Origin of the sequence: Ensifer sp. LC384, from assembly GCF_001695865.1 — a bacterium.
Lineage (GTDB): Bacteria > Pseudomonadota > Alphaproteobacteria > Rhizobiales > Rhizobiaceae > Ensifer.
On the sequence record NZ_MBST01000001.1, the window covers coordinates 392,685 to 614,839 of the forward strand.

The 222,155-nt window shown below is 62.2% G+C and carries 244 protein-coding genes, 1 tRNA gene and 3 pseudogenes (1 of these 248 only partly in view); 172 read left to right on the top strand and 76 right to left on the bottom strand.

Translation table 11 applies throughout. The features are described from left to right. Positions 1-221 precede the first annotated feature (221 nt). Positions 222-1,019 (top strand): CbtA family protein, encoded by a 798-nt coding sequence (locus BC363_RS01875; protein WP_065786565.1) that lies wholly within the window; start codon positions 222-224, stop codon positions 1,017-1,019. Between the two features lie 196 nt (positions 1,020-1,215). Here the strand turns inward: BC363_RS01875 and BC363_RS01880 are convergent, their stop codons facing one another. Both BC363_RS01880 and BC363_RS01885 read right to left on the bottom strand, forming a co-directional pair. Next, positions 1,216-2,088, bottom strand: coding sequence for a (2Fe-2S)-binding protein (locus BC363_RS01880; RefSeq protein WP_083223726.1), 873 nt, complete (start codon positions 2,086-2,088; stop codon positions 1,216-1,218). Then, the gene (locus BC363_RS01885; RefSeq protein WP_065786563.1) at positions 2,085-3,395 is read right to left on the bottom strand and encodes a glucoamylase family protein; all 1,311 of its coding nucleotides are present in this window, start codon (positions 3,393-3,395) and stop codon (positions 2,085-2,087) included. The genes BC363_RS01880 and BC363_RS01885 overlap by 4 nt, the downstream gene beginning before the upstream one ends. Positions 3,396-3,555: 160 nt before the next feature. Between BC363_RS01885 and BC363_RS01890 the strand changes: the two genes are divergently transcribed. From BC363_RS01890 to BC363_RS01900, 3 genes are all read left to right on the top strand, one after another. Further along, the gene (locus BC363_RS01890; RefSeq protein ID WP_065786561.1) at positions 3,556-4,350 is read left to right on the top strand and encodes a DUF1194 domain-containing protein; all 795 of its coding nucleotides are present in this window, start codon (positions 3,556-3,558) and stop codon (positions 4,348-4,350) included. Positions 4,351-4,470: 120 nt separating this feature from the next. After that, on the top strand, positions 4,471-5,181 hold the full coding sequence (locus tag BC363_RS01895) for a GntR family transcriptional regulator (RefSeq protein WP_065786559.1): 711 nt from the start codon (positions 4,471-4,473) through the stop codon (positions 5,179-5,181). A gap of 234 nt (positions 5,182-5,415) precedes the next feature. Next, positions 5,416-5,655 (top strand): DUF982 domain-containing protein, encoded by a 240-nt coding sequence (locus tag BC363_RS01900; RefSeq protein ID WP_065787010.1) that lies wholly within the window; start codon positions 5,416-5,418, stop codon positions 5,653-5,655. Between the two features lie 285 nt (positions 5,656-5,940). Here BC363_RS01900 and BC363_RS01905 read toward each other — a convergent pair whose 3' ends face one another. The 5 genes from BC363_RS01905 to gcvA form a co-directional block, all read right to left on the bottom strand. Continuing rightward, the gene (locus tag BC363_RS01905) at positions 5,941-6,963 is read right to left on the bottom strand and encodes a glycosyl hydrolase (protein WP_141690202.1); all 1,023 of its coding nucleotides are present in this window, start codon (positions 6,961-6,963) and stop codon (positions 5,941-5,943) included. 175 nt (positions 6,964-7,138) lie between these two features. After that, positions 7,139-7,486, bottom strand: coding sequence for a hypothetical protein (locus BC363_RS35270; RefSeq protein ID WP_065786558.1), 348 nt, complete (start codon positions 7,484-7,486; stop codon positions 7,139-7,141). Positions 7,487-7,576: 90 nt separating this feature from the next. Then, entirely contained in the window at positions 7,577-8,020 is a 444-nt protein-coding gene (locus tag BC363_RS35690) for a hypothetical protein (RefSeq protein ID WP_141690203.1), read from the bottom strand. Positions 8,021-8,378: 358 nt separating this feature from the next. Further along, positions 8,379-10,163: an adenylate/guanylate cyclase domain-containing protein gene (locus BC363_RS01915; RefSeq protein WP_065786554.1), complete on the bottom strand. Its 1,785-nt coding sequence runs from the start codon at positions 10,161-10,163 to the stop codon at positions 8,379-8,381. A gap of 396 nt (positions 10,164-10,559) precedes the next feature. Continuing rightward, the gene (gene gcvA, locus BC363_RS01920; RefSeq protein ID WP_065786552.1) at positions 10,560-11,468 is read right to left on the bottom strand and encodes a transcriptional regulator GcvA; all 909 of its coding nucleotides are present in this window, start codon (positions 11,466-11,468) and stop codon (positions 10,560-10,562) included. A gap of 203 nt (positions 11,469-11,671) precedes the next feature. Between gcvA and BC363_RS01925 the strand changes: the two genes are divergently transcribed. After that, positions 11,672-12,526: an EamA family transporter gene (locus BC363_RS01925; RefSeq protein ID WP_065787008.1), complete on the top strand. Its 855-nt coding sequence runs from the start codon at positions 11,672-11,674 to the stop codon at positions 12,524-12,526. Between the two features lie 1,126 nt (positions 12,527-13,652). Here BC363_RS01925 and BC363_RS35745 read toward each other — a convergent pair. Then, positions 13,653-13,940 carry a hypothetical protein gene (locus BC363_RS35745; RefSeq protein WP_244519792.1) on the bottom strand — a complete coding sequence of 96 codons (288 nt, stop codon included), beginning with the start codon at positions 13,938-13,940 and terminating at the stop codon, positions 13,653-13,655. Positions 13,941-13,970: 30 nt separating this feature from the next. Continuing rightward, a pseudogene (locus tag BC363_RS35750) lies at positions 13,971-14,174 on the bottom strand (helix-turn-helix transcriptional regulator); the annotation flags it as partial. 129 nt (positions 14,175-14,303) lie between these two features. Here BC363_RS35750 and BC363_RS01935 point away from each other — a divergent pair. Continuing rightward, positions 14,304-14,627 carry a helix-turn-helix domain-containing protein gene (locus BC363_RS01935; RefSeq protein WP_065786548.1) on the top strand — a complete coding sequence of 108 codons (324 nt, stop codon included), beginning with the start codon at positions 14,304-14,306 and terminating at the stop codon, positions 14,625-14,627. 63 nt (positions 14,628-14,690) lie between these two features. Here the strand turns inward: BC363_RS01935 and BC363_RS01940 are convergent, their stop codons facing one another. Beyond that, complete coding sequence (locus BC363_RS01940) at positions 14,691-15,065, bottom strand: hypothetical protein (RefSeq protein WP_065786538.1); 375 nt, start codon at positions 15,063-15,065, stop codon at positions 14,691-14,693. Positions 15,066-15,275: 210 nt separating this feature from the next. On the opposite strand from BC363_RS01940, the gene BC363_RS01945 reads away from it, so the two are divergent. From BC363_RS01945 to BC363_RS34105, 18 genes are all read left to right on the top strand, one after another. After that, positions 15,276-15,632, top strand: a complete 357-nt coding sequence (locus BC363_RS01945) for a hypothetical protein (RefSeq protein WP_065786536.1) — start codon at positions 15,276-15,278, stop codon at positions 15,630-15,632. A 3-nt stretch (positions 15,633-15,635) separates the two neighbouring features. Further along, positions 15,636-16,472 (top strand): ParB N-terminal domain-containing protein, encoded by an 837-nt coding sequence (locus BC363_RS01950; RefSeq protein WP_065786535.1) that lies wholly within the window; start codon positions 15,636-15,638, stop codon positions 16,470-16,472. Next, positions 16,469-16,927 (top strand): hypothetical protein, encoded by a 459-nt coding sequence (locus BC363_RS01955; protein WP_065786534.1) that lies wholly within the window; start codon positions 16,469-16,471, stop codon positions 16,925-16,927. The genes BC363_RS01950 and BC363_RS01955 overlap by 4 nt, the downstream gene beginning before the upstream one ends. Then, positions 16,927-18,960, top strand: a complete 2,034-nt coding sequence (locus BC363_RS01960; RefSeq protein ID WP_083223724.1) for a transposase domain-containing protein — start codon at positions 16,927-16,929, stop codon at positions 18,958-18,960. Before BC363_RS01955 ends, BC363_RS01960 begins: the two co-directional genes overlap by 1 nt. 77 nt (positions 18,961-19,037) lie before the next feature. Beyond that, a complete protein-coding gene (locus BC363_RS01965; RefSeq protein ID WP_065786531.1) occupies positions 19,038-20,060 on the top strand; it encodes an AAA family ATPase in 1,023 nt (340 codons plus the stop codon). Then, complete coding sequence (locus tag BC363_RS01970) at positions 20,060-20,359, top strand: hypothetical protein (RefSeq protein ID WP_065786524.1); 300 nt, start codon at positions 20,060-20,062, stop codon at positions 20,357-20,359. The genes BC363_RS01965 and BC363_RS01970 overlap by 1 nt, the downstream gene beginning before the upstream one ends. Then, positions 20,359-20,598, top strand: a complete 240-nt coding sequence (locus BC363_RS01975) for a hypothetical protein (protein ID WP_065786522.1) — start codon at positions 20,359-20,361, stop codon at positions 20,596-20,598. The genes BC363_RS01970 and BC363_RS01975 overlap by 1 nt, the downstream gene beginning before the upstream one ends. A 27-nt stretch (positions 20,599-20,625) precedes the next feature. Continuing rightward, complete coding sequence (locus tag BC363_RS01980) at positions 20,626-21,294, top strand: DUF3164 family protein (RefSeq protein WP_065786521.1); 669 nt, start codon at positions 20,626-20,628, stop codon at positions 21,292-21,294. Continuing rightward, positions 21,291-21,905, top strand: a complete 615-nt coding sequence (locus tag BC363_RS33165) for a dATP/dGTP pyrophosphohydrolase domain-containing protein (protein WP_244519782.1) — start codon at positions 21,291-21,293, stop codon at positions 21,903-21,905. Before BC363_RS01980 ends, BC363_RS33165 begins: the two co-directional genes overlap by 4 nt. Beyond that, the gene (locus BC363_RS01990; protein WP_065786519.1) at positions 21,902-22,102 is read left to right on the top strand and encodes a hypothetical protein; all 201 of its coding nucleotides are present in this window, start codon (positions 21,902-21,904) and stop codon (positions 22,100-22,102) included. The genes BC363_RS33165 and BC363_RS01990 overlap by 4 nt, the downstream gene beginning before the upstream one ends. Then, the gene (locus BC363_RS01995; RefSeq protein ID WP_065786517.1) at positions 22,099-22,371 is read left to right on the top strand and encodes a hypothetical protein; all 273 of its coding nucleotides are present in this window, start codon (positions 22,099-22,101) and stop codon (positions 22,369-22,371) included. Before BC363_RS01990 ends, BC363_RS01995 begins: the two co-directional genes overlap by 4 nt. Continuing rightward, positions 22,368-22,607: a hypothetical protein gene (locus BC363_RS02000; protein WP_065786513.1), complete on the top strand. Its 240-nt coding sequence runs from the start codon at positions 22,368-22,370 to the stop codon at positions 22,605-22,607. The genes BC363_RS01995 and BC363_RS02000 overlap by 4 nt, the downstream gene beginning before the upstream one ends. A gap of 12 nt (positions 22,608-22,619) precedes the next feature. Then, entirely contained in the window at positions 22,620-23,270 is a 651-nt protein-coding gene (locus BC363_RS02005; RefSeq protein WP_065786511.1) for a regulatory protein GemA, read from the top strand. Continuing rightward, entirely contained in the window at positions 23,267-23,503 is a 237-nt protein-coding gene (locus BC363_RS02010) for a hypothetical protein (RefSeq protein WP_065786510.1), read from the top strand. The genes BC363_RS02005 and BC363_RS02010 overlap by 4 nt, the downstream gene beginning before the upstream one ends. Positions 23,504-23,687: 184 nt before the next feature. Further along, positions 23,688-24,083: a hypothetical protein gene (locus BC363_RS02020; protein WP_065786507.1), complete on the top strand. Its 396-nt coding sequence runs from the start codon at positions 23,688-23,690 to the stop codon at positions 24,081-24,083. A gap of 97 nt (positions 24,084-24,180) precedes the next feature. Continuing rightward, complete coding sequence (locus BC363_RS02025; RefSeq protein WP_065787006.1) at positions 24,181-24,912, top strand: TIGR02594 family protein; 732 nt, start codon at positions 24,181-24,183, stop codon at positions 24,910-24,912. Position 24,913: 1 nt separating this feature from the next. Further along, a complete protein-coding gene (locus BC363_RS02030) occupies positions 24,914-25,180 on the top strand; it encodes an NAD(P)+ transhydrogenase beta chain (RefSeq protein WP_065786505.1) in 267 nt (88 codons plus the stop codon). Then, entirely contained in the window at positions 25,177-25,539 is a 363-nt protein-coding gene (locus BC363_RS34105) for a hypothetical protein (RefSeq protein WP_065786504.1), read from the top strand. Before BC363_RS02030 ends, BC363_RS34105 begins: the two co-directional genes overlap by 4 nt. Before the next feature lie 45 nt (positions 25,540-25,584). Here the strand turns inward: BC363_RS34105 and BC363_RS35275 are convergent, their stop codons facing one another. Continuing rightward, complete coding sequence (locus BC363_RS35275; RefSeq protein WP_065786502.1) at positions 25,585-25,854, bottom strand: hypothetical protein; 270 nt, start codon at positions 25,852-25,854, stop codon at positions 25,585-25,587. A 21-nt stretch (positions 25,855-25,875) separates the two neighbouring features. Between BC363_RS35275 and BC363_RS35755 the strand changes: the two genes are divergently transcribed. The 7 genes from BC363_RS35755 to BC363_RS02070 are packed head-to-tail and all read left to right on the top strand — an operon-like array spanning position 25,876 to position 31,722. Then, positions 25,876-25,968, top strand: coding sequence for a TraR/DksA C4-type zinc finger protein (locus BC363_RS35755; RefSeq protein WP_244519791.1), 93 nt, complete (start codon positions 25,876-25,878; stop codon positions 25,966-25,968). Next, complete coding sequence (locus tag BC363_RS02045; protein ID WP_065786500.1) at positions 25,968-26,327, top strand: DUF2730 family protein; 360 nt, start codon at positions 25,968-25,970, stop codon at positions 26,325-26,327. Before BC363_RS35755 ends, BC363_RS02045 begins: the two co-directional genes overlap by 1 nt. After that, positions 26,324-26,638 (top strand): hypothetical protein, encoded by a 315-nt coding sequence (locus BC363_RS02050; protein WP_065786498.1) that lies wholly within the window; start codon positions 26,324-26,326, stop codon positions 26,636-26,638. Before BC363_RS02045 ends, BC363_RS02050 begins: the two co-directional genes overlap by 4 nt. A gap of 2 nt (positions 26,639-26,640) precedes the next feature. Next, positions 26,641-27,222 (top strand): DUF3486 family protein, encoded by a 582-nt coding sequence (locus BC363_RS02055; RefSeq protein WP_065786496.1) that lies wholly within the window; start codon positions 26,641-26,643, stop codon positions 27,220-27,222. Then, the gene (locus BC363_RS02060) at positions 27,219-28,859 is read left to right on the top strand and encodes a hypothetical protein (protein ID WP_065786494.1); all 1,641 of its coding nucleotides are present in this window, start codon (positions 27,219-27,221) and stop codon (positions 28,857-28,859) included. The genes BC363_RS02055 and BC363_RS02060 overlap by 4 nt, the downstream gene beginning before the upstream one ends. Then, positions 28,853-30,496, top strand: a complete 1,644-nt coding sequence (locus BC363_RS02065; RefSeq protein ID WP_065786492.1) for a DUF935 domain-containing protein — start codon at positions 28,853-28,855, stop codon at positions 30,494-30,496. The genes BC363_RS02060 and BC363_RS02065 overlap by 7 nt, the downstream gene beginning before the upstream one ends. A gap of 2 nt (positions 30,497-30,498) precedes the next feature. Further along, the gene (locus BC363_RS02070; protein ID WP_065786490.1) at positions 30,499-31,722 is read left to right on the top strand and encodes a phage minor head protein; all 1,224 of its coding nucleotides are present in this window, start codon (positions 30,499-30,501) and stop codon (positions 31,720-31,722) included. A 109-nt stretch (positions 31,723-31,831) separates the two neighbouring features. Here the strand turns inward: BC363_RS02070 and BC363_RS02075 are convergent, their stop codons facing one another. Next, positions 31,832-32,275 carry a hypothetical protein gene (locus tag BC363_RS02075; protein ID WP_065787005.1) on the bottom strand — a complete coding sequence of 148 codons (444 nt, stop codon included), beginning with the start codon at positions 32,273-32,275 and terminating at the stop codon, positions 31,832-31,834. Between the two features lie 258 nt (positions 32,276-32,533). Here BC363_RS02075 and BC363_RS02080 point away from each other — a divergent pair, with 258 nt between their 5' ends. The 27 genes from BC363_RS02080 to BC363_RS02200 all read left to right on the top strand — a co-directional run bounded on the left by BC363_RS02080 (position 32,534) and on the right by BC363_RS02200 (position 54,021). Then, on the top strand, positions 32,534-33,532 hold the full coding sequence (locus tag BC363_RS02080; RefSeq protein ID WP_065786488.1) for a phage protease: 999 nt from the start codon (positions 32,534-32,536) through the stop codon (positions 33,530-33,532). Between the two features lie 30 nt (positions 33,533-33,562). Next, positions 33,563-33,967 (top strand): hypothetical protein, encoded by a 405-nt coding sequence (locus BC363_RS02085; RefSeq protein WP_065786486.1) that lies wholly within the window; start codon positions 33,563-33,565, stop codon positions 33,965-33,967. Between the two features lie 27 nt (positions 33,968-33,994). Next, entirely contained in the window at positions 33,995-34,891 is an 897-nt protein-coding gene (locus BC363_RS02090; RefSeq protein ID WP_065786484.1) for a Mu-like prophage major head subunit gpT family protein, read from the top strand. Positions 34,892-34,956: 65 nt separating this feature from the next. After that, positions 34,957-35,178: a hypothetical protein gene (locus BC363_RS02095; RefSeq protein ID WP_065786482.1), complete on the top strand. Its 222-nt coding sequence runs from the start codon at positions 34,957-34,959 to the stop codon at positions 35,176-35,178. A 128-nt stretch (positions 35,179-35,306) separates the two neighbouring features. Then, positions 35,307-35,567, top strand: coding sequence for a hypothetical protein (locus tag BC363_RS02100; protein WP_065786480.1), 261 nt, complete (start codon positions 35,307-35,309; stop codon positions 35,565-35,567). Positions 35,568-35,633: 66 nt separating this feature from the next. Continuing rightward, complete coding sequence (locus BC363_RS02105) at positions 35,634-36,098, top strand: phage protein Gp36 family protein (RefSeq protein ID WP_065786478.1); 465 nt, start codon at positions 35,634-35,636, stop codon at positions 36,096-36,098. Then, positions 36,098-36,577 carry a phage virion morphogenesis protein gene (locus BC363_RS02110; protein WP_065786476.1) on the top strand — a complete coding sequence of 160 codons (480 nt, stop codon included), beginning with the start codon at positions 36,098-36,100 and terminating at the stop codon, positions 36,575-36,577. The genes BC363_RS02105 and BC363_RS02110 overlap by 1 nt, the downstream gene beginning before the upstream one ends. Beyond that, positions 36,574-37,200 (top strand): hypothetical protein, encoded by a 627-nt coding sequence (locus BC363_RS02115; RefSeq protein ID WP_065786474.1) that lies wholly within the window; start codon positions 36,574-36,576, stop codon positions 37,198-37,200. The genes BC363_RS02110 and BC363_RS02115 overlap by 4 nt, the downstream gene beginning before the upstream one ends. Continuing rightward, entirely contained in the window at positions 37,193-37,714 is a 522-nt protein-coding gene (locus BC363_RS02120) for a phage baseplate assembly protein V (protein ID WP_065786472.1), read from the top strand. The genes BC363_RS02115 and BC363_RS02120 overlap by 8 nt, the downstream gene beginning before the upstream one ends. Positions 37,715-37,724: 10 nt before the next feature. Then, positions 37,725-37,943 carry a hypothetical protein gene (locus BC363_RS02125; protein ID WP_065786470.1) on the top strand — a complete coding sequence of 73 codons (219 nt, stop codon included), beginning with the start codon at positions 37,725-37,727 and terminating at the stop codon, positions 37,941-37,943. Positions 37,944-37,967: 24 nt separating this feature from the next. Further along, positions 37,968-38,366: a GPW/gp25 family protein gene (locus tag BC363_RS02130; RefSeq protein ID WP_065786468.1), complete on the top strand. Its 399-nt coding sequence runs from the start codon at positions 37,968-37,970 to the stop codon at positions 38,364-38,366. Next, positions 38,366-39,250, top strand: a complete 885-nt coding sequence (locus BC363_RS02135) for a baseplate J/gp47 family protein (protein ID WP_065786467.1) — start codon at positions 38,366-38,368, stop codon at positions 39,248-39,250. The genes BC363_RS02130 and BC363_RS02135 overlap by 1 nt, the downstream gene beginning before the upstream one ends. Beyond that, on the top strand, positions 39,250-40,368 hold the full coding sequence (locus BC363_RS02140; RefSeq protein ID WP_065786466.1) for a phage tail protein: 1,119 nt from the start codon (positions 39,250-39,252) through the stop codon (positions 40,366-40,368). Before BC363_RS02135 ends, BC363_RS02140 begins: the two co-directional genes overlap by 1 nt. Then, positions 40,368-43,586: a DUF4815 domain-containing protein gene (locus BC363_RS02145; RefSeq protein WP_065786465.1), complete on the top strand. Its 3,219-nt coding sequence runs from the start codon at positions 40,368-40,370 to the stop codon at positions 43,584-43,586. The genes BC363_RS02140 and BC363_RS02145 overlap by 1 nt, the downstream gene beginning before the upstream one ends. A gap of 10 nt (positions 43,587-43,596) precedes the next feature. After that, positions 43,597-45,000, top strand: a complete 1,404-nt coding sequence (locus tag BC363_RS02150; protein WP_065786464.1) for a tail fiber protein — start codon at positions 43,597-43,599, stop codon at positions 44,998-45,000. Positions 45,001-45,160: 160 nt separating this feature from the next. After that, positions 45,161-45,631: a DUF4376 domain-containing protein gene (locus tag BC363_RS33180; RefSeq protein WP_210183660.1), complete on the top strand. Its 471-nt coding sequence runs from the start codon at positions 45,161-45,163 to the stop codon at positions 45,629-45,631. A gap of 163 nt (positions 45,632-45,794) precedes the next feature. Next, positions 45,795-47,051 (top strand): phage tail sheath family protein, encoded by a 1,257-nt coding sequence (locus tag BC363_RS02160; RefSeq protein ID WP_065786462.1) that lies wholly within the window; start codon positions 45,795-45,797, stop codon positions 47,049-47,051. Positions 47,052-47,063: 12 nt separating this feature from the next. Beyond that, positions 47,064-47,609, top strand: coding sequence for a phage major tail tube protein (locus BC363_RS02165; RefSeq protein WP_065786461.1), 546 nt, complete (start codon positions 47,064-47,066; stop codon positions 47,607-47,609). Positions 47,610-47,708: 99 nt separating this feature from the next. Continuing rightward, positions 47,709-48,194, top strand: coding sequence for a hypothetical protein (locus BC363_RS02170; protein ID WP_065786460.1), 486 nt, complete (start codon positions 47,709-47,711; stop codon positions 48,192-48,194). Between the two features lie 17 nt (positions 48,195-48,211). Next, a complete protein-coding gene (locus BC363_RS35280) occupies positions 48,212-48,358 on the top strand; it encodes a hypothetical protein (RefSeq protein WP_202618516.1) in 147 nt (48 codons plus the stop codon). A gap of 1 nt (position 48,359) precedes the next feature. After that, positions 48,360-50,444 (top strand): phage tail tape measure protein, encoded by a 2,085-nt coding sequence (locus BC363_RS02175; RefSeq protein WP_065786459.1) that lies wholly within the window; start codon positions 48,360-48,362, stop codon positions 50,442-50,444. Next, positions 50,441-50,905, top strand: a complete 465-nt coding sequence (locus BC363_RS02180) for a phage tail protein (RefSeq protein WP_065786458.1) — start codon at positions 50,441-50,443, stop codon at positions 50,903-50,905. Before BC363_RS02175 ends, BC363_RS02180 begins: the two co-directional genes overlap by 4 nt. Further along, positions 50,902-51,123 carry a tail protein X gene (locus BC363_RS02185; RefSeq protein WP_065786457.1) on the top strand — a complete coding sequence of 74 codons (222 nt, stop codon included), beginning with the start codon at positions 50,902-50,904 and terminating at the stop codon, positions 51,121-51,123. The genes BC363_RS02180 and BC363_RS02185 overlap by 4 nt, the downstream gene beginning before the upstream one ends. A 3-nt stretch (positions 51,124-51,126) precedes the next feature. Beyond that, entirely contained in the window at positions 51,127-52,143 is a 1,017-nt protein-coding gene (locus tag BC363_RS02190) for a hypothetical protein (protein ID WP_065786456.1), read from the top strand. A gap of 154 nt (positions 52,144-52,297) precedes the next feature. After that, a complete protein-coding gene (locus BC363_RS02195) occupies positions 52,298-53,107 on the top strand; it encodes a DNA adenine methylase (RefSeq protein ID WP_065786455.1) in 810 nt (269 codons plus the stop codon). Beyond that, positions 53,107-53,280 carry a hypothetical protein gene (locus BC363_RS35005; protein WP_161952425.1) on the top strand — a complete coding sequence of 58 codons (174 nt, stop codon included), beginning with the start codon at positions 53,107-53,109 and terminating at the stop codon, positions 53,278-53,280. The genes BC363_RS02195 and BC363_RS35005 overlap by 1 nt, the downstream gene beginning before the upstream one ends. Before the next feature lie 90 nt (positions 53,281-53,370). Beyond that, entirely contained in the window at positions 53,371-54,021 is a 651-nt protein-coding gene (locus BC363_RS02200; RefSeq protein ID WP_065786454.1) for a hypothetical protein, read from the top strand. 205 nt (positions 54,022-54,226) lie between these two features. Here BC363_RS02200 and BC363_RS02205 read toward each other — a convergent pair. Then, positions 54,227-54,302, bottom strand: a tRNA-Ile gene (locus BC363_RS02205). Between the two features lie 160 nt (positions 54,303-54,462). Here BC363_RS02205 and BC363_RS02210 point away from each other — a divergent pair. Continuing rightward, complete coding sequence (locus BC363_RS02210) at positions 54,463-55,212, top strand: SIMPL domain-containing protein (RefSeq protein WP_065786453.1); 750 nt, start codon at positions 54,463-54,465, stop codon at positions 55,210-55,212. A gap of 495 nt (positions 55,213-55,707) precedes the next feature. On the opposite strand, the gene BC363_RS02215 is transcribed toward BC363_RS02210, so the two are convergent. The 4 genes from BC363_RS02215 to BC363_RS02230 form a co-directional block, all read right to left on the bottom strand. Beyond that, positions 55,708-56,115, bottom strand: coding sequence for a hypothetical protein (locus tag BC363_RS02215; RefSeq protein ID WP_065786452.1), 408 nt, complete (start codon positions 56,113-56,115; stop codon positions 55,708-55,710). A 439-nt stretch (positions 56,116-56,554) separates the two neighbouring features. Then, on the bottom strand, positions 56,555-56,959 hold the full coding sequence (locus BC363_RS02220) for a ketosteroid isomerase-related protein (RefSeq protein ID WP_065786451.1): 405 nt from the start codon (positions 56,957-56,959) through the stop codon (positions 56,555-56,557). Between the two features lie 149 nt (positions 56,960-57,108). Then, positions 57,109-57,531, bottom strand: coding sequence for a secondary thiamine-phosphate synthase enzyme YjbQ (locus BC363_RS02225; RefSeq protein ID WP_065786450.1), 423 nt, complete (start codon positions 57,529-57,531; stop codon positions 57,109-57,111). 110 nt (positions 57,532-57,641) lie between these two features. Beyond that, on the bottom strand, positions 57,642-57,995 hold the full coding sequence (locus BC363_RS02230) for a DUF1428 family protein (protein WP_065787004.1): 354 nt from the start codon (positions 57,993-57,995) through the stop codon (positions 57,642-57,644). Between the two features lie 241 nt (positions 57,996-58,236). Here BC363_RS02230 and BC363_RS02235 point away from each other — a divergent pair, with 241 nt between their 5' ends. Beyond that, on the top strand, positions 58,237-58,689 hold the full coding sequence (locus tag BC363_RS02235) for a VOC family protein (protein WP_065786449.1): 453 nt from the start codon (positions 58,237-58,239) through the stop codon (positions 58,687-58,689). A gap of 18 nt (positions 58,690-58,707) precedes the next feature. Here BC363_RS02235 and BC363_RS02240 read toward each other — a convergent pair whose 3' ends face one another. After that, a complete protein-coding gene (locus BC363_RS02240; protein WP_065786448.1) occupies positions 58,708-59,277 on the bottom strand; it encodes a transglycosylase SLT domain-containing protein in 570 nt (189 codons plus the stop codon). Between the two features lie 246 nt (positions 59,278-59,523). Here BC363_RS02240 and BC363_RS02245 point away from each other — a divergent pair, with 246 nt between their 5' ends. Then, the gene (locus tag BC363_RS02245) at positions 59,524-59,937 is read left to right on the top strand and encodes a lysozyme inhibitor LprI family protein (protein WP_065786447.1); all 414 of its coding nucleotides are present in this window, start codon (positions 59,524-59,526) and stop codon (positions 59,935-59,937) included. 203 nt (positions 59,938-60,140) lie between these two features. On the opposite strand, the gene BC363_RS02250 is transcribed toward BC363_RS02245, so the two are convergent. The 3 genes from BC363_RS02250 to BC363_RS02260 all read right to left on the bottom strand — a co-directional run bounded on the left by BC363_RS02250 (position 60,141) and on the right by BC363_RS02260 (position 63,488). Beyond that, positions 60,141-60,434: a GYD domain-containing protein gene (locus BC363_RS02250; protein ID WP_065775058.1), complete on the bottom strand. Its 294-nt coding sequence runs from the start codon at positions 60,432-60,434 to the stop codon at positions 60,141-60,143. Between the two features lie 192 nt (positions 60,435-60,626). After that, positions 60,627-62,684: an RNA polymerase sigma factor RpoD gene (rpoD, locus tag BC363_RS02255; protein WP_053248270.1), complete on the bottom strand. Its 2,058-nt coding sequence runs from the start codon at positions 62,682-62,684 to the stop codon at positions 60,627-60,629. Between the two features lie 459 nt (positions 62,685-63,143). Next, positions 63,144-63,488, bottom strand: coding sequence for a GFA family protein (locus BC363_RS02260; RefSeq protein ID WP_065786446.1), 345 nt, complete (start codon positions 63,486-63,488; stop codon positions 63,144-63,146). Positions 63,489-63,715: 227 nt separating this feature from the next. Between BC363_RS02260 and BC363_RS02265 the strand changes: the two genes are divergently transcribed. Next, positions 63,716-64,174, top strand: coding sequence for a GyrI-like domain-containing protein (locus BC363_RS02265; protein WP_065786445.1), 459 nt, complete (start codon positions 63,716-63,718; stop codon positions 64,172-64,174). 68 nt (positions 64,175-64,242) lie between these two features. Here the strand turns inward: BC363_RS02265 and tdh are convergent, their stop codons facing one another. The 5 genes from tdh to BC363_RS35285 all read right to left on the bottom strand — a co-directional run bounded on the left by tdh (position 64,243) and on the right by BC363_RS35285 (position 68,814). Beyond that, positions 64,243-65,277 (bottom strand): L-threonine 3-dehydrogenase, encoded by a 1,035-nt coding sequence (tdh, locus tag BC363_RS02270; protein WP_065786444.1) that lies wholly within the window; start codon positions 65,275-65,277, stop codon positions 64,243-64,245. An 11-nt stretch (positions 65,278-65,288) separates the two neighbouring features. Next, on the bottom strand, positions 65,289-66,476 hold the full coding sequence (locus BC363_RS02275) for a glycine C-acetyltransferase (protein WP_065786443.1): 1,188 nt from the start codon (positions 66,474-66,476) through the stop codon (positions 65,289-65,291). Between the two features lie 509 nt (positions 66,477-66,985). Beyond that, a complete protein-coding gene (locus tag BC363_RS02280) occupies positions 66,986-67,813 on the bottom strand; it encodes a hypothetical protein (RefSeq protein WP_065786442.1) in 828 nt (275 codons plus the stop codon). A gap of 93 nt (positions 67,814-67,906) precedes the next feature. Next, positions 67,907-68,149, bottom strand: coding sequence for a hypothetical protein (locus BC363_RS02285; protein ID WP_065793270.1), 243 nt, complete (start codon positions 68,147-68,149; stop codon positions 67,907-67,909). Between the two features lie 134 nt (positions 68,150-68,283). Continuing rightward, positions 68,284-68,814: a helix-turn-helix transcriptional regulator gene (locus BC363_RS35285; RefSeq protein ID WP_065786441.1), complete on the bottom strand. Its 531-nt coding sequence runs from the start codon at positions 68,812-68,814 to the stop codon at positions 68,284-68,286. A gap of 147 nt (positions 68,815-68,961) precedes the next feature. On the opposite strand from BC363_RS35285, the gene BC363_RS02295 reads away from it, so the two are divergent. From BC363_RS02295 to ligD, 47 genes are all read left to right on the top strand, one after another. Next, a complete protein-coding gene (locus BC363_RS02295; protein WP_065786440.1) occupies positions 68,962-69,255 on the top strand; it encodes a helix-turn-helix domain-containing protein in 294 nt (97 codons plus the stop codon). A gap of 8 nt (positions 69,256-69,263) precedes the next feature. After that, entirely contained in the window at positions 69,264-69,491 is a 228-nt protein-coding gene (locus BC363_RS02300; RefSeq protein ID WP_065786439.1) for a hypothetical protein, read from the top strand. A gap of 127 nt (positions 69,492-69,618) precedes the next feature. Next, entirely contained in the window at positions 69,619-70,608 is a 990-nt protein-coding gene (locus tag BC363_RS02305) for a ParB N-terminal domain-containing protein (RefSeq protein ID WP_065786438.1), read from the top strand. Between the two features lies 1 nt (position 70,609). Beyond that, positions 70,610-71,068 carry a hypothetical protein gene (locus BC363_RS02310; protein WP_065786437.1) on the top strand — a complete coding sequence of 153 codons (459 nt, stop codon included), beginning with the start codon at positions 70,610-70,612 and terminating at the stop codon, positions 71,066-71,068. Then, the gene (locus BC363_RS02315; RefSeq protein ID WP_065786436.1) at positions 71,065-71,286 is read left to right on the top strand and encodes a hypothetical protein; all 222 of its coding nucleotides are present in this window, start codon (positions 71,065-71,067) and stop codon (positions 71,284-71,286) included. The genes BC363_RS02310 and BC363_RS02315 overlap by 4 nt, the downstream gene beginning before the upstream one ends. Further along, positions 71,283-73,418: a Mu transposase C-terminal domain-containing protein gene (locus tag BC363_RS02320; protein WP_065786435.1), complete on the top strand. Its 2,136-nt coding sequence runs from the start codon at positions 71,283-71,285 to the stop codon at positions 73,416-73,418. Before BC363_RS02315 ends, BC363_RS02320 begins: the two co-directional genes overlap by 4 nt. A 26-nt stretch (positions 73,419-73,444) precedes the next feature. Next, positions 73,445-74,212 carry an ATP-binding protein gene (locus tag BC363_RS02325; protein WP_065786434.1) on the top strand — a complete coding sequence of 256 codons (768 nt, stop codon included), beginning with the start codon at positions 73,445-73,447 and terminating at the stop codon, positions 74,210-74,212. Then, complete coding sequence (locus tag BC363_RS02330; RefSeq protein WP_083223718.1) at positions 74,212-74,808, top strand: hypothetical protein; 597 nt, start codon at positions 74,212-74,214, stop codon at positions 74,806-74,808. Before BC363_RS02325 ends, BC363_RS02330 begins: the two co-directional genes overlap by 1 nt. Then, positions 74,790-75,173 (top strand): helix-turn-helix transcriptional regulator, encoded by a 384-nt coding sequence (locus BC363_RS02335; protein ID WP_065786433.1) that lies wholly within the window; start codon positions 74,790-74,792, stop codon positions 75,171-75,173. The genes BC363_RS02330 and BC363_RS02335 overlap by 19 nt, the downstream gene beginning before the upstream one ends. After that, positions 75,163-75,369: a hypothetical protein gene (locus BC363_RS02340; protein ID WP_065786432.1), complete on the top strand. Its 207-nt coding sequence runs from the start codon at positions 75,163-75,165 to the stop codon at positions 75,367-75,369. Before BC363_RS02335 ends, BC363_RS02340 begins: the two co-directional genes overlap by 11 nt. 92 nt (positions 75,370-75,461) lie before the next feature. Beyond that, a complete protein-coding gene (locus tag BC363_RS35010) occupies positions 75,462-75,635 on the top strand; it encodes a hypothetical protein (protein ID WP_161952426.1) in 174 nt (57 codons plus the stop codon). A 25-nt stretch (positions 75,636-75,660) separates the two neighbouring features. Next, on the top strand, positions 75,661-76,191 hold the full coding sequence (locus BC363_RS02350) for a host-nuclease inhibitor Gam family protein (protein ID WP_065786430.1): 531 nt from the start codon (positions 75,661-75,663) through the stop codon (positions 76,189-76,191). A gap of 7 nt (positions 76,192-76,198) precedes the next feature. After that, complete coding sequence (locus BC363_RS02355) at positions 76,199-76,438, top strand: hypothetical protein (RefSeq protein ID WP_065786429.1); 240 nt, start codon at positions 76,199-76,201, stop codon at positions 76,436-76,438. Between the two features lie 640 nt (positions 76,439-77,078). Next, positions 77,079-77,510, top strand: a complete 432-nt coding sequence (locus BC363_RS02370; protein ID WP_065787002.1) for a regulatory protein GemA — start codon at positions 77,079-77,081, stop codon at positions 77,508-77,510. Beyond that, a complete protein-coding gene (locus tag BC363_RS02375) occupies positions 77,476-77,694 on the top strand; it encodes a hypothetical protein (RefSeq protein WP_065793273.1) in 219 nt (72 codons plus the stop codon). The genes BC363_RS02370 and BC363_RS02375 overlap by 35 nt, the downstream gene beginning before the upstream one ends. Then, positions 77,691-78,092, top strand: a complete 402-nt coding sequence (locus BC363_RS02380; protein ID WP_202618517.1) for a helix-turn-helix domain-containing protein — start codon at positions 77,691-77,693, stop codon at positions 78,090-78,092. Before BC363_RS02375 ends, BC363_RS02380 begins: the two co-directional genes overlap by 4 nt. A 99-nt stretch (positions 78,093-78,191) precedes the next feature. Then, a complete protein-coding gene (locus tag BC363_RS02385) occupies positions 78,192-79,232 on the top strand; it encodes a peptidoglycan-binding domain-containing protein (RefSeq protein ID WP_065786426.1) in 1,041 nt (346 codons plus the stop codon). Beyond that, positions 79,229-79,573: a hypothetical protein gene (locus BC363_RS02390; RefSeq protein WP_065786425.1), complete on the top strand. Its 345-nt coding sequence runs from the start codon at positions 79,229-79,231 to the stop codon at positions 79,571-79,573. Before BC363_RS02385 ends, BC363_RS02390 begins: the two co-directional genes overlap by 4 nt. Before the next feature lie 204 nt (positions 79,574-79,777). After that, positions 79,778-80,110 (top strand): hypothetical protein, encoded by a 333-nt coding sequence (locus BC363_RS02395; RefSeq protein ID WP_065786424.1) that lies wholly within the window; start codon positions 79,778-79,780, stop codon positions 80,108-80,110. Beyond that, positions 80,110-80,607: a DUF1804 family protein gene (locus BC363_RS02400; RefSeq protein ID WP_065786423.1), complete on the top strand. Its 498-nt coding sequence runs from the start codon at positions 80,110-80,112 to the stop codon at positions 80,605-80,607. Before BC363_RS02395 ends, BC363_RS02400 begins: the two co-directional genes overlap by 1 nt. A gap of 398 nt (positions 80,608-81,005) precedes the next feature. Further along, complete coding sequence (terL, locus tag BC363_RS02405) at positions 81,006-82,259, top strand: phage terminase large subunit (protein ID WP_244519784.1); 1,254 nt, start codon at positions 81,006-81,008, stop codon at positions 82,257-82,259. Beyond that, positions 82,256-83,644, top strand: a complete 1,389-nt coding sequence (locus BC363_RS02410; RefSeq protein ID WP_065786421.1) for a DUF935 family protein — start codon at positions 82,256-82,258, stop codon at positions 83,642-83,644. The genes terL and BC363_RS02410 overlap by 4 nt, the downstream gene beginning before the upstream one ends. Next, the gene (locus tag BC363_RS02415) at positions 83,641-85,188 is read left to right on the top strand and encodes a PBECR2 nuclease fold domain-containing protein (RefSeq protein ID WP_244519785.1); all 1,548 of its coding nucleotides are present in this window, start codon (positions 83,641-83,643) and stop codon (positions 85,186-85,188) included. Before BC363_RS02410 ends, BC363_RS02415 begins: the two co-directional genes overlap by 4 nt. A gap of 102 nt (positions 85,189-85,290) precedes the next feature. Beyond that, positions 85,291-85,878, top strand: coding sequence for a phage virion morphogenesis protein (locus BC363_RS02420; RefSeq protein ID WP_065786420.1), 588 nt, complete (start codon positions 85,291-85,293; stop codon positions 85,876-85,878). Positions 85,879-86,142: 264 nt separating this feature from the next. Further along, on the top strand, positions 86,143-87,249 hold the full coding sequence (locus tag BC363_RS02425) for a hypothetical protein (RefSeq protein ID WP_065786419.1): 1,107 nt from the start codon (positions 86,143-86,145) through the stop codon (positions 87,247-87,249). A gap of 14 nt (positions 87,250-87,263) precedes the next feature. Beyond that, a complete protein-coding gene (locus tag BC363_RS02430; RefSeq protein ID WP_065786418.1) occupies positions 87,264-87,602 on the top strand; it encodes a capsid cement protein in 339 nt (112 codons plus the stop codon). A 13-nt stretch (positions 87,603-87,615) separates the two neighbouring features. Continuing rightward, positions 87,616-88,569: a major capsid protein gene (locus BC363_RS02435; RefSeq protein ID WP_065786417.1), complete on the top strand. Its 954-nt coding sequence runs from the start codon at positions 87,616-87,618 to the stop codon at positions 88,567-88,569. Positions 88,570-88,581: 12 nt separating this feature from the next. Continuing rightward, a complete protein-coding gene (locus BC363_RS02440; RefSeq protein ID WP_065786416.1) occupies positions 88,582-89,058 on the top strand; it encodes a hypothetical protein in 477 nt (158 codons plus the stop codon). 101 nt (positions 89,059-89,159) lie between these two features. Next, positions 89,160-89,579 carry a DUF1320 domain-containing protein gene (locus tag BC363_RS02445; RefSeq protein ID WP_065786415.1) on the top strand — a complete coding sequence of 140 codons (420 nt, stop codon included), beginning with the start codon at positions 89,160-89,162 and terminating at the stop codon, positions 89,577-89,579. Beyond that, positions 89,579-89,995, top strand: a complete 417-nt coding sequence (locus BC363_RS02450) for a hypothetical protein (protein ID WP_065786414.1) — start codon at positions 89,579-89,581, stop codon at positions 89,993-89,995. The genes BC363_RS02445 and BC363_RS02450 overlap by 1 nt, the downstream gene beginning before the upstream one ends. Positions 89,996-89,998: 3 nt before the next feature. After that, entirely contained in the window at positions 89,999-90,145 is a 147-nt protein-coding gene (locus BC363_RS35015) for a hypothetical protein (RefSeq protein ID WP_161952427.1), read from the top strand. 3 nt (positions 90,146-90,148) lie between these two features. Continuing rightward, complete coding sequence (locus BC363_RS02455; RefSeq protein ID WP_065786413.1) at positions 90,149-91,078, top strand: phage tail tube protein; 930 nt, start codon at positions 90,149-90,151, stop codon at positions 91,076-91,078. A 43-nt stretch (positions 91,079-91,121) separates the two neighbouring features. Then, complete coding sequence (locus BC363_RS02460; RefSeq protein ID WP_065786412.1) at positions 91,122-91,493, top strand: hypothetical protein; 372 nt, start codon at positions 91,122-91,124, stop codon at positions 91,491-91,493. 98 nt (positions 91,494-91,591) lie between these two features. Then, a complete protein-coding gene (locus BC363_RS02465; protein ID WP_065786411.1) occupies positions 91,592-91,864 on the top strand; it encodes a DUF1799 domain-containing protein in 273 nt (90 codons plus the stop codon). Next, entirely contained in the window at positions 91,861-95,679 is a 3,819-nt protein-coding gene (locus tag BC363_RS02470; RefSeq protein WP_065786410.1) for a phage tail length tape measure family protein, read from the top strand. The genes BC363_RS02465 and BC363_RS02470 overlap by 4 nt, the downstream gene beginning before the upstream one ends. Continuing rightward, complete coding sequence (locus tag BC363_RS02475) at positions 95,670-96,311, top strand: hypothetical protein (protein WP_083223717.1); 642 nt, start codon at positions 95,670-95,672, stop codon at positions 96,309-96,311. Before BC363_RS02470 ends, BC363_RS02475 begins: the two co-directional genes overlap by 10 nt. Then, positions 96,311-96,937 (top strand): hypothetical protein, encoded by a 627-nt coding sequence (locus tag BC363_RS02480; RefSeq protein ID WP_065786409.1) that lies wholly within the window; start codon positions 96,311-96,313, stop codon positions 96,935-96,937. Before BC363_RS02475 ends, BC363_RS02480 begins: the two co-directional genes overlap by 1 nt. Further along, complete coding sequence (locus BC363_RS02485; RefSeq protein ID WP_065786408.1) at positions 96,937-97,365, top strand: hypothetical protein; 429 nt, start codon at positions 96,937-96,939, stop codon at positions 97,363-97,365. The genes BC363_RS02480 and BC363_RS02485 overlap by 1 nt, the downstream gene beginning before the upstream one ends. Next, positions 97,365-100,235, top strand: a complete 2,871-nt coding sequence (locus BC363_RS02490; RefSeq protein ID WP_065786407.1) for a phage tail protein — start codon at positions 97,365-97,367, stop codon at positions 100,233-100,235. The genes BC363_RS02485 and BC363_RS02490 overlap by 1 nt, the downstream gene beginning before the upstream one ends. An 8-nt stretch (positions 100,236-100,243) precedes the next feature. Then, complete coding sequence (locus BC363_RS02495) at positions 100,244-101,794, top strand: hypothetical protein (RefSeq protein WP_244519786.1); 1,551 nt, start codon at positions 100,244-100,246, stop codon at positions 101,792-101,794. A gap of 8 nt (positions 101,795-101,802) precedes the next feature. Beyond that, positions 101,803-103,155 carry a hypothetical protein gene (locus BC363_RS02500; protein WP_065786405.1) on the top strand — a complete coding sequence of 451 codons (1,353 nt, stop codon included), beginning with the start codon at positions 101,803-101,805 and terminating at the stop codon, positions 103,153-103,155. Positions 103,156-103,173: 18 nt separating this feature from the next. After that, positions 103,174-103,707, top strand: coding sequence for a hypothetical protein (locus BC363_RS02505; protein WP_065786404.1), 534 nt, complete (start codon positions 103,174-103,176; stop codon positions 103,705-103,707). Beyond that, positions 103,707-103,874, top strand: a complete 168-nt coding sequence (locus tag BC363_RS35020) for a hypothetical protein (RefSeq protein WP_161952428.1) — start codon at positions 103,707-103,709, stop codon at positions 103,872-103,874. Before BC363_RS02505 ends, BC363_RS35020 begins: the two co-directional genes overlap by 1 nt. A 330-nt stretch (positions 103,875-104,204) precedes the next feature. Then, complete coding sequence (locus tag BC363_RS35025; RefSeq protein WP_161952429.1) at positions 104,205-104,381, top strand: hypothetical protein; 177 nt, start codon at positions 104,205-104,207, stop codon at positions 104,379-104,381. Further along, positions 104,378-105,481, top strand: coding sequence for a GNAT family N-acetyltransferase (locus BC363_RS02510; protein WP_065786403.1), 1,104 nt, complete (start codon positions 104,378-104,380; stop codon positions 105,479-105,481). Before BC363_RS35025 ends, BC363_RS02510 begins: the two co-directional genes overlap by 4 nt. Then, a complete protein-coding gene (locus tag BC363_RS02515; protein WP_065786402.1) occupies positions 105,478-106,032 on the top strand; it encodes a formyltransferase family protein in 555 nt (184 codons plus the stop codon). Before BC363_RS02510 ends, BC363_RS02515 begins: the two co-directional genes overlap by 4 nt. Before the next feature lie 62 nt (positions 106,033-106,094). Continuing rightward, complete coding sequence (ligD, locus tag BC363_RS02520) at positions 106,095-107,066, top strand: non-homologous end-joining DNA ligase (protein ID WP_083223714.1); 972 nt, start codon at positions 106,095-106,097, stop codon at positions 107,064-107,066. Here the strand turns inward: ligD and BC363_RS02525 are convergent. Both BC363_RS02525 and recQ read right to left on the bottom strand, forming a co-directional pair. Continuing rightward, the gene (locus tag BC363_RS02525; protein ID WP_065786400.1) at positions 107,063-107,653 is read right to left on the bottom strand and encodes a hypothetical protein; all 591 of its coding nucleotides are present in this window, start codon (positions 107,651-107,653) and stop codon (positions 107,063-107,065) included. The two genes, ligD and BC363_RS02525, sit on opposite strands and share 4 nt — an antisense overlap. A 414-nt stretch (positions 107,654-108,067) precedes the next feature. Continuing rightward, entirely contained in the window at positions 108,068-109,945 is a 1,878-nt protein-coding gene (recQ, locus tag BC363_RS02530) for a DNA helicase RecQ (protein WP_065786399.1), read from the bottom strand. Positions 109,946-110,142: 197 nt separating this feature from the next. Between recQ and BC363_RS02535 the strand changes: the two genes are divergently transcribed. Further along, entirely contained in the window at positions 110,143-110,985 is an 843-nt protein-coding gene (locus BC363_RS02535) for a glycosyl transferase (protein WP_065786398.1), read from the top strand. A gap of 57 nt (positions 110,986-111,042) precedes the next feature. Here BC363_RS02535 and dnaG read toward each other — a convergent pair whose 3' ends face one another. Both dnaG and BC363_RS02545 read right to left on the bottom strand, forming a co-directional pair. Then, entirely contained in the window at positions 111,043-113,061 is a 2,019-nt protein-coding gene (dnaG, locus tag BC363_RS02540; protein ID WP_065786397.1) for a DNA primase, read from the bottom strand. Positions 113,062-113,434: 373 nt separating this feature from the next. Next, positions 113,435-113,884: a GatB/YqeY domain-containing protein gene (locus BC363_RS02545; protein ID WP_065786396.1), complete on the bottom strand. Its 450-nt coding sequence runs from the start codon at positions 113,882-113,884 to the stop codon at positions 113,435-113,437. 326 nt (positions 113,885-114,210) lie between these two features. On the opposite strand from BC363_RS02545, the gene carA reads away from it, so the two are divergent. Beyond that, positions 114,211-115,416, top strand: a complete 1,206-nt coding sequence (gene carA / locus BC363_RS02550; RefSeq protein ID WP_065786395.1) for a glutamine-hydrolyzing carbamoyl-phosphate synthase small subunit — start codon at positions 114,211-114,213, stop codon at positions 115,414-115,416. Positions 115,417-115,596: 180 nt separating this feature from the next. Here carA and BC363_RS02555 read toward each other — a convergent pair whose 3' ends face one another. Both BC363_RS02555 and BC363_RS02560 read right to left on the bottom strand, forming a co-directional pair. Then, positions 115,597-115,836, bottom strand: a complete 240-nt coding sequence (locus tag BC363_RS02555) for a hypothetical protein (protein WP_139109885.1) — start codon at positions 115,834-115,836, stop codon at positions 115,597-115,599. A 205-nt stretch (positions 115,837-116,041) separates the two neighbouring features. Further along, the gene (locus BC363_RS02560; RefSeq protein ID WP_065786393.1) at positions 116,042-116,932 is read right to left on the bottom strand and encodes a LysR substrate-binding domain-containing protein; all 891 of its coding nucleotides are present in this window, start codon (positions 116,930-116,932) and stop codon (positions 116,042-116,044) included. 115 nt (positions 116,933-117,047) lie between these two features. Here BC363_RS02560 and BC363_RS02565 point away from each other — a divergent pair, with 115 nt between their 5' ends. The 3 genes from BC363_RS02565 (at position 117,048) to BC363_RS02575 (ending at position 119,181) form a co-directional block, all read left to right on the top strand. Then, positions 117,048-117,809, top strand: a complete 762-nt coding sequence (locus BC363_RS02565; protein WP_065786392.1) for an SDR family oxidoreductase — start codon at positions 117,048-117,050, stop codon at positions 117,807-117,809. 24 nt (positions 117,810-117,833) lie between these two features. Continuing rightward, positions 117,834-118,700: an NAD(P)-binding domain-containing protein gene (locus BC363_RS02570; RefSeq protein WP_065786391.1), complete on the top strand. Its 867-nt coding sequence runs from the start codon at positions 117,834-117,836 to the stop codon at positions 118,698-118,700. 175 nt (positions 118,701-118,875) lie between these two features. Further along, a complete protein-coding gene (locus BC363_RS02575; protein ID WP_202618519.1) occupies positions 118,876-119,181 on the top strand; it encodes an XRE family transcriptional regulator in 306 nt (101 codons plus the stop codon). A gap of 127 nt (positions 119,182-119,308) precedes the next feature. Here BC363_RS02575 and BC363_RS02580 read toward each other — a convergent pair whose 3' ends face one another. Continuing rightward, positions 119,309-120,511, bottom strand: coding sequence for a pyridoxal phosphate-dependent aminotransferase (locus BC363_RS02580; protein ID WP_065786389.1), 1,203 nt, complete (start codon positions 120,509-120,511; stop codon positions 119,309-119,311). Between the two features lie 479 nt (positions 120,512-120,990). Here BC363_RS02580 and BC363_RS02585 point away from each other — a divergent pair, with 479 nt between their 5' ends. From BC363_RS02585 to BC363_RS02595, 3 genes are all read left to right on the top strand, one after another. Further along, positions 120,991-123,336, top strand: coding sequence for a marine proteobacterial sortase target protein (locus BC363_RS02585; RefSeq protein WP_065786388.1), 2,346 nt, complete (start codon positions 120,991-120,993; stop codon positions 123,334-123,336). Then, a complete protein-coding gene (locus tag BC363_RS02590; protein WP_065786387.1) occupies positions 123,326-123,994 on the top strand; it encodes a class GN sortase in 669 nt (222 codons plus the stop codon). Before BC363_RS02585 ends, BC363_RS02590 begins: the two co-directional genes overlap by 11 nt. A gap of 86 nt (positions 123,995-124,080) precedes the next feature. Next, complete coding sequence (locus tag BC363_RS02595) at positions 124,081-125,268, top strand: PQQ-dependent sugar dehydrogenase (protein WP_065786386.1); 1,188 nt, start codon at positions 124,081-124,083, stop codon at positions 125,266-125,268. A 40-nt stretch (positions 125,269-125,308) separates the two neighbouring features. On the opposite strand, the gene BC363_RS02600 is transcribed toward BC363_RS02595, so the two are convergent. Then, positions 125,309-125,737: a hypothetical protein gene (locus tag BC363_RS02600; protein ID WP_065786385.1), complete on the bottom strand. Its 429-nt coding sequence runs from the start codon at positions 125,735-125,737 to the stop codon at positions 125,309-125,311. Between the two features lie 129 nt (positions 125,738-125,866). Here BC363_RS02600 and BC363_RS02605 point away from each other — a divergent pair, with 129 nt between their 5' ends. From BC363_RS02605 to BC363_RS02615, 3 genes are all read left to right on the top strand, one after another. Continuing rightward, positions 125,867-126,763: a DMT family transporter gene (locus BC363_RS02605; RefSeq protein WP_065786998.1), complete on the top strand. Its 897-nt coding sequence runs from the start codon at positions 125,867-125,869 to the stop codon at positions 126,761-126,763. 705 nt (positions 126,764-127,468) lie between these two features. Further along, positions 127,469-127,684 (top strand): cold-shock protein, encoded by a 216-nt coding sequence (locus BC363_RS02610; RefSeq protein ID WP_025427905.1) that lies wholly within the window; start codon positions 127,469-127,471, stop codon positions 127,682-127,684. Positions 127,685-127,828: 144 nt separating this feature from the next. Further along, positions 127,829-128,260, top strand: coding sequence for a BA14K family protein (locus tag BC363_RS02615; protein WP_065786384.1), 432 nt, complete (start codon positions 127,829-127,831; stop codon positions 128,258-128,260). A gap of 210 nt (positions 128,261-128,470) precedes the next feature. Here BC363_RS02615 and BC363_RS02620 read toward each other — a convergent pair whose 3' ends face one another. After that, the gene (locus BC363_RS02620; RefSeq protein WP_065786383.1) at positions 128,471-129,112 is read right to left on the bottom strand and encodes an MBL fold metallo-hydrolase; all 642 of its coding nucleotides are present in this window, start codon (positions 129,110-129,112) and stop codon (positions 128,471-128,473) included. Positions 129,113-129,181: 69 nt separating this feature from the next. After that, entirely contained in the window at positions 129,182-129,346 is a 165-nt protein-coding gene (locus BC363_RS35290) for a hypothetical protein (protein WP_202618520.1), read from the bottom strand. Positions 129,347-129,591: 245 nt separating this feature from the next. On the opposite strand from BC363_RS35290, the gene BC363_RS02625 reads away from it, so the two are divergent. Both BC363_RS02625 and BC363_RS02630 read left to right on the top strand, forming a co-directional pair. After that, positions 129,592-130,215 carry a DUF1236 domain-containing protein gene (locus tag BC363_RS02625; protein ID WP_065786382.1) on the top strand — a complete coding sequence of 208 codons (624 nt, stop codon included), beginning with the start codon at positions 129,592-129,594 and terminating at the stop codon, positions 130,213-130,215. A gap of 336 nt (positions 130,216-130,551) precedes the next feature. Further along, positions 130,552-130,818 (top strand): hypothetical protein, encoded by a 267-nt coding sequence (locus tag BC363_RS02630; RefSeq protein ID WP_065786381.1) that lies wholly within the window; start codon positions 130,552-130,554, stop codon positions 130,816-130,818. Positions 130,819-130,959: 141 nt separating this feature from the next. Here BC363_RS02630 and BC363_RS02635 read toward each other — a convergent pair whose 3' ends face one another. Then, on the bottom strand, positions 130,960-131,850 hold the full coding sequence (locus tag BC363_RS02635; protein WP_065786380.1) for a branched-chain amino acid aminotransferase: 891 nt from the start codon (positions 131,848-131,850) through the stop codon (positions 130,960-130,962). Between the two features lie 271 nt (positions 131,851-132,121). Here BC363_RS02635 and BC363_RS02640 point away from each other — a divergent pair, with 271 nt between their 5' ends. The 5 genes from BC363_RS02640 to BC363_RS02655 are packed head-to-tail and all read left to right on the top strand — an operon-like array spanning position 132,122 to position 135,420. Then, a complete protein-coding gene (locus BC363_RS02640; protein ID WP_065786379.1) occupies positions 132,122-132,604 on the top strand; it encodes a MarR family transcriptional regulator in 483 nt (160 codons plus the stop codon). Positions 132,605-132,649: 45 nt separating this feature from the next. Then, positions 132,650-133,351 carry a response regulator transcription factor gene (locus BC363_RS02645; RefSeq protein ID WP_065786378.1) on the top strand — a complete coding sequence of 234 codons (702 nt, stop codon included), beginning with the start codon at positions 132,650-132,652 and terminating at the stop codon, positions 133,349-133,351. Positions 133,352-133,354: 3 nt separating this feature from the next. Then, positions 133,355-133,504, top strand: coding sequence for a hypothetical protein (locus BC363_RS35295; RefSeq protein WP_161491354.1), 150 nt, complete (start codon positions 133,355-133,357; stop codon positions 133,502-133,504). Further along, positions 133,491-134,873 (top strand): ATP-binding protein, encoded by a 1,383-nt coding sequence (locus BC363_RS02650; protein ID WP_065786377.1) that lies wholly within the window; start codon positions 133,491-133,493, stop codon positions 134,871-134,873. Before BC363_RS35295 ends, BC363_RS02650 begins: the two co-directional genes overlap by 14 nt. Before the next feature lie 43 nt (positions 134,874-134,916). Further along, positions 134,917-135,420 (top strand): tetratricopeptide repeat protein, encoded by a 504-nt coding sequence (locus BC363_RS02655; RefSeq protein ID WP_065786376.1) that lies wholly within the window; start codon positions 134,917-134,919, stop codon positions 135,418-135,420. Positions 135,421-135,476: 56 nt separating this feature from the next. Here BC363_RS02655 and BC363_RS02660 read toward each other — a convergent pair whose 3' ends face one another. From BC363_RS02660 to BC363_RS02680, 5 genes are all read right to left on the bottom strand, one after another. Next, positions 135,477-136,040 (bottom strand): dual specificity protein phosphatase family protein, encoded by a 564-nt coding sequence (locus BC363_RS02660; protein ID WP_065786375.1) that lies wholly within the window; start codon positions 136,038-136,040, stop codon positions 135,477-135,479. Positions 136,041-136,044: 4 nt separating this feature from the next. Then, complete coding sequence (locus BC363_RS02665) at positions 136,045-136,386, bottom strand: tRNA-binding protein (protein WP_065786374.1); 342 nt, start codon at positions 136,384-136,386, stop codon at positions 136,045-136,047. Positions 136,387-136,401: 15 nt separating this feature from the next. After that, on the bottom strand, positions 136,402-137,220 hold the full coding sequence (gene proC / locus BC363_RS02670) for a pyrroline-5-carboxylate reductase (RefSeq protein ID WP_065786373.1): 819 nt from the start codon (positions 137,218-137,220) through the stop codon (positions 136,402-136,404). 1 nt (position 137,221) lies between these two features. Then, entirely contained in the window at positions 137,222-137,722 is a 501-nt protein-coding gene (locus BC363_RS02675; RefSeq protein WP_025427918.1) for a YbjN domain-containing protein, read from the bottom strand. Positions 137,723-138,169: 447 nt separating this feature from the next. Next, positions 138,170-138,430, bottom strand: coding sequence for an accessory factor UbiK family protein (locus BC363_RS02680; protein ID WP_065786372.1), 261 nt, complete (start codon positions 138,428-138,430; stop codon positions 138,170-138,172). Between the two features lie 191 nt (positions 138,431-138,621). On the opposite strand from BC363_RS02680, the gene lgt reads away from it, so the two are divergent. From lgt to BC363_RS02720, 8 genes are all read left to right on the top strand, one after another. Then, on the top strand, positions 138,622-139,467 hold the full coding sequence (lgt, locus tag BC363_RS02685) for a prolipoprotein diacylglyceryl transferase (protein ID WP_065786371.1): 846 nt from the start codon (positions 138,622-138,624) through the stop codon (positions 139,465-139,467). A gap of 12 nt (positions 139,468-139,479) precedes the next feature. After that, a complete protein-coding gene (locus tag BC363_RS02690; protein ID WP_065786370.1) occupies positions 139,480-140,583 on the top strand; it encodes a class I SAM-dependent methyltransferase in 1,104 nt (367 codons plus the stop codon). 253 nt (positions 140,584-140,836) lie between these two features. Beyond that, on the top strand, positions 140,837-141,631 hold the full coding sequence (gene pgeF / locus BC363_RS02695) for a peptidoglycan editing factor PgeF (RefSeq protein ID WP_065786369.1): 795 nt from the start codon (positions 140,837-140,839) through the stop codon (positions 141,629-141,631). Position 141,632: 1 nt separating this feature from the next. Continuing rightward, a complete protein-coding gene (locus tag BC363_RS02700) occupies positions 141,633-142,784 on the top strand; it encodes a Xaa-Pro peptidase family protein (protein ID WP_065786368.1) in 1,152 nt (383 codons plus the stop codon). Between the two features lie 89 nt (positions 142,785-142,873). After that, a complete protein-coding gene (locus BC363_RS02705) occupies positions 142,874-143,686 on the top strand; it encodes a hypothetical protein (RefSeq protein WP_065786367.1) in 813 nt (270 codons plus the stop codon). A 206-nt stretch (positions 143,687-143,892) separates the two neighbouring features. Beyond that, on the top strand, positions 143,893-144,825 hold the full coding sequence (locus BC363_RS02710) for a ribose-phosphate pyrophosphokinase (protein WP_065786366.1): 933 nt from the start codon (positions 143,893-143,895) through the stop codon (positions 144,823-144,825). A 513-nt stretch (positions 144,826-145,338) separates the two neighbouring features. Continuing rightward, positions 145,339-145,578, top strand: coding sequence for a hypothetical protein (locus BC363_RS02715; protein ID WP_065786365.1), 240 nt, complete (start codon positions 145,339-145,341; stop codon positions 145,576-145,578). 17 nt (positions 145,579-145,595) lie between these two features. Continuing rightward, on the top strand, positions 145,596-145,949 hold the full coding sequence (locus BC363_RS02720; RefSeq protein ID WP_065786997.1) for a hypothetical protein: 354 nt from the start codon (positions 145,596-145,598) through the stop codon (positions 145,947-145,949). Between the two features lie 85 nt (positions 145,950-146,034). Here BC363_RS02720 and BC363_RS02725 read toward each other — a convergent pair whose 3' ends face one another. The 3 genes from BC363_RS02725 to BC363_RS02735 form a co-directional block, all read right to left on the bottom strand. Then, on the bottom strand, positions 146,035-146,427 hold the full coding sequence (locus tag BC363_RS02725; protein WP_141690208.1) for a DUF779 domain-containing protein: 393 nt from the start codon (positions 146,425-146,427) through the stop codon (positions 146,035-146,037). 131 nt (positions 146,428-146,558) lie between these two features. Next, complete coding sequence (adh, locus tag BC363_RS02730; protein ID WP_065786363.1) at positions 146,559-148,067, bottom strand: aldehyde dehydrogenase; 1,509 nt, start codon at positions 148,065-148,067, stop codon at positions 146,559-146,561. 360 nt (positions 148,068-148,427) lie between these two features. Then, entirely contained in the window at positions 148,428-149,384 is a 957-nt protein-coding gene (locus tag BC363_RS02735) for a helix-turn-helix domain-containing protein (RefSeq protein WP_065786362.1), read from the bottom strand. A 351-nt stretch (positions 149,385-149,735) separates the two neighbouring features. On the opposite strand from BC363_RS02735, the gene BC363_RS02740 reads away from it, so the two are divergent. The 6 genes from BC363_RS02740 to BC363_RS02765 all read left to right on the top strand — a co-directional run bounded on the left by BC363_RS02740 (position 149,736) and on the right by BC363_RS02765 (position 156,425). Further along, positions 149,736-150,917 carry a benzoate/H(+) symporter BenE family transporter gene (locus BC363_RS02740; RefSeq protein WP_065786996.1) on the top strand — a complete coding sequence of 394 codons (1,182 nt, stop codon included), beginning with the start codon at positions 149,736-149,738 and terminating at the stop codon, positions 150,915-150,917. A 246-nt stretch (positions 150,918-151,163) separates the two neighbouring features. Continuing rightward, on the top strand, positions 151,164-151,772 hold the full coding sequence (locus BC363_RS02745; RefSeq protein WP_065786361.1) for a 50S ribosomal protein L25/general stress protein Ctc: 609 nt from the start codon (positions 151,164-151,166) through the stop codon (positions 151,770-151,772). Positions 151,773-152,049: 277 nt separating this feature from the next. Next, the gene (locus BC363_RS02750) at positions 152,050-154,422 is read left to right on the top strand and encodes an EAL domain-containing protein (RefSeq protein WP_065786360.1); all 2,373 of its coding nucleotides are present in this window, start codon (positions 152,050-152,052) and stop codon (positions 154,420-154,422) included. A 30-nt stretch (positions 154,423-154,452) separates the two neighbouring features. Beyond that, positions 154,453-155,187, top strand: coding sequence for a transporter substrate-binding domain-containing protein (locus BC363_RS02755; protein ID WP_065786359.1), 735 nt, complete (start codon positions 154,453-154,455; stop codon positions 155,185-155,187). Between the two features lie 62 nt (positions 155,188-155,249). Further along, positions 155,250-155,969 carry an aminoacyl-tRNA hydrolase gene (gene pth, locus BC363_RS02760; protein ID WP_065786358.1) on the top strand — a complete coding sequence of 240 codons (720 nt, stop codon included), beginning with the start codon at positions 155,250-155,252 and terminating at the stop codon, positions 155,967-155,969. Between the two features lie 3 nt (positions 155,970-155,972). After that, positions 155,973-156,425 carry a GNAT family N-acetyltransferase gene (locus tag BC363_RS02765; RefSeq protein ID WP_065786357.1) on the top strand — a complete coding sequence of 151 codons (453 nt, stop codon included), beginning with the start codon at positions 155,973-155,975 and terminating at the stop codon, positions 156,423-156,425. Positions 156,426-156,428: 3 nt separating this feature from the next. Here the strand turns inward: BC363_RS02765 and clpS are convergent, their stop codons facing one another. Continuing rightward, complete coding sequence (gene clpS / locus BC363_RS02770; RefSeq protein ID WP_065786356.1) at positions 156,429-156,740, bottom strand: ATP-dependent Clp protease adapter ClpS; 312 nt, start codon at positions 156,738-156,740, stop codon at positions 156,429-156,431. A 186-nt stretch (positions 156,741-156,926) separates the two neighbouring features. After that, the gene (locus BC363_RS02775) at positions 156,927-157,493 is read right to left on the bottom strand and encodes a hypothetical protein (RefSeq protein WP_065786995.1); all 567 of its coding nucleotides are present in this window, start codon (positions 157,491-157,493) and stop codon (positions 156,927-156,929) included. A gap of 195 nt (positions 157,494-157,688) precedes the next feature. Here BC363_RS02775 and ychF point away from each other — a divergent pair, with 195 nt between their 5' ends. Further along, complete coding sequence (gene ychF / locus BC363_RS02780; RefSeq protein WP_065786355.1) at positions 157,689-158,792, top strand: redox-regulated ATPase YchF; 1,104 nt, start codon at positions 157,689-157,691, stop codon at positions 158,790-158,792. Between the two features lie 9 nt (positions 158,793-158,801). On the opposite strand, the gene BC363_RS02785 is transcribed toward ychF, so the two are convergent. Continuing rightward, positions 158,802-159,905: a hypothetical protein gene (locus BC363_RS02785; protein ID WP_065786994.1), complete on the bottom strand. Its 1,104-nt coding sequence runs from the start codon at positions 159,903-159,905 to the stop codon at positions 158,802-158,804. Positions 159,906-160,155: 250 nt separating this feature from the next. Between BC363_RS02785 and BC363_RS02790 the strand changes: the two genes are divergently transcribed. The 3 genes from BC363_RS02790 to BC363_RS02800 all read left to right on the top strand — a co-directional run bounded on the left by BC363_RS02790 (position 160,156) and on the right by BC363_RS02800 (position 161,556). Beyond that, a complete protein-coding gene (locus BC363_RS02790; protein WP_065786354.1) occupies positions 160,156-160,608 on the top strand; it encodes a MaoC family dehydratase in 453 nt (150 codons plus the stop codon). Further along, positions 160,608-161,078, top strand: coding sequence for a MaoC family dehydratase (locus tag BC363_RS02795; protein WP_083222398.1), 471 nt, complete (start codon positions 160,608-160,610; stop codon positions 161,076-161,078). The genes BC363_RS02790 and BC363_RS02795 overlap by 1 nt, the downstream gene beginning before the upstream one ends. 265 nt (positions 161,079-161,343) lie before the next feature. Beyond that, on the top strand, positions 161,344-161,556 hold the full coding sequence (locus BC363_RS02800) for a hypothetical protein (RefSeq protein WP_065786353.1): 213 nt from the start codon (positions 161,344-161,346) through the stop codon (positions 161,554-161,556). Between the two features lie 4 nt (positions 161,557-161,560). Here the strand turns inward: BC363_RS02800 and BC363_RS02805 are convergent, their stop codons facing one another. Continuing rightward, positions 161,561-162,106: an adenine phosphoribosyltransferase gene (locus BC363_RS02805; RefSeq protein ID WP_065786352.1), complete on the bottom strand. Its 546-nt coding sequence runs from the start codon at positions 162,104-162,106 to the stop codon at positions 161,561-161,563. Between the two features lie 307 nt (positions 162,107-162,413). On the opposite strand from BC363_RS02805, the gene BC363_RS02810 reads away from it, so the two are divergent. Continuing rightward, entirely contained in the window at positions 162,414-162,599 is a 186-nt protein-coding gene (locus BC363_RS02810) for a DUF1059 domain-containing protein (protein WP_065793274.1), read from the top strand. A gap of 496 nt (positions 162,600-163,095) precedes the next feature. Then, the gene (locus BC363_RS02815; RefSeq protein ID WP_065786350.1) at positions 163,096-163,401 is read left to right on the top strand and encodes a hypothetical protein; all 306 of its coding nucleotides are present in this window, start codon (positions 163,096-163,098) and stop codon (positions 163,399-163,401) included. 158 nt (positions 163,402-163,559) lie between these two features. Here BC363_RS02815 and BC363_RS02820 read toward each other — a convergent pair whose 3' ends face one another. Genes BC363_RS02820 through BC363_RS02830 form a run of 3 tightly spaced genes read right to left on the bottom strand, consistent with a single transcriptional unit; the run spans position 163,560 to position 166,068 of the window. After that, entirely contained in the window at positions 163,560-164,819 is a 1,260-nt protein-coding gene (locus BC363_RS02820) for a CCA tRNA nucleotidyltransferase (protein ID WP_065786349.1), read from the bottom strand. Beyond that, on the bottom strand, positions 164,816-165,448 hold the full coding sequence (locus tag BC363_RS02825) for a CoA pyrophosphatase (RefSeq protein ID WP_065786348.1): 633 nt from the start codon (positions 165,446-165,448) through the stop codon (positions 164,816-164,818). Before BC363_RS02825 ends, BC363_RS02820 begins: the two co-directional genes overlap by 4 nt. Next, positions 165,445-166,068, bottom strand: coding sequence for a DUF1285 domain-containing protein (locus tag BC363_RS02830; RefSeq protein WP_065786347.1), 624 nt, complete (start codon positions 166,066-166,068; stop codon positions 165,445-165,447). Before BC363_RS02830 ends, BC363_RS02825 begins: the two co-directional genes overlap by 4 nt. Before the next feature lie 194 nt (positions 166,069-166,262). Between BC363_RS02830 and BC363_RS02835 the strand changes: the two genes are divergently transcribed. From BC363_RS02835 to BC363_RS35760, 7 genes and pseudogenes are all read left to right on the top strand, one after another. Next, positions 166,263-167,276: a MoxR family ATPase gene (locus BC363_RS02835; protein ID WP_065786346.1), complete on the top strand. Its 1,014-nt coding sequence runs from the start codon at positions 166,263-166,265 to the stop codon at positions 167,274-167,276. 3 nt (positions 167,277-167,279) lie between these two features. Continuing rightward, positions 167,280-168,200, top strand: coding sequence for a DUF58 domain-containing protein (locus BC363_RS02840; protein WP_065786345.1), 921 nt, complete (start codon positions 167,280-167,282; stop codon positions 168,198-168,200). After that, positions 168,197-171,004 carry a DUF4159 domain-containing protein gene (locus BC363_RS02845; RefSeq protein ID WP_065786344.1) on the top strand — a complete coding sequence of 936 codons (2,808 nt, stop codon included), beginning with the start codon at positions 168,197-168,199 and terminating at the stop codon, positions 171,002-171,004. The genes BC363_RS02840 and BC363_RS02845 overlap by 4 nt, the downstream gene beginning before the upstream one ends. A gap of 10 nt (positions 171,005-171,014) precedes the next feature. Then, positions 171,015-173,084 carry a hypothetical protein gene (locus tag BC363_RS02850; RefSeq protein WP_065786343.1) on the top strand — a complete coding sequence of 690 codons (2,070 nt, stop codon included), beginning with the start codon at positions 171,015-171,017 and terminating at the stop codon, positions 173,082-173,084. Then, the gene (locus BC363_RS02855) at positions 173,081-173,569 is read left to right on the top strand and encodes a GNAT family N-acetyltransferase (RefSeq protein ID WP_065786342.1); all 489 of its coding nucleotides are present in this window, start codon (positions 173,081-173,083) and stop codon (positions 173,567-173,569) included. Before BC363_RS02850 ends, BC363_RS02855 begins: the two co-directional genes overlap by 4 nt. A 38-nt stretch (positions 173,570-173,607) precedes the next feature. Next, a complete protein-coding gene (locus tag BC363_RS02860; RefSeq protein ID WP_065786341.1) occupies positions 173,608-174,801 on the top strand; it encodes a cellulase family glycosylhydrolase in 1,194 nt (397 codons plus the stop codon). A gap of 11 nt (positions 174,802-174,812) precedes the next feature. Beyond that, positions 174,813-175,014: pseudogene (locus tag BC363_RS35760) on the top strand (GNAT family N-acetyltransferase); the annotation flags it as partial. A gap of 124 nt (positions 175,015-175,138) precedes the next feature. Here the strand turns inward: BC363_RS35760 and BC363_RS02865 are convergent. Then, the gene (locus BC363_RS02865) at positions 175,139-175,699 is read right to left on the bottom strand and encodes an N-acetyltransferase (protein WP_065786340.1); all 561 of its coding nucleotides are present in this window, start codon (positions 175,697-175,699) and stop codon (positions 175,139-175,141) included. A gap of 257 nt (positions 175,700-175,956) precedes the next feature. On the opposite strand from BC363_RS02865, the gene BC363_RS02870 reads away from it, so the two are divergent. Next, positions 175,957-176,934 (top strand): glutathione S-transferase family protein, encoded by a 978-nt coding sequence (locus BC363_RS02870; protein WP_065786339.1) that lies wholly within the window; start codon positions 175,957-175,959, stop codon positions 176,932-176,934. A gap of 57 nt (positions 176,935-176,991) precedes the next feature. On the opposite strand, the gene BC363_RS02875 is transcribed toward BC363_RS02870, so the two are convergent. After that, positions 176,992-177,501, bottom strand: a complete 510-nt coding sequence (locus tag BC363_RS02875; RefSeq protein WP_065786338.1) for an NUDIX domain-containing protein — start codon at positions 177,499-177,501, stop codon at positions 176,992-176,994. Positions 177,502-177,569: 68 nt separating this feature from the next. On the opposite strand from BC363_RS02875, the gene BC363_RS02880 reads away from it, so the two are divergent. Both BC363_RS02880 and BC363_RS02885 read left to right on the top strand, forming a co-directional pair. Continuing rightward, the gene (locus tag BC363_RS02880; RefSeq protein ID WP_065786992.1) at positions 177,570-178,472 is read left to right on the top strand and encodes a metallophosphoesterase; all 903 of its coding nucleotides are present in this window, start codon (positions 177,570-177,572) and stop codon (positions 178,470-178,472) included. Positions 178,473-178,767: 295 nt separating this feature from the next. Continuing rightward, a complete protein-coding gene (locus BC363_RS02885) occupies positions 178,768-179,316 on the top strand; it encodes a tetratricopeptide repeat protein (protein ID WP_083223713.1) in 549 nt (182 codons plus the stop codon). A 64-nt stretch (positions 179,317-179,380) separates the two neighbouring features. Here BC363_RS02885 and BC363_RS02890 read toward each other — a convergent pair whose 3' ends face one another. Continuing rightward, the gene (locus BC363_RS02890; protein ID WP_083223712.1) at positions 179,381-180,280 is read right to left on the bottom strand and encodes a DUF3313 domain-containing protein; all 900 of its coding nucleotides are present in this window, start codon (positions 180,278-180,280) and stop codon (positions 179,381-179,383) included. Between the two features lie 290 nt (positions 180,281-180,570). Here BC363_RS02890 and BC363_RS02895 point away from each other — a divergent pair, with 290 nt between their 5' ends. The 3 genes and pseudogenes from BC363_RS02895 to BC363_RS35765 form a co-directional block, all read left to right on the top strand. Then, complete coding sequence (locus tag BC363_RS02895) at positions 180,571-181,089, top strand: RNA polymerase sigma factor (protein WP_053248203.1); 519 nt, start codon at positions 180,571-180,573, stop codon at positions 181,087-181,089. A gap of 3 nt (positions 181,090-181,092) precedes the next feature. After that, positions 181,093-181,920, top strand: coding sequence for an anti-sigma factor (locus BC363_RS02900; RefSeq protein ID WP_065786336.1), 828 nt, complete (start codon positions 181,093-181,095; stop codon positions 181,918-181,920). Between the two features lie 59 nt (positions 181,921-181,979). Beyond that, positions 181,980-182,225: pseudogene (locus BC363_RS35765) on the top strand (hypothetical protein); the annotation flags it as partial. Between the two features lie 127 nt (positions 182,226-182,352). On the opposite strand, the gene leuA reads toward BC363_RS35765, so the two are convergent. Together leuA and BC363_RS02915 are read right to left on the bottom strand one after the other, a co-directional pair. Beyond that, positions 182,353-184,062, bottom strand: a complete 1,710-nt coding sequence (gene leuA, locus BC363_RS02905; RefSeq protein WP_065786335.1) for a 2-isopropylmalate synthase — start codon at positions 184,060-184,062, stop codon at positions 182,353-182,355. Positions 184,063-184,517: 455 nt separating this feature from the next. Then, positions 184,518-185,102, bottom strand: a complete 585-nt coding sequence (locus BC363_RS02915; RefSeq protein WP_065786333.1) for an ATP-dependent Clp protease proteolytic subunit — start codon at positions 185,100-185,102, stop codon at positions 184,518-184,520. A 241-nt stretch (positions 185,103-185,343) separates the two neighbouring features. Here BC363_RS02915 and BC363_RS02920 point away from each other — a divergent pair, with 241 nt between their 5' ends. After that, positions 185,344-185,922, top strand: a complete 579-nt coding sequence (locus BC363_RS02920; RefSeq protein ID WP_065786332.1) for a HupE/UreJ family protein — start codon at positions 185,344-185,346, stop codon at positions 185,920-185,922. A gap of 150 nt (positions 185,923-186,072) precedes the next feature. On the opposite strand, the gene queF is transcribed toward BC363_RS02920, so the two are convergent. The 5 genes from queF to BC363_RS02940 form a co-directional block, all read right to left on the bottom strand. Next, complete coding sequence (gene queF, locus BC363_RS02925) at positions 186,073-186,537, bottom strand: preQ(1) synthase (protein WP_065786331.1); 465 nt, start codon at positions 186,535-186,537, stop codon at positions 186,073-186,075. Further along, positions 186,534-187,454: a cation diffusion facilitator family transporter gene (locus BC363_RS02930; RefSeq protein WP_065786990.1), complete on the bottom strand. Its 921-nt coding sequence runs from the start codon at positions 187,452-187,454 to the stop codon at positions 186,534-186,536. The genes queF and BC363_RS02930 overlap by 4 nt, the downstream gene beginning before the upstream one ends. A gap of 260 nt (positions 187,455-187,714) precedes the next feature. After that, on the bottom strand, positions 187,715-189,904 hold the full coding sequence (locus tag BC363_RS02935) for an anthranilate synthase (protein WP_065786330.1): 2,190 nt from the start codon (positions 189,902-189,904) through the stop codon (positions 187,715-187,717). A 113-nt stretch (positions 189,905-190,017) separates the two neighbouring features. Then, entirely contained in the window at positions 190,018-190,062 is a 45-nt protein-coding gene (trpLE, locus tag BC363_RS35300; RefSeq protein ID WP_202618528.1) for a trpE operon leader peptide TrpLE, read from the bottom strand. A gap of 118 nt (positions 190,063-190,180) precedes the next feature. Continuing rightward, on the bottom strand, positions 190,181-192,286 hold the full coding sequence (locus tag BC363_RS02940) for a TonB-dependent receptor (protein WP_065786989.1): 2,106 nt from the start codon (positions 192,284-192,286) through the stop codon (positions 190,181-190,183). A 293-nt stretch (positions 192,287-192,579) separates the two neighbouring features. Between BC363_RS02940 and BC363_RS33210 the strand changes: the two genes are divergently transcribed. After that, positions 192,580-193,524: an extensin family protein gene (locus tag BC363_RS33210; RefSeq protein WP_083223711.1), complete on the top strand. Its 945-nt coding sequence runs from the start codon at positions 192,580-192,582 to the stop codon at positions 193,522-193,524. Positions 193,525-193,624: 100 nt separating this feature from the next. Here the strand turns inward: BC363_RS33210 and BC363_RS02950 are convergent, their stop codons facing one another. Continuing rightward, positions 193,625-194,077, bottom strand: coding sequence for a thioesterase domain-containing protein (locus tag BC363_RS02950; RefSeq protein WP_065786329.1), 453 nt, complete (start codon positions 194,075-194,077; stop codon positions 193,625-193,627). 230 nt (positions 194,078-194,307) lie between these two features. On the opposite strand from BC363_RS02950, the gene BC363_RS02955 reads away from it, so the two are divergent. Further along, positions 194,308-194,814 carry a DUF1993 domain-containing protein gene (locus BC363_RS02955; protein WP_065786328.1) on the top strand — a complete coding sequence of 169 codons (507 nt, stop codon included), beginning with the start codon at positions 194,308-194,310 and terminating at the stop codon, positions 194,812-194,814. Positions 194,815-194,910: 96 nt separating this feature from the next. Here the strand turns inward: BC363_RS02955 and BC363_RS02960 are convergent, their stop codons facing one another. The 8 genes from BC363_RS02960 to BC363_RS02995 all read right to left on the bottom strand — a co-directional run bounded on the left by BC363_RS02960 (position 194,911) and on the right by BC363_RS02995 (position 204,767). Continuing rightward, positions 194,911-196,590, bottom strand: a complete 1,680-nt coding sequence (locus BC363_RS02960; protein WP_065786327.1) for a formate--tetrahydrofolate ligase — start codon at positions 196,588-196,590, stop codon at positions 194,911-194,913. 122 nt (positions 196,591-196,712) lie between these two features. Then, a complete protein-coding gene (locus BC363_RS02965; protein WP_065786326.1) occupies positions 196,713-197,936 on the bottom strand; it encodes a DUF2333 family protein in 1,224 nt (407 codons plus the stop codon). Between the two features lie 3 nt (positions 197,937-197,939). Beyond that, positions 197,940-199,229, bottom strand: a complete 1,290-nt coding sequence (locus tag BC363_RS02970) for a DUF6638 family protein (protein ID WP_065786325.1) — start codon at positions 199,227-199,229, stop codon at positions 197,940-197,942. A 19-nt stretch (positions 199,230-199,248) separates the two neighbouring features. Further along, complete coding sequence (locus BC363_RS02975) at positions 199,249-201,165, bottom strand: AAA family ATPase (protein WP_065786324.1); 1,917 nt, start codon at positions 201,163-201,165, stop codon at positions 199,249-199,251. 2 nt (positions 201,166-201,167) lie between these two features. Continuing rightward, positions 201,168-202,316 carry a hypothetical protein gene (locus BC363_RS02980; protein WP_065786323.1) on the bottom strand — a complete coding sequence of 383 codons (1,149 nt, stop codon included), beginning with the start codon at positions 202,314-202,316 and terminating at the stop codon, positions 201,168-201,170. 60 nt (positions 202,317-202,376) lie between these two features. Beyond that, positions 202,377-203,465 (bottom strand): hypothetical protein, encoded by a 1,089-nt coding sequence (locus BC363_RS02985; protein ID WP_053248181.1) that lies wholly within the window; start codon positions 203,463-203,465, stop codon positions 202,377-202,379. 165 nt (positions 203,466-203,630) lie between these two features. Further along, positions 203,631-204,017 (bottom strand): cytochrome c family protein, encoded by a 387-nt coding sequence (locus BC363_RS02990; RefSeq protein ID WP_065786322.1) that lies wholly within the window; start codon positions 204,015-204,017, stop codon positions 203,631-203,633. Positions 204,018-204,173: 156 nt separating this feature from the next. Continuing rightward, complete coding sequence (locus tag BC363_RS02995) at positions 204,174-204,767, bottom strand: thymidine kinase (protein WP_065786321.1); 594 nt, start codon at positions 204,765-204,767, stop codon at positions 204,174-204,176. Between the two features lie 271 nt (positions 204,768-205,038). Between BC363_RS02995 and BC363_RS03000 the strand changes: the two genes are divergently transcribed. The 6 genes from BC363_RS03000 to BC363_RS03025 all read left to right on the top strand — a co-directional run bounded on the left by BC363_RS03000 (position 205,039) and on the right by BC363_RS03025 (position 210,658). After that, positions 205,039-205,995 carry a choline ABC transporter substrate-binding protein gene (locus BC363_RS03000; protein ID WP_065786320.1) on the top strand — a complete coding sequence of 319 codons (957 nt, stop codon included), beginning with the start codon at positions 205,039-205,041 and terminating at the stop codon, positions 205,993-205,995. A gap of 82 nt (positions 205,996-206,077) precedes the next feature. Beyond that, complete coding sequence (gene choW / locus BC363_RS03005) at positions 206,078-206,923, top strand: choline ABC transporter permease subunit (protein WP_065786319.1); 846 nt, start codon at positions 206,078-206,080, stop codon at positions 206,921-206,923. Further along, complete coding sequence (gene choV, locus BC363_RS03010; RefSeq protein WP_065786318.1) at positions 206,920-207,969, top strand: choline ABC transporter ATP-binding protein; 1,050 nt, start codon at positions 206,920-206,922, stop codon at positions 207,967-207,969. The genes choW and choV overlap by 4 nt, the downstream gene beginning before the upstream one ends. A gap of 89 nt (positions 207,970-208,058) precedes the next feature. Then, entirely contained in the window at positions 208,059-208,802 is a 744-nt protein-coding gene (locus BC363_RS03015) for a HugZ family protein (protein ID WP_065786317.1), read from the top strand. Positions 208,803-208,921: 119 nt separating this feature from the next. Next, positions 208,922-209,266 carry a metalloregulator ArsR/SmtB family transcription factor gene (locus BC363_RS03020; protein ID WP_053248174.1) on the top strand — a complete coding sequence of 115 codons (345 nt, stop codon included), beginning with the start codon at positions 208,922-208,924 and terminating at the stop codon, positions 209,264-209,266. Between the two features lie 345 nt (positions 209,267-209,611). After that, entirely contained in the window at positions 209,612-210,658 is a 1,047-nt protein-coding gene (locus tag BC363_RS03025; RefSeq protein WP_065786316.1) for a Gfo/Idh/MocA family oxidoreductase, read from the top strand. On the opposite strand, the gene BC363_RS03030 is transcribed toward BC363_RS03025, so the two are convergent. Continuing rightward, positions 210,653-211,789: a Gfo/Idh/MocA family oxidoreductase gene (locus BC363_RS03030; RefSeq protein WP_065786315.1), complete on the bottom strand. Its 1,137-nt coding sequence runs from the start codon at positions 211,787-211,789 to the stop codon at positions 210,653-210,655. The genes BC363_RS03025 and BC363_RS03030 overlap by 6 nt on opposite strands. 12 nt (positions 211,790-211,801) lie before the next feature. Further along, positions 211,802-214,087, bottom strand: a complete 2,286-nt coding sequence (locus tag BC363_RS03035) for a glycoside hydrolase family 9 protein (protein WP_065786314.1) — start codon at positions 214,085-214,087, stop codon at positions 211,802-211,804. Positions 214,088-214,404: 317 nt separating this feature from the next. Between BC363_RS03035 and BC363_RS03040 the strand changes: the two genes are divergently transcribed. Beyond that, entirely contained in the window at positions 214,405-215,733 is a 1,329-nt protein-coding gene (locus BC363_RS03040) for an aspartate aminotransferase family protein (RefSeq protein ID WP_065786313.1), read from the top strand. A 193-nt stretch (positions 215,734-215,926) separates the two neighbouring features. Continuing rightward, a complete protein-coding gene (gene ade, locus BC363_RS03045) occupies positions 215,927-217,624 on the top strand; it encodes an adenine deaminase (protein WP_065786312.1) in 1,698 nt (565 codons plus the stop codon). A 15-nt stretch (positions 217,625-217,639) separates the two neighbouring features. Here ade and aac(6') read toward each other — a convergent pair whose 3' ends face one another. Both aac(6') and BC363_RS03055 read right to left on the bottom strand, forming a co-directional pair. After that, entirely contained in the window at positions 217,640-218,104 is a 465-nt protein-coding gene (gene aac(6'), locus BC363_RS03050) for an aminoglycoside 6'-N-acetyltransferase (protein ID WP_065786311.1), read from the bottom strand. Then, entirely contained in the window at positions 218,104-219,741 is a 1,638-nt protein-coding gene (locus BC363_RS03055; RefSeq protein ID WP_065786310.1) for an alpha-glucosidase family protein, read from the bottom strand. Before BC363_RS03055 ends, aac(6') begins: the two co-directional genes overlap by 1 nt. Before the next feature lie 180 nt (positions 219,742-219,921). Between BC363_RS03055 and BC363_RS03060 the strand changes: the two genes are divergently transcribed. After that, positions 219,922-220,836, top strand: a complete 915-nt coding sequence (locus BC363_RS03060; RefSeq protein WP_065786309.1) for a sugar kinase — start codon at positions 219,922-219,924, stop codon at positions 220,834-220,836. Positions 220,837-220,884: 48 nt separating this feature from the next. Here the strand turns inward: BC363_RS03060 and der are convergent, their stop codons facing one another. Further along, positions 220,885-222,155: the 3' portion of a ribosome biogenesis GTPase Der gene (der, locus tag BC363_RS03065; protein WP_065786308.1), read on the bottom strand. Its footprint extends 160 nt past the window's final position; only the last 1,271 of its 1,431 coding nucleotides appear in the window; the start codon falls outside the window, past its right edge; the stop codon is at positions 220,885-220,887.

A 222,155-nucleotide genomic window follows, 5' to 3' on the forward strand; every position in this document is an offset into this window, starting at 1 on the left:
ATGTTCAGGGACGCGACATGCGTTCCGCATCGACATAGCTGCGGACAAAAACGCTTCCGGCTGCTGCATAATTCCTTCAATCGGAATCGCAGCGCCGGACGCGTTTATCTGCGTCTGATGCAGATTGAAGGTCTGCCGGGCAGAGCCGTTCGCATATTTGCCAAGGGGACACGGCGCTGCCTGCCAAGTGCATGGCGCGCCGCTATCGAGGGATATCGAAAATGATTGTCAGAACGCTTCTGGCCGCGATCGTGGCTGGATTGATTGCCGGTGTCTTCATGACCGGCGCCCAGGAACTGCGCGTCGTGCCGCTGATCCTGCATGCGGAAGAATTCGAAGGTGAGGCACCGGCCGCCGGTGAGCAGCCCGCCGCCGCACAGCCGGGAACGGCCGAGCCGGCAGCTGCCGGCCACGACCAGCATTCGTCGCTGAAGGCGGTTTCGCCGCTTGGTGCGCTGCTCGACGCATTGTCGCCGATCACGCCCGCCTACGCCCATGAGGGCGAACACGAGGAAGGCGGCATCATGTTCGGCATGAGCCGCTTCTCCGGCACGCTGATCGCCAATCTGGTGACCGGCTCCGGCTTCGCGCTGCTGCTCGCCGGCGTCAGCCTCGTCATCGGTTACCCGATCACGCTCAGGAACGGCGCACTCTGGGGCGCCTGCGGCTGGCTAGCCGTACACATGCTGCCGGCAATCGGCCTGCCGCCGGAACTGCCGGGCTTCCCGGCCGCCGAACTAGGAGACCGTCAGGTCTGGTGGGGTGCGACCGTGCTGCTGTCGGCAGCCGGCCTCTATCTGCTGGTGCTGCGGCAAGAGATCGTCGCCAAGATCATCGGCCTCGTGCTGGTCGCGGCACCGCATGTCTATGGCGCGCCGCAACCGTCGGACATCTCCAGCAATGTGCCGGCCGTGCTCGGCGCCGAATTCGCCGTGGCGGCCCTTGCCACCACGCTTGCCTTCTGGATCGTTCTCGGCGTCGTGTCGGGCTTCATCAACGATCGTTTCGCCAAGGCGTAACAGACAAGCCCTGCCGGCCAAAGGTTGGCAGGACCTACAGCGCCGCGCGTCTATTTAGACGCGCAAAGGTCGCTGTAACACTTTGAGTTGCGCATAATTTTGTCCTTAAATCGATTCCGATTTAAGGAATTATGCAGTAGCGTCGAGAACAGAGCCCCTGATATCATCGATGTCAGGGGCTCTGTCGTTGAACGCCTCAGCGGAGCTGCGATGCCAGCAGATGCGCTTGCAATCGCGCGCGGCGGTCGTCCGGCGCCAGCAGCACGCAACTGTCGCAGAAGCTGCCGCCTTCGGTTCGATAATAGAGACAACAGCCGCCGCGCAGGCGATAGATGCGCGACAGCGCTCGATGGGCGGCACTCTCGCCGATCTCGACCGCGATGTTCTCGTAACAGAGCTTGTCGGAAAACAGCGGCGTGCCTTCACGCTTGACGATCGCCAGCGCCCTGGACATCGCGGTCACCTCGTCGCCGAGCGCGCGGCCGATCTCCAGGAAACCGCCCGCAAGCGAATCCGCTGCAAGTCGCCATTGCGCGCCCGAGGACAGGCCCGTGCGACGCTTCAGCGTGGCGATGATCGGCGCCACATGCGCAGCAAAGGTTTCACCGAAGACGTCCGCATTCGCTAGGGCGTGCTCCCCGGCTGCGGGCAAGGCAAGGCTGAAATGAAATCGCTTGGCCGCCACGACGCGTTCGCCGTAGGAGCGCGAAAACGCTTCGAAGCGAAGGCCCTGAACCGCTACCACGATGCCCGCACCGAGATAGAGGCTGCCAAGCGCCAGGGCGAGCTGGTTGCCGTAAAAGGCGATCAGATGGGCGGCGCGGATCTTGTCGTCCATGCCCTCGGCAAAGCGGTCCTGATAGGCAAGGCCGGCTTCGAGCCCGACGCCCTGCTCCGACCAGAACCGCGCCTCGGCAAGAAAGTCGTCGCCGGCCGCCTCGAGCGAAAAGCCCACTTCGGGAAAGGAAGGCTGCAGGCGCGCGATGGCGCCAAGGGCACTTCGGCGCAGCGCCTTGCCCGCCTCGTCCTCCGCCAGGCGCTCTTCCTGTCGCTCGTAGCCCAAGCTCATGCCGTCTCCATGGTCGCAAGCCAGCCGCCGCGAAAATCCGCCCGCTGCAATCCACGCCGAAAGGCCGGAATGCCGCGCGTCAATTCCCAGACGAAACCGTTTCTGGCATTCTCGATCATCATCACGACAAGTCCCTGGTCAAGCCCGACGACGCGGTCGTCGACCCAGCCCTCGGGGCCCGCACCGCGCAGGCTCGGGTTGAACCCGCCGGGAAGCCGGCCCTCGCACAGCAGGTCGGGATAACGGCTCTCTAGCGCGACCAACGCCGACCGCGACGCATCGGCGGCGAAAGGCAGGCAGGCGATCGGCGCCCAGGGCACCAGCGTGCCATCGTCAGGACCACCGGGAGCGCCACGTGCCGCATAGCCGAGCATCCGCCGCCATCGCCCATCGACAAGCCGCTGCCGCCCCGTCGGTCCACCACAGGCGCTGAGGCCCCACATATCCCTGCCGTAGCCGGCGAAGCCGCCGGGATTGTCTTCGGCATGCCGGCGCTGCAGCGCGATCGCCCGGCCGGTATTGTCGAAATAGTCGGTCGCCTTGTCGCGCATCGGCGCATCGCGGAGAGCGCGAAGGTCGATCCAGGCCTGCGGAAAAAGATGGATGAACAGCGGACCGGCCTGCAGGTGCGGCGCGCCATCGACCGTGGTCCAGTCATAGGCGGTGGTGAAGGCGCGGTAGTGCTCCGGGCCGATCGCGTGACGCGGCGCGCCGAGCGCCAGCACATAGAGAAGCAGTGCCTCGCTATAGCCCTGCCAGCGATATTTCAGAAACCGCCCCGGCGGCCGCCAGCCCATCGTCAGCGTCTCGCCACGGGCAAGCGCCCAGTGCCAGTCCACGCGGGCATAGAGCTTTTCCGCCAGCGCGCGGATCTCCCGCTCCGCCGCGCTCTCGCCGGTGAAATAGGCCGCTGCGGTCAGCGCGCCGGCAACCAGCAGCGCGGTATCGATGGTGGAAAGCTCGCACTGCCACACCCGCTCGCCGGTCTTCACGTGAAGAAAATGATAGTAGAAGCCGCGATAGCCGGTGGCCAGCGCATCGCTCCCCTGCCGGCTTTGCGCCAGAAACCGCAACGTGGTCAGCACCCGGCCGGCCGCTTCGCCGCGCCCGATCCAGCCGCGTTCGACGCCGATCGGGTAGCAGGAAAGCCCGAAACCGGTCGCAGCGATGCTCGAAGGCGCGTCGGGAAGCGACGTATCGGCGACAAGCCCGGTGCCAGGGTCGCTATAACCCAGGAAATAGTCGAAGGCGGCGGACTGCAGCCTATCGACCTGAAAACATTGCGTATTCCGTGTCAGCTGAAGCATATCCTCGGCTCATGTGGGCCTGTTGGAACGGTATCGATGGGCGGTGAACCCAGTCGATATCACCTTTTATTGAAGGTCAGCCAACCCCAAACAGTCGCCGAAAGCCAATCCTGTGTTACAGTTCCTCAGATGACGCGGCTCGCAATGACGGGTTGAAGCTATGTTAACCATGCTGGCGTTGATCCTTTCCCTGACTGGTAGCCCGACCCAAATGGCGGGCGCGCCTGTTGATGTCGACGTCGAGCTGGTGCTGGCCGTCGACATGTCCGGCTCGATGGATCTGGACGAAGCCCGGGTCCAGCGCTCCGGCTACGTGCAGGCGCTGCGCCATGCCGACTTTCTCAATGCGGTAGCGAGCGGTCGCCATGGCCGAATCGCGATTGGCTATTTCGAATGGGCCGGCACGGTCAACGAATCCTCTGTCGTCGCCTGGCAGGTGATCGCAAATGCAGCTGATGCCGCCGCCTTTGCCGCGATGATCGAGGCCCGGCCGGTCGGCACCAGGCGCGGCACATCGATTTCCAACGCGATCACCTACGGCACGGCGCTGATCGATTCGAACGCCTTTTCCGGCATGCGCCGCATCATCGACGTGTCCGGCGACGGGCCGAACAATATCGGTCCGCCGGTCATTCCCGCCCGTGATATCGCCATCGCCCGCGGCATCATCATCAACGGGCTGGCGATCCTGATTAGGCCCTCGGTCTCGACCGGCCCGCTCGACCAGTATTATGCCGAGTGCGTCGTCGGCGGCCCCGGCTCTTTCGTGCTGCCGGTGCACAAGCCCGAGGATTTCGCCATCGCCATCCGCCAGAAGCTGATCCTGGAGGTGAGCGGCCTGCCGTCACCGCCAAGCGTGCGCCTCGTCGATGCCCTGCCCGCGCCCGACTGCCTGATCGGCGAGAAACTGCGGCCGGGCTTCCTCGACCGCGTCTACCCCGAGCTCGACAAATAGCCGGCGCGCACGAGCAGCGGCCGGCTGTCCGGCGACAACGCCCTGCCACGCCAGATTGTCGTTTCCCTTCAACGCGCGCGACGATAAGATGCCGCACTCATTTGCGGATCGATTTCCTTCATGTCCCTGACCACCCATCCTGCGCCGGCCGACGCGACCACCGACACCAGCACCCGGCAGATCCGCGACAAGCTGCGCGATGCGATCGTCGAACGACGGCTCGCGCCGGGAACCAAGCTGTCGGAAAGCGATGTCGGCGATCTGTTCAAGGTCAGCCGCACGCTGGTGCGCGCCGCCCTGCAGGCGCTCGCCTATGAGGGGCTGGTCAGTGTCGAGAAGAACCGCGGCGCCTTCGTCGCCCATCCCTCGCCGGATGAAGCCCGGCAGATCTTCGCCACCCGCCGGCTGATCGAGCCCGGGCTTCTGCGCGCGGCCGCGGCTCGGATCGGCCCCGCCGAAATCGATGACCTGCGCCGCCTGCTTGCAATCGAACAGCAACTGACGGCGCAGCGCGGCCAATCGGCGCGCCGCGCCGAGATCAAGGCTTCCGGCGACTTCCACCTGGCGCTCGCCGATCTCACCGGCAACGCCATCCTCAGGCGCTTCATGGACGAGCTGGTCGCCCGCTCCTCGCTCGTCATCGCGCTTTATGGACAATCGAGCGTGTCGAGCTGCGGCCATAACGAGCATGACGACATCCTCACCGCGATCGAAGGCGGTGACATCGAGACCGCCTGCACACTGATGATCCGCCATATCGATCACATCGAGGCCGACCTCGATCTCAGGGAGCGCAAGCCGACCGACCTCAGGGCCGCACTCGAGCTTTGACGCGTGTCGCCCGCAAGCGTGCCACGGGAAAATTTTCTGCAAGGTTTGTCGCGGCCGAAATTCCATCGGCGGCCGTTCGAAAAGCCCGCCACTGCGGGATTTCCGCCCGGGCATCCCGTATCGATCGCATCGGACCGCCATCGTCATGGTTAAAAAAGTGCGTCCACCAAGGGAACCATTCGTCATCCCCGGCGTTGGCCTCGCGCTCAAAAGACTATGAACGAGGAATGCAAGATGAGCGAAAAAACCTTCGCAACGCCCATCCACCTGAAACTGTCATCCAAGCGGCAGACCGTCGTCAGGACGGTCTGGGAGGCCTTGGAGCTGCTGCGACAATGGCCGGGCAGACGTGGGCGGGAATATCGCGCCGCCCTTCAGCGCTGCCTGGATGCGCTCGACGGGCTGACCAGCGTCAACAGGGCAAGTCGCTGCTTTGCCGCAGCCGCCCGCGAATCGGGCCTTCTGCTCGCCTGAGAAAAATCCCAGTTTGCCGAAGTTTGCGCACCGGCTGAACGGCCGGTGCGTCCATCCTACAGCGCCGCGCGTCTTATCAGACGCGCAAAGGTCGCTGTAGCACTTTGAATTGCTGCATGTTTTTGTCCATAAATGGACTACGATTTATGGAAACATGCAGTAGAGATCGCGACGCGCTTTACAGCGCCGCGCGTCAAATATGACGCGCAAAGGACGCTGCAACGCTTTAAACTTGCTGCATAATTCCTTAAATCGGATCCGATTTAAGGAATTATGCAGTAAGCGCTATTGCGTCGGCCGGCTGATGCGTTCGGCCTTGTCGGAAACGAGGGCGGCAAGCGAGGCCTTGTCCAGCCGCCAATCCGGGGAGCCATAGCCGAGCGGCCACTTGTAGGGCTCCTTGTCGTTGAAGAACACCACGGCCGTCAAAAGCGGAAATCGATCGCGATAGGTCCTGCGATCGAAGATTTCCGCATACCAGGCGCGCTTGTAGTCAGCCGAGCCGGAAACGCCGAGCTCGGCAACCATCACCGGCTTTCCGAACCGCGCGACCCGCTGGTATTTTTCGCCAAGCGTTTCGCCAAAGCTGCGCTCGCGACCCCAATAGTCCACATCCATCTTCTGCAGCCCCCAGACGGGAATGCCGATGGCGTCGACCACGTCGTCGCCGGGATAATAGCCGCCAAGGTTGCGATGCCCCTTGGGCGACCAGACGAAGCGCACATCGGGTGCCAGCTCCCGGCAACTTTCGACGAAATAGCGAAACGCCTTCTTGTAGCCGCCCGTGTCGCGCCGCGCCCAGGGATAACGGCCGTCGGGGTCTTCCATCTCGTGACCCCAGCGCATGTAGACCGAGACTGCGACCTCGCCGGCGCGCCGGCAGATCTCGCGGATCTCGCGATCGAAACGGCCGCGGCCGATATCGGCAAACAGCCGTTCGCCGCCCGCCCGCCAGTCGCTGGCGTGGGTATAGGGCTCGACCGAGATCATCAGCGCCCGGCCTTGGCCCTCGGCGATGGCGATCTTGCGCTGCAGCATCGCCTTGTCGAGCGCCTGCCAATAGATGAAGACATGCTCGATCGTGAGCGCATCGCTGTTGGTGACCGCGTCATGCGGATCGTAGACGCCGATCGCAATCTCGCCACCCGGCTTGCCTGCAGCCTTCCCGGCCGCACCGATCGAAGCGGTCGTCAGCACACGATCGACCGTGCCGCCGAGATCGGCAGCCGCAGCGCGCGAGGCGCCCCCCACCGGCAAAAGCACCATGAGGCCGGCCGCAAGCACCGATCTGAATATCGCAATCGACAAGCGCAGTCTCCGACGCAAGGTCTCGAACATTTCAGGGAAAACGAAACAATCTTCCCCAGGCAAGTGCGTAATCAAGGAGCTGGAGTGTTTCCGTCACTTCAACCAATGCGGAAACGCGCCAACGACACCGTATGGAAGCGAAGCGTTTCGAGCGCTCCGCCTGATCGGAATGGCTTTACAGCGAGCTTCTGAGGAAGCAGCGCGACGTATGGCCGAAGCCGCTTGGCGAGCAGATATAGGGCGCGCGGCCGAGATAGGCGGAAACGCGCTTTCTTGCCGGCAGCGGCTCGACGATATCGTCGGCTTCCGCAACCCTGATCAGCTTGCCCTGCTTCGGGGCGACGCTCGGCGCGCTCACTGCTGCCTTCGAGCCGGCAGACGAGAACAGCGGACTTTCAGCGATACCCGCCGACGAACAGCCGGAGGAGACAAGCAGAAGACCGAAAAGCAAGGCAGGCACGAGATACTTGAAACCCGAAACGGTGGTGCGGCGGAGGCCGCCCAAGGCGGTTAGGCTTCGCATAAGCATCCTTTCGAACGAGCGGCCAGCGCCGCTTGTCAGCTTCTTTAGCGGGAATCGATCGCGAAGTTCAACCCCTACTTCTTATTATTGTCAGCTAAAATTAAGAGTTTCTTTCTGAGCATCGGCTTTTTTACGATCGGGGGCTGCCGCCGATCCGCGCCGACCATCTGTTAAGCCGAAACAAACGCTCTTCCCTGGGAGGCTCCGCGCTGCACCGCTCCGACCAAAGTCCCCCTCATTTCTGGCTGCCGGCTGTTTACCCAGTGTTGACGTCTGTGACGCACCTTGGCTCCCAGGCGCAACATGTTTGAGCGTATGCGCCCACTCCAAAACTGCCCGCTCCGGCGGGCTTTTTTTTGGCCGCAGTCTGACCGGCACGTTCACATTGACAGTGTTCATCCAGCCAATCATTCCAAGCATGTGCGAAAGGGTTCGGATTTCGTCGATGCTTGGGCTGCAGATCAGCTTAACATTGGCAGTGGGTTGGATGCCCATAACCATGCCTTGGTTGAGCCACTTCAAACGGCGCGGCATGTGTTTCCGGACCGCCGTTCTCGTCGGAGTACCCTGCCGACGGTTCCCCCACTGCACATCTCGGAGATGCTGTCAGGACTTACCTGCGCCTAACCTGCTCTCATTACAGGCTCGGCGGTGCAATGAACTGGTAATACGCCCACACGAGGGTCAACCCGGCTATCACCGCGAGCCAGGTAAGTGCTTTCCTCTGCCCTGGACTAACTGACCTTGGCTCCCGCTTTGGTTTTCGTCGTTCAAACTTGATGATGTTATCGTCGCTCATGTGGCCCCCTTGGTCTCTGGCGCACTTCATAACACTGAAAGTCTCGGCGACGAACGCGCGGGACGCGAATTGTCACCCAGACAGGCCGCATCCTCATTCCGGCAGACCTGCCTTGATGTATCCATCGATAAAATGCTGACGGTCGGCATCGTTACGGAATGGCTGCGTTCTTCCCCACTGCCGCGCCGAGAAATCCGGAAATTCCGAGAGGAATTCCCTCCCCGTCTTTCGCGCTTCCGCGATACGTTCCAGTCGCGCGAGCGCAGCGGCGAGATTGCGTTTTGAGCCGGGCCCACCCGCCTGTGGATGGCGGAGCGTCTCGACGGCATCCTGATAACGACCAGCAGCATACTGGGCCCAGCCGAGGAACGAGTAATGGTCGCCCGGAGGATAGGGATTGAGGCGAAAGCTATTCTCAGCGCATTCGACGGCCTCGATCGCACGCCCCTCGAACACCCGGAGATCGGCAAGGTGCGCCCACCCCGCAGAGTGATTGGGATTAAGACGAAGCCCCTGCTCGAACTCGGCCACTCCCGCTCCGAACTCCCCCTCATACGCACGAAGATAGCCAAGAACGATATGCGCGTCCGCGTTTTCCGGATCAATCTCGACGGCTTTCCCGGCGGCAGCGCGGGCGGCAATACGATGTTCGTCTACAGGTTCGCCATAGTACAACGCATCGAAGTGGTGGCTCATCGCGAGCCAGGCATGCGCCCCGGCAAAACCCGGATCGATCTCGATGGCCTTGAGCAAAAGCGGGCGAGCCGCCCTCGTTTCCCGAAGCGATTGCGTCGCGAGCGCGCGCCCGCGGACGAACAGGTCGTAGGCCTCGAGATCGATGACCCTGCGCCTCGGAGGGGGTTTTGCCGACGGCAGGGCGTGGGAAAGGGCGTTGATCACCTTGCCGACAACTTCGTCCTGCAGGCTGAAGATGTCCGCGAGGTCTCGGTCCAGACGTTCAGCCCAAAGACAGCTGGCATTGGAGGCGTCGATAAGTTGCGCATTGATGCGAACGCGCCCTGCCGCCCTCCGCACGCTTCCCTCGATAAGATAGCGAACCCCCAGTTCCCTTGCGATCATGCGCAAGTCCATCAACCGATCCCTGTAGGCGAAACTCGAATGGCGAGCGATCACCAACAGGCCATCGACTTTGGAAAGATCGGTGATCAGGTCTTCCGCGAGGCCGTCAGCAAAGTAATCCTGCTCCGCATCGTTGCTCAGGGTGGCGAACGGCAGCACGGCAATTGAAGCCACCTGCGGCAGTGTCGGCACGGTACCTGGGCCGCTGTCCTTCCGTGCGAATGGAGCCGGGTGTCCGCGGGTACTTTCCCAGCCCACCCGGAAAACCCGGATGGGGCGGGTAATGTTCTTCAGCAGACACTCGCCCTGATCAACCAAGCGTACCGGGAGCTTGCGATCAACGTGCTCATGAACGCTGTGACTTATAAGCACGCCGCCCGGCTCGGCCATGGCCTCGAGCCGGGCGGCGATATTGACTCCGTCACCGAATATATCTTCCTGGTCAGCCAGGATATCCCCAAGGTTGATCCCGATGCGGAAAGTCAGGCGGCGGTCTTCGGCAACATCGTTGTTCCGCTCGGCCGTCGCTCGCTGAATGTCAACGGCGCAGCGCACCGCTTCGATGGCGCTCGCAAACTCCACGAGAAGGCCGTCCCCAGCGGTCTTGAAAATTCGTCCTCTGTGGATTTCCACCGCTGGCCGGACGACATCGCCTAGCAACCTCTGCAGCCGCTCGTGGGTGTCCTCCTCGTCGCTCTCCATCAACCGGCTATATCCTGCGACATCAGCCGCAAGGATGACTGCCAGCTTCCTTTGGGGTCCGGCAGAAACCGCGATTGGTTCGTCGTCGTCCGGCATTGGAGGAGGTTACGCCGCCCCAGTGCTGCCTTCAAGCGAAGAAGAGTCCCCCCAAACAGTGGAACCATCCGCCCACAGTGGCGGGACAGGGAGTCGGCACCCTGATGGAACACTGGTAGATTTTGGATCATTACTTCCCTCCAGGCTCGGGAGTTGTCTGTGACCGTCTTGCCAGAATTCCAGGCTCTCATGGATCGCATGACCGCTGATGGCGGCCAGTTCAGACGTTCATGGCGCGCCAGAAATAGATGGTGGGCCCGGAGGAATTCTGAAAAGGCAGTTACATCAATAGGTTCAAAAAATGTGGGACATTTTTGGAACCTTTAATGTTGTTATGTATTTTGCCGCCTGTGTCCCACGCAACTCACTCGGAGCGTTCTGAAATTTGCGGACATTTCAGCCCCGCATACTGCGCATGAATTCTCGCACCTCTTTCAGAATCCAGGTTCGAAAAGCACGGACCTTGGGGTGATCTTGATTGCCGACTCGGTAGATCAGATCGTAACCCCACTCCACCTCGAGTTTTGCCTCGGGAAATAGTGATACCAGACGTCCAGCGGCAAGGTCTTCCGCGACAAGAACACTTCGTCCGAGCGCGACGCCCGCCCCTCGAATTGCGGCCTCAATGGACATGCTCCCATGGCTGTACCCAGGCCCGCGCATGCCTGGATAAGGTAGTTCCATCATCGCGAACCACCGCTCCCATGTCGTGTTCATCCCGATCTCGTGAATGAGTTGGCATTTCACCAGGTCGCCTGGCGCATGAATCCCGCCCATCCTTTCGTGATACTCGTGGGAACACACAGGAGACACCGTCTCGTTCATGATGCGCTCCGCCGCCGCGTAAACATAGCGGCCGTCGCCGTAACGCAGCGCGACATCGACATGGCTCGTGGTGAAATCGACGGCCGCATCGGTGACCTCCAGATGGACATCGAGTTCAGGTGCGTCGGCCATTAGGCGATGCAGTCGTGACGTCAACCACTTGCTGGCGAAGGAGACGCTGCAGTTTACGACGAGACGGGATGCGTCGTTCTTGCGACGCAATTCTTCCGATTCTCGCATCAACTCGGAAAGAAGACGGGTGACAGTGCTGAAATAGGACTGACCCGCTTCCGTCAGCTCGATCCTACGCGTCAGACGGCGAAAGAGGGGCACCCCCAGGTAATCTTCCAGTGCCTTTATCTGACGGCTCACCGCGCCGTGGGTGAGATGAAGCTCCTGTGCAGCAAGCGTCATACTCAACCGTCGACCAGTTGCTTCAAAGGCTCGAAGTGTCTGAAGCGGTGGAAGATGGGCGGCCATAATTACATGCGTGAACTCACATCACGCATCCTGTGAGAACAAATGGTTTGTCGAACGGACATCGCTCGCCTTATGGATGGCACAATCTCACGTACGTGCCAATTCTAAGGCGATCAAAGATGTCCCAGAATTCTTTCGATACAGCCGTTATCCCTGGACCGCTCGCTGCAGTAGGTTCGCTCTCAGCCAAGAGCGTAGGGGCTATGTTCCTTCTGGCACTGATGTGGGGGCTTTCGATACCGATCACGAAGCTCGGCCTTGGCAGCATTCCTCCAATGACGTTCACCGCACTCCGCTTCGTGGTAGCTGTGCCGCTCATGATGTTCCTGGCCCGACGCGAACTCCGGGTTCCTAGAAGAGCAATTCCCGGCATTATAGGCCTGGGTGTCATGGGTATCACACTGGGCAACGTTGCCCAGTCGTTTGGCGTCCAAGGCACATCGGCGTCCGTCGCAACGATCCTCTCGGCGACCATTCCATTGTTTATGGTCATTCTGGCGGCCATCCGCTTCAAACAATCGGTAACGCCGCTGCAATGGAGCGGCCTGTTGGCTGCATTCGTCGGGATCGCCCTGGTGGCGGTCGGCAGCGGACCGGGTGTTGACGACATGTCAAGAACAACGACCTCCGGCGTCATCCTGATGCTGATCTCGGCGATGGGCATCGCGATCTATTACATCTGGAGCGCGGATCTGACAGAGAAATACGGCCTGATGCCTGTCGCGGCATGGAACATGCTCGTCGGGCTTTTGACGGTTATGCCGCTCGCGGGCTGGGAAATGAGCCAGCAGAGCATCCACATCACAGCCCAAGCTCTGGTGGCCATCACCTATCTCGGCGTTGTGGTCACTGTGATGGGGCTGATCCTATGGCTTTATCTTCTGAAAGTTGTCCCGGCGCGTGTTGCGGCGAGCGTCCAATATCTCCAGCCCGTATTCGGCATCAGCGCCAGCGCGTTTCTCTTCGGTGACAGATTGGGCCTGATGTTCGCAGCAGGTGTGGGACTCGTGCTCGCCGGGCTAGCACTGGCCGCTTCCGGAAAGCGAGCGAGTTCTTAGCTGGTTTGGGATGAGTAAATTTGAATCCCCCGCTCGGTTACTCCCCGAGCGATTTGGCCCGCCTTTGGCGGGCCTTTTTTACGCGGTGAGCAAAAATCACAACGAGGGCCGGCTGAAGAAAATCTACGCAGAGGATAGCAACGAAAACGCTTGAGAGTGTCTTAAATCGGTGTTGTTTGTCACCGTTATCCGGAATTACCGGGAATATCTGGGAAAAAGCGGGATCCGGTGAGAAGCCCTTAGAAATCAAGAGATTGCAGCCTGACCAGCGATAACTGAGGCCGGCGCGGTTTGACACCGATTTCTGCCAAAATCGCGTTGCACGCGCTTCACAGCGTAGCGCCTGGCCGCTTGGCAACGACGCCGGTAGAAATCCCTTAAAGACCCTTCAAGGCATCTTCAACTGTTTGATATTTAACGATCAAGCCGACTTCAAGGATTTCGGCCGCAGAGGCGCATCTGGCGCGATTTGACGCCGTTTCTCCAATTTAGATAAGTCCATTCTGGTTTTTTCCCCGCGCCTTGCGATTTCCGCAACAAAAGCAGTGGGTTAACGGATTGCGGCGATCGAGAAGAAAAGTTCAGCGCGATCCGCCGCCATTGGAATTGTGGTTTGCGCATTTACGCCGCGTCTCTATAACCGTGGTGGGCTTGAACACCCTGACTTCACATAGGCGCGCCGCCATAGCGGTGGCCGAACATATGCGCAGCTTGGCGGCTGGCGCATTCGCCATGGCCTTTCGGCCGGGGGCGATGTGCCATGTCCAAGCTCCGGCTAAAAGCGCATCGGCGTGTCTGTGAAGCACGTGTTCAACCCCCGGCTCCGGCGCCGTTTGCCGGAACTTCATGGCGGGGCACGGAATGCCAATCATCACTTGAGACTACTCGCGTTTACCTTGCGGAACGAGGACGGCTTGCCTTCAAGTGGTGGCGCGCCGTAAGCCTTAACAAACACTTAATGAGCATTCGAGGGCATACCTAAGTTGATCGCATAACGCAGCACACGCCAGTCATTCGGAAGCGAATGCTTCTCTCACCATATCGTCGATGCATCTCACCTGGTTGACCTGACCGGGACCGCTCGGCCCTGCCCCAGTTTCACGGACTGCCAAGCATGGTTTCACAATCATGAGGCCTCGCGTTTCCCGCTACCAGGCTGGGCATTAGCGATCCGTTCCTTGAAGCGCTGCCGCAAGACCGGGATCAACGCGGTTACCACTGCTTTGTCTCTTATGTCGGCGACCATCCCCAGCAGCTGATTGTAAAGTTCACCGGCCTCGGCGGTTACTGCCCGAGGCGGTGGCGTCTGCTTGCACTCGATGAAGACGGCCTGGACGGTGTCGTGCAACTGTTGCAGCAGAACGATGTCCACACCTGTGCTCGGCGCCGGGCCTTTCGATGGATCATCGAACATCTCCCCTTCGCCTGTGATGAGCCACGTCAGACTGATCCCGTGCGCCGTACGATATGCGGATAGCGCCAGAGCATCGGGAGTTCGGTCTCCCCGCTCATAATAGCCGAGCATTGGCTCCGTAAGGCCAACGGTCTCAGCAAACGCCGCCCGTTGCTGGGAGAATCCTAGCTTTTCCCGAGTTTGAACGAGCCGGTCGCCCAGGGGCGTCTTCGACGGTTTTGGTTTCTTCCCCAATGATCAATGATCTCACAAATTGGTATTTACTATCTACCAAATTGTGATATCCCTTTCTGTGTTCGCAGACTTCAACACCCCAAAAAAGGAGGCCGGCCAGGGCCTCCCATCTGGATCAAGGATTTACTTATGCATCGTGCCTCCACGAGCGACAAGGCCAGCCGTGCCGAACGCCGCCGCCTCGAAGAGGTTGCCCGCATTCGCGGTCGCCTTACCCTTGCCAAGCTCACACTCACCGGGATCGACAAGGCCTATAACTTGCCGGCCGGGACGGCCGGAAATGCCGTCCACGAACCGCACCTTGCCGGTGAGCGTGCCATCGCGGCCGCGCTGAAGACACGTCCCGAATACCTGTGGCGCACCCGCTACCACGCGGACGGAGAGCGCATGGCGCCCCAGCCGGCGGAGAACTATCGTCATGCACGCCGCCAGCTCGCGCCCGAGGCCGCATGATGGGTCCGATTGGTTTCGAGAACCGAGAGGTAGCCGCGCAGCACGAACGTGTACGACGCGACCTTATTCGCCGCCTTCGTCATCAACCCGGGACCACTCAATCACCTGTCGCGGATACAGCGGCGCCGGCCCCTTCTGTCCACCTGTCAGCCAGTCCGTGTGCAATTTGCGCAACGCGAAGAGCGATGGGGCAATCCCGAATCGTGTCGACCATTGCTCGGTGGTTAGCCGGGCCAGACCAGCGTGAGGGTGCGTAATGGGACCGCTCGCTTCTGCCTCGTCGTCCAAAACTTCCGCGCCCCATTCGGTACGCAACAACGCACCGGCAATGTCGTCTCGCGTTAAAGCACCCCGCGCCACCAACGCCTCGCTGATCTCCAGCAGCAAGAACCTCAAGATACTGTTTTCAGCCTCAACGAACGCTGTGTCTTCGCTCACCCTTTTTCCCTTTCAAGCTGTCATCGAGCCAACCTCTCGCATTTCAGGGTCCTCGCCAATGCCGAAACGTCGCTCAGAAGTAGACACCCGAAACCCCTTCATCCCGTCCTCCTCTCCCGTGTGCCGCGTGGCCGACCAGGTGCTTGTGTTCAGCGTAGCCCTGGCCGGTCTCGTGGCGGGAGCTGCGGCCATTCTCCAACAGGTGCTGTGATGCTCAACCGCTTCGACCAGAAGGCGCTTTATGAAGCCTGCATGCATGTCTGCACAATCGCCGTGCGGGACGGGTTCCCGCACCTTTCGGCGGCCGACATTCTCGATCCGCCGCATCAGTGGTTCGATGCCGCCCTCGCCCGCCAGATCGTCATGCATCTGATGATCCGCGAATGCGGCTGGCCGAAGCGTCGTGTCGTCGAGGTCGAGGAGCGTTCCCGCGAAGCCATTAACCGGGCACTGCGCACTGTTGATGCCCGCATGAAGCACCCCCGATTTGCCAACCACTACCAGACGATCAAGACGCAGGCGCGATCGCTCCTGACCATGATTGCCTCCGAAGAGGAAGCGGCCTGATCAATGCTAAAGTCCCTACCCATTTCATCCATCCTCGTCGCCGACCGCGCCCGCCCGGTTGATCTGGAGCACGCTGCGGCAATCGCCGGCTCCATGGTCGATCGCGGCCTGATCAACCCCATCACAGTGCGCGCTACGCCAGCCGCCCAGGGCGGGAAAACGCCCTATACATTGGTTGCTGGCGGCCATCGTCTTGAAGCCGCCCGCATGAACGGCTGGGAGGAAATAGAGGCGATCGTGGTCTCCGCCGATGCTGCCGAGGCGCAGCTGATCGAGATCTCCGAGAACCTGTTTCGCAACGATCTGTCGGCCCTAGATCGCGCCATCTTCGTGATGAAGTTCCGCGAAATCTACGAGGACAAGCACGGCAAGATAGAGCGCGGTGGCGACCGGAAATCAAAGGACAACGATTGCCCTTTGATTTTTGCACCCGGCAAGGAGCTTTCCGAGCGGGTTCAAGAGCGCCTCGGCATCGGCGCAAGCACCTACAAAAATGTGACGAGGATCGGCCAGAAGCTGCATCCGATGCTGCGCAACTCACTGCGCGGCACTGAGTATGAAAACGACCAAAAGCAGCTGCTGAAGCTCGCCGGCTTGCCCGAGGCCGAGCAGACCGGCATTGCCGCCGCGCTCAAATTCGAGCCGGACCTGAAGAAGGTCATGGGAATGGACAAGCCGGCAAAGCCGGCTGCCCCCGAGGACCAAGCCAGCATCCTCAAGAAGCTGATCGCAGCCTGGGAGAAGGCGAGCGACGAAACCCGCAACGAATTCCTTGAGCACATGGGCCTCTCCGATCGCGGAGATCCGTTGATGCGTGAGATTATGGAGGACGCGGCATGAAGCGCGATCACACCCAGCTCGACTTCTTCCTTGAGCCCGTTTTTCCTGTCCGTGACCCGGCCCAGAAACTCGACCTCGACCGTTACCGCACGAAGCTGAAGCGTGCGATGGCGCGGGCTATCCGAGAGTGCCCCTATGACAGGCCGACCATCGCCGCGCGCATGGCACAGTATCTCGGCCTGCCGTCGATCAACAAGGCGACGCTTGACGCCTACACGGCGGAAAGCAAGGCGCACGACATCACCATGCCGCGCTTTGCGGCACTGGCGCACGCCACCGACGCCTTGTGGCTCTGGGACGAGGCCGCGTCCCTGCAGGGCGTGACGATGCTGATCGGCGAGGAGGCCGTGTTGGCGGAAATCGCGTTTTGCCGCCAGGAGCAAAAGCGGATCTCGGCCCAGCTGAAGCGGCTGACCGCCCGGCCCATCCGCATCCAATCGCGGAGGAAAGGCTGATGGACGGCTGGTTCACGCTCGACGCCCTGTTTGATCTGCGCCTGCCCGGCATGCCGACCAGCCTGTCGAGCCTGAAGCGGCTGGCAAACGACGGCAACTGGCGCCAACGCGAGGGCCAGGCCCGTCAGGTTGCGACCAGCACGAAACCCGCGTGGCAGTATCACCAGTCGCTGCTGCCGGGTCTTGCACAGGCGAAGCTCGCACAGATCGCGCAGCGGGACGCCACCCTGGCGGAAACGCGCGAGAAGCGCCGGGCTCTTTACTGGAAAACATTCCAGGCGATGACCGACGAACACCGGCAGATCGCGCACCAGCGCCACGCGTTGATAATCACGGCCGAGGACGCCCTAGCAAAGCGGGAGCTTGCCGGTTCGGTGGCGTCCGTCGAAGAGACCCTGGCACCTGTCCTGCGCAAGTTCGGGGTTTCTTCGTCGACCTACTATGAGCTGCGAAAGAAGCTTACCTCGGTCGCTCGGGAAGACTGGCTGCCAGCGCTCGCGCCGGCCTATGCCGAAAGCGGCACCGTTGCCAACACCGCGCCATGCCATGAGTTGGCGTGGTCGGCTCTCAAGTCCGATTACCTTCGGTCGGAAAAGCCGACCTTCTCGTCGTGCTACCGGCGCATGAAAGAAGCCGCCAAAAAGCACAACTGGGCGCCAATACCCGAGGAGCGCACGCTACGCCGTCGGATGGAGGCGGAAGTGCCGCGTGCGGTCCAGATCCTGACCCGCGAAGGTCGCAAGCGCGCCGAGCAGCTCTACCCCAGCCAGATCCGCACCAAGACGCACCTGCACGCGATGGAGATTACCAACACCGACGGTCACAAGCTCGACCTGTTTGTGCAGGTTCCTTGGAAGTCCGCCGAGGCGACGGATAAGGTGACCGATCGCGTTATCCTGCTCGGGATCCAGGATATCTATTCCGGCAAAATCCTGTCATGGCGGCTTTGCGAGGCCGAGACGTGGGATGTCGTGCGCGCCTGCGTCGGCGACATGGTCGAAGACCACGGCATCCCGGACCATCTCTACATGGACAACGGCCGGGCCTTCGCCTCGAAGCTGATCTCAGGCGGTGCGACCAGCCGCAATCGGTTCAAGAAGATCGAAAACGAGGTCGCCGGCCTTCTGAAGACGCTCGATATCGAGCCGCATTTCACCAAGCCCTATTCCGGCCAGTCCAAGCCGATCGAGCGCGCCTGGAAAGACCTTGCCGAGGAGATTTCCAAGCATCCGGCCATGTCCGGCGCCTACACCGGCAACAAACCCGAAAACAAGCCCGAGAACTATCGCAGCTGGGCCGTCCCGCTCGACGTCCTGGAACGCCATGTTGCCGAGCGGATCGCCGAGCACAATGCGCGCACCGGGCGCAGATCCGAGACGGCCAAGGGTCGAAGCTTCGACGAAACGTTCGCGGAGAGCATGCGCCATCCCGCCACCATCGTTCGTAGGGCGACGGAAGCACAACGCTCACTCTGGATGCTGGCAGCCAAGGTTCTGAAAACGCGAGCCCGCAACGGCGAAATCCACTTCCAGAAGAATGTCTACTGGGCTCCGGAACTCAACGAATGGATGGGCCAGCACCTCACGGTCCGTTTCGACCCTGACAAGCTGCACCAGCCGGTGAAGGTCTATGACCCTGAAGGCCGCTTCATCTGCGAAGCACCTTGCACCGAGAAGGCCGGATACAACGAGCAAGCCAAGGCTGCCCGTCATGAGCGGAACCGCCGCGCCCTGGTCAAGCTCAACAAGACGAAGGCCAAACTGCACAAGCAGATGTCGGCCGCCCAGCTCGGCGAGCTTTATGCCGCCGACCCGCCGGAAAAGCCGGAGCCCATCCGTCCCACGATCACCCGCATCGTCACCGGAAACCTCGCGATCGAGCAGGAAACCGACGTGATGTCGCAAGACGAATACGAGGCCGGCATCGCGCGCGGTCTTTCCCTGATTTCGGGCGACAGCTCGATCATCCCATTCCCGAAAGGGGATCGGCCGGCAGGTAGTGCGTCCGGCCGTAAAAGCAGAGCCGAAACGTAGTGAGTACGGTTCCCACAAAAAAATGGGGCGGGTCCACGAAACCCGCCCATCCAAAACCTGAATAGGAACCTTTTTGAATGCTTGATATCCTGAATGCAATACCTGCTACCTGGGACTTGCCCGAACCGGCAGAAAAATTCGTCGCGAAGCACTCCGCAGACGAAGTCGCGACGTGGGAACGCCTTCGCGAGGGCGTAGCCAACCAGGCAGCCAAGAACGGCTGGACGAAAGCGGAAACCGGCCGGCGCATCGGCATGGCGGAAAGCTCTTTTTCCCAGTGGCTTTCCGGGACGCTTCTCGGCGTTCTCGAAAATCAGAACGCCCAGGTGCGCCGGTGGCTGGATGCTCTTGAGGAAAGCGCGGCAGTAGAAGCCGCGATGCCTGAGGGGCCGCATTTCCTGCGGACGCTGGCCGCGCGCGAAGTCCACTCCACGCTGTTGCTTGCCCAAACCATGACCGGTTTCGTCACCATCACGTTGGCGGCCGGACGCGGCAAAACCACCGCGTGCAGAGAATACCAGCGGGTCAAGCCGCATGTGCACATGGTCACCCTCAATCCCAAAGTGAAGACCGTGCATGGCGTCATGAGCCTCCTTTCGCGAAAGCTCGGTGTTCGAGTTTTCAACCCGGCCGATCTGGTCGACATGGTCGGCGAGCGGCTGTCTTCATCGGGGGACCGCGCCCTCTTGATCATTGACGAAGCGCAGCACGCCGACGCGGAGAGCGTCAACCAGCTCCGCTACTTCTCCGACAATTACCGCGTCGGCCTTGCCCTTGTCGGGAACGAGGAGGTGCGCAAGCGGATGACGCAGGCCGCGCAGCAGACTTCCAGCCGCGACCAGATCCTGAGCCGGATCGATAAGAACCTGAAGCGCGATCCCGGCCGCGAGGCAGATGTGCGCACGTTTATCGACGCCTGGAACATCCAGGACCCATCCTGCGTCAAGCTCCTGTTCGGCATCGGGCTCAAGGGTGGCGCGCTCCGGCAGATCGACCGCACCGTCAAGATGGCCTGCTTGGCGACCCAAAGGCCAGCCTCCGAGTTGGAGCGAAAGCACCTGGAAGCCGCCTGGAACAATCGCGAAGTGGAGGAAGTGTGATGCGCGCCAGCACACTTCCGAGCGAGCACCTGGACGCGATTGTGCGGGAGTTGAGCCCATTTTGCGGCGGCGACGAAGTCAGCATGCCTGGCGACGATTTCGACAGCCTGGTCGAACGGTTGTCGGCCGTCCGCAAGATGATGAACGTGATCGAGCGCGAGCTTGGTGCTCTTCGGCTCGCCGAGGCTGCCCGCGAAGGCCGGAAGATTGTCGACCAGCTTGCCGGCGACCAGTTGCACAGCATGGTCACCGACCCCGAGGGCAAGGTCATTTGGCCCGACTTCGGCGGGAGGAAGTGATGGTTCCCGAGATCATCGACGACTTGCGCAAGGCATACGAGCCCTTCGAAAAAGATGGCGTCCATCTTGAGCCGGGTCACGTCCGCGTCTTGCTGTTGATGCTCGGTTTTCTGGCGACCGAATGGCGCAACATGGAACTGCGCCTCAACGGCGGCGTCATCCTCATTGATCCCAACAGCAACGTCGTCCCGCTCAAGCAGCCCTCGCCCGGTTCCAATCCGGGCGGTGGCGCCGCGTAACCATCCCCGAAAACAGGAACTTTCCCAATGCAAGCAGTTATTCTCGAAGAAATCGCCGAGACGGGTATCGTCAAGGTCAGCGGGCGCGACTACATGCCCGACGCCAAGGGCAACCTCGTCCCGGTCGAACTCATCAAGCCGGCCGACAAGCTGCAGGACGAAGTGGTCCGCAAGATCATGGCTTTCGCTGTCGATTTGAGCGCGCAGATCGCCCGCTTCCTCGGCCACACCATGACCGACCTCGGCGAGTTCGATGCTCTCCTTGCCCAGGAGTACAAAACCAAGGTCGGCGGCGCGAAAGGCAACCGGACCTATCAGACTTTCGATGGCCTCATGAAGGTGCAGGTCTCGGTCTCGGAGTTCATCGACTTTGGCCCGGAGCTACAGATCGCCAAGACAAAGCTCGACGAAGTGCTGAACGAATGGTCGGCCGACGCACGCCCGGAAATCCGCGCGATCATCACGCGGGCGTTCAACACCGACAAGGAAGGCCAGGTGAGCCGCTCGGATATCTTCACATTGCTGCGCCTCGATATCGAGGACGAGCGCTGGCTAGACGCGATGCGAGCCATCCGTGACGCGATGCGCGTCACCGGCTCGAAAGAGTACGTCCGCTTTTACCAACGCGCCAAGATCACCCAATCGTGGCAGCCGGTGACCATCGACCTGGCAAAGGCCAAGGCAGGTGCAGCATGAACGGCCTTGCTCTACAAAGCGCCCGCGTCGCTCGGCTCTATGCCGAAATGCGCTGCCCCGCCTGCGGTAGCAAGCGGAATGGCTCGGCTACGCTCGAAGAGCGGTTGACCGTCTATTTCGACTGCGGAGCCATATTTGCGTGCGATAGCGGTCTCCCAATCGTGGCGCACGTACCGTGCCCTGGCCCGTCGCAGGTTGCAGCGGCCGCGCTGGATCGCGAGGCCCGCGGCGAAATCGCCCCGCGCAGGCACCTGCCGTTGGTCCTGGACGAAGACTGGTTGGCAGCTTTCGCAACGTGGAACCTCGCCACCTTCGGCCCTGGCAAGCGCACGGCCGGGACCATCGACCACATCAAGAAGGAGCTGCGCGAGATCGAGGCGGACCCCGACGACGCGAAGGAATGGGTGGACATCGTTCTCCTCGGCCTCAACGGCTTGGTGCGCCAAGGACGGTCCCCTGCCGAAGTCATCGGCGCCATTCGCGGAAAGGACACGGAGAACCGGACGCGCCGGTGGCCCGATTGGCGGACCACCGATCCAAATCTGGCGATTGAGCATGACCGCTCATCTGCCATGATTTGCGACCCCGACATGGCCGGAGTGCGGCCATGACGCGAACCATCCATACTACCGTTCGCGAATACGAAGAGCTACTTGCAGCCGAGTTTCGCCGCGACGGGCACCACGTCGAAGATGTCGGCGGCAACATCGTTGCTACCATCGTGGTGTTCGCTGACGACGGCGAGCCGCGTGGCCGGCAGATCGACCTTTCGCGTTATGCCCAAGCCATCGAGAGGAAGTTGTCATGAGCGGCATCTTCCTCACCGACACCTGCCGCCTGAAATCCTACTCAGCTTCCACCAAGGGCGCGAGATCCACCATCAAGATCGAGATCGATGTCGCCGACCATCGCGATCTCGGTTTCGTCTTGCGCGAGCTGGCCGAGATCGAAGCCGAGCAAAACGCGAAGGAAAAGGCGCAGCGCAAGCCGGCCGCCGCCAAGGCTGCCCGGCCGCTCGCACTTCCTAGCCCGCTTCTGCAACTCCCCTACTACGACGAGGAAGGACCGGCCGAATGACAATCGTTGATCTCCAGCAGGTCAAAGACCAGCGCGAGGGGCCTGACGCCGACTGCCTTCTGCGCGACCATTTGGGCCGGCCCATGGGCCTGTTCGGCTTCGAGTACGTGGTCGACGGCCGGAAATGGTCGTTCCACCTCGAAGCCTACTCCCACGACGACGCAGAGAAGCACATCGAGACCATCCGCCAGGGCGTCACTTTCCTCGGCCAGCTCAGCCGCACCGGCTCATATTGAAGGGATGCACCGATGAAGAGCATCGCAGCAATCCACGTAGCAAAGAAGCACTTCGGCCTGGACGACGACACCTACCAGGCGAAGCTCCAGCGCATCACCGGCAAGACATCGACGAAGGACATGACGGAGGGCGAGCGCCAGCAGGTGCTCACCGTGTTCCGCAATGAAGGTTTCGAGCCGGCGCCGAGCGCGGCTCGTCCGAATGGTCGCGCCAAGCTCACCGGCCGATACGCCGGCAAGCTGCAGGCGCTCTGGATCGCCTGTTACAATCTCGGGATCGTCGGGAACCGCGACGACGCCGCGCTGCTCGCCTTCGTCAAACGCCAGACCGGCATTGACCACGTTCGCTTCCTGAAGTTCGCCGACGATGCGGCGAAAGCGATCGAGGCGCTCAAGGGCTGGATGGCCCGAGAAGGCGGCGTCGTCTGGTCGAATGTCGAGGCCCTCGCAAACTACGATCGCGCGGACGGTTACAAGATCGCCTGGGCGCAGTGGCGCAAGCTCTACCGACCAGCCACGAGCACGTTGGCATTCCGCATGGCAGTAACTGACCTGACCGGAGTGCCCGCCGACCAATGCACGGCAAAAGACTGGATCGCTGTCATGAACGCCCTTGGCGAACGTATCCGGGCGGCAAAAAGTAACGGGGAAGCCAGAAGATGAACCGAACCGTCCGCGTCACAGATCATGCCATCCTGCAGTACCTCCAGCGCGCGCACGGTCTCGACGTGGACGCGGTTCGCCGGCACATGGCCGGGCTCGCCACCACCGCCCACGAACTTGGAGCGATCGGCGTTGTCGTCGAGAATGTGAAGCTCCGCCTTGAGGCAGGCGTCTGCATTTCCGTGCTTGAGCGTCGTTGGCCGTCGCGCCATCCGGAACGAGGCGAGCCATGAAGAGCCTCCCGCTGTTTGATACGAGCAGACTTGCCTTGATCAAAGCGGAGCGTGAAGCGCTTTTGAAGCGTCTTCAAAGGGTCCGCATGGACGCCCATTCGCGGATCCGCGTTCAGCAGAAAGTCGCACTTCTGACGGCAGAGCAGGTTCGTCTCGAATTGGCCCTTGACGGAGTGGTGCGCCGATGACCAGCACCCTTCCCGGTTTGCTCGGCGATATCGCCGATATCGTCGGCCCTGAGGTCGCCTTGGCGATTGCTCAAAGCCATGGCGGCACGCGCGTCGCGATCCCTCCTCGTGCCGAGCCCGGCCACTGGCTGACGGAACTCGTCGGCGAAGAAGTTGCCGACAAGATCTGCCGTGGCCTTGCTATTCTTGAAGATGGCCGGCTCAAGGGTGTTCGCAGCGAGGTCATTCCGCTCGGCCCCTCGTCGGTTCTAAAGCAGGCGCGTCGCCGCGCGCACCAAGCTTTGACGAACGGTGCCAGCGCCCGAGAAGCGGCCCGGCATTCAGGCTTGCACGAGCGCACGATTTGGCGCATGAAAGCAAAGACGGACGACGACCAAGGCTCGTTGTTCTAGTTCGCTGACAGGTGTCAGCCCGCACCCCTTCCCCACTGTACGCATAGTCGCCCCAGATCAACGGCCCGCTTTGGCTGCCTTCGACTGGGGCTTTTTCATGAACTTTGACGAATGGGTTATCGCGCGCCTGCGGGCGCACGGCGCATACTCCGGTGTCGTTGATGCCGTGCCGGGCCGCCAGATGTTTGCCGCGATCAAGCGCTTCCAGCAGGCTGGCAACCTTCCCATTACGGGTCTCGCTGACAACGATACGGTCAAGGCGCTTCGCATCGAGCCGAAGTCGATCCCCCAAAGTCCCCTGGTCGTCTACTCGCGCGGCGTGAATGCGCCGGCCGAACCGGTCTGGATGCGCGAGGCGCGGCGGTTCATGGGTCTCAAGGAGATCGCAGGACCGGCTTCGAACAGCACGATCATGGGCTGGGCGAAACGCCTCGGCAGTTGGGTGGCGGGCTTCTACACCAATGACGACATTCCTTGGTGTGGCCTCGCTCTCGCGCACTGGATCAGCTTCACGCTCCCCGATGAGCCGTTGCCGGCGAACTATCTGTCCGCGCTCGCCTGGAAGAAGTTCGGCCAGGTGCTCGATACGCCATCGCGCGGCGCGATCCTCGTTTTCGAACGTCCCGGCGGCGGTCACGTCGGCCTCTATGTTGGCGAAGACGCCACGCATCTCCACGTTCTCGGCGGCAATCAGTCGAACTCTGTTTCGATCACCCGCATCGCCAAGACGCGGCTGGTCGGGATCCAGTGGCCGACGAGCGGCGGACAGCCGATCGGTGGTCGGGTGATGCTCTCGCCATCCGGCGCTGTCTCCCGCGACGAGGCCTGACATGCAGAAGCCCGGTTACGGTCTGACCCGCCAAGCCTTTTGGATCTCTTTCATTCTTGCCTGGCTGGTCATCGGCGCGATCGTCGCCGGCGGGCTTCGCGGTTCGCGCGAGGCGGTCGATCTCGCGGGCATCACCGTCCCGAGCATGATCGCGCTGATTGCGGCCTTGCTCGGTATCCATCGTGCCTTCGGTTCTATGGACTATCGTTCGGCGGCGGCGAACCTGCCGCGCGACCAGCCGAGCGACGGGCTGGGAGAAGTCCGATGACGGCGCTGCTTTCGAAGGCCGCAGCGCCGTTCGTCATCGCCGGGTTGTTGTTCGTGGCTGGCTTTGGCCTTTGGGCCTTTGCCGCATCCCAAACAAACCGCCTCGCCGAACGTGTCAGGGCCGAGGCCCGCGCCGAGCGCGACAGTCATTGGACAGCCGAGATCGAGCGCGCCAACGCCCACGCGGCCAGACGCATCGCCGACCAGGCACGCGAGGCCCTGCGCGTCGAATCCGTTACGAACGAACGCATCCGCGCAGCCGAACAGAAACAAGTCGAACTGGAGAAGAAGAATGCGGCTTTGCCGAATGGCGATCGTTGCGGCCTTGACCGCGATCGTGTCCGCCTGCTCCCCCGCTGATCCGAAGCCGGTGATCCGCACCGAGATCCTGCGTCCTGTTGTTTCTCAAAGCGCCCGGCAGCCTTGCGCGGAACCGGTCGGCGTGCCCGATCGGGAATTGACGGCAAGCGAGGTCACGTCCGGCTGGAGTGCGGATCGGACCTCGCTTGTGGCCTGTGAGCAGCGCCGTGCCGCAGCGGTCGCCGCCATTGATGGAGCGGCGCCGTGAACTTCGGAAACTCTCAGTTCGACCTTGCCGAACAGCGTGCTGAAGAGGAGCGCGAAGCCAGCATCGCCGCCGCGTCTCGCTCGCTTCAACAGGCGGGTGCGATCCATTGCGAAGATTGCTCCATCGAGATCCCACCGAAACGCCGCGCCGCTCTTCCGTCCGCAACGCGTTGCGTCCGATGCCAGCAACACCATGAAAGACCAGCGGGGAAACGGCAGTGATGGTGGAGACCTTGAAGTCCTGGCTTGGCCTGCTGTCGCTCATCATCTCGGTCGGCATTGCCCTTTGGACGATCATTTCGTCGGGGTCGAAGCAGACCGCGAACGAGCTGGCCGAGTTCAAAAAGACGGATGCGTCCGAGAAGAAGGCGCTGATGGAGGCCGTCCAGGCGCTCGGTCAGCGCACCCAAACGCTGGAAAGCGAACTCAAACACCTTCCTGACCGCGAGACCACGCACCGCATGGAACTCGCGATGATGGAAATCAACGGAAAACTCAATGTGATGGCGGAACGGCTGAAGCCGATCGAGGCGATCGGCGAACGTCTGCAAGAAGCTTTGCTGGAGAAGGCACGGACATGAGCGGTCTCGACTTTGATTACTCCCGGATCATGCGCGAGGAAGCGCGTCTGATCATCTTGCGGGCGTTGTCCGAACAGAACAACGAAAGCCTCAACAGCTCCATGCTGGAGCCCGTCCTAGCACGCTTCGCCATCATCCAGGATCGCCCCTGGATCCACGGCGAGCTGGAGTATCTTCGCAACATGGGCGCGGTCCTGGTCACCGAAGCCGGCAGCGTCAAGATCGCGACACTGACCGAACTCGGCCGCCGGCACGTTGATCGGCTGGTGGCGATCGAGGGCGTGAAGCGCCCCTCGCGGCCGGGAGCCTGACGATGCGCGGCCGGTTGTCGGGGATCGAGCAGCTCCCGGAAGAGTGTTCCGAGATCGTCGCCTGGGCCGCACAAGCGCTCCAGGAGCGTGACCGATCGCAGACGGACATCTATCAGGAGTTTCACGCGCGCCTTGAAGCCTTGCAAACAGAGTTCCGAGGGGAACTCGATTTCCGCATTCCGAGCTTCTCCGCGTTCAATCGCTATAGCATCAAGCTGGCAGCGATGACGCAACGCCTGCAGCAGACCCGCGAGATCGCGACGACGCTGGCCAAGAGCTGGGACATCGAGGCATCCGACAATCTGACGCTGATTGCGGCCGAAGCGCTGAAGACCCTCGTCTTCGAACTGCTGTCCTCGAAGGGTGAGGCAGGTATCGATCCGAAGGGTGCGATGGCACTCGCCAATGCGCTGCGCGCTGCCGCTCAGGCACAGGGCATCTCGACCGCCCGGCGCCAGAAGATCGAAACCGAGTTTGCCGAAAACGCCAAGCAGGCGGTCGCCCAGGTGCAGAAGGCCAAGGGGCTTTCAGCAGACGCGGCCGAAGAAATCCTGTCGAAGATCCTCGGGGTCAAAACGTCATGACGGCCCCGATTACTGCAGCACAATGGGCCGAGGCCCGGCGAACCGCCACAGAGGTTCTGCCGGGCCTCGTCAAAGAAGTCGGTCTTCCCAAAGCGCTGCTGTCCTACCAGGGGCGCGCGATCGAGCTGCTGGAAAGCACCGCCTGCCGCGTGCTGTTCATCGAGAAGAGCCGGCGCATCGGCCTGACCTTCGGCTTTGCGGCCTACGCGGCATTGCGCGCCGGCCGGTCGAAAGCCGCCGGCGGCATGGACGTGATGTACATCTCCTATTCTCAGGAGATGACGCGCGAGTTCATCGACGCCTGCGCCATGTGGGCACGCGCCTATTCCGATGCAGCGCTCGCAGTCGACGAGTTCCTGTTCGACGACAGCGACACGGATGGGGAGCGGTCGATCCAGGCGTTCCGCATCCGCTTCGCTTCCGGCTTCGAGATCCTCGCGCTCTCGTCCGCGCCGCGCACGCTTCGCGGTAAGCAGGGCGTGGTCATGATCGACGAAGCCGCCTTCGTCGACAGCCTGCCGGAGCTTCTGAAGGCGGCACTCGCCTTCCTGATGTGGGGCGGCCAGGTCGTTGTTTGCTCGACCCATGACGGAACCGAGAACGAGTTCAACAAGCAGATCCAGGCGATCCTTGCCGGCCGGTCGAAGTACAGCCACTTGCGCATCGATTTCGACCAGGCGCTGAAGGAAGGCCTGTACGAGCGCATCTGCCTGGTCAACGGGAAGGAATGGACGCCGGAGGGCGAAGCCGCCTGGCGACAGGAGATCATCGACTTCTACGGCGACGGCGCCGACGAAGAACTATTCTGCATCCCGACGGCCGGCTCGGGTGCCTGGCTGCCGGCGCCGTTGATCGAAGCCCGCATGACGATCGAGGCGCCGATCATCCGATTGGAGTTGCCGCTCGACTACCTGCACCGACCCCGGCTCGAGCGAGCACTCCTCATGACGACAGTGCTCAGCGAACTGGGCGCGGCACTAAAAACGCTTGATCGCTCAAAGCGGCATGCTCTCGGTTTCGACTTCGCCCGCGTTGCCGACTTGTCGGTTGCCACGCTGCTCTCGATCGACAGGCTGCTGAAGCGGGAAGAGGCGTTGACGCTTGAGATGCGCAATGTCCCAGGCGACGAGCAGAAGCTGCTCATCCGCATGATCCTCGAAGCCGCGCCGCGACTGGTCGGCGCGGCCTTCGACGCCACCGGCATGGGTTGGACCGTCGCCGAAGATATGGGACGCCGCTTCGGTTTACGGACCCCGGAGTACCCCGCTGGCCTGGTCGAAGCGATCAAGTTCTCCCAGGACTGGTACCGCTTCAACATGCCGCCGTTAAAAACAGCCTTCGAAGACGAAGGCGCGATCGCGCTTGCGAAGGACGACGAGCACTTGACCGATCTGCGGATCGTCAAGGTCATTTCAGGCGTGCCGCGCGTGCCAGACGTTCGGACCGGCGAAGGGTCCAAGAAACGCCACGGCGACTTCGCCATCGCACTCGCCCTGGCTCACTACGCCAGCCGCCATCAATGGACCGAATACGACTATCTGTCGGTCAAGGATCTGAACCGGGAGATGGTCGGCCACAACGGTGGTCCGTCGCTCGATGACGACGACAGCGACGACTACGGGAGAAAACATTGGTAAGCACGCGCACATCAACGATCCTTGGCCCGGACGGAAACCCGATCGTGGTCAAGGTTCTCTCAGAGGAAATCGCCGCGCCGACCGTCGCCGGCGTGCGCCGCACCCACGAAGATCGTGTCGCCTCCGGCCTGACGCCCGAGCGACTAGGCACGATCCTGCGTGAGGCAGCGCGGGGCGAGGCGAGAAACTATCTGACGCTCGCCGAGGAAATGGAGGAGCGCTATCTCCACTATGCGTCGCAGCTTCAGACGCGTCGGCTAGCGATCGCGGGCGTCGATCCGACGATCGAAGCCAATGGCGCCGACAGCAAGATCGTCGATGCCGTCACCGAGCTGGTCAGCGACGACGGCTTCGACGATGCTCTCGGCAACCTCACCGATGGTATCTCGAAGGGCTATGCCGTCGTCGAAATGATGTGGGAGTATGAGCGCAAGGCGCTGCGGCCGGTGCAGTACATCGAGCGCGACCCACGCTTCTTCCAGCTCGATCGACTGAGCCTGCGGGAACTGCGCCTGGCCGTCGATGGCTCGATCGAGGGCGAGCCGCTGCCAGAGGCGAAGTTCCTGCGCCACCTTCCCCGCACGAAGATGGGCCTGCCGCTTCGCCGCGGAATGGCCCGACCGGCAGCATGGGCCTATCTTATCCAGCAGTTCACCCTGCAGGATTGGGCGGCCTTCTCCGAGGTCTACGGGATGCCGCTGCGCGTCGGCAAGTACAACGCCAACGCCAGCCCGACCGACAAGAGAACGCTGCTAAAAGCGGTTGCCTCGATCGCCAACGACGCCGCCGCCATCATCCCGCAGGGCATGGACATCGAGTTCCATGAAGTGAGCGGCAACAACGGCGCCGCAGTCTTCGGCGGCTTGCTGGAATACATCGACAAGCAGATCTCGAAGCTCGTCGTCGGCCAGACCATGACATCGGACGACGGTTCGTCGCTCGGCCAGGCCAAGATCCACAACGAGGTGCGGCTCGACATCCTGCGCGCGGATGGCAAGCAGCTCGGCCGCACGGCCAACCGCGACCTGATCAGACCCTTCGTCGATCTCAACTATGGACCGCAGGAACACTATCCAAGCGTCCAGCTCCTCGTGCCCGATCCGGAAGACGTCGCTGCCCTGACCGAGGCGGTCAGCAAGATGATGCCGTTCGGCCTGCGCGTGAAGCAATCGGAGATCCGCGAGAAGATCGGCCTGTCCGATCCCGGCGACGATGACGAGCTGCTCGTGCAGCCAGGCCAGACCCCGCCGCCAGCGGCCGCGCCCAGCAAAGGACCCGCCCCCAAGGACGCACCCGTCACCGACGAACGCAAATCGAAGACCGCCGCGCTGTCGGCGATTGTCTCCGACCACAAGCGCGCCTGCCGGTGCGGCGCCTGCGTTGCGCTGCTGGCGGCCGACGCCGGTGCGCCGGACGCGCTCGACCAGGTCGATGCGCTCTTCGCCGAGGCGTTGGATGATTGGGAAGCCATGGCGACGCCGATCGTGCAGCCCATCGTTGACGTGATCGAGACTGCCGGCAGCTTTGAAGACGCCTTGAAGCTCCTTCAAGCGGCCGGCCCCGACGCTTCGAAGATGGCCGAACGTCTCGCACGCTTGACGGCGATCGGACGCGGCATCGGCGATATCGCGGACTGACGATGGCCGAGATCCGAAAAGGTTTCGCGCCGCCGCCCGAGGTGACCTCCTACTTCGCCGGCAAGTCGCTGCGGCCGGCCTTCTCCTGGCTCGACGTGTGGGCGGAGGAACACGCCTACGCCTTCACCGTTGCCAAGGCGACCGAGGCCGAGCTGCTCGGCGCGTTCAAAACGTCGATCGACGATGCGATCAAAACCGGCAAGGGTTTCGAAACCTGGAAGGCCGAGGCGTGGAAAGAGTTGACCAGGCTCGGCTGGTGGGGGCCGCGCATGGTTGCCGACCCCTCCGGCCGCGATCCGGACCGCATGGTGAACTTCGCGTCCGACCGCCGGCTGAAAACGATCTTCTGGTCGAACCTCAACAGCGCCCGATCGGCGGGCCAGTGGGAGCGCGCCCAGCGGACGAAGAATGCGCTGCCCTATATTCTTTACGTCCGCACGACATCGGGCGATCCCCGGCCTGAGCATCTCGCCTGGGTCGGCATCATCTTGCCAGTCGATCATCCGTTCTGGAAAACACATTGGCCGCCGAACGGCTGGATGTGCAAATGCCAGGTGCGGCAGATCTCGGCGCGCGAGGCCGAGCAGCTCCTCGGCCGAGAACCGAAGGAAGGCGGCATCATCTACCGGAACACGCCACCGGATCTCGGGCCGGACATTCAACACCGCAATCGGCGCACTGGAGAGATCACCTCGGTACCGCAGGGCATCGATCCCGGCTGGCACACCAATCCCGGCCTGGCCCGCGCCTCTACCCTGATCCGCAGCTTTGAAGAGCGCTTGCCGTCGATCCCGCCGGAGAAGGCGACGGCCGCGCTGACCGAGCTATGGTCCGATCCCTATTTGCGCCTGGCGCCACGCCTGCCGGAGAAGGTGTGGCTTCCGGCCGGCGTCAATACGGCGCTGGCGAAAGAGTTGGGCGCCACATCGCCTGTCGTTTCTGTGACCAGCGAAGCGATCGCCGAGCGGATGCAGCGGCACAAGATGTCGATCGAGGATTTCGCAGTGCTGCCGCAGGTGCTTTCTGAGGGGCTAATCCTGCCTGACCTCGCCGGCAAGGCAAACACGCGAACGGTGATCGTGAAGATGGGCAAGGCCCTCTGGCGCACGTTCGTCTCGGTATCCGCCAATGGTTACTTGCGCGCCAATTCCCTGCATCAGAAAACCGACAGCGAACTCCGGCGCCAGTTGCAGCGGGCGGGTATCAGGTGGCCGTTCGGGGAATGAAGCGTGGCAGGGAGGGACCGCCCCCGGCAAGTCGCCGGCTCCCCTCCAATGGTCATCGAGGACAACGGATTTCGCTGCCACGCAGGCAATACTATAAAGGCAAATGGCTTCAAGGCAAATATGCCGTGAGGCCAAGCTTCCCAAGCAGGGTCCGCGCCTGCGCGTCTGCCATGGTCCGACCAACATCATCAAGGAACTCCGGGCCACAGAAGAGCTTCAGGTTCTTGGCATCGAGTTGGTCGGCGTCAAGGTGGCCGCTGTTGACGATCACGACACGCCAGGCGCAACCAAGAACCGGATTTTTGCGGAAGCCTTCATAAGAGCAGCCTGTGCTCAAACAAAACGCAACATTGCGCTGGCCCTGATAGTCCCCTTTGATGGCAGCGCTGTAGTCCCGCTCCCACGTTTCTTTAGTCAGCCTGCACCTTTCTGGATTCTCTGCATCCTTGCAGTCGGCCTCGATAAAGATGTAGTCCATCGCGGGACGCCACTCTTCCGCTCTCGATGCCGATGCAATGCTGGTCAACACCAGCGCCGCAATAATGCTTCTCATCACAGCCCCCAACGCCTTCTTCGGGTGTTACCATAGAAACGGCCACAGACACGCGCAAGGCGTCTCAGACGCCCGGATACACGTCCCCGGCCCATGAAGCGCGCCGGTGGGCTTCAAAATGGCTTCGAAATCGATTTGCTTATTGATTGTTCGCCCGCATGAGGGGTAGAAACGATCCCAGCGGATCCGGCCTGCGTTTTCAGGCCGCTGACAGGTGTCAGCCCCTTCCGTGTTCTTGGCTCTGGCAAACATTGCCTCATGAACACGAACCGCGCAACCCACTTCGAATTTACCTGCTTCTCGGCTGACCTTCCGCCGGAAGTTCTCGCCATGACCAGCGTCACCGCGATCGACGTCTTTGCGACCGGCGCGGCGACGGCCGACAAGCCGGCGCCGGAATGGATCAAGCTGACGCCGCGCGGTGCCTTCACCAGCCGCGATGGCCGTTCGTTCGACACGTCCCCGGAAGTGTTGGCTGAACGCTTCAGCGCCGATGGCGTTGCCGTGCCGATCGACCTTGATCATGCGACCGTCAAGAAGGCATTGTTCGGCGACGCCGCTCCCGCCGTGGGCTGGATCGAAGAACTGCAGGCGCGTGTCGATGGTCTCTATGGCCGCGTCGCCTGGCTTGAGGAAGGTCTTCGCGTCCTCGCCGCACGCACTCACCGTTACATCTCGCCGGCGCTCAAAGCCGATGATGCCGGGAAGGCCACATGGCTGCACTCCGCTGCCCTGGTCGCGGCGCCCGGAATTTCCATGCCGGCCGTTGCGTCGGCGACCCCCACCTCAACGGAGAAGAACATGTTGAAAGAGATTGCCGCTGCGCTCGGCCTCGCCGCCGAAGCGTCGGAAGCCTCGTGCCTGTCCGCCATCACCGATCTGCGTAAGCGCATCGATCCGGCCGTTCACCAGGAAACGCTCAACACCCTGGCCGCGCGCGACACGGAGCTTGCCACGATCAAGAAGACGGGCCGCGACAAAGAGGTCAACGATCTGATCGAGGGCGCGCTCACCGCCAAGAAGATCGCGCCGGCCCAGAAGGACGCCTATGTCGCCCTCTGCGCGACCGATGACGGCTTCGCCCAGGTCAAGACGTTGCTCTCGACGCTGGGTGCTGGCCTCGGCACGTCCGGCCTGGACAACAAGCAGCCGGCCGACCAGCTCGCCACGCTCTCTGCCGAGGACCGCGAAGTCATGAAGATGATGGGCGTTACCGAGGAAGAGTTCCGCAAGGCCAACGGCCTCGCCACCGCCTGATCCCCACTCAAACCGTCTGGAGACATTGAAATGACGGCACAGTCGCAGGCCCGCTCGGTCGTCGAGCAGGAGGGCCGCTATTCCGAAGCGCCGATGAAGGGCGCAACCACGATCTTCCAGGGCGCGCTTGTCGTCATGGACGCCGGCCTGGCCGTGCCCGGCCGCACCGCCCTCAACCTCGTGACGATCGGCATCGCCGAGGCAACCGTCGTCAACTCCGGCGCCGATGGCGTGAGGAAGGCTCTCGCCAGGCGCGGCACCTTCAAGTTCTTCAACCACGGCGCCGACGCTGTGACCTCGGCCGAGATCGGCAAGGACTGCTTCATCGCCGACGATCAGACCGTCGCCAAGACCAACGGCACCAACACCCGCTCGATCGCCGGCAAGGTCGTTGGCGTCGAAAGCGACGGCGTCTTCGTACGCGTCGGCTACTAACCAACTCAAGCACTAAAGGAAACTCCGATGCCTCGTGTGATTACGCCCGCGCTCCTGGATGCGGTGAACAAGGGCTTCAAAGCCACCTTCCAGCAGGCCTTCGACGGCTACCAGCCGATGTACGAACAGATCGCCACCGTCGTCGAAAGCAACTCTTCCGAGGAAACTTATCCTTGGCTTGGCGACATCCCGAAGTTGCGCGAGTGGATTGGTGATCGCCACATCAAGGGCCTGACTGCCAAGGGCTACTCGATCAAGAACCGCAAGTTCGAATCAACGATTTCCGTGATCCGCGACGACATCGAGGACGACAAGCTGGGCCTCTACCGTCCGCGCATCCAGATGCTCGGCCAGTCCGCCGCCCAGCATCCGGACGAAATCACCTTCGAGCTGGTAAACGCGGGCTTCTCGTCGCTTTGCTACGACGGCCAGAATTTCTTCGACGTCGATCATCCGGTCGGCAAGGATGGAAATGTGCAGTCGGTTTCCAACATGCAGGCCGGCGCCGGCGAGGCCTGGATCCTCGCCGATCTCTCCCGCCCGCTGAAGCCGTTCATCTTCCAGAAGCGCCGCGACTATGCCTTCACCGCCAAGGAAGACGGCAAGTCGTCCGATCATGTCTTCATGAAGGATGAATACCTCTACGGCGTCGACGCGCGCGTCTCGGCCGGTTTCGGCTTCTGGCAGATGGCCTTCGGTTCGAAGGCGGACCTGACGCCCGCAAATCTCAAGGCGGCCTACACGGCGATGACGAGCTACACCGACGACGAAGGTCGCAAGCTCAACATCAAGCCGACCCACCTGATCGTCGGCAGTGCCAACACCTTCCAGGCGCGTGACATCCTGCTGGCAACCGTCATCGGCGGAACCAGCAACACGCTCGCAAACCTTACCAAAATCATCGAGGCGCCGCTCCTCGACTAAGCCATCGCGGCCGGCTGCAACCGGCCACGGTCACCCGCCCGTCAGCAACCTCCAAGGATCAAATGATGTCGCGTTCCCTCTTTCGAACATCCTACCGCTTCTTTTGCGACCTTCTGCACAGCATCGTCGTCTTCGTCATTACGGCGGTGATTTCCATTCGGGCTTTCGACTGGCGCGTGATTCCGCGCTTCAGCTTGGCGGCCTATCGGCGGCTCGGGTCGATGAAGCCGATCTACCGTGACAGCCATCGAACGCACGGCTTGAACATCACGCCGCTGCGCTGCTGATCTGTCGAGGGTTTCTCCTCCCCTCTCGACAGTGCCGGCGGCAGTCCTCCTCCCAATGCCGCCGGCGGTTTTCCGAAAAGTGGCCGTGTGTCGGCCCCTTTCCCGAGAACCACAACCGGAGACCGACCATGACCAGCAAGCCTGCCAAACAGCAAACAGAGAACAGCGAGACGCCTTCGTCCAGGCGCGTCGAAATTCTTGTCGTCACCGCACCTGGCGGTCCGCGCCGGCGGGCTGGTCTCTCCTTCGGTCCGGCGCCTGTCGAGCTGTTGGCGTCCGACCTGGGCGAGAACCCCGAGGAGACTTTGAACATCCTGCGCGCGGATTCGCTGCTGAAGATCGATGCCAAGGTCCGTGAGCTTCCGCCGGAAACGCCTGACCAGGAATAACCCCAGCGCCGAAGGACCGACGGGGCGGCGATCCGGCCGCCCCGCTCCTCTACCAGGAAGAAACGAATGACCACGTTTGCCGCCATCCCCGATCTTGAAGCACGGTTCCCGCACGAGCTGGCATTGGTGGCAGCCGACGAGCAGACCGGCCTTCGCGACGACATTCGCATCGGCCATGGCCTCACCGACGCCTCGATCGAGATCCGCTCGATCCTTGCCGCCCGCTATTCGGGCGCGGAACTGGCGGCGCTGGACGATGACGCGCTGGCATTGCTCCGCGTCTACTGCATGGACATTGCCTTCTACCGGATCGCGCTCGCCTTCAGCCGATCGAGCGACAACATCAAGGAACGCCACGACGCCGCGATCAAGCGCCTGGAGGCGATCGCCGCCGGCAAGGGCGCGCTGACTGGAACGGGCTCGCCGGGCGGCGGCTCGAGCGGAGGCGACGGCGCCGGCGTCGGCCAGAACGAAGTCGTGCTCGAGGCGCCGGAACGGATGTTCACGCGCGAACGGCTAGGACGCATCTGATGCCAGGAATTTCCATCCAGCTCGACGCCGGCGATCTGACTGCCGGGCTTGCCAAGCTCAAGCCGATCTTCGACTTCGAGCCTGTCGAGTTGATGACGACGCTCGGCGCGCTCGGCGAAAGCCAGACGCGCCGGCGCATCACCGAGGAGAAGACGGCGCCTGACGGCACACCCTGGGAGCCGAACCGGGAGGGCAAGTCGATCCTCCTGCAGACCGGCCAGCACCTGCTGGCTTCGGTTGCCTGGACCGCCTCTGCCGAAATGGCGGAATGGGGCGCCTCCTGGGAACACGCCCACGTTCACCAGGACGGTATGACCATCGTGCCAAAGGAGGCCGAGAGCCTTGTTTTCCAGCTTGGCGGAAAAACCGTCTTCGCCAAGTCCGTCACCGTTCCCGCTCGCCCCTTTGTCGGCCTCTCCGATGAGAACGTCCGCGAGATCGTCGATGTCGTCACCGATCACTTCCAGGTGCTGAAATGAACCCGGTTTCCCTGGAGCAGCTCGTCGCTGCCGACCGTATCGCCCCGGTACAGAAGGCCATCGTCGCGAACGTCGGCCAACTTCTGACCGGCGTCGCCATCAAAGCTCATCCCGGCAAGGTCGACGTTTCCGAACTGATCGCCAAATCCGTCGTGAAAGCACCTGGCATCGGCATTGGCTGGAGCCGTATCCGCCGCGCCGCCTTGAACGATGGCGCCTTCTGCCTGGTGATCGAATGGGTCGCCTACATCGTCGCCGAGGCGCACCTGGTCGGTGGCCGGAGGCGGGAGAAGGAAGAGATTGCACTCGCGATCGGCGGCCGGCTCATGCACATCCTCGCCGACCAGGCCGCCTCCTTGTGGGGGCTGGATGGCCTGCTGCCGCCGGAGGAGACGCCGGCGCCGGAGCTAAAGCCGCTCTTCACACTCGCAGACATGGCGAAGGGTGCGGCCTACTACACGGTCACCTGGACGCAAACGATCATCGATCTTGGCGACGCGCACTTCCCGGCCGTGACGGCAACGACGAACCCCGACAATGGAACGATCGACTTCCTGTCGCCCGGCGACCTGGCCCTCATCGAGCGCTTCATCCCCGGTCGCGAGGTGGTCGGCGATGCGTGACCTGGTCTCTCAAGAACTCGCGCGTCTGGCCGTCAAGCTCGATCGAGCCGAGCGCCGAATCGCGCTGCAGGACATTCCGGGCAAGGTCGCAGCGGTCGATCCGGACAAGAGATTGCTGCGCTTGCAGATCGGCGAGACCAAGGACGGCAAACCGGTGCTTAGCCCATGGGTGCGCTGGCAGGAGCCGGCGGCCGGCGGCCTCAAGGTCCATTCGCAGCCGGCGATCGGCGAGCAGATGCGGCTCGTCAGCCAGTCGGGCACGGTTGGAAGCGGCACGATCGCGGCACCTGGAACCTACGACCAGGACCATTCGGCTCCATCGCAGTCGAGCGAAAGCGCTGTCTTCGAACGCGGACAAGGCCGCATCGAGCTTGGTCCGGACGGCATCCTGCTCAAAGGGCCGGTGCGCATTACCGGCGAAGCCGTCACCCATAACGGTCGCAACATCGGCCACGACCACAAACACACACAGGTTGAACGCGGCCCCAACGTTTCAGGCCCGCCCCAAGGCTAAGGAGAAGAGCATGTCCCGAAAAACCACCCCCCCGAAGAATGACCTGCCCCTCACCGAAGAGCGTGAAGACGCGACAAGCTACGCCGTCACCGCCCTCGCGCCTGGTCGCGTCGCCGGCCAGCGCGCCACTGAAGGCGACGTCCTCCGCCTCACCGAGGAAGAAGCCCGAAACGAATTGCTCTCCGGACACATCCGACCGGTGACCGCCGATGGCGTGAAGGCCGATTAAACCGGCTTCTAAGGGACCTCAAAGATGGCGGGAGCGATCAGATACAGGAGCGGCATCGACGCTTTGACCGGCGCCCGGATCTCCGGCGTCGCGCACCTTGCGCAGTCGCTCGACAAGATATGGTCGACCAGGCTCGGCGAGCGCGTCATGCGCCTTGAGTTCGGCTCCGACCTGCGCAGCCTGCTCGGCGAGGATCTGACGCCGGCGATCGCGCTCCTCATATATAATGAGTTGGTTGCCTCGGCCGCCCGCTTCGAGCCGGAATATGTGGTCACTCAGCTCCAGCTGGTGATGCTCACCGAAGGCGGAGCCCTCGGCCTGCGCCATGCGGGCCTCTACTTTCCCGAAGGACGCTTTGGCAATTTTGATATCGCCGTGCCGCTCACGCTTCCCGCTAAACCGTTAGAAAAGAAGGGGGCTTGATGTCTGATCTTCCAAACCTCGACACCTTGCCGCGTCCGGCCGTGCTGGAAGACCTGGACTTTGACGCCATCGTCGATCGGCAGAACAAGAAATTTGCCGACCTTTGGCACACGGTGCGCCTGACGAATGGTGGGATGGACCTTCCGCCATATGACGTAGAAATGCTGGAGACCGACCCGGTTGTCATCGGTATTCAAGCGGAAAGCTATCGTGAGACGCTCCTGCGGGCACGTGTGAACGATGCAGTCCGGGCTACGTTCTTGGCGTTTGCTACCAGCAGCGACCTCGACCATCTGGCAATTTTCTATGACGTCGTTCGGATGATCGGTGAGGACGACGAACGGCTGCGTTACCGGGTCATCCTCGCTATACAGGGCCGCTCTACCGGCGGAACAGCACCGCGCTACAAATCCGTGGCGATGGGCGCCGACGTCCGGGTGAAAGACGTTGTGGTCTACACACAGGGTCGAAGCCCACTGATCAACGTTGCTATCTATTCGAACTCGGCTGACGGCATCGCCTCGGCGGAGCTGCTCGGGGTCGTCGACACGGCCCTGCAGAGCGCTGGCGTCCGCATGGTCAACGATACCATTGTGGTCTCCTCGGCCGTCCGCTTGACTGTCAATCTTGCAGCTGACGTTTGGCTCCTACCAGACGCTGACATGCTAACGCTAACCCGCATGGAAGATGCGTTGCGCCGCGCCTGGGATAACACCCGCACGCTCGGCCGCGATCTGCCCGTAAGCTGGTGGACTGCGCAGCTCATGATCTCCGGCGTACAGAAGGTCGTTGCGACCAGCCCGGCAGTTGACCAGGTCGTCGCGCCCTCGCAAGCAATCTCCATTGGAACGATTGCCCTTGCTTTCAAAGGGCGAGGCTTCTGATGGCGACCTCACTCCAGCCGGGTAACAAAGGTCTCTTCGAGACCGCGCTGGAGGCTTCGCTCTCCGAGAAGTGGGCAACCCTCACCTCCGGAGCGAGGGCTATCTCGACCGCAAAGCGCGGCGACCCCTTGCCGACGGCGTTGCCCTGGCTCGTTTACGAATACGGGCTCGGTGAGCTGACGCCCTACGTGCCCAACCTTTACAACGTGCTTGCCGAAGGCATCCAATGGCAACGCGTTCGCGGCAGCCTCGATGCGATCGCCCGCGGCCTTAGCTGGATCGGTTATTCCGCTTCCGTTGAGGAAGCCTGGTCCGGACGCAATTGGTGGAACAGCTATCAGCTGCGTTTCGCTAGTCTTCCCACCGTAGACGATCCGGATCTCGGGCGCGTTGAAGGCGTCTCTCGCCTTTCGGTTCCCCAACGCTCCCAACTGCGCCGAGGCGTCTATCAATACGATGCCGGCGCGGTGGAGCTGGACCGTTCGCGGCTCGACGACACATTGCTTGAGCGCGAAAGTGGTGTGGCCGTCACGACAGCAGGCACACTCTGGTCCTTCGGAAGAACCCGCGAGATCGAGCATTTGCTGACCGAGGCCGAAGGTCTTGCGATCGGCAACTGGATCGAGCCGCCGGCGGAAACGTCGTTACTCTGGATCGACATGGACTATCCGTGGTCGACCGCAACGTTTCCGTGGTCGAGCAACGCGGTCACTCAGCGACAGGCGCTGATGGCGGCATGGTTTTCGACGCGTGCTCTGTACGTCGCGCTTCGTGATGGGGCGGGCCAGCTCATCGGATACCGGCGATGCCGTGCGGTTCGGGCGGTTTCGCAGACCTTCGCCGGGCCGTATCGCTTCGCCGGGAATCAATATGTCCCTAAGGCCGGCGGCACACAGGTCTACATCGAAGCGATGACCGACTTCGACGATGCGTCAGGCGATACCGCCGCGGCCTGCAGTCTGGTCGTTGGTGCGTCCGTTGCTGACGGAATCCCTTCGGGGCGGCTTTGGCTCGCTCCGGGGGGGCTTGTTGGTGGCGTCGAGTTCGCGACGACCGCCGTTTCTATTCCCCTTCGCGCCACCGTGCGCGAGCAGATCAAAATCATGCTGAGGTTCTAATGGCCAATCCACACGAAAGCGGCTTGCCACACGCCTATGACCGGGCGGCCGGCAAACCCGAACAGCAATCCGTCGTGTTCTACGGCGATCGGCCGTTCCTGCAGAGCGCCGAGTTGAACGAGTTGCAGACGATCGCGCGCGGCCGGCACAACCGCCTCGGCCGTCTGGTTGCCAAAGATGGCGACCGGATCGAGCGCGCCGACGCCTTCGTCGATGTTACGGCTGGCACGGTGACGCTGACCTCGGGCAGCATCTTTGTCGCCGGCGACGTGTTCCCGGTCGCCGATGCCGTCCTGACTGGCGTCGCCATGACCGGACGCACGGAAATCGGCGTGCGCCTGGCTAAGAGCTGGTTGACGCATGAGCAGGACCCGGACCTTCTCGGACCTGTTCCCGGTTCGCTTGCGGAAGGCGAGCGGGGCGCTGCCCGCGAAATCGTCACTATCGCTTGGGCGCACGCGTCGGACGGCGGAAGCGGTTCGTTTTTCTCGGTCTACACGTTGCAGGATGGAGTGATCCTCGATCAGACCGGCCCGTCGATCCTTGAGCCAGCGATGCAGGCGATCGCGGTCTATGACCGTGTCCACGGCCACTATGTTGTTTCGGGCTGCACGGTCACCGCGCTTGGGGCGCAGGCTGGCGCGCAAGTGTTCTCGATCGAGCAGGGCGAAGCCAACATCAGCGGCTTCAAGCGCACTCGTTATGTTGCCTTGCGTCACGCCGAGCCACAGGCTTGGGACGAGGTGGCGATCCCGGGCGAGACCCACACCTATCCCGGCGGTGCCTCGCATACCGTGAATGTCGACCAGTTTCCGATCGGCGTGATCAACTCGATCCTGTTGACCAAGGAAAAGACGGTCACGATCACGCGTGGCGCGATCGCGCATGGTGCCGATGGTCTGCCCGACACCTCGGTCGTGCAGCTCGTCAGCGTCGTGAAGGGCGGTACGACCTACAATCAGGGCGGCGACTACATTCGCACTGGCAATACGGTCGATTGGGCGCCTGCCGGCGCGGAACCGGCGGCGGGTGAAACCTATCAGGTCACCTACCGCTATCGCGCATCCGTGAGCGCAACGGCGCAGACGGATCGCACGGTAACGGTGTCTGGTGGTGCAACTGGCGGCGACATCATCATCGCCTATACGCAGAAGATGGCCCGCGTCGATGTCCTCGGCCTCAATGTCGAGGGCAGCCCGGTCTACATCAAGGGCGTTTCTGCCCGCTCGAACCCGATCGCGCCGATCGTTCCGAGCGACGTTCTCGCGCTGGCGACGATCACCAACGATTGGATGAACAAGCCGGCCGTCGTCAACGACGGCGTGAGGTCCGTTCCCTATTCGGAAATCTGGCGCTACTTCAACCGGATCGTCGATCACGATCGGCTGATCCAGCTTGAGCGCCTCAAGAGCGGTATCGATTCGCGCGAGCCAGTCGCCAAAAAGGGAATGTTTGTCGATCCGTTCACCGACGACAGCTATCGCGATAGCGGTGTTACCCAGACGGCGGCGATCGGCCGTAGCATGCTGCAGTTGGCGATCGTTCCGACCTTCCACTATGCGACGTTGGCCGGTCCGGTGATGCTCGACTATGTCGAGGAGGTCATCATCACGCAGGGCCTCAAGACGGCCTGCGAGAAGATCAATCCTTATGCCAACTTCACGCCCTTGCCGGCGAGCCTTGCGCTCAATCCGGCGGTCGACTTCTGGACTGAAAGCCAAACGCAATGGCTCTCGGCGCAGACGGTCAACGTCAACATGGGAACGACGGTCAACGGACCGCTGCAGACGACTTCCGTCAGCGAAGACGTTGTCGATCGCCGATCGGAACAGGCCGAATTCCTTCGGCCGATCACCGTCCAGTTCGAGATTAAGGGTTTTGGCGCCGGCGAGCAGCTGCAAAGCCTGACCTTCGACGATGTCAACGTGAAGCCTCCCGGCACACAGACGGCCGATGGGACCGGCAAGATCACTGGCAGCTTCGCCATCCCGGCGAATGTCACCGCTGGCACGAAGATCGTTGTTGCTAAGGGCGTGGCGAGCAAGGAAGCCGTCGCCATGTTCACTGGCGCCGGCACGATCGAGATCGACATCATGCGGCGCGTGACCACGGTCAACAACTGGACGCGGGAACAGGTCGTCGATCCGCGCCCGGCTACCCGGCCGACGCCATTTCGTCCGCGTGAGAATGAAGATCGCGGCCGATCGGATCCGCAAGCGCAGGTGTTCATGCCTTCGACGGCTCGTCAGGTCGTGGGCGTGGATTTCCACATCTGCCACGTCGGCGATCAGTCCAAGGGGCTGCTGGTCGAGCAGGTGACCACGGATAACGGTTATCCATCGCTCGATATCGTCGCGCAGTCTGCCGTCAGCATGGCCGGCGTCGGTACGGGCTGGAAGTCGGCGCGCTATGCTCTGCCGGTCACCACGTTGCCGGATCGGTTGTCGGCCTTCGTCATCAAGACCGATGACAACATGCACTCGGTCTCGCTCGCCAAGCTTGGCGGCTTCGATCCGGAGATCCAGAAGTATGTTTCGGCGCATCCCTATGTGACCGGGCCGCGCTTCTCTTCGGTCAATGCCGAGACATGGACGGCTCATCAGGACGAGGCGCTGTCGTTCCGGGTGGTTGCGGCCAAGTATACAGCGACGACGAAAACGGTGTCGCTCGGTTCTATCAATCTGGTCAATTGCTCGGACATTCAGATCCGGGCGGCGGTCGAATTGCCTTCGGCGGCATGCTCGGTTCTGTTCGAAATCGAGCGGACCAACGGCACGATCTATCGCCTGCTGCCGTTCCAGTTGCTGCAGCTGACCGAGTTCCTGACCGAGACCGTGCAGCTTCGGGCGATCCTGAAGGGAACCGAGCAGCTTTCGCCGACGCTGTTTGCGCCGGTCGAGATCATCGCCGGCCAGATCCTGACGGAAGCAACATACGTTACGCGCGCCTTCACGCTCGGGACCAACGTCCGCATCACGTCCTACCTGAAGTCATTCCTTCCGGGTGGGGCCGCGCTGACGGTCCAGTATTCGATTGATGGTGGTGCGTGGCAGAGCCTGCCCTTGGCCTCAACCGAGGCTTTGTCGTTCCCGCTGTGGACCGAGCGCAAATATCAGGCTTCGCCGGTCTCCGGCGGGCAAGTGCGACTGAAAATCACCGCAACCGGCGGTCCGTCCGCGCGGCTGATCGCGGGCGACTTCGGCGCCGGCGTGTTCTGAGGATAGAGACATGGCAAAAACAGAGCACTACGAGCTCGAAAAGCCGGATGAAGCCCGCAACGTCAATGACGAGTTCTTGACGCTGAGGATTACCCTCGATCAGCTCGACGGTATCCTCTGGGCGATATCCCAAGCCGTCGCCGGCAAGGCGGCGGACGGGCACGGCCATACGATGGAGCAGATCACCGGCCTGACCGATGCGCTCAACGCCAAGATGGCGGCGAGCAAGACGTTCAAGTATGACGATCTGACCGATGTCGACGGGGCGACCGATGCGCCGGTCGGTTACGTCTTGGTCAAGCGCGCTGACGGCACGTGGACGCCGTCCTCGGCTGCTGCCGCGATCGGCGCGCATGGTCACGCGCAGAGCGATATTGCCGGTTTGGGTTCTGCCTTAGGGGGTAAGGTCGCCAAGGCCGGCGACACAATGTCCGGCGACCTCGCTGTTCCTGCCCTGTTCGCCACCAGCGGCAACATTCACATCGATAGTGCCGGTAATAGGCACCTTTGGTATCGATCGAATGTCGGCGTCAATCGCGGACTGTTGTATCACGAGCATACAGATGGCTCGATGCGGTTGCAGATGTACGACACGAGCGGGGCCTACCAAAACGCACTGATTGCGATAGGTAGCGGTCTGCTTCAATGGACCGGCTATCTCCTAGAGATTAACGGCGACCGCTCTGCAGACAACGTTGAAAGCAGAGCTTGGTCCGGTGCGCAGCTCGGGCATCGACACTACTACGGGGCCGATGGGCGCTACCATCTGCAAAAGACGACAAACAATGGGGGGTCTTGGACTACTCTGTTGAGGTACGAAGCAGACGGTAAGGCGTGGTTCGATCTCAACCGTCTATATGCGCCACACGGTATCCACACCGACAGTACCAGTACACATGGTCTGCTCCCCGGCAACGGTGATGCTGCCACCCTCGCAACGCAGAACATGTTCATCACCTCGTGGTGGGGCATCGGTCTTCGCTGCTCGATGGACAACACCACGCGCATCGCGTTCGACACGCGCGACGGGCGTATCCTCGCCACGAACCACATCTACCTCGGTCAAGCCGGGGCTGAGACCCGCTTCCAGTACGACGGTAACATCGTCTGGCCCGGTAGCTCTGGAATGAGCGTCTACGGCATCTCCCTGCATGACGCCCTTGGTAAAAAGGCAGCGTGGAACAACCAGTCTTCGCACCTGGCTACGGGGTACCCGATTGGCGCGATGATCGCGGTTTACACCAATGGTGTGCAGTTCAACCGCAACAGTCTGATCAGCCCGGCCTTGTCTAGCGCTGACGATCGCTACTTCCGTGTCGTAGGTCAGTCGCAGGCAGGTGCCGCACTGGATGGCCTGTGGCGAGCCTGTGGGCACATCGGCAACGATTACGTCGAAGCGCAGCGCATCGGCTAAGGAGGCTTACATGACAGAGCAATTAAACCAACCGGAGCTTATACAGATCGAGCCTAAGGTAACTGCGGTTCATTCTGTTAAAGCTACCGATGAGGCGGACGCCTATTGGGTGGACTGCACAATCGCACTGCCGGACGGTTCGGAAATCTCCGGGCCGTACATGTCTCGACCGGGTCGCGATATCGGGGTCAACCTGGTCATACGGCAATGGCTCGCAGACAATCCGGGCTACTCGATAACCCCGTACACTCCACCGGCCCCGGCGGCTGTGTCTGCCGCCGCTGTCGATGCGGAGCGGGACCGCCGCATCGACAGCGGTTTCGATTATGGCGGTGTCGCCTATCAGACGCGCCCGGATGACCGGGAAAACATCGCGGGCGCGTCGACGGCGGCTCTGGCGGCGATCGTCGCCGGCGCCGCGGCCGGCAATCTCCGTTGGCACGGCGGCGACAGTGATTTCGTCTGGATCGCAACCGACAACAGCACCCATCCGATGGATGCGCAGACAATGTTCGCCTTCGGTCAGGCGGCCATGGCGCACAAGCAGGCCCATATCTTCGCGGCACGCGCCTTGAAGGACATGACGCCGATCCCGGCCGACTACGCAAGCAACGGCCTCTACTGGCCCTGATTTGAAGCGGATTTGAAAGCATCTGGACAACGGCTCACAAAGCCGTCATTTATGGCGTGTTCCATCGGACAAGAAAGGGGCTGACATCTGTCAGCCCCTTTCGCATTGCGGCTCCCGCTACGTTCATCCCGAACTTGATTTTCCTATCATTCAGGGATGGCCCATGTCTGGAACCACCGATTTCGTCGGCGTCCGCGTCTTCTCGGATCTCCGCTCCACCGTTGCCAAGATCGACACGCGCGACAGTACCGTCATTGGTCTCGTGCTGCCGGCGCCGCTGGCAGATAATGCGGCGTTTCCTCTCAACGAACCCGTTCGCCTTTCGACCGACAACGCCGAGCTGGCGACGAAGCTCGGAGTGGGGACGGCATTGGACACAGTCAACCAGATTGCATCCGAGGGCATCGTTACCGACATCGCCTTCGTCCGCACCCAGCATTCGACGCTCACGGACCCGGCGCTGAAGCTTGAAGCGGAAATCAACTCGATTGTTGGCTCCGCCGCGTCCAAGACCGGCGCCTGGGCGCTGCTCGACGCGAAGAGCCATACCGGCCTGGAGCCGGGATGCTTGCTTGCGCCTGGCTATACCTCGCAGAGGGTAGGCAATGTTGCAAACGCGGTGACGACGACGCTTGCGACCATTGCCGGTCGGATCATCGACTGCATCGTCTTTGCCGATACCCCGGTCACCAATCGAGAGGCCGCACGCGATTGGGCGCTCGACTTTGCGACCGCGTTGAACGTCGTGGCGTGCTACCCGCAAGTCCTGGTCAACCTCGGTGCCGGCAACGTCACCCGGCCGATTTCCCCTCACGTTGCTGGCGCGATGATCCGGCGCGACAAGGAGGCCGGCAATCCCTACAAGGCGTTCTGGAACCGGCCGCTGCAGGGCATTCTCGGTCCCACCGTCCCGGTCGGGTACACGGACGGCGACACGTCGTCGGACGCAAACTGGCTGAACCAGAACGGCGTCGGCACTGTTATCGAGCGCAAGCTGCTCTGGGCTCCCTTCACCACGGCGACGGACCCGACCGTCAAGTCCTGGCGGTCGATCAAGCGCATCCGGACGCGCCGCGCGATCGAGAAGGCGATGCTGCGGCCATTGCGCCAGTACATGGCCGAGGACATCACGCCGCACACGGTCTCGCTGATCTTCCGGGCGCTCGACCAGTTCCTTTCCGACCTGGTGACGCTCGGCGCGCTGATCGACTACGAGGTGATCTGGTCAAAGGCGCTGAACCCGGCCAGCCTGCTCGAAGGCGGTGCCATGCGCGTCAAGACGCGCTTCGCCGAAACCCCTGATCTTGTCGACCTGCAGATCTACACGGAACCGCAGCCGGAGGCATTCGACGCCCTAGAAGCTGCGATCGCCGCGTCGATCAGCCAGCTCGGCCTCAACAACGTCCGCGTCACGGCGTAAGGAGAACTTGAAATGGACGGCATTATTCGCGGTTCCAACTGGTATTGCGGCGAGATCAACCAGCGCCTGCGCGTCGACGAAACGACCCTTCCCGAACTCAGCCGCGAGATGAGCACCTTTTTCCTCGGCGGCGGCTATTTCGGGTTGGAGCTTCCCGGCGAAATCAACCCGCTGACAGCCGAGATGACGGTCAACGGCGTGCACGAGGATCTGAAGAGCCGCTTCGGCCGCGAGCCGGGCGATTGGACGACGCTGGTCTACTACGAGAACCTTCTCGACGTGTTCCCAGCCTCGTCCACCGGTGAGACCGAGGCGGCCACTGGACCGAAGCTCAAGGGTCGCGTCGTCTTCCTCAAGGGGCTGCTCACCAGTTACGCTCAGGCGAGCGTCAAGGGCATGAAGTCCTCGGGCGCCACCCGGCTGCGCTGGTCGTCGATCGTCCTCTACCACGACCTTTTCAATGGCAAGACGATCCACAAGTTCGACATCCAAAACAACACGCTGATCATCGACGGTGTCAATTACACCGCCGAGCACAACCGCCTGATCGCGGCATAGGCCGCCCGAAATGCCCGAGCGCGCCCACCGACAGGCGCGAGTTGACGGCCGGCTGCAGCGGTGGGGCGGCCGGCCAACTGCATCAATGAGGAGAGAAACATGAAAGCGAAGATCGAAACCCCGATAGACCTGAAAGACCTGTCCAAGGTCGAAATCGAAGAGATCCCGCTACCGCCGCAGGAAATGTGGGGCGAGCTGAACAATACGGAAAGCTCGACCTCCGCCCCGAGCGTAACGGTCGAAGAGTTCGCCTCGTCCGCTGGGCCTGTTGCATCTGAGGCGATTCTTGATTTCGTCGGCAGCAACCACATCAGGACGGTTCAGCTGGCTCACAAGTTCCGTTTCAACGGCGAACTGGTCGAGACGGTCACCATTAAACGCCTGACGATCGGCCAGGTTAGCACCTTCATTCAGGAGCACGCCGACAAGCCTTTCACCACGTTCGATGTCTATGCGGTGATGACCGGCCTGTCTGCGTCGGTTCTGCGCGGTCTTATCGATGAGGACGGCGACCTGGTCACCGATGCGGCCTACAGTTTTTTGCCCCTCGCACTCCGGCCGGACGCCGAGCCAGCGGCGACCTGAAGCTTTGGCGAACATACGTGGCAACGGTCGCTTCCTATCTGCACACACCACTGCCGGCCGTGATGGCTCTTTGGTGGGACGAGGTGCTGCTTTGGCACGAAGAGGCGCGCCGGATCCATGCGGAAACCTTCGGCCTCCTCCTTCCCCTGAAACTCGGAGAATGAAATGACGATCGACGTCTCGCTCCGTCTACGGCTCGTCAATGATCTTTCGAAGGAAGCTAAACGAGCCGAAGGCGACACCGAGAAACTCACCGGCTCGTTGAAGAAGCTGGGTAACGTTAGGGGCGCGGAGAAGCTCGGCCGCGAAGTTCAACAGGTCGGCCGGCAAGCCAATTCCAGCGACCGGCAGGTGCGCGAACTCGACCGGTCGGCGCGAAAGCTCGGCACGGTTAAGGCCGATCGGGCGGCAAAGGAAATCCGGGCGATCGGCGCTGCAAGCACCGAAGCGCTGAAGAAGATCGGGCAGCTTCGCCGTGAGATGGATGGGCTTGGAAAGGTCGATGCCGGCAAGTTCAGCCGGATCAACCGGCCGGCGAGCGAGCTTTCCAGCACAATGGGCTTCCTGAAGACCAATGTCGGTGCTGCCTTCGGCGGCCTAATGGCCTTCGCCTCGGTCGATAGCATCATCAGTGGCGTCACGCGCCTGGGCGAACAGTTCCGCCGCTTGAACCGCGACGTCGCCTCCGTCGCCGTCACGGCCGAGATGCGGACACCGGAAGCGATCGAGAAGATCGGCAAATCCAACGAACGGCTGTCGGTTCGCTACGGCGTCGACCAGACCGGCGTCAATGCTGCGCGCAAAGCTTATGCTGCGGCCGGCTTCGGCCTCGACCAGCAGGAGGCCATTCTCGACCCGACGTTGAAGGCTGCCAAGGCTGGTGACGCCACGGGGGAGACAATGTCGCAGGCAGTCATTGCCGTGCAGCAGAACCTCGGCGTCAAAAACGAAGAGGTTCCCGCCGCCCTGGATATGATGGCGAAAGGATCAAAGCTCGGTAGCTTCGAAGTCAACGCTATGGCTGCCCGCTTCCCCGCTTTGGCGACGCTCTATGCTGGCACCGGCCGGCAAGGCCTGGGCGCGACGGCTGAGCTGGTCGCGCTTGCGCAGATTGTTCGCATGGGCGCCGGTAGCCAGGACCAGGCGGCCACGAACCTTGAAAACATCCTCGGCAAGGTCTCGTCACCCGACACCGTGAAGAACTTTGAGGAGAAGGGCGTCAGCCTTCCTAAGTTGCGAGAGAAGGCAGAGAAGGACGGCGTCCCCTACCTCACCGCGCTCATGGACGAGGTGCAGCGACTAACAAAGGGTGACACCTTCAAGGTCGGCGAGTTGTTTGGCGACGCACAGGCCAAGGCCGCATTGGCGCCACTGCTCAACAACCGGGAAAAGTACAACGAGTTCCTTCGACAGATCCTCGGCGAGAGCAAGGGCACCGTCGACGCTGACTATGATTTCCTGAGTTCGACGCCGCAGGAAAAGGCCGACCGCCGAGGCTCGGCCATGCAGGCAACCGGCGACCAGGTCGGCAAACTCTACGACCAGGTCATTGGTCCGATCCTCGACCGCGCGGTTAGCGTGGTGAACCCGGATTTCGCCCGCCAGGAGGCAGCTCGCGCCGAAGCCGCGCGATTGAAATCGCTGGATCTGGAAGACCTGCGCGCGCAGATCAGGGAACGCGAACGGCAGCTCGGCGGCATGCCGCAACCCAAATTCAGCGACATTGATCCGCTGTCGGCCGCGCGTGTCACGATCCAGCAGGAAATTCAGCGACTGCGGACCGAGCTGCAGGCGGGTGAACACGCGCAGGGCGCCGGCGCCGGCGGCGACCTCGGCAAGAGCCGTGGCAAGGACTTCATTCCGATTCCGGAGCGCCGGCCGATCGAACAGCAGCTCGGCGGCGATCTATCGGGCGCGGCCAAGCAAGCGATGGACGGCTATAACCAGAAGCTCAACGCCGCCGGCGACGAAGCGGTCGCGATCGCCAGGGAAAAGGCCGCGCAGATGCGCGACGCGTTGAACTTCACGGCAACGCCAACAATCCAGCCGTCATTCCTGCCGCCTGCAGGCAGCTCCGGCCCCTCGGGCAAGCAATCATCGCTGCCGACGACAAGCGCAACGAAGGTCACGCAGTACATCTCCAGCCCGAACGCCCGCCAGGCGGCCATGCGCGCCCAGCGCGAGCAAAACCGCGCAGTCCGTCAAGCATCCGCAAGGACCTTCGGTGGCACCGGCACGAGGTCGGCATGAGCGCCTTTCAAAACCACGGTGCCTTGATCTCGATCGGCGGTGCCATCCTCTACACGATCGGGCTGAACCCGCAGCGCATCTCCAGCGCCCGCGAGGGCCGGTTTCCGGCGCATGCCATACCGGCAGGCCTTGCCTACCAGCGCACCGGTATCGGCGAGCATAGCGTGGCGATCGAGGCCACCACGTTCCCGCACGTCACCGGCGGCCTCGATGCTTATGCTCGCCTCGACGCAATCCTCAAGACGCAAGCTGTTGTGCCGCTCGTCCGCCTGCAGGGAAACTATCTCGGCCAGGCCGCCGGCCTCTGCGTCATCCAGTCTCTGGAGGCCGATGAGGAACGCTTGCATCCCTTCGATGGCGTCGGCCGGCAGATCGATGTCACCATCGGCCTGATCATGCTGCCGTCGACCGCCGGCGCCTTCGCCCGCGACAACGTCGGATCCTTTGGAGCATTTCGATGAGCAGCTACTCCGTTCCTTTCGGCGGCGAGCGCCTGGATAGGATCGCTAAGGCGGTGCTTCGAAGCGAGCGCGACGGCGCCGTCGAGGCACTCCTTGCGGTCAATCCCGGCCTTGCCGAAAAGATAGTTGACGGCTTCGTGCCAGCCGGGACGATCATCCGTATCCCCGAGGCGATCTCGACCGAGCCCTCTCCCAAAACCGTGCTCTCCTGGGAGTAGACGATGCGCAAACCTCGCGTTCAAGTGATCGGCCAGAGCGGCCTCGACTTGTTTCCTGGCTGGTCATCCTCGTCGCTCATGTCCGTGACCTACACCGACGTCGACGGCGGCGAGGCCGACGAGCTGGAGTTCTCTTTCTCCGTCTCCCCGCCGTTTCAGGACAGCCCGGCCGAAGGCACGCGCTACCGGTTCCTCTATGGCTGGGAGGGCCAGCCGCTGCGCGATGCCGGCGAGTTCACCTACCAAAGCGATGCGCTTTCAGGCGACGCCGAGGGCGGCTACGTCATGACCATCGTGGCTCGTGCCTCGGATTTCATTGACGCCGACAAGGCGGCCGAGACCGAGCATTTCGATGACATGACCGCCGGTGAAATCTTCCAGTCACTTGCTGGGCGTGCCGGCAAGCAGGCACTCATTCATCCGGACATTGCCTCGGTCCGATTGCCTTATCGACTTCGCTTCAACCAATCGCTTAGCGGCTTTGCCAACGAGCTGGCCGAGGAACTCGGCGGCACGCTGAAGTTCGCCGGCGGCAAGCTGCTCGTGCCAAAACGCAACGGCGGGCAGAACGCGAACGGTCGGCAACTCCCGACGATCACCATCCCCTTCAAAAGCCAGCACGCCTTCGACATCGCCAGCGAAGGGCGGGGCCGGTATCAGCAGGTCGGAACCGGGTTTTTCGACCCTTTAAAGGGCGTTCAAAAACTCTTCAATGCCACGTCGAGCGGCAAGGCTTCGCGTTTCCTCGGCCTTCATCCCGCACGCAGCGAGGACGAAGCCGAGCTGGCCGGCAAGGCGCAGAGCGCAGAGCTGGCACGCGGCAGTATCAGCGGAAGCTTCGATACGGACGGTAGCGATGAGGCGATGGCCGGCGCCCCAGTGCGGCTTTCCGGATTCGGAGCAAGCCGTGACGCACTCGACCTGGTCGCCGCGTCGATCGCGCACACCATTTCCTTTGAAGACGGTGGCGGCTGGACGATGTCCGTCGAAGTCGGAATGCGGGAGGGCAGCAAACAGTAGGAATACCCGCTCAACCGGGCGGCCGGTGCGGATCAACGCACCAACGACGGGGTCAAGTTCGCGGCTCTATCCCGTCCGACAGGTCATCTGCACAACCGTCGCACCCGTACCCTGCAGGGCGGGCTCTCTGTGACTGAGTCGTGAGCTTTTTGAAATGGTATTTATTGAAGATATGAGGGCGGTTTCGCCTACCCTTCCTCCGGCTGCCTGGATCGGCGGCAAGAGGCAACTGGCGAGCCGCCTGGTCGGGATGATCTCGACCATCCAGCACACCACCTATGCCGAGCCGTTCGTCGGCATGGGCGGTGTCTTTTTTCGTCGCACGGCGGCGCCGAAGAGCGAGGTCATCAACGACCGCAACGGCGAGGTGGTGAACCTCTTCCGGATCCTGCAGCGGCACTATCCACAGTTCATGGATACGCTCAAATTCCAGATAACCAGTCGTCGCGAGTTCGAACGCCTGAAGGCGTGCGTTCCGGCAACCCTGACGGACCTGGAGCGAGCGGCTCGCTTCCTCTACCTGCAGAAGCTTGCCTTCGGCGGCAAGGTCAACGGCCAGAACTTTGGTATCAGCCTTGACCGCTCTGCGCGCTTCAACCTGACGCGCTTGGCGCCGATGCTTGAAGACGTTCACGAGCGCCTTGCCGGCGTGATCCTGGAGAACCTCGACTGGTCGGAGTTCCTCGATCGCTACGATCGGCCGGGGACGCTGTCCTACCTCGACCCGCCGTACTTCGGCAGCGAGGACGACTACGGCAAAGCGCTCTTCGGCCGCGACCAGTTTGCCGCCCTGGCAGATCGTTTGAGGCGGCTTCAAGGGCGCTTCATCCTGTCGATAAATGACGTTCCGGAGATTCGGGAAACGTTCGCGGGCTTCACCTTCCACGAGGCGGAGTTGACCTACTCCGTGGGTGGCGGCAAGGGGGTGGCCGCACGTGAACTAATTATCACAGAGAGAGACTGATGGAGAGCAACCTGACCCTTGGCGAACGCGTCGTACGGGAGGCAAGCGACTTCGGGGACTTCCAGGATCACGAAAAACCGAACCTACTGACGATCAACAAGAATGACCTTCAGGCGATCGTCGAAGCACAGCTCGAATGGTGGCTTATCAACGTCTACGACGTCGACGAATGAAAATGGTGCAGCGGCGTTACCTCGCCGCTTCACAACCGGACCGAATCGTCGGCATCCTCTCTGAGGTTAGAAAGAGAGGCGGGACGACAAATGAGTGTCAGTGGTAACGGCGGATCTAGAGAAGCCATCAAGCACACCGCGGTCATCGGAACCGTTCTTCAGATGTGGGAAAAGCTCGCCTGGGACATCGACGTGTTCGAGGAGATCCAACGAGCCTACCCAAAAGAAATGCAGCCTCTTGCCTACGCTGCGATCAACGTTTGCATCGCCGCATCAAGCCTGACCGATTGGGTTTTGATAACCAAGTGCCCAAGCCGGAACAAAGGCGAGTGGGCACTCATCCGAGATCAGCTCGCTCTTCAAGTTCCGGGCCTAACGATGTGTCGAGCCATCGCGAACACGTCGAAACACTATGAATTCGATGAGGGCCTCTGGCACGGAGGCCAAGTCGCACTGGGCTGGGAGGAAGGGGATGAAGACATCCCTTCCACCTTCGTGCTCTACCATGATGATGGACAGAGCACGAAGATGGCTTTCAATTCGTTCCAGGAACTTAAATGGGCCTGGTGGAATACCCTCGTGGCTGAAGGACTTACAGAAGGCCAAAAGCCCAACCCCGAGTGGCACCAAAACAAGATGCAGGCGATTTTCGGAGAGGTGACAAAAAATCTCCCTCCCCACACGCTTCATCCGTTGCCCCAGGGCTTCCAGACCACCAAGACGGTGAAGGAAGAGACCTGATCACCTCGGCTCCTTTGAAGATCCTACCTTCAAAGGCCCTTCAAATACACGTCACGCTGCTTTTTGACAGCGAATCGGAATTTCGGTTTTTCCGGTTTCTCGTGTCAAAATTCCGAAAAATCGCGGCGAGCTACAATCGGCTACCCCACCAAATGTGGGGCAAAAACAGCCAAAAACCTAGCAAAATCAATGTCAATGGGCAGACTGGTGGGCCCGGAGGGACTCGAACCCCCAACCAAGCGGTTATGAGCCGCCGGCTCTAACCATTGAGCTACAGGCCCACGCCGGATCGAAGATCCGGGCATCGCGAACCAATGGCAGTTCGTGATCGGCAATGGCTCTAGCTGAAAACCTTTTTGACGACAAGTCATTGCCGCAATGCCCACACAATCGATAAGCATGAAAGCAGCAGGGACAGAAACAACCGGAGAGACACGACCAATGACTTCCACACGCACTGCCCGCACGCTTTCCATCGTTGCCTTTGCCGCCGCCTTTGCGGGAATTGCCGCTGCCGGCGCACACGCGCAGGATGCCGCCAAGGAGCGCGAAGCGATCATCACCGTTGCCGGCGAAGGTCGCTCGTCGATCGCGCCTGACATGGCGATCCTGCAGCTGAGCGTCGTCAAGGACGCCAAGACCGCGCGCGAGGCGCTCGACGCCAACAACAAGACGATGGCCGAGGTTCTGGCGGCACTCAAGGACGGCGGCATTGCCGAGCGCGACCTGCAGACGAGCGGCTTTTCGGTCAACCCGCAATACAACTACCCGACCAACAATGACGGCGGCAATCGCCCGCCGGAGCTGATCGGCTACCAGGTGGCCAACGGCGTCAGCGTGCGCGTGCGCGACCTCGCCAAGCTCGGCGAGATCGTCGACAAGTCGGTAACGCTCGGCGTCAACCAGGGCGGCGGCATCCAGTTCACCAACGACAAGCCGGAAGGCGCGATCACCGAAGCGCGCAAGGCCGCCGTTGCCGACGCCATCGAGAAAGCCAAGGTGCTGGCGGAGGCTGCCGGCGTCTCGCTCGGCAACATCGTCAACATCACCGAGCAGGGTTTCCGTCCGGAGCCGGTTCCGATGATGCGCGCCGGCATGGCCAAGGAATACGCAGCCGATAGCGTGCCGATGGCAACCGGCGAAAACAGCTACAACGTCACGGTCAACGTCACCTTCGCGATCAAGCAGTAACCGCTTGTGGTCGCGCCCGCCTGCCGACATCGTGGGCGGGCTTTGCGGTACCGGACCTGCCTGACACTGCACTCGGCTCAGACAGGCATTGGACGTACAAAAAGCCCCGCGCGGTTGCAGCCGCGCGGGGCTCTTTTGTGTCCGGCTTACAGCGCCGCGCGTCAAATATGGCGCGCAAAGGACGCTGTAACACTTTAAACTTGCTGCATAGCTCCTCAAATCGATTCCGATTTGAGGAGCTATGCAGCAAAGGCGACCGACGGCAGGGCCGCCTCTTCCCCGTCTCGCGCCGTCTCTCGATACATGTCACCCGCAGTCTTCAGCGACGTCCGCGCAACCGCATGCGGGATGCGGACGTCGACAAGCCGCCAGATACGTTCCTACGCGCCTCATTCAGGCAAAGAAAAACCCCTCACGCCTGGGGCGTGAGGGGTGCATTTCCGCCGGCCGGGGGAGACAGGACGGAAAAGGCTTGGATTACCAGCGGCCGATCGCTTACCAACGACCGATAACGGGGCAACCGCGAACGTTGGCGAAGGCGATCGTCTGGCGGTAGCCGCGGCGGCTGCCTTCAACGACGATGCGGCGGTGCGAGACGTCGGCGACATAGGCGCGGCGCAGGCCATGGTCACGGGCCTTGTCGACGGCCATCCAGGGGGCGCAGCGGCTGCGGCGGCCACCATCCCAGTGGCGATCACGACCGCGGTGGTCACGACCCCAGTCACGCTCGTCGTCGTAACCACGGTCGAAATCGCGATCGTAGTCACGATACTGGACATCGACGCCGCCGCGCGGGCCGAAGCCGAATTCGATCGTTTCTGCCGAAGCGGTGGAGGCGGCACCGACGAGGCCGGTCAAACCGATGACGACGGCGGCGGCAGCGTTGATGAGGATATTCTTCATGGTCATTCTCCGAGGGCTTGAAGGGGTCAATGTGCAATCACCGTCCCAAGCGATTGATCGGACAATAGCGGCGCGAAACTGAACGCTAGCGGAACTGCACATTCATGCAGGGTTCAGGTTGCGGGCACCTGACGAAAACGGGCGCGAGGCAAAAGATTCGTTCGACTTTTGAGAGAGGCGCAGCGGCGCGCGGCCGGCAAGCGCAATGCTGACATTCGACAGCAATATCAGTGAACTAGAGCATGTCGCGCAAAAGTGCGCAGCGGTTTTGCGACAACGACATGCGCAAAAACAAGAGCTTAAAGCGCAACAAGCGAATCCTTAGGATCGCGACGCGCTGTAGCGGATCGGATGGACCACAGGATTGCGGCTCTGAGCGCGACAAGCGGGGGCAGAACCAACACGATTCTTTGGGGCGGCCTTGGTGCGTCGATGTCGCTCAGCCGGAAAGTTCGGCTTCGAAGGCGCGCATGTTGCGATAGTGGCTGATGCGGGTGATCGACTGATCCTCGATCTCGATCACGAAGACGCTCGGGATCGAATAGCTCTGGCCGGAGGCAGCGGGGAACCCTTCCAGCGTCTCGCGGTAAGTGCCGCGCGCCGTCAGGTCGGCAGCGATCCGCTGGCCGAAATTGTCGCGCATCAGCACGACATCCCCGTAGGTTTCGTCGAAATGCCGGAGATAGGTCATGACGCTTGCCCGCAACGGCCCGACGCCGACGGTGCGCTGGCCGGTCACCGAATCAAGCGCCACATCCTCATCGACCAGCCGCGCCAGTGCGTCGAAATCGCGGTCGTTCAATGCGTCGATAAAGCGGCTGGCAATGGTCTGCGCGTCGGTCATATCTGCCTCAGATGCTGATTGCGGGTTCGGCCATGCCTTTCGGACGACGCGCGGGCAAATTCACTTCCGCGCCCCCTCCCCTAACGAATATGGAAGGCAGACCGCGCCCTTCAAGGCGCGGCCGCGATCAAGAGCACAATCGGTGGATGTCAGGGGCCAAGGTGCAGCACGATCTCGCGGCGGTGCGGCCGGTCGCGATGTTCGAAGAGATAGAGCCCTTGCCAGGTGCCGAGCGCCATTCGCCCCGCATTGACCGGGATGCCGATCGATACCTGCGTCAGCGCCGCCTTGATATGGGCCGGCATGTCGTCCGGTCCCTCCTGCGTGTGAACCACCCAGCGCATCGACGGGTCGGAGGATGGCGGCACCAGCCGGCCGAAGAATTCGCTGAGGTCACGCTTCACGTCGGGGTCGGCGTTCTCCTGGATTATCAGCGAGCAGGAGGTATGGCGCACAAACACGGTCAAAAGCCCCTCGCCCGTGCCGTTGGCGCGGACGAACTCGGCTGCCTCGTCGGTGAACTCGTAGAGCCCCTGTCCGCGGGTGGAAATGACGATCGTGGTCTGCGGCATCGGCGTCGCGTCTCCTCGGCTGGCGGCGGCGGCAAAACGCGCACCTCCTCCCCAACGGGTCGGCAAAAGCCGCCCCAAGTCAAGCCCAAGCGCTCTGCCAGGTTCTACGGCTATTTCTCAAGAAAGGCCTCGAAGCCGCCATAGATCATGCGCTTGCCGTCGAACACATTCTTCCAGGCATCGCCCTGCAGCCGCGGATCCGCCATCACCTTGGCGACGATCGCGTCGCGGTCGGCGCGCGACTTGTAGGTGATCCAGGAAAAGACCACGGTCTCGTCTTCCTTGGCCTGCACAGCGCGGGGAAAGGACGTCACCTCGCCATAGGGCACGTCGTCGCCGAGGCATTCCGCATAGGAGAGCGCACCATGCTCCATCCACACGTCGCCCGCCTCCCTCGCCATGTTCTTGTAGGCCTCGATGTTGGCCTTGGGCACGGCAACGATGAAACCATCCACGTAACTCATGTCGATATCCTCCTCGGTTGCTTCAACCACCAAAGGACGAACGGGATGGAAAGGTTCCGACAGTGCCTGCGAATTTTCCGGATGATGCGTGTTGTGGTGCCCTCGCCGCCGTTCCCGGACGGCCCGTCGCGGCAAAAGAGCGCCCCATCGCACGGCTTTGCGAAAAAATCCTGACCGCCTGTCGGCAAGCCCGCCCTCCGTTCGTCCTTGGGACTGACCATCACCCAAAGGAGAAACCGTCATGCAGAAGATCACGCCCTTTCTCTGGTTCGACAACCAGCTCGAAGACGCCATCCACTTCTACACTTCCATCTTCCGCAATGCCCGCGTCACCGACATCAAGAAGGGGCCGGACGGCAAAGCCTTCACCGCCTCGTTCGAACTCGAGGGACAGGCGTTCATGGGGCTCAATGGCGGGCCGCATTTCAAATTTTCCGAAGCCGTCTCGTTCTTCGTGCGCTGCGCCGATCAGGCGGAGGTCGATTATTACTGGGAACGGCTGCTCGACGGCGGCACGCCGCAGCATTGCGGCTGGCTGAAGGACCGTTTCGGCCTTGCCTGGCAGATCATCCCCGATGCGCTGATGCGTCACCTGAGCGATCCCGATCCGGCGCGCGCCGGCCGCGCCCAGCAGGCGATGATGGGTATGGTCAAGATCGACGTCGCCGGGCTTGAAAAGGCAGCCGCCGGCTGAGCGCAGGTTGATATTACATCAGCTGCCGCAACCGTTGAGCTGGCGACGATAGAGCGATGCCATGCCGGCGGCGCGCTTGGCGCCGTTCCTGGCCGTGTCGCTCCAGTTGCCGCGGGCATAGCCGGCTTGGCCGTGATAGTAGGCGATGTAGAGCCGATAGGTGTCGTTGAGGGCGATACCGTTTCGCTGGCCGCTTTCGCGGTGATACCAGGCGATGAAGCGGATGGCGTCGGCGAAATCGGAGCGCCGCGCCGTCCAGCGGCCGGTTTCGCTCTGGTAGCGCGCCCAGGTGCCGTCGAGCGCCTGCGAATAGCCGTAGGCCGACGACACCCGCGTCCAGGGAATGAAGCCGAACAGCTTGGTCCGCGGCGGCTTGGCATTATGGCGGAAGCCGGATTCCGTATAGATCGTCGCCATCAGCACCGGAACGGGCACGCCATATTCGCGCTCCGCCTGATAGGCGGCGCGGCGCCAATTGTTGAAAAGGCCATCTCGCTGCTCGAAAACCGCGCATGCGTTCCGGGTGTCTCTCGGCACCGTTGCGCAACCGGCCAGCAACAGGAGGACGACGACAAAAACGCAACGCATCTTCGAACCTCTCGTTTCCGAGAGATTGATAAAACGTAAACGTTAAGGATCGGTTTTGAATCGAATGCGAGTGATCGCGGGCGTGGCGTGTATCTCTCAAGATTCTGCTATCTGAAGTTTCAGGATTGACCTATTCTCGGCGCGCTGGGGCACGGCAGCCGCGCCGGTATTCCGCAGGTTTTCGAAGGTCACGCGGGAACGCGGGAATGCCGACGGCGGCACGCGCGAAACGAGGAGAGCGAAGAGATGCGATTTCCTGCTTTGACGTTTGCAACCTTTGTCGGGTTGACCGGCTTGGCGCCGGCCGCATGGGCCGACGATTGTGCCAATGCCAGCGACCAGGCAACGATGAACGAATGCGCCGACAAAGCGCTCAAGGCCTCCGACACCGAGCTCAACACCCTTTACAAGCAGATCGAGGCACGCCTGAAGGACGACCAGGACAAGACCAAGCTGCTGGTTGCGGCACAAAAGGCATGGATCGCCTTCCGCGATGCGGAGTGCAGTTTTTCCGGTTCCGGTGTGGCGGACGGCTCTGCCTATCCGATGATCGTCGCTCAATGCCGGGATGGCTTGACGCAGAACCGTGTCAAGGACTTCAAGACCTATCTGAGCTGCGAGGAAGGCGACCTCAGTTGCCCCGTGCCGTCAGCCGACTGAAGCCCGCCAGAAGCAAAATGGCGAGGGCATGCGTCTTCGCCATCGCGCTTGCCGGCGCCTTTCGCGACGCCATGCGCGGTGCGGCCCGCATCCTCTCCGGAAACGGGGCGCCGTAAACGGCAGCCGCCTGTCGCGTCATCGTGACAGGCGGCATGTCGAGCCCGCGCAATAGCGCAGCCCTGGGACCATCGCTTCGGCTTGGCCTACCCGAGCGAGGCGATCAGTTCACGATAGGCCGCTTCGGGAAATGCCTTGAGCGTTTTCGTGCGCACATTGCCGGCCATACCGAGCGTCAACGCGAAACGCGCAGCAACCGCATCATCGGGCGCCTCGCAGATGGCCACCATGTCGTATTCGCCCATGGTCAAAAAGAAATGCTTGAAGGAGCCGCCCATGTCGGAAAGCACCTGCTTTGCCGCGTCGAGCCTCTTTGGAGACTCGCGCACATTCTTCACGCCCTGCTCTGTCCAATTGAGGAGCACGACATAAGTGGTCATCTCACACCTCCAACGAGGCACGCTTCACGCCCGCGGTGCGACTGCTCCCGCGTCCTAGACGGGGTGCCCCAATTGCTCCAAAGGCGCGAGTATAGTCCCGGGTCGAGGGCCTCACAAGAAATCACAAAGGCGTAGGCACAAACGAAAAAGCCGGGCAATCTGCCCGGCCATTTATTCTGCAAGGCTGCCGCCTTAGCTGTCGAGGAAGCTGCGCAGCTTGCGCGAGCGGCTCGGGTGCTTGAGCTTGCGCAGCGCCTTCGCTTCGATCTGACGGATACGTTCGCGGGTAACCGAGAACTGCTGGCCGACTTCTTCGAGCGTATGGTCGGTGTTCATGCCGATGCCGAAGCGCATGCGCAGGACGCGCTCTTCGCGCGGCGTCAGCGAAGCCAGAACACGGGTCGTCGTTTCGCGCAGGTTCGCCTGGATGGCGGCGTCGATCGGCAGAAGCGCGTTCTTGTCCTCGATGAAATCGCCGAGATGCGAATCCTCTTCGTCGCCCACCGGGGTTTCGAGCGAGATCGGCTCCTTGGCGATCTTGAGGACCTTGCGGACCTTTTCGAGCGGCATGGCGAGCTTCTCGGCCAGTTCTTCCGGCGTCGGCTCGCGACCGATTTCGTGCAGCATCTGGCGCGACGTGCGAACGATCTTGTTGATCGTTTCGATCATGTGCACCGGAATGCGGATCGTGCGGGCCTGGTCGGCGATCGAGCGGGTGATCGCCTGACGGATCCACCAGGTCGCATAGGTCGAGAACTTGTAGCCGCGGCGGTATTCGAACTTGTCGACCGCCTTCATCAGGCCGATGTTGCCTTCCTGAATGAGATCGAGGAACTGCAGACCGCGGTTGGTGTACTTCTTGGCGATGGAGATGACGAGGCGCAGGTTGGCTTCGACCATTTCCTTCTTGGCGATGCGCGCTTCGCGCTCGCCCTTCTGCACCATCGAGACGATACGGCGAAACTCGGCGATCGAGATGCCGGTTTCGGTCGCAAGGTTCTGGATTTCCTGACGGATGTCGCGGATCGTCTGGTTTTCGCTCTTGGCGAATTCCTTCCAGCCCTTGCCGGCCAGGTTGCTGATCGACTTCATCCAGTTCGGATCGAGCTCGGCACCGGAATACTGTTCGAGGAAAGAGTCGCGCTTGACGCCGTAGGATTCGGCAAGGCGCAGCAGGCGACCCTCGTTCTGCATCAGGCGCTTGGAGATGTCGTAGAGCTGCTCGACGAGGCTGTCGACGCGGTTCTGGTTGAGCGACAGCGACTTGACCGCCTTGATCAGCTCGTCCTTGAGCTCCTTGTAGCGGCGCTCCTGGGCCGGCGACAGCGTGCCGGTGGCAGCGAGGCGGGCTTCCACCTGCTGGTCCTGCAATTTGCGCAGCTTCTTGTAGGTCTCGGCGATGATGTCGAGGGTTTCCATGACCTGCGGGCGCAGTTCCGCTTCCATGGCGGCGAGCGAGAGGTTCGACTCGTCGTCGTCTTCCTCTTCCTCCTCGGCCGGCATGACGTCGCCGCCGACATTGGTGATGTCGTCGTCGTTGGCGGCGCGAACCTTGCGGGTCTTTTCCTTTTCCTCGGCGGCCTTGCGGTCGGCCTCGATCTTTTCCGGGCTCTGGAACTGCGGAGCAGCCTTTGCCTCGGGACCGGAATAGGTGGTTTCGAGATCGATGATCTCGCGCAGCAGCGTCTGGCCTTCGTTGAGTTCGTCGCGCCAGATGATCAGCGCCTGGAACGTCAACGGGCTCTCACAGAGGCCGGCGATCATCGTCTCGCGGCCAGCTTCGATGCGCTTGGCAATCGCGATTTCGCCTTCGCGCGACAGAAGCTCGACCGAACCCATTTCGCGCAGATACATGCGCACCGGGTCGTCGGTCCTGTCGGTCGGCTCCTTCTTCTTCGTCGCCGCAAGCGCCGTGCCGCCGGAGGTGGCCAGTTCGCCGCCTTCGCCGTCGTTGTCGTCGTCGCTGCTTTCGTCGTCGCTGCTGCCGCCGGCGGCTTCTTCAGCTTCCTCGTCTTCGATGACGTTGATGCCCATGTCGGAGAGCATCGCCATCGTGTCTTCGATCTGCTCGGAGGTGACTTCTTCGGACGGCAGGACGGAGTTCAACTCGTCCATCGTCACATAGCCGCGCTTCTTGGCGGCCTTGATCATCTTCTTGACAGCGTCATCGGAAAGATCGAGAAGCGGGCCGTCCGGAGCGCCTTCGCGTTCAACGTCAGCTTCTTCGTTTTCTTTGACTTTGGTTGCCATTTAGTTCGTCGCTTTCCTTGTCGCAACCGGCGTGAGCCCGGTGCAAATGCCGCTCGAAGGTCCGGGTGCGCCGCGCACCCGCCACCGAATCATTTCCCCTGACGTAACGGGATGATGTTTAATTCCTGATTAACCACGATAGCGATCGTGGCAAAGCGGGCAAGCTTCGACAGTCCTGCCACTGAAGCACTACTGGCATGATATCCTAACCGCCGTGTCATTTCGCCATTTCTTGCTTGGAAATGGTGATTCCCAGAATTTTCGATCCCGTCAAGCATTTCCGCTGAAAAACCGCCCGATTCGACAAAAATCGCCTCAGTTCACGGTTTTTGGTGTTTATCAGCTTCCGCTGAACATGTAGGCGCTGCCCGTAGAAAGACAAGGGTCGATGCTGTTTATCGGCAAGGCCAAATTGCGCCCTCGCGGATCGCGCAACCATAGCTCTACCCTCTACGCCAGTTACACCGATAGCCCGTCGTATTTGACGATCTTCACCGCCTCGATGTCGAACTCCGGCAGGCAGCGCAGGTTGACGGCCGCCATCGGCCCGTTGGGGCCGTCCCCCTCGCCGAAGCGCGCGATGCCGCAATGGGCGCAAAAATGATGCTTGATGACATGCCTGTTGAATTCATAGGTCGAAAGATCGGCCCTCGGTGTCTTCAGGCTCAGGCTGTCACGCGCAACGAAGGCCAGCAATCCGCCGCGCCGGCGGCACATCGAACAATTGCAATCGATCGCCTCGGCGAAGTCTCCCTCGACCTCGAAAGCAATCTTCCCACAATGGCAACTTCCCTCGTAACGCATGCACTGGTTCCTTTGGCCGTCACAACCGTTGATCGCAATCACCCGCGACTGTCGGCAAAGATAGTGCGCAGAAGTCGGCGAACAAGCCGGAGCGGACGCCGGCTGCCAAGACGCAAAACAATTCCTGAAATGCCGGACTTCGCCTGTGAGTTCGCAACATTATTCCGGGTTTTCGCTTGCCTGCGACCCGATCTCGAATGACTTTTTGTCCACGAACGGAGGCCCGGATGAACATCAAGGAAACAGACGCGATGCGCGTCATCGGCGTGACGCGCAGGATCACCCTTGCCGACGTCAGGCATGCGGCCGCCGAGTTGGCGCCGAAGATCGACGCGGAAATCGAACGGGCGGGGCTCAAACCCGCTGGGCCGTGGATCTTTATTGCACAGAACCTGCCCAACAATGCCAACACCCTGTTCGACTGGCGCATCTGCCGCCCGGTGGAAGGCGACGGCGGCTATCGTGGGGCACTGGATATGATCGAGCTCGAGCCGATCATGGTGGCGTCCACCCTGCATCAGGGACCGATGCGCAGCTTGTTCACCCGAGGTTATGGACCGCTGGTAGCAAAGATCGAGATGAGCAGGCACAATTTCTCCGGCGAGAGCCGCGAGATCTATCACCGCTGGGCAGGCCCGGGAGCCCGCTACCACGAGATCGAGATCCAGTTCGGCCTTGCCAACTGACGAAAAAGCCGCGCATCCGTGGAACGCGCGGCCTTGTGGGTTGCGACACCGCGCCGAAGCGCCCGGTCTTACCAGTCCATCACCACCTTGCCGGAGTTGCCGGAGCGCATGGCCTCGAAGCCGTCGCGGAACTCGTCGATGCCGATGCGATGGGTGATGACGGGCGAAAGATCAAGCCCGCCCTGGACGAAGGCGATCATCTTGTACCAGGTTTCGAACATCTCGCGACCGTAGATGCCTTTCAGGTTGAGCATCTTGAAGATGACCTTGTTCCAGTCGATCTCGAAACCGGCAGGCGCAATGCCGAGAATGGCGATCTTCCCGCCATTGTTCATCTTGTCGATCATGTCGCGGAAGGCGGGTGCCGCACCCGACATCTCAAGCCCGACGTCGAAACCCTCGGTCATGCCGATCGATTTCATCACGTCGGCGAGGTTTTCCTTGGAGGCATCGACCACATGGTCGATGCCGACGCTTTTGGCGAGCGCCAGCCGCGTCGGATTGATGTCGGTGATGACCACCTTGCGCGCACCCGAGCGCTTGGCAACGAGCGCGCCCATGATGCCGATCGGTCCGGCGCCGGTCACCAGCACATCCTCGCCGACGAGGTCGAAGGAGAGTGCGGTGTGCACGGCATTGCCGAAGGGATCGAAGATCGCGGCGATCTCGTCCGGCACATCGTCGGGGATCGGCACGACATTGTATTCCGGCAGGCAGACGAATTCGCCGAACGAGCCCGGCCGGTTGACGCCGACGCCGAGCGTGTTGCGGCAAAGGTGGCCGCGGCCGGCGCGACAATTGCGGCATTTGCCGCAAACGATGTGGCCTTCGCCCGAGACGCGCTCGCCGACGTGATACTTGGTGACGGCCGAGCCAACCTCGGCGATCTCGCCCATGAATTCATGGCCGACGACCATCGGCACCGGAATGGTTTTTTGGGCCCATTGGTCCCAGTTCCAGATGTGCACGTCGGTGCCGCAGATGGCCGATTTCTTCACCTTGATCAGAACGTCGTTCGGTCCGACCTCCGGCACCGGCACCCGCTCCATCCAAAGCCCGACCTCGGGCTTCGTCTTGACCAGCGCCTTCATCATGTTCGTCATGGACCCCTCCCTCAGATAACACCGAGGTCGCGGCCGACCTCTTCGAATGCGGCGATCGCGCGGCGCACGTCCTCATCGCTGTGGGCGGCCGACATCTGCGTGCGGATGCGCGCCTGCCCCTTCGGCACCACCGGGAAGGAGAAGCCGATGACGTAGACGCCCTTCTTGAGCATGCGTGCGGCCATCTCCTGCGCCAGCGCCGCATCGCCCAGCATCACCGGGATGATCGGATGGCCTTCGCCGGCAAGCGTGAAGCCGAGCTTCGACATCTCCGTGCGAAACAGCGTCGCGTTCGCCGACAGTCGCGCCCGCAGTGCATCGCCGTTCTCGATAAGGTCGAACACCTTGAGCGAGGCAGCCGCAATCACCGGCGCCAGCGTGTTGGAGAACAGGTAGGGCCGCGAGCGCTGGCGCAGCCAGTCGACGACCTCGGCCTTGCCAGAGGTGTAACCGCCCGAGGCGCCGCCGAGCGCCTTCCCGAGCGTGCCGGTGATAATGTCGACGCGGCCTTCGACACCGCAATGTTCGGCCGAGCCACGGCCGTTTTTGCCGACGAAGCCAACCGCGTGGCTGTCATCGACCATGACCATGGCGCCGTACTTCTCGGCGAGGTCGCACACGCCCTGCAGATTGGCGATGATACCGTCCATCGAGAAGACGCCGTCGGTGGCGATCAGCTTGAAGCGGCTGCCTTCGGCCTTCTTCAGCTCTTCCTCGAGCGCTGCCATGTCGTTGTTGGCATAGCGGAAGCGCTTGGCCTTGGAGAGGCGCACGCCGTCGATGATCGAGGCATGGTTCAGCGCGTCGGAGATGATCGCGTCCTCTTCGCCGAGCAGCGTCTCGAACAGGCCGCCATTGGCATCGAAACAGGAGGAATAGAGGATCGTGTCTTCCATGCCGAGGAAGGAGGAGATGCGCGCCTCGAGCTGCTTGTGCTCTTCCTGGGTGCCGCAGATGAAGCGCACCGACGCCATGCCGTAGCCGTAACGGTCGAGCGCCTTTTTGCCGGCCTCGGCCAGTTCTTCGTTGTCGGCAAGGCCGAGGTAGTTGTTGGCGCAGAAGTTCAGCACCCGTTCGCCAGAGGCAACCTCGATCTCGCCCGCTTGCTTCGACACGATCACCCGCTCCGACTTGTAAAGACCTGATGACTTCAGGCCGCCGAGTTCGGAACGAAGGTGGGACAAGAAGGCTGAGGTCATGGCGGGCCGCTTTCGCTGTGAAAAGGACGTTTCGTGCCAGACGAGTACCACTGTAGGGGGGTGATACCTTTGTCATAGTCGACAACCGCCCACTCGATACCCTCAAAGCCCTGAGAGATAAGGCTCTGAGGCTCTAACGGGGGAGGACGGGGGCGGGGCCAGTTTGCAAAAGTGCACCTAAAACAGCCGATAAAGCGCGCATCCTTTGGCACAGATTCACGCATTCTTCGCGCAATGTTCCGTCAATCGCGTTTACGAGAACGCATACCCGCAATCCTTGCTGCTCTAGGGCATACCGTGTGCGCGGGGAGCGGAAGCCTTCCCGCGCAGACCCGTGACGTGGGGAGCCGGCCCCTGCGGGACGACGTTAATCCCCAATCAAAACTGTCAAATCAGCTGACGGAATGCGAGCTAACTTGACAGTTGAAGCATCATATTGAAATCACGAGCGAAATTTAGAAGCAGGCGAACTCCGGGAAGCCGAGGAAGTGTAAACCGAAAAAAGCGACTTACTCCTGGGGCTTCTCAACGCCGGGCGCTGTCGCCGCTGCCACGAGACTCGCGAGGGCGTCCGATAGAATTGCCATGCCGAAAGACGACGCCTTTACCGTGTAGGCGGGAGAGAGCTTATCAACGTGTCGAAGGAGGAACGGGAGGCCAGAGCGAAGCGATTCAATTTCCCTCACCTGGGGCCGTCTGATCGCCACGCGTATCCCGTCCCGCAGGGGTCGATTTATCCTCTCGGTGACCGAAGCGACGCCGACGTTGAGATCTATGAAGAAGTCTTCGTCGCTACGCACTTTTCCCATTTCGAGGAGTGAGCCTTTCCACTCCGGGTAAATTGAGTCGGGATAAACGATGTGAACCAGCACCCCGTCGAAGCGCTCAACTATGCTTCTAAACCCTCTTATCATTGCATCAAACTGGTCGTCCGCGATCTCCTGTTCCTTCAATTCGTGCTGTCGCCGAAGGATCCCGGTTTGCTCCCCGAGCAGTGTGGTCGATGCGCGCGTCTCTAGAACTTGCTCTTTCATCACCTTGCGAGTTTCATCCAACTCTTCGCGTTGAGCTGCGAGTTCCTGCGACTGTATAAAGACTGCGCCTGCCAGCCAGAGAAAGGCGACGGGAGCGAAGGCGCCCGCCAACGCGTCGCCCAGTTCGTTGACGCCGACGCAGCCCAAGTAGGTGTCAAAGAATCCTTTGAACCAGTGGGGGGAAATTGATGCGTCCGTACACTCCTTCGTCTCGACGAGAAGAAAGTAGTAGATCGCAAAGTAAACCAGCGTGAACGCTGTCAGCACCCAAAAGGCGCGGCCCTTCGTCTTGGTTTCGCTCATAATTTCCCCCTTGCTAGACCCGGCTTTGATTACCAGAGGTTGCCGCGCCCTGGCGATATCCGGCCGTTAGAAAATGTAGAGGAAAGTTGACGTTTAACGCTGCATCGGCGCGACGGTGAAACAGTTGAATTCTTTGTTGCCGCAGCGGCGGCAGAATAGTTTAGTTTCAAGCGGTTTCATTCGCTGAGTGTGACCGAAACGGCGGGCGAGTTCCCAGCGATCGATATAGCCGATGTTGGGGCAGCGGGCGCAGTCTCCATACAAAACCCAGTGTGCGTCGAGGCCGCCAAGGGTGAGCCTGGAATAGCGTTTGCGCTCGTCAACGAAGTTTCTCATCCGCCCATTTTAAATGTGAACGTAGCGAGAACAAACTATTTTGTAGGCGGTCGCGTTGGTTGTAACGATTACGCAACTACCCGCAACTACTGATGCCGCCGTCATCCAGCCTACAATCAACGATTTGACTAACATCAAGCCGAACGTTTGCCGGCGCCGGGCTCGGCTTCAGCTTGTTGAAGCCGCTTTTTCAGTTGGTAGATCAGGAGGGTTGTCGCCGCTTCGACCTCGTCGCTATCCGTGATGTCGTCCACGGTTCGAAGGAGTTCGTTATAGAGCTTCGCGGCTTCTTCGGTCACGCGCCTTTGCGCGGCCTTCTGTTTCACCTGGATAAGCGTCACTTGTACTTTGTCCGCGAGGCGCGTGATTAGGCCAATATCGACCCCAGTGTTGGCCTCCGCCTTGAACTCGGAAATCGGCGAGTCCTGCAGGAACATTTCCCCTTCTCCGGTAATCAGCCAATCCAGATTAACAGAGAAACGCAATTTATACATTGCGAAGAATTCAAGGTCGGGAACCGAATCGCCGCGTTCATAACCGCCCAACGTCTCCGGATTCATCTTCAAAAACTGTGCAAAAGACAGCCGTGAGGGATAGCCAAGCGCTTCTCTAACAGCGGTAAGCCTTTGACCAAGCGGTGTTTTTGCGATCGCTTTTCGCGCCATGCCATAAACAGAGCTTCCCTGTTTTAAAAACAGAGAATCTCTGTTATATCTCCCTCTTAGTGAACCACTGTTGTGGTCCACGAACGTGAACAGAGTTCCAACAAAAAGCGGGTGCGCCAACACCCGCTTTGAGCAGGGAGAAATCCTATGAGCAAAGCTCTCGATTGGGAGGGCATCGTGGCGGAAGTCCATCGTCGGAAGATGACGATGACCAAGCTTGCCACGCTGCACGGTCTCGACCCGTCGACTTGCCGAAAGGTCAAGACGCACACCCACCGAAAAGCCGAGGCAATCATTGCCGAGTTCATCGAGCGCAAGCCCGAAGAACTCTGGCCCGATCGCTACCCCGTTCGGACGTCTCGCATCTTTGATAGCGCAAAACACGCCGCGTTAGAAAGTCAAATCGCGAAGGCACGCGCTGACGTCCGAGTGGCTGCATGAAGGCGCCTATGTCAGCCATTCAGCCGGCCACTGACGTGACGGATCGCGAGATCCGAAACGCTGTCGAGGGCTACACCTCCGAGCAAGCGCTGATCGTACCCGCCGATCTCTCCTTTGACCGATGGTGGGAGCGCAACAGCCGTTGCTGGGTACACCACGCTACCGCCCGGGATTTGTTCCGCGAGGGCTGGCTGTCGATGGCCCGAGAGCTTGGGTACTTGCCGGGCGGCGCATAGCGCCCGGCCATCCGTTTCCTGTTTTCCGCGCTGATCCGGTCTTGCGTCCAGGGCGGAACGAGGCGGGGCCGCCGACCTCCAGCGGCGGCTCCGCGATCCAGATCACCGCACCCTTCGCAGGTACAGCATGACCGTTCATATCGACCTTCCCGAAATCCGCGCAGCAGCGGAGCAAGACATCAAAATCACCGACATCGACATCCCCGAAGATCGCGCCCGGTCGTTCGACCCGGAAGAGGCGGCGGCGCTCGCTGCAATCATCGCTACACAAGGGATGCTCCACCCCGTGCGGGTCCGCATGGTTGGGAACCGCTACAGCCTCGTCGCCGGTCTCCGCCGTTTGGAAGCCGCCCGTTTGAATGGCTGGGAGCGGGTCCGCTCGACAATTTCTAACGCCGCCTCTGACGATGAGGCGAGGTTGGAAGAAGTCATGGAGAACCTCGCCCGCGCCGAATTGAGCGCGCTTGATCGCTGCCACCATCTCTACGACCTCAAGCAAGCTTATGAGCGCTTGCATCCCGACGCGAAGAATGGCGGGGACAGACGGTCGGAAACCAGAACGCAAAAATTGCGGTCTGATCCCGCGGACCATGCCGCGCCCGAAATATTCTCGTTCGCAGCGCATACCGCCGAGAAGATCGGCCTTTCCCGCCGGTCGATCGAAACCGCCGTCAAGATTTGGAAGGATCTGTCGGTCGCATCCCGCGCCCGTTGTGTCGGCACTTGGCTGGCCGGTCACCAGACCAATCTCAGGGCGCTTTCAGAGCAGACCCACCCGATCCAGAAGAACGTTCTGGACTTACTGTTCTCGGATCCACCGAAGGCGAACAACGTTCAAGAAGCGTTGACCGTCATCGAGAACGGGCGCGCACCAACCCACGTCGAAAAGAAATTCAACGGGGTGAACAAGGCGCTTGCCGCTCTGAAGGACGGCGAGTTGGACGCGGTGCTTGCGACCAACCAAGACCGCCTCCTTGAGCGGGTGTCTCGGATGGAGCAGGGCATTGCCACGCTCACGAAAATCTTCGCTGACATGAAGGATGACGAACTGGATCAGATCGTCGCCGCCAACGAGGCGCGCATAGTCGCCTCCCTGAAGCGCCGGGGCGCGATCTGAGATGACAAAGCGCCGCGACACTCTCACGCTTGATATATTCCGCGACTACCAGCCGGAAGAAGTCGCGGCGCGCTGCGACCCTGAACTGGTCAAGGGCGGAACGCTCGACGTTCAAATCGCCCGCGTCCTGTCTGTGGCCATGCAGAAGTCGGGCAAGACACGCACCGAGATTGCCGACGAGATGACCGAGTACCTCGGTCAGCGTGTCACCGAGAACATGCTTGATGGCTACGCCAGCCCCGCACGCAAAGACCACAAAATCACAGTCGAGCGCTTCATTGCGCTGCTCGACGCGACAGAATGCTACGATCTCCTAGCCTTCATCTGCAAACAGGCCGGTTTCGTCGCCGTGCCGGAACGCTACGCCGACATCATCGAGATTTGGCGCGCCGATCGCGAGATCGAAGAGCTTACCCGTCAGCGCGACGCCCGTATGGGCCGTGTGAGGGGGCTGAAATGACCGCGAGAGCCGACATTCACCCCTGCTTCACGTGCCCGTTGCCCGATTGCGACGACAATTCCGACCTGTGCCCCCTGCGGCAGACCATCCGCGAGTATGCACGGTTGAGCTACCACGGCGCAGAGGTGCCGGACGAACTGCGCCGCCGTTATTCGATCTCTCATTTCGAACTCAACGGCTGGCGGCAGAAGTCGCGCGCCATGGGAGGCGAAGAATGAGCTTCATCGTCTTCCTCAACGCGCAAGAGATTGCCGACGCGGGCAAGCGCCTGAAGCTGAAGGCGATGCCGCATACGAAACAGGGCGTAATCGACCACATCACCCGCAGCGGTTGGGCCGGATTGCCCGACAATCTTCGCCGCAAGCGCGAAGGCCGGGGCGGCGGTTGGGAATACCACGTTTCCCTGTTGCCGGACGCCCTGCAAGCCGCGCTCCAGGCCGAGCACAGCCGGTCTGTGGTGCTGGTCGCACAGCAGAACCAGCAGCGGCGCGAAGTCGCGAGGCGCGAGGCGTTGTCCACATCCGACCTTACGGCGCGGCAGCGCGACGTTATGACCGCGCGTTCCGCTATCCTGTCGGCGATCGAGACCTACCAGATTTCTAACGGTCTCTCGCGGCGACAAGCGATCGACGCCTTCGTTGGCAACCCGCAAGCGCTCAACGTGATGGATCGTATGTTGGTGGCCGCGAACGATCGCCCCAGCCAAGACCGCGACATCAGCATGCGTACCGTCCAGCGCTGGTTCAAAGCGCGCGACGAGCAAGGCGTTGCAGCTCTCGCGCCGCTGCCGACCAAAGAGCAGCAGGATATGCCGTCTTGGTTCTGGCAATTCCTTCGCTTCTACGCGCAACCGCAGAAGCCGTGCCTTACTGACGCATTAGAGCAATTCACCAAGGCGCTGCCCGCGCACATCATGCCGCCGAGCTACGATCAAGTCCGTCGCTTGATGGCGCGGCTCGGCAACGTCGAGAAGCATCGCGGACGCGAAGGCTCGTTGACGCTGAAAAGCCGCCAAGCCTACGTGATGCGGTCAACCGCGGATTTGCTGCCGACTTGCGTCTACACGTCGGACGGCAAGACCTTCGACGCCGAAGTGGCGCACCCGATACACGGCCAGCCTTTCAAGCCGGAAATCACATCGGTCGTCGATGTAGCCACCCGGCGTTGCGTCGGCTTCTCAGTCGGCTTGGCGGAAAATTCGGGCGGCGTCGTCGACGCGCTCCGCCATTCTTGCGAGCGGTCGGGCATCCCCGCGATCTTCTACGTCGACCGTGGGCCGGGCTTTAAGAACGAGATCCTTGACGACCAGTTGACCGGCCTTGTGGAGCGCCTCGGGATCACGAAGCTGCATTCGCTCCCGTACAACTCGCAGGCGCGCGGCATCATCGAGCGGTTCAACGGCTCGGTCTGGAACCCGCTCGCCCAAACCTTCGACACATATGCCGGCGCGCTGATGGACCGACAGGCCAAGCAGCGGGTTTTCAAAGAGACCCGGCGCGACATGAAGCAACTCGGCACAAGCCGGCGCCTGCCGACGTTTCAGGAGTTCATTGACGCCTGCAATGACGCGATTGCGGCCTACAACGCGCGGCCCCATGCGTCCCTGCCGGGCAACATGTCGCCGGATCAGTATTGGGAGTTTCATGTCTCGACCGGCTTTGAGATCGTGCCCGTTCTCGATAGCGAGCGCGATGATCTTTTCCGCCCTTACGTGAAGCGCCGCACGCGTCGCGCAATGGTCGATTTCCTGACCAACAGCTACTTCCACCTCGCCCTGGAAGAGTTTGACGGCGACGACGTTCTGGTCGGTTACGACGTTCACGATGCGTCGAAGGTTTGGGTCCGCGAGATCGATCGGAAGTCCGGCGAAGAGCGCATGGGCCGTTTGATTTGCGTCGCGATCTTTGCCGGCAACGAGGAACGCTACATCCCGCTTACGATGGAGCGGGCCGCTCTCGAAAAGCGCGCCAACGCGCGGGCAAAGCGCCTGCAGGACAAGTTGTCGGTGGTCGAGGCCGAACTGTCGCCCAGCCGCTTTCTCGAAGGGGCCGCTGTCGCGCCGATGCCGGTCATCGATATCGACCCGGAGCCCGCGTTGGTCCCGGCCGGCAATGTCACCCTCATCACCGAACATCAGTCGGCCGAGCAGCCTGCTGATCCACCCCGGAAGCTTACCTTCGCGTCTGATGAAGATTTGGCCGCGTGGGCTCTGAAGAACCCGGACAACCTAACGAGTAACCAAGTTCGCGTCTTGCGGAACTGCCTCCAAAAGCCGGCCGCAATTGAACTCTTCCGCCTGTCAGGCATCGACGTCGATGCCCTTCGAAACGTCATCCGCGCCGCTGCCTGACAGGCTTCTACAACACGAGGAAATACATGAAAAACGCATTTGTCCAAACCAGCAATGTTAAGCGCTTCCTCACGGCGCTCTCCGCGTTGGAAGAGCGCGGCGCTCAAGAGGCCTGCTTGGTCGTCGTTGACGGCCAACCCGGCTTAGGCAAGACGACGACACTGAAGCATTGGGTCGCCCAAAACGGGTGCATCTACCTTCGCGCAAAGAAGGAATGGACCCCCAACTGGTTCATGAATGAGTTGCTGGAAGCGATGCGGGTTAACCCGCCGCACGCCTTCCAGAAGAAGTATGCGACCGCGCTTCAGGAACTGGCTTTCCGCCAGAGCACGGCGATGATGGAACGCAAATCCTTCGGCCTCGTAATCGACGAGGCGGATCACGTTTCCTCGAAGGCTTCGATCCTCGAAACGATCCGCGACATTTCGGACATGATCGAGTTGCCGACAATCCTCGTCGGCATGGGCCGCATCAACGACAATCTGGCACGTTTCCCGCAGGTGGCATCTCGCATCTCGCAGAAGGTTCGCTTTGAGAAAGCAAGCAAGGAGGATGTGCGGGGGCTGATCAAGCAACGGTGCGAAGTCGAAGTCGCTGATTGCCTCGTCGATTTCGTGCTGACCGTTAGCCAGGGCTTCAATCGTGAAACCTTGGAGGCGATCGCCAACATCGAGCGCTTCGGTCTCCGATCCGACGTCGGGCCGACCGGCGTTACTATGCGGGAGATGGCGGGCCAGATCATCATCAACGATCGCCGCACTAACCAGCCGGTCATGGTCCCGGAGGTCCTGTGATGACGGACCACATGGGCAAAGGGGAGATCCCGACCAAGATCCTGTATCACCTCGCCGATGGCGCATGCTGCACGATCGACGAACTGGCAAGCAGCCTTCAGCTTACGCGCCGACAAATCTCGGACGGCGCGTGCAGTTTGATCTTTCGGGATCACGCCGAGCGGGTTGAAAAGGGTTGCTATCAACTCACCGAAACCGGGCTCGCGGCGGTGGCCGCAGGTGACGTCATCAAATCTGGCCCATGGCGGCCATTTACTGGCGAGCGCAAGCCCTACAGGGACACGTTCCGGCAAAGGCTTTGGACGGCCATGCGGATGTCTCCGACGTTCACGGCCGGCGATCTGATAATCGCGGCCGACCGTGGCGGCAAGGACCCCGTGGACAACGCCAACCTCTACATCCGGCACCTGAAATGGGCCGGCTATGTCGCCGAGCTTCCGGTTCGCCAGCGCGGCACGCGGCTCAGGTCTAACGGATTCAAGCGGTTTCGGCTCTTGCGCGACAGCGGTCCGATCGCGCCGGTCTACAGGACCACTCTCGGCGTCGTTCACGACTTCAACACTCGGGAGGATGTGACATGCGACAAGTCGCGCTGATGACGCTTCCCGACGCTGAATGGCTGGGCGTGCTTCGCGCCCAGGCCGAAAAGCCCGGCGTTACGAAGCAGGCGATTGCTGACGAACTCGGCATTTCTCGCACGGCGGTCTCGCTGCTGATCGCGGGCAAGTACACGGCCGGAACGACGAAGGTGGAGCGGAAGATCGCGAACAAGGTCATGGCGCTCTACGCACACCGAGTCTGGTGCCCGCACCTTCACGCTTCCATCACGCCCGACCAGTGCCGCGCCTTCTGCACGGCCCCGATGACAATGAGCGACCCGGCGGGCCTTCGCCATTGGGTCGCCTGTCAGAAATGCCCGGAAAAGAGCGTTAGGGAAAAGGAGGGCGGCGATGCTGTCTGACGCCTTGCACGCGATGCGCGAACGGCTTTCCGCCGGAGCCATCGACGTGGATCCGCATAGCTTCGTCTTGGCGCTGCGAGCGTGGGAGATCGAAGCGCGGAACATGGAGAGCCGAATAGAGGCACTTTGCGGGCGGCCGCACGTAGTTCTGCATGGCGCGCTGCTGGCGGATGATGTCGGGGGGCTCGGGGAATGATCCGGACCTCTGATTATCTAAACAGGTTGAACCTCTCGATTGCCCGTATGGCCTTGGCCGGTGAACCTCTCCCTGCGGACGTTCTCCCGACCTTGAGCGGCATCCTGACCTATTGCGTTCAACAGTGCGCCGAGATGGAGGCCCGCCTCGCGGGCGCGGATCTCGCAGCCCCAGATGCCGTTTCTCACCCCAATGTCATTCCTCTCGCCGCGTGGCTCGACGCGCGGCGCGAAGGCGTAATTCCGCCCGGAAACGGCGCGGCCTAACATCTTGCAACCCAAGGAAAGTCAAATGAAAGCAGCACTGAAAAACAAATCGAAGGCCCTTTCTCGTGTTCCGCAATCTCGCGAAGACGCGGTGTGGGCGATCGGCCGCATCGGCACCCTACGTCGTTTGATCGCGCAACGTAAATCGGAGGCGGACGAAGTCATCCGAAAAGCCGGCGAGGAGTTGGAGACCAATACCGCAGATCTCGTCGCGGAGCTGGGCGAGCATGAAAAGGGGGTGCAGACGTGGTGCGAGGCTAACCGGCTGTCGCTTACGAGCGATGGTAAAGTGAAGTTTCACGAGTTCGGAACCGGGCGAATAAATTGGCGTCAGCGCCCTCCGAAGGTGGCAATCCGTGGGGTCGAGACCGTGATTGAGGCCTGCAAGAAGCTCGGGCTGAAGCGGTTCCTTCGCGTCAAGGAAGAGTTGAACAAGGACGCCATGCTGGCGGACCCTGACAAGGCGCGCCAGATCGCGGGGGTCTCAATTTCATCGGAGGGCGAAGATTTCGTGATCGAACCGGCCGAAATTGAAACTTCGCAGACGGCCGCGTGAGCTTCCCATGGCGAAGAAACCCGTCAAAGCGTTGTCGGAAGGTTGGGCGCTCTGCACGCCCGAAAACACCCTTTTGCCGCATAGCTTTCGCGCCGGCAAAGCGGACGCCATCCGCTCATTGTTCGCAACGGATGAGGCGTGGAGTGAAGCGGAGCAAGCCGGTTGGACGGTCGAACACGTCTACGCCCGGATATTCATGCCGAAGTTCTTTGTCGACGTGATCCCCGAGGAAAGGGATGCAGCATGAACAAGCGTCTAACGGCCGTTCGTATCGACACCCTACGGGACCAGTCGAACTGCCCTGCTTGCGGGGCGGCGGCGAGGGTTCATTCGGGGGATCAAGCCAGCTTTACGGTCTTGTTTCAGTGCGGCTCGGTTTTCGACGTTCGGGGCGGCACGCCGATCTCCTACCTGACGCCTTGCCCCGGCTCGTCAGCGGTCGCCGCCGCCCACCTGGAACGGCAGGCGGAAGCAAAGGCAATAGCCGCCAATTAGGCGGTCTTGACCGCGCCGGCCACACGCTCAACGCGGCCGGCGCGGGTCACATAGAGAAGCACCGCGATCGCGATCGATACGCCGAACCAAACGCCCGCGCCGATCAAGCCAATCATGAGGCGCTCTGACGGTCGCGGCCCGGCTTGTGAGGCGGCCAAGACTACGACCACGACCAGCGCGATGCAGAAGAGGCCGTAAACGAACCGGAGGCCCATTCCGATTACGCCGGGCCGGTCTTCAAGTAGCGGATTTCCGCAATGAATGCAGGTTCTGGCCTTCTCCGAAACGCGGCCATCACAATCGCAGCAAACTACCAACGCCATTTCATTTTCTCCCTGTCGTTGCGGCGGACCTTAGAGACAACCGTAACGGCGCACAAGCGAGGTAAAACCATGAACACGAAGGCAATTATTAACATCGCCCGGCAGCAGCTCGGCCTCGACGACGAAGACTACCGGGCCATGCTTGTCCGGGTCACCGGTCTCGCGTCCGTGCGCGAAATGACAGAGCCGCAGCGCCTCGCCGTGGTCGAAGAAATGAAACGCCTGGGCTTCCGTGTGAAGTCGGGCGGCAAGCGCCTGTCGGCTTCGATTAAGCCGTACGTCCGCCTCGTGCATGCTCTGTGGGCGTCGTGTCACCGGAAGGGCGTTATTGCAGACGGCTCCCGCAATGCATTGCGGTCCTTCGTAAGCGCCCGGACCACGGTCAGCGACCCGGACTTTCTAACGTACGAGCAGGCATCGCCCATCATCGAGACCCTGAAGATGATGGAGAGACGGGGAATGGAGAATGTACCCGAAGAACGGCGCAACGCCGAAAAATAGCGTCAGCATTGACAGCCAGGTCGCCGCACTAGAGTTGGCGATTGGACATGGCGGCCCCGGAATTTTTCGCGAGGGCCACCATGAAATTCACCGCAAGCAGCTTGAGGCAGCGCTTCGCACTTTGCGGTTTGTCCAGCAGAATGAAGCCGCGATCGCGGCAGCAGTCGGAGCGGTCTATCCGTGACGACACAGTCCCAATCTTCTCAAATCGAAGCTCTGCCCGATTCCCTTCGTGATCTCGCCGAGACGCTCGGCTTACGTATCGCCTTAAAGCTCATCAGGCACTTCGGCGGCACTGAGATCAAACCGCCGAAGAAGCCCGCCGCAGATCATCCGATCGTCGTGGCGCTTGGCAACGAGGACGCAAGCGCGCTATGTAGTTTCCTGTCCGGGGGGCTCATGTATGTGCCCCATATGCGGGCACGACGCTCGGCGCGGATGGACGTCTTGAATTTGCAGGCAGACGGGAAGGAGCGCCGCGAGATCGCCCGGATGCTCGGGATCTCGCAACGGCACGTGAGGCGCATGGCGAACAAGCCGGCCCCGCCGCAAAACCAGATCGACCTTTTCGCCGACGAGTAGCCCGGTTACCGGCCGAGACAGGCCGGACCTTTGGGCCGGGCGATAGGTCCGCCCTAAGACGTAGTTTGACCGCAATGCTTCAAGCCATTGCGAGGCCAAATGAACTACCGCTTCCGCGCCCCGAAACGCCCCGTCAGCCGCGTTTTCCTTCACTGCTCCGCATCCGATAACCCGGCCCACGACAACGTCGCCACGATGGACCTGTGGCACAAGCAACGTGGCTGGGCAGGCGTCGGCTACCATTTCTTCATCCGGAAATCTGGGGAGCTTGAAATCGGCCGGGATCTCGAAATCACACCGGCCGCCCAGGAGGGCAACAACAAGGGCACGATTGCCATTTGCCTCCACGGTCTGAAGTCCGAGAACTTCACGGCCGCGCAGTACGCCACGGTTCTGTCGCTTTGCCAGCAGATCAATAATGCCTACGGCGGCGCCGTCACGTTCCACGGCCACTGCGAGGTGGCTCGGAAGGCGTGCCCCGTTTTCGATTATAAGCGCGTCCTCGGGCTGTCGGCCGGCAAGCTACCGCGTGACCCGACCGCGCCGAACCGCGACATTTCCATGCCGAGGATGCCGGGCATCGAGCATCTGGAAGAGCCCAGTGCGGGCCGCACGATGGTGCTGAAACATGGCGACAAGAGCGGCGGCGTCTTCGACGTGCAGAAGCGCTTAAGCGCGCTTGGCTACTTCGTCGGCAAGATCGAAGGCGATTTTGGCGATCGGACACGCGCGGCTGTGCTCGCCTTCCAAGCTGACAATCACCTGATCGCAGACGGCAAGGTCGGCCCGGCTACGCGAGAGGCGATGAAGGACGCCAAGCCGCGTGTGATCGGCGAGCAGCGCGCGGGCGCAACGCTGAAAAGCCTCGCTGCGGAAGGCTCCGCTGCTGCCAAGGCATCGACTAACAATCGCGTGGCCGGCTTCGCACTGGCCGGCGGGGGATTGCTGGGCATGGTCGAGAAATCGACCGGGGCCGTTACCGAGGTCGCCGCCAACATGGGCGTCTTCAGTCACACCATCGAACGGTTCGGCCCGGCTCTCGGCTGGGGTGTTGTCGCCGTTGGCCTCTATGTCGCCTACCAGTCGATCCTGGCCGGCCGCGAGGCCGTGCGTGATCACCGCACCGGCCGTCGCGCATGATTGCCGTCCTACGCGCGCTCGGGCTGGCGACTGTATTGAAGGCCGCCGCCGCTGCCCTGATCGCCACGGCGGGCGCCTATGGGGCCGGCTACATGCACGGTCGTAGCGTCGGAACGGCTGCCCGCGACCAATCGGCCTTGAAGGCACAAAACGAAGGCCTCCAACAAGTCATCGAAACCTACCGAAAGATCTACGGAGCGTCCGCCGAGCGATCCAAGGCCGACGCTGTCGAACTGGCGGACGCGCGCCGAAAGCTTGAGGAGTACCAGCATGAGCTTCAGCCGGACGCTGCTTGCGTTCTCAGCCCTGATGATGCTCGCCAGCTGCGCGACATCCGATGACCGGAAGATCCCGGTGCCGGTGCCTCGCGGCGTGCCGCCCCTGTCGGCACAAGACGAGGAACCTTGCCCCGATCCAGACCCCAAAGCCGGCGCGGACGCGCGCGCCGAGGTCGGCCGTCAAAGGCTGGCTCTGAAAGAGTGCCGGCAACGGCACGGCCGCGTCGTCCAGCAGTATCACGATGTCGAAAAGGAAAACTGGAGCAGATGACCGGCCCCGAAACTGTCTTTGGCCTGAAGGTCGCCACGCTAGCGTCGTCGGCGATCGCAGCTGCATTATCCGTCGCAATCGAGTGGCGAAGCCATGATTGGCTGACGGCCATCGGCTCGGTGGCGGCCGGCATGTTCGTCGCCGCCGTCGCAACCGAGGCGACCCTCGAATTCTTCGCTGCCAGCGGCTCGGGCACGTGGGGCCATGCTGTTGCTGCCGCCTACGGGATCACCGGACGCAATCTGATTATCTGGTTGCGCCGCGTTTCTAATGATCCGCCGGAGTTCCTTCGGTCGCTCCTCGGTATTTGGAAGGGACGCGACGGCTGATGGCGAGCGATCAGGAAACCCGCCGCAAGGCCAGATCCGATTACATTTATCGGCGCATGACCATCGCGACGATCGCGATGACGCTGAGTGTCTCACAGGCGACGATCGGGCGCTGGAAGAAAGCTGCCAAGGAAGCCGGCGACGATTGGGATATCGCGCGATCGGCGAGCATTTTGGCCGGTGAAGGAATCGAGACCGTCGTATCGTCGGTGGTCGAAGACTTCATGATCATGGCGCAGTCGCTCTTGGACGAGATAAAGAACGGCGAATTGGCGCTGGATCAGAAGGTCAAGCACCTCGTCGCGCTTGCCGACGCGATGACGAAGATGACTGCTTCGGCTGGGAAGCTTGCGCCGAAGATCTCGGAGCTTGGCGTCGCCCAGGACGTCATGGGGCAGTTGATCACCTTCGTTCGCGAGAACTTCCCGCAGCACGTCGGCGTCATCCTCGAAATCATTGAACCGTTCGGCGAGCGGCTCGCGAGCATCTACGCATGATTAAGCGCCCGGTTCTGAAGGCCAAGACCAACGCGAAGGACTTCCGTGAAGCGATTGCCGGCATGGCGGAAGACCTTTCGCGCTGGATCGAGCTTTCCGTGTCAGCGTTCCCCGCCGATCCGGCCGCGCGCCGCGATCGACTGGCGAAGGTAGCAGACCCGGAGACCGGGTTTCAGTTCTTCATGGAGACCTACCTCCCGCACTATGTGCGCGGGGATCACAGCCTATTCCATCAGGAGATTTTCAAGCGCTGCCCGCAAATCTTGGCGGTCGTGAAGGGCGTTCGCGACCTCTTTGTCGCGCCCCGCGGATCTTCGAAATCGACACACCTGTCGCTTGGTTTCGCGCTCTATTGCATCGTTAGAAACCTGAAGCGCTACGTCCTCGAAGTCTGCGATGTGTACAGCCAGGCCGCGCTCTTGATCGAGGCTCTGAAGGCCGAGCTAACCACGAACCCGCGCTTGCAGTACGATTTCGCCGAGGTCTTCGGGGAGGGCCGGGTTTGGCGCGAGGGGGAGTTCGTCACCCGGAATAATATTCGCGTTGAAGGTTTGGGCGCGCTGCAAAAGATCCGTGGCCGCAGGCACGGCCCTTACCGCCCGGATCTCATGTTCTTCGACGATCTGGAAAACGACGAGAACGTCAGGTCGCCGGAACAACGCAAGAAGCTCGAAAACTGGATCAACCGCGCCGCCCTCAAAGTCGGTCCCCCTGACGGGTCGATGGACGTCATATGGGTGGGCACCGTTCTGCATTTCGACGCTGTTCTTATCCGGGCGGCGAAGTCGCCCGTTTGGCGCGTCACTGAATTCCAGGCGATCGTCAAATGGCCGGATCGCATGGACCTTTGGGACAAATTCGAGGAGGTCTATCAGAATGACGGCGAAGACGCTGCCCGCGCTTACTACGCGGAGAACAAGCAGGCGATGGACGAAGGCGCGGTGGTCAATTGGCCGTCGGTGCAGCCGCTCATCTTCCTCATGCTTGAACGCGCCGGCTCTCATGACGCCTTCCAGACCGAGTATCAGAACAAACCCATCAGCGAAGGAAATCCCTTCGGCAAACTGATCTTTTGGAACCTGAAGGTTTCGAACCTCATCTTTTTCGGCGCCTGTGATCCGTCTCTCGGCAAACACGGCAAGGGGCGCGATCCGTCCGCTATCCTGATCGGTGGCATGGATCGCCTGACCGGCAAAATGGATCTGGTTGAGGCATCTATCCGCAAGCGGCTCCCTGACATCATCATCTCAGACATCATCACCTTGCAGCGCGAGTACCGCGCGGTGCTGTGGTTCATTGAGGCCGTCCAGTTTCAGGAATTCTTGCGTACGAGCCTCATGTCGCAAGCCGTCAAGCAGGGCGTCCCGCTCTCGGCGGTTCCCGTTGTGCCGAACGCCGACAAGATGCTGCGGATTGAGCGACTTCAGCCGCCAGTCGCGGCCGGGCTCATTCGTTTCCATCCGACCCAGCAAACTATGATCGACCAACTGCAGCAATGGCCGAATGCCGATCACGACGACGGCCCCGATTGCCTCGACATGCTCTGGCAAAACGCCGTCCACTATTCGGGTGGCGCCACGGCCGGCAGCGGCGGCGGGATGCTGATGGCCTCTGGCGGCGGCGATGAAACCCTCGGAGACTACAGACTGTGAGCAAGAGAAGAAAAGGCACGCTGACCGAGGCCGAGCGCAAGAACCTGCCGGCCGATGCCAAGACGCTGATTGCGACCGCCCGCAACGACATCACGATCCCGTTCTATTCGGGCCTCTTGCAGCATGCCGACGATACGCTGATCCAGCGGGGCGGCGGCAAGGGGCTCAAGATCTATGACGAGATCGAGCGCGACGGCCACGCTCACGCCGTGCTCCAAAAACGGCGAAAGCAACTGATCCAGCGCGAGTGGGAGGTTACGGCCGCCTCAGACGCTCCGATCGACGTAGAGGCGGCCGACTTTTGCCGTGAGCGCCTGAAGGCGCTCCCCTTTGATCGCCTTACCGAAGAGATGGTCGGCGGGGCGACGCTGAAGGGCTACGCGGTTCAGGAAGTCGTGTGGAAGCGCGACGGCCGGCATATCGTCCCGGCCGAGATCGTTACGCATGACCAGCGTCGTTTCGGTTTTAACGAAGACTGGCGGCCCCGCCTTCTAACGTTGCACGATATGCGCTTGGGCATGGAATTGCCGGAGCGCAAGTTCATTGTTCACCGGGTCGGCGTTATCGGCAACAACCCTTACGGCCTCGGGCTTGGGACGCGGCTATTTTGGCCAGTGCTGTTCAAGCGGGAAGGTATCGCCTTCTGGCTCCATTTCCTTGACAAGTACGCCGGCCCAACCGTCGTCGGCAAAACGCCCTACGGCAGCCTAAACGACGAACAGAGCAAGTTGTTGAACAACCTTCAGCGGGTCCGCACGAGCTCTGCCCTGATCGTCCCCGTTGGAACGGACGTTGAGTTCTTGGAGGCTTCCCGTTCCGGTTCTGTGAGCTACGAAGGCTTCCTCGCTTACTGGAACAAAGAGATCTCGATCACCGTGACGGGGGAAACCCTGACCACGGATATCGGGTCGGCCGGATCGCGCGCGGCATCGGAAACCCATGAGGGCCAACTGGACAAGCTCGTCGACGGCGACGGAGACCTGTTTTCTGATACCTATCGCGGCCAGTTGTTAACGTGGATCACCGAGTACAACTTTCCCGGCGCGCAGGCACCGTTCCTCTATCGTGTCCGCCCGAGCAACGAGCGCGACAAGGCGGAGACGCGCAAGGCGAAGGCGGAGGCGGCTACCGCTGAAAACTCAGCGCTTCAGGACGTCCTCATGGTCGCCGCGAACTTTGACGACGACACCCACGCCCGCGACTACATCACCCAATCCGGCCTTACGGAGCGGCTGTCGGAGGAGACCGTCAAGAGCCTCGTCGAAGCCCGCTTCAGCTTCATGGAGGGCGGCAAGCGCGGTCGCGACGTACGTCAGGCGGCCCAATCTTCCCCGGCCTTCGCCGCCATGCTTGGCGGGCAAAAAAAAAATTCCATGAATGTGTGAGCTTCGCGGAAGACGACGCCGTCGTTGATGACGTCACTGCTCGCCTCGAGGCGGAAAGCGACGGGCTGATCGGCGCGCGCCTGGACGGGATCGAGGCAGCGCTTGAAGCACCCGATTTTGCGACGGCCGCCGCCAACGTACTCCAGCTCGGCGCGAAATGGTCGTCCAAGCGCCTCGGGCTTCTGGTGGGCGATGCTTTGCTGACTGCCGCATTGCGCGGTCGGGAAGCGGTGTTCCTTGACGCCGAGGAAGCAACCGACTTTGCCGATGGCGATGTCTTCAGCCAGCCGTTCAAGGAGCAAATCGAGTTTTTCACGCAAAAGCGCGTGAAGCCTACCAAGGCTTGGACCGACGCGATGCGAGGCGTTCACGATCGCGCCTTCGTCATTGCGGGCGCGACCGACACGGCCATGTTGACCGACTTCCAGCAGGCAATTGCGAAAGCAATGCGGGAAGGCTCCGGGCTCGATGAGTTCCGCAAGGACTTCGACGAGATCGTTGGGCGCTACGGCTGGCGTTACAAAGGGAAGTACGGCTGGCGAACCCGCGTCATCTTCGAGACCAATATCCGCACTTCGTACATGGCCGGCCGCCTCAAACAGATGCGCGATCCGGACGTCGTGCGGCTGCGGCCGTTTTGGGAGTACCGCCACGGCGAGACACGCCGGCCGCAGGTGCCACGCCGCCTTCATCTGCAATGGCACGGCAAGATTCTTCGCCACGATGACCCGTGGTGGGACCAGCATTTCCCGCCGAACGATTGGTTTTGTTCGTGCGGCGTCCGGACGCTCTCGGAAGCGGACTTGAGGCGGCGCGGCAAGAGCGGCCCCGATCCGGCCCCCGAGGATCTCCGCGCCCCGATGATCGATCCCGTGAGCGGAAACCTAACGGAGCGACCGCAAGGCGTCGGCTTTGGGTGGGACTACCAGCCGGGCCATCTTTGGGAGCAAGGGCTAGTACCATCGTCTTTGATGGAGGCCGGAGCCCCGGCGCTCGAAAATCCGCGCATGGCCGTCGAGATCGATCGCCCGCGTCCGATCGACGAACTGGTGAAGGCCGCGCGGGCATTTTCGGCCGCGCAGCTTCCCGAGGATCTCGCACCCGAAGAATACGTCAGGGCGTTCCTTCGTCCGTTCGGTGCGGATCTCGGCCGCGCCGTTCTCTTCGAGGATGTCACCGGCACGCCGCTGCCGATCTCGGATCAACTGTTCCGCGACCGCAGCGGGGCAATCAAGGTGACCAAGCGCGGGCGGCACACGTTCACGCCGCTGCTCGCAGAGGCGATCCTCGACCCGGACGAAGTATGGCTCGGCGTGGCTCGGAAGGTCGATCCGGCCGACCCCGAAGCTGAAGAGTTGATCGTCGATCGGCGGTACATTCGCGCTGATCCAAAAACTGGCCTCATGGTCGTCTTCGAGATCGGCGAACGATTCTGGAATGCTGTCACGGCTTACGTGACCACGACGAAGACGGGCAAGCCGGATTTCAACGCGCTCGATCGACGTCGCGGTGGCAAGCTGATCTACAGTCGGCCCAAAAAGTAAAAGGCCAGGGTGATCCGGCCTCGTGTCGGGGAGCTACCTGGACCATCACCGGTCATCGCGTGCCCAACGCGGGAATAGTAGGCCAACGGAAAGGAGAAGTCGATGGTGGGCATTACCAAGACGGTAACCGTCGAGGACGCGGAGGCGCGGGCAGCGCTGGAAAAGCTGACCCGGACCATGACGAACCGTGAAGGCTTCTACCGAAATGCCGGCGAGCACCTCATGAACTCGACGGCCGATAACTTCCAAAAGGAAACCGGCCCGGATGGTCAAAAGTGGAAGCCGTTGCTGCCGGCAACGATCGAACGGCGCGCAAAGCGCGGGTTGGTGCCCATCGAGATCCTGCGTGCGCGTGGCCGGCTCGCCGGGTCGATTAACCTGACGGTGACGAATGACGAAGCCCGCCTGGGCACGCCTGTGCCGTATGCGGCCGCTCACCAATTGGGCGCGACGATCGAAAGGAAGGAACGCCGGCAGACCATCTACCAGCACTACGACGCCAAGACCGACACGCTCGATCAGACGTTCCGAAAAAAGTCCCGTTCGAACTTTGCCCGCGACGTGACGGTGAAGGCGCACGAAATCAAGATCCCGGCTCGCCCGTATCTTGGCGTCAAAAAGGAGGACGAAAAGATACTCGTCGAGATCGCAGAGGACTGGCTGAAGTCAGAAAACCCGGCTTTGAAATAGAAGCCCACAGACGCGCGTGGGCGGCTGGCGGCCCCGGACATACGGAAAAAGTCGGCGACCCGCGTTAGACCCCCGTTAGAAATCGACACAAACGGTAAGGCCGCGCGATCGCCGGATGAAAAAGCGACGCGGGCGGCTTGAAGGGCAAAACCACCTGAAGCATTGTCAGGACACCAACCGAACGAGCTAGGCCGGACCTAATGTCTGGCCGCTTTTGTTTTCGGCATGGGCGAGGGTCTTTCCAGATTGATTTGGAAGGACCGGATGAGCAAGCGCACCGCCCGCATTGAAGTGTTCCGCGTCGGCACGTTCACGCCGATGCAGGGCACCGCTATCACCTATACGCCGGCTGATCTGCTGGCCGCCGCTGACGCCTACGACTTTACGACCGCGCCGGCCCCGGCCGTGATCGGTCACCCGACCACCGATGCCCCGGCCTACGGCTGGGCGAAGAGCTTCGAGTTCGACGCGTCGACGGGCAAGCTTTACGCGACGCTCGACGAGATCCAGCCGGCCTTCGCGGAAGCTGTCAAACAGGGCAGCTACAAAAAAGTCTCCATGCAGTTCTTCCGTCCGGACGCGCCGTCCAATCCGGCGCCCGGAACTTGGTATCCCAAACATATCGGCTTCCTCGGCGGCGCAGCTCCGGCGGTACCGGGTCTTGCCAACGTCGAATTTAGCGGGTCGCCGGACGAGACGGTCTCTGTGACCGCCGAGTTCGGCGAACCGGGTTTCGAGCACACGGCCAGCATGTTCCGGGCGCTTCGAGACTTCCTCATTGGGCAGTTCGGGCAGGACGCGGCCGATAAGGCGATCCCTTCCTACGCGATCGAATGGCTCGGCGAGACCGAGATCGACAAGCCCGGCGGCCGCTTGTCCTTTGCCGCCCCCACGCCAGCCCCCACGAAGGAGAGTGACTTGACAAAAACCGACCCGGCTTTCGCCGCTCGCGAAGCCGATCTTACCCAGCGCGAGGCCGCCTTGAAGGCGCGTGAACGCGAGATCGCCAGCGCCGCGAACGTTTCATTCGCAGAGTCCCTGGTCACCGAAGGCAAGCTGCTGCCGGCCTCGAAGGATCAGCTCGTCGCCATCCTCAACGCTTTGCCGGCCGATACCGCCGTCTCCTTCGCCGCAGGTCAGCCGGGCATCGCCGCCGATAAGGCGCTTCGTGACCTTCTGGCCGCGCAGCCGAAGGTCGTGTCGTTCGGCCGCGAAGAAATCCCCGGCGAGGGTGTCGCGGCCGCCGTGTCGTTCGCCTCGGACGGCAAGGAAGTGGACCGTGATCAGCTGGAACTTCACGCGAAGGCCACTGACTATCAGCGCAAACATCCCGGAACCCTCTACCTCGACGCTGTGCGCGCGGTTTCCTAACGGAGCGACACCCCATGCAGTTTTTTCAGGACGTCCTCACGGACACCGTAACCGCCACCACCGTCTTCGACGCTTTTGACCTCGTCGGCTTCGACGACGGAAAGGTCGCTGCCGACGACGCGCCCGTCAAAGGCGTCGCGAAGCACCCGGCAACCGAAATTGGCCTGGACATCGGCGTGATGCTTATCGGCATCACCCGGGTTCGCGCTCGCGGGCCGATCGTGAAGGGAGCCAAGCTGATCTCCGCTGCGGCTGGGGGCGTCAAGGCTGCCGGCGCTACCCCCGCCAACGCCTTCGCTACAGCGCTGACCGCTGCGGCGGACGGCGAGTTTGTTTCGATCCTCGTCCGCTAAGGAACCCCGCCAAATGTCCAAAGTTCTCAATCAGCGGACCTCCGCTGTCGTCGATCCCATCCTGTCGACGCACGCGCGCGGCTACCGCAATTCTACCTTTATCTCCCATGTCCTGTTTCCGCGCGTCACCATTCCGAGCCGCTCGATGCGCGTCATCGCCTTCGGCAAGGAGGCGTTTCGCCTCATGAACACACGGCGCGCTCCGGGGGCCGACAAGAGGCGCGTTCAGTACGGATACGCTTCCGACCCTGTCTCGCTGGTGCAGGACGCCTTGGAAGGCGTCGTGCCCGTTGAACACCAGCAGGAAGCTGAGCAGGTGCCCGGCATCGATCTGGGCGCGGGCGCTGTCAACATGGTGCTCGACGTGGTGGATCTCGGCCACGAGCATGACGCCGCGCAGATCGCCCGTAACGCGGCGCGCTACGACGCCAACCACAAGGTTGCGTTGGCGGGCGCCAGTCGCTGGACCGATCCCAACAGTGATCCGCTTGCCGATATCAACGAGGCCAAGGAAATCATCCGGCGTTCGATCGGGCGATACCCGAACACGCTGACCCTCGGCCCCAACGCCGGCAACGCGCTCAAGAACCACCCGAAGGTGCGGGAGCAGTTCAAGTACACCTCCAAGGACAGCATCACCGTCGAGATGCTCGCCGCCTATTTCGACATCAAGAAGGTCGTTATCGGGGCCGCCGTGTACCTGCCGGAGACGGCCGACGACGCGGCGCTGGCGAATGACGTCTGGGGCGACGATGCCATCTTGGCTTACGTCCCTGAGACCGGCGACAATTTTCAGGTGCCGTCCTACGGCTACACCTACGAACTCGCCGGCTATCCGCAGGTTCAACAGCCGTACTTCGAACGGAAGAACGACAGCTGGATCTATCCAACGACCGTTGAACGACGGCCGATCCTCACGGGCGCGGAGGGGGGCTTCCTCTTCCAAAACGCCGGCTCGCAGCCGTAAGGAGGCAAGACGATGGAAGACAAGAAGTTCCCCGTCACCCTGACCGGCCCTGCAAAGATTGACGGCGTACGCGAAAAGCCCGGGAAGCGGGTTTACGTGACCACGGCCCTCGCGCTCCAACTCGCTGCCAGCGGCGTGATCAACCCGCCGCCCTTCGATGTCGAAGACGACGCGCCCCTCGGGTCGGATTTCGACCAGGCCGTCGCTGCTGCCGCCGCAAAGCTCGCTGCGGAGACGATCGATCGGACGGTTGCAACCATCACCGCCGAGAAGGACGCCGAGCTTACGGCGGCGCATGACGAGGTTCATGGCCTTCAGAAGCAGCTTGTCGATGTCAAGCGCGACGCGGCGGCCAAGCTGGCCGAGGTCGAAAGCCGCGTCGTTTCTGCCGAAAGTCTGGCCGCCACCGCCGAACAACGCGCCGCCGAGGCGGAAAAGAAGGCGGCAGAACTGGAAGCCGTGATCGCTGCCGGCTCGCGCAAGAAATAGACCCGCCTGTTTCTCCCCAGGCTGGTCTACCGGCGGGGCGGCCTCCGGGTCCTTTGGCCGCCCCGCCAACTTCCTTTCCCTAACGAACATCGAGCAACGCCGTGGCCTATGCTGCCCTTGAAGATCTGAACGAACGCGCTGGCGAGGACGAAATCCGCCAGATTGCCGACCGCGATCGGGACGGCGCACCTGACCCGGCTGTGATCGAGGCGGCCGTTACCCACGCCGACAACATCGTCAACGGATACCTTGGCGCGCGCTTCAAGCTGCCGCTGCCGACCATCCCTGATCTTGTCCGTACCTGGGCGGTCTCGATTGCGCGTTACTACCTGCACGGCAACATGCCGCCCGAGTACGTGGCAACGGACTACAAAGACGCGATCACGCAGCTGAAGGACGCCGCGCGCGGCCTGATCTCCCTCCCTGACATCGCCGGCAATGAGCCAGCCAAATCCGGCGGCACATCGCTTGTCGCCGAAGGGCCGGGTTTTTTTAACGACCGCACGATGAGGGGGTGGTGATGTTTCAGGAGATCATCGCCCGCCTGAAGGGGTCGGCTGCGCTTCCGGCCGTCGAGTTCGCCGAGGACATCTCGGCCATTTTCGAGGGCACCGCGCCCCGTAGCGGCGATTGCTTCGTCGTTCCGCACCGTATGCGCGCTTCTCCAAACAAGCTGGTTACCGTGTACCGCCAGCACGGCACGGAACAGTTTCTCGTCGTCACCGTCATCCGGACCCACAACGACCCCACCGGCGTCGGTCGTTCCGCTGAGTTTGAGGCGAAGCGTTCCGCAATCGAATCCCTGCTTGGCGGCTGGCAGCCGCCCTCATGCGCCGAGATCTGCGAGTTGGTCGGGCAGGAAAACACCCGGCTCGACAACAACGTGAGCGTCTACGTCCAGACATGGGAAACGACGCGTTTTGTCCGAGGAGCCTGACACATGAACCAGCCAACCAAGGGCGGCCGCTGGGAGGCCGATCCCAAAACCGGAAATCTCACGCACGTCCAAAAGCCGACCGCTCGAAGCAAGCCGGCCGAGGAAACCGAAGAAGCGCCTGTGAAGGCGGACGAAAAGAAGGAGAAGTAACCGATGAGCGAACGTCGCCAAAGCAAACTCGCCGTTCTCAATAAGATCGAGTCCGTCTATGGCGACGACGCCCTGCCGACGCCGGCAGAGGCGCTTCTCATGACTGACGTTTCGATCACTCCGATCGAGGCCGAGGAAGTCTCGCGTGGGCTTGTTCTGCCGTACATGGGCAACCAGGGCGTCGTTCTGGCCGGCGAGCATGTCAGCGTAGAAGGCTCGTTAGAAGTAGCGGGTTCGGGCGTTAAGGGCACCCCGCCCAAGATCGGCTCCGCGTTGCGCGTGTCGGGCTTTGCCGAGACCGTCACCGTCGGACAGAAGGTTGATTACACGATCGTCGAGGACGATCAGGAATCGTCCAGCCTTCATTTCATTCACGACAAGGTTCGTCATATCGGGCTGGGCGGGCGGTCCAATCTCAGCATCAACCTTACGCCAAAGCAGGTTCCGAAGTTCCAGTGGAGCTACATGGGTCTACTAGGCACGATCGCCGACGATGCCGCTATGCCCGCCGTCACGCAGGCGGGCTGGGTTACGCCGGTCGTTGTTTCCAAGGCGAACACGACAATGAGTCTGCACGGTTGGTCGGCGGTTGCTGAGAGCATATCGATCAATCTCGGCAACCGGCTGACGCCGCGCTTCCTTATTGGCGATGAAAAGGTGCTGATTTCGGATCGAAGCGTTACGGGAACCGTTGTGGTGGAGGCCCGCGCGCTTCAGGAAATCGATTGGTTCGACCGTGCGCGTAAACGCACGCGCGGGCCGCTGAGCATCCTCGTGGGAACGGTCGAAGGCAACATTGTCGAGATCACCGCGCCGGCCGTGGAAATCGGGCGGCCCACCCAAGGCCAGACGGACGGCATCCTCAACTACTCGCTTCCGCTTTCGTTCGTTCCGGTCATCGGCCGCGATGAAATCAAAATCACGTTCCGCTGACGGCGGGCGGCAACCATTCAACGCGCAAAAAAGGATCCATCTCATGAAGTTCAAGCTCGTTTCGACCTATTCTTACTCGTGGCCGGCCACCGCCCGCATTCCGAGCGAAACCCAGCCCGGCAAGATTGAAGAACAGAAGTTCATTCTGCGCTTCGAGGTCGAAGACCGAAACACCGCGATCGCCAGCGCGGAGGCCATCGCGGCGCTGCCGGAAAAGGAACAGATCGCACGCGAGCATGATCTTTTGCGGCGCGTCATCAAGGGCTGGGACGATGTCGAAGACGACGGGAAGCCGGTGACGTTCTCTCCGCAGATGCTTGAAGCGGCGTTGCTGTTTCCTTGGTTCCGCGCGGCGGCTTACCGGGCTTATGCCAACAGCCTCAACGGCGAAGAAGAAGCCCGGCTGGGAAACTAAAAGCGGCCGCGCGCGCCTGGGCGTTCGCGCGTTCCGGCCGAACCGACCCGACGACGGCCGCGACGATCGACGAAGACGTCGCGGCCGATTTCAAGCGGATGGGGTTCGCGGTCGACCCCTCCGACATCAGAAAGGATGACGATGTGTTCTTCGGAATTTGGGAGAAGAACAAAGACAGCTGGAAGGCGTGGATTGCCTGCGAAACGCAGTGGCGGGTCGCTACCACCTTTGCTGCCGTCATCTATCTCGGCCTCGATTATGCCGGCGTTGACGTCGTCCTTCGCCGTCAATCGTTCCCCGACGCCGTGTTCACAGACCTGGCGGAAATGGAAACCGCCGCACTTGAGGCCTTCGGGGAGGCGGCCAAGTGACCTTGAAGTTTTCCATGATCTTCACCGCCGATACATCGGCGGTCAGCAAAGCGGCCGTCCAAGTCGGCAAGGATCTCGATGCCGTCACCGCCGACGTCAAAGACGCCAGCGCGGCTTTTGATAAGCAAGCCGACATTCTCCGCGAGGAGGCGGCCGCCGCGCGCGAGGCGGCGAAGGCGGCGCGCGAGCTTTCGGACGCGGAGAAGGCCGCGCGCGCCGCAGCGAACCGCCCGCAGGGCACCTCGCCCCGCGCTTCTGTCCCGAGTATTCCTCGGCCGACCAGCGGCGGCCCATGGGGCAGCGAAAGCGGCGGGCCTACGGGCCGCGAACTGGATGATCTACGCGCGCGGTATGTCCCCCTTTATGAGGCGCAGCGGACCTATCGGCGCGAGATTGCCGAGATCCAACGTCTGCAAAAACTGGAAGCGTTGTCGGCCGACGAAAGCGCGGCGGCGCTAACGCGGGCGAAGACCGCCTATGATCGCCAGATAGAGGTCATCAAACGCGCGTCGCCGGAACTACGCGAACACGGCCAGCGCATGAAGTTGACGGCCGATGAGGCGCGGAACCTCTCCTATCAGATCAACGACACGGTCCAATCGCTCGCTTTGGGCATGCCGGTGTCACAAGTGATCTTGCAGCAAGGTCCCCAGGCCGTTCAGATCTATGGCGGCGTCGGCAACACACTCAAGGCTATCGGTCAGGCTGCAACGCCGGCACGGCTCGCTATCGGCGGCATTACGGCCGCTGTTGCTACGGGCGCGCTTGCCTGGAATGACTATCTGTTTTCCATCAAGGCTGTCGGCACAGCCGCCTCCGGCCTCGGGCGGTCTACCGCCGGGACGGCTTCCGAGATGGAAGCCGCGGCGCGAGCTGGCGCAGCGGCGGCCGGCATTGGCATCAAGCAAGCGCGCGCGATGGAGGTGCAGTTTCTTCGTACCGGCCGCATCGCTTCCGCCAATTTCGAGGCGATGATTTCGCTCTCGAAAAATTACGCTGCCACGTTAGGAATCACCTCGGATGAAGCCGGCGCGGCCTTGGCCGAGATGTTCGCCGACCCCGCTAAAGCGGCGGCAACGCTCTACCGCCAGTACGGCCTGATCGACGGCGCGACGGCGCAGTATGCGACGCGCCTCGCCAACCAGAACAGATTGGCCGAAGCGCAGAAAGTTATTCTGGACGCTTTACCGGGCCGGCTCGCCCAGGCGACCGAGGCCACCACCGCGCTCGGCCGGGCATGGCAATATGTGTCCACATCGGCCAGCGGGGCATATGATTGGATCGGCCGGGCAATCGACCGCGAATTGTCGGGCCCGTCGCTCGATGAGCGCATTGCCGAGGCGAGAGCCGATTACGAGCGGTTCTCTCGGACTTCTTCGTCGTTCATTCTCGGGACGCTAAACGGCGGCGCAGATCGGGCCGCAGCGGCCAAGGCAGATTTAGACCGGCTTAGCGCGGAGCGACGCCGGCTTGAGGAAGACCGCGCACGTGTTCGCGACCTTGAGCAACGCCGTCAATCGGGCGCGGCTGCTATCGGCTTATCCGAGGCCTCGCCGGCGACATCGGCGCTTCGCCAGCGGCAAGCGTTAGAAGATCAGATCGAAGCGCTCCGTCGTGGTGCGAACGCGCCCGGTCTCAGCGATGAACAGCGGAACGGGATAACACGCGCCCTCGACGCAAAGACGCGGGCGCTGCAGACGCTGATCCCCAGCGAAGAACGAGCGGCGGCCCTGGGCGAACTCGATATCCGCATTCAGAATGAGCGGAACCCGCTTATCCTTGCGAACCTGATCGCCGACCGTGAGCGTTTGCAGCTGGCAGGCGAAGAGATCGAGACCGGCAAGGCGCAGGCTCAGATTTCGGCCGCACGCAATCGCGCGATCAACGAAGAGATCGCGGCTAGCCGGGCGCGTTCGATCCAGACCAACGAAGAAATCGAGATTCGGCGCGCCGTTAACGATGCGGTCAGCGCCGGCACGATGTCGGCCGCCGAGGCCGAGGCATTGCTTCGTCGTGAAATCGAACTTCGGCCCTTGGCTGCTGCGGCGGCGGCCGCGCAAGGCGAGGAACAAAGACGCCTCACAGACGCCCTTAACGGGGCTCGCGAAGCGCAGCAGAGCCTGCTGGCCGAAGAGCGTCGGGCGGGCGCTCTGGCCATGATAACTTCGCAGAACGAAAAGCTCGAGACATTGAAGCTCGAGCGCGAATTGATCGGGGCGACCGAGCGCGATCGGGAGCGGCTAACGGCCGCTCTTGAGGCCGAGCAGGAAATTCGCAGGCGCGGGCTGGACAGCATGAGCGCCGAGGCGGCGCAAATCCGCAGCAATGCGTCCGCGATCGCCGAGCAGACGAGTGAGTTGCAACGGGCTGCCGACGCGTGGGATCAAGTCCGGAGCGCCGGAGAAAGCGCGATCGACGGGCTGTTTGACAAGCTGAGCGACGGCGATTGGAAGGGCGCAGTCGAGGACGCCGCCAAGGAACTGGTGACAGGCTTCCGTAAGCTCGCAGTCGATAACCCGCTTAAGAACCTTGTCCTCGGCACCAACTACGGCACCCTGGATGATGTGGCTTCCCACTTGTTCGGCGGCGGCGACCCGCTGAGCGCAATAACAGGCGGGCTGGGAAAACCTGTCGGGTCCATGTCCGTCATGGCCGGCACCGTCATGATCAACGGCGGGGCTGCCGGCGGGTTCGGCTCGTCGTTCTTTGGTCTTGGGGCGAACGGCAATCGCGCGGCCGGCGGCGACATATCCCTTTTCCGGCAGGCGATCGGCAATATCGAGAGCCGGGGAAGCGGCGGTTATGCTGCCCTAGGCCCGCTGGTGAATGGTGACCGAGCCTATGGCAACTATCAGGTCATGGGCAGCAACATTCCGTCGTGGACGCAATCGGCGCTTGGGAAGTCGCTGACGCCGCAACAGTTCCTCGCGGATCCGCGCGCCCAAGATAGCGTTTTTGACCACTATTTCGGAAAGTCGCTTTCCAAGTACGGCAACCCCCAAGACGCGGCCAGCGTTTGGTTTACCGGTCGCCCATTGGCGCGCGGGGCCAATGCCTCGGATGTCTTCGGTACGACCGGCTCGGCCTATGTGGACAAGTTTAACACGGAGTTGGACCGCCTTTCCGGCGCAGCCGGTAAGGTGACGGGCTCGATTGGCGGCCTAGGCGATGCAACGGGGCAGGCCGCGAAGGGACTGGGCGCGCTTGGAGGCGGCTTCGACAAGTTCGGCCAAAATCTGTCGAAGCTCTCGTTCCCCGCCGCTCCCGGTCTAGGCGGTGGAAGTCTTGGCGGCATCTTCAGCCTGTTTCCAGGCATCGGCGGTTTCTTGGGCTCCAGCCAGCTTACGGGCGCGATTTCACGCGGCTCGTGGGGGCTTTGGGATACAGGCGGCTATACCGGCAATCTCGACCCTAAAGACGTCGCCGGTTTCGTCCACGGCCAAGAGTTCGTCGTCAAAGCTTCGGTGGTCGCTAAGCCCGGCGTGCGGTCGTTCCTTCAGGCTTTGAACGACAACCAGATTCCCGGTTTCGACGTGGGTGGTTACGTCCCGTCCAGGCGCGGTTCGGTTAGCCCGTCGCCGGCATTTTCTTCGCCGATGCGGCAGGCGGCCGCCGGGCAAAGCGCGCTCGCTCAACTGATCAGGCTTGAACTCGCGATCGGCGTCCACCTCATCGGCGGCGAAGATTTCCGCGCCGAGTTGATGAGTTCGGCGCAGTCGGCCGGCGCTGAGGCGAGCGTCCAGGTCGTCGAACGTTACGACGGCCAGCTTCCTGACCGCGTCAGCAACATCATGGAAAACCCGAGGTGGCGGTGATGACGGTACTTCCTCTTTCGGACGTCTTTGATCTTTTACCGATCGCGAGTGTCGTTTGGGACCGCGACGATAACACTGAGACGTCTGGCATGGGCTCCGGCGCGTTTTGGGAAGCCGATCTGGCGCCGTCCCTTTGGACCGGCGACGTGTCCTTCGACCGTGACCGCACGACCAGCCTCAAACAGGTTGCCGCGCTGGTCCGCTGGCTACGGGCGACAAAGCAGCGGTTTATGATGTGCGATCCCGTTTCGCTATATCCGGCCGAAGATCCGGGCGGGGCGATCCTTGGCAACGCCGAAGTCACGTTGCGCGCGATCACCAACCGCTTTGTTGCGCCGTTGCAAGGCTTGCCGGTCGGTTACGTTCTAACGCCGGGCGACAAGTTGCAGGTGCCGTATGCGGACAAGCACGCCTTTGTCGAGGTGGCGCAACGCGCCGTCGCCGACGCTGCCGGCCGAGCCGATATTGCGATCTCGCCGCATCTTCCCCTCCCGATCGTCGACGGGGCTGCCGTCAATCTGAAGCGCCCCGCGTTCGTCGCCGCCGTTGCCCCGAAGAGCCACAACCCCGGAACCGCGCGCCGGCATCTCACCGAGGGCGCTGGCTTCAAGGTCATCGAGAAGAGAAACTGATGCAGAACAAATCCCCGGCCTACATGGGCGCCTGCATCAACGCTGTCGAGCAGGGCCTCGTACCAAGAAAGTTGGTGGTGTTTCGCGTTAAACGCCGGGACAACGGCGCTCCCGTTGTGCGGGCCTTCTGGGATGAAACCGACACGATCGACATTCCCGTCCTCGACGGGTTCGATGGGACGCAGAAAACCTACAGCTTCATCGGCGACGGCTCGCTCCTAGGCGTTTCGGATATCGTCTATGTGTCCGATCTGAGTGTCCAGCCGGTAACCGTCACCCTATCGCAGATCGCGCCCTTCGCGCAGCAGCTCGTCCGCGAATTCGAAGCGCGTCTCGGGCGGCTTGAGATTTGGGAATATCTGCTCGATCCGTTGACGCGGCTCCCGGTCAGCGTCGAATGGCCGGATTTCATCGGGCAGATCAGCAAAGCGCCAATCAAAAACCCGACCAGCGGCGGCGAAGGCTCGATACAAATCACCGCCCATTCCGACGCGATCGCAATGCTCACGCGCAAGAACCCGCGCAAGGCTTCCTACGAGGGGCACAAAGCCGCCCGTGGCGATGAATGGGGCCTTTACCGGGCCGCCATGGAAACCGTTGTCGAAATGCCGTGGGGGACGAAGTGATGTTGGCTCTCACGCGCCGTGACGACTGGCGCAGCCGCCTGGAAGCGGCGATCGACGCGGTGAAGGCGGTTCCGGCCGATTGGGCAAAACAAGCCGATTGTGGCCCGCACCTGACCGGGCGGGCGGTAGAGGCCCTGACCGGTGTCGATGTCGCTGCTGCGTTCCGTGGCCGCTACCAGTCGGCGGCCGGCGCGTTGCGCGTCATGAAGGCGGCCGGCTTTGACAATCTCGGCGACCTGGTCGCGTCGCTGCTGCCGGAGATCCACCCGTCGCAGGCCGGCGTTGGCGATATCGCGGCAATCGCTGATGACAGCCCGTTCGGTTTCGCATTGGGGGTTGTCGACGGCGAACGGGTTTTCGTTATGCGGCCCGATGGCCTGGGAACCGTCGATCTACTTGCCGCTCAAAGGGCGTTTAAGGTCGGCTAATGAAGCTTCGAAACGTCCTTCTCGCCTCTGTTGCTTCTTGGCTGCTCTTCTCGGAGCCGGCCCAGGCCGCGCCAGTCGTTGGCGCTGTCACCGCGATTGCAGGTGCTGTCGTTAAAGGCGGGCTTGCCGCAGCCTTGTTCAAGGGTGCGCTCGCAATCGGCGCGCAAGTCGGCCTCTCTCTTTATCAGAGGGCCAAGGCGAAGAGGGCGCTGAAGAACCAGCAGCCGCGCGGCGTCAATGTCTCGGTCCGAACCGGCGACGACAATTCGATAGAGATACCTGTCGGCAAGTCCGTGACGCCGGGCATTCGGGCCTACGCGGGAACATGGGGGCAAGCGGGAAAGACGCCGAATGCCTTCTTCACCGACGTGCTCGAAATCTCCTATCTGCCCGTACCCGGCCTCGCCGGCATGTGGGCGGGCGATAAGAAATGCACCGTCCTATGGAATGAGCCGCACTCGGACGGCCGCGGTTGCCCGGTCAAAGAGTATCGTTCGGGCGGCAATGACTACATGTGGGTCAAGTTCGTAGATGGCTCGCAGAATGTCGCGGATCCGTTTCTCCGCGCCGCCTTCGGCAGCCACCCGACCCGGCCGTTCAAGGACACAATGATCGGCAGGGGCATCGCGTATGTCATTGTCACGACGCGCTTCAACCAAGATCTCTTTACGGCAGGCAAGCCGGAGTACCTGTTTGAGCCTTCGCCGCCCGTCTTCTATGACCTTCGCAAAGACAGCACCGCCGGAGGAAACGGGTCGCATCGCTGGGACGATCGCTCGACCTGGGAGCCGACCGAAAACAATGCGGTCATCATCTACAACATCGTCCGTGGCATCTATTACGGCACAGAATGGGTTTATGGCGGTCGCAACCTCTCCGCGTTCCGGCTGCCGGCGTCGAACTGGATGGCCGCCGCGAACGAATGCGACCGATTGATCGCGCTTCAGGCCGGCGGGACCGAAAAACAGTTCCGGTGCGGAATGCAGATCCATGGCGACATGGAACCGCTCGAAGCCGTTGAAGAACTGCTTAAAGGCTGCAGCGGCCGGCTCTCCGAGTGCGGCGGTGTTTTCTACCTCCTGATCGGCGCGCCCGGCGCTGCAGTCTATTCCTTCACGGATGACCATGTGGTGGTCACCTCTGAGCGGGAGTTGGACCCGTTCCCCGCGCCGGACGAAATCCACAACGGGATCGAGGCGACCTATCCCGAACCGGCCGAACGTTGGGTAGCGAAAGACGCGCCGGCCCGGTACGACGCGGCGCTTGAAGCAGCCGATGACGGCCACCGCCGAACCGCTTCCGTGCAATTCCGCGCCACGCCCCACGCGGTCACCGTCCAGCGGCTGATGGAGGCGATGCTGAAGGATGGCCGCCGTTTTGCCGTTCATACGCTTAGCCTCCCGCCGGAAACTAAGCCGCTGGTGCCGAATGACGTTATTGCCTGGACGTCGGGCCACAACGGCTACACCAACAAAAAATTCCTGATCGTTAGAAAATCGGGCGCGCAAGGCTTCCGGCAGGTCGTCACCATCAAGGAGATTGACCCGGCCGACCACGGTTGGTCGATCGGCATGGAAGCGCCGACGTCGATCGGTCATGTTGGCCCGGCGCCTGTTCCGCCGCAGCCCATGTCGGGTTGGGCCGTAGAGCCGTCGGAAGTGCAGGACGCAGACGGGATTGCGCGTCGCCCGGCGATCCTCATCCGCTGCGCTCCGGATCTCGATGATGTGGCCCGCGTTCACGTCATCGTCCGCGTCAAGGCAACCGGCTCGGTCGTTTTCGATAGCGACCAGACGCCTTACCCGCGCCCGCACAGCAACGGCTCCTATCAGTGGACGATTTCCGGCGCTTGGTGCCTGCCGAGGACCGAGTTTCAAGCGGCGGGCCGTTATGTGCCGATTTCGAACCGTCTGACCGAGTGGTCCTCGTGGCTCGATGTTCTAACGCGCAACATCTTGGCGACGGACGTCTCGGTCGGCCTCGGTCAGGTGCAAAACGACGTCAATCAGCGCTTCAAGGATTTGCAGGCGGAATTCGATAAAGCCTTCGAGCGGCACGCCCAAACTGTGCTTGATTTCTCACTTGTAAACGCCATCGGCCACCGTCAGCAGATAGAGATGCGCGCCGAAATGGGCAGCGCCATGGCATCGATCTCCGAGGAGCGCCGCGTCAGCGCTTCCGACAAGGAGGCATTGGCGCAGCAGATAACGACCTTCAAGGCGCAATTGGCTGCGGCCAATGCAACGATCACCGAGATCCGGCAGGCGCAAGCGACCGAGAATTCGGCTCTCGCTTCACGGATCAACAATCTGGATGCGAAGGTGGGCGAAGCCCGCGCTCGCATCGAACAGGAAGAGCTCACTCGAGCCAGACAGGACGGCGTGCTGGCAGCGAGCACCCGCATCCTTGACGCCCAGATGGTCACCACTCGGGCGAAGATCGTCCAGACCGAAACCACCCTCGCAGACTCCATCCGCGCCGTCGCCGAGAGCGTTACTGGTGTCAGCGCCGACCTTAACGACCGCTTCGGTGGCGGGCTCATCAAGTTTTCGGCGGCCGTCGACCAGTCGGGCGTCAATGTCCGTCACTCGATCGTCATGCGCGCCAACCTCGGCGACCAGTACAAGGAGACCGGCCAGTACTACGAAATCTACACCGAAAACGGCGTCCTCAAGTCCCGCGCGGCGACGAAGGTCGACCAGTGGGTCGTCACGGACGGCGTCACGCGGAACTACGCCATGGTCTACCAGGGCGGCGTGCTGCGCCTGAACATTGCCGACATCGGCACGGTCTACGCCGGCAAGATGATCCTCGGCGGCGGCAAGCTCGTCATTGACGGCTGGTATGGCACGATCGAGGTTTGGCACTGATGGTTAGAATGCTGATCGGTCCCGACGCGACGGGCTATCCCGGCATCAAGATCACGAATGACGCCGACGATCCGCGCACCACGCCGGATAGTGAGCGCTGGAAGTTCCGTTACAACAGCAAGTACGCGGTCACCATGAACCTCGGTGGCATGCAGCGGATCAACCAGATCACTCGGCCGGGGCTCAATGACAGCGGCGTGCTGCTCTACTACCCGCCCGGATCGAACAACAGCAACTTCGTCTATTGTGAAGTCTCCGGAGGCGGCTCAAGCCATTGGTGCTACAAGAAAGAGTACTTCCCTCGGCTGCGCTATGACGTGCCGCTCTACGACATCAAGGCGAAGAAGGGCGGCGGCAGCAACAGATATAACCAGCACATGGTTTTCTGGCATGACAGCTACGACTACTACAACGGTCAAGGCGGGTCGTGGGTTCAGGGAAACAGTCGGCAGCTTGCGTGGGTGACGGGCACCAATAGCTCGTTCTTCAACAACATCTTCGGCGCCTGGGCATCCGGCATCATCGTCCAGATAACGCGGTTCGACACGATCGACGGCTTCAACCAGTTCCTGTCGCGAGATCGGACGCTGGTCGTTTGGAACCTGCCTGGGAACCGCGTTCCCGTCGACGAGGCCCCGGCGCTGACGCCGAACGGCAGCAAGGTCGTCGTGATCGGGCCGAATGACTTCAAGACCTCAAGGCCCGGCTATCCGGTTGACACGGCAACGCCGGCTCAGACGTCATTCGATGCTGCTGCCAAGCTGCCGGTGAAGGTCATTCGCTCGGGCGACATCGCGCTTCCGGCCGGGGTCAGCTACTTCGACGTCGGCTTCCAGATCCCCGAGATGGTGGCGCTCGATGTGCATTTCTACAACAGCGGCACCATCATGTACCCGTCAAACCCGCAGACGGCGAACTTCGGGGCCGAGTACTGGTTTGACGGCACCCGAATCGGCTTCGACGCTTCGACAAACATGCGCGCCCGCTTCATGCTCTACCTCGCGGACAACAGTCCCCCGACCAGCGGCGTCAACCGGGTGTTTCGGCCGATCAGCGAGGGCGGTCAAAATGCTTTGCAGGTTCTTCGCCCCGGCGCGGCCGACCCGCCGGCATGGCCCGACATTGTCATAGATAGCCGGTGGCCACAGGTCCAAATCCTCAAGGATGGCTGGATCGACGTCGTGGCTGGAAACGGGGTCTACTACGACATCCCGTTTGATGGAGCCGGCATGTTCCCGATGGTCAAGTACCTAACGGAACACGGCGGCGGCCGAGGTGGCAGCGCCGCTCCCGAGGGCCAAAATCAGTTGAACACGACATGGACCAGCGCCTACCGGCTGCCCTTCATCAAACGGCTTCGGTACACGGCGCCCGGTAACCAGCTGCATGCCGGCGAAAGCACCTACTGCGAGCTAACGCAGAACAACGCCCGCTTTTGGACGTTCGCCGGCAACGTCGGTGACTACTACAACCGGCGAGACAGCCCCGGAAGCTGGCGCACCGCTGGTGCCACCCCGCCCATCGCCATCCGCTATTACATCTTCGGCATACCCGCTTAGGAGCAGCCATGACACTTCCGCACACCACGGGCACGATCACCCTCACCAATGGCTCTACGCTCATCACTGGTACGGGCACCGACTGGCAGACAGCGGGCATCGTCGGCGGCATGGTCTTCCCCTTGGCGAACGGCAACGTGCTACCGATCGCGGCGGTTAACAGCAACACCCAGATGGTCGCCGCTGTCCCTTGGACCGGTGCCACGGTTTCGACCCAGTACGCCCTGGTGCGCGATACTGCATACCTGCAGCAGCTCACCGAAAATGCCGCGCTGCTAACGACGGTCATTCGCGAGTTGCGCTATTCGTCGCTGGCGGCTCTGGCTGCTCTCGCGCCGACGATGGCCGTTGACAAGCTTCCGTTTGCGACCAGCGCCAACGCCATGGCTTGGACCCCCTTTACCGCCTACGGCCGGCAGCTTGTGGCAGTGACGACCGACGCGGGTTTCGCATCGGCCGCGAAGGTCGTGCGGCGCACTGGCGGCACGAACATGACGTCCACAAACGATGTTATGGTCGGCTGGCATTCGGCGCTTGGTGGTCTCATCGGGCAAGTAGATGCGGTTTATCTCGGAAACATCTGGACCGACTACTACGCCAGCAACATGGGCGGCGCTGCCGACATTCGATCGCGCATTGGCGCGTTCTCAACCGGCGGCGGAACCATATCAGGAAATGTCACTGTCACCGGGATCGTCAATTCGCAAACCGGCGTGTTTGCGCCGTTTTTCTATAACGTCGGCGCGGCAAACACCGATGGCGCTTTCTATTTCCAGAGTGGCACCGTGGGCGGTGCAACATCCAACAGATGGGCCTGGGTAAGGGCCGGATATGGCGTCGGAGAACCTGGGGGTAACGTCGGTTCTGATATGAAGCTTATGAGATGGAGTGACGCCAATGTGTATCTTGGAACGTCATTCATCGCCGAGCGAAAGACCGGCGCCGTCTATCTTCCCGATACACCGCTGATGTGTACGAGTCTTGGTCCCGACGTTTTTGTTGCGGCAGGGGGCATGATTGGCGTCGCCAATGGTGGGTTTACTTTCAATCGGGGCGGGTTTGCCATAGGTGGCGCGATTAACGGTCGAAACGCCGTTCACGTTCCGCTTGCTGGTTGGTACCTGGTCGACGTGTTCGTTGCTGGCGGCATTGCCGGCGGCGGAGAGATAGCTATCGACCTGTCACGGAACGGAACATCAACTCAGGGCGCATTAGTCATGCGCGGCGGGTATGTTACCGGCTCCCTGTCTGCTTTGGTGAACATGGGCGCAAACGACTGGTTTGCCTACAATATTATGACGTCTGGTTTCACGTTCACTGGATGGAATTCAAGAATAACAGTGCAATGGATGCACCCATAAAAGGAGGCGTACGTGAAAATGATTGTAGAGGTCGATCTCGACGCGATCGACGAAAAGGCATTCAAGCACAAGTTCAGGTCCTCCGTGCACCAGTTCACGATGGAATCTGTTCTTCGAGGCGTGGTCAACGGCGCACGTGATGAGTTCGTAAGGGACGCAAAGGCAGCAGCCCTTGCCGAGGGTGTTTATCTGACAGCGCCTGACGAGGTGATCTTGTCGACCTACGCTTTGCCGGACGCCGACGCAAGACACGCAGAGGCTGCGGCGAAGGCGGCCGCCGAGCAGGCCGAGCGCGAGGCCGCAGCCAAGTACGCCCCGCTTACCGCGCGCCAGCTTCGCCTCGGTTTGGTCAACAATGGCTTCGCTCTTGCCCAAGTCGAGGCAGCGATCGACGCGTTGCCGGATGGCGCTGAAAAGGAAAAGGTTCGGATTGAGTGGCAATATGCCGGCGAATTCAAGCGCGACCACCCGTTGCTGACGACCATCGCCGCGCAACTCGGGATCTCGGCCGCGCAATTCGAAACGATGTGGACCGAGGCGCTGAAGCTTTGATGACCAGCCCTTCAAACGATCCGCTCGAAGAAGCTGAACTCGTTGCGGCAGTAGCTCATACGGCCATGCAGGAGGCGCTGGCAAAGCTCCCGGTGTATCGCGGCCCTGATCCTGTCGAAGCCGCGCCGATCGCGCCGGATGCCTACGAACCGCTTTATGCGGAGTGACACACCCGCCCGGTGAAGACCGGGCGGCCGGTGCGCGTCAACGCACCAACGACGGGTCTAAGTTCGCGGCTCTTTCCCGTCCGACAGCGGCTCTCACAACCGTCGCACCCGTACCCTGCAGGGCGGGACTCATGTGACAGACTCGTGAGCGTTAGAAAATGAGAAATGTACGTTGCGGCTCCTGTTCCGCGCTTTTGTTTAAAGCTGGACCGGGAGCGATCGCGGACGTTATAGAAATCAAGTGCCGCCGTTGCGGCACTCTCAATCACCTGAGGCCGGCAGAGCCCTTACCCGATCGCTTCGAGCGACCGAACGGAGCCACGGCCACACATGCCGAACAAAACTGATATGCCACCCCTGCCGGCGAAAGCCCCCGGCAGGAACAAGTATCGCCATCGTCACCAGCAGGGCGTCATTCTCGTTTGCGAGGATGAGAAGGCGCAGGAACTGCTTTTCGAAGCGCTCAACGCTATCCGGACTTGCAAGATCAAGGTGGTGGTCACATGAGACTGACTATCACCAACACGTGCCCGAGCTTTGAGAGCTACCGGGCGGCGAGGGTCAAATCCCTCTTCAACGTCGAAGACGGCAGTTCGTTTGAAGTCACGGCCGACCTGCCGATCGACGATGGTACCTGGGGGCTCGGTTTGATCGTCGGCCCCTCGGGCTCTGGCAAAACGTCGTTGGGGCGGCGCGTGTTCGCGGAGGATCGCGCGGCCGGCTTTCACTGGCCGGCCGACGAGCCGATTATCGACGTGATCGCCCGCGACGGTGATTTCAACGACGCTACCGCAGCATTGTCATCGGTCGGGCTCGGCTCGGTGCCATCATGGCTCCGGCCCTATGCGGTGCTTTCTAACGGTGAGAAGTTCCGAGCCGATCTGGCCCGCATTATCTGCGATCGGCCTGCCGAGGTGGTGGTTGACGAGTTCACCAGCGTGGTCGACAGGCAGATTGCCAAAGTCGGGGCGCTGGCGTTCGGTAAGGCTTGGCGGCGGACTGGCGGCAAGGCGGTCCTGCTGTCGTGCCACTATGACATCATCGACTGGCTCGATCCGGACTGGGTTTTTGACACGGCAACAGGTGAGTTCACCGGGAGGTATCTTCGGCGACGTCCCCCGATCGCCGTGGACATCCAAGAAACCAATTGGCGATGGTGGCCGTATTTTGAGCCGCATCATTATCTGAAGCTACCGCACATGATCGCCGCCACCTGCTATGTCGCCTTCGTTGACGGCGAGCCGGTGGCGCACTTGGCGGTCTCAACCCGGCCGGGTCTTGTCGAGGCTCGCGCCTGCCGGCTCGTCGTAATGCCGGAATGGCAAGGCGCGGGCGTTGGCATGCGGTTCTTGAACGCGGTCTGCGCCGCGTGGCGTCGGGGCGACAACCGATACGCCCTTCCTATGCCGACGCTCTTTCACACATCTCATCCGGGCCTCGCGGCGGCACTGCGCCGCGACCCACTTTGGACGCAGACATCGGGCGTTCTTTTCGGTGGCAAGAAGGAATGCCGGGCCAAAGGGAAAAGCACCCTGTCGGGCTACGGCGGGCACTTCCGCGCCGTCCAAGGTTTCCGCTACATCGAAGGGGTAGATATCCGCCAATGAAGATAGGCATCATCGGGCAAAAGTGGCTTGCGGCCGCTGTCCTTGACCAACTCCGAGACCATGAAATCGCGTTCGCCGCCGCCCCATCTGCCGGCGATCGTTTCCACGAAGCCGCCCGCGCTGCGGGCGTGCCGACAATCGAATATGCCGGCGTCGGTCTGGGCGGTGCTCTCCGCTACCGCGTCGACCTTTTGATATGCGCTCATGCGTTCGTCTTCGTGCCGGCCGAAGTGAGGGCCATTGCGGATTACGCGATCGGCTATCACCCCTCACTGCTACCTCTGCATCGGGGGCGGAACGCCGTAGACGCCACCATGGCCGCTGGTGATCGGATCGCCGGGGGCAGCGTCTATCACCTCACGGATGAAATGGACGGCGGCCCGATCGCATTCCAAGATTGGTGCTTTGTCCGGGAGGGGGAAACGGCCGCCGATCTTTGGAGGCGCGCCCTCGCGCCGATCGGCGTGGAGTTGTTGGTAAAAGCGGCCGACCATCTTTCGGCTTATGGTTTCATCCCGGCCGACCAACAGGAGCAATTGGCCGCCGCCTAAGGTCAGGCGGCGACCCCAGGGGCGGCTCTGGACCCTATCCGCGCCTCGCGCGTTAATGGCCGATGTCCAAGCCGCCCAACCCCCCCAATGACCCTATGCCGCGCCGGATTGAGCCTTGCTCTCCGGTACTCGAAAAAAAGCCTCCCGAAGGGGCGCAATGGGTTCATGAAATCAAATGGGACGGATACCGCATCCACGTTCACGTCGAGCCCGGCGCAATCCGGATCTTGACGAGCGGCGGTCACGATTGGGCGCGACGTTTCCCGTCGATCTCCGAAGCGGTGAAACAGCTTGGCGCGCGCACTTTGATTTTGGACGGCGAGGCTGTGGTGCTCGACAAGCAGGGGCGCTCTGATTTTAGCCTGTTGCAGCAGGCGTTGGGCGGAAAGGGCGGCACGCGGAATGCCGGCGCTGCCCAACTCGTCGCCTTCGATCTCCTCTATCTCGACGGTCAGGATTTGAGACGACGGCCGCTTGCCGAGCGTCGGCGAATGCTGGAAGCGCTCGTGCAAGACAAGAACGGCGCGATCTTTCTTTCAGAATGGCTGGGAACGGACGGCGGCACATTGTTTCGCATCGCCTGCGAACACGGCCTCGAAGGCATTGTCAGTAAGAAGCTCGATGCCCCTTACCACTCCGGCGACAAACCCCGAGTTTGGGTCAAGGTGAAATGCGAACAGCGGGGCAACTTCATCATCGTGGGTTTCGAACGGTCGACCGCGCTTCCTTCGCACATAAGCCGGTTGATGCTGGCGGCGCGAAAGGAGGGCGGCCTCGTCTATGTCGGAAGCGTCGGCACGGGCTGGTCTGATAAGGAATCTCTCGCGCTGCGTGAACTGCTGGAAATGGTTGAGACGGGGGAGAAGCCGGTCGCCGTTAGCCGGAAAGGCGCGGTCTTTGTCGAGCCGCGCTTTTCAGCGGCGATAACGTTTCGCGCCTGGACCGAGGACAAGAAGTTGCGGCACCCTTCATGGAAGGGGATCGCGGCCGTGGAAGACTGTCCGGAGGTCTACGAGATCGCGGCCGAATCTTAAGCACTTAGGAGCGCGACGGCTTCGGCGGGAGTTACGCTGATCGCGTGGGCGAATTCGACGGTCCTGTTAAGCCGCCGGAAGTTCTTATCGCGGGTCACGAAGAAGTCTCGTTCGTCATTCAAGTGCGACCAGATCGCTTGAACGTCACAAAGCCGGTTACGCCACTTCCAAGCTGGCCGACTGAAAAGGTCCTCTGGGTCTAGTCCGTTTGCCGAAGCATAGGTCGGCCAATCGGAAGGGGTGCCCGGAAAGAGGGCCTCGAAGATCTGCCGCTCTCGCTCAACGGAGGCCTCGTCTCCGATGAGGGCAAAGTCCCAGAACGATAGCCCGTACTTTGCGATCGGTTTCAGCAGAGCAATATCCCCGAGGCCGAGGTCAATCATACGGGCTTGGAAAGCGGCGAAGCTGTCGAGGTGCGCCCCGCCGGGTTGCTGTTCGGACGCGCTAGAGGCAAGGATTGCGACGTCGGCCGCGCCCCGCCTCGCGGCATCAACCAGCGCCAAGACGTCGCCGCCTGCCGGCCGCGCCTCATCAATGTCGATGAGGCAGTTGGTATCCAATGTAAATCGGAGGATTGGCTCGCCCATTGTGACCCTCGGTTATGAACGCGTCCCGCGTAATATCCGACAAGGCGGCCGCGTCGCGCAACGCCAAGATTCTCATTGTGCCAAAGCTAGCGCAAATCTGTGCCAAAGCCGCCGCCGCGCCACAACCACGACAGCTTTCCCGTTGCAGCAAATTCCAGCGGACCGAGGGGCCTCGGCCGCGATCACAAGGGAAAACGACAGGGCATTGCATGGCGAGCCGGCTTTACGGACATTTTCTGTCGCGCGCTCAGCGGTGCGAGACAGATTGCTTCGGCCACTCCAGCTTTTGAGTGGTCGAAGATCGAAGCTCCCATCAAGCACCATCTATCGCGCCGCGTCGGCGGCGCGAGTGACTCAACTTCTTCCGAGAAAGAGCACGCATGACAGCGCAGCGTCTCGGTCAGACGTGCAGACTCACCCCTCCAGATACCCGTCGATCACGGCCAGAAACGCCTCGCCATAGCGCTCGCGTTTGCTTTCGCCGATGCCCGGGATGTCAAGCAGTTCGTCAAAGCCGCGCGGGCGCTCCTTGGCAAGCGCGATCAGCGTTGCGTCCGGGAAGACGACATAGGGCGGCACGTTCAGGTCCTTGGCGATGGTGAAGCGCTCGGCGCGCAGCAGTTCGAACAATTCGAGATCGGAGCCGGCAAGGTCGGCGCGCTCGCGTTGGCTGCCGGATTTTGCCTGCCGCGCCGCCTTGCCCGTCTGCGGGCGATCCTTGCGAAACAGCACCTGGCGCTCGCGCTTGAACACGGCGCGCGCCTCCGGCTCGAGTTTGATTGCGCCGAAGGCCGTATGATCGACGCTGACAAGACCGCCCGCCAGCAACTGCCGAAACACCGATTGCCAGGTGCGGGCCGGCAGATCCTTGCCGGCGCCGAAGACCGGCATGTCGACATGGCCGAAACGCTCGGTCTTTTCGTTGACGGTCCCCATCAGCACATCGACGACATGGCCGGTGCCGAAGCGCTCACCGGTGCGGTAGACGGCGGCAAGCGCCTTGATCGCGGCCTCGGTCCCGTCCCAAGTCTCGACGGGCTTCAGGCAGGTATCACAATGGCCGCATCGGCCGGGGTGCGCCTCGCCGAAATGCGCGAGAATCGCCTGGCGGCGGCAGCCGGCCGTCTCGCAGATCGCCAAAAGCGCGTTGAGCTTGCCGCGCTCGATGCGCTTGATGTCATCCGCCGCTCCGCCCTCGTCGATCATCCGGCGGCGCTGCAGCACATCGGCCATGCCATAGGCCATCCAGACCTCGGACGGCTGACCGTCGCGGCCGGCACGGCCGGTCTCCTGATAGTAGGCCTCGACCGATCCCGGCAGATCGAGATGGGCGACATAGCGCACGTCAGGCTTGTCGATGCCCATGCCGAAGGCGACGGTTGCGACCAGGCAAAGGCTCTCCTCTTTCAGGAAGGCGTCCTGATGGGCGTCGCGCAGCGTCCGGTCCATGCCGGCGTGATAGGCAAGCGCGCGAATGCCCTGCCCGTTCAGCCATTCCGCCGTGTCCTCGACCTTGGCGCGCGACAGGCAATAGACGATGCCGGACGAACCGCGAAAACGGGACAGGAACCGCAGCAACTGCTGGCGCGGCTGGTCGCGCTCGACGATTTCATAGGCGATGTTCGGCCGGTCGAAGCTGGTGGTGAAGACTTGGGCTCCCTGCAGCGACAGCCGCTCGATGATGTCGTCGCGGGTATGCGGGTCGGCCGTTGCCGTCAGCGCGATGCGTGGCACGCCGGGATAGCGCTCGGCGAGCAGGCCGAGCGTGCGATACTCCGGCCGGAAATCATGGCCCCACTGCGAGACGCAATGGGCCTCATCGATGGCGAAAAGCGCAATGCGGGCCTTGCCGATCAGGTCGGCGAAGCCATCGGTGACGATGCGCTCGGGCGTGACGTAGAGCAGATCAAGCGTGCCGTCAGAAATCTGCCGGCGCACGGCAACCGCCTCTTCACGCGTCAGCGACGAATTGAGAGCCGCCGCATTGACGCCGAGCTGCTTCAACGCCTCCACTTGATCGCGCATCAACGCGATCAGCGGCGAAACCACGATGCCAAGGCCGGTGCGGCAGAGTGCGGGGATCTGAAAGCAGAGCGACTTGCCGGCACCGGTTGGAAACAGAACGACGGCGTCACCGCCGGCGGCCACATGCTCGACCACTTCCTGCTGACGGCCCCGAAAGGCGGAATAGCCGTAGACGCGCTTGAGAACATCGAGCGGCGCTCGGCCGGCGTCGTCGAAGAGCTGGCTGGCAGCGCTTCTGTCGGGCTGCGCCCTTTCGACGAACTCCATTACATCTCCTTCGGGGAATCACACATTGCCATCATCGCCAGATACCGCGGCAATGCCATAGCCGTCAGCCTAATTGAAGAGACTGGGTGGACTATCCGGGAGGATCGCCAGCCGTTTTCGCTCGGGGGTTGGTCTTTTCCATAGCCTGGCCTTATTGATATATCGGCAATTCAGAGAATAGACATAACCGGAAGGTCATCATGGCGAACATTCTGGCGGCGAGCGGCGGCGTCAAGCAGGTGGTCTGCATCAACTGGGGTACGAAGTACGGCGCTCCGTTTATCAACCGGCTCTATGCCATGGTGGCGCGTAACATCACTCCACCCTTCACCTTCACCTGCTTTACCGACAATCGCGACGGGCTGCGCAACGAAATTCTCTGCGAGGATCTGCCGCCGCTCGACATTGTGAATATGCCTACGAACACGCCAGGCATCTGGCAGAAATCGCGACTCTGGGGACCGAAGCTCGGCAATCTCAAGGGACCGGTTCTGTTTCTTGATCTGGACATCGTCATTGTCGGATCGCTCGATTGCTTCTTCGAGGTGGAAGGGCCTGACGATGTGGTCCTGGCCAGAAACCAGACGACGCCTTTCGAACGCCTCGGCCAGACCTCGGTTTTCCGCTTCCCCGTGGGCAAGCTCGTATCACTGCAGGAAAAGTTCAGGGGCAACCCGCAGGCAATCGCGGACGAATATCGTTTCGAGCAACGCTTCGTAACACGCAATGCACCGGGTGGCGTGAAGCTCTTTCCGAGACGCTGGGTCCTGCACTTTCGACAGGACTGTCGCCACATCTTTCCTCTGAACTACTTCCTTGCGCCCCGCCTGCCGGCCGATGCGCGCGTGGTGCTCTTCCCCCGCAGCCTTTTGCCGCAACATGCAATCGACGGGCAATATGGCTATCGCGGCCGGATGGACACGCCGCTTGGGCACATTCGCCGGCTGTTTACCGGCGACCATCGTGAAAAGAACCCGATCAGCCACCTGCGCCATTACATCCACCCCGCTCCATGGGTGGCCGAACATTGGCGCGAATAGTCGGAATCCAGCCAAGATCGGACCGGATTTCGGCGTGGCTGAGCGGCTTTTCGGCGGTTACCGGGCCGCCGGTCCCTTCACCCGGCCCGAAAGCACGCCGAAGCCCTCGATGATCGCCTCCTGGTTTTCAAGCCGCGTCACTTCGAGCTGAACCTCCTGCAGCGTGCGCAGGAGCTGCGGCACGGCTTCAAGGTCGCCCTCCTCGGTCGCATGCGCCAGTTCCCGCTCCAGCTCGCGCCGCTGCCAATGCAGCGCCTTGGAGCGCTGGTGCAGCGCCAGCGCCTGCAGATATCCCTCGCGGGCATCCTCGGGCGCGGCAGCGGCCGTCGCCGTCCACAGCCGGGCATAGCGGATCTGCTGGTCGATGGCCGCGATCAGTTGAGCAAAACCTTCGGCGTCGAGCTGTTCCACCAGCCCTTCGCGCGTCAGGCGCGGGCCGTTGGCGGCAGCGGCATTGAGGACCACCGCCCAGCAGCGCTGCAGATCGCGATGGTCGAACTCGATGGTCGAGATCTCGTCATATTCGTCGAACAGCAACTGCGGGTGATTGACGATCGTGAGCGCCAGCACGCTTTCGCGCAGCGACGGCACCGCCTGCTGGCCACTGACCAGCGACGAGCGCGCCAGCCGGTCCGAGATCGCCGTCGGGCCGGAGGTGTTCGGCTGGCGTGCACCGGGTCCGCCGCGCTGCCCGCCGCCCTGGCGGCCGCCACGCTCGAATTGCCGCCGCTCGCCGCCGCGACCGGGGCTGGAGGCTTGCAGAAACGCGTGCAGCCGATCGCGCATGTCCTGGCCATAGTGGCGCCGCACGCTTTCGTCGGCGATGACGGCGGTGACCTGCTTCAACCTGGCTTCGAGCTCGGCGCGTTTTTCCGGCGTGTCGAACGAGCCGCCCTGGATTTCGCGCTGCCAGACCATCTCGGCCAGCGAGCGGGCATTGGCAAGCACCTGGTCGAAGGGCGCCCGCCCCTCCTGACGCACGAGATCATCGGGGTCCTTGCCATCGGGCAGCATGGCAAACCGCACCGAGCGGCCGGGCTTCAGATGCGGCAGCGCCAGATCGACGCCACGGTTGGCGGCGCGAATGCCGGCGCCGTCGCCGTCGAAGCAGAGCACCGGTTGCGATGTCATCTTCCAGAGCAGGTCGAGCTGGTTTTCGGTGAGCGCGGTTCCAAGCGGCGCCACTGCATTCTCGACACCCGCCTGATGCAGCGCGATCACGTCCATGTAGCCTTCGACCGCAATGATCGTCGCCGCAGCATTTTCGTTTTGTCCGGCGTCGCCGGTACGGCTGCCCCCTGACATCGCCCGCCGTGCCCGGGCAAAATTGTAGAGCACGTTGCCCTTGTGGAAGAGCTCGGTCTCGTTGGAGTTGAGATATTTGGCCGGCGCGTCCGGCGACATGGCGCGGCCGCCAAACGCGATGACCTTTTCGCGCGACGACAGGATCGGAAACGTGATGCGGTCGCGGAAGCGATCGTAGGAAACCGGCACATCGGGGCCATGCACCACGAGGCCGCAGGCCTCGATCTGCTCCTTGCCGATGCCCTTGCCGGCCAGGAATTCCTTGAGCGCATTGCGGCTGTCGGGCGCAAAGCCCAGGCGGAAGGTCTCGATCGTGCGGCCCGTCAGCCCGCGCTCGCGCAGATAGGCGCGCGCCTTGGCGCCATTGGCGGTCTGCAGCTGGTCCTCGAAAAACCGGGTCGCCAGCTCCATCACGTCGAGCAGGCTGGTGCGTTCCTTCTCGCGCCGCTCGGCCTGCGGATCCGGCTGCGGCATGGCCACACCGGCCATGTCGGCGATCTGCTGCACCGCCTCGGGGAAGCTCAGGCCTTCCAGGTCGGTGAGAAAGCGGAAGTGGTCGCCAGTAACGCCGCACCCGAAGCAATGGTAGCGGCCCTTGCGGTCCTCGCAATGAAAGCTCGGGGATTTCTCGCCGTGGAACGGGCAGCAGGCCCAATAGTCGCCGCGCGAGACATTGGTCTTGCGCCGATCCCAGGTGACGCGTTTGGCGATCACGTCCGAAATCGGCACGCGGTCGCGTATCTCGTCAAGAAAGGACTGTGAAAAGCGCATGGATACCTCTGGTCGATCCTCCATATAGGCGGCGAAACCGCCGGACGCCACAGCGCTGACCGGCCGTGCCCGCAATTCACAGGCTATCACGAAGCAATCGCGAACCCGGCTTGCTGGAGGCGCCCCATCAATACACGCCTGACGCGAATATATTTCGACACGCAGGCGGTGCTCAGCAAGGCGACGGAGTTTGGGAGCATGGGATGGAATGGCCCGCCGGGCCGCGACGGCCTCTGGCTGTCGCAGGGTTTCATCCGGGAGTATTGGGATTATCAGGCGGAGAAATTCGCACCGATCAATCGGGCCCACGAAAGGCTCGCCGGCACATTCAGTGCCGCAACGGCGCCCGCTGCAGATGAGCGGGCGCAGTCGGTTACTTCAGCAGGTCCTTGACCAGGCCCGAAGCCTTGGCGAAGTCCATCTGGCCAGGATAACGCTCCTTGAGCGCATTCATGCACTTGCCCATGTCGCGCAGCCCCTGCGCGCCGGTTTCCTGGATCACCGATGCACAGAGTTCCCTAACCTTGTCTTCCGACAGCTGGACCGGCAGGAACTGGTTGATGATGACGATTTCCTGCCGCTCCTGCTCTGCAAGCTCCGGCCGGCCGCCCTGGTCATAGATTCGGGCCGATTCCTCGCGCTGCTTGATCATCTTGGCGAGGATCTGCAGGATCTCGTCGTCGCCGACCGGATCCTTGCCCAGGCCACGGTTGGCGATATCACGATCCTTGATCGCAGCCTGAATCAGCCGCACGGTCGAGGTGCGCCGCGTGTCCTTGGCCTTCAGGGCTTCTTTCAGTACCTCAGCGAACTGGTCGCGCATGTCTTTCTCCATGTCGAAGCCGGCCCGCGGTGCTCTTGCCCGGAACCGGTTCGCTGCGTCAATGTTGCCGTCGTCTTAAACCAGTGTGGCAGGTGCAATCAAACGGATTGCACAACCGCTTGAATTAAAAGGAATTTTATTTCCAGACAATTCACAGCGGCTGGTTGACCGGGCTTTGCGCTTTGGCTATTTTCCCGCACCTGCACGACATCGGCATGTGAGCACTTTTCGCGGGGATTCCGCGCGTCCATGCCTGAGCACATGAAATGGCGATCAGCCGCCGGGCTTTCAAGCCCCGCGCTCCACGCCGCAACGGGATAGGAACGATGACCGCGACACCCGCATGGACCACTGAAAAACCCACCGCTTTGCTCGTTCTTGCCGACGGCACCGTAATCGAAGGCAAGGGCATCGGCGCAACCGGCAAGGTGCAGGCGGAAGTCTGCTTCAACACCGCATTGACCGGCTACCAGGAAATCCTGACGGACCCTTCCTATCTCAGCCAGATCGTCACCTTCACCTTCCCCCACATCGGCAATATCGGCGCCAATGACGAAGACATCGAAGACCTGACGCCGGCAGCCCGCCACGGCGCGGTCGGCGTGATCTTCAAGGCCGACATCACCGAACCGTCGAACTATCGGACTGTCAAGCACCTCGACGCCTGGCTGAAGGCACGCGGCATCATCGGCCTTTGCGGCATCGACACCCGGGCGCTCACCGCCTGGATCCGCGAAAACGGCATGCCCAACGCCGTCATCGCTCACGACCCCTCCGGCGTCTTCGATATCGAGACGCTGAAGAAGGAAGCCAAGGCCTGGAGCGGGCTTGAAGGCCTCGACCTTGCCAAGGTTGCCACCTCCGGCCAGTCGTCGCAGTGGACCGAGAAGCCCTGGGTCTGGGACGAAGGCCATTCGACGCTCGGCGATGCCGAGGCCGACTATCACGTCGTCGCCCTCGACTACGGCGTCAAGCGCAACATCCTGCGCCTCTTCACCGGCCTCAACGCCCGCGTCACCGTGATGCCGGCAACGACAAGCGCCGACGAAGTGCTTGCGCAGAAGCCGGACGGCATCTTCCTCTCCAACGGCCCGGGCGACCCGGCGGCAACCGGCGAATACGCCGTGCCGGTGATCCAGGACCTCTTGAAGAGCGACATTCCGGTGTTCGGCATCTGCCTCGGTCACCAGATGCTGGCGCTGGCGCTCGGCGGCAAGACCGAGAAGATGCACCAGGGTCACCATGGCGCCAACCATCCGGTCAAGGACCACACCACAGGCAAGGTCGAGATCGTCTCGATGAACCACGGCTTCGCGGTCGATTCGAAGTCGCTGCCGGAAGGCGTTGAAGAGACTCACATTTCGCTGTTCGACGGCACCAATTGCGGCCTGCGGGTCGCCGGCAAGCCGGTCTTCTCGGTGCAGCATCACCCGGAAGCCTCGCCGGGTCCGCAGGACAGCCACTACCTCTTCCGCCGGTTCATGAACCTCGTGCGCGAGAAGAAGGGCGAACCGGCGCTTGCCGAGCGCTAGGAGCGACCACGAACAGAGATAGACCTCCAGAAAAATGGAGGTCTATGATCCTGCGTTCGAACGACCTGACGTGGTTTCTGCAGAAATGGCACCGATGCGACCGGTGCGCTTCGCTTTCGCCCAATTGGGCTTTCGCACCGGCTTTGGCTGCGATGTCGTGACATTTCGGCCCGATGCAGATCATGCTTCCCGGGAGTTTGATCCATTTTCCAGCAAGCTGGAGATCAGATCGGAGTATTCGCACGCAAGGTCGAAGGCGGTGTTGACCGGAACATTCTGGACGACCAACATGCCCGCAAACAGGACCACAGCATCGCTGTCGCTGATGGGCTCATCAAGCTTCGCGACGGCGACGTTGTACTTCACCTGATCCATCGCCCGTTTCAGTTGCTCTCCGTATGGCCCTGAAAAAAGTCCCACGTCCGCTCTCCTTTGGGTTCTTCCACATGCTACAGCGCAGCGCGTCAAATATGACGCGCAAAGGACGCTGTAACGCTTTAAACTTGCTGCATAATTTCCTCCTTAAATCGATTCCGATTTAAGGAATTATGCGGTAGGCCGTTGATCTTTCCTGTAAGATCGACCACTCGCTTTTGGGCCGCACAAGTAGCCCTCGCCCCACCGCTCACGCGCCAGGCAGATGCTCGGCGATGAAGCCGACCACCGCGCGCACCGATGGCAATTGCCCGCGTCGATGCGGCATCAGCAAGGTCGTGGTGACGCTGCCGGCCTCCCATTCGGGCAGGACACGAACGAGGCTGCCCTCGTCGATCTCCGCCCGGCAGAGCTTGCGCGGCAGCGCCGTGATGCCGAGGCCGGACAGTGCGGCCGCGCGAAGCACATGGGATTCGTCGGCGAGGAAACGCGGCTCGGGACGGACCCGGACGACCACGCCTGCGTCGTTGCGCATCATCCATCCCTCTGCCGTCAAGGATACCAGAAGACCGTCATGACGCGAAAGGTCGCTCGGCTCGATCGGCGCCCCGCGACTTTCCAGATAGGCGGGTGCAGCGACGAGCCAGATGACCTCCGCGCCGACATGCCGTTGCACGAGCCCCGAATCCGGCAGCGGCGCGAAGTGGTCGCGCACCGCAATGTCGAAGCCCTCCTGGACGACATCGACGAAACGATCGGTCGCATGCAGCATCACCCGCATCTTGGGATAGGCAAGCGCCAGTGGCGGCAGGAGGCCAGCCAGCATCATCTGGGCCGTCGGCACCGAGGCGGTAATCCGCACCGTGCCGCTTGGCTCGGCGAGCCGGCCCTTGACTATGGCTTCCGCCGCTTCCGCCTCGATCAGCATCGCCGCGGCGTGCCGATAGAAATCCTCGCCGACCTCGGTGACGGTGAAGCGGCGCGACGTGCGATTGATCAACCGCACGCCAAGCGTCTTTTCCAGTTCGGCCACGCGTTTGCTCAGCGTCGATTTCGGCACGTTGAGCGCCCGCGCCGCCGGCGCAAACCCCTTGTGATCGACCACATGGGCAAAGACGATGAAGTCGTTGAGATTGCGCATCGCAAATTCCAATGTCTACATATGTAGACGATACATCCACAACTGCCAGACTTTCGCAATGTCGTCCATGATTTTATCTCTTCTCCATCGAAACCGAACATCGAAGGAAGAGAACATGGGTGGCTATCAGGACAAGAAAGCCGTCGTCATCGGCGGCACGCATGGCATGGGCCTGGCAACCGTCGAACGTCTTGTCAACGGCGGCGCCGAGGTGCTGCTGACCGGCAACAACGAGGCGAACCTCGCCAAGGTCCAGGAGCGCTTCGGACCGCGCGTGCATGCGGTAAAGTCCGACATTTCCGACCTTGGCGAGATCGCCGTGCTCGGGGCGACGGTCGGGCAGAAGCTGGGTTCGATCGACCTCCTGCACGTCAACGCCGGCACATCGCTGCTCGAGCCTTTCGACCAGGTGACCGAGGCCTCCTACGATCGCCAGTTCACGATCAACACCAAGGGCGCCTTCTTCACCGTCCAGCGCCTCGCGCCGCTGATCCGCGACGGCGGCTCGATCGTCTTCACCTCGTCGGTTGCCGATGTCGGCGGCCATGCGGGCATGGCTGTCTATAGCGGCAGCAAGGCGGCGCTGATCTCGTTTGCCTCCGTCTTTGCCGCCGAGCTCTTGCCACGCGGCATCCGGGTGAATTCGGTCAGCCCCGGCTTCATCGATACGCCGACCAAGGGCGTTGCCGGCATCACCGATGCGGAACGTGCCGAGTTCAAGGCGCTGGGCGATGCGATCACGCCGATGGGCCGCAACGGCACCGCCGACGAAGTGGCCCGCGCCGTGCTGTTCCTCGCCTTCGACGCGACCTTCACCACCGGCGCAAGACTGACGGTCGACGGCGGTCTCGGCCAGCAATTGTCGCCTGCGGCCTGAAACGAACGGGAACGGAGAAACCAGATGTCCAATACAATCTCGGTCATCGGCCTCGGCGCGATGGGCACGGCACTCGCCAACGCCCTCATCGACGCGGGCAACGTAACAACCGTCTGGAACCGCACATCGGCGCGGGCTGACGCTCTCGTTGCCCGCGGTGCCCGCCGGGCCGAAACGGTCACCGAAGCCATCGCAGCGAGCGATCTGATCGTGCTGTGCCTCACCGACTACGCTGCCGTCGAAGCCACGTTTCATCACGTCGGTCCCGGCCTGTCCGGCAAGACCGTCGTTAACCTGACCAATGGTCGTCCGAATCAAGTCCGGGCGATCGCCGACCGCCTTGGCGGATATGGCGCGCTCTATCTCGACGGTGGCATCATGGCGACGCCACCGATGATCGGCTCGCAGCACGCCTTCATTCTCTATAGCGGCAGCGCCGATGCCTTCGCATCGGCCAAAGATCGCCTCGTGGCCTTCGGCCGGAGCCAATATCTCGGCGAAGATCCGATCCTCGCCGCGGTCAACGACCTCGCCTTGCTTTCGGCGATGTACGGTCTCTTCGGCGGCTATCTGCACGCAACAGCACTTGCCGGCAGCGTCGGCGTCTCGGCGACGGCGTTCCTGTCCCTGGTCGAGCCCTGGCTTGCGGCAATGATGACAGCCCTGCCCGACTATGCCGAACGGATCGACAGCGGCGATCACGCCCGCGACGTGATGTCGAACCTTGCCATGCAAGCGGTGGCGATCACCAATATCGTCGCTGCAAGCCGCAGCCAGGGCATCGATCCGGCTTTCATGGAGCCGATGGAGAGGTTGGCGCAACAGCGCCTCGCCGGCGGCTTCGGCACGGACGAGATTTCCGGCATCATAGAGGCGATGCGAGCAAAATAGGGTTCCTTCTGCAGCGGGTGGCAGATACCGGCGAGGACCAATCCAGCCCTTTGCTGAAGCATCGTCCAACGCTCCCGACGCAAGCAACGCCCCGCGGTCGAAAGGTCGCGGGGGCGTTGCTTGCGGTTGACCCGTCGCCGGGCTTCACGCATCCTCTCTGCAACTGGAGGTGATGATGATTACAGGTTCACAGTGCCGCGCCGCCCGGGCGCTGATCGAAATTTCACGCGAGATGCTGGCGAGCTTTTCGGGCGTCGACGAAGAAACGATCCTCAAGTTCGAGCACAAGCTGGAGGCGCCCGGCGACGAAATCATCCTGTCGCTGAGGAACGCGCTTGAAAATGCCGGCGCCGTGTTTCTGCCGGAGGGCGAGCGCGGCATCGGCGTTCGCCTGAAGTTCACCCGCTCCGAGGCACGCCGCCTGTCCATCCTCGAAAGCGAGGGTGGCGTCGTCGGCGACGACGAGGTTCCGGGCGCTTGAAGTTCGAATCTGATTTCAACGCGTTAGCCGGCCCGATTGAATCAGATTGACCGCTTCTTGAATCGTTTTGCCAACAAAAAAGCCCGCCATTACCAGCGGGCTTTTCCATTGGGTGTAATACCTGAACTTACTTGCAGGCGGCGCAGAAGCGCTGGATGCGACGGCACGCTTCTTCGAGCTGCGCTTCCGACGTCGCATAGGAGATGCGGAAGTTCGGGCCGAGACCAAAGGCCGAGCCGTGCACGACGGCAACGCCTTCGGATTCGAGCAGTTCGGAGACGAAGTCTTCGTCCGTCTCGATGACCTTGCCCGACGGCGCGGTCTTGCCGATGAGGCCGGCGCAGGACGGGTAGACGTAGAAGGCGCCTTCCGGCGTCGGGCACGCAATGCCCTTGGCCTGGTTCAGCATCGACACCACGAGGTCACGGCGACCTTCGAAGATCTTCTTGTTCTCGGGGATGAAGTCCTGCGTGCCGTTGAGCGCCTCGACGGCAGCCCACTGCGCGATCGAGGTTGCGCCCGAGGTCTGCTGGCCCTGGATCATGTCCATCGCCTTGATCAGGTGCAGCGGACCGGCTGCATAGCCGATGCGCCAGCCGGTCATGGCATAGGCCTTGGAGACGCCGTTCATGGTCAGCGTGCGGTCGTAGAGGCCGGGCTCGACTTCGACAGGGGTTGCGAACTTGAAGTCGCCATAGGTCAGGTGCTCGTACATGTCGTCGGTCAGCACCCAGACATGCGGGTGCTTCATCAACACGTCGGTCAGCGCCTTCAGCTCGGCGTGGCTGTAGGCGGCGCCCGACGGGTTGGACGGCGAGTTGAAGACAAACCACTTGGTCTTCGGCGTGATCGCCTTGTCGAGGTCTTCCGCCCTAAGCTTGAAGTTGTTCTCCTGGGTAGTCGAGACGAAAACGGGCGTGCCGCCGCACAGCGCCACCATCTCCGGGTAGGAGACCCAGTAGGGCGCCGGGATGACGACTTCATCGCCCGCGTTCAGGGTCGCCATGAAGGCGTTGAAAAGAATCTGCTTTCCGCCGGTGCCGACGATCGTCTGGGCGGCGGTGTAGTCGAGGTTGTTCTCGCGCTTGAACTTCTTGGCGATCGCTTCGCGCAGTTCCGGAATGCCCGAAACCGGCGTGTACTTCGTCTCGCCGCGGTTGATCGCGTCGATCGCAGCCTTCTTGATATTGTCCGGCGTGTCGAAATCCGGCTCCCCTGCACCAAGGCCGATCACGTCGCGTCCCTTCGCTTTCAGCTCGCGGGCTTTCTGCGAAACGGCGATGGTGGCGGAAGGCTTTACACGGGAAAGGGCATCGGCAAGGAAGGCCATGATGAAAGGTCCTGATCGTTTCGAGACGCGGTGAGCGCTACGGAACGAAAAAGACAGGCTCCATAGCGGTTAGGTCTATGTCGAAAGACGCCCGGTCTTGCAAGCGCCAGAGCCTGAAAAACCGCCGGGAATGCGGGCAAAATGCGTCACCATGACAAACTTTCATGAGTGCGATCAGCGATGACGATCGCCGATCGATACCCGATCGGCGCCTGTCGGCAACCGCAACGGGATGCATGTGTTGCGCACTCGCTACCGAACATCGTCTCCAGCTAGCACCCCTGGGACATGAACAGCATCGGTCAAGAACGTCCGGGGGCGTGAATTTATTCAGAAGAATCAGCGGAATTCGGCTTTTTCCGAAAAGCCTTATTTTGGTCACAACAACTGTCGCGGAACGCCGCAATTCCGTCCTGCAACAGCCGGTTTCCCGGCCTTTCCTGCCATGATCCGAACGCATCGCATCACGGGGGTGGGCAATGTTTCTCGACGACGAAATCGCTGAATCACGGACACGTCAGAACGAAGCGCGATGGGGCATGGTTCTGGCGCTCGCAGCGCTCGCCGCCTGCATCGTCATGATCCTCGGGCTGATGACCCAGGCCGCGGCCCAGACGGCAAACCCCAGGCCGGAGCAGATGGCCGGCTATGTCAGGCCCAACGACATGGGCACCGGCGCCCTGCTCTTCCCCTCCAAGGAGCCCGGCTATTTCGTCGAGGCGCCGCGACTGGCGACCGACGTCCAGATCGACGTCAACGGACCGATCATGCGGACCCGCGTGACGCAGCGGTTCCAGAACCCGAGCAAGGGATGGGTCGAAGGCACCTATGTCTTCCCGCTTCCCGATGATTCCGCCGTCGATACCCTGAAGATGCAGATCGGCGACCGCTTCATCGAAGGTCAGATCAAGCCGCGCCAGGCAGCCAAGGAAATCTACGAGCAGGCAAAGGCCGAGGGCAAGAAGGCGGCGCTGCTTGAACAGCAGCGCCCCAACCTCTTCACCAATCAGGTCGCCAATATCGGCCCCGGCGAAACGGTGGTCGTGCAGATCGAATATCAAAGCGGCGTGCGCCAGTCGAACGACGCCTTCACCTTCCGTTTCCCGATGGTGGTGGCGCCTCGCTACAATCCGCAGCCGGTCGTCCAGACCGTCGATCTCGACAGCCGCACCGGCTATGCCGTCAGCGACCCGGTTCCCAATCGCGAAAAGATCGATCCGCCGGTGCTCGACCCGCGCGAAAACGCCAGGATCAACCCGGTGACACTGACGATCAACCTGAAGGCGGGCTTCCCGATCGGCGAGGTGACGTCGGCCTATCACGAGATCGAAACGTCCACGCTCGACCAGTTGACCCGCCGGATCACGCTGAAGGTCGGAAGCGTTCCTGCCGACAAGGATTTCGAACTCAGCTGGAAGGCGATCGAAGGAAAGAGCCCCTATGCCGGCCTCTTTCGCGAGACCGTCGGCGATAAGACCTACCTCCTGTCCTTCGTCACCCCGCCGGTGACGGCAATGGAGACCGACAAGCCGCTCAGGCGCGAGGTCGTTTTCGTCATCGACAATTCCGGCTCGATGGCCGGCCCATCCATGGAACAGGCAAAGGAAAGCCTGGCGCTGGCGATCTCGCGGCTGAAGCCGGAAGACCGGTTCAACGTCATCCGCTTCGACGACACGATGACCGTGCACTTCCCTGATCTCGTCGAGGCGACGCCTGATAAACGCGAGGATGCGATCGCTTTCGTGCGCGACCTGACCGCCGATGGCGGCACGGAAATGCTGCCGGCGCTGGAAGCGGCCCTGCGCACTCAGGGGCCGGTTGCATCAGGTGCCCTTCGCCAGGTGGTCTTCCTTACCGACGGCGCCATCGGCAATGAAGGCCAGCTTTTCCAGGAGATCCAGAACAACCGTGGCGACGCCCGCGTCTTCACCGTCGGCATCGGTTCGGCGCCCAACAGCCACTTCATGACCAAGGCCGCCGAATACGGTCGCGGCACCTTCACGCTGATCGGTTCCGAAAGCCAGGTGGCCGCCCGCATGGGCGAGCTCTTCACCAAGCTGGAGAGCCCGGCCATGACGGACATTTCAGCAACCTTCGAAGGCGCCGCCTCCGGCGACATCACCCCTAACCCGATGCCCGATCTCTACCGCGGCGAGCCGGTCGTGCTGACGGTCGAACTCGACGGCGCCACACCGGAAGGAAAGCTTCGCATCGTCGGCAAGGCCGGCGACCAGCCCTGGCGCGTCGAGATGGACATCGCCAAGTCTGCAACCGGTGAAGGCATCGCCAAGCTCTGGGCCCGTCGCAAGATCGATGATCTCGAAGCAAGCGCGTCAGCGATCGCCGACCCCGCAACGCTCGACAGACAGATCGAAACCGTCGCGCTGACCCATCACCTCGTCTCGCGCGTCACCAGCCTTGTCGCCGTCGATGCGACGCCGTCACGCCCGGCCGGCGAGAACCTGACGGAAACCAATGTGCCGCTCAACCTGCCGGCCGGCTGGGACTTCGGCAAGGTCTTCGGCGAGAAGCCCGAAACAACAGGTACGGTCGATGAGCGCGAGGCTTCGGCCGAAAGCCAGACGAAGCTGGCCATGGTCACGGCCGACCGCATGCTGGCGGCACCGACGGCGCGTGCAGCGGGCCTCATTGCCGAAGCCAACAACCAGGTAAACCTGCCGCAGACGGCGACCGAGGCGGACAAGCAGATCCTCATCGGGCTGATGCTGCTCGCCTTTGCGCTTGTTGCTGGCAGCACTTTCATCTTCTGGCGCGGCCAGATCGCCGCTCTCGTCACCTCAGGGGTTCGACGCCATGGCCGCTGACGAAGACCTGCCCGGGCCACGCCCGGGCTTCCTCGCCCGTCTCTCGGCGATCGAGACCATCGTGGTCGCGATCATTGCCCTGATCGCCCTTGCCGGCCTGATGCTGGTCGGCAAGGGATTTTACCTGAAGGCCAAGGCCGAGGTCTCTCAAGTGCTGCTGAGGAAGAGCTTCGAGGCGCAGTTGCACGGCGAGGCGGGCGGCAAACCCTGGCCCTGGGCCGACTTCGAAACCACCGCGGAAATCATCGCGCCGCGCATCAATCGCTCGGCGATCGTGCTTCAGGGCGCAAGCGGCCAGGCGCTCGCCTTCGGGCCTGCCTGGCTCACCAACACCCCTCTTCCCGGCGACGAAGGCACCTCCGTCATCGCCGCCCACCGCGACACACATTTCCGCTGGCTGAAGGACGTTTCCTCGGGCGATCTGCTGGTGCTGACCCGCAAGGACGGGCGGCGCTTTCTTTTTCGGGCCGGCGAGGGCCGCGTCGCGCGCTGGGACGAAAGCGGCATCAACGCCGCAGCCAGTGGCCACAAGCTGGCGCTCGCCACCTGCTGGCCCTTCGATGCGATCGAGCCCGGACCGATGCGCTACATCGTGACGGCCGAACTGGTCCGCGAGCAGCATCCGGTGCCGCTGACGACAGGCTCCGTTTCGAAATAAAGCCTTTTTGATCCGATTTGACTTGAACGAACCGGACGACCGCTCCAGCTTGCCAGGAGACGGCATCAACGGATCGGAGATATCGAATGCGGCAGGCGCAGGCATCAAGGCTGGAAACCACCCGGAGGGCGCGGACAGTTCGCGCGATACCCCTCTTTGCCGGTCTGACATTGTTTGCTGCCCCTTTTGCTGCCCATACGCAGGAAACGCGCGAGTTCCCCTCTCAACACGGCGACGTGCTGGTCGAGACGCTGGCGAGCGGGCTCGAACACCCCTGGTCCGTCGAGGTTCTGCCGGACGGCAGCTACATCGTCAGCGAGCGCGCCGGCCGGCTGCGCATCATTCGCGACGGCAAGGCCTCGGCGCCGCTCTCCGGCGTGCCTGAGGTGGTCGAACAGGGCCAGGGTGGCCTGCTCGACATTGCGCTTACCCCCGACTTTGCCACCAGCCGCACGCTCTACCTGACGCTCGCTGCCAATGGCGGCGGCGGCTTCGGAACCGTGCTGGTGCGGGCGACATTGTCGGCCGACAACAACGGCCTGAGCGATGTCAAGGAACTGTTCCGCATGAACAAGCTGACCCGCAAGGGCCAGCATTTCGGCTCGCGCATCGCCATCGCACCGGACGGCAGCCTGTTCTTCGGCATCGGCGACCGAGGCGAGCCCGAGCGCGCCCAGGATCTGCACGACCATGCCGGTGCCATCCTGCATATCAACGCCGACGGCAGCATTCCCGCCACCAACCCCTATCGGGGCGGCACGGAGGGCTTGCCGGAAATCTGGTCGAAGGGGCACCGCAACCCGCAGGGCATTGTCATCGATCCGAAGGATGGCACGCTTCTGACCGTTGAGCACGGCGCGCGCGGCGGCGACGAGGTCAACAACCCGCAGCCGGGCCACAACTACGGCTGGCCGGTGATCACCTATGGCAAGGATTATTCGGGCGCGGAGATCGGCGAAGGCACGGCAAAGGATGGCCTCGACCAGCCGCTCTACTACTGGGATCCCTCGATTGCGCCCGGAGCGCTCGCCGTCTATCGCGGCAAGATGTTTCCGGAGTGGGACGGCAACCTGCTGGTGGCGGCGCTGAAATATCAGCTCCTCGCCCGGCTGGAGCGGGACGACACCGGCGCGATCACCTCCGAAGAGCGGCTGTTCGAAGGTGAGTTCGGCCGCATCCGCGATGTCGTGGAGGCGCCGGACGGCGCACTGCTGATGGTGACGGACGAAGAGGATGGCGCGCTGCTGAGAGTCTCCAAGGCTCCGGCGCAATAGGTCGATATCAGCGCAGGTTGGTATAAATCCTCAATCGGGATCAGAGGCCGGCGCGAACGTCCTTCCGGAACATGAACTTCAATCCGGACCAGACCGCATCGACGGCGCAGACCTTGGTGTCGACGACACCAAGCGGCAGGAAGATTTCGCGCAATGCGTCTTCCGTCAGCGTGGTTGCAACCTTCGATGCGCGCTTGGGCCATGAGATCCACATCATGCCGTCGGCCTTCAGGCTTGCCGCAAGCCGCGGCGCCAACACCTCAAGCTCTGCCCTCGCAATCGCGAAGACGTGGATGTAATCGTGCCGGCGTGACGCCGGGCCGTCGGCGGAGGTTTCGCAACTGGCGAACCCGGGAAAGCTGGTGATGTCGGTCAGATCGCCGGGAACACCAAGCAGCAGCGCTGACTGGCCGTCCCTCAAGCCGAGCTTGCGGACAAGCGGCGTTCCGGAATAACCGCTCTCGCCCATCTCCACCTCCCCATCACCACCATGGCAACCGTCACCGGTACGTCAGGCGGACTGCGTCTGCGGCCGACGATGAGCCTTGCCCGCGAAAATCGCAACTGCTAGACGGCGATGCATCTGAGGAGAGCAATGATGACCCGCGTCCAGGCCAATCTATTCCTGCTGTTTTCCGGCGCCATCTGGGGTGCTGGCTTCGTCGCCCAGTCGACGGCAATGCAGGCGATCGGCCCGCTCTGGTTCATCACGCTTCGTTTTGCCATCGCAACGCTGGTCGCGCTGCCGCTCGCCGTCGTCGAAACCAGGCGGGCGCCGCAGCCTTTGACCGGCAAGACCATTCGCAATTTCGTGCTTGTCGGGCTTGCGCTTTTTGCCGGCGCCGTCACGCAGCAATACGGGTTGCTGACCACCAGCGTCACCAATTCCGGTTTCCTCACCGGACTTTACGTCGTTTTCGTCCCGGTGCTGACGGTCGTTTTCCTCCGGCGCAAGCCGCACTGGATCATCTGGCCCGGTGCGCTGATGGCACTGCTCGGCATCTTCCTCTTGAGCGGCGGCGCGCTGTCGAGCCTGACCGGTGGTGATTATCTGACTGTTGTCTGCGCCCTGTTCTGGGCGCTGCAGTTGATGCTCGTCGGCATCTTCGCACCGAGCAGTGGGCGGCCGATGCTGCTGTCGATGACGCAGTTTGCCGTTTGCGCCGTGCTCGGCTGCCTCGTTGCTTCGGCTCTCGAACCATTGAGCATGGCGGCGGTGAAGGGCGCGCTGCCTGAAATCCTTTATGCCGGCATCTTCTCCAGCGGCGTGGCCTTCATCTGCCAGGTCGTCGGGCAGCGCTACACCACGGCGCCGCAGGCGGCGATCTTCCTGTCGAGCGAGGCGTTGTTTGCCGCGCTCTTCGGCGTTCTGCTACTAGGGGAGATCATCACGCCCATCGGCTATATCGGCTGCGCCATCATCTTTGCGGCCATGCTCGTCGTCGAGATCGTGCCCGAAATCACGAAAGGCGCCCGGAAGGAAGCCGCAGCCTGAGGCGGAATCGGCGTGCCTGAGAGGGCCGGCAGAACTATAACCCTTGATTTCGGCGGGTACTGAACTGCTGCGTTACTTGTTACTACGCCGACCCGCAAAGCTATTGCTTCACTTTAAAACGCCTCGATGCAACCTGGCCGCTTTCGGTTATTACTTGCAGGATTTCTGCAAGGCGGGTTGACGCAGCGCCCCACGCCATTGCCTTGGAGAGAAGCTTCAAACATATCAGTCGCTTGCCAAATGAATGGACCTCCTTGGTCGCCATGACGGCCTCACCGATTGCGGCGAAAAATGGCGCAAAGCACTCAACTTATCGGTACATTCGTTCAAAAACCTGTGATTTCAACAGCTTGCGATGCATCTTCAATATCACCCGAATATTCCGCAACTGGGCGAATTTTGAGCAATGGCAAGACGCAATACAACTTCTAAAAAGTTTTGCTTGCCAATTCAAAATAAACCCATCAATCTTACTCTGTTCGGGCAATCTACGAGCACGGGAAGATCTTGAAATAAAAGCGGGCCGGAGACGCAAAAACTCCGGGTGGCCAGACTGGGGGGACGCTTGTTTGCAACCTTTCCGATGGCTGGCTGCGGTAACAGGAACCTTTCCTCAAATATCGAGAACTGCCTGCCCAACGCCCAACCGGGCAAACTGCAATGCTACCCGTCCGTCAAACGGGTGGAGAGAAAAGGACCTGACGCATGGCCGAAACTGGCACTGTAAAATTCTTCAACACCGACAAGGGCTTTGGTTTCATCAAGCCTGACAACGGTGGTGCGGATATCTTCGTACACATTTCCGCTGTCCAGGCTTCCGGCCTGAACGGCCTGTCGGAAAATCAGAAGGTAAGCTTCGACACCGAACCGGATCGCCGCGGCAAAGGCCCGAAGGCGGTCAACCTGCAGATCTCCGGCTAACACCGGTTCTGCTGAAAGATTCAAGTTGAAGCCCGGCAGTGATGCCGGGTTTTTTTGTTCAGGCTCCGTTCAGTTTGGCACGGTTAACCTTCTTTCATCATGAAGGCCGGAACCGGATCCGGGCCATGCATAGGATTGAAGCCAATGAACAAGTTCATCAAAGCGGCGGTTCTCTCGATCATCGCAGCCACCTCGGTTCTCCCGACCCTCAGCACCGCTGAGGCCGGTGACTGGGACCGCCGGAATGATCACAGCGACGCATGGGCGGCAGGCGCAGCAGGCCTGGTCGCGGGCACGCTCATCGGCGGCGCGATCGCCTCGCAGCCGCGTTACAGCGAGCGCGTCTATATCGATCCGGAACCTGATTATTACGAGCCGCGCCCGGTCTACCGTCCGCGCCCCGTCTATCGCCCGCGCCCGGTTGTCATTGACAACTATGGCGGCGGCTACGGTTCGCTCGAGCCCTGGACCCCGTCCTGGTACCGTTATTGCTCGCAGCGTTACCGCTCGTTCAACCCGGACAACGGCACGTTCCGCGGCTACGACGGCCGCAGCTACTTCTGCGACGCAGGCTGATACAAACCCCGTCACGCGGGCAAAAAAAGCGCATGCCTCCCCGGGGGCATGCGTTTTTTCATTGCTGTCGACCGATATCCTGCAAGCAGAATGCCGGACGTGACTGCGCCGCGCGCCTGTTCAGGCGCGCAAAGGTCGCTGTAAAACTTTGATTTTCTGCATAATTTTGTCCCCAAATCGATTCCGATTTAAGGAATTATGCAGGAGGGGTCAGAGACCCCGCAAATAGGGATTGGTGCGCCGCTCCTCGCCGATCTGACCGCCAGGACCGTGCCCGCAGATGAAACCGACCTGATCACCAAGCGGCAGGATCTTGTCGCGTATGGAATCGAGCAGTTGCTGGTGGTTGCCGCCGGGAAGATCGGTTCGGCCAATCGAGCCGTGAAACAGCACGTCGCCGACATGGGCGAAATTCTGCGCCCGGTTGAAATAGACCACATGGCCAGGCGCATGGCCGGGGCAATGCAGGACTTCGAACACATGGTTGCCGAAGGCGACGGTATCGCCGTCTTCCAGCCACTGGTCGGGCACGACGTTTTCGACCTTCATCGCCAGCCCGAATTTCTCTGCCTGCTCTTCGAGCCGCGACAGCAGCGGCAGATCGTCCTTGTGCGGACCGATGATCGAAAGCCCGAGCGCTTCCTTCAGTTCCTTGGCGCCGCCGGCATGGTCGATGTGGCCGTGCGTCAGCCAGATCGCCTTCAGCGTGATGCCGTTCTCCTGGATGGTCTGCAGGATCACGTCAACGTCGCCGCCGGGATCGACAATCACGCCTTCCTTGGTTTCAGCGTCGAAGAGAACCGTGCAGTTCTGCTGGAAATGAGTAACCGGGATAATGCCCGCCTGTAGCATGCCGTCTGTGCCTCACTCAGATGTCGTTGGCACACCTATAGCGCCAAACGGCATCAGACACAGCGCGAATTAACGCAGGCTTGCAATTTCCGCAGAGGGGGGCTGGGGTGTCGGGAATTGTACAGTGGCGAGCAACAGGGCCGAGACAAGCAACTCGGCGGCAACGACGATGGCCACCACCGGGCGCAATGCGTTGACGGCGGGGTTTATCGGATTAACAGCTGAATTCGACATTGAACCTCCCTCTCCTGCCTGCGCTCGCCTTCTTCGCGCGGGCATACCGCTGATCGTTTGCCGCAAGCGCCCTGCCCGACATAGACAGGAAGAGCACCTCGATCGCGAAACGGTTCCCTTAGGCTAACGCCGGGTTGAACCGCTGCAGTTTGAGTATGTCGCATCTTCACATTTCGTGACGTTACCGGGGGAACATCCCCACCATCGCCGCGTTTGCCCCTCAGCCATAAAGAAGGAGCATGATGATGAAGAACCTTACCAGCCCCCTGTTGCGAACTGCCGCGGCTGCAGGTTTCGTACTCGTAGCTGGCACTTCGGCAGCCTTCGCAGCCATGACCGCCACAACCGTCACTGACCTCAATGTCCGCGCCGGCCCGGGCCCGCAATATCCGACCGTTGGTTTGGCCACACGTGGCAGCATTGCGGTCCTTGATGGCTGCATCGAAGGCAGCAAGTGGTGCCGCATCGACGTCAACGGCCTTCGCGGCTGGGTCTATGCCCAATATCTGACAACCGATTTCGACGGCTCGGCCGTCGTCGTTCAGGATCGACGCTCCGACCTTGCAGTCCCGGTCGTGACCTATGAGGCGCAAGCTGGCGATCCGCCACTGCCGGCACCGGGCGACGAGTTGCTTGGCCCTGTGGAAGACGTCGAGCCCATCGTACCGCCGGACACCGTACGGACCTATATCACCACCAACCCTGGCAAAACCATCTATCTCGACGGCGAAGTCGTTGTCGGCGCCGAACTGCCGCAAGCGGTCGAAGTGCGCCGGGTGCCGGACTACGACTACGATTATGTCAGCATCAACGGCCAGCCTGTTCTGGTCGAGCCGGCAACGCGCCGTATCGTTTACGTCTATCGCTAAACGCCGCGCCCAATCAGAGGCAAAACGCCCAACCAGCTCCAGCGGACCTTGGCCGCTGGAGTTCTCGTTTGCACTGCAGCGAATCAGTGGTTGCACACCCAGCTCGGCGAAAACAGTGTCCGAACGTTGTAGTAATTCTGTCGTCTTCTGCCTTTTAGAGCTCGATAATTGCCGTTTTCGGCATGAAACGGCAACATTTTAGCGAGCAAAGCCTTCCTGCGCCGCCGCCGTCACTTCGCCAAATTGACAAGAGTCCAGATTCGGTCTCAACCTATCCTTGCCGGATCATCGGCATTTGGCGGCTCGTCTTCGGCGGGCCTTGATACGGAGGGATCAATGGAAGCATTAATGCCAATCATTACCCAATTGATCGCGGGGGCGGCCGGCGGAAACGCAGCCAGCGCAGTCTTGAAGCAAGGGGCATTCAGTGTCGTCGCACGCACGATCGTCGGCGCTATCGGCGGCCTCGGCGGAGGATTCCTGATCCAGATGCTCGGCGGCGAAACAGCCGCGACTGGTCTTGCCATGCAGGCGCTTGGCGGGCTCGTCGGCGGCGGCGTGTTGAGCGGCATCGTCGGTCAGTTCCTCGGCAAGCAAGCCTGACGCCTTCCGGACGATATCCGTAGCAAGACAAAAGGCGGCCCATGGCCGCCTTTTCTGCATTCTACTGCATAATTCCTTAAATCGGGATCGATTTACAGCGCCGCGCGTCTATTTAGACGCGCGGCGCCGTAGCGAGGCGGATTATTCGGCCGCCGCAGCAACCGGATAGACTTCCTTCATATAGTCGTTCATCAGCGTTTCGCAGATGGTTGCCGGCGTGAAGCGATAGGGGCCGATCTCGGAAACCGGCGTGACCTCGGCGGCGGAACCGGTGAGGAAGCACTCGCTGAAATCAGACAGTTCTTCCGGCATGATCACCCGTTCGACCACCTGGTAGCCGCGGCGCTTGGCAAGCTCGATCACCGTGCGCCGTGTGATGCCGTCGAGGAAGCAGTCCGGAACCGGCGTGTGGATCACGCCGTCCTTGACGAAGAAGATGTTGGCGCCGGTCGCTTCCGCCACCTGACCGCGATAGTCGAGCATCATCGCGTCGGCATAGCCCTTGGCTTCCGCCGCATGCTTGGAAATGGTGCAGATCATGTAGAGGCCGGCAGCCTTCGACTTCGACGGCGCCGTCTTCGGATCCGGGCGGCGCCATTCGGCGATATCGAGACGAATGCCCTTGAGCTTTTCGGCCGGGTTGAAATAGCTGCCCCATTGCCAGATGGCGATCGCCACGTTGATGCGGTTGCTCTGGGCCGAAACACCCATCATCTCGCTGCCGCGCCAGGCGATCGGCCGGGCATAGGCTTCGGAAAAGCCCTGGCGCTTCAAAAGCTCGACGCTTGCCGCATCCAGTTCTTCGACCGTATAGGGAATCTTGAAGCCGAGGATTTCGGCGGAGTTGTGAAGGCGCTGGTTGTGCTCGGTGAGCTTGAAGATGCGCCCGCCATAGGCGCGTTCGCCTTCGAATACCGCACTTGCGTAGTGCAGACCGTGGGTCAGCACATGGATCTTGGCGTCTTTCCACGCGACGAACTCGCCATTGAACCAGATCTCGCCGTCCAACTGATCAAAAGGAACCGCTGCCATGATGTCGTCCTCCGGCGCTTGTGCGCCATTCTTGCTGTTGATTATCTTCCCGCTTTCAGTTTATCGGCAAACTGATTGTGGGAAAATTCAATTTCGAGATTTTGGATTTGCGATCAGTGCGGCGCGGCATATCCTCCCGAGGTGTTACCGCCGCCAAATGTCTCGCTTACCGAGCATGGACGCTACCAACGCGGTAAAAATATGTCAATAAAGCTGACATATTTTTCCGATTGTTTCGTAAGTTGCAACTTGGCTGAAAGGAAATGACCGCGTGGCCGGCCAATCCAAAGAAGACAACCGATATGTGGCCGACACGGTCGCGCATGACGATGATACGATCGACTTCGAAATCATCGAGCTGCTTTTCTTCGCCTATCGCGACTTCACCTCCGATCCGGATGCGATCCTCGAAAAGAGCGGCTTCGGCCGCGCGCATCATCGCGTCGTGCATTTCGTCGACCGCGAGCCGGGCATGACCGTGGCAGACCTGCTCGACACGCTCAAGATCACCAAGCAGAGCCTTGCCCGCGTGCTCAAGCAACTGATCGATTCCGGTTATATCCGGCAAGTTACAGGGCCCGAGGACCGGCGCCAGCGCATGCTCTACACCACCGAGGAAGGTCAGGCGCTGGCACGCGCGCTTGCCGAGCCACAGTCCCGCCGCATAGCCGATGCATTGGCAAAGACGGGTCCCGGCGCACGCGACACCGTCAAGCGCTTCCTTGCCTGCATGAAGAACGGCGCCGGGGACTGAAATGTCGAAAGCCCGCGATCGGCGGGCGACGGGGGAAAGCTAGGCATGACAACAAAAGCGACAGTCTCCGACGATGCCGCCCATCTTCTGGTCGTCGACGACGACAGGCGCATCCGCGATCTGCTCAATCGCTATCTGGTCGAACAGGGTTTTCGCGTCACGACCGCCGCCGACGCCGATGAAGCGCGACGCAAGCTCGTCGGTCTCGATTTCGACCTCTTGATCGTCGATGTGATGATGCCCGGCGAAAGCGGCATTTCCCTGACGCAGAGCCTGCGCCAGATCAAGACAGTGCCGATCCTGATGCTGACGGCGCTGGCGGAATCGAATTCCCGCATCGAAGGCCTTGAAGCCGGCGCCGACGATTATCTCTCCAAGCCCTTCGAGCCACGCGAACTGGTGCTGCGCATCAGCAATATCCTGCGGCGCAACCAGCCCGCGCAGGCGCCCAAGGTTGACCAGGTGATCTTCGGTCCCTACACCTTCTCCGTGGTGCGCAAGGAGCTTCGCCGCGGCGCCGATCACATCCGCCTCACCGACCGTGAGCAGGAAATCATGACACTGTTCTCGCAACGCGCCGGCGAGACGATCCCCCGGCACGAACTGATCGGCGACGACGCCGAGGTCGGCGAGCGTACCATCGACGTCCAGATCAATCGCCTGAGGCGCAAGATCGAGGACGATCCTTCCAATCCCGTTTGGCTGCAGACGGTCCGCGGCATCGGCTACAGGCTGAGCGTGGACTAGAGCATGTCGCGCAAAAGTGCGCAGCGGTTTTGCGATAACGACATGCGCAGATACAAGAAATTAAAGCGCAAGGAGCGAATCGAAGAGATCGCGACGCGCTTCAGAGTGGCGATCCTTTCGATGAGCGCAGCGGAAACCGATGGCAAGCTTTGACAGCATCCGGCGCGAGGCGGCAAACGCGACCGACAACCCGTGGAAGCGCTTCACCCGCTGGCTGCGCCGGCGATTGCCGATGGGGCTTTATGCCCGCTCGCTGCTTATCGTCATCATCCCGATGGTGCTGCTGCAGTCGGTTGTCGCCTTCGTCTTCATGGAGCGACACTGGCAATTGGTGACGCAGCGCCTCTCGGCCGCCGTCACCGGCGACGTCGCTGCGATCGTCGATCTGATCGCCACCTTCCCCGCCGATCGCGATATCTCCGAAATCGTCCGCATCGCCCGCGACCAGCTCGATCTCAGCATCTCGGTCGAACCGGGCGGCGAACTGCCGCCGCCGCGGCCAAAGCCGTTCTTCGAAATCCTCGATCAGATTCTTAGCGAGGAGATTTCCAGTCAGATCCGCCGCCCCTTCTGGATCGACACGGTCGGCAATTCCAACCTTGTCGAAATCCGCATCAAGCTCGACGACGGCCGCATGCTCCGGGTCTATGCCCGACGCAACCAGGCCTACGCCTCCAACACGCATATCTTCATCGTCTGGATGGTCGGCACCTCGCTCGTGCTGCTGTCGATCGCCATCCTGTTCCTGCGCGGACAGATCCGGCCGATCCTGGCTTTGACCAAAGCGGCAGAGAGTTTCGGCAAAGGCCAGAAGATCGACGACTTCGCGCCGCGCGGCGCCGATGAAATTCGCCGCGCCGGCCTCGCCTTCATCCAGATGCGCGAGCGCATCGAGCGCCAGATCGAGCAGCGCACGGCCATGCTCACCGGCGTCAGCCACGACCTTCGAACCATCCTGACCCGCTTCAGGCTGCAACTGGCGCTGGCCGGCAACAACCCGGACCTCGAGAGCCTCAATCAGGATGTCGACGACATGCAGAACATGCTCGAAGGCTACCTCGCCTTCGCCCGTGGCGAGGCGGAGGAAGACGTCGGGCAATTGAAGCTCAGCGACCTGATGACGCGCCTTGCCGCCGAGGCCGAACTGCACGGCAAGACTCTGACCACCTCGATCGAGGGCGAGGATGAGGTCCGCGTCCGACCGAACGCCTTCACGCGCCTCGTCGCAAACCTCGCATCCAACGCCTACCGCTACGCCAACCGGGTCAACATCGACGCACGCCACAGCGCCAAATGGGTGACGATCACCGTCGACGACGACGGCCCCGGCATCCCGGAGCGCTCGCGCGAGGATGTGTTCAAGCCGTTCTTCCGCCTGGACGAGGCGCGCAACCTCGACAGTTCAGGAACCGGTCTCGGCCTGGCGATCGCCCGCGACATCGCCCGTAGCCACGGCGGCAACGTCACGCTCGGCGACAGCCCGCTTGGCGGTCTGCGGGCAACCGTGCGCGTGCCGGCGTGATCGTGGCAAGCCGGTCAATGCTGCAAATACGGAGGTGCCTGATATGTCCGACACGCTAGACTGGGACGATTGGGAACAGCGACTGGCTCTGCACTGGGCCGATTTCGGCCATATGGACGCGGGAGCGTTCGTCGAGCAACTGGAAGCGCTGGCGGCAGAGTTGCCGGACGGCGATCCGATCGGCCTTTTCGAACGGGCATCGGCTCAGGATTCCCTCGGCAATGAGGCAAACGCCGCACCCTTGTACCGTCAGGCGCTTGCCAGCGGCCTGTCCGGCACGCGCCGCCGCCGCGCCACCATCCAGCTTGCGAGCACGCTTCGTAATCTCGGGCAGATCGGCGAGAGCATTGCCTTGCTCGAGGCCGAGCGCACGATGCCATCAGACGAACTGGATGACGCGGTCGCCGCCTTTCTGGCGCTCTCGCTCGTCGATGCCGGAAGGGCACGGGAAGCGGCGGGCCTGGCGCTCGGCAGGCTGGCACGCCATCTGCCCCGCTACAACGGCTCGCTCAAGCGTTATGCCGACGCCCTGCTGCCCGATGCGTGAGCATACCGACACAGGTCGTTTCCCCGAAAGCGCTGCACACTTTCGGGGAACAGGCTTTAGCGGGTGTAGATGGAAATCAGGCCGCGTCGCTCATTGAAGCGGTGCCAGGCATCGATGCGGCGCGGATGGCGGGCACGCATGGCGTCGAGCGGCGCCAGCAGCCGGCCTTCACGACCGAGCGACGCATCGAGGATCTCGATGATCCGGCGGTTCGGCCAGGGCTTTCTGGTGATCGTCAGCAGCGCCCGGAAAGCCTCGTCCTCGCGGCCGGCACCGAGCTGGTGGGCGATCAGCCCATAGGCAAAGGCGGTCGATCGGCTGACGCCGGCGTGGCAATGCACCAGAATGCGGCTCGACGTTTCCTCGGCGGCGGGACGCATCGCTTCGAACACATCAAGCACAAGGTCCGGGAAGTGTTGCGTCGCGACGGCGTTTTCCTGGTCGCGCATGCGCACGACGCGGTGGCTCGCATCGGCGATCACGGGCACGTCGGTATCGGGCAGTTCCGGGTCGAGCAGCGAGAGAACGTGGCTGGCACGCCAGTCGCGCGCCGCATCGGCCGCGCGCCAAAGGCAGGAAACCTTCACGCGCTCGGGTATCAGATCAACATGGATTGTCATCGGGTCACATCAGCTTCCGGCCGTTGGGGATCGGCTTGTCGATAGCAGCCAACACGATCGCGCCGGCCTCGTCTTCAAAGCCCAGCGTCAGAACTTCGGAACGGACCGGACCGATCTGGCGTGGCGGGAAATTGACCACGGCCATGATCTGCCGCCCGACGAGATCCTCAGGCTGGTAGTGAACCGTGACCTGCGCTGATGACTTTTTTATGCCGATCTCAGGGCCGAAATCGATCTTCAGCTTGTAGGCCGGTTTGCGTGCCTCGGGGAAAACCTCGGCTTCGATGATGGTACCGACACGAATATTGACGCGTTCGAAATCTGCGAAAGTAATCGTTTCCGACATGACAATGCTCTTGAATTAACCGGCCAGTTCCTCGGCGCGCTGGCGGGCAGCGGCGATGGCCTTGTCGAAAAGTGGCTGCATCCCGTCATCGGCCATCAGCACCGCGAGCGCGGCGGCGGTCGTGCCGCCCGGCGACGTTACGTTCTGGCGCAGCCTTGAAGCATCGTCGGGGGACTGATGAAGGAGTTCACCAGCCCCCGCGACGGTTTCCCGCGCGAGCCGCATGGCGAGGTCCGCCTTGAGACCGGCCTTGCGCCCGGCCTCCGCCATGCACTCGACGAGGTAGAAGACATAGGCCGGACCGCTGCCGGAAACGGCGGTGACGGCATCGATATCGGCTTCGGTCTCGACCCATTCGACCGGGCCGCTGACCTTCAGAAGATCATGCACCTGGCCGTGCTGCGCGTCGCTGACGCGGGCATTGGCAAAGGCACCGGTGACACCGCGCCCGATCATCGCCGGCGTGTTGGGCATGGCGCGCACGGTGGCGGCAGCGCCTAGATGGCTTTCGATGAAGGCAAGCGTCTTGCCGGCGGCAACCGAAACGATGACCGTGCCCGGACCGACAAGCGTCTTCAGCGGCGGCAGCACCGCCTCCATCACCTGCGGCTTGACGGCAATGAAGACCACCGCAGCCTCAACACCGTCAGGAGCCGAAGTTGCGTGGCTGACGCCATTGTCGGCGATCAGCTTTGCCATGGTCGGCTGCGGACCGGGATCGATCACGAGAATATCGGCGCCCTTGACGCCGCTCTTCAGCCAGCCGCTGAGCATGGCGCCGCCCATGTTGCCGGCGCCGACAAGAACGATGGGACCGGAAGCGACGGCAGCCATATCAGGCCTCCCCGACCGTTTCGAACAGGACCGCGTCGACGGCGCGCTGCGCATCCATGCCCGACCAGACGACGAACTGGAACGCCTGGAAATAGGACTCGCAGGCGTCAAGCGCGCTCGAAAGCAGAACCTCGACCTGCTGGTTGGTGGGCTCGGCGCCGCCGGCGAGCAGCAGCGACTGGCGGAAGATCACCACCTCTTCCTGGCGCCAAAGATCGAAATGCCCCATGAGCACCTGACCGTTGATGTGCGACAGAAGACGGATGACTTCGTTGACGCGGCTATCGGGAACCTTGATGTCGAAGGCGCAGGCAAGATGCAGCGCCTCGAACTCTTCCATCCACGAGAAGGAAACGTGGTAGTCCGCCCACTTGCCTTCGACGGTCATGGCGATCTCGTCCTCGCCCGACCGTTCGAATGACCAGTCATTGGTGGCGGCCACAAACTCGATCATATCGACCGGATTGGACTGACGCTCGATTTCCATTTCCAAAAGGCTCATGCATCACCCTAGTAGGCGCGACACAGGCGCGCGTTATCACGTTCACAAGACGCAACTCTGCAAACCCGGCACTGAATAAGAACACACTATGATTGCTGAACTCACATCCATCCTGGCTGACTTACCCTGCCTGGAGCTTGCGTGGTCCGTTTCGAATCATCATTTAAAATCAGTGTATAATGGCGGAGTCAGGCTGCCAGCCCCCCGGCCGAAAAATAGCCGGGTACAACCGCCTCGGCGTTGCCATTTCCATTCAGCGCGGGTGGTTAAACGACTCTGGCATAAGGGTTTTTTGCCAGTGTCCACAGGTGGAAAACTTTTCAGGTTTTATTAACCACCATATGCGGCGTTTCACACCGCCAAGGAATAGCGACAGCAAAACGCCCGCAGAATCGATCCGCGGGCGAAGTAGAAACGTTGAAAAGCCGTTATTTGGCAGGAATCGCGTTACTTGCCGCTTTTGGCGAGGCGCGCTTCCAAAGCCTCGATGCGCGCCAGAAGCGCATCGTTTTCGTCGCGCGCCTTGATCGCCATTTCCCTCACGGCTTCGAACTCCTCGCGCTTGACGACATCAAGCGAATTCATCGCGCGCTCGGCCTGGGCGCGAAAGGCGGTCTCGACCTCGCGACGCACGCCCTGGGCCGCCCCTGCAGCATCGGTCATCAGCTTGGCAAAATCGTCCATGATGCGGTTGGCGCCTGTGCTCATCGTCCTGATCTCCATGTTCAGCCGCCGCTTCGCATTGCGATGCGGTCCTGGTTTTCAGGTAGGGTCAGGCGCGAACGGATGCAAGAAAAATCACCAAATTGTGGCCGGCCACCGGCGGCAAACGGCCTTGACCCCGCCGGATTCGATCGCCATGTTCCGGCAAAACAACCGGTCCGGAACGAGAAGACATTTTGGAAACCATTGCGACCCGCCTCGCCATTCTCCCCTTCCCTCAAATCGACCCCGTGATCTTCCAGATCGGTCCGCTTGCCGTCCATTGGTATGGCCTTGCCTATGTCGCCGGCATCCTCATTGGCTGGTACTACGCCCGTCGCCTCGTGCAGAATACGTCGCTCTGGCGCAACGGCGAGCCGGCCGCCACGCTGGCGCAGCTCGACGACTTCCTGCTCTGGGCAGCCGGCGGCATCGTGCTTGGCGGCCGCATCGGCTACATCCTCTTCTATGATCTCGGCTCCGTTCTCGAAAATCCGATCCGAGCGCTCGAAATCTGGAATGGCGGCATGTCGTTCCACGGCGGCTTCCTCGGCACGACGATCGCCATGATCATCTTTGCGCGCCGCAACGGCATCGCCATCTGGAGCATGTTCGACATCGTCGCAGCCGTAGTGCCGATCGGCCTGTTCTTCGGCCGCATCGCCAACTTCATCAATGGCGAACTCTGGGGCCGTCTGTCGTCCATGTCCTGGGCAATGGTGTTTCCGACCGGTGGCCCCTTTGCCCGCCACCCGAGCCAGCTCTACGAGGCAGCGCTCGAGGGCCTCGTGCTGCTTGCGGTCATCGCCTGGTTCATCTATCGCCGCCATGCGCTGAAATCGCCGGGCCTTGTCACCGGCATCTTCGTGCTCGGTTATGCCGCAAGCCGCATTTTCGTCGAATTCTTCCGCGAACCGGACGCGCAGATCGGCTATCTCGCCGGCGGTTGGCTGACGATGGGCATGCTGCTTTCGCTGCCGATGGCGCTTGCCGGCATCTGGGCCATCGCCCGGGCACGCCGGGCCGCCGTCGCCGCCGCATAACTGGACGGACGCATGACGACACCACTCGCGGACAAGATAAAGACGCTGATCAGAACCAACGGACCGATCAGCGTCACCGACTATTTCTCGCTCTGCCTCGCGGATCCGGAATACGGATACTACCGCGTCCGCGAACCCTTCGGCAAAGCGGGCGACTTCACCACGGCCCCGGAAATCAGCCAGCTTTTCGGCGAGATGATCGGCATCTTCCTCGTTCATGCCTGGCAGCAGCATGGCACGCCGAAGCAGACCATGATCGTCGAGATCGGTCCCGGCCGCGGTACGATGATGTCGGACGTCCTGCGGGTCGTCAGGCGCCTTTCCCCCGAACTTTATGCCGCCGCCAGCGTCCATCTCGTCGAAACGAGCGAGCGCCTGCGCAAGGTGCAGGCGGAAACGCTGGTTGCGCATGGCGAGAAGGTGGAATGGCACACCAGTTTCGAAACGCTGCCGGAAGGCTTCCTGCTCCTGGCGGCCAACGAGCTTTTCGATGCCATCCCGATCCGCCAGTTCGTCCGAACGCCGCAAGGGTTTCGCGAACGCATGGTCGGGCTTAACGCTGACGACGAGCTGACATTTGCCGCGGGGGTCGCCGGCATCGACCCGACGCTGCTGCCGACGCCTGCACAGGCGGTTCCCGAAGGCACGATCTTCGAGATCGCCCCTGCCCGCGACGCCGTCATGGCCGCCCTTTGCGAACGGTTGAAGATCGGAGGCGGCACCGCGGTCATCATCGACTATGGGCACCTGGCGACCAATTACGGCGATACGCTGCAGGCATTGCTCGGCCATCATTACGACCCGCCGCTTGCCAATCCCGGCCGCGCCGACCTGACCAGCCATGTCGACTTCGAGCAGCTCGCACGACGCGCAAAGAGCGATGGCCTGCAGATCAACGGGCTTGCCCACCAGGGCGACTTCCTGCTCGGCCTTGGCCTTCTCGAACGCGCCGCAGCACTGGGCCGCGAGAAGGATGCAGCGACCCAGGAAGGCATCCGCGAGGATGTCGACAGGCTTGCCGGATCCGGCGAAGGCAAGATGGGCGAACTCTTCAAGGTGCTCGCCGTCAGCAGCCCGCCGATCGCGCTTCCGCCGTTCCGCAAACCGAAGGCATAATTGCTTCGACGATAACGTCCCCAGGGTGAAAATCATGCGAGTGATTGAGGGTGCTGCAGCGCCCTTTGAACGTTGCCTTTGGTACCTCGCGCCATCGCTCGAGAGCCACCGCCGGACGGCCCCCTGTCGTTCGGCAATTGACAGCCCCGCCGGCGCGGGTCAACATCGCGCTGGCAAATCAGCCGCCAGCCACCGGGCCGCACTGCCCCCAACCTCATTGAAACTCACGTCAAAGCAAAGGGCGAAAACACCGATGCAGCACGATGCCGCGCTTTCCCCCGTGCAAAGCTCGCTCTTCAGCGACAAGGCCGGTCCGGCGATCGCACATGGTTATTTCACCCGCCAGGGCGGCGTTTCCGAAGGCATCTATCGCGGGTTGAATGTCGGCCTTGGCTCGAACGACGACAAGCACCGGGTCGGCGAGAACCGCGCCCGTGTCAGCCGGTGGTTCGGTGCCGACCCGGAGCAGCTTGCCACCGTCCACCAGGTCCATTCTCCCGATGCGGTCGTCGTCGACGGCAGCTATGATGGCAACCGGCCAGATGCCGACGCGCTGGTGACGGCGACGCCGGGCATCGTGCTCGGCGTGCTTTCGGCCGATTGCGGGCCGATCCTGTTTGCCGACGCGGATGCCGGTGTCATCGGCGCTGCCCATGCCGGCTGGAAGGGCGCGCTTGGCGGCGTGCTCGAAAGCACCATCGAGGCCATGCTGACGCTCGGCGCCAGTCGCGAGCGCATCGTTGCCTGCCTCGGTCCGTCGATCAGCCGGCGCAATTACGAAGTCGGCGCCGAGTTTGTCGACCGGTTCCTCGCAACCGACGACAGCTATGCGCAATTCTTCGACCCATCCGAACGCGACGGGCATGCCATGTTCGACCTGCCGGGCCTGACCATCGCGCGCCTCACCGCAGCCGGCATCACTGCCGAGAACCTCGACATCTGCACCTATGCCGACGAGGACCGCTTCTTTTCCTACCGCCGCACCACGCATCGGCAGGAAGCGGACTACGGCCGGCAGATATCCGCAATTTGCATACGGGAGACCTGACATGGCGCTGCAATTTGCCCAGGAGGAATATGCCGCCCGCCTTGAGCGGCTGACCGCGAAGATGCGCGAAGACAAGCTCGACGCGGTTCTGCTGTTTGCGCAGGAAAGCATGTACTGGCTGACGGGCTACGACACCTTCGGCTACTGCTTCTTCCAGACGCTGGTGGTCAAAAAGGACGGCTCAATGGTGCTGCTCACGCGCTCGGCCGACCTGCGCCAGGCCCGTCACACCTCCAACATCGAGCGCATCGAGATCTGGGTCGACCGCGTCAACGCCGACCCGACGATGGATCTGAAGAACCTCTTGAGCGAAATGGACCTGCTCGGCAACCGCATCGGCGTCGAATACGACACCCATGGCATGACCGGCCGCACAGCGCGGCTCGTCGACCACCAGCTTTCGACCTTCGGCGAGCTTGTCGATGCCTCGCTGCTCGTCAGCCGCCTGCGCCTGATCAAGAGCCCGGCGGAAATCGCCCATGTGGAAAGGGCCGCGAGCCTTGCCGACGACGCGCTCGACGCAGCACTTCCGCTGATCGGCCCCGGCGCAAACGAAGCCGATATCCTTGCCGCGATGCAGGGCGCGATCCTAGCCGGCGGCGGCGACTACCCCGCCAACGAGTTCATCATCGGCTCCGGCGCCGACGCGCTGCTCTGCCGTTACAAGGCAGGCCGTCGGCTGCTCGACAGCCAGGATCAGCTGACGCTCGAATGGGCAGGCGTCAGCGCCCATTATCACGCCGCCATGATGCGCACCGTCGTTGTCGGCGAACCGACCAACCGCCACCGCGAGCTTTACAGCGCCTGCCGCGAGACCATCCAGGCGATCGAGATGGTGCTGCGCCCCGGCAACACCTTCGGCACCGTCTTCGACATGCATGCCAAGATCATGGACGAACGCGGCCTTGCCCGGCATCGGCTGAACGCCTGCGGCTATTCGCTCGGCGCACGCTTCTCGCCCTCCTGGATGGAGCACCAGATGTTCCACGCCGGCAACCCGCAGGAGATCGAGCCGGACATGTCGCTGTTCGTGCACATGATCATCATGGATTCCGACAGCGGCACCGCGATGACGCTCGGCCAGACCTACATCACAACCACCGATACGCCGCGTGCTCTATCCCGTTATGGGCTGGACTTCATTTCTGCTTAGGGAAATCCGCCTACACTCATGCGCAAATGGCAGACAACAGGAGCTGACTTCACAGAACTGCCGCGAAAGAGAGACGGACGGTTTGAACGATGCGAAAGCTTATCACGCCCATTGCAAGCCTTGGTCTTGTTGCCGCGCTGGCAGGTTGCAACAGCACGGACGCGCTGATACCGCAGGTCGACGTCGGCGGCGGAACGTTCCGCTCGCCACCGGTGACGCAATCCGATCTGGAGTCGATGTCGACGCAGACGGCCGTCGTTCCGGTGCAAAGCTCGCCGGTGCAACGGACCCAGGCCTTCGCCTCCCAGCCGGCCCCAGTCAGCATGCCGACGCAATATGCGACCGGCGACAGCACCTACACCGACCCCGCCGGCTCGCTTGAGGCGCAGGCAAGCCGGCTCGCTTCCGGTGCCGAACCGGTGCAAAACACCATAACGCTTGCCGAACCGGCGCCCGTTGAAACGTCTGAGGCGGCTACAGAAGCGGTTGAGGAGCAGCCGGCCGTCGCCTCCGTTCCTTCCGCAAGCACGGCAACAAGCGGGACGATCCGCTTCCTGCCGATCATCGGTGCGCCAGTGGCCGCCGTCGCACCGCTTTCCAAACAGCTCGGCGCCGAGGCGCGCAGCCATGGCCTGACGATCAAGGGTTCGGCCGATGCCAGCAGCGAGCACATCCTCAAGGGCTACTTCTCGGCATTGAAGGACAACGGCAAGACCACGATCGTCTATGTCTGGGATGTACTCGACGGCAGCGGCAACCGACTGCACCGCATCCAGGGGCAGGACTCGGTTGCTGCAGTCGGCGCCGATCTCTGGGAGGGCGTTCCGGCCGAAACCATGCAGGCAATCGCCACCAAAACCATCAGTTCCTACCTCGAATGGCGGCAATCCAGGCCCGGTTGATGCAAAGTTTTTAGGATAATGCGCTTCGCGGCGCAGCATTCCCCTTGCATTCAAGTTCAGTGTCGCTAAAAAGCGGCCGATCAGCTCTGAACGGCGGCCATCCGCAAAGAATGTCCGCGATTGGAATGGCTCTCGGAATCTGCGCGGAAAATGCCGCTCCCGGATGAACCCGGACGGTAGCCGCGCCAGCTCAAGGCGGTCCGTCAATGAAGGTTTTCGCAGGCAACTCGAACCGGCTGCTGGCCGAAGCGATCTGCAACTATCTCAACCTGCCTCTTGGAAAAGCGACCGTAAGGCGGTTTGCCGATCAGGAGATTTTCGTCGAGATCGGCGAAAACGTGCGCGGCGAGGATGTCTTCATCATCCAGTCGACCTCGTTCCCCACCAACGATCACCTGATGGAACTGCTCATCATGATCGACGCGGTGCGCCGCTCCTCGGCTCGCCGCATCACCGCGGTGCTCCCCTATTTCGGCTATGCCCGCCAGGACCGTAAGCCCGGTCCGCGCACGCCGATCTCGGCCAAGCTCGTGTCCAACCTGATCACCGAAGCCGGCGCCGACCGCGTGCTGACCCTCGATCTTCACGCCGGACAGATCCAGGGCTTCTTCGACATCCCGACCGATAATCTCTACGCGATCCCGATCCTCGCCCGCGACGTGAAGGAAAACTACGACCTGAAGAACGTCATGGTCGTTTCGCCCGACGTCGGCGGCGTGGTGCGCGCCCGCGCTTTGGCCAAGCGACTCGACTGTCTGCTGGCGATCGTCGACAAGCGCCGTGACCGCCCGGGTGAATCGGAAGTCATGAACGTCATCGGCGACGTGAAGGGCAAGGACTGCCTGCTGATCGACGACATCGTTGATTCCGGCGGCACGCTCTGCAACGCCGCCGAAGCGCTTTTGAAGCACGGCGCGACCAGCGTCACCGCCTACATCACCCACGGCGTGCTTTCCGGCGGCGCGGTTGCCCGCGTCACCTCGTCGATGCTGAAGGAGCTGGTGATCACCGACTCGATCCAGCCGACGACGGCGGTCCAGTCCGCGCACAACATCCGCGTCATCACCACGGCAACCCTGCTCGGCGAAGCGATCAACCGGACCAGCCAGGAAGAATCGGTTTCGAGCCTCTTCGACTGAGATAGGCTCGGCCGCCCACAAAAGTACCCGTCTTCGTCAGGCGGGATTTGGCGTCCATTTTACGTCGTCCCTGAAGAGCGCGTTGCGTTCAAGCAGCCTTATGCAACGCGCTTCAACTGCTCGATTTCACGCATGTCGTCGTCGCAAAACGGCTGCGCACTTTTGTGCGACATGTCTTCCGGCACAATTTCATCGTTAAATCGGAATCGATTTAACGATGAAATTGTGCAACAAATCAAAGTGCTACAGTGATCTTTGCGCGCCTGGTTAGACGGCGCGGCGCTTTATTGCCCACCCCAAGAGTTGTCATCTTCCATCCGCGGGGGTAACATTTGCCCGCTGCAGCTGGCGTCTTCCTCTGCAGACTGCATTGTTCATCGATAAGGTACTTCTCGAACAGAAGACCTTTTGACACTTCGAAGCACATCTTCGGAACGTTACTTCCATGCAGTGCCACTTAGGTGGCGGCTCCACGATCTATCCTGATCACGCACGGATAATTTGGAGGAAAAGATGAATAACCGTACGCTAATCCTCATTTTTGTAGGCGGCCTCGCCTTGTCTGGCTGCCAATCTGCTGCGAGTTCCGGGACGAGCACCGGCGATTTCGGCTGCCTTGCCGGAACCGTCAGCGGCGCAATCCTTGGCGGGTTCGCCGGCTCGGCCATCGGCGCAGGCAGCGGTCAGCTCTGGGCTGTCGGCGGCGGCGCCACGCTTGGCGGTGCGGCCGGTAGTGCCTTGACTTGCCGCTGATTGCGAAAGGCTACGAAATGCGAAAAGTGGCTCTGGTTGTGGCATCCGTGCTTTGCCAGCTCGCTCCGGTCGCCGCACAGGATAAGCCTGCGGCGATGTATCAGGGGCAAATGGATCGGCTCGACCGCGACGGAGACGGCGCGATCAGCCGGTCCGAATATCAGGCATTCATGACAACGGCTTTCGCAAATCTGGACAAGAACAAGGACGGCACTCTGAGCTCCGACGAGGTAGCGCCTGTCCTGAACGCGCAACAGTTTGCCGCCATCAACGTGAACCGCGACAGCAAGATCACCCAGAGCGAGTTCCTGAACAGTGTGATGGCCGATTTCAAGGCCGCCGACCGCGGCGGCGACGGTAGTCTGCAGTAGAACACGCGCGGATCGGACGAAAAGCGGTCGCGAATGCCGCGAGACAGAGGACACGGCCGTCAGGTCACGCTGACGGAAGGAGCGGTCATGCGCCGGCGCTTGTCGTTGTGGTCGCCAGCGGGCAGGCTTCCGCGCCGTCAAATAGGCGCGAGCGCGTTAGAAACCGTCTCTCGCGGCCATTGTCGAGCGAGAACATCCCACCCCTGCCCGGCACCACGTCGATGATCAGTTGCGTGTGCTTCCAGACTTCGAACTGGCTGGCGCTGATATAGACCGGAACGCCGCCGATCTCGCCGAGCTTCACATCATGGTCGCCGACGATGTAGTCGTCGGCGGGATAACACATCGGCGACGAGCCGTCGCAGCAGCCACCCGACTGGTGAAACAGGATGTCCGGATGGTCGCGCCGGATTTCGGCGATGAAATCTAGCGCCGCGTCGGTCGCCAGCACGCGCAGTTCGGTGGCGGCCATGTCCAACCTCCTTGCGCAGGCCCTGCGCATTGCGGTTTCAAAGAGAGGGTGGACCGAGGGCGAGAGCTGGAAAAGAGCCCTCGGCCGCACCCGGGAGGCCCTCTCCGCCAAAAGCGAAGAGGGAAACGTGCAATGGCTCAGAAGAAGCCGAGCGCCTTCGGGCTGTAGCTGACCAGCATGTTCTTGGTCTGCTGGTAGTGGTCGAGCATCATCTTGTGGGTCTCGCGGCCGATACCCGATTGCTTGTAGCCGCCAAAGGCCGCATGGGCCGGATAGGCATGATAGCAATTGGTCCACACGCGCCCTGCCTGGATCTCGCGACCGAAGCGGTAGCAACGATTGGCATCACGGCTCCAGACACCGGCGCCGAGGCCGTAGAGCGTATCGTTGGCGATCTCCAACGCTTCGGCTTCCGTCTTGAACGTGGTCACGGACACCACCGGCCCGAAGATCTCCTCCTGGAACACCCGCATCTTGTTGTGCCCGCGGAAGACGGTCGGCTTGACGTAGAAGCCTTCCGCCAGCTCGCCTTCAAGCACGTTGCGGCCGCCGCCGGTCAACACTTCAGCGCCCTCCTGCCTGCCGATGTCGATATAGGAGAGGATCTTTTCGAGCTGCTCACTCGACGCCTGCGCACCGATCATCGTGGCGCTGTCGAGCGGATTGCCCTGGCGGATCGCTTCGACCCGCTTCAGCGCCCGTTCCATGAAGCGGTCATAGATGCTTTCCTGAACAAGGGCCCGGCTCGGGCAGGTGCAGACTTCGCCCTGGTTGAGCGCGAACATCGCGAACCCTTCGAGCGCCTTGTCGAAATAGTCGTCATCCTCGGCAAGCACGTCGGCAAAGAAGATGTTCGGCGACTTGCCGCCAAGCTCGAGCGTCACGGGAATGAGGTTCTGGCTGGCATATTGCATGATCAGCCGCCCGGTCGTCGTTTCGCCGGTAAAGGCGATCTTGGCGATGCGCGGGCTTGTGGCCAGCGGCTTGCCGGCCTCAAGACCGAAACCATTGACGATGTTGAGCACGCCGGCCGGCAGCAGGTCGCCGACGAGGTCCGCCCAGACCAGGATCGAGGCCGGTGTCTGTTCGGCCGGCTTCAGCACCACGCAGTTGCCGGCGGCAAGCGCCGGGGCAAGTTTCCACGCGGCCATCAGGATCGGAAAGTTCCAGGGGATGATCTGGCCGACGACGCCGAGCGGCTCGTGGAAGTGATAGGCGACCGTGTCATGGTCGATCTCGCCGATCGAGCCCTCCTGAGCGCGGATGCAGGCGGCGAAATAGCGGAAATGGTCGATCGCCAGCGGAATGTCGGCGGCCATGGTTTCGCGGATCGGCTTGCCGTTGTCGAAGGTCTCGGCCCGCGCCAGAAGCTCCAGATTGTCTTCCATGCGGCTGGCGATCTTCATCAGGATGTTCGACCGCTCGGCAGCCGAGGTGCGCGCCCATTTTTCCCTGACCGCATGGGCAGCATCAAGCGCAAGCTCGATATCGGCCGCATCGGAGCGCGCAACCTGGCAAAGCACGCCGCCGGTCACCGGGGTCGTATTGTCGAAGTAGCGCCCAGCCACCGGCTCGCGCCATTCGCCGCCGATGAAGTTGCCATATTTCTGCCTGAACGGGCTCTCGACGATCTTCTGATGCAACATGCTCATTCCTCCCTGTAAACCAGCAACCAAAGCTGTGGGAGGAAGGTGATGGCGAACGTGCGTCTTCGAAAGTGAGGCGCGGTCGCCTGCGACGCGATCTGTTTCATTATTGAGACAGCTGGGCTCAGGTCTCCGTGCTGCAATGCAGCAAGGAGAGGAACGCGTGATCGTTTGTCCGGTATCCGCCCCTCATCCGCCTGCCGGCACCTTCTCCCCGTAAGCAGGGAGAAGGCAGTCACGGCACTATCCCGTTCCCATTTCAAGCTCCGACCCGTGGTCGCCGCCGCCGGGCACGTCCCCTCGCCCCGCCTGCGGGGAGAGGGTTAGGGTGAGGGGCAGCCTTCAGATGACGTTGAAAGATCAGTTGACCGAAAGCCGTTTCATCTTGCGATAGAGCGTCGCGCGGCTGATGCCGAGCAGTTCGGCCGCCATCGATACATTGCCATTGGCGCGCGACAGTACCCGCCGAAGGGCTGCCCGCTCGGCATCGGGAAGCTCGCTTCCGTCTCCAGACGGGTCCTCCCGAAGAAGGTCCGATGCCGGAATGCCCGACGCGATGCGTTTGTCGTCAAGCCCCAGCCATTGGCGCGCCGCCCGCGTCGCGCCCTGCACGAGATCGTCGCGATCGACCGCCAAGAGCGCCGGCCCAGCCCGGTTGACCGGCACGAGCACGATCCGCGATCCGGCAAAGGCGCGGCGGAAGAGCCCCGCCTCGATGCGTGCGGCGGCATCGCGCACTGCCTGTGACAGCAGCGAGATGGTGATTTCCGACGCGTCGTCGCGGCAGGTGGAGATATCGATCGCGGCCGCCAACCGGCCGCGATGATCGCGGATCGGTGCGGTGGTGCAGCTGAGCCCAATATTGCTGCTGAGAAAATGCTGGTCGCGCTGGATGATGACGGCGCGCTCGTCGGCGATCGCCGTGCCGATGCCGTTGGTGCCGACACTCGCCTCGCTCCACACGGTTCCCGACCACAGGCCGACGCCTCGGAAATCCGCATCGTCACCGACAGCACCACGCCGCTCGAGCGCCACGCCCTTGTCGTCGGTCAGAAGCAGGCAGCAGCCAGCCTTGCCGACGGTCGCGAACAACCGGTCGAGTTCGCCGCCTGCTTCCGCGATCAACTCTGCCGATCTCTGACGGGCCAGTCGGAACTCGCTTTCGGAAAGTCGAAGCGGCGTGCGCCTGTCCTCAGGCGCCAGGCCATGGAGCGTCATGCAACGACGCCAGGAAGCAGCAACGGGCGAACTTGCAGCCGCCGACGACTGGTGCGCGACCTGATAGACATATTCCGTGTGATCCCTGACGGCAGGCATCGGCTTCCTCCCTGCAAGCGACGTCCGGCAACCGCAGGTCACGACCGCTCTCCCAAACGGCGGCCTGCTTTGGCCGCACTATAGGCATCGTTTACGGAAGAGGTCCAGCAAGACGAAGGTCCACGTTGAAGTGCGCATCAGCGCGTTTGATGCGTTCATCACGCTACTGCACAATTCCTTAAATCGGAATCGATTTAAGGAGAAAATTATGCAGCAAGTTTAAAGCCTTACAGCGTCCTTTGCGCGTCATATTTGACGCGCGGCGCTGTAGCGGTATCGACAGGCCGGCGGAATGTGATAGGCGAGTTCGAGCATCATCCGACGCGCATTCACAACAACCGGTTGCCAGCCATGCTTCGTGACTTCTCGCTCCAGAGCCTGTTCATGGGCCTCTTGATCGCCTTTGTCGGCTTCGCCAGCTCCTTCGCCGTCGTCCTTCACGGCCTTGGCGGCGTCGGCGCGGCGGAAGCACAGGCTGCGTCCGGGCTAATGGCGCTGTCGATCTCGATGGGCGTCTGCGCCGTCATCCTCAGCGCCGTCACGCGGCTGCCGGTCAGCATCGCCTGGTCGACGCCCGGCGCCGCCCTTCTCGCCAGCTCCGGTGTTGTCGAGGGCGGCTTCAACGCTGCCGTCGGCGCCTTCCTTGTCTGCGGCCTGCTCATCGTCGTTGCCGGCCTCTGGAAGCCGCTCGGCCGTATGGTCTCCTCCATTCCGGCCGCACTCGCAAATGCCATGCTGGCCGGCGTCCTGCTCAGTCTCTGCTTTGCCCCGGTCAAGGCGATCGGCTTCAATCCGCTCTTCGGCCTGCCGATCCTCTTGGCCTGGGCGATCGTCGGCAGCGTCAACAAGCTCTATGCCGTGCCGGCGGCCTTGCTCGCCTTCGTGCTCGTCATCGCCTTTGGCGTCGAAATGCCGGCCGATGCGTTTGCCGAACTGTCTTCGGCGCTGGTGCCGCGGCCGGAGTTCGTCATGCCGTCCTTCACGACCGCGGCGATGATCAGCATCGCGCTGCCGCTGTTCATCGTCACCATGGCGTCGCAGAACATTCCCGGCATCGCCGTGATGAAGGTCAACGACTATAATCCCACCCCCGGCCCGCTGTTTGCGACGACCGGCCTGTTTTCGATGCTGAGTGCCCCCTTCGGCGGCCATGCCGTCAATCTTGCGGCCATCACCGCCGCCATGGGGGCTGGTGCCGACAGTCACCCGGACCCAGCCAGGCGTTATTGGTCGACGATCAATGCCGGTATCTTCTATGTCATCTTCGGCCTGCTTGCCGGCGCCGTCACCACCTTCGTCAGTCTCGCGCCGTCGGTGCTGATCGAGGCGGTCGCCGGTCTCGCCCTCGTCGGTGCCTTCGCCGGTTCCACCATGGCAGCCTTCACCGACGCCAGGACGCGCGAGGCGGCCGCAATCACCTTCCTGGTGACCGCCTCAGGCGTCAGTTTCGGCGGCGTCTCGGGTGCCTTCTGGGGCCTGATCGCCGGCGGCCTGATGCTGGCGCTTGCGCGCTTCACACGCAAAAAGGCCTGAGCCCGCCGCGCCCGCGACGCGGCATCGCTATTTGATTTCGCGCATGTCGTTATCGCAAAACCGCTGTGCACTTTTGCGCGACATGCTTTAAAACCGCGGCAAAGCTTGCATTTGCGGGTGATCTCGTCTATGCACCGCCCGTCCGCGTAGACACCCTTGGAGGCAACGCGGATGAAGCCCATGCGGCTTCGGTTTTTCCGCCATTGCGGATGAACTCTCCAGAATTAGACATAGAAAGGTCTACCCATGAGCCACGCAACTTATGAGCTCAAGGCCGAGACGCGCGAACGGGTTGGTAAGGGGTCCTCCCGTGAACTTCGTCGCAACGGTCTTATCCCGGCTGTCATCTACGGTGACAAGCAGGCCCCCATCTCGATCGCGCTGTCCACCAAGGACGTGACGATGAAGATCCACGCCGGCGGTTTCATGACCACCGTCGCGGTCATCGAAGTCAACGGCGAAAAGATCCGCGTCCTGCCGAAGGACTACCAGCTGGATCCGGTCCGCGACTTCACCATGCACGTTGACTTCCTGCGCGTCTCCAAGGACAGCAAGGTCACCGTCCAGGTTCCGGTTCACTTCGTCAACGAAGAGAAGTCCCCGGGCCTCAAGGCTGGCGGCGTTCTCAACATCGTTCGCCACGACGTCGAACTGGCCGTTGCTGCCGACGACATTCCGGAATTCCTGACTGTTGACCTGTCCGGTCACAAGGTCGGCGACGCGATCCACATCTCCGACATCAAGCTGCCGAAGGGCGCGACCCCGGTTATCACCGACCGCGACTTCACGGTTGCGACGATCGCTGCTCCGGCTGGCGGTCTGAAGGAAGAAGCCGAAGGCGAAGCAGAAGCCTGATTCACCTCAAGGTGAAGCGGCAATCCGGCAGCTGCCGGATACCCTGCAATACCCATTGAAAGGCCCGCCCCGTCAAACGGGCGGGCCTTTTGCGTTGAACGCGTCCGTTGCCGTGCTGTCACTCCCGGATAATCGAGCCAGCCCCTCACCAATTGTCATGTAGCAATTTCAGCAACATTTAAGGTTTTGATGATGTTCTTGCGGCGGGGAAATTGTAGGCAAGCGTCTTAAGAGAATCCGAAATGACAAGAGTGGCAACGCCTGGGGGATGCGTCCAATGATGCATTCCGTCGAGAACCGATTTATTGCGATTGTCTGCGGTGCAATGCTGGTTTTCGTTGCCCCTCTCTTCGTGCTCTTCCTCAGCATTTCCAGCGAACGCATCGCACGCGAGCGTCTGCACAACATCGAGCTTCTGATGGGTGCCAGCGCTGAAGCGCTGGGCAAGCCGATCTGGGATTTCGACAGCGACGGCATCAAGCGCATCGCCCGCTCGCTGATGAACGACACCGATATTCTCGCAGTCACGATCCGCGACACCTCCGGCTCGATCCTCGCGCAGATGCCCTCCGGCGGTCTCGGCATCGACAGCGACAGCCGTACGCTGAAAACGCCCATTTCCTTCGACTCGATCGACGGCCTCAAGGCAATCGGCAGCCTCGAAGTGCACGCGCCGACACCCGGCCTGCTGTCGCAGTTCAGCAAGGACGAGCTGGCGATCCTCGCCATCCTGCTGATCGCCGTCGCCACCGTCTTTGCCGCCGCGCTCATCGGCAACCGCTTCACCGTCATCCGCCCGCTGATGCGCCTGACGGCCGCCATCGAGGCGACGCGGCGCTTAGGCTCGCGCCACCGGGTCGACTGGACAGCCGACGACGAAATGGGCGCGCTGGCCGCCAATTTCAACGAGATGCAGGACCGGCTCGAGCGCGAGTCGATGGAACTGAAGAGCGCGCATGAGCGCGCCACCGACATCTACAACCTGACCCCGGCGATGCTGTTTTCGCTCGATACCGACAACCGTCTCTGCGCCGTCAGCGACTATTGGCTGCTGGCAACCGGCTATGCCCGCGAACAGGTGATCGGCGAAAACTTCACCGACTTCATCGATCCGCACTGGCACGAGACCTATCGCAGCCACGCCAAGGCGATCGCCGTCGGCGACCACAACATCTGCGAGGTTACCGTCCCCTTCCGCAAGGCCGACGGCGAGTTCATGACCGTGCTGATCCTCGAGACGGAAACGACGGGGGACGGCGACCTGTCGCTGTCCGTCATGACCGACGTCACTGCGTTGAAGCAGGCCGAAAGCCGCAACCACGCCCAGGCGATCACCGATCACCTGACCGGCCTTCTCAACCGCCAGGGTTTCGAGGCGGCTCTCGACGAGGCGATCATTACCGCCGATGCCTGCGGCATCCAGGTGGGCTGCCTGTTCATCGACCTCGACCGCTTCAAGTGGATCAACGACAATTTCGGCCATGCTGCCGGCGACGAGGTTCTGCGCCACACGGTCGAGCTGATCCGCGCCACCCTGCGTCCTGACGATGTCATGGCCCGGCTCGGCGGCGACGAGTTCGCGATCCTGGTTTCGGACTTGGATGTCGCGACGCTTGCGTCCGAAATCGGCGAGCGCATCGTCAATACTCTGCGCGAGCCCATGCACATTGCCGGCAACGAGCTTTTCGTCAGCGCCAGCGTCGGCATCTCGGTTTATCCCGAGCACGCCGAAAACGCGTCTGACCTGTTGCTCAAGGCCGATATGGCGATGTATGCCCGCAAGCGCGACGGCAAGAACGGCCTGCAGGTGTTCGACGCCAGCATGCTCGACACCGCCCGCGAGCGCCACGAGATCGAACAATGCATCGAAGCGGCCCTCAAGGACGATCACTTCGAGGCCTGGCTGCAGCCGATCGTCAGCCTCAGTGACGGCCAGATCGCCGGCTTCGAGGCGCTGATGCGCCTCAACCATCCGGAAAAGGGCGTGATGCCGCCCGGCAAGATCATCGGCATTGCCGAGGAAACGGGAACGATCGCCCGCATCGGCGACTGCATCCTCGAAAAGGCAATCCGGCATCTGGCTGATATCTCCGCCCTCGACGGCACGCAGAACACCTATCTCGCGGTGAATTTCTCGCCGCTGCAGTTCGAGCTGACGCTGCCGCACAAGCTCGCAGCACTTCTCCTCAAGCACCATATTTCGCCGAACCGGATCGTCATCGAAATCACCGAAGCGGTGCTGATGCTCGACAATCCGGAAGTGCATGCGGTGCTGAAGCAGCTCAACGAATTCGGCTGCCGGATTGCGCTCGACGACTTCGGAACCGGCTACTCCTCGCTGAGCTACCTCAACCGTTTCCCGGTCGATATCGTCAAGGTCGACCAGTCCTTCACCCGTTCGCTCAGCTCCGGCACCGCCGATATCCGCCGCAAGAGCCGGATGCTGATCAAGGGCATCCGTACGATCTCGCATCAGATGGGCTGCACCGTGGTCGCCGAGGGCATCGAGACGAAGGAGCAATGGCAACTCCTGCGCAAGCTTGGTGTGGATTGTGGGCAGGGTTATCTCTTCAGCCGCCCCATGCCGATCGGCAAGATGCTGGCCATGTTGGAGAGCGACTCCGAAGTCAAGGCAAACACTCAAGGATAGCGGCCAGACACTGGCGCGAAGGAGCAAGGCGTGAAAGAGCTGATCCTGGCATTCTTCCTCGGCCTTTCCACCGCCGCCGAAGCCCAGACGATCAAATTCGTCACCGAGGATTATCCGCCCTACAACTTCTCGACCCCGAGCGGTGCGAGCGGTTCCTCGGTCGAGCAGGTGAGCGCGATCATGGAGGGGCTGAAGCTTCCCTATACGATCGAGGTTCTGCCCTGGGCGCGGGCCTTCATGCTGGCCGAAACCGACGCGTCCTATTGCGTTTTCACCACCGGCCGCAACGCCGAGCGCGACAAGCTGTTCCAATGGGTGCAGCCGCTACTTGTCGACCATATGATCATGGTCCGCCGCAAGGGATCGGACATCGCCCCGAGTACCATCGATGCGGCAAAACGGTTCACGATCGGTACCCAACGGGAAGATTTTTCCGCCACCTACCTCATGGAACATGGCTTTCAGAAGATCGACTACGCGACCAACCTGGACTCGACCCTGAAGAAGCTGATCGCCGGCCGCATCGACCTGATGATGACGTCGGAGAAGACCTTCGAAAGCATGCGGGCCGAGGGCAAGCCCGTCGAGGCGGCGCTGATGCTGGAAGGAAAGTACTACGGCATCGCCTGCCACCGCGACATGGACAGGGAAACGGTCGAGAAGATGCAGCGCCAACTCGACCGCCTGATCGGCAACGGCACCCAGGATGCAATCTTCGAACGCTACGGCGTCCGGCCGAGCGGAAGCGTGCAGGCAACGAAATAAGGATTGACTCTGGTGGCGTTTCGCGCTCGTGAAGCGGGGAAAGCCCGACGGAGCGTAACGACATGCAGATCATCGCAGGACTTGGCAATCCAGGTTCGAAATATGCCTCAAACCGCCACAACATCGGTTTCATGGCTGTCGACGTCATCCATCGCCGCCACGGCTTTTCCGCCTGGTCGAAGAAGTTCAAGTCCGAGATCGCCGAAGGCGAAATCGGCGGTGAGCGCGTTCTCCTGATGAAGCCGCAGACCTTCATGAACCTCTCAGGCGAGGCGGTCGGGGAGGCCATGCGCTTCTACAAGCTGCACCCGAAGGACATCACCGTCATCTATGACGAGCTGGACCTGCCGGCGGCAAAGGCGCGCATCAAGGTCGGCGGCGGCCACGGCGGGCACAACGGCATCAAATCGATCGACGCCCATTGCGGCAAGGAATATCGGCGCATGCGGCTCGGCATCGGCCATCCCGGCGTCAAGGATCTCGTCCACGCCCATGTGCTCGGCGATTTCGCCAAGGCGGACCAGGCCTGGCTGGTGCCGCTGCTCGACGCCATCGCCGACAATGCCGACATGCTGGTGCGTGGCGAGGATTCGCAGATCCTCAACAAGATCGCGCTTGCGACCGGCGGCAAGCCGGACGAGGACAAGCCCCAGGCGCCAAAAAAGCAGGGCGCTCAATCTCATATCCATCAGGCCCGCAATTCCGCACAGCCCAAGAAGCTGCCGACGAGCGGCCCGATGGCCGACATGCTGAAAAAACTGTTCGGCCCGAAAGGAGACTGAGGCGTGTCACCCTCGCCCTTCGCCATTCGCGCCGCATCGGCAGGCGACCTGCCCGGACTTCTTGCGCTTTATGGCGAACTGAACCCGGACGACCCGGCGCTCGACGCCGCACTGGCCGCCGATCGTTTTTCGACGATCCTTGCTCAGCCCGGCATGACGATTTTCATTGGCCTTGCCGGCGACATCGCGGCCGCATCGGTCACATCCGTCGTCGTGCCGAACCTGACGCGGAGCGGCGCACCCTATGCCCTCATCGAAAACGTCGTCACGTCAGCTGCCTTTCGCCGACGGGGCTTTGCCGGCGCACTGATCAGCCACGCGATTGCCGAAGCCTGGGCCGCCGGCTGCTACAAGGTAATGTTGCTGACGGGATCGAAGGATCCCGCGACACTGCGCTTCTATGAGAATTGCGGCTTCCGGCAGGACAAGACCGGCTATCAGATCCGGCGTCCCTGACCGTCACTCCTCCGGCTCGGTCATGAACATCAGAGGGAAGCCGGCGTCCTTGGCGAGATCGGTCGCCTCCTTGGCCTTGGTCTCGGCGATATCGCGCACGCAGACGACGACGACGGAAACCCCGAGCTTGTGCGCCGTCATCATCACCCGGTAGCCTGCCTCCTCGCTCATGTGGAACACCGCCTTCAGCACCGTGACGACGAAGTCGCGCGGCGTGTAGTCGTCGTTGACGAGAATGACCTTGTAGAGTTTCGGCCGCTCCAGCTTCGGTTTCGGCTTCAGCTTCGGTTTTGCGGCAAGATCGTCGTCACTCATCGGAAATCCACCCGTTGATGACAGGAAAGCGATCACGGTCGCCAGCCGCCACACTATCCTATGCGGACGCGCTGCGATCAAGAAAAAGCCGGGCGTCGGGCATCGAAGCCGCTCGGCAAGCCCATACGGCGCACTCCATTTGCCATGGCCGCATTTGCCATCGCCGCGTTCGGCCTGCGATGCGCATTACCTGCCACTTTGATAACCGACGAACATTTTTGCCGCCTCATCATAGCCGCGAGCCCGATCCAGTGCCGCCACAGGCGTCTGCCGCCGCGCGAGCAGCGCGTGGAAGAAGCAATGCACGAACAGCGGCGCGTCCGCGCCCTCGGGCGAACCGTCCGGACCGACATAAAGAGCCGCGCGCCCACGCCCGACGAACGCATCGCCGAAAACCCTGCCGCCGGTTTCGCAGGCGGTGCTGAGGATCACCTTGCCGTCAAGCCGGGCGTGTTCGGCAATGACCGAAGGCGGCATACTGTCTTCGACCAGCATCGACGTATCGATGCCCTCGCAATACTCACCGAAGACGAAGCCATTGTCGTCACCGTGGCCGCAGATAACGACGTATTGGTGCACGAGGTCGCCAGCGCCGATCAAGGTGAGAAAATCCTGCGGCGTGCCCGGCAAATGCAGGGTGACGACGGCACCGAGACTTTCCAATGTCGCGCGGATGAGCAAGGCCTCTAGCGCATCGCCGATATCGACGACGGCTACCGGCACCCGCGGGAACATGAATTTCTGATCGATCAATTCCGTCACCCCCTCAGGCATGTCCTCAGCGCCGCGGAAAAGTCAGCGGTCTTCGAAGCGGATATGCGGCTCGACGCTCGTGGGTTCAACGGCCAAGACCCCTTATTTACCGTGAACAGGGCGTGCGCCCTTGACCAACCAGCGCCCTTCCCGCATAGGCACGCCAACGGAATTCAAGGATACGGACGAGACCCCATGGGCTTTAAATGCGGTATTGTCGGGCTGCCGAACGTCGGCAAGTCCACTCTCTTCAACGCGCTTACCAAGACGGCGGCGGCTCAGGCTGCCAACTATCCGTTCTGCACGATCGAGCCGAACACCGGCGAAGTCGCGGTTCCCGATCCGCGCATGCGCAAGCTGGCCGACATCGCCAAGTCGAAGGAAATCATCCCGACGCGCATCTCCTTCGTCGATATCGCCGGCCTGGTGCGCGGCGCGTCGAAGGGCGAAGGCCTCGGCAACCAGTTCCTCGCCAACATCCGCGAAGTGGATGCCGTCGTGCACGTGCTGCGCTGCTTCGAGGATGACGACATCACCCACGTCGAGGGCCGCATCCACCCGGTCGCCGATGCCGAGACGATCGAGACCGAGCTGATGCTCGCCGACCTCGACAGCCTCGAGCGCCGCACCGAGCAGACCCGCAAGCGCGCCGGCGGCAAGGACAAGGACTCCATGGCGCAGTTGCCGATCATGGAAGCCTCGCTGAAGCTGCTGCAGGACGGCAAGCCGGTACGCACGCTGCTTGAAAAGCTCGATGCCGAAGAACTGCGCATTCTGCAGGGCCTCAACCTCCTGACCGCTCATCCGGTGCTCTATGTCTGCAACGTCGCGGAAAGCGATGCCGGCGACGGCAACGAACACACCCGCGCGGTTGCCGAAATGGCTAAGGCGCAAGGCGCCGAAAGCGTCGTGATCTCGGCGGCGATCGAATCCGAAGTGGCACAGCTGCCGGAAGAGGAAGCCAAGGAGTTCCTGAGCGCGCTCGGCCTGGAAGAAGCCGGTCTCGACCGCCTGATCCGCGCCGGCTACAAGCTGCTCGACCTCATCACCTATTTCACCGTCGGCCCGAAGGAAACGCGCGCCTGGACGATCCAGCGCGGCACCAAGGCACCGCAGGCCGCCGGCGTCATCCACACCGACTTCGAACGCGGCTTCATCCGCGCCAACACCATCGCCTTCGACGACTACATCGCGCTCGGCGGCGAAGTCGGTGCCAAGGAAGCTGGCAAGGCCCGCGACGAAGGCAAGGAATACGTCGTCCAGGACGGCGACGTCATCCACTTCCGCTTCAACACGTAAGACATGAAATCACGACGCGGCATGCAGCCGCGTCGTGATCCCGGCCGGCAGAAGGTTCATCACCACGCGGCGCAGCCTCTGCCAGAAAATGCCGATGAACAGCACGGTAACGCCGACCACCGCGAAGGTGACGAAGACGTAGCTGTCCAGCGACGCACCGCTCTTGCTGAGCATCGTCCAGACCGCGCCGCCCAGCGACAACAGCCCTGAGGTGACGAAGGCGCGGCGGTCAATGACCAGCCCGGCCAGCATGAACAGGGCAACAATCAGAATGGCGGCCACCGCCTGACCGAAGCTGGCCTGCCCGTCCCACCATGTTCCGCCGCTGTTCGGCATGAAGACCAGCCCCATCATCGAGTAGAGCAGCGCCGGCGCCGCTGTGAGATGCAGCCAGAAAGCCGTGTCGGATCGCGACGTCACGCGCTGTGGATCGGAGACGTCGTAGCGCATGGCAACCGCGAACACCCCCAATGCTCCAATGAGCAGGATGGGCGGCAGGAGCGAGATATAGTCGTCGCTAGCAACATTGATGCCGAACCCGCTGTCGAGCGCGGATACGACAGACATCACCGCGATAGATGCGATCGACAGCACCAGGCCGGCCAGGGCCAGCGGAACGCGGTAGCGCCAGTAAAACAACGCCAGGGGTATCGGGAAAGCCGCGAGATACGTCAGTGCAAGGGTTTGAGGATGCCATTCATCCCGGTGTCCGCTCAACATGGCGTACATCGCCATCGCAACCCAATGCACGAGCGCCAGTGTCAGCGCCACGGAGGGCAGCGCCAGCCGCTGGCGCCGCACCAGGACTTCCGCAAGCACGACAATCACCGGCAGCGTTGCGAACGGACCGCCCAGGCCCCAGAGGCCAATCAGGACCACCACGACGCCGATCGTGATCAGGATATCGTGAAATCCCCTGACGAACCGCGGCTGCTCGCTGTCTTCGGCCGCACGTGCATCGAGAGCAACATCGTCCCGGTCTGCGGCATCCGCTGCCACCGGCCCGAAGCTGATGCCGCGGTCGACGAGATAGGCTTCGAGATCGCTCACCTGATGCGCGGAGATAATCCCTTTTTCGGCCGCTCCTGCGAGCGCCCTGTTCAGTTCGGTCACGAGCATTCCTCAATCAAAAGCCGGTCGATACCCACAAAACAGGTGGTTGCATGAACGACCGGCATGCGCAACCTGGAAATTCCTCGATACGGTCGTATCAACTGATGCGAGAGCGCCACCCGTCAAACGTAACGCATGAGGGACGCTGTAACGCCTGAAAGCCACTGCTCAATTTCCCGCTCAAATCGATTCCGATTTGAGAAATTATGCAGTACGTAAAGCGGCAGCAAATCAGACGGGACAACTCAGCATGCTGTATTTCGAGGATTTTTCGCAACGGCGGCGCTTCGACTACAAACCAGTCGAAATGAAGCCCGCGGACATGATTGCCTTTGCCCGCGAATTCGACCCGCAGCCGATGCACCTCGACGAGGAAGCCGGCAAGCGCAGCATCCTCGGTGGGCTCTCGGCCTCGGGCTGGCACACCAGCGCCGTTGGCATGCGCATGATGCTCGACGCCTTCATGGGCCAGTCCTCGTCTCAAGGTTCGCCCGGCATCGACTTCATGGACTGGAAGAAGCCGGTGATCGCGGGCGACGTTCTAACTGGCTTCAGCCAGGTGCTCGAAGCGCGCCGCTCGCAGTCCAAGCCGAGCCTCGGCATCGTCAGGTTTCGCAACGAAATCGTCAACCAGGCCGGTGAGCCGGTGGCGGTTTCGGAATGTTCCGTGCTCTTCCGTTGCCGCGACCAGGGTCAGAACTGATGATGACGATGGAGGAGTTTTACGCCACCGGCCGCAGGACCATCATCGGCAGCCTGACATTTACCGCTGACGACATCGTCCGTTTCGCCCGCGACTTCGATCCGCAGCCCTTTCATCTCGACGCCGAAGAAGCCCGGCATTCGCTCTTTGGCGGCCTGTGCGCGTCCGGCTGGCATACCTCCGCTGGATGGATGCAGTGTTTCGTCCGGTTCTGGAAGGATGAGCAACGGCGGCTTGCCGCCGAAGGCCTGCAGGCACCAAGGCTTGGCCCTTCGCCCGGTTTCCGCGATCTGAGATGGCTGACGCCGGTCTATGCCGGCGACACCGTGACCTATGCCGTGACGTTCCTCGAAAGCCGCACGCTTGCGTCGCGGCCGGGCTGGCGGATCAACAGCATCCTGTGCGAAGGCGAAAACCAGCACGGCGAAGCGGTGATCCGTTTCGAAAGCAAGGTGATCGAGTTCGTATAGAGCACTTCCCGGAAAAGGGCGAAGCGATTTTCCGTCCGGAAATGTGTAAAAACAAGGAGCTAGCGCGTTTCCGTGACGCTATCTAACGCGGAAACGCTCCAGAGCGTGAACGACCGTCGCCCATCCCAGAAGATGCGCGCTGCGGTTATTCCTTAAGTCGGGAACGATTTGGGCGTAAAATCCGTTCGGACTTTCAAAGCTCCACGCCAGTGGCCGGCAGGCCAACGCGCAGGCGAGCTTCGACAGGAGGAACGGAGAATTATCGATGGAAAAGACCCATGTTCGTGAACTGGCGGATGAGTATCTTCGCCTTGGAGGCCATCGCCGCGTGGCGATCGACGATAATGAAACCTCGATCAGAAGCTGGGAAAGCGAACCGCCGGAAGCCGACGCATTCTGGCGGAACAATGTGGAAACGCTTTCGCCGGCAACGCAGCGCGAGGTGCAGCTGATGCTGCCGACGATCAACCGGGCCTGAGCCCTTAGTGACCTTCGAATTCGATCAGCGTGCGGACGTTGACGCCGAGCGCTTCGAGCTTCTTGCGCCCGCCGAGTTCCGGCAGGTCGATCACGAAGCAGGCCGCGACGATATCGGCGCCCATCTGCTTCAACAGCTTGACGGCCGCCTCGGCCGTGCCGCCGGTCGCGATCAGGTCGTCGACCAGAATGACCTTCTCGCCAGGGCTGATCGCATCCTTGTGCATCTCCATCTCGTCGACGCCGTATTCGAGGCTATAGGCGATGCGCACCGTGTCGTGCGGCAGCTTGCCCTTCTTGCGGATCGGCACGAAGCCGGAGGAAAGCTGGTGCGCGATCGCGCCGCCGAGAATGAAACCGCGCGCCTCGATGCCGGCGATCTTGTCGATCTTGGTACCGGCATAGGGATGCACCAGCTCGTCGATCGCACGGCGGAACGCACGTGGATTTCCAAGCAGGGTGGTGATGTCGCGGAACATGACGCCCGGCTTCGGATAATCCGGAATGTTGCGGATGGCGGCGATCAGTTCCGATTGAACGGTGGTGGTCATGGGCAAAGAAGGCCTTTGTGTCTCTTGTTACCGCAAACCCATAACACCATCGACCCGCATGTCTATAACGGTTTCTTGCCCCGCGCCTACAGCGCCGCGCGTCAAGTATGACGCGCTAAGGACGCTGTAGCACTCCAAACTTGCTGCATAATTTTCTCCTTAAATCGATTCCGATTTAAGGACTTATGCAGTCGCTGGAACAATTTGGCCGCTCCGGGGGTTGATGCTACGCTGGTGCCCACGGCACGCGGAGGAGATGAGCGTGCCGCCTGCCTCGCTTTGAGCTCACATCGGAAGGAGGAACATCATGCGCCTGTTTGAATGCGGTTCTCTTGTCCCGGGTTGCGAATGGCACACCCGCGCCGATAACGACGCCGAAATCGTCCGCCGCGTGGTGGAACACATGCGCCAGGCCCACGGCGAAACGATGATCCGCGAAAACATGATCGACAACATCAAGGCCCGCATCGTCGAGGAGACCGAGGCCGCCTGACGCAGCCACATGCCGTCTGAACGCGCGGGTTTCGCGATCATAGCGCACCCGGAGCGCATCTCATTGCCTTGCCGCCCGATGATGGTGCGGGGTGCCGAACCGGTGCGAGGCACCAACGCCATCGCGGCTACTGCATAATTCCTTAAATCGGAATCGATTTAAGGACAAAATTATGCAGCAACTCAAAGTGTTACAGCGACCTTTGCGCGTCTAAATAGACGCGCGGCGCTGTAAACCGCCCGATCTGGATTTTAGGAAAGGGTGTTGACCGATTCCGTCATCCAGTTCTGGAACTGGCGGCACACAGCGCTGCCTTCGGCGGTCCCATGCGCAGTGGCAATGGCGTGAACGGAGATTTGACCCGCGCGGTACTCACGCTCTATAGCCATTCAATCAGCACGTGGCCTGCAGTCCTCATGGTGATCTCTTGCGTTTGCCGGCGGCCTGCGCGAACGTCCCATGCCCTGCATCTTTTTTGAACTGGCATTCGAAACCAATGAACGACAAAGTTTTTGAAACGTTGACCGGCATGTACTTCACGGTCGACGACCCCGATGGAAGTTATGGCACCGGTCAAGTTATTCGTCTCGCTGCCGAAGGGATCTATTTCATTCGCTTCGATGGCAACGAGGTGACACTGCCTCTGGAGCTCGTATCCATCGGCGAGATGTTGCAGACCACCGAGGAAGAGTACAAGCTCTGGCGGTTCTTCGACACGATCGAGGAAAGGGACAAGTGGATCGAATGGCTAGACGCACCGTCGAAGCCGCGGGTCGTCTCGCTCGTGAAGCCGGCCAAGTAACGGCTGTCGGCTAGTATCGCAGAAGCCGACAGCTTGTACCTGGCAGAAGGTCTTATGGCGACACTTTCAAGGCTGCATGGTCAATCTTGGGGGCTGCCCATGAGGGGTATTTTTACTGCCATGTTGCTGACACGACGCCAGAGTGCTTTCCGCGCGCTTTACGCGCGCGGCACCATGGCTTCGAGCCGGGCGACAAGGTTCGCCCGGTCGACGCTGAAGTTGCGCTCGACCCACAGGGTTTCCAGTTCACCCAGCACCTCGCCGACGCGCGGCCCGGCCGGAATGCCGGCCTTCAGCACATCGGCGCCCGTCAGCGGGAAGCTTGGACGCTTCCATGTCTCGGCGCGCTTCAGCAGGCGCTGGAACGCCGCCGTCTCGGCAAGCAATGTCGGATCGTTCTCGGACTTGCGTCTGGCCGAGGCGAGCGCCAGCCGCAGCCGGGCCGAAATCCCCTCTGCACCGTGGCGATAGAGCAACCGGTCGAGCGCCGCATCGACCGTCGTTGCCGGGATTGCGGGCGCACTCGCCCAGCGCGCGAAGTAGCCGGCCTCCGCCTTCGACAGGCGCAGCCGTCCAGCCATGGCTTCGAGCCGCTCTTCATCCGGTGGCACGATCGCGGCAAGGCGCAGCAGCGGATCCGGCGCCCACGAGAATGCCCGCTCGGCGGCAACCAGTTCCGGAATGGCGTCGATGCCCCATTTCTCCGTCTCGGGCAGGATTTCGGTCAACACGCCGGCCTGGCGCATCCAGAGCAGCGCTCGGCCCGGGTCCTCGGCCGAAAGCAGCTTCTTCGTCTCGGCCCAGACCCGCTCTGCCGAAAGCGTCGACAGCTTCGAGCGCGCCTGGGCGCAGGCCCTCAGGCCGTCGGCATCGGGACGACCGTTGCCGTAATGGGCGAAGAAGCGGAAAAACCGCAGGATGCGAAGATAGTCCTCGGCCACCCGCTCGGCCGCATTGCCGATGAAGCGCAAGGTGCGAGCCTCGATATCGGCAAGGCCGCCGACGTCGTCGATTACCTTGCCGCTGTCGTCGGCGTAGAGCGCGTTGATGGTGAAGTCGCGTCGGCCGGCATCCGCTTTCCAGTCGGTGCCGAAGGCCACTTCCGCGCGGCGCCCGTCGGTCGCAACATCGCGGCGCAGCGTCGTCACCTCATAGGGCGTGCCGTCGATCACCAGCGTCACTGTGCCGTGGTCGATGCCTGTTGGTACCACCTTGATACCGGCGGCCTTGGCGCGGGCGACAACCTCGTCGGGATGCCAGGTGGTGGCCATGTCGACATCGCCTGCCGGCACGCCCATAAGGCTGTTGCGCACGGCGCCGCCGACGACGCGCACCTCCCCTCCTTCCCCATTCAGGAGGTCGAAAACGCGGCGAAGGGATGGAGCCGAAAACCAGCTCTCACCGGCAACCGAGGTCATGCATAAAGCCTTTCATAGAGCATTCGAACGATGCCGGCGGTGATACCCCAGATATTCCTGTCGCCATAGGGCATGCGATAGAAATGCCGGTCCTCGCCCTGCCAATGGCCGCTTCCGCGCCCATGGTTTCCGGGGTTCATCAGGAACGACAACGGCACTTCGAAGACACTTTCGACCTCGTCCGGATTGGGCACCAGCTCGAAGCCGGGCTGCACCACCGCCAGAACCGGCGTAATCTTGAAGCCGGACAGCGCCATGTAGTGCGGCAGTCGTCCGATGGTTTCGACGAAACGTGGATCGAGACCGATCTCCTCCTGCGCCTCGCGAAGGGCGGCAAACTCGATCGAGCGGTCCTCCGGGTCGACGGCGCCGCCGGGGAACGCCACCTGGCCGGAATGCTTACGCAGGCTTGCGGTCCGCTGGGTGAAGATGACATGCGCATCCTCGCCGTCGTCGACCACCGGCACCAGCACGGCGGCATCCTTCAGATGCAGGGTCTCAAGATGCGGCACGATGCCGGGATTGAGGAGGAAATCGCCGTGCTCCCGCCACGCGCTTTCCACCGGCCCGCCCATCTGGGTCAGTGCCCGGCGGCGAAATTCGTTGGCGGAATAGGGATGCACATTCATCGCGACAGCGCTTCCAGTTCAGCGGCTGGCATGATCGGGAAGACGGAACCACCCGAGCGCACGCAGAACATCTCGATGCCGTCGACGACCACGGTCTCGCCGAGTTCGACAATATCGTACATGACGGGCCGCGAAACCAGCGCTTCAAGCCGGCCACGCACATGCAGATAGGGCTTCAGTTCGCGGTTCTCGCCGTGGATGACAAAACGCAAGACATGTTCCGGCCCGGCCTCGACAACGTCGCCGACATTGGTGCGAAAGGTCAGCACCTGCACGCCATCCGTCTGCGTCACGCTCATTTCGACGGCAACGAAGGGCGCGTCGACGATGCGGATCGCCACCTTTTCCACAGGCGTCACCAGATAGGTAACGCCGTCGTCGTCCTTGCGCAAAACTGTGGAGAACAGCCGCACCAACGGCTGGCGGCCGATCGGCGTGCCGAGATAGAACCAGGTGCCGTCGGCGCGGATTTCCATGTCGATATCGCCGCAGAACGGCGGATTCCAGCGCTCCACGGGCGGCAGGCCGCGGTTGCCGTCACCCGTCTGGCCGGCCGCGCGCGAGATCAGCGCCGCCAGTCCGGCTGCGTCCCCGGTTCGCTGAATTTCGGCTTCTGCCATCGTTCCGTCCCGATTGGCCCCGATTTTGCACCGGAGGCGTGTATGCGGTCGCGAGATGCGACGTGTACGCTGTCACGAGATAGTGCGTCTGCGGCGACTTGTCAGCCGTCAGCCAGGGTCTAAATTGGAATAAGGCAACTGAAATCCCCGGCGGGGCGATTCGGTTCAACAACGGGCGACCGGGGAGTACGACCATGAGTGTGATGAAGGGCGCCACGGACGCGACCGACGAAAAGGCGATCGTTGCCGCGGCGGAAAACGCGCTCGCGGAGATCGCGCTCGTGCGGTCCGAAGTCGGCAAGGTCATCTTCGGTCAGGAGAACGTGGTCGAGCAGACCCTGCTTGCGGTGCTGTCCGGCGGTCACGCCCTGCTCGTCGGCGTTCCCGGCCTTGCCAAGACCAAGCTGGTGGCGACGCTCGGCACTGTTCTCGGGCTCGCTTCCAGCCGCGTGCAGTTCACGCCCGACCTGATGCCGTCGGATATTCTCGGCTCCGAAGTCATGGACCAGGATGGTGCCGGTCATCGCTCCTTCCGCTTCATCCCCGGTCCGATCTTCACGCAGCTGCTGATGGCCGACGAGATCAACCGTGCCTCGCCGCGCACGCAGTCCGCATTGCTGCAGGCGATGCAGGAGTATCACATCACCGTTGCCGGCGCCCGCAAGGACCTGCCGCAGCCATTCCACGTGCTCGCTACCCAGAACCCGCTGGAGCAGGAAGGCACCTATCCCCTGCCCGAGGCCCAGCTCGACCGCTTCCTGATGCAGGTCGATGTCGGCTATCCCGAGCTTGCGGCCGAACGGCAGATCCTGCTGGAAACCACCGGCGTCGGCGAGAGTTTTGCCCGGCCGGTGATCGACGCCGCCCGCCTGCAGCAGATCCAGAACCTCATCCGCCAGATGCCGGTCGGCGAGAAGGTGGTCGACGCCATCCTGGCGCTGGTGCGCTCGGCCCGTCCCGGCAACGGCAATGCCGCCACCGACAAGAACGTCGCCTGGGGCCCCGGCCCGCGCGCGGGCCAGGCACTGATGCTGTGCGCCCGCGCCCGCGCGCTCTATGACGGACGTCTCGCGCCGTCGATCGACGATATTCTGGCGCTTGCCGAGCCCGTTCTCCAGCACCGCATGGCACTGACCTTCGCCGCCCGTGCCGAAGGCATGACCGTGCGCGACGTGATCGCCGGGCTGGTGAAACAAGCCAAGGGATAAAGAATGGCGTCCATCGGGCACATTGTTGCGCGTACCCCCGCTGGTGAGGTTCTTTCCCGTGCGCAGCAGCGCGCGATGCTCGTTCCTGACTGCCTGGTCGAAGCCCGCCGGATCGCCAATACGGTGATCTCCGGCTGGCATGGCCGGCGCAAGCGCGGGATCGGCGAGAATTTCTGGCAGTTCCGCCCCTATAGCGACGGCGAGAGCCTGTCGCGTATCGACTGGCGCCGCTCCGCCCGCGACGATCATACCTATGTGCGCGACCGCGAATGGGAAGCGGCCCACACCATCTGGCTCTGGGCCGACCTGTCGCCGTCGATGATGTACAAGTCGACGCTCGGTTCGGTGTCGAAGGAAAGCCGGGCGTTGGTGCTGATGCTTGCGCTCGCCGAGATCCTCGCGCGCTCGGGCGAACGCATCGGATGCCCCGGGGTGATGGAGCCCGTCTCTGCCCGCAACGCCGCCGAACGGCTGGCAACCGCGATCATGCTGAGCCCGCTTGCCGAAGGGCTTCCGGACACGGGCATGATCCGCAGCGCCAGCGATCTCGTGCTGATCGGCGACTTTCTCGATCCGACCGACAGGATCATGGAGCGGCTGGGTCCCCTCGCCCGCCGCGGCCTGCGCGGCCATGTCGTCGAGATTGCCGATCCTGCGGAGGAAGTTTTCCCCTATGCCGGGCGGACCGAATTCAGCGATCCGGAAACCGGCCAGAAGCTGACGGCTGGCCGCGCCGAGATCCTGCGCGAGGACTACCAGCGCGCCTATCTCGCCCGCCGTGAGAGCCTCGGCGTGACGTTGCGCCATCTCGGCTGGACCTTTACGCCGCATAGAACCGACCGGCCGGCCTCCGAGGCGCTGGTTGCCGTCCACATGTATCTCTCCGGCATGCCGGGACGCGCCACCCATGGGGGCCAGCTATGACCGGCCTTCCATTCCTCTTTGCCAATCCTGCGCTGCTTGCGGCCCTCATCGCTCTGCCGGTGATCTGGTGGCTGTTGCGCATGACGCCGCCGAAGCCGGCGGCCGAAGTGTTTCCGCCGCTGCGCATTCTCGCCTCTGTGCTCAAGCGCGAGGAGACACCATCGAAAAGCCCGTGGTGGCTCACGCTTTTGCGCATGCTGATGGCGGCCGCGGTCATTCTCGCGATCGCCGATCCCGTCGTGAACCCGCGGCAGAACACGCTTGCGACCGGCGGCCCACTCGCGATCGTCGTCGACAACAGCTGGGCCACTGCCACCGATTGGGAACAGCGCGTCGATGCCGTCAGCACGCTGATCGATGATGCGGAGGCGCGCGACCTTGCTGTCGCGATCGCCTTCACCGGCGATCGCCAGCACGATGCCACGCCGGGCTCGGCCGCGACCGCGCGCAACAGGCTTGCCGCTGCCGCCCCCATCCCGCTTGCCGTCGATCGCGGCCTGGCGATAGCCGCGCTGAAAACCGCATTTGAGGATACGAAGCTCGGCACGCTCGCCTTCGTGAGCGATGGCATCGAGGCTGCAGACCAGAAGACGACGGCGGCGCTTGCTGAGGTTGGTGCGGCCGAATTGCGGCTGATCGAGGCCGATGGCAGCCGCACCGTGGCGCTGACCGATACCAGCAACGGTTCAACCGGCATGTCGGTGACGGCAACGCGCCTGCGCAAGGACGGTGCGCTGACCCTGCCGATCGTCGCCTATGATACACGCGGCCGCGCCATCGCCGACGGACAGATCGCCTTTGCCGCCGGTGATGGCGTTGCGAAAGGCAGCATCGAAGCGCCCTTCGAACTGCGCAACGACTTTGCCCGCATCGGCATCGAGAATGCCGCGACCGCCGGCAGCGTGCATCTGCTCGACGATGGCTTTCGCCGTCGCCGCGTCGCCCTTTTGAGCGGCGACTCCCGCGACCTGTCGCAACCGCTTCTGTCGCCGCTCTACTATATCAACCGTGCGCTCGCCCCCTATGCCGATCTCGTCGAACCGCACGAGACCGATCTGGGCGTCGCCATTCCGGAATTGCTGGAACAGAAGCCATCCGTGCTGATCATGGCCGATATCGGCCGGCTGCCGGAGGAGATCTATCCGAAGCTGTCGAAGTGGATCGACAATGGCGGCATGCTCATCCGCTTCGCCGGCCCGCGGCTTGCCGCTGCCCCCGCCGACGATCCGCTGGTGCCGGTGACGCTGCGCCAGGGCGAGCGGGCGCTCGGTGGCGCGCTTTCCTGGTCCGAACCGCAGCCGCTGGCCGACTATCCGGGCAACAGCCCATTTGCCGGCATGGCACGCCCGAACGACATTCTCGTCAAGCGGCAGGTGCTGGCCGAGCCGACTGCCGATCTTGCCGAGCGCACCTGGGCAAGCCTTGCCGACGGCACGCCGCTGGTGACGACGTCAGCCCGCGGCGCCGGTCGCATCATCCTCTTCCATGCCAGCGCCGAAGCCACCTGGTCGAACCTGCCGATCTCAGGTGACTTCGTCGAGATGCTTCGCCGCAGCGTCCAGCTTTCGCGCGGCGGCGGCGTTGCCAACGAGGGCAAGGTCCAGCAGCAGACGCTCGCGCCCTATCGCCTGCTCAATGCCGACGGCGTACTGGTGGCCGAGACCGGCAACGCCCGGCCGCTTGACGTCGTCCCCGGCAAGGTGCCGGTTGCGACGCCGGACAACCCGCCGGGTCTCTATGGTTCGGAAGACGGTTTCACCGCGCTCAACCTGCTGCCGCGCGACGCCGAACTGCAGCCGATCGACATGACGGCCGCCGGCGCTCACACCGTGCAGCAACTGGCCGGCTCCGAGAGCTGGTCGCTGAAGCCGGCCCTGTTCACGCTGGCGCTGCTGCTGCTGCTGGTCGACGCGCTGATCGTGCTGTTCATGGGCGGCGCCCTCTCGCGGCCGCGCGCAGCAAAGTCAATGACCGCGGCCGTGCTGCTGGCAGCAAGCGCCTTCCTCGTTTCGCCGCTGGACGGTCTGGCCGACGACAGCCGACCGGAAGACGCGGCCATCCTCGAGCGCCTCGACACCACGCATCTGGCCTATGTCGTGACCGGTGAAAGCGAAGTCGACCGCCTTTCCGAACGGGGCCTGATGGGGCTGACCGACTTCCTCACCTATCGCACGACGCTTGAACCCGGCACGCCCGTCGGCCTCGACATCGCCAAGGACGAACTCTCCTTCTACCCGATCATCTACTGGCCGGTCTCCGCATCGGCGCCGATGCCGAGCCCGCAGGCCGTCAGCCGCATCGATGCCTATATGCGCGCCGGCGGCACCGTACTGTTCGACACGCGAGACCAGTTCTCCTCGCTCGGCGCAACTTCCGGCGGCACCAGCCCCAACACCGAGAGGCTGCAGGCGATCCTCGCCAACCTCGACATCCCGCCGCTGGAGCCGGTTCCGACCGATCATGTGCTGACCAAGGCATTCTACCTCCTGTCCAATTTCCCCGGCCGCTATGCCGGTAGTCCGCTCTGGATCGAGGCGCAGCTTGACAATCGCGAAGAGGCAAGCAATCGCCCGGCCCGCTCGGGCGACGGCGTGACGCCGATCATGATCACCGGCAACGACTTTGCCAGCGCCTGGGCGGTGGACGCCAATGGCGTCGCGCTCTTGCCGACGGTGCCGCCGGACGAGATGCAGCGCGAATACGCCTTCCGCTCCGGCGTCAACATCATGATGTATATGCTGACCGGCAACTACAAGGCCGACCAGGTGCACGTGCCGGCCCTGCTCGAACGGCTCGGACAGTGAGGGCCGATCGATGACCGCCGACTTCTCGCCTTTCATCCCCTGGCCCTATCTTGCGATGCTTGCCATTGCAGCCGCGGTTCTCGCCGCGCTCGGCATCTGGCGCGGTGTGCGCGGGGCCTGGGTTCGTGCCGCAGCCCTTGCCGCCTTCTGCCTGGCGCTTGCCAATCCGATCCTGTTTCAGGAGGAGCGCGAGCCGCTGTCGACCATCGTTGCTGTTGTCGTCGACCGCAGCCAAAGCCAGGACTATGCCGGCCGGCGCGAGCAGACCGACAAGGCGCTTGCCGACCTCAAGGACCGGCTCGCCCGCTTCCCGCAGATCGAGACCCGCATCGTCGAAGCTGCCGACAGCGAGGACAGCGAAGCACCATCGACGCGGCTCTTCTCCGCGTTGACATCCGTGCTTGCCGATGTGCCGCCGGCGCGGGTCGGCGGTGCGATCTTCATCACCGACGGCCAGATCCACGACGTCCCTGATATCAATCAGAAGCTCGGCTTCGACGCGCCGGTCCATGGGCTGATCAGCGGCAGACCGGACGAGTTCGATCGCCGCATCGAGATTGTCAGCGCACCGCGTTTCGGCATCGTCGGCGAACAGCAGAAACTGTCCTTCCGCGTCGTCGATGACGGTGCGGCACCGGGCGGAACCGCCGAGGTGACCATCCGCCTCAACGGCAACGAGATTGCCACCGAGGTCGCCGAGCCCGGCACCGACGTGCCTTTCAGCTTCACCGTGCCGCGCGGCGGCAACAACATTCTCGAATTCGCCGTGAACGGCGTCCCCGGCGAAGTCACCGAAACCAACAATCGCGCCGTCCATGTGCTCGACGGCATCCGCGAGAACCTGCGCGTCCTGCTCGTCTCGGGCGAGCCGCATGCAGGCGAGCGCGCCTGGCGCAATCTTTTGAAATCCGATGCCGCCGTCGACCTCGTGCACTTCACCATTCTGCGGCCGCCGGAAAAGCAGGACGGAACCCCGATCAACGAATTGTCGCTGATCGCCTTTCCGACGCGCGAGCTGTTCGTCGACAAGATCAGCGAATTCGACCTGATCATCTTCGACCGCTACCAGCACCGCGGCGTTCTGCCGATCCTCTACTACGACAACATCGCCCAATATGTGCAGAACGGCGGCGCGCTTCTGATCGCCGCCGGGCCTGAGCATGCCGGCAACGATTCCATTGCAGCCACGCCCCTGTCAGCCGTGCTGCCGGCAAACCCCACCGGCGTGATGAATGAAAAAGGCTTCTACCCGCGCCTCTCGGACGAGGGAAAGAAGCATCCGGTCACCCGCGGCCTCGAAGGTGCCGCAAGCGAGCCGCCGCAATGGGGCCGTTGGTTCCGCACCGTCGATGTCGATCGGCCGCTCGGTCAGACCGTGATGGAGGCCGCTGACGGCAAACCGCTGCTGGTGCTGAACCGCGTCGGCAAGGGACGGGTCGCCATGCTCCTGTCCGACCAGGGCTGGCTCTGGGCCCGCGGGTTCGAGGGCGGTGGTCCGCACGTCTCGCTCTATCGCCGCACCGCCCACTGGCTGATGCAGGAGCCGGCGCTGGAAGAGGAAGCGCTGACAGCACGCGCGGCCGGCCGCACGCTGGAAATCACCCGCCAGACGATCGAAGGCGATCCCGGCCCGGCGACCCTCAGCTATCCCTCTGGAAAGACCGAGGAACTGACGCTGACCCAGCGCGAGCCCGGCCTCTACAGCGCCGAAGTCAAAACCACGGAGACCGGGCTGTTCGAAGTCGCCAACGACGAACTGACGACGCTTGTGCATGTCGGCAATGTCGACGCTCCGGAGTTCAGGGCGGCGATCTCGACGGAGGACAAGCTGCGCCCCTGGGCTGAAAAGACCAAGGGGCTGGTGCGCCGGCTGGCTAGCGCCGACGGCGCCATCGACCTGCCGTCGATCCTGCCGGTGCGCGGCGCTATCCGTGTCGCCGACGACCAGCGGCTGTCGCTGCGCATGACCGACGAGACGGTGCTGCGGGGCATCAACTCGCTGTCGCTGTTTACCGGTCTCTTCGGCCTTGCCGCCCTGCTCTTCCTGATATCGGCGACCTGGTACCGCGAGGGCCGATGACCGATCCGAGCATCGCCATCAGCAACCTGCGCGACGTACCGTGTTTCGCGGATGATATTGCCGACCGCGTCTGGCGGGCCTGGTGGGAACCGCGCGGCTTTCCGCTCGGCCATATCGCCGGGCTGGTTGCCGGCAGCCTCGGCGACGATCACATTCCGTTTGCCATCGTCGCCCACCGCGGCGCGACCTTCATCGGCACCGCATCGGTGATCGAATCCGATCTCGACGAGCGGCCGGCGCTTGGCCCCTGGGTCGCGGCGGTCTGGGTAGAGCCTACATTTCGTGGGCTGGGCATTGGGGCAAGCATCGTTCGCCATGCGGCGGAAGCGGCTTTGGCCATCGGCGTCGACAGCGTTTATCTCTGCGCCTTGCCGCAGAAGCGCGCGTTCTACCAACGCGGCGGCTGGCAGCTCGACGAAAAGGATGTGGGTGAAAGCCGGCTCGACGTCTTCAGCATGCGCCGTTCCCGATTTAGGCCACAATGACTGTCGACATCGCAGGGACAATTTTTGGAGCCCTGTAGATGCGTTTGATAGCCTCCTCCCTCCTCGCCCTTGCCTTAGCCGGTCCTGTCATCGCCGGGCCCGCCCACGCCGCCGATCTCATCGGTTTCTGGGACAAGCCGCAGCATGGCGGCAATAGCTTCAACCGGCTGCCGCCGGACGAGGCCTATTTCAAGGCACTGTCCGGCTACGGCGCCACCTGGGTTCGCCTGTCCTACGACAAGTGGAAGCCGGCCAAGCGCGACTATCTGATTGGCGACGCCGACAAGTACGAGGGCATTCCCGCCGCCGACCTGAAGACGCTGAAGGAAACGCTCGACCGGGCCGACAGGGCCGGATTGAAGATCGTCATCACCCCCTTGTCGCTGCCCGGCATGCGCTGGTCGCAGAACAACGGCAACAAGTTCGACGGCCGCATCTGGCAGGACAGGGCCTGGTGGGCTCAAGCCGCAAGCTTCTGGCGCGATCTTGCGCGCGAGCTTAGGGATCATCCTGGTGTTGCGGCCTACAACATCATCAACGAACCGGCCCCTGAAAAGCAGAATGGCCTGGCCGAACATGCCGACAACAAGGCGATGCTCGACTGGTATGCGGAAAAGAAGGACGGGGCCTCCGACCTCGTCGCCTTCTACGAAACGATCATCGCCGCCATCCGCGAGGTCGATCCAGCCACCCCGATCATGGCCGACGCCGGCTGGTATGCCGCAGCCGACGGTTTCAACTATTGGCCGTCCGGCCTCAGCGACCAAAAGGTGCTCTACAGCTTCCACATGTACGAGCCCTATGCGGCGACGAGCGCGCCCAACATGAAGCGCGAAAAGCCCTACGCCTATCCCGGCAAGGTACCCTTCGGCGAAGGAGAAGAGAACTGGGACAAGGCGCGGGTTGCGTCCTACCTCGACCAGCCAGTGCAATGGGCGAAAGACAAGGGCATTCCGCTCAACCGCGTCGTTGCCGGCGAGTTCGGCTGCATGCGGCGCTGGACCGGCTGCAAGGCCTATCTCGAAGACGTTCTGACGACGCTCGACAAGGACAGCCTGCACTGGGCCTTCTATAGCTTCCGCGAAGACAGCTGGGACGGCATGGACTACGAGCTGGGATCGAAGAAGGTCCACTGGAAATACTGGGACGCGATCGACGCCGGCGCGCCGGACCCGGTCAAGCGCACGGCGACACCGGAATTCGAGCCGATAGCCAAGCGGCTGGCGAAATAGGAGCGCCCAACCTGCGCGGACGGGGTCTGGCGGGAAAGCTGCTGGCAGCGGCCGAGGTAGAGGCGGTCCGCCGCGGCTGCTAAGGCGCCTGGATCGACACCGTCAACCTGCAGGCGCTGCGCCTACAAGCGCCAGGGCTACGAGACGTTCTGCGAGCTACCCGACTTCCCGCCGGGCCGCAGCCGTGTCTTCCTGAAGAAACGGCTGGCTTAGAGGCTACAGCGCCGCGCGTCTTATCAGACGTGCAAAGGTCGCTGTAGCACTTTGAACCGCTGCATGTTTCTATCCTTAAATCGGATACGATTTAAGGAAACATGCAGTAGCGGCCGCGGCGTTATCAGACGGCAAGCGCCAGTTCGATATCAGCCTCCGATGCAGTTGCACCGTGGGCCGCCGCATCATCCCGCCAGCCGATGACACCGGAAAGGCCGGCGTGCACACCCTCGGCCATCGGCACCGCCAGCACCCGCGCCGGATCGACCGGGCCCGGAAACTCCAACGCGGCGTAACGGACTTTTTCGAATCCGAGCGGCTGATAATAGGGCGGATCGCCGACGAGGATAACGGCCTCAGACCCCTTCCGCCGCGCCGCCTCCACGGCGATGCGCACGAGTTCCCGGCCGATGCCCATGTTCTTGTGCGACGGCCTGACGGCAAGCGGCCCAAGCAGGTGGCCCTTGATCGAACCGGCCATGACAGGCGTCATCCGCACCGAGGCGATCGTCTCGCCATTGTCGGCGCAGACGAATGACAGCGACCGGTCATGCGGCCCCTGCTCACGGATGCGCGCTGCCGCCCGGGCAAACCGGCCGGGGCCAAAGGCTTCTTCGTTGATGATTTCGATGGCTGCGTCATGGGACGCGTCTTCGGTCAGGTAGACGAGGTCGTGCTTTTTCATGGGATCAGGAACCAGGCATACGAACGGACATGGGATGGCTTCGCCCGAAGGGGCGTTGGCAGCATCAGCGTCGTCGCAGGTTTCCCGAGAAGGTCATGAGTACGGTTCGTTCCGGACACAGAGAAATTTTCTGAAATCGCCGATAGCAGAAAATTGCCCGATGTCAAAGCCCAAAACGCACTGTTCAGAAATCGATACCTACCGCAGGCCGACAAAGCGGCTATCTATGAACGACGAAAACCCGAAGGAGATCGCCCATGGGCAGGCTTGTAGACGGCGTCTGGCAGGACGTCTGGTATGACACGGCGGCGACGAAAGGCCATTTCAAGCGCAGCGAATCCCAATTCCGCAACTGGATCACCGCCGATGGTTCGCCGGGCCCATCCGGCGAAGGCGGCTTCAGGGCCGAGGCCGGGCGTTATCATCTCTACGTCTCGCTTGCCTGCCCCTGGGCGCATCGCACGCTGATCTTCCGCAAGTTGAAGAAGCTCGAAGACCTGATTTCGGTCTCGATCGTCGATCCGCTGATGCTGTCGAAGGGTTGGGAGTTCAAGGGCAAGGATGGCGGCACCGTCGATCACCTCTTCGGCTTCGACGCCCTCTGGCAGGTCTATGTCCGTGCCGATCCCAGCTATTCCGGCCGGGTAACCGTACCGGTGCTGTGGGACAAGCAGCAAAACACCATCGTCTCCAACGAATCCGCCGAAATCATCCGCATGTTCAACTCCGCCTTCAACGGACTGACGGGCTCGAAGGACGATTTCTATCCGGAGGACCTGCGCACCGAAGTCGACGAACTGAACGGCCGCATCTATGGGGCGGTCAACAACGGCGTCTACAAGGCAGGTTTCGCCACGAGCCAGGAGGCCTACGAGCAAGGCGTCACCCCACTGTTCGATATGCTCGACGAACTGGAAGAACGGCTCGCCACTCGACGCTACCTGACCGGCAGCAAGCTCACCGAAGCCGACTGGCGGCTATTCACGACGCTGGTGCGCTTCGACCCTGTCTATGTCGGTCACTTCAAGTGCAACATCCGCCGGATCGCTGAATACAAGAACCTGCAGGGCTACCTGCGCGACCTCTACCAGGTGCCGGGTGTGGCCGAGACGGTCAACATGCATCACATCAAGGACCATTACTACCGCAGTCACACGATGATCAATCCGACCGGCGTCGTACCCGTCGGCCCGATCCTGGATCTGGATGCGCCGCATGAGCGGGAAACCATTTAGGCCTTTGCCCTTTAAGGCGTCCCCGCGCGTTCAGGCGCGCGGGGACGGGCAGCCGACCTACCAGTAAGTGTCGAAAGCAGTGCCACCCGCCAGCTCGGCAAGCCGGCGACGCGTTGCCGGAGTGGCATCGTCCGGCAGCGCATCAAGCGCGAAGAAACCGCTCGCCGCGATCTCCAGATCCGGCTCTTTCGGTAACGTCTGGCGCACGCCGTCGCAACGGTAGAAGACCACATGATCACGACGGCTCGTGCGCCTGTTGTAATAGACCTGCACCAGCGTCGGCGGGATCGTCGTCTCCAGATTGCCCTCTTCCCGCAACTCCCGCAGCAGGCCCTCAAGCGCAGTCTCGTCGCGGTCGAGCCCACCGCCCGGCAGGTGCCAGCCGGGAAGATAGGAATGCCGCACCAGGAAGACGCGCCCTTCGCCGTCGAAACAAGCGGCGCGCACGCCGATCGTCATGCCACGCGACAACGCGTAATAGCCATGGGCCAGACGCATCAGGACGCGGAGATACCAGCGCCGCATCTCCGGTGGCCGCTGCTGTTCCAGATGCCGTTCCTCCCGCATTTACTGCCAGGCCGGATTAATCCGGCGACATGATTCCCCTCAACCGGAATATGCGCTAGACGGGGATGATGTTCAAACTCGCCCATATCTCCGATGTCCATCTCGGCCCTCTGCCCGACCTCTCCTTGAGGGAGCTTGCCTCCAAGCGCATCACCGGCTTCGTCAACTGGCACCGGAACCGTAGACGGCACCTGTTCACGGGCACGCTCGACTGCCTGATGGCCGATATCGAGAAGCGCGATCCCGACCACATGGCGATCACCGGAGACCTGGTGAACCTCGCCTCGTCGCGGGAGATCACGGCGGTCACCGATTGGCTCGAGGACGCCGGCGATCCCGCCAACATCTCGATCGTCCCGGGCAACCACGATGCCTATGTGCCCGGCGCCTACGAAAAGACGACGCGCGCCTGGTATCCCTATATGCGCGCCGATGGCGCACCGGCCAATTGGCACGAGAGCCACCGTTGTTTCCCCTATATGCGGGTGCGCGGCCCGGTGGCGCTGATCGGCTGCTCGACCGCAGTGGCGACACCGCCCTTTGCCGCCAGCGGATATTTCGGCCAGAGGCAGGCGCGGGCCACCGTCAACCTGCTGCGCCAGGCGGGCGATGCCGGGCTCTTCCGCGTGGTGATGATCCACCATCCGCCAATCCGCGGCGCCACCTCGCTGCACAAGCGCATGCTCGGCATCCGCCGGTTTGCAGCGACGATCTCGTCCGGCGGTGCCGAACTGGTGATCCACGGCCACACGCACCTGAACACCGTCTATTCGCTCAAGGGCCCGAACGGCCCCGTGCCGGTCGTCGGCATCTCCTCCGCGTCGCAGGGGCCGGGCGGCCACAAGCCGCAGGCCGCCTACAACCTGTTCACGATTGCCGGCGAGGCCGGTAACTGGCACCTCACCCGCGAGCGCTACGCGCTCAACGCCGATGCAACCGGCGCGACGCTGGTCGAAACCACCCGCTTCTAGGTCATGTCGCGCAAAAGTGCGCAGCGGTTTTGCGATAACGACATGCGAGGGAACACGAGCTTAAAGCGCAACAAGCGGATCTGAAAGATCGCGGCGCGCTTTAGGCCCCTCGCCCGAAGGCCGCTTGAACGAGCAGACCGGCCTGTTTTTCGCCGGAGCCTCGTCGCCGGGCGAATAAATGCGTCTGTTCGTGCGTCACACTCCCGTTCGGGTTCCCACAACCGGCAGAGCGATCTATTCTCTGTGCCGAAAATGGTGTGCTCGGCGCCATTGCAGATGATGGGAGATCGGCATGATGTACCGCAAGACCATTCTATGTGCCCTGTTTGCCGCCAGCGCGGCTGCCTTTGCAGCGCAGACGGCCATGGCCGCCGGCGAGGACACCAGCGAGCCGCCGAAGAAAACCAAGACGAGCAGCGAATGCACCAATGGCAAGATCTGGGATGCCAAGAAGAACGCCTGCGTCAACGCCAAGAAGAGCGATCTGAGCGACGACATCCTGTTTGAGGCCGCCCGCGAGCTTGCCTACGCCGGTCAGTATGAGAACTCCATCAAGGTTCTCGGCGCCGTCAAGGATCAAAAAAGCGCCCGCGTGCTGAACTATCTCGGTTATGCCAACCGCAAGGCCGGCCGCATGGAACTCGGCATGCAGTATTACAAGCGCGCGCTTCAGGCCGACGAGAACTATATCCTCGCCCGCTCCTACATGGGCCAGGCCCTGATCGAGCAGGGTCAGATCGAGGATGCCCGCGTACAATTGGTCGAGATCCGTGATCGCGGCGGCGAGGACAGCTGGGCCTATCGCTCGCTGCTGCAGTCGCTCGGCGGCGTCAGACAATATTGACGCATGCCCTCTGCCTTCCCGAACATGGGAAGGCAGCCGCGGCATCGACCCAAGAAGCCTTTCCTCAGGTGCGCTTCTTCTCGGTCCATTCCGGCGGCAGGCCCAGCGCGCCGCCGACGATGCCCGTCACGCCCGAGCCACGCCCGAAGACAGCGCAATCGGGATCGGTCGACTTGCCGGTAACGGCATAGGAGACGCTGTTCGAGACGTTCTTCATTGACGGCAGTTCGAAGCCGGACTTCATCGGGTCGTTCGATTTTGCCAGCAACGCACTGAAATCGTCGGAAAAATCGCCGGCCAGTTCGAACGCGTCCGCAGCGGTCGACGCGCGCGAACCGTTGGTCAGGATGTTGGCTCCGCGCGCCCATGTCAGCCCGGCGATCTGCTTGCCCTTTGCATCGAAGGCCTCCGCCTCGACGGCGAGACTGCCAAGGCCGATCGGAATGCGCGGAACCGGCACGGGGGAAACCGCCGTGGTGACAGTCGACACGCCGGCGACGACGGCGTTCGTTGCCTTGACCTTGCTGACCACGGAGCGCACGGCCATATCCGCCGGCTTCGATACCGGTACCACATCGAAATGTGCACTGAGTGCCTCGCACAGCGACCGGTCGATGGCCGTTGCCACCAGCTTCTTCTGCGGGTCGCCGAGCGTGCCGACATCGGCATTGGCGGCGAAGGTCGTGGGGATCAGATGCACCGTCTTCACCGTCTTGGTCGAAGCGGAATCCACCCGATATTTCGTCTTGGTCACCATGCCGTCGCTGGCGACGAAATCCTTGTAGGACGACAGCGAACCGGTTTCGCTGAGGGACGCGCTCTGGCAGGCCGCAAGGCCTGTCAGCAACGCGGTCAGCCCGGCAATCCGGATGCAGGCCCGCGCCGGCCGTAACCGATCAGGACGCGATCGCTCCGTGGATCGCCGACCGTCACGTCTTCCGCTACCGCATTCTTGTTTGTTCATTGACACTTCCCCCGACAACGACCTGCAGTTGTGCGGATGAGTACCGATCAGATTCGGGCCGAACTTTGACGCAATGCCGGCCAGCCCTTGCAGTTTACGGTAACGAAAGCGCCGCGAGATGGAACGCCGATGCGCGAAGGTTTTTGGGATAATGGCGCGCGAAAGAACAGATTTCGCTTTCCGATCCGTGACTTCCCTTGCAGACTGAGGACCAAATGTTTCATATCATTCGCTGTGGATATTACTTGGCGAATAAAGACACGATCCCGCACGTTTCATTTGGAAGAGCAATGCGCCCAGCGGCAGAAACGAAGGACTTCAGACGCGACTTGGTCAGCCTGCTGCCCAAATTGCGCCGCTTCGCGATGACATTGACGCGCAATGCACATGATGCCGATGACCTTGTCCAGGAAGCTTGCGAAAGAGCGATTACGCGCAGTCACCTCTGGAACGGCGAAGGCCGCCTCGAAAGCTGGATCTACGCCATGACGCGCAATCTTTGGGTCGACGAGATCCGCAAGAGGAAGGTCCGAACCGGCAGCGGTACGATCGATGTGTCCGACCAGGATGAACTGAGCGTCGAGGCCTCCGCCGAGAAAGCCGTCTACGCCAATCAACTGCAGAAGATGATCCTCTCTATGCCCGAGGGCCTGGCAAGCACCTTCCTTCTGGTCAATGTCGAAGGCCACAGCTACCGCGAAACGGCCGATATCCTCGGCATTCCCATCGGCACGGTGATGAGCAGGCTGTCGACGGCGCGCCTGAGGCTCGCCGCGATGATTTCCGAGAACACCGAAAGGAGGGCATGACCGTTGCAGCAGACGAAAGGTCACGCGCTCGAAATCCGGTTGTGCGCCTATATCGACGGCGAACTCGGCGAGGCAGAAAAGACTGAACTCGAGACACTCCTCGCCCATGACGAGGACGCCAAGGCGTTGTTTGAAAAGCTGAAGGCGGGCAGCGCCTTCGGCGACACGGCTTTCGAGGATTTCCTTCACGATCCCGTTCCGCTGGCTCTGGTGCGTCAGATCAAGCAGGGCTCCGGCATCAATCCCAAGGCGGAACGCGTAACCATAGCGGCCGCCAATGTGCGCAGTGCACGCATCTGGCCACGTGTCATGGCGGCATCCGTGGCGCTGGTGTTGGTCGGTGGCGCCACCGGCTTTATCATCGGCACGGCCAACAACGTCGCCGAGCCGACGAAGCTCGCGTCGGCACGCACCTGGCTTGACGACATCGCCGACTACCACCGCATCTATTCGCGACAGAAGGAACGCCTCGTCGAGGTTCCGGCCTCCGACGCGCCGAAGATCGAGACATGGCTCGCCTCCAGCGTCGGTGTCCCGTTCACCATTCCCAACCTGACCGGCAAGGGCCTGAACTTCGAAGGTGCGCGCCTGCTCGTCGCCAACAGCAAACCCGTCGCGCAACTCATCTATCGCAATGCCGATGGCGATGTGTTTGCGATCTGTTTCCTCAAGGAAAGCGACAGCCCGCAGTCCGACAAGTTCTCCGAAAGCATCCGCGACGATCTCGGCATGGTTTCGTGGCAGCGCGGCGGCGCGTCCTTCGTGGTCGTCGGTCCGTCTGCCACCGTCGGCCTGCACGATCTCGCCGAAGCGGTCGCAACGACGATCTGAGTCCACGCCTTGAAAGCGTAGCTGCGCCGCGACCTCCGCGAAAGTTCGGGAACGGACTCATCGCAGCGCCTGTTGCCGGGGCGGATCTCGCGGCCGATGCAAGGACAGCGCTTCTTCAAGCCGACCGCGCGGCAAAGGAAGCCGCAGAACGACCCAGCTCGCCCGAGCGTCAGGCGGTCGCGGCGGCCCGCGAGGAGTGGCGCATCAATCGCGAACGGGTAAAAATCGAGGAGCGCGAGCGCGCGCCGGCCGAGCGCAGGGCCGACCGTGATCGGCGTCACGCCGATCGCAAGGCGCGGCAGGCCCGGCAGGCTCCTTGCGACCGACAGGCCGGCATGACGCCAGCGTCAGTGCCAGACCGTGATTGAGAGTTGCGTCAAGTATCGATCGAAAACGCCACGCGTCCGTTTCGGGCGCGCGGCGTTTTGGTGATCAGCCGCGCTTCATTTCCAAGACGCGGTTTGCCGCCGAGACGATCGCTTCCAGCGAGGCGGCCACGATGTTCGTGTTGATACCGGCGCCGAACAGCTTGCCGCCCGGGTGCTCCATCTCGACGTAGGCGATGGCGGCGGCGTTCGAGCCGTGCTGCAGCGAATGCTCGGAGTAGTCGGCGACCGAGAGATCGACGCCGAGATAGATCGACAGCGCGTTGATGAAGCCGTCGATCGGACCGGTGCCCTTGCCCTCGATGCGCTTGATCTCGCCGTTGTCGGTGATCTCGGCCGAAACCACGCGCACACCCTTGTGTTCGCCCACCGGATAGGTGTGGTGATCGACGAACTTGATGCGCGCGCCCGGCTGCTCGACATAACGCTCGATGAAACGCTCGTGGATGCGCTTGGAGGGTAGCTCCTTGCCTTCCTCGTCAGTGATGCGTTGGATGTCCTCGCGGAACTCGACCTGCAGGTTGCGCGGCAGGTTGATGCCGTAGTCTTCCTGCAGGATATAGGCGATCCCGCCCTTGCCCGACTGCGAATTGATGCGAATGATCGCCTCATAGGAGCGACCGACGTCACGCGGATCGATCGGCAGGTACGGCACTTCCCACAATGGCTTGTTGGCGGTCTTGATCGCCTTCATGCCCTTGTTGATCGCATCCTGGTGCGAGCCGGAGAATGCCGTATAGACCAGCTCGCCAACGTAAGGGTGGCGCTCCGGAATGACCATCTGGTTGGAATACTCGTAGACTTCCTTGATCCGCTCGATATCGGAGCAGTCCAGCTTCGGGTCCACGCCCTGGGTGAACATGTTCAACGCCAGCGTCACGACGTCGACGTTGCCCGTGCGCTCGCCATTGCCGAAAAGTGTACCTTCGACGCGGTCGGCGCCGGCCATCAGGCCGAGCTCGGTCGCCGCGATGCCCGTGCCGCGGTCATTGTGCGGATGCAACGAAATGATCAGGCTCTCGCGATTGTCGAGGTTGCGGCACATCCATTCGATCTGGTCGGCATAGATGTTCGGCGTCGCCATCTCGACGGTCGACGGCAGGTTGAGGATCAGCTTGTTGTCCGGGGTCGGCTTGACGATCTCGGTTACGGCGTTGCAGATCTCCAGCGCCACTTCCAGCTCGGTGCCGGTGAAGCTCTCCGGCGAATACTCGAAGCGATAGCCGCCGCCGGCCTTGGCCGCCATGTCGGTGATCATCTTGGCCGCGTCGGTCGCGATCTGCTTGATGCCGGCGACATCCTTGGCAAACACCACCCGGCGCTGCAGTTCACTCGTGGAATTGTAGAAATGCACGATCGGCTTGTGGGCGCCCTGAAGCGCCTCGAAGGTCCGCGTGATCAGCTCCGGCCGGCACTGCACCAGCACCTGCAGGGACACGTCTTCGGCGACGTTGCCCTCCTCGATGCACCAGCGGGCGAAGTCGAAGTCCGTCTGCGAGGCCGAGGGGAAGCCGATCTCGATTTCCTTGAAGCCCATGTCCAGCAGCAGCTGGAACATGCGCGCCTTGCGGTCATGGCCCATCGGGTCGACGAGCGACTGATTGCCGTCACGCAGATCGACCGAGCACCAGATCGGCGCCTGGGTGATCGTCTTCGACGGCCAGGTACGTTCGGCAAGCGCGATCTGCGGGTAAGGCTGATACTTCACCGCCGCTTCCGGCATGCCGTTCTTGATGGAATGGGATTTCTGGATCATTGCAGCTTCTCTTCATCACTGAGCGCTCTAGCCGCTTTGCCATAACCGATCGGGGATCGGATTGCGATGGCAAATGCCGCGGCGGGCGCGCCTTTGTCCTAAAACTCTATCGGATTCGAGGAGCATCTGCCGGCGTGGCTTTTCGGCCGCCGGGCGCTCCTCAGCGAACCCGGCAACCGCGAGTAAGGCCGAGAAGAAGAAGCGAGGCGAAGGCGCGCAACGGCGCACGATTGTCATCGTGTGCGGCAGAGATCGTAGCGATCCGATATGCGTCGGCCTTGGTCATGCCAAAGCCTATACACGGCTTGCCGAAACGGAGCAAGGCTCCCGGGAGCCGAAACATGAAGCGGGCGGCCGCCACCCCTCTCGCGCGATGCTCGGCAAAGCAAAAGGGCACCGGCGCTACCGCCGATGCCCTTTGCGATCTCAACGTCGTTGCCGACGGAATGCGGGTCTCAGATATCAGAAACCGAGGTGATGATGCGCGAGACGAGACCGTAGTTCTTGGCCTCTTCAGCCGACAGCCAATAATCGCGTTCCGTATCCTTGGCGATCTTTTCGACCGACTGGCCAGTCGCTTCGGAGAAGATCCTGTTCAGGCGCTCGTTCATCTTGATGATTTCGCGTGCCTGGATCTCGATGTCAGAAGCCATGCCGCGGGTGCCGCCCGACGGTTGGTGAAGCAGGAAGCGGGTGTTCGGCAGGCAGACGCGACGCTCCTTGGGCACGCCGACATAGACCAGCGCGCCGGCCGATGCGACCCAGCCGGTGCCGATCGTCCAAACCTTCGGCTTCACGAACTTGATCATGTCGTGAATGCTGTCGCCGGATTCGACGTGGCCGCCCGGCGAGCTGACGAAGAGGCGAATGTCGTCATCGCTGGCGGACGCAAGTGCCACGAGCTGCGAGCACACCTTCTGCGCCAGTTCCTGCGTGATCGTGCCGTAGATGAAAATCGAGCGCGACTTGAAAAGGTTCGCCTCCGTTTCCTTGCCCAAGGGCAGTTCGGTGTTCTTGTCTTCCTCGTCGTTGTCGTTCATCCGTGATTCTCCGGCGTCTCATGAATTTCTCTGTCAAAGTCAGATAATGCGACTCGACCGCGAAGACAATGCAACAAACCGAAGGGGCGACAAAGCGGCAATCCGGACTGTGCCTATGGTAAACGCTGCCACCGTCAAATGCCGTATGGACAGAGACCCAAAGCCCAATAAGATCGATCCCGTCAAAACGCAGCAAAGGCGGGGCTGTCCTCCCAGGCCCTGTCGATCCATGGGGACAGATATGAACAGACGCATCCTGATTGCGGCGGCGGCGCTGATGGCATCCGCAGCACCCGCCTTCGCACATCTCAACCCGGACGAGCACGGCTCGTTTGCGGCCGGCTTCTCGCATCCGCTCTTCGGCCTCGACCATATTCTGGTCATGGTCGCCGTCGGTCTCTGGGCAGCGCAGATCGGCGGTCGGGCACTATGGATCGTGCCGACGGCCTTCGTTTCGATGATGGCCGTCGGCTTCGCGCTGGCAACCGCCGGCATCGAGCTTCCCTTTGTCGAGCCCGCGATCCTCGCCTCGGTCGTCGCACTGGGGTTGCTGGTGGCCATGGTCGTGCGCCTCGATACTGCCGCGTCGGCAGCGATCATCGGCCTCTTCGCGCTCTTCCACGGTCATGCGCATGGCGGCGAACTCGGCAGCGCCGGCGCGCTTCCCTTCGCCGTCGGCTTCCTGATTGCAACCGCCGCCCTTCACGCGGCCGGCATCGGCCTTGGCATGATGCTCGGTCGCCTCTCAGGCGGCGGTGCGCTGGCGCGCGTTTTCGGCGGCATCACCGCACTTGCCGGCGCAGCCTTGATCTTCGGCTGACGGTCGTAACAAGGCGCAAAACGAAAATGGCGGGCTACAGCGCCGCGCGCCAAATATGACGTGCGGCGCTGTAGCGCTTTAAACTTGCTGCATAATTTCGTCCTTAAATCGGACCCGATTTAAGGAATTATGCAGTAGGCCCGCCATTTTCTATCCGCGTCCGCGATAGGCGGGAACGCCCTGGTCGGGCAACCAGAGCCCTTCCGGCGGCTTGCCGGTCTGCCAGAAGACATCGATCGGAATGCCGCCGCGCGGATACCAGTAGGCGCCGATGCGCAGCCATCGTGGCGACAAAAGCGTCACCAGCCGCCTTGCAATGTCGATGGTGCAATCCTCGTGGAAGGCGCCGTGATTGCGGAAGGAATGCAGGAACAGCTTCAGCGACTTCGATTCCACCAGCCATTCATCCGGCACGTAGTCGATGACGATGTGGGCGAAGTCAGGCTGGCCGGTCATCGGGCAGAGCGAAGTGAACTCCGGCGCGGTGAACCGCACCAGGAAGTCCGCGCCCTGGTTGCCACTCGGCACGCGCTCAAGCACCGCTTCGTCGGGGCTCTGCGGCAGGTCGACCTTCGCGCCCAATTGCGACAGGCCGGATACGTCAGTCTTGCTCATTTTCGTGGTGCTCCACTCACTTTTACGCGCACGCCGTGCGCCTTTTCACCTTCCGGCTCGACATGGATCGCGATCTTGGCGCCGGGATGAACGGCGCGGATCGCGTCTTCGATCCGATCGCAGATATCATGCGCCTCGCCCACCGGCATCATTTCGGGCACGACCATGTGGAAATCCACAAAGATCACCGGACCTGCCTGGCGGGTCTTGAGGTCATGCACCCCGAGCGATCCCTTGGCATTGGCGGCAATCGCCGTCTTGATCGCCTCCTCCTCCTCGGCCGGCACCGCCCGATCCATCAACCCGTCGATCGACCGCGAGATCACCATCCAGCCCTGGAACAGGATGTTGCAGGCGACAATGACGGCGAGCAAGGGATCAAGGATCGCGTAGCCCGTGGCAATGGCAAGAACAAGGCCAATCAAAACACCGATCGAGGTGACGACATCCGACAGGATGTGGTGGCCGTCGGCGCTAAGAGCCGGCGAGCGATGCTTCCGACCGGCGCTGATCAGCACATAGGCCCAGATGGCGTTGACGACGCCCGCTGCAAAGTTGATCGCCAGGCCGAGCGCCGGCGCTTCCAGCACCACCGGCGCCATCATCGCCGGCACCGCTTCCCAGACGATCAGCAGAGCGGCAACGACGATCAGTACACCCTCGACAACCGCGGAAAAATACTCCGCCTTGTGGTGCCCGAAGGGATGGCCGGCATCCGCCGGTTTCGCCGCATAGCCGATCATCAGATAGGCGATCACCGCCGCGATCACATTGACCGTGGACTCGAGGCCATCGGACAGAAGGGCCACCGAGCCCGTTACCCACCAGGCGAGAAGCTTCAGCCCCAGCACGGCCAGAGAAAGCGGAATGCCCCAGAAGGCAAGCCGCAGGACGGTTCGGTTATCGGATCGAGACATCTTCTTCATTCCTCATGCAGATGCAAACGAGTTGCAAACGCAAGCCCATTGAAACGCAAAACCGCCCGCGCGAATTTCGCGCAGGCGGTTACTGGAAAACATATGTGCCAACGATGCCGGATTGTCAAAGGGGTGATCGGCTCACTCCCGCTTTCATTCCTGCTACGCCAAACGTCCCATGAAGACGCCTACAAGCCCAACAACGAAAAGCGCCGCCCCTTGGTACGGAGGCGGCGCCTGACTGTCTGCAAATACTTTCCTTAAGCGGCCTTGACCTTCGCCCGCTTGGCGAGATGCGCGACCACGTTTTCGATCATGCGCATGCCGGCATCACCACCGAGCGTCATGATCGATTCCGGATGGAACTGCACGGCGGCCACGGGCTCCTTGGTGTGCTCGATGCCCATGATCGTGCCGTCTTCGCTTTCGGCGGTGATCATGAAATCGCGCGGCAGGCTGGACGGATCGGCAAAGATCGAGTGGTAGCGACCGACGGTCACCTCCTTGCCGAGGCCGGAGAAGACGATGCCGGGTTCCAGCACGCGGATGCGCGACGGCTTGCCGTGCATCGGGATCGCCAGTTGCCTGAGGTCGCCGCCATAGGCCTCGGCAAGTGCCTGCAGCCCGAGGCAGACGCCGAAGATCGGCAGGTCGCGGGCGCGCGCCTTCTTGATCGTCGCCTTGCAGTCGAAATCCTTCGGATTGCCGGGTCCGGGCGAAAGCACGACGAGATCCGGCTTCACTCGATCGAAGATCTCCTCGGCCACCGGCGTGCGCACCGTCGTCACCGTCGCCCCCGTCTGGCGGAAATAGTTCGCCAGCGTGTGCACGAAGCTGTCCTCGTGATCGACAAGCAGGATGTTGACGCCCGCGCCGACGGCAGCGACGTCGCGGCCAGCCTTGCCGGCGTTGGCGGATTTCGCGTCACGAATGGCTGCGATCATGGCAGAGGCCTTCAGTTCCGTCTCGGCTTCTTCTTCTTCCGGGTTCGAATCGTAGAGCAGCGTCGCGCCCGCCCTCACCTCGGCAATGCCGTCCTTGATGCGGATGGTGCGCAGCGTCAGCCCGGTGTTCATGTCGCCGTTGAAGCCTACCATGCCGATGGCGCCACCATACCATGCGCGCGGGCTCTTCTCGTGGCTTTCGATGAAGCGCATCGCCCAGAGTTTCGGCGCGCCGGTCACGGTCACCGCCCAGGCGTGGCTGAGGAAGCCGTCGAAGGCGTCCATGTCGTCGCGCAGGCGCCCCTCGATGTGGTCGACCGTATGGATCAGGCGCGAGTACATCTCGATCTGCCGGCGACCGATGACCTTGACCGAACCCGGCACGCAGACACGGCTCTTGTCGTTGCGGTCGACGTCCGAGCACATGGTCAGCTCGGATTCGTCCTTCTTGGAGTTCAGGAGCTTGAGGATCTGCTCGCTGTCGGCGATCGGGTCGTCGCCACGCTTGATCGTGCCCGAGATCGGGCAGGTCTCGATCCGGCGGCCGGACACGCGCACGAACATCTCCGGCGAGGCGCCGACCAGATATTCCTGGTTTCCGAGATTGATGAAGAAGGAATAGGGCGACGGGTTGATCGCCTTCAACCGGTTGGAGATCTCCGACGGCTTGCTGTCGCAGCGCTCGAAGAACTTCTGGCCGGGGACGACTTCGAACAGGTCACCGCGGCGGAAGCTCTCCTTGGCCTTGACGACCAGCTCGGCATATTCACCGGGACGATGGTCGCCATGCGGCGGAATGCTGTCGACGGTCTGGAAGGGTTCGCTGGCGATCTCTTCCGTCTTGCCTTCGGTCGAAAGCCCGTCCTTGGCGAAGTCGTAGCGGTCGATCCAGGCCTTGGCGGCATAGTGGTCGACGACGAGAATCTCGTCGGGCAGGAACAGCACCATGTCGCGCTGGTCGTCCGGGCGCTTCAGCTTCAGGTCGATGGCGTCGAACTGGAAGGCGAGATCGTAACCGAAGGCGCCGTAGAGGCCGAGGCTCGCATCCTCGGCCGAATGGAAGAGATTGGTGACGGCCCGAAGCACGGTGAAGACCGTCGGCATCTTCGAACGCTCTTCCTCGGTGAAGACGCGGTCGGGCGCGTTGATCGTCAGGTCGAGACGGGTCGCCGTCGAGGCGCCGAGCGTGATGTCGGCGACCGACTTCAGGTGATCAGCGATGATCGACAGCAGCACTTCGCCGCGGCCGTTATAAGCTTCGATCCAGAGCGAGCGGCCGAAGGAGGAGATGCCGAGCGGCGGATCGACGACGGCGGTGTCCCAGCGGGTGTAGCGGCCAGGATATTCGTAGTTGGACGAAAACACCGCGCCGCGCCGCTCGTCCAGCCTGTCGACATAGCTTGAAATCGCATCCGCATAAGAGGCTTCGCGCCGCCTGCGGGTGACGACGATGCCGCCCCTGGTGGTATAGCTCTCCGCGCCGTCCTCGAGAATTACCGTTGCCATTCATCTCGCTCCGTAAAAGCCCGGTTTTCCCACGCGGCCAGAATACGAAAAAGCCGCCTCGAAATCTCCGGGCGGCTTCATGTCTCAATCACGCATGACTGGTCAAGGCCGCCTCAGCGAGCCCACCACCAGATCGAAATGTTGCGTGCGCTTGTCATGGGCGAAAGTGTTAGCGCGGGTTGGTGCCTTGCGCAAGCGGGAAAAGCGGTGCCGTGAGGGCAAAAGAGAAGGCGGCCACAAGGACCGCCTTTTCGACTGGAGCTCGTCTGCAAGAGCTCAGAATTTGGCCTTCGCCGTGACGAGGAAGGTTCGGCCGCGGCCGGTGTCGATCGAGCTGCCGGCAATGGTGCTCGACGACGGAGTGTAGGTCTTGTCGAACAGGTTCGTCACTGTCGCCGTCACTTCGAAGCCGTTCTCGAACTTGTAGTTCGCGAACATATCGACCAGGCCGTAACCCGGAACGGTCGGCGGTGTGCGGTTGATCGCGCCGACGTCGGCACTCGATACGGCGTAGAAGCGCGTTCCGACAGTCAGGCGCTGGTCTTCGAGGAAGCGGGCACCGAGCGTGGCGCTGACAATATTGTCCGGCAGATAGCTCTGCACGCCGAAACCGTTGATCTGTGACGGCAGCTTGCTGTCGGTATACGTATAGGCGAGGTCACCGAAAACATAACCGGCATCATAGGCCGCCTGCAGCTCGAAGCCCTGAACCGTCGAGGTGCCGGGATTGTTGACGAAGAAGATCTGACGGCCGCCATTGAGCAGGGCTGCGGTGATGTAGTTGTCGATCTTGTTGTGGAAGTAGTTCGCCTTCACACGCAGGCTGTCGCTTGAGTCGAGCAGGCCGTCGAAGGTGAAGTTGGCGCCGACTTCCCAGCCCTTGGAAGTTTCAGGCTCCAGGAACGGATTGGGGAAGAAGGACTGGCCGCTGGAACCCGGATGCGTGCCGCCGGCAAACGTCTCGTTCACGGTCGGCGAACGCGAGGTCTCGGCGTAAGTCACATAGGGCTGGAACCAGTCGGTCGGGTTGAGCGCAAGCGTGATGCTCGGGTTGAGGCGGCCGTCCGACTTGTCGACCGTATAAGGGCCCGCCGGAAGACCGATCGGGTTGCCGGCAACGACAGCGCCCGAGCCGTCGAGGCTGAAGTGGTCCCACCGCAGGCCGGCCGTCAGGTCGACGATGCCATAGGTGAAGGTCGTGTTGCCGAAGACGCCCGTCGTGGCATTGGTGCCACTGCCGTTGACGCCGGCGCCCGGCCGCGCCGTGCTGTTGATGACGTCGTAGTCGTCGCGGAAATATTCGACGCCGTAGTTGGCCCTGACCGCGACTTCGCCGAGATCGAACAACGAGGTGTTAGAGATATCGAAGCCCTTGCCGGTGTCGGTGATCTGACGGCCGGCGGCAGTACCACCACCTCTGACATCGGTGTCGTACTTCATCTTCAGCCGATTCCAATAGGCATTGGCGCGAAAATCGATGAGTTCGTTATCAGGCGTATAGGAATAGCTTGCAGCCAGCGTCTGGTTCTTCACGTTCTGGAAGTAGGAGTTGGCGAAGAAGTCGTTGTCATAGGTGATGCCGCTGAACTTGAAGGTATGATCCTCATCCGGCGTCACCTCGAACTTCAACATGCCCGACAGCAAATCTTCTTCGGTGTAGGGAACCTGAACGCCATTGCCGTTGTCGTAGTTGCCGGGGTCGGCCTTGCTGATGCCCCCCAGCACCGAGAAAACGTCGTTGAAGCGGTACGCGCCGATCAGTGATTCCGACCAGCCGGCGCCGTTGGTGCCGTAGGTGGCGGAGGCGATGCCGCCGTAGTTCTTGCCGTCCTGGATCAGGTCTTCGATGTCATAGGTCCTGAAGTTGACCGAACCGGCCAGCGCGCCGCCGCCGACGCCGTTGACGGCGCCGCGGGTCACGTCGATCTCGGACAGGAACGCCGGATCGAAGTAGGCAAGACCTTGCGCTTCGTGACCGGTGAAGCGGAAATTCTGACGCACGCCGTCGATCATCATGTTGACGCGGCCGGAACCTTCGAAGCCGCGAATGTTGACGGCCACGCCCGGGTTCTGCGGGTTGTTCGCCGTCGATGTGCCGGGCACGCCGCGCAGCAGCTCGTCGGTTTCAAGCCCGGACTGGAGGTCGATCTGGTCGGTCGTTACCACGCTGACCGGGCCGGCCTTGGCATAGGGATCGCCAGTGCGCGCACCCTTGACGACGATCGGCGAAAGGAAGGTCTCGCCTTTCTTGGTGGCCTCGGCGTTCTGCTCGTTTGCCTTTGGCTCGTTCGTCGCGGTCTGCGCGAAAGCACCAGTGGCAGCGGAAAGAGCAAGTGTAGTCGTGCAAGCCAAGAGAGCCAGGCGACGGTGCCGGTTAAGCATGGACCAATCCTTTGAAATCATGGGCCGGGCTTGCTGTTGAGCGGCGAACTCAAGGGGCTGGCTGGGCGTGGGTTCGAATACGTTGCGACATTGCGTCGCCTCATTTATGCCGCATAAAAAACATGACTATTATTGTCAACATAGAAACGCCTCCCCCACAATTTATGGGATCGCCCCAATTCGGAGCGTTGCCGAACTGCAACGCCCCTTGCCATCAGGTCGATGAAACCAGATGGCTTCCCATGCGTTCCTCCCCTCGGGGCCTGCCCTCGCGGACACGTGAAAGGAAATGCATGCGTTGTCATATCCCCCTGATATTCCTGTCGACATTGCTCCTCACAGGCGCGAGCCTTCCCAAAACCGGCCCCCTTCCCTCCAGCAAACCACCTGCCGACGCGCAGGCGGAGGCACCGATACCCGCTCCGGAAAAGAAGCCGGAGACGCCGGTGAAGGAAGGGGACGAAAACAAGAACCAGCCGCCGCCAGGCGGAGAACAGGACGGCCAAGCGCCGACGCCTGAACCGAAGCCGACGGAAGGCACAGAAGGCGAAAAGGCTGGTGACAACGGAGCAGACGGGATGAAGGACGACGACGCCGAAGAGGAAAAGAACAAGGACAAGTCGGCGGACGACAAGGCGGACCAAGCGCCTGTCACCTACCCGCCTGTCGAAAACGAGAACCCGGCCGAATACGCCAAGTGCCTGTCCGAGCTGAAAGCGCTGGGCGCCGTCTTCGCCGAAGCCAGGCGGATCGACGACGGCAAGGGCTGCGGCATCGACAAGCCGCTCGATGTCGAGAGCGTGTTGCCCGAGGTCAAGCTGGCGCCGAAAGGGCTGATGCGCTGCGAGGCGGCATTGGCATTGGCGCGCTGGACGAAAGAAACGGTGCAGCCGGCCGCCGACGTCGCGTTTGCCAAGGGCACGACCGTCAAGACGTTGAACCAGGCCTCCACCTATATCTGCCGCCTGCGCAACAATGGCGCGACAGGCAAGATCTCGGAGCATGCCCACGGCAACGCCGTCGACATCGCCTCGTTTACCCTCAGCGACGGCAAGACCATCGAGATCCAGCCCCGCGACGAAGACGGCACCATGACCGGCGCCTTCCAGCGCGCGATCACTGCCTCGGCCTGCCTCTACTTCAAGACCGTGCTCGATCCGGGCAGCGACGCGGTGCATGAGACGCACCTGCATCTCGATGTGATCGAGCGCGGGAACGGATACCGCTACTGCCGATAGAGCCTTTCCGCCTTAGACGGCGTCGCAGAAACGCTCTATCAATTTGTTTTTTTACGCATTTCCCGACGGAAAACCGCTTCGCGCTTTTCCTGGAAATGCTCTAATCCGCACCATGCCCCAGGGCGACGAACTCGCCTTCGAAACGCCCGGCAAGGTCGCCGCCATCGAGCAGCTCGGCGGTAACGACGATGCGTGCCCTGCCCCGGCGGTGAAGCATGCGCAGAAAGCCCGGCCATTGCCCCGTGTCCGCCAGGGTTGACCGGGCGGAGAATGCGCCGGCAACCGGCTTCAGATACTCCATCCGGTTGCTCTGGATAACGAGGCGGGCCGCAACGCCGGCGCGGCTCAAGCGCACGTGCAGCAGCGCCCAGGCGGAAAGGATCGACAGCGCCGAGGCGCTGCCGCCGAACACGGTTTCACGGTGATTGATGTTGGGAGCGAGCGGCGCAGAAAGCTGCACATGCTCCTCCGTCGCCTCGTCGACATGAACCTGCATCGCTGCGGAAAGCGGGATATGGTTGTGAAGATAGGCTTCAAGGTTGAGTGGAGTCATGGAGGCACATATCCATTTCGAGCTTAAGACGTGTTCGTCAGCGGGCAATCACAACATGAACATAGAGGCGGCGATGCAGACAATACCCACCACCTTTCGTCGCCAGCCCGCGAACAATCCGTAAGGTTCGCACGGCATCAAAGATGGCGCCGGCGCCTTGCAGGATCAAGTTTCGTTTCCCAGATAGCAGTCCAGGAATATCACCTTCCCCAAGCCCGAGGAAACGTCCCATGGCCCTCACAATGTACAGGCTCTCCGTCCCCACTTTCGTTCATGGCTTCAATGTCCTCGGCAAGCTGCTCGACAAGGCCGAGGCCCATGCCGGCGAAACCGGCCTTTCGCTCGATGAACTGGTCAACGCCCGGCTGGTCGCGGATATGCTGCCGCTCTCAGGCCAGGTGCAGCGCGCCAGCGACACGTCAAAGGGCACCATCGCCCGGCTGACCGCACTTCAGGTGCCGAGCTTTCCCGATGAGGAGAAAACGTTCGGTGAGCTGCGCGAGCGCATCGGCAAGACCGTCACCTTCCTGGAAACGGTTCGGCCGGCCGATCTCGAGGGCAGCGAGACCCGCGAGGTCACATTGAACTTCACCAAGCTGAAGATGACGCTGAGCGGCGAGGACTATCTCTTAAAATTCGTGTTGCCCAACTTCTACTTCCATCTGACCACCGCCTACGACATTCTCCGCCACAAAGGCGTTCCGGTCGGCAAGGCGGACTTCATCAACCTCAGCTGAGGCAGCGCATAAAACAGCACGCGGTAGAGCTTGAAGATCACGCCGCAACGCCTCAAATTGATTCCGTTTTGAGGCGCTGTGGATAGCCGCAACCGGCTAGAACAGGCCCTCGATATAACCCTGCTGGTTGAGATAGATCTTCTCCGACGATGGCGCCTTCGGTAGGCCCGGCATCGTCATGATCTCGCCGGTAATGACGACGATGAAGCCGGCGCCGGCGGCGAGCCGCACTTCGCGGATCGGCACCGTGTGGTCGGTCGGCGCGCCACGCAGGTTGGGATCGGTCGAAAACGAATACTGCGTCTTGGCCATGCAGATCGGCAGGTGGCCGTAACCCTGATCCTCCCAGGTCCGCAGTTGATCGCGCACCGACTTGTCGGCGATCACTTCGCCGGCGTGGTAGATATCCTTGGCGATCGTCTCGATCTTGTGGAACAGCGACATCTCGTCGGGGTAAAGCGGTGAAAACTGCGAGTGACCGCCTTCGGCCAGCTCGGCTACCTTTCGCGCCAGTTCCTCGATGCCGGCCGAGCCTTCGGCCCAGTGGCGGCAGAGCACGGCTTCGGCCCCGAGCGTCGCGACATAGTCCTTGATCGCCTGAACCTCCGCCGGCGTATCCGAGGTAAAATGATTGATCGCGACGACCGCCGGCACACCGAATTTCTTGACGTTCTGAACATGGCGGCCAAGGTTGGCGCAACCCTTGCGCAGCGCCTCCAGGTTCTCCTTGCCGAGATCGTCCTTCTTGACCCCGCCATTCATCTTGATGGCGCGCACTGTTGCGACAACGACGGCCGCATCGGGTTTAAGCCCAGCCTTGCGGCACTTGATGTCGAAGAACTTTTCCGCACCGAGATCGGCGCCGAAACCGGCTTCGGTCACCACGTAATCCGCAAGTTTCAGCGCCGTCGTCGTCGCGATTACCGAATTGCAGCCATGGGCGATGTTGGCAAACGGACCACCATGCACGAAGGCCGGATTGTTCTCCAGCGTCTGCACCAGGTTCGGCTGCATCGCATCCTTCAAAAGCACGGTCATGGCGCCATCGGCCTTGATGTCGCGGGCAAAGACCGGGCTCTTGTCGCGCCGGTAACCGATGATGATGTTGCCGAGGCGCTTTTCGAGATCCCTAAGGTCGGTTGCCAGGCACAGGATCGCCATGACTTCCGAGGCGACGGTGATGTCGAAACCGGTCTCGCGCGGATAACCATTGGCGACACCGCCGAGCGGCCCGACAATGCTGCGCAGTGCCCGATCATTCATGTCCATCACGCGGCGCCAGGCGATGCGGCGGATGTCGACGTTCTGCTCGTTGCCCCAATAGATATGGTTGTCGAGCAATGCCGCAAGCAGATTGTGCGCCGAAGTGACGGCGTGGAAATCGCCGGTGAAATGGAGGTTCATGTCCTCCATCGGCACCACCTGTGCGTAGCCCCCGCCGGCGGCCCCACCCTTGATGCCGAAGCAGGGGCCGAGCGACGCCTCGCGGATGCAGACGATCGCCCTCTTGCCGATACGATTGAGCCCGTCGCCAAGACCGACCGTCGTCGTCGTCTTGCCCTCACCCGCCGGCGTTGGGTTGATCGCCGTCACCAGGATCAGGTGGCCGTTCTTCCGGTCTTTCTGGGCGGCGATGAAGTCGGCGCCGATCTTTGCCTTGTCGTGACCGTAGGGCAGCAAATGCTCCGGCGGAATGCCGAGCTTTGCGCCGATCTCCATGATCGGTTTCTTCTTCGCGGCGCGCGCGATTTCGATATCGGACTTGACCTCCGCCATGGGTTTTCCCCTCCCCCCAAGCTGCATTCTTGTACCTCATCCCTTATGGGATGATGCGTTTCGTTCAGCTTCGCCGTGGCGGGCAGCTCCGGACTGGAGCCACCGCCAACAGGGGCTGATTTCTATCGTGCGAGGATGTCGCGCATCTCGACGATGTTGGAGCGCACCCGCAGGATATAGAAGCCCAAGGTCGCCAGATGCGTCGGCATGATCCAGCCGGCCTCCTCGCCGTTGGAGATGATCAGCGGCTGGATGCGAAGTGCCGCGCGCAACTGCTTGATCGTTTCCGTCCAGATCGGCGTCAGACCGCGCTGGACAACGACGTTGTCGAAGTCGGCGCCGGCAGCGGAGAGAATACCGTAGTAACCATAGAGCTGGCCGTAGGCGAACCAGAAACGGTCGTCGGCACGCGTATCGAACCAACCGCCATTGTGGTTTTCCGAGCGCTCCCGAATGATCGCCGAGGTATTGCCGAGATCGTTGGCGATGCGGTCGAGGAATTCGACCAGGTTGTCCGCGCGGCCGTCAAAGATCGCCTCGCACTTGGCAAGCGAGGTGTTGAAGCTGCGCATGTCCTTCATCGCCGCGCGATAGAAGCTCGGCGTCGGGGTCTTCGGGCCAAACGGATTGAGGCCGAAGTACCAGGTCTCCTCATCAAACTGGATGTTGCCGCGCGCGCGCTGCAGATCGTTGTTGATGCCCGACGTGCCGCGAACGCGACCGAGCGAATCGACCAGCTCCACCGAGGTACGGCGAACCGCCTGGTTGATGCCGCGCTGGAACGACGCCTTGTTGTCGAGCCAGGGCGTATCGTCCCAATCGAGACCGAAGAAGCCGACCTTGTAGAGCAGCATCGACGAAATCCAGGCATTCTCGTTGACGTTGAAATCGATGAGGTCGGCCGCAACATCGACGATCGCCGAGGTCTGGCACTGGGTTCCGGCCGGCAATTGCACGGCGGCGAGCGCCTCAGGCGTGACTTCGGCCGGCGGGGTTGCTGCCGCCGCCTGGTTCGCGGCCGGTGCGCCGGTCGTCGTTTGTCCCGTCGTCGCACCCGGCCCGCTCACCGGAGAACCGGCCGGCGCCTTGCGCTCGGCGAGCTTGTAGCGATCGACATAATCGGCATCGAAATTCGTCCAGGCCTGGGTCTGCCAGATGAAATAGCCATAGAAGAAGATCAGACCGAGCAGGATGATGCCGATCGGCCCCTTGATGATCCAGCTGCGCGCGCGATACCAGTTTCCAAGTGCAACGAACGGCCACAGCAGCCAGGCAACGGCCAGGCCGATGCCGCGACCGATCGCGGTAAAGACACGCTGGAAAAACGCGACGATCGGATCAAACATGTCCTATTCCTCTCTGAGGCCGTAAAGCTTGCGGCGGAAGGCCGCCTTGTCCTTGAGATATGTGCCGGTCAGTGTCGCCACAACATATTCCCTGAACTTTTCGCTGTAACGCTCATAGGCGTCATAAAATCCCTGCTTGTCGAAGACGAAGCGGGAAACGAAATCGCGGGGAACGAGCTGGGCGATCAAGCGGTTGACCAGCCACTGATCGGGATGCGTCGGCGAGGCCCTGACCAGCATGAAGCGGTTTGCCGGCGCGACATCCTGCATCCTGATGCTGCCTGTCGTCTGCACGGTGCGCAGCATTTCCTGCAGGAAGGGATAGGCCCCGTCGCTCGCGACAAGCGCGGCATTGCGGTGCATCCAGGTCTGCAGCCAGATGCGGTCGGCACGGGCAAGATCCGTCGTCGGATCGGCGTCATTGATCAAGCCGCGTACCACCATGTCGGCACGATGCTGGTAGAGCCCGGAGTCCTCGACCCAGGACGCCTGCGGCAGCTGCAGCCGCTTCGTCGAGGCGAGAAAGTCGTAGATGCGGGCATGATCGTCGATCGCGATATAGCTGACCTGCCAGGGCCGCGATCGGCGAAACCCGGGAACCGACGGATCGCAGATAACCGTCGTCGTCTTTTCGTCGAGGAAGACATAGACACCGCCGAAATGATTGGCCCAGAAGGCATCGTGGCGGAAAACCAGCTGATCGGGCACCAGCGCGTTCTGGCGGATGTCGCCCGTCACCTTCGCCAGCTCGACCATGCGGTTCAGCATGTCATCGTCCGTCCACGCCGTCGGCACCTTCTTCAGCCGGTCGACGAGGGCCCTGAGTTCGGCCGCCTTGCCGAGCATGTCTTCGGCCGAGAGCACCCGGAAACGCACCTCGTTGATCGACAGCAGATCGTCGATGTCGTCGACGATGGAAACCGAATCCTCGATCTCGCCGTAGAGCGCATCCTTGATCGTCACCGCGTTGATCGCGCGACTGTTGGCGTTGAAGAACTCGTGCATCAGCGCCGCCGTGTTGGAAAAGCTCGTATGCACGACCGGCAGTTCCGCCTGATCCGGCGTCATGATGATGAAGCGACGGTTGACGCGGTTCGGATCGAGATAGTCGCGGTCGCCGAGCTCGTCGGCGATCTCCGGCGAGAACCCGGTCATGTCAATGCTGAAGCGCGTCAACGCCGTAGGACGCAGACCGAACCCCTGCAGCGCCTTGTTGTAGCGCGCGATCAGATGCGGCTCGGCGATGTCGAGCAGCCGTCCATAGATAAGCTCGGCTTCGAGCAGACGTTTCATAGGTCAGCGCTCCCCGCCATCAGCCCTGCCACCGGCCGTCGCGTTTCATCGCCTCGATCTCGCGGATCGCCTTCTCACGCTGGCGCTCGCGGCGGATGATGTCGGTGACGGCGGCATCGTCCGACTTGTCGGTGTAGCGGAATTCGCTGTCGGCGTAGCGGTTGATTTCCTGCAGCACCATCTCGATGGTGATCGGGCCGCGAAGCGCCTCGATCATCGCTTTCTTCTCGTCGTAACCCTTGTGCATGAACGAGCCGGCATCCCTGAACCAGTCGTCGGGCAATTCGACGTCCATCGCCCTGAGCTTGACTGCGTCGGTGATGTTCTTGATCGCCCGGCCGGTAAAGCGTGGTTCGGCTTCCTTGATCATGTGCAGATAGGCGCCGACATCGGCGAGCGTGGCAAGCGCCCCCTTCTCCTTCTGATAACGCTCCCAGACGGAAACGAGGCCCTCCTCCTGCGGTCGCGAATGCGCCTCGTAGGACTGCGACACGGCGCGGTTGATCTCCTGTCCTTCGAACAACGCGTGCTCGCCGAGCGGGATCTTGTGGTTCTTGCCGACCAGCAGCGCGAAGATGTCGACATAGTCGTCTTCCGTCTGCGGTCCGTCGACCAGCCAGCGGGCGCCGGCGCGCTGGCGCAGCGCATCGTCGACATTCTCAGGATAGTTGGAGAACATGCCGAAGGTGCAGTTGCCGCGCACCACCGTCGAGGCACCGGCAAAGCTCTCCATCAGCACCGCCGTCACCTCGTGCTGGCCGGCGGACGCCCGGTCGTCGGAACGCTTGGCCGCGACCTGGTCGACGTCGTCGATGGTGCCGAAGCCGATCGCCCGCGGGTTGACGACGTTGTTGACGAACTCCTTGCAGTTCTGGCCGGACTTGCCCTGATAGGACGAGATCTGGTCGACGCCGAAATTCTCGTAGTGGAAGGCGTAGCCGGCGATCTCGCAATATTCGTTGAGCATGCCGGCGAGCATCTGGATCAGGATCGTCTTGCCGGTGCCCGGCATGCCGTCGCCGATGAAGGTAAAGAGGAAGCCGCCAAGCTCGACGAACGGGTTCATCTGCCGGTCGAAGTCGTAGGCCATCAGCATCTTGGCAAGCTTCAGCGCCTGGTACTTGGCGATATGGTTGCCGATGATCTCTTCCGGCTTCTTGAAGGTCATCACCAGCGGCTTTCGCTTCTGGCCCGGCGCGACATCGAAGCCGTTGAGCGTGAAGTCGTCCTGGTCGAGACGGATATGCACGTTCTCGAAACTCTGCAGGCCGGTAAAGCGGCCCTTGCGCGCAATCAGCCCTTCGATGGCGACGCGCGAAAGCGCACGGGCGCGCGCCGTCAACGCCAGATCGTCGGCCGCCCCGGCAATGCTCCGGTCGAGTGCGGCGATCAGTCCTTTGAGCGCATCCTGCGGCGTGTCGAACAGGAAGTCCGGCTCGACCGCATCGTCCACCGGCTCGCCCTCGCCCGACAGCGTCGAGCCGAGATAGGCGGCCAGCGTGAAGGCGCAGATGTAGGCAGAGGCGTTGAGCAGCGCCTTGAACTGGTTGGCGTCCTCACCGGCAAGCGGCGCGGTCGTATTGCGGGCCTGCAACTGTTCAAGGCTCGTCTGGCGCGCAAAGACGTCGGCCACGGCCAGCGCCACCTGAATACCGCGGCGGGTCCTGTAGAGGACGGCGTGCTGCGCCGGCGACAGCATCGGGTCGCCCTGCCGCACCGCCTGGATGGTCTTAACAAGCTCGACCTCGCGCGTGCGGCGTTGGCCGCCGGTCGAAACCGTCGAGACGAACCGCCGCCCGGTGCCGGCGAGCGGCGCGCCGACTGAGCCCTCGTCCCGCTCGAGGATCACCAGCTTGGTCACCAGCCCCTGCGCGATCGCCTGGTGCTTGGCAATCTCGTCCTCGTGCAGCGTCGTCAGTCCGGTATTGAGTGTCATGCTTAAACCTCGCTCACGACCTGGTTTCCGGAGATGACATGCACCTTGTAGTCGCCGAAGACCTGGGCCGCCTCGCCGGATGCATAGAGCGCCTGATAGGCGTCGTGCGGCACCAGCGCATGCTTCTCGTAGGACGACACGCCCATGCGCGTGGCCTCCAGATTGTCGGTGTCGATGTGGAACTCCTCCTGTGCCGGCGTCGTCGACCAGAAGCCGCGCTTTGCGGCGCGTTCGGCCTTGGAAAACACCTCCTGCACGGTCCAGGTCAGGAGCCAGGCATTTTCGGGCTTGCGCACCTTGGACAGGATCTCGTTGATTTTCTCGTTGTTCTCGGTGATCCCGGCCGAATAGAACGGACCAAGCACGATGCGCCGCAACTGCTTGGGGTGCAGTTCGGGGAAATCCTTGTCCATGTTGGTGGCGATCGTCACCGGTGTCAGCGAATAGGTGCTGTTCTTCGAGGCGAAATCGTCGAAGCGGCTGGCAAGTTCCGGATTGAGCAGGCCGCCCACCGGCAGCGGAATATCGATCTGCGGATTGAGCTTGCCATCCTCGGTGACGAGCATCTCGACGATCTTCTCGGAGGAATCCTCGATCGTCGCCATGTAGACCATCGGCAGGGTCTGGGTGCCGTCGAAGGCGCCCCAGCTCACCACATAATAGGGTCGCATGGTCTTCGGGTTGACGGCGACGCGGATCGTTTCCGGCAGGATGAACGGCGAGAAGATCTCGCCCTTGCCGATCTGTTCGAGATAGAGGCGCTCGGCCATGCGCGACTGAAGCGCTTCGGGAAAAGCCTTCTGCCGCAGGATGAAATCGGCCATCTCCTCGCGCAGCGCATCGGCCGAGGGAATATCCGCAAGCCGCTTGCCCGCCGCCTGGCGATCGTTTTCCAGTTCGAGCACGTTCTGGAAAACCGGAAAGCCGCTTTCCGCCCGGGAGATCCTGAACTGATCGACGAAGCCGATGCGGTTCTCCCAGCAGGCGATCGACGCCTTCAGCCGGGCGAGGTAGGGAACGATCACCTCGCCGACCACCGTGTTTCGATAGAGCGGCGAATTGCGGTCGCCGAGAAACAGCTCGAGCCCGGCCAGCGCCGAATGGATCGAGGTAAAATACTGCGTGACGGCAGAAGATGCTGCGACTTTCATGCCGTTCCTCCCGGCGCGTGCCGCAAGGCAAACTCGAACCGTATCATGCGCTGGCGCCGATCACTGCTGCACGTAGTTGGCGGTGTTGTGCTTGTCCATCACCGCCTGGAACCGGCGGGCAAAGGCGTCGTCGGCCAGCTTCTTGCGGCGCTGGATGTCCTGCGTCGACAGCATGTTCTTCTCGTGCATTTCAAGAAGGTCGCCGATGTGCCGCTGGGCCGCCGCGCCGATGCCGGCCATCGTCTCTTCGGCTGCCGTATCGACCTGGCTTCCGAGCGTATTGATCTTGTGGGCGACGTCCTGCTGGGCCGCCGTCTTCAACGAGTCTTCCAGTGCCTTGTAGAGCACGATGCGCTGTTCGGTATCGATCGTCAGCTTGTTGATCAGCGTGTTCTGCGCTGCGATCTGGTTGTTGAGCGAATCGACGAAGGTCTGGAACATCGAGGTGTAGCGCTCGAGCGTCTGGCTTTCGGCCAGCAGTTCCTGCTCTTTCGCCTGCTTCTCGTTGTATTCCGTCGCCAGTGCCGAGCGCTCGCCTTCAAGCTCGGTGCGCACCTTCTGCTCGGTCGACGCGGCGATGCGGTTCTCGATATCGAGTAGCAGCGGGTTCAGCTCCTCGATGCGCTTCTGCACCGCTTCGAGATTGGACATCGTGCCCTTGCGGCGCTCGATCACCTGGATCAGGCTCTGCTCCGAGGTCTTGTAGCGCTGGTCGAGGATCGACTTCTGGTCCTTGAGGATGCCGACGATGGTGTCGGATTTCGACAGCAGCTCCTGCAGGTTGCCGGCAAGCGACATGTTGCGCACCCGGTCGGTGCGCATGCGCTGCATCTTCTGCTTGGAGAAGATGCCGATGAACTTTTCGTAGCCGGTGTAGTTCTTCATGCTCTCGAACTCGGAGCCGAAGATGTTGGTCGCATCTTCCAGTCCGATGATCAGGTCGGCGATGTTGGCCTCCATCACCTTCTGCTGGCTGATCACGTCCTGGATGCGGGCGTTCTCGATATCGAAATTGACATCGCCGAGCTTGGTCTCGGCCTTGGCGAATTGCTCCAGCACGACGCCGGATTGCTCGAGCTTGCCGCGCATCTGCTCGACAACGCTTTTCGTCTTCTCGATTTCCGCGTCAAAATTCTGAAGAGTCGCCATATCATCCCCCTGGATCGGTTGAGGCAACAGGTGCCATCCGGGCCAAATTACTCAGCCTTCGATTGCAGTTATATAAAGGGTGTTTATCGAAAGAGAACAAGTCTCGACCGCCGGCTTTTTTGGTCAACCGTCCCGTCGAAGTGCTTGAGATATCGATGGCATTGCCTATTTGGCGGCCGACGGGTCCCTCAGATAGGCAATGACGTCGGCAATGTCCTGCGGCTTCTTCAGCCCGGCAAAGCTCATCTTGGTGCCGCCCACCATCGCCTTGGGGCTCAAGAGATACTCGCTCAGCGTCGCCTCATCCCAGACATGCCCCTCGGAACCGAAGGCCTTCATGGCCTCGGAATAGCTGTAGTAGGGGACCGAGGCGGCCGGGCGGCCGATGACGCCCATCAGGCTCGGCCCCACCCTGTTGTTGGGCTCGGTCGCCGTGTGGCAGGCGCCGCATTTGCGGAAGACGGCAGCGCCCGCCTTGGCATCGCCGCCGGCATGGCCCGGCGTGGCCCCGAGACAGAGACAGAGCAGGAGAGACGGAAGCAGACGCAGCATTGCGAACCTCATCGGGGGAAACGGGGACCAGCATGGCATCCCGACCGCGTGGCTATCAAGACACCACGCCGTCGCGTGCCCAATAGAATAAGCAAAGGATGCTGTAGCGCTCCAAACTCGCCGCATAACGCCTTGAATCGAATCCGGTTTAAGGCGTCAGGCAGGGTCGCAGCGCATCTTGTCTTCCCAATGGCGCCGGCAATAGGAGACATATTTCTCGTTGCCGCCGACCTCGACCTGGGCACCCTCGCGAACGACATTGCCCTGCCCGTCGAGGCGCACGACCATGGTCGCCTTGCGGCCGCAGTCGCAGATCGTGCGCACTTCGCGCAGCTCGTCGGCAATTGCCAGCAGCGCCATCGAGCCCGGAAAGAGCTTGCCCTGGAAATCGGTGCGCAACCCGTAGGCCATGACGGGAATGCCGATCCGGTCGGCGACCCGCGCCAGCTGCCAGACCTGCTCCTCATCGAGAAACTGCGCTTCATCGACGAAGACACAGGCAATCTGACCGGCGCCATCGGTGTTGAGCTTTTCGATCAGCGCGTAAAGATCGTCGCCGCCATGGAAGGGAATGGCATCCGCATCGAGGCCGATGCGGGACGAAATACGCCCGGTGCCTGCCCGGTCATCGAACGCCGCAATCAGCATGACGACGCGCATGCCGCGTTCCTGATAGTTGTAGGATGCCTGCAACAGCAACGTGCTCTTGCCCGCATTCATCGTCGCATAGCTGAAATAGAGTTTGGCCATATCCTGCCGTTTCCGGAAATCGTCTTGCCGGTACATGACGAGGCTTCGCCCCGAAGGCCAGTGCCTGTTTGCGCGACCCACAGTTTTTCGCCCGGCTTGACCATTTCGTGGGCATTGCGACATTCAGCGTCGCATCGTGCATCCCGTCCGCGTATTGACGCAATACACTTCCTTCGACATCAAAGCGCTTGAATTCGCTATCCAATGGTGTTTGGCTAAAACGCCAATGGTGTTTGGCTAAAACAATAATAGAGGCAGGGGAACGACAACTATGAACAAAGCACTCTCTCTCAAATTCATGCTCGCGGGCGCCGTTTCGGTGGCTGCCCTCGTTGCAGGAAACGCCGCGGCAGCCGAGCCGGAAAGCTGTGGCACCGTCCGGTTCTCCGATGTCGGATGGACGGATATCACCGCCACCACCGCCACGGTTTCCGCTGTCCTCAAGGGGCTCGGCTACGAGACCGACATCAAGGTTCTCTCCGTTCCGGTCACCTACACCTCGCTCAAGAACAAGGACATCGACGTCTTCCTCGGCAACTGGATGCCGACCCAGGAAAACGACGTGCGCCCTTATCTTGACGACAAGTCGGTGGAATCCTTCGGGCCTAACCTCGAAGGCGCGAAGTACACGCTGGCGACCAACGCCAAGGGTGCTGAACTCGGCATCAAGGACTTCAAGGACATCGCCGCCCAGAAGGACGCGCTCGAGGGCAAGATCTACGGCATCGAGCCGGGCAATGACGGCAACCGCCTGATCATCGACATGGTCGACAAGGACACTTTCGGCCTCAAGGGCTTCGAAGTCGTCGAATCCTCCGAACAGGGCATGCTGGCGCAGGTCGCCCGCTCCGAAAAGGACGGTGCGCCGATCGTATTCCTCGGCTGGGAACCGCACCCGATGAACGCCAATTTCAAGCTCACCTATCTCTCCGGCGGCGACGATATCTTCGGCCCCAACTTCGGCGGCGCCACCATCTTCACGAACGTGCGTGCCGGCTATACCACCGAATGCCCGAATGTCGGCAAGCTGCTCACGAACCTCAAGTTCTCGCTGCAGATGGAAAATGAGATCATGGGCAAGATCCTCAACGACGGCAAGGAACCGGACGCCGCCGCCAAGGAATGGCTGAAGGCCAACCCGACGGCGATCGAACCGTGGCTTGCCGGCGTCACAACCAAGGATGGCGGCGAAGGCCTCGCCGCGGCGAAGACCGCGCTCGGGCTCTGACCGGTAGCAAGGCGGGGCAAGTCCCCGCCTTTTTTCACCGCATCGCGCGATATTTTTGATCTGACGAGACGGATTCACTCCTGTGGAATTTCTGACCGAAAACCGCATCCCCATCGGCGGCTGGGCCAAGGCATTCGTCGACTGGCTGACGACGAACTTCGAGCTGTTCTTCGACCAGCTTGCTCGCTTCCTGTCGGGCGTCGTCGGCGTTCTGCTCTATATCCTGCAGACGCCGCACCCGATGATCGTCGTTGCCGTGATCACGGCGCTCGCCTGGTGGTTCCGCCGTTCGCTCGGCGTGACGCTTTTCACCGGCCTCGGACTGCTGCTGATCATCAACCAGGGCTACTGGAAGGAAACGACGGAGACGCTGGCGCTGGTGCTGGCCGCGAGCGTCGTCAGCATGGCCGTCGGCGTTCCACTCGGAATTGCCGCCGCGCGCCGGGCCTGGGTCTATGCCGTCATGCGGCCGATCCTCGATCTGATGCAGACGATCCCGACCTTCGTCTACCTGATCCCGGCGCTGATCCTCTTTGGTCTCGGTATGGTGCCTGGCCTGATCGCAACCGTGATCTTCGCCATTCCCGCACCCATCCGCCTGACCCGCCTCGGCATCATCTCGACGCCGCCCTCGCTGGTCGAAGCGGCACAGGCCTTCGGCGCAACGCCCGGCCAGGTGCTGCGCAAGGTCGAGCTTCCCTTCGCCATGCCGCAGATCATGGCGGGCCTTACCCAGACGATCATGCTCTCCCTGTCGATGGTGGTCATCGCCGCGCTCGTCGGCGCCAACGGCCTCGGCGTTCCCGTGCTTCGGGCGCTTAACTCGGTCAATGTCGCCAAGGGGTTCGAGGCCGGTCTCTGCATCGTTATCCTCGCCATCATCCTCGACCGCCTGTTCCGCTCGTCCGACGAAGGAGAGGGTGCATGACCGACGCCGTCGTTTTCAAGAATGTCGACATCATCTTCGGCAACAATCCGCAGACAGCACTGCAGATGGTCGACCAGGGCAAGACCCGCGACGAAATCGGCGCCGCCACCGGGCTGGTGCTCGGCGTCGCCGGCGCATCGCTGGCGATCAACGAGGGCGAGATCCTCGTTTTGATGGGCCTCTCCGGCTCCGGCAAGTCGACCCTGCTTCGCGCCGTCAACGGCCTTGCGCCCGTCGTTCGCGGCGAGGTCGAGGTCAAGACGGCAAACGGGCCGCTCAACCCCTATCGCACCAACGCCAAGTCGCTGCGCGACTTCCGCATGCACACTGTGTCCATGGTGTTCCAGCAGTTCGCGCTCTTGCCCTGGCGCACTGTCGCCGACAATGTCGGCTTCGGTCTCGAGCTTGCCGGCATGCCGGACGCCGAACGCAAGGCCCGCGTCGGCGAGCAGCTTGAACTCGTCAACCTGACGAAGTGGGCAGATCGCAAGGTCAACGAGCTTTCGGGCGGCATGCAGCAGCGTGTCGGCCTTGCCCGCGCCTTTGCGACCGGCGCGCCGATCCTGTTGATGGACGAGCCGTTCTCGGCCCTCGATCCGCTGATCCGCACCCGGCTTCAGGACGAGCTGCTTGAATTCCAGCGGCGCCTGAAGAAGACGATCGTGTTCGTCAGCCACGATCTGGATGAGGCGTTCCGCATCGGCAACCGCATTGCCATCATGGAAGGCGGCCGCATCATCCAGTGCGGAACCCCGCAGGACATCGTCAGAAACCCGGCGAACCAGTATGTCGCCGATTTCGTCCAGCATATGAACCCGATCAGCATGCTGACGGCCAAGGACGTGATGCAAACCGGCGTCGAGCGTGGAGCGACCGTTGCCGGCGTAACGGCGACCGCCAAGCCGACGACGCCGCTCGTCGACATCCTCGATGCCATGTCCCGCCAGCCGGGCAGCGTCGGCGTGGTCGACAACGGCTCCGTCGTTGGCACGATCAACGCGCAAAACATCGTCGACGGCCTGACGCGACATCGCAGCAGAAGTTGACGAACGCACACAAGAAGCCAATAAAAGCCCGGGACCCGTTCCGGGCTTTTTCGTCTGGAGCTGGGCTGAAATTCAGGAAGGACTGACGAATGAGCGACAAACCGAATGTGTTGCGCGAAACCGATGACGAGGCCCGCACGCTGGCGCATACGCTGTTGCGTGGCGCGCGCAGCGGCTCGCTTGCGGCAATCGAACCGGAGAGCGGCGGTTTCCCCTTCGTCAGTCGTGTGCTCGTCGGCATGGACGTCGACGGCGTACCGGTGATCCTGATCTCCAAGTTGTCGACCCATACCAAGGCGCTGCTTGCCGACGCGCGCGCCTCGCTGCTGACCGGAGAGCCCGGCAAGGGCGACCCCCTCGCCCATCCCAGGCTCACTGTGCAGTGCGAGGCCGAAGCGGTCTCGCACGATTCGGAAGCCCATGCGCGCATCCGCGAGCGATTCGTTCGTCGTCATCCGAAATCGAAGCTCTATGTCGACTTTCCCGATTTCGGCTTCTTCCGCCTGAACCCGTTACGCGCCAGCCTTAACGGTGGCTTCGGCCGCGCCTATGTCCTGACGGCGCACGATCTGGTGATTGAATCACCGGCGACGACATCGCTCGCCGCCATGGAAGCCGGGGCTATCGAACATATGAATGCCGATCACGCCGACGCGGTCAGATTTTACGCTGAGAAACTCTGCGGTGCTCCTGCGGGCGACTGGAAAGTCGTCGGAATCGACGCTGCCGGGCTCGATCTCGCCCTTGGCGACCAATTGAAGCGGCTCGAGTTCCCTGCGCCAATGCGGGACAGTTCGGAGTTACGGCCACTTTTGCGCGAACTTTACGGTTAATCGCTCGCCAGCTACCCCCATTTCTTGCAGTAGGTAGTTGCCCTTTTATGCATCACGACTAATTATCGTCCTTCGTCAACCATAACTACGTGTGATGTAATTTTCGCATGGAGCACGCAATGCAGCCACTTTCGCCTGAAAAACACGATGAAGCCGAGATAGCAGCCGGCTTCCTCTCGGCCATGGCAAACCCTAAGCGCCTTCTCATTCTCGATTCCCTTGTCAAGGAAGAGATGGCAGTCGGCGCATTGGCCAATAAAGTGGGGCTGAGCCAGTCCGCTCTGTCCCAGCACCTGTCCAAGCTGCGAGCCCAGAATCTGGTCAGCACTCGGCGCGACGCTCAGACGATCTACTATTCCAGCTCGTCCGACGCCGTCATGAGAATTTTGGGTACGCTCTCCGATATCTACGGCGTTGCAGCAAATGCCGTGGAAGAAAAGACATTGGTCCGCCGCTCGGCCTGACCTTCTCAGTCCGCAACAGGGATCATGCCCTGAAGTAGCCCCACACGAGAAATCGCGCGGGGCTTATTTTTTCTGGAAGATCGGCAGACGGGGCAAGCCATTGCCCGGCCGAAGCGCCCCGCTACCCTGATAACATCGGCCGCCAATGTTGCTCGGAGCTTGCTGCCGCTGTTTACGCGGCCTTGAGGTTTCCGGGTCAGGATGCGCCCGGACATTACGGCGCCGCGCGTCAAATATGACGCGCAAAGGACGCTGTACGCTTTAAACCTGCTGCAGGATTTTATCCCTAAATCGGATCGATTTAAGGAATTATGCAGTAGCAGCCGGGACATCGGGTTTCACGCCATGCAAGACAAGGTCCGTTGGGGCATCGCTGGTACTGGCGCCATCGCGAACAGCTTCGCGTCCGACATCCGGTTTACCGACAATGCCGTGCTGGCCGCCGCCTATTCCCGCAGTCAGGAAAAGGCTGATGCCTTCGCCGCCCGTTTCGGCGGCATCGCCAGCCATTCCAGCATCGAGGCCTTCGCCGCCGATCCGGGTATCGACGCGGTCTACGTCGCCTCGCCGAACGCCGTCCACCTGGAGCACGCCATCGTCTTCCTGTCGGCGAACAAGGCCGTGCTGGTCGAAAAGCCGCTGGCGACTTCGTTCGACGACGCGCGTTCGCTCGCCGCCTTGGCCGCAGCCAAAAGCCTGTTCGCCATGGAGGGCATGTGGTCCTGTTTCCTGCCGGCGATCACAAAGGCGCGCGCCCTGCTCGATGGAGAAGCGCTGGGTCGCATCCGGCATGTCAAAGCCGAGCTTGCCTATGAGAAGCCGTTCGATCCCACGAGCCGCTTCTTCGACGCCAGGCTCGGTGGTGGATCGCTGCTCGACCTAGGCATCTACCCGCTGTCCGTGTGCCTTAACCTGTTCGGGCACCCGCAAGCCGTCGACGGCCACTGGCAAAGCGCACCCACGGGCGTCGACCTCTCGGCGGGCATACGCCTTGCCTATACCGGCTTCGAGGCTCATCTTTCCTGCGGTTTCGACCGTGACGGCGACAATCGCTTCATTATCGACGGAGACCGCGGTACGCTCGTCATCGACGCGCCGTTTCTGAAGGCGAACCGGCTGTTCCTCGGCAGCAACGGCCTGGTGCGCAAGGTTATCGCACCAAAGGGCCAGGGCCTGTGGGCAAAGGCACTGACGCGAATTGCCAGGCGTACCTCGCTGCCCGGCCTTCAGCGCTTCGATCTGCCCTTCCCCGGCAACGGATTGCAATTCGAGATCGAAGCGGCAAGTGCGGCGATCCTGGAGGGCTGGCACGAGCATATCCTGATGCCGATGTCGCGCAGCACCCAGGCGGTCGAAATCATCGAGAAGATCCGCGCCCTGCCGCCGTCATAGATCGAGCGGGCGATAGCCCTGGCGGCCGTTGTTGAGGGCAAGCACGATCTCGGTGAGGTGGCGCGCCGTCGTTCCGGAAAAGAACGGCGCCTCCCCACGCGCGATCGCATCGGCCTGAGCAGCAATGCCACTGACAAAATCGATCTTTGAGGGATAGGCGGGCAAGACCGACGCCTTGGCCCTGGTCGGATAGCGCACCTTGTTGCCGGCGTAGAGCCGGACAGGCAGCTTGCGACCGGTCTTCCACTCGACCCAGTCGAGGATGCGGTGCTGCAGCGAACGCTTGGCACCGAAAGCTTCGACATGAATGGGAGAGCGGTTGTCCCAGAGATCACGTACGACGATGGTGCCCTTGTCGCCGATAACTGTCAGCGAACGGTCGCGCGGGGCCGCAAGCCCGCAGGTTACGCGCGCCGTCACGCCTGAACGGAAGGAAAGGCAACCGACGGAAAAATCCGGGCCGAGGTGCAGCCGTTCCGTGCCCGGTCCCTTGTCCGGGAAGGTCAAGGCAGAAACGGCGCTGACCTCGGCAACCGGTCCGAAAAGCGAAACAAGCCAGCTTGCCGCATAGCCCGCATGCTCCAGCGTGCAGCCGACTTCGAACTCATGCACGCCGGGCCAGCGGGCGCCGGAACGGCTGCGCCATTCGCGCCAGTTCGCTCTAAACACCGGGCCGTCTTCCATTTCCGCATAGACGAGGCGCGGCTTGCCTATGGCGCCGGCCGCAAGCAGCGAGGCACAGAGCGCCTGCGCTTCGCTGAGTGCATTGGCCGGGGCGCCACCAAGCACCAGCGCCCGCTCTCGCGCCAGCTCTACGAGTTCACTCGCCTCCTCGACGCCCATTGCCAGCGGCTTTTCACAATAGACGTGCTTGCCGGCGAGAAGCGCTGCGCGGTTTACCGTATAGTGGCTCTCCGGCGTCGTCAGGTTGACGACGATCGCCACCGCCGGATCCGCTAGCACCTCGTCCAGCGTCGCGTAACGGTTGACCTTCCAGTAGGCGGCAAACTCCGTCAGGCGTGTTTCGTCTCGATCCCAGACGCCGGTGAGCCGCAGCTGCGGATGGTTGGCAAGCGTCGTCATGTAATAGTCGGCAACGAAACCCGTTCCGACAAAGGCTATCCCGGTCATCACTGCAGCCCCCTAGCGTGCGTCGGCAAGGAACGACGCGACATAGACCAGCGGCGCATTCCAGTTGATGGTGATTTCATTGGAGCCATAGGCTTCGATATCGTCGACATAACAGGTCTGGGGCGCGCAGCCCTGCAGCCGCTGTTTTGCGATGGCATCCACCGGCGTCGAATTCGGCCCGCCGGCAAGCGAGCCGACCGGCGGATTGGGCAGCGTCGGGTCGACCTGATGCGCGTACCAGCGGCTGTGCTGGTTCTCGGGCGAGCGCGCGCCGTAACCGCTGATGTAGGCGAGCGCCATGGCGTTGCGGCCAAGGATATAGTCCATGCTTTCGCGCGCCGCATTGAGGAAGACCTTGTCGCCCGAAAGGTCGAAGGCCGCCGACAGGACGATGATGTTTTGCAGGATCAGCTGGTTCGAACCCCAGTCGTATTGGTGGTTTTTCGGGCGATAGATCTGCCCGAACGGCTCGGCCGCCTGCAGCGACAGGAATGCCCGCGCCGCCGTCAGAACCGAACTTCGCACCATGTCGAGATCGGCTTTGGGCAGGGCTTCACCGTAAAGCGCCAGCTGCAGCCGGGCGAAACCTGCAACATTTCGCCAGTGGAAAGCGCCGGTCGGCGGCAGCACCTCGCCTGACCAATGCGGAGAAGCGCGCAAGGCATCGATATACTTCGCCTCTCCGGTGGTCAAAAACAATTCTGCCGCGGCCCAATAGAGCTCGTCGGAAACATCGTCGTCGTCATAGTCGCCACCGCCTGAGAGGCCGTCCGATTTCGGCGCGAACAGGGCCGGATTGGCATTGGCCGCCACCCACGCCTTGCGCGCGGCCGCAAGCAGCCTTGCGGCGAAGGTCGGATTGTCCTTGGCAAAGAGCCGCGAGGCCTGCGCGGCAACCGCCGCCACGTCGAAGGTCGCGGCCGTCGAAGGCCGGTGAAGCGCCCGCGGCTTCGGGTCCTCGCTCGGCAGCATCGGTGGCGACGTCCAGGCCGTGTCGTGGATCTTGTGGTGCACCATCCCGGCAAGCGGCTCGCCGTCCGGCACCATCATCGAAAGCAGAAATTGCAGCTCCCACCGCGCCTCGTCGAGCAGATCGGGGATGCCGTTGCCGCTCTCGGGAATGCGCGAAAGCCGATCGCTAAGGACAGGCGAAGCGGCACCGCCGAAAACACGGCCACGCTCGAACGTGGCCAGCAACTGCGCGACCGAGATCGCACCGTTGACGGCGTACTTGCCGTGATCGCCGGCATCGTACCAGCCGCCGGAAACGTCGAGACGATAGGAGCAGGACCAGTCGCCGTAGAGCGCGGCGGCCCCAGCGCCAGTGAAGCAGCCGACGGATTTGTCGCCCTCGTTCGGTGCGACACCGACATGGCCGGCCGGCCGCGCATAGGCCTTTCCGGCGATATCGCCCCGGATTTTGATACCGCTGCGCTGCGGGTAGAACCAGGAGAGTGCATCGACGGTGAGGCGGCCATAGAGATCGTCGGAGATCGAGAAGCGATCGCTGGTCCAGTCGCCGGAGACCAGCCGGTAACCGTCGCCGGGAGCGGCATAGGCGGAAAAGTCCGCCACATGCGTCCTGACCCCGGCGGACGGATCGAAGCCGCTCGGCCGTGTTGTCCCCTCGCCGACGACGACATCGCCTGCATCGACCAGCTGGAAGGAAATGGGGCGGCGCGCCTCCGAGATCACCGTCGCCCGCTTCGGACCATCGGTGAAATAGCCGAGCTGGTTAACGCGGATGACCGGCCCCTGGTCCGCGCGGTTGGCCGCAGCAGGCGGTGCGGCAATCTCGACCAGCGACAGGTTGTCGATACAGAAGCGCCAGGCGTTCTCGGCACCACCGAGCGGGAAAACCAGCTGGGCCTCTTCCTCTTCCGACGCCATGAAATCGGCTGAAAACAGCACGCGCTCGGCCGAGCCGCCGACGCTGAACTCGCCCTGCACCGTCCAGGGCTCGGCACCGCGCTGGATGCGGGCCGATACCGCACGGGCGGGATCGGCCATGGCCGACAACGAAAGCCTGTAATGAAGTCCCGGCTCGAGTTTCAACCCGTTGACGCCGATGAGCCTGTCCCAGGTGTCGCCGCCTGCCGAAACCCCGGCGCACAGCTGCCCGCCATCCCGCGTCAGCACCACGCCTTTTCCGGCCCAGAACGTATCTTGCCCGTGTTCGAAGCGGCCGTCGACGATGAGGTCGGCGCCCGCTGCCATGCCGGGCAGAATGAGGACGGCAATGGCCGCCTGCGCGATCCCCAACCTCGACACCGTCTCGCCACTCCGCTTCTTTGCCACCGGATCGCGCCGTCAGACGACGGCGAGAAACACGGCCATGGATCCGGCGATACACGGCGCGGCAGCGTTGACGCAAACAGGTTAAACTTGAGAAAACGTCCGGGCCCACGACGAAAATTCCCCGGTACAGCCTCGACCCGACCACATGATTTTCGCCACGGATCATGCTCCTCCGCGAAATCGGACGCGAGCCTTGAACCATCGCACGCGGCGCGCGAGGCTTGACCCGAACCGGCGCCCTGATAGTTTGACCAAAGGGTAAAAGAATCCAAGCGGGCACCGCGACCCGACACAGGACCATGCCGAGGAGAACTGGAATGTCGAACCGTCTGAATACCACGCCGAACGACCTGCGCGCCTTCTGGATGCCGTTCACCGCCAACCGGCAGTTCAAGAAGGAGCCGCGCCTCTTCGTCGGCGCCAAGGACATGTACTACACGACCCATGACGGTCGCACGGTCCTCGACGGCACGGCAGGTCTCTGGTGCGTCAATGCCGGCCATTGTCGCCCGAAAATCACTGAGGCGATCCGCGAACAGGCGGGCGAACTCGATTATGCGCCGGCCTTCCAGCTCGGCCATCCCAAGGCCTTCGAACTGGCGAACCGCCTGGTCGATATCGCGCCAGAGGGCATGAACCACGTTCTCTACACCAATTCCGGTTCGGAATCGGTCGACACTGCGCTGAAGGTGGTGCTGGCCTATCACCGCGCCAAGGGCGACGGCTCGCGCTTCCGCCTGATCGGTCGCGAGCGCGGCTATCATGGCGTCAATTTTGGCGGCATCTCCGTCGGCGGCATCGTCTCCAACCGCAAGATGTTCGGCACGCTTCTGACCGGCGTCGACCACATGCCGCACACCCACCTGCCGGCCCAGAACGCGTTTACCCGCGGCGAGCCCGAGCATGGCGGTGATCTCGCGACCGAGCTTGAGCGCATCGTCACCCTGCACGACGCCTCGACGATCGCCGCCGTCATCGTCGAGCCGGTTGCGGGTTCGACCGGGGTGCTGATCCCGCCGAAGGGCTATCTCAAGAAGCTCCGCGATATCTGCACCAAGCACGGCATCCTGTTGATCTTCGATGAGGTCATCACCGGTTTCGGTCGCCTCGGCACGCCGTTCGCCGCGCAATATTTCGACGTGACGCCGGATATCATCACCACGGCGAAGGGGCTGACCAACGGCGTGATCCCGATGGGCGCCGTGTTCGTGACCTCGGAAATCCACGATGCCTTCATGAACGGTCCGGAACACCTGATCGAGTTCTTCCACGGCTACACCTATTCCGGCAATCCGATCGCCTCGGCCGCAGCGCTTGGCACCCTCGACACCTACAAGGAGGAGGGCCTTTTGACACGCGCTGCCGAGCTTGCCTCCTATTGGGAGGACGGGCTGCATTCGCTGAAGGATTGCCCGAATGTCATCGACATCCGCAATGTCGGTCTGATCGGCGCGATCGAGTTGCAGCCGATCGCCGGCGAGCCGACCAAGCGTGCCTTCTCCGCCTTCCTGAAGGCCTATGAGAAGGGCCTTCTGATCCGCACCACCGGCGACATCATCGCGCTCTCGCCGCCGCTGATCATCTCCAAGGCGGAGATCGACGAGCTGTTCGGCAAGCTTCGCGACGTGCTCGTCAACAATATCTGATTGCGTCGTCCATCGACGAATACGACCCTTTCCTCGGCAACGGGGAGAGGGTTAATCTTATTTACAGCGCCGCGCGTCAAATATGACGCGCTAAGGACGCTGTAGCACTTTAAACTTGCTGCATAATTTTATCCTTAAATCGGATCCGATTTAAGGAATTATGCAGTAGAGGCCGAAAATGAGGGGTGCAGTGATGTCCGCGGCGTTGGAACGAATGATCGACCAGGGCGTCGGCCGAGAGCCGGCCGACATCGTGCTCAAGGGCGGGCGCTTCTTCGATCTGGTGACGGGTGAGCTGATTGCCTCCGACATCGCCATATCGGGGGGCCGCGTCGTCGGCACCTATGGCGACTATGAGGGGCGCGAGGAGATCGATATCTCCGGCCGCATCGTCGTGCCCGGTTTCATCGATACACATCTGCACATCGAATCCTCGCTCGTCACGCCGCATGAGTTCGACCGCTGCGTGCTGCCGCTCGGCATCACCACCGTCATCTGTGACCCGCACGAGATCGCCAACGTGCTCGGCACCGAGGGCATCCAGTTCTTTCTCGATTCCGCCCTTGAGACCATCATGGATATCCGCGTGCAGCTGTCGTCCTGCGTGCCGGCAACGCATCTGGAGACATCAGGCGCCGACCTGCCGATCGAAAGGCTGCTGCCCTTCCGCGACCATCCGAATGTGATCGGTCTTGCCGAATTCATGAACTTCCCCGGCGTCATCCATAAGGATCCGGTATGCCTCGCCAAGCTCGAGGCGTTCCAGGGCGGCCACATCGACGGCCACGCGCCTCTGCTGCGTGGAAAGGACCTCAACGGCTACCTCTCGGCCGGCATCCGCACGGAGCATGAATGCACCACCGCGCAAGAGGCGATGGAGAAGATCCGCAAGGGCATGCACATCCTGGTGCGTGAAGGCTCCGTCTCCAAGGACCTGCACGCGCTGATGCCGATCATTACCGAACGGCTTTCGCCCTATCTTGCGCTCTGCACCGACGACCGCAATCCACTCGACATCGCCGAGCAGGGCCACCTCGACTACATGATCCGCACCGCGATCGCCGCGGGCGTCGAGCCGCTGGCGATCTATCGCGCCGCCTCGATCTCGGCCGCGCGTGCCTTCGGCCTTCGCGACCGTGGGCTGGTGGCGCCCGGCTGGCGCGCCGATCTCGTCGTGCTCGACAGCCTCGAAAGCTGCCGGGCGCAGATGGTGTTTTCCGGCGGCCGCCGTGTCACCGACGCGCTGTTTGCCACCCGCAAGCCGGTTGCCCCCGTCGGGCTCGACAGCGTCAAGGCCGGCCATGTCAATGCAAGCGACTTCGGCGTGCCCTATTCCGACAGCGAGACGTCGGTCATCGGCGTCTTGCCGGGCAAGATCATCACCGAGCACCGCCGTTACCGCCTGCCGGCTGATGGCAACGAGACCGGCGTCGACCTCGGTCGCGACATCATCAAGGTGGCGGTGATCGAGCGGCATGGGGTCAACGGCAACCACGCCAACGGCTTCGTGCAGGGCTTCGGTCTCAAGAAGGGCGCGATCGCCTCGACGGTCGGCCATGACAGCCACAACATCTGCGTCGTCGGCGTCAACGTCGAGGACATGGCGACCGCCGCCAATCGTCTTGGCCAGATCAAAGGCGGCTTCGTCGTCGTCGAGGATGGCAAGGTTACCGGCGAGATCGCATTGCCGGTGGCGGGCTTGATGAGCCTGCAGCCGCACGAATCCGTGCGCGACACCCTGCATCACCTGCGTCAGGCGGCCTTCGCACTTGGCGCAACGTTGGAGGAGCCGTTCCTGCAGCTCGCCTTCCTGCCGCTACCGGTGATCCCGCACCTGAAGATTTCCGACCGCGGACTTGTCGATGTCGACAAGTTCATGCTGATCGGCTGAACGAGATCGGCTCGCTCAGTTGTCGGTGAACGACGCCGACAGCTCCTTGCGAAAATAGACGACCCGCTCGGTTTCCTCGAAACCGAGCGCGGTGTGCAGGCTCTGGCTTTCCAGGTTGTCAGTGTCGGTGTCGGAGGCAAGCTCCCGGCAGCCGCGGCTGACCGCCCAGCGCTCGGCAGCCGTGATCAGCGCCCGCGCCACGCCATGGCGCCGGTAGCGGGGAAGCACGTAGATGCCCTCAAGAAAGGCAACCGGGGACGTCTCGCAGCCATTGACGTAATCGGTGCGCAACGACACCTCGGCAAAGCCGGCAGCGACACCGGCATCGTCTTCGCAAAGGAAAGCGGCCTGCCGCTCCCCGGCGGCGAGACAGGTCTCTATCTCACCGCGGTGGATGCCAGCCGGCGTATCGGACCAGAGCGCCAGCCGCATTTCCAGCCAGCGTCCAACCATTTCTGCATTCATCGACAACACGCGCATCAAAGTTTCCCGCAATAGGCAGTCAGACCATTGAGTTTGAGCACGCCGCCCGCGACCTGCGCCGATTGACCCGGCAAGGGCATGGCTTCCACGACCGTATCGGAGACGAGGAATTCCTGCGGCTCTCGCGTCAGGTTGAAGACGAAGAGCAACCGCTCGCCATCCTTCTCGCGGATGAACGCCAGAAGGTCGCGGTTGCTCTCGACGAACGACATGTCACCGTCGTGCAGGATCGCATGCGATTTGCGAAAGGCCAGCATGGCGCGATAATGGTTCAGCACCGTGACAGCGCCGGCCTCCTGCGTATCGACCGCCAGCCGCGCCTGTTCAACCGGCACCGGCAGCCACGGTTTTCCGGCAGAGAAACCAGCATTCTCGGCGGTCACCTCCCACACCATCGGCGTGCGGCAGCCGTCCCGCCCCTTGAAGGACGGCCAGAAGCGAATGCCATAGGGGTCGCGCAGATCCTCGAAGGCGAGATCCGCCTCAGGTAGGCCAAGCTCCTCACCCTGGTAGAGACAGACCGAGCCGCGCAGGCTTGCGAGCAAGGTGATCGCCAGCTTGGCGACCACGTCCCGTTCCGCCTCGCTCTCGGCAAAGCGGCTGACATGGCGCATGACGTCGTGGTTGGAAAAGGCCCAGCACACCCAGCCGTCGGTGACGGCCTTCTGGAAATTGTCGACGCAGCGGCGGGTATGGCCGGCGGTGAAATCCGGACCGAGCAGATCGAAGGTGTAGCACATGTGCAGCTTGTCGCCGCCGCTGGTGTAGGCCGCCACCGTCTTCAGCGACCGCGCCCCGTCTCCCACCTCGCCCACCGTCGTGCGTCCGCCATAGCCATCGAGCAAGGCCCGGAACCGCTGGAGAAAGGCAACGTTCTCCGGCTGGCTCTTGTCGTAGAGATGGTCCTGCATGCCGTAGGGATTGACGTCGGGCGCATCGTTGCTGGTCGCATCCGGATCCGGCACGAGCGGCGGATTGTCCCTGAGATGGCGATCGTGGAAATAGAAGTTGACGGTATCCAGCCGGAAGCCGTCGACGCCGCGGTCGAGCCAGAAGCGCGCGGCATCAAGCACTGCGTCCTGAACTTCCGGGTTATGGAAATTGAGATCCGGCTGCGAAGCGAGGAAGTTGTGCATGTAATATTGCTTGCGCACCCCGTCCCATTCCCAGGCCGGCCCGCCGAAGATCGAAAGCCAGTTGTTGGGCGCATTCCCGTCCGGCTTCGGGTCGGCCCAGACATACCAGTCTGCCTTCGGGCTCTCGCGACTGGCGCGGCTTTCGACAAACCAGGGATGACGATCGGACGAATGCGAAATCACCTGGTCGATGATCACCTTGAGGCCAAGGTGGTGCGCCTCCGCCAGCATCGCATCGAAATCGGCGAGTGTGCCGAACATCGGATCGACATCGCAATAATCAGAGACGTCATAGCCCATGTCTGCCTGCGGCGAGGTAAAGAACGGCGACAGCCAGATGGCGTCGACGCCGAGCGAGGCGATGTGGCCGAGCCGCCGCGTGACGCCCGTCAAGTCGCCGATGCCGTCGTCATCGGTATCCTGAAACGAGCGCGGATAGACTTGGTAGATCACCGCGCCCCGCCACCAATCGTCACCCGAACCCTGCTGAGACGCCATGCCCTGCCCCCGTGAAGCCGATCTGTGCGCCCAAGATGTAGCCTCGCCCGGCGCGCGAGTAAACGCCGGACTGCGGTCGCGTCACCGCCCAAATCGGCAACGTCGGAAAACAATCTCTTGCCGAGACCGGCCTTGAACCTTATCCCGTCAGCACGGGAAAAACCAAAGGGAGAGAAGACGTTGGCCGGAACGATGCTTTCGATCGGGGAGTGCATGGTCGAACTGATGCAGGCCGAGGGCGGTCTGTTGCGCAAGGGCTATGCCGGCGACACTTTCAACGCTGCCTATTACGCGCGGCTGTTCATGCCGAGCGACTGGACGGTCGGCTATTGCTCGGCCGTCGGCATCGACACCGTTTCCGACGAAATGCTCGCCTTCATGGCCGAAAAGGGCATCGGCACCACGCCCGTTCGCAAGGTCGAAGGCCGCACGCCGGGCCTCTACATGATCCACCTGAAGGACGGCGAGCGCAGCTTCTCCTATTGGCGCTCGGCTTCCGCCGCGCGGCTTCTCGCCGACGATCCCGACCATCTGCGCCGCGCCATCGAAGGCTCCGATCTCATCCTGTTTTCCGGCATCACCCTTGCGATCCTGGCGCCCGAGGCGGTGGAAACGCTGCTTGCCGAACTGCGCCGCGCCAAGGCCGCGGGTAAACGCGTCGTCTTCGACCCCAACATCCGCCCTCGCCTCTGGGACGACGCCGAGCGCATGCGCCAGACGCTCACGGATGGCGCCCGCGCCGCCAGCCTGGTGATGCCGAGCTTCGACGACGAAGTCACGCATTTCGGAGACGGCTCGATCAAGGCGACGATCGAGCGCTACAAGGCGCTGGGTGTCGCGGATGTGGTCGTCAAGGACGGTGAAAAGGGTGTGACACTGGCTTTTGCGGGCGCCGAGGTCGACCATGTCCCGGCAACGCCGGTCGAGCATGTGGTCGACACCACCAGCGCCGGCGACAGCTTCAACGGCGCTTTCCTCTCGCGCCTCGTCGCGGGCGACACGCCGAGCGAGGCTGCAGCCTTCGCGGCCCGCATCGCCGCCGGCGTCATCGGCCATCACGGCGCACTCGTCGACAAGAGCAAGCTCGTCGGCTGAGGTTCCCCCCAACCGCGATCTGCGGCGGCGAGCGCTGATGCCGACGGCTCAGCGCTTCTTGCGGGCCTTGTTCTCGAACGGATTGTCCGACGCGCGATAATGGATGCGGATCGGCACGCCGGGCAGGTCGAAATCGTTGCGCAGCCCGTTGATCAGGTAACGGGTATAGGATTCCGGCAGCGCGTCGGGGCGCGTGCACGAGATCATAAAGCCCGGCGGGCGGGCCTTCACCTGCGTCATGTACTTCAGTTTCAGGCGGCGGCCGGAAACGGCCGGCGGCGGATGCTGCACCTGCTGCGAATCGAGCCAGCGGTTGAGACGCGCGGTCGAGATGCGACGGTTCCAGGTCTTGTCGGTGTCGATGATCGCCTGCATCAGGCGGTCGAGGCCGTAACCGGTATGGCCGGAAATCGGTATGGCGCGAATGCCGCGCGCCTGCGGCAACAGCCGCTCGGTCTTTTCGCGAAGGTCGGCAAGTACCGCCTGCCAATCTTCCACCAGATCCCATTTGTTGAAGGCGAGCACGGCGGCCCGGCCTTCGCGAATGATGAGATCGACGATCTGCAGGTCCTGTTTTTCGAACGGAATGGTCGCGTCGAAGACGATCACCACCGTTTCGGCAAACCGGATGGCGCGCAGCGCATCGGCGACCGAGAGCTTTTCCAGCTTCTCCTGCACCTTCGCCTTGCGGCGCATGCCGGCGGTATCGAACATCTTGATGGTGCGGCCGCGCCAGTCCCATTCGACCGAGATCGAATCGCGGGTAATGCCGGCTTCCGGTCCGGTCAAAAGCCGGTCTTCGCCAAGGAAACGGTTGATCAGCGTCGACTTGCCGGCATTCGGCCGGCCAACGATCGCCACGCGAAGCGGCTTGGTTTCGTCATAGGCCGGCTCGACCTCATCCTCTTCCGCCGCCTCACCGGTGGTCGGGCGCAGGTCGATGTCAGTCTCGGCCACGTCGTCTTCCGGCGGGTAGGCACGGTCTTCACCGATCGCCGCGACGATCGCGTCGCGCAGATCGAGCATGCCCTGGCCATGCTCGGCAGAAATCGGGCAAGGATCGCCAAGCCCCAGCGTAAAGGCGTCATAGAAGCCGCCGTCCGAACCGCGCGCCTCGGACTTGTTGGCAACCAGCACGACCGGCTTACCGCGCCGACGCAGCATTTCCGCCAGCGTCTTGTCGGCCGGCGTCAGGCCTGCCTTGGCATCGACCACGAACAGCGACAGGTCGGCTTCGTCGATCGCGGCCTCGGTCTGTGCCCACATGCGGCCCTGAAGGCTGGAGGGTGCTGACTGCTCGAGACCAGCGGTGTCGACGA

Coding starts and splice junctions, on each gene's coding strand:
- BC363_RS01875 (WP_065786565.1), top strand. CDS start 222: ATGATTGTCAGAACGCTTCTGGCCGCGATCGTGGCTGGATTGATTGCC.
- BC363_RS01880 (WP_083223726.1), bottom strand. CDS start 2,088: ATGAGCTTGGGCTACGAGCGACAGGAAGAGCGCCTGGCGGAGGACGAG.
- BC363_RS01885 (WP_065786563.1), bottom strand. CDS start 3,395: ATGCTTCAGCTGACACGGAATACGCAATGTTTTCAGGTCGATAGGCTG.
- BC363_RS01890 (WP_065786561.1), top strand. CDS start 3,556: ATGTTAACCATGCTGGCGTTGATCCTTTCCCTGACTGGTAGCCCGACC.
- BC363_RS01895 (WP_065786559.1), top strand. CDS start 4,471: ATGTCCCTGACCACCCATCCTGCGCCGGCCGACGCGACCACCGACACC.
- BC363_RS01900 (WP_065787010.1), top strand. CDS start 5,416: ATGAGCGAAAAAACCTTCGCAACGCCCATCCACCTGAAACTGTCATCC.
- BC363_RS35270 (WP_065786558.1), bottom strand. CDS start 7,486: ATGCGAAGCCTAACCGCCTTGGGCGGCCTCCGCCGCACCACCGTTTCG.
- BC363_RS35690 (WP_141690203.1), bottom strand. CDS start 8,020: ATGCCGCGCCGTTTGAAGTGGCTCAACCAAGGCATGGTTATGGGCATC.
- BC363_RS01915 (WP_065786554.1), bottom strand. CDS start 10,163: ATGCCGGACGACGACGAACCAATCGCGGTTTCTGCCGGACCCCAAAGG.
- gcvA (WP_065786552.1), bottom strand. CDS start 11,468: ATGGCCGCCCATCTTCCACCGCTTCAGACACTTCGAGCCTTTGAAGCA.
- BC363_RS01925 (WP_065787008.1), top strand. CDS start 11,672: ATGTTCCTTCTGGCACTGATGTGGGGGCTTTCGATACCGATCACGAAG.
- BC363_RS35745 (WP_244519792.1), bottom strand. CDS start 13,940: ATGTTCGATGATCCATCGAAAGGCCCGGCGCCGAGCACAGGTGTGGAC.
- BC363_RS01935 (WP_065786548.1), top strand. CDS start 14,304: ATGCATCGTGCCTCCACGAGCGACAAGGCCAGCCGTGCCGAACGCCGC.
- BC363_RS01945 (WP_065786536.1), top strand. CDS start 15,276: ATGCTCAACCGCTTCGACCAGAAGGCGCTTTATGAAGCCTGCATGCAT.
- BC363_RS01950 (WP_065786535.1), top strand. CDS start 15,636: ATGCTAAAGTCCCTACCCATTTCATCCATCCTCGTCGCCGACCGCGCC.
- BC363_RS01955 (WP_065786534.1), top strand. CDS start 16,469: ATGAAGCGCGATCACACCCAGCTCGACTTCTTCCTTGAGCCCGTTTTT.
- BC363_RS01960 (WP_083223724.1), top strand. CDS start 16,927: ATGGACGGCTGGTTCACGCTCGACGCCCTGTTTGATCTGCGCCTGCCC.
- BC363_RS01965 (WP_065786531.1), top strand. CDS start 19,038: ATGCTTGATATCCTGAATGCAATACCTGCTACCTGGGACTTGCCCGAA.
- BC363_RS01970 (WP_065786524.1), top strand. CDS start 20,060: ATGCGCGCCAGCACACTTCCGAGCGAGCACCTGGACGCGATTGTGCGG.
- BC363_RS01975 (WP_065786522.1), top strand. CDS start 20,359: ATGGTTCCCGAGATCATCGACGACTTGCGCAAGGCATACGAGCCCTTC.
- BC363_RS01980 (WP_065786521.1), top strand. CDS start 20,626: ATGCAAGCAGTTATTCTCGAAGAAATCGCCGAGACGGGTATCGTCAAG.
- BC363_RS33165 (WP_244519782.1), top strand. CDS start 21,291: ATGAACGGCCTTGCTCTACAAAGCGCCCGCGTCGCTCGGCTCTATGCC.
- BC363_RS01990 (WP_065786519.1), top strand. CDS start 21,902: ATGACGCGAACCATCCATACTACCGTTCGCGAATACGAAGAGCTACTT.
- BC363_RS01995 (WP_065786517.1), top strand. CDS start 22,099: ATGAGCGGCATCTTCCTCACCGACACCTGCCGCCTGAAATCCTACTCA.
- BC363_RS02000 (WP_065786513.1), top strand. CDS start 22,368: ATGACAATCGTTGATCTCCAGCAGGTCAAAGACCAGCGCGAGGGGCCT.
- BC363_RS02005 (WP_065786511.1), top strand. CDS start 22,620: ATGAAGAGCATCGCAGCAATCCACGTAGCAAAGAAGCACTTCGGCCTG.
- BC363_RS02010 (WP_065786510.1), top strand. CDS start 23,267: ATGAACCGAACCGTCCGCGTCACAGATCATGCCATCCTGCAGTACCTC.
- BC363_RS02020 (WP_065786507.1), top strand. CDS start 23,688: ATGACCAGCACCCTTCCCGGTTTGCTCGGCGATATCGCCGATATCGTC.
- BC363_RS02025 (WP_065787006.1), top strand. CDS start 24,181: ATGAACTTTGACGAATGGGTTATCGCGCGCCTGCGGGCGCACGGCGCA.
- BC363_RS02030 (WP_065786505.1), top strand. CDS start 24,914: ATGCAGAAGCCCGGTTACGGTCTGACCCGCCAAGCCTTTTGGATCTCT.
- BC363_RS34105 (WP_065786504.1), top strand. CDS start 25,177: ATGACGGCGCTGCTTTCGAAGGCCGCAGCGCCGTTCGTCATCGCCGGG.
- BC363_RS35275 (WP_065786502.1), bottom strand. CDS start 25,854: ATGGATCGCACCCGCCTGTTGAAGCGAGCGAGACGCGGCGGCGATGCT.
- BC363_RS02045 (WP_065786500.1), top strand. CDS start 25,968: ATGGTGGAGACCTTGAAGTCCTGGCTTGGCCTGCTGTCGCTCATCATC.
- BC363_RS02050 (WP_065786498.1), top strand. CDS start 26,324: ATGAGCGGTCTCGACTTTGATTACTCCCGGATCATGCGCGAGGAAGCG.
- BC363_RS02055 (WP_065786496.1), top strand. CDS start 26,641: ATGCGCGGCCGGTTGTCGGGGATCGAGCAGCTCCCGGAAGAGTGTTCC.
- BC363_RS02060 (WP_065786494.1), top strand. CDS start 27,219: ATGACGGCCCCGATTACTGCAGCACAATGGGCCGAGGCCCGGCGAACC.
- BC363_RS02070 (WP_065786490.1), top strand. CDS start 30,499: ATGGCCGAGATCCGAAAAGGTTTCGCGCCGCCGCCCGAGGTGACCTCC.
- BC363_RS02075 (WP_065787005.1), bottom strand. CDS start 32,275: ATGAGAAGCATTATTGCGGCGCTGGTGTTGACCAGCATTGCATCGGCA.
- BC363_RS02080 (WP_065786488.1), top strand. CDS start 32,534: ATGAACACGAACCGCGCAACCCACTTCGAATTTACCTGCTTCTCGGCT.
- BC363_RS02085 (WP_065786486.1), top strand. CDS start 33,563: ATGACGGCACAGTCGCAGGCCCGCTCGGTCGTCGAGCAGGAGGGCCGC.
- BC363_RS02090 (WP_065786484.1), top strand. CDS start 33,995: ATGCCTCGTGTGATTACGCCCGCGCTCCTGGATGCGGTGAACAAGGGC.
- BC363_RS02095 (WP_065786482.1), top strand. CDS start 34,957: ATGTCGCGTTCCCTCTTTCGAACATCCTACCGCTTCTTTTGCGACCTT.
- BC363_RS02100 (WP_065786480.1), top strand. CDS start 35,307: ATGACCAGCAAGCCTGCCAAACAGCAAACAGAGAACAGCGAGACGCCT.
- BC363_RS02105 (WP_065786478.1), top strand. CDS start 35,634: ATGACCACGTTTGCCGCCATCCCCGATCTTGAAGCACGGTTCCCGCAC.
- BC363_RS02110 (WP_065786476.1), top strand. CDS start 36,098: ATGCCAGGAATTTCCATCCAGCTCGACGCCGGCGATCTGACTGCCGGG.
- BC363_RS02115 (WP_065786474.1), top strand. CDS start 36,574: ATGAACCCGGTTTCCCTGGAGCAGCTCGTCGCTGCCGACCGTATCGCC.
- BC363_RS02120 (WP_065786472.1), top strand. CDS start 37,193: ATGCGTGACCTGGTCTCTCAAGAACTCGCGCGTCTGGCCGTCAAGCTC.
- BC363_RS02125 (WP_065786470.1), top strand. CDS start 37,725: ATGTCCCGAAAAACCACCCCCCCGAAGAATGACCTGCCCCTCACCGAA.
- BC363_RS02130 (WP_065786468.1), top strand. CDS start 37,968: ATGGCGGGAGCGATCAGATACAGGAGCGGCATCGACGCTTTGACCGGC.
- BC363_RS02135 (WP_065786467.1), top strand. CDS start 38,366: ATGTCTGATCTTCCAAACCTCGACACCTTGCCGCGTCCGGCCGTGCTG.
- BC363_RS02140 (WP_065786466.1), top strand. CDS start 39,250: ATGGCGACCTCACTCCAGCCGGGTAACAAAGGTCTCTTCGAGACCGCG.
- BC363_RS02145 (WP_065786465.1), top strand. CDS start 40,368: ATGGCCAATCCACACGAAAGCGGCTTGCCACACGCCTATGACCGGGCG.
- BC363_RS02150 (WP_065786464.1), top strand. CDS start 43,597: ATGGCAAAAACAGAGCACTACGAGCTCGAAAAGCCGGATGAAGCCCGC.
- BC363_RS33180 (WP_210183660.1), top strand. CDS start 45,161: ATGTCTCGACCGGGTCGCGATATCGGGGTCAACCTGGTCATACGGCAA.
- BC363_RS02160 (WP_065786462.1), top strand. CDS start 45,795: ATGTCTGGAACCACCGATTTCGTCGGCGTCCGCGTCTTCTCGGATCTC.
- BC363_RS02165 (WP_065786461.1), top strand. CDS start 47,064: ATGGACGGCATTATTCGCGGTTCCAACTGGTATTGCGGCGAGATCAAC.
- BC363_RS02170 (WP_065786460.1), top strand. CDS start 47,709: ATGAAAGCGAAGATCGAAACCCCGATAGACCTGAAAGACCTGTCCAAG.
- BC363_RS02175 (WP_065786459.1), top strand. CDS start 48,360: ATGACGATCGACGTCTCGCTCCGTCTACGGCTCGTCAATGATCTTTCG.
- BC363_RS02180 (WP_065786458.1), top strand. CDS start 50,441: ATGAGCGCCTTTCAAAACCACGGTGCCTTGATCTCGATCGGCGGTGCC.
- BC363_RS02185 (WP_065786457.1), top strand. CDS start 50,902: ATGAGCAGCTACTCCGTTCCTTTCGGCGGCGAGCGCCTGGATAGGATC.
- BC363_RS02190 (WP_065786456.1), top strand. CDS start 51,127: ATGCGCAAACCTCGCGTTCAAGTGATCGGCCAGAGCGGCCTCGACTTG.
- BC363_RS02195 (WP_065786455.1), top strand. CDS start 52,298: ATGGTATTTATTGAAGATATGAGGGCGGTTTCGCCTACCCTTCCTCCG.
- BC363_RS35005 (WP_161952425.1), top strand. CDS start 53,107: ATGGAGAGCAACCTGACCCTTGGCGAACGCGTCGTACGGGAGGCAAGC.
- BC363_RS02200 (WP_065786454.1), top strand. CDS start 53,371: ATGAGTGTCAGTGGTAACGGCGGATCTAGAGAAGCCATCAAGCACACC.
- BC363_RS02210 (WP_065786453.1), top strand. CDS start 54,463: ATGACTTCCACACGCACTGCCCGCACGCTTTCCATCGTTGCCTTTGCC.
- BC363_RS02215 (WP_065786452.1), bottom strand. CDS start 56,115: ATGAAGAATATCCTCATCAACGCTGCCGCCGCCGTCGTCATCGGTTTG.
- BC363_RS02220 (WP_065786451.1), bottom strand. CDS start 56,959: ATGACCGACGCGCAGACCATTGCCAGCCGCTTTATCGACGCATTGAAC.
- BC363_RS02225 (WP_065786450.1), bottom strand. CDS start 57,531: ATGCCGCAGACCACGATCGTCATTTCCACCCGCGGACAGGGGCTCTAC.
- BC363_RS02230 (WP_065787004.1), bottom strand. CDS start 57,995: ATGAGTTACGTGGATGGTTTCATCGTTGCCGTGCCCAAGGCCAACATC.
- BC363_RS02235 (WP_065786449.1), top strand. CDS start 58,237: ATGCAGAAGATCACGCCCTTTCTCTGGTTCGACAACCAGCTCGAAGAC.
- BC363_RS02240 (WP_065786448.1), bottom strand. CDS start 59,277: ATGCGTTGCGTTTTTGTCGTCGTCCTCCTGTTGCTGGCCGGTTGCGCA.
- BC363_RS02245 (WP_065786447.1), top strand. CDS start 59,524: ATGCGATTTCCTGCTTTGACGTTTGCAACCTTTGTCGGGTTGACCGGC.
- BC363_RS02250 (WP_065775058.1), bottom strand. CDS start 60,434: ATGACCACTTATGTCGTGCTCCTCAATTGGACAGAGCAGGGCGTGAAG.
- rpoD (WP_053248270.1), bottom strand. CDS start 62,684: ATGGCAACCAAAGTCAAAGAAAACGAAGAAGCTGACGTTGAACGCGAA.
- BC363_RS02260 (WP_065786446.1), bottom strand. CDS start 63,488: ATGCGTTACGAGGGAAGTTGCCATTGTGGGAAGATTGCTTTCGAGGTC.
- BC363_RS02265 (WP_065786445.1), top strand. CDS start 63,716: ATGAACATCAAGGAAACAGACGCGATGCGCGTCATCGGCGTGACGCGC.
- tdh (WP_065786444.1), bottom strand. CDS start 65,277: ATGACGAACATGATGAAGGCGCTGGTCAAGACGAAGCCCGAGGTCGGG.
- BC363_RS02275 (WP_065786443.1), bottom strand. CDS start 66,476: ATGACCTCAGCCTTCTTGTCCCACCTTCGTTCCGAACTCGGCGGCCTG.
- BC363_RS02280 (WP_065786442.1), bottom strand. CDS start 67,813: ATGAGCGAAACCAAGACGAAGGGCCGCGCCTTTTGGGTGCTGACAGCG.
- BC363_RS02285 (WP_065793270.1), bottom strand. CDS start 68,149: ATGAGAAACTTCGTTGACGAGCGCAAACGCTATTCCAGGCTCACCCTT.
- BC363_RS35285 (WP_065786441.1), bottom strand. CDS start 68,814: ATGGCGCGAAAAGCGATCGCAAAAACACCGCTTGGTCAAAGGCTTACC.
- BC363_RS02295 (WP_065786440.1), top strand. CDS start 68,962: ATGAGCAAAGCTCTCGATTGGGAGGGCATCGTGGCGGAAGTCCATCGT.
- BC363_RS02300 (WP_065786439.1), top strand. CDS start 69,264: ATGTCAGCCATTCAGCCGGCCACTGACGTGACGGATCGCGAGATCCGA.
- BC363_RS02305 (WP_065786438.1), top strand. CDS start 69,619: ATGACCGTTCATATCGACCTTCCCGAAATCCGCGCAGCAGCGGAGCAA.
- BC363_RS02310 (WP_065786437.1), top strand. CDS start 70,610: ATGACAAAGCGCCGCGACACTCTCACGCTTGATATATTCCGCGACTAC.
- BC363_RS02315 (WP_065786436.1), top strand. CDS start 71,065: ATGACCGCGAGAGCCGACATTCACCCCTGCTTCACGTGCCCGTTGCCC.
- BC363_RS02320 (WP_065786435.1), top strand. CDS start 71,283: ATGAGCTTCATCGTCTTCCTCAACGCGCAAGAGATTGCCGACGCGGGC.
- BC363_RS02325 (WP_065786434.1), top strand. CDS start 73,445: ATGAAAAACGCATTTGTCCAAACCAGCAATGTTAAGCGCTTCCTCACG.
- BC363_RS02330 (WP_083223718.1), top strand. CDS start 74,212: ATGACGGACCACATGGGCAAAGGGGAGATCCCGACCAAGATCCTGTAT.
- BC363_RS02335 (WP_065786433.1), top strand. CDS start 74,790: ATGCGACAAGTCGCGCTGATGACGCTTCCCGACGCTGAATGGCTGGGC.
- BC363_RS02340 (WP_065786432.1), top strand. CDS start 75,163: ATGCTGTCTGACGCCTTGCACGCGATGCGCGAACGGCTTTCCGCCGGA.
- BC363_RS02350 (WP_065786430.1), top strand. CDS start 75,661: ATGAAAGCAGCACTGAAAAACAAATCGAAGGCCCTTTCTCGTGTTCCG.
- BC363_RS02355 (WP_065786429.1), top strand. CDS start 76,199: ATGGCGAAGAAACCCGTCAAAGCGTTGTCGGAAGGTTGGGCGCTCTGC.
- BC363_RS02370 (WP_065787002.1), top strand. CDS start 77,079: ATGAACACGAAGGCAATTATTAACATCGCCCGGCAGCAGCTCGGCCTC.
- BC363_RS02375 (WP_065793273.1), top strand. CDS start 77,476: ATGTACCCGAAGAACGGCGCAACGCCGAAAAATAGCGTCAGCATTGAC.
- BC363_RS02385 (WP_065786426.1), top strand. CDS start 78,192: ATGAACTACCGCTTCCGCGCCCCGAAACGCCCCGTCAGCCGCGTTTTC.
- BC363_RS02390 (WP_065786425.1), top strand. CDS start 79,229: ATGATTGCCGTCCTACGCGCGCTCGGGCTGGCGACTGTATTGAAGGCC.
- BC363_RS02395 (WP_065786424.1), top strand. CDS start 79,778: ATGACCGGCCCCGAAACTGTCTTTGGCCTGAAGGTCGCCACGCTAGCG.
- BC363_RS02400 (WP_065786423.1), top strand. CDS start 80,110: ATGGCGAGCGATCAGGAAACCCGCCGCAAGGCCAGATCCGATTACATT.
- BC363_RS02420 (WP_065786420.1), top strand. CDS start 85,291: ATGGTGGGCATTACCAAGACGGTAACCGTCGAGGACGCGGAGGCGCGG.
- BC363_RS02425 (WP_065786419.1), top strand. CDS start 86,143: ATGAGCAAGCGCACCGCCCGCATTGAAGTGTTCCGCGTCGGCACGTTC.
- BC363_RS02430 (WP_065786418.1), top strand. CDS start 87,264: ATGCAGTTTTTTCAGGACGTCCTCACGGACACCGTAACCGCCACCACC.
- BC363_RS02435 (WP_065786417.1), top strand. CDS start 87,616: ATGTCCAAAGTTCTCAATCAGCGGACCTCCGCTGTCGTCGATCCCATC.
- BC363_RS02440 (WP_065786416.1), top strand. CDS start 88,582: ATGGAAGACAAGAAGTTCCCCGTCACCCTGACCGGCCCTGCAAAGATT.
- BC363_RS02450 (WP_065786414.1), top strand. CDS start 89,579: ATGTTTCAGGAGATCATCGCCCGCCTGAAGGGGTCGGCTGCGCTTCCG.
- BC363_RS35015 (WP_161952427.1), top strand. CDS start 89,999: ATGAACCAGCCAACCAAGGGCGGCCGCTGGGAGGCCGATCCCAAAACC.
- BC363_RS02455 (WP_065786413.1), top strand. CDS start 90,149: ATGAGCGAACGTCGCCAAAGCAAACTCGCCGTTCTCAATAAGATCGAG.
- BC363_RS02460 (WP_065786412.1), top strand. CDS start 91,122: ATGAAGTTCAAGCTCGTTTCGACCTATTCTTACTCGTGGCCGGCCACC.
- BC363_RS02465 (WP_065786411.1), top strand. CDS start 91,592: ATGGGGTTCGCGGTCGACCCCTCCGACATCAGAAAGGATGACGATGTG.
- BC363_RS02480 (WP_065786409.1), top strand. CDS start 96,311: ATGCAGAACAAATCCCCGGCCTACATGGGCGCCTGCATCAACGCTGTC.
- BC363_RS02485 (WP_065786408.1), top strand. CDS start 96,937: ATGTTGGCTCTCACGCGCCGTGACGACTGGCGCAGCCGCCTGGAAGCG.
- BC363_RS02490 (WP_065786407.1), top strand. CDS start 97,365: ATGAAGCTTCGAAACGTCCTTCTCGCCTCTGTTGCTTCTTGGCTGCTC.
- BC363_RS02495 (WP_244519786.1), top strand. CDS start 100,244: ATGCTGATCGGTCCCGACGCGACGGGCTATCCCGGCATCAAGATCACG.
- BC363_RS02500 (WP_065786405.1), top strand. CDS start 101,803: ATGACACTTCCGCACACCACGGGCACGATCACCCTCACCAATGGCTCT.
- BC363_RS02505 (WP_065786404.1), top strand. CDS start 103,174: ATGATTGTAGAGGTCGATCTCGACGCGATCGACGAAAAGGCATTCAAG.
- BC363_RS35020 (WP_161952428.1), top strand. CDS start 103,707: ATGACCAGCCCTTCAAACGATCCGCTCGAAGAAGCTGAACTCGTTGCG.
- BC363_RS35025 (WP_161952429.1), top strand. CDS start 104,205: ATGCCGAACAAAACTGATATGCCACCCCTGCCGGCGAAAGCCCCCGGC.
- BC363_RS02510 (WP_065786403.1), top strand. CDS start 104,378: ATGAGACTGACTATCACCAACACGTGCCCGAGCTTTGAGAGCTACCGG.
- BC363_RS02515 (WP_065786402.1), top strand. CDS start 105,478: ATGAAGATAGGCATCATCGGGCAAAAGTGGCTTGCGGCCGCTGTCCTT.
- ligD (WP_083223714.1), top strand. CDS start 106,095: ATGTCCAAGCCGCCCAACCCCCCCAATGACCCTATGCCGCGCCGGATT.
- BC363_RS02525 (WP_065786400.1), bottom strand. CDS start 107,653: ATGGGCGAGCCAATCCTCCGATTTACATTGGATACCAACTGCCTCATC.
- recQ (WP_065786399.1), bottom strand. CDS start 109,945: ATGGAGTTCGTCGAAAGGGCGCAGCCCGACAGAAGCGCTGCCAGCCAG.
- dnaG (WP_065786397.1), bottom strand. CDS start 113,061: ATGCGCTTTTCACAGTCCTTTCTTGACGAGATACGCGACCGCGTGCCG.
- BC363_RS02545 (WP_065786396.1), bottom strand. CDS start 113,884: ATGCGCGACCAGTTCGCTGAGGTACTGAAAGAAGCCCTGAAGGCCAAG.
- carA (WP_065786395.1), top strand. CDS start 114,211: ATGACCGCGACACCCGCATGGACCACTGAAAAACCCACCGCTTTGCTC.
- BC363_RS02560 (WP_065786393.1), bottom strand. CDS start 116,932: ATGCGCAATCTCAACGACTTCATCGTCTTTGCCCATGTGGTCGATCAC.
- BC363_RS02565 (WP_065786392.1), top strand. CDS start 117,048: ATGGGTGGCTATCAGGACAAGAAAGCCGTCGTCATCGGCGGCACGCAT.
- BC363_RS02570 (WP_065786391.1), top strand. CDS start 117,834: ATGTCCAATACAATCTCGGTCATCGGCCTCGGCGCGATGGGCACGGCA.
- BC363_RS02575 (WP_202618519.1), top strand. CDS start 118,876: ATGATTACAGGTTCACAGTGCCGCGCCGCCCGGGCGCTGATCGAAATT.
- BC363_RS02580 (WP_065786389.1), bottom strand. CDS start 120,511: ATGGCCTTCCTTGCCGATGCCCTTTCCCGTGTAAAGCCTTCCGCCACC.
- BC363_RS02585 (WP_065786388.1), top strand. CDS start 120,991: ATGTTTCTCGACGACGAAATCGCTGAATCACGGACACGTCAGAACGAA.
- BC363_RS02590 (WP_065786387.1), top strand. CDS start 123,326: ATGGCCGCTGACGAAGACCTGCCCGGGCCACGCCCGGGCTTCCTCGCC.
- BC363_RS02595 (WP_065786386.1), top strand. CDS start 124,081: ATGCGGCAGGCGCAGGCATCAAGGCTGGAAACCACCCGGAGGGCGCGG.
- BC363_RS02600 (WP_065786385.1), bottom strand. CDS start 125,737: ATGGGCGAGAGCGGTTATTCCGGAACGCCGCTTGTCCGCAAGCTCGGC.
- BC363_RS02605 (WP_065786998.1), top strand. CDS start 125,867: ATGACCCGCGTCCAGGCCAATCTATTCCTGCTGTTTTCCGGCGCCATC.
- BC363_RS02610 (WP_025427905.1), top strand. CDS start 127,469: ATGGCCGAAACTGGCACTGTAAAATTCTTCAACACCGACAAGGGCTTT.
- BC363_RS02615 (WP_065786384.1), top strand. CDS start 127,829: ATGAACAAGTTCATCAAAGCGGCGGTTCTCTCGATCATCGCAGCCACC.
- BC363_RS02620 (WP_065786383.1), bottom strand. CDS start 129,112: ATGCTACAGGCGGGCATTATCCCGGTTACTCATTTCCAGCAGAACTGC.
- BC363_RS35290 (WP_202618520.1), bottom strand. CDS start 129,346: ATGTCGAATTCAGCTGTTAATCCGATAAACCCCGCCGTCAACGCATTG.
- BC363_RS02625 (WP_065786382.1), top strand. CDS start 129,592: ATGAAGAACCTTACCAGCCCCCTGTTGCGAACTGCCGCGGCTGCAGGT.
- BC363_RS02630 (WP_065786381.1), top strand. CDS start 130,552: ATGGAAGCATTAATGCCAATCATTACCCAATTGATCGCGGGGGCGGCC.
- BC363_RS02635 (WP_065786380.1), bottom strand. CDS start 131,850: ATGGCAGCGGTTCCTTTTGATCAGTTGGACGGCGAGATCTGGTTCAAT.
- BC363_RS02645 (WP_065786378.1), top strand. CDS start 132,650: ATGACAACAAAAGCGACAGTCTCCGACGATGCCGCCCATCTTCTGGTC.
- BC363_RS35295 (WP_161491354.1), top strand. CDS start 133,355: ATGTCGCGCAAAAGTGCGCAGCGGTTTTGCGATAACGACATGCGCAGA.
- BC363_RS02650 (WP_065786377.1), top strand. CDS start 133,491: ATGGCAAGCTTTGACAGCATCCGGCGCGAGGCGGCAAACGCGACCGAC.
- BC363_RS02655 (WP_065786376.1), top strand. CDS start 134,917: ATGTCCGACACGCTAGACTGGGACGATTGGGAACAGCGACTGGCTCTG.
- BC363_RS02660 (WP_065786375.1), bottom strand. CDS start 136,040: ATGACAATCCATGTTGATCTGATACCCGAGCGCGTGAAGGTTTCCTGC.
- BC363_RS02665 (WP_065786374.1), bottom strand. CDS start 136,386: ATGTCGGAAACGATTACTTTCGCAGATTTCGAACGCGTCAATATTCGT.
- proC (WP_065786373.1), bottom strand. CDS start 137,220: ATGGCTGCCGTCGCTTCCGGTCCCATCGTTCTTGTCGGCGCCGGCAAC.
- BC363_RS02675 (WP_025427918.1), bottom strand. CDS start 137,722: ATGAGCCTTTTGGAAATGGAAATCGAGCGTCAGTCCAATCCGGTCGAT.
- BC363_RS02680 (WP_065786372.1), bottom strand. CDS start 138,430: ATGAGCACAGGCGCCAACCGCATCATGGACGATTTTGCCAAGCTGATG.
- BC363_RS02690 (WP_065786370.1), top strand. CDS start 139,480: ATGACGACACCACTCGCGGACAAGATAAAGACGCTGATCAGAACCAAC.
- pgeF (WP_065786369.1), top strand. CDS start 140,837: ATGCAGCACGATGCCGCGCTTTCCCCCGTGCAAAGCTCGCTCTTCAGC.
- BC363_RS02700 (WP_065786368.1), top strand. CDS start 141,633: ATGGCGCTGCAATTTGCCCAGGAGGAATATGCCGCCCGCCTTGAGCGG.
- BC363_RS02705 (WP_065786367.1), top strand. CDS start 142,874: ATGCGAAAGCTTATCACGCCCATTGCAAGCCTTGGTCTTGTTGCCGCG.
- BC363_RS02710 (WP_065786366.1), top strand. CDS start 143,893: ATGAAGGTTTTCGCAGGCAACTCGAACCGGCTGCTGGCCGAAGCGATC.
- BC363_RS02715 (WP_065786365.1), top strand. CDS start 145,339: ATGAATAACCGTACGCTAATCCTCATTTTTGTAGGCGGCCTCGCCTTG.
- BC363_RS02720 (WP_065786997.1), top strand. CDS start 145,596: ATGCGAAAAGTGGCTCTGGTTGTGGCATCCGTGCTTTGCCAGCTCGCT.
- adh (WP_065786363.1), bottom strand. CDS start 148,067: ATGTTGCATCAGAAGATCGTCGAGAGCCCGTTCAGGCAGAAATATGGC.
- BC363_RS02735 (WP_065786362.1), bottom strand. CDS start 149,384: ATGCCTGCCGTCAGGGATCACACGGAATATGTCTATCAGGTCGCGCAC.
- BC363_RS02740 (WP_065786996.1), top strand. CDS start 149,736: ATGCTTCGTGACTTCTCGCTCCAGAGCCTGTTCATGGGCCTCTTGATC.
- BC363_RS02745 (WP_065786361.1), top strand. CDS start 151,164: ATGAGCCACGCAACTTATGAGCTCAAGGCCGAGACGCGCGAACGGGTT.
- BC363_RS02750 (WP_065786360.1), top strand. CDS start 152,050: ATGATGCATTCCGTCGAGAACCGATTTATTGCGATTGTCTGCGGTGCA.
- pth (WP_065786358.1), top strand. CDS start 155,250: ATGCAGATCATCGCAGGACTTGGCAATCCAGGTTCGAAATATGCCTCA.
- clpS (WP_065786356.1), bottom strand. CDS start 156,740: ATGAGTGACGACGATCTTGCCGCAAAACCGAAGCTGAAGCCGAAACCG.
- ychF (WP_065786355.1), top strand. CDS start 157,689: ATGGGCTTTAAATGCGGTATTGTCGGGCTGCCGAACGTCGGCAAGTCC.
- BC363_RS02790 (WP_065786354.1), top strand. CDS start 160,156: ATGCTGTATTTCGAGGATTTTTCGCAACGGCGGCGCTTCGACTACAAA.
- BC363_RS02795 (WP_083222398.1), top strand. CDS start 160,608: ATGATGACGATGGAGGAGTTTTACGCCACCGGCCGCAGGACCATCATC.
- BC363_RS02800 (WP_065786353.1), top strand. CDS start 161,344: ATGGAAAAGACCCATGTTCGTGAACTGGCGGATGAGTATCTTCGCCTT.
- BC363_RS02805 (WP_065786352.1), bottom strand. CDS start 162,106: ATGACCACCACCGTTCAATCGGAACTGATCGCCGCCATCCGCAACATT.
- BC363_RS02810 (WP_065793274.1), top strand. CDS start 162,414: ATGCGCCTGTTTGAATGCGGTTCTCTTGTCCCGGGTTGCGAATGGCAC.
- BC363_RS02815 (WP_065786350.1), top strand. CDS start 163,096: ATGAACGACAAAGTTTTTGAAACGTTGACCGGCATGTACTTCACGGTC.
- BC363_RS02820 (WP_065786349.1), bottom strand. CDS start 164,819: ATGACCTCGGTTGCCGGTGAGAGCTGGTTTTCGGCTCCATCCCTTCGC.
- BC363_RS02825 (WP_065786348.1), bottom strand. CDS start 165,448: ATGAATGTGCATCCCTATTCCGCCAACGAATTTCGCCGCCGGGCACTG.
- BC363_RS02830 (WP_065786347.1), bottom strand. CDS start 166,068: ATGGCAGAAGCCGAAATTCAGCGAACCGGGGACGCAGCCGGACTGGCG.
- BC363_RS02835 (WP_065786346.1), top strand. CDS start 166,263: ATGAGTGTGATGAAGGGCGCCACGGACGCGACCGACGAAAAGGCGATC.
- BC363_RS02840 (WP_065786345.1), top strand. CDS start 167,280: ATGGCGTCCATCGGGCACATTGTTGCGCGTACCCCCGCTGGTGAGGTT.
- BC363_RS02845 (WP_065786344.1), top strand. CDS start 168,197: ATGACCGGCCTTCCATTCCTCTTTGCCAATCCTGCGCTGCTTGCGGCC.
- BC363_RS02850 (WP_065786343.1), top strand. CDS start 171,015: ATGACCGCCGACTTCTCGCCTTTCATCCCCTGGCCCTATCTTGCGATG.
- BC363_RS02855 (WP_065786342.1), top strand. CDS start 173,081: ATGACCGATCCGAGCATCGCCATCAGCAACCTGCGCGACGTACCGTGT.
- BC363_RS02860 (WP_065786341.1), top strand. CDS start 173,608: ATGCGTTTGATAGCCTCCTCCCTCCTCGCCCTTGCCTTAGCCGGTCCT.
- BC363_RS02865 (WP_065786340.1), bottom strand. CDS start 175,699: ATGAAAAAGCACGACCTCGTCTACCTGACCGAAGACGCGTCCCATGAC.
- BC363_RS02870 (WP_065786339.1), top strand. CDS start 175,957: ATGGGCAGGCTTGTAGACGGCGTCTGGCAGGACGTCTGGTATGACACG.
- BC363_RS02875 (WP_065786338.1), bottom strand. CDS start 177,501: ATGCGGGAGGAACGGCATCTGGAACAGCAGCGGCCACCGGAGATGCGG.
- BC363_RS02880 (WP_065786992.1), top strand. CDS start 177,570: ATGTTCAAACTCGCCCATATCTCCGATGTCCATCTCGGCCCTCTGCCC.
- BC363_RS02885 (WP_083223713.1), top strand. CDS start 178,768: ATGTACCGCAAGACCATTCTATGTGCCCTGTTTGCCGCCAGCGCGGCT.
- BC363_RS02890 (WP_083223712.1), bottom strand. CDS start 180,280: ATGAACAAACAAGAATGCGGTAGCGGAAGACGTGACGGTCGGCGATCC.
- BC363_RS02895 (WP_053248203.1), top strand. CDS start 180,571: ATGCGCCCAGCGGCAGAAACGAAGGACTTCAGACGCGACTTGGTCAGC.
- leuA (WP_065786335.1), bottom strand. CDS start 184,062: ATGATCCAGAAATCCCATTCCATCAAGAACGGCATGCCGGAAGCGGCG.
- BC363_RS02915 (WP_065786333.1), bottom strand. CDS start 185,102: ATGAACGACAACGACGAGGAAGACAAGAACACCGAACTGCCCTTGGGC.
- BC363_RS02920 (WP_065786332.1), top strand. CDS start 185,344: ATGAACAGACGCATCCTGATTGCGGCGGCGGCGCTGATGGCATCCGCA.
- queF (WP_065786331.1), bottom strand. CDS start 186,537: ATGAGCAAGACTGACGTATCCGGCCTGTCGCAATTGGGCGCGAAGGTC.
- BC363_RS02930 (WP_065786990.1), bottom strand. CDS start 187,454: ATGTCTCGATCCGATAACCGAACCGTCCTGCGGCTTGCCTTCTGGGGC.
- BC363_RS02935 (WP_065786330.1), bottom strand. CDS start 189,904: ATGGCAACGGTAATTCTCGAGGACGGCGCGGAGAGCTATACCACCAGG.
- BC363_RS02940 (WP_065786989.1), bottom strand. CDS start 192,286: ATGCTTAACCGGCACCGTCGCCTGGCTCTCTTGGCTTGCACGACTACA.
- BC363_RS33210 (WP_083223711.1), top strand. CDS start 192,580: ATGCGTTGTCATATCCCCCTGATATTCCTGTCGACATTGCTCCTCACA.
- BC363_RS02950 (WP_065786329.1), bottom strand. CDS start 194,077: ATGACTCCACTCAACCTTGAAGCCTATCTTCACAACCATATCCCGCTT.
- BC363_RS02955 (WP_065786328.1), top strand. CDS start 194,308: ATGGCCCTCACAATGTACAGGCTCTCCGTCCCCACTTTCGTTCATGGC.
- BC363_RS02960 (WP_065786327.1), bottom strand. CDS start 196,590: ATGGCGGAGGTCAAGTCCGATATCGAAATCGCGCGCGCCGCGAAGAAG.
- BC363_RS02965 (WP_065786326.1), bottom strand. CDS start 197,936: ATGTTTGATCCGATCGTCGCGTTTTTCCAGCGTGTCTTTACCGCGATC.
- BC363_RS02970 (WP_065786325.1), bottom strand. CDS start 199,229: ATGAAACGTCTGCTCGAAGCCGAGCTTATCTATGGACGGCTGCTCGAC.
- BC363_RS02975 (WP_065786324.1), bottom strand. CDS start 201,165: ATGACACTCAATACCGGACTGACGACGCTGCACGAGGACGAGATTGCC.
- BC363_RS02980 (WP_065786323.1), bottom strand. CDS start 202,316: ATGAAAGTCGCAGCATCTTCTGCCGTCACGCAGTATTTTACCTCGATC.
- BC363_RS02985 (WP_053248181.1), bottom strand. CDS start 203,465: ATGGCGACTCTTCAGAATTTTGACGCGGAAATCGAGAAGACGAAAAGC.
- BC363_RS02990 (WP_065786322.1), bottom strand. CDS start 204,017: ATGCTGCGTCTGCTTCCGTCTCTCCTGCTCTGTCTCTGTCTCGGGGCC.
- BC363_RS02995 (WP_065786321.1), bottom strand. CDS start 204,767: ATGGCCAAACTCTATTTCAGCTATGCGACGATGAATGCGGGCAAGAGC.
- BC363_RS03000 (WP_065786320.1), top strand. CDS start 205,039: ATGAACAAAGCACTCTCTCTCAAATTCATGCTCGCGGGCGCCGTTTCG.
- choV (WP_065786318.1), top strand. CDS start 206,920: ATGACCGACGCCGTCGTTTTCAAGAATGTCGACATCATCTTCGGCAAC.
- BC363_RS03015 (WP_065786317.1), top strand. CDS start 208,059: ATGAGCGACAAACCGAATGTGTTGCGCGAAACCGATGACGAGGCCCGC.
- BC363_RS03020 (WP_053248174.1), top strand. CDS start 208,922: ATGCAGCCACTTTCGCCTGAAAAACACGATGAAGCCGAGATAGCAGCC.
- BC363_RS03025 (WP_065786316.1), top strand. CDS start 209,612: ATGCAAGACAAGGTCCGTTGGGGCATCGCTGGTACTGGCGCCATCGCG.
- BC363_RS03030 (WP_065786315.1), bottom strand. CDS start 211,789: ATGACCGGGATAGCCTTTGTCGGAACGGGTTTCGTTGCCGACTATTAC.
- BC363_RS03040 (WP_065786313.1), top strand. CDS start 214,405: ATGTCGAACCGTCTGAATACCACGCCGAACGACCTGCGCGCCTTCTGG.
- ade (WP_065786312.1), top strand. CDS start 215,927: ATGTCCGCGGCGTTGGAACGAATGATCGACCAGGGCGTCGGCCGAGAG.
- BC363_RS03055 (WP_065786310.1), bottom strand. CDS start 219,741: ATGGCGTCTCAGCAGGGTTCGGGTGACGATTGGTGGCGGGGCGCGGTG.